The sequence below is a fragment of the Pseudarthrobacter sp. BIM B-2242 genome (assembly GCF_014764445.1).
GTDB lineage: Bacteria > Actinomycetota > Actinomycetes > Actinomycetales > Micrococcaceae > Arthrobacter > Arthrobacter luteus_A.
On record NZ_CP061722.1, the window covers coordinates 1 to 208,710 of the forward strand.

At 65.8% G+C, this 208,710-nt stretch carries 292 protein-coding genes and 1 pseudogene (1 of these 293 only partly in view); 239 read left to right on the top strand and 54 right to left on the bottom strand.

Going from position 1 to position 208,710, the window contains the following annotated elements; genetic code table 11:
* Window positions 1–22: 22 nt before the first annotated feature.
* The 9 genes from IDT60_RS20150 (at window position 23) to IDT60_RS20190 (ending at window position 11,437) form a co-directional block, all read left to right on the top strand.
* Complete coding sequence (locus tag IDT60_RS20150) at window positions 23–2,287, top strand: PHP domain-containing protein (RefSeq protein ID WP_191082293.1); 2,265 nt, start codon at window positions 23–25, stop codon at window positions 2,285–2,287.
* 84 nt (window positions 2,288–2,371) lie between these two features.
* Window positions 2,372–2,530, top strand: a complete 159-nt coding sequence (locus tag IDT60_RS20155) for a hypothetical protein (RefSeq protein ID WP_191082294.1) — start codon at window positions 2,372–2,374, stop codon at window positions 2,528–2,530.
* Window positions 2,531–2,611: 81 nt separating this feature from the next.
* Entirely contained in the window at window positions 2,612–6,790 is a 4,179-nt protein-coding gene (locus tag IDT60_RS20160) for a DNA polymerase III subunit alpha (protein ID WP_191082295.1), read from the top strand.
* 108 nt (window positions 6,791–6,898) lie between these two features.
* Complete coding sequence (locus tag IDT60_RS20165) at window positions 6,899–7,189, top strand: hypothetical protein (RefSeq protein WP_223884049.1); 291 nt, start codon at window positions 6,899–6,901, stop codon at window positions 7,187–7,189.
* A 218-nt stretch (window positions 7,190–7,407) separates the two neighbouring features.
* Entirely contained in the window at window positions 7,408–7,887 is a 480-nt protein-coding gene (locus tag IDT60_RS20170) for a single-stranded DNA-binding protein (RefSeq protein ID WP_191082296.1), read from the top strand.
* 112 nt (window positions 7,888–7,999) lie between these two features.
* On the top strand, window positions 8,000–8,488 hold the full coding sequence (locus IDT60_RS20175; RefSeq protein ID WP_191082297.1) for an HNH endonuclease: 489 nt from the start codon (window positions 8,000–8,002) through the stop codon (window positions 8,486–8,488).
* Window positions 8,485–8,808 carry a hypothetical protein gene (locus IDT60_RS20180; RefSeq protein WP_191082298.1) on the top strand — a complete coding sequence of 108 codons (324 nt, stop codon included), beginning with the start codon at window positions 8,485–8,487 and terminating at the stop codon, window positions 8,806–8,808. Before IDT60_RS20175 ends, IDT60_RS20180 begins: the two co-directional genes overlap by 4 nt.
* Before the next feature lie 40 nt (window positions 8,809–8,848).
* Window positions 8,849–10,720, top strand: a complete 1,872-nt coding sequence (locus tag IDT60_RS20185; protein WP_191082299.1) for a CHAP domain-containing protein — start codon at window positions 8,849–8,851, stop codon at window positions 10,718–10,720.
* A gap of 9 nt (window positions 10,721–10,729) precedes the next feature.
* On the top strand, window positions 10,730–11,437 hold the full coding sequence (locus IDT60_RS20190) for a hypothetical protein (protein ID WP_191082300.1): 708 nt from the start codon (window positions 10,730–10,732) through the stop codon (window positions 11,435–11,437).
* 75 nt (window positions 11,438–11,512) lie between these two features.
* On the opposite strand, the gene IDT60_RS20195 is transcribed toward IDT60_RS20190, so the two are convergent.
* The 6 genes from IDT60_RS20195 to IDT60_RS20220 form a co-directional block, all read right to left on the bottom strand.
* Window positions 11,513–12,214, bottom strand: a complete 702-nt coding sequence (locus IDT60_RS20195) for a hypothetical protein (protein ID WP_191082301.1) — start codon at window positions 12,212–12,214, stop codon at window positions 11,513–11,515.
* A 79-nt stretch (window positions 12,215–12,293) separates the two neighbouring features.
* A complete protein-coding gene (locus IDT60_RS20200; protein ID WP_191082302.1) occupies window positions 12,294–15,338 on the bottom strand; it encodes an A24 family peptidase in 3,045 nt (1,014 codons plus the stop codon).
* A complete protein-coding gene (locus tag IDT60_RS20205) occupies window positions 15,335–15,775 on the bottom strand; it encodes a hypothetical protein (protein ID WP_191082303.1) in 441 nt (146 codons plus the stop codon). Before IDT60_RS20205 ends, IDT60_RS20200 begins: the two co-directional genes overlap by 4 nt.
* 76 nt (window positions 15,776–15,851) lie before the next feature.
* Window positions 15,852–16,184, bottom strand: coding sequence for a hypothetical protein (locus tag IDT60_RS20210; RefSeq protein ID WP_191082304.1), 333 nt, complete (start codon window positions 16,182–16,184; stop codon window positions 15,852–15,854).
* A 102-nt stretch (window positions 16,185–16,286) separates the two neighbouring features.
* Window positions 16,287–16,712: a hypothetical protein gene (locus IDT60_RS20215; RefSeq protein ID WP_191082305.1), complete on the bottom strand. Its 426-nt coding sequence runs from the start codon at window positions 16,710–16,712 to the stop codon at window positions 16,287–16,289.
* 17 nt (window positions 16,713–16,729) lie between these two features.
* Entirely contained in the window at window positions 16,730–17,773 is a 1,044-nt protein-coding gene (locus IDT60_RS20220) for a hypothetical protein (protein WP_191082306.1), read from the bottom strand.
* A 353-nt stretch (window positions 17,774–18,126) separates the two neighbouring features.
* Here IDT60_RS20220 and IDT60_RS20225 point away from each other — a divergent pair, with 353 nt between their 5' ends.
* Window positions 18,127–18,894 (top strand): DUF2637 domain-containing protein, encoded by a 768-nt coding sequence (locus IDT60_RS20225; RefSeq protein WP_191082307.1) that lies wholly within the window; start codon window positions 18,127–18,129, stop codon window positions 18,892–18,894.
* 3 nt (window positions 18,895–18,897) lie between these two features.
* On the opposite strand, the gene IDT60_RS20230 is transcribed toward IDT60_RS20225, so the two are convergent.
* The 3 genes from IDT60_RS20230 to IDT60_RS20240 all read right to left on the bottom strand — a co-directional run bounded on the left by IDT60_RS20230 (window position 18,898) and on the right by IDT60_RS20240 (window position 22,079).
* Window positions 18,898–19,392 carry a hypothetical protein gene (locus tag IDT60_RS20230; RefSeq protein WP_191082308.1) on the bottom strand — a complete coding sequence of 165 codons (495 nt, stop codon included), beginning with the start codon at window positions 19,390–19,392 and terminating at the stop codon, window positions 18,898–18,900.
* Between the two features lie 61 nt (window positions 19,393–19,453).
* Window positions 19,454–21,748 carry a DEAD/DEAH box helicase gene (locus tag IDT60_RS20235; RefSeq protein ID WP_191082309.1) on the bottom strand — a complete coding sequence of 765 codons (2,295 nt, stop codon included), beginning with the start codon at window positions 21,746–21,748 and terminating at the stop codon, window positions 19,454–19,456.
* 46 nt (window positions 21,749–21,794) lie between these two features.
* The gene (locus IDT60_RS20240) at window positions 21,795–22,079 is read right to left on the bottom strand and encodes a hypothetical protein (RefSeq protein ID WP_191082310.1); all 285 of its coding nucleotides are present in this window, start codon (window positions 22,077–22,079) and stop codon (window positions 21,795–21,797) included.
* A 170-nt stretch (window positions 22,080–22,249) separates the two neighbouring features.
* Here IDT60_RS20240 and IDT60_RS20245 point away from each other — a divergent pair, with 170 nt between their 5' ends.
* Window positions 22,250–22,798, top strand: a complete 549-nt coding sequence (locus IDT60_RS20245; RefSeq protein ID WP_191082311.1) for a helix-turn-helix domain-containing protein — start codon at window positions 22,250–22,252, stop codon at window positions 22,796–22,798.
* Window positions 22,785–23,414, top strand: coding sequence for a DUF6036 family nucleotidyltransferase (locus IDT60_RS20250; protein ID WP_191082312.1), 630 nt, complete (start codon window positions 22,785–22,787; stop codon window positions 23,412–23,414). Before IDT60_RS20245 ends, IDT60_RS20250 begins: the two co-directional genes overlap by 14 nt.
* On the opposite strand, the gene IDT60_RS20255 is transcribed toward IDT60_RS20250, so the two are convergent.
* The 17 genes from IDT60_RS20255 to IDT60_RS20335 all read right to left on the bottom strand — a co-directional run bounded on the left by IDT60_RS20255 (window position 23,411) and on the right by IDT60_RS20335 (window position 45,536).
* Window positions 23,411–24,535, bottom strand: a complete 1,125-nt coding sequence (locus IDT60_RS20255; protein WP_191082313.1) for a site-specific DNA-methyltransferase — start codon at window positions 24,533–24,535, stop codon at window positions 23,411–23,413. The two genes, IDT60_RS20250 and IDT60_RS20255, sit on opposite strands and share 4 nt — an antisense overlap.
* 16 nt (window positions 24,536–24,551) lie before the next feature.
* Window positions 24,552–25,013, bottom strand: coding sequence for a hypothetical protein (locus IDT60_RS20260; RefSeq protein ID WP_191082314.1), 462 nt, complete (start codon window positions 25,011–25,013; stop codon window positions 24,552–24,554).
* The gene (locus tag IDT60_RS20265; protein WP_191082315.1) at window positions 25,010–25,801 is read right to left on the bottom strand and encodes a helicase associated domain-containing protein; all 792 of its coding nucleotides are present in this window, start codon (window positions 25,799–25,801) and stop codon (window positions 25,010–25,012) included. Before IDT60_RS20265 ends, IDT60_RS20260 begins: the two co-directional genes overlap by 4 nt.
* Window positions 25,802–26,025: 224 nt before the next feature.
* Complete coding sequence (locus IDT60_RS20270) at window positions 26,026–26,412, bottom strand: glutaredoxin family protein (RefSeq protein ID WP_191082316.1); 387 nt, start codon at window positions 26,410–26,412, stop codon at window positions 26,026–26,028.
* Between the two features lie 84 nt (window positions 26,413–26,496).
* Window positions 26,497–28,749 (bottom strand): ATP-dependent DNA helicase, encoded by a 2,253-nt coding sequence (locus IDT60_RS20275; RefSeq protein WP_191082317.1) that lies wholly within the window; start codon window positions 28,747–28,749, stop codon window positions 26,497–26,499.
* A 160-nt stretch (window positions 28,750–28,909) separates the two neighbouring features.
* Entirely contained in the window at window positions 28,910–29,356 is a 447-nt protein-coding gene (locus tag IDT60_RS20280) for a hypothetical protein (RefSeq protein ID WP_191082318.1), read from the bottom strand.
* Complete coding sequence (locus tag IDT60_RS20285; protein WP_223884050.1) at window positions 29,353–30,546, bottom strand: hypothetical protein; 1,194 nt, start codon at window positions 30,544–30,546, stop codon at window positions 29,353–29,355. Before IDT60_RS20285 ends, IDT60_RS20280 begins: the two co-directional genes overlap by 4 nt.
* A 118-nt stretch (window positions 30,547–30,664) precedes the next feature.
* Window positions 30,665–33,121: an ATP-binding protein gene (locus tag IDT60_RS20290; RefSeq protein WP_191082320.1), complete on the bottom strand. Its 2,457-nt coding sequence runs from the start codon at window positions 33,119–33,121 to the stop codon at window positions 30,665–30,667.
* Window positions 33,122–33,123: 2 nt separating this feature from the next.
* The gene (locus tag IDT60_RS20295; protein WP_191082321.1) at window positions 33,124–34,257 is read right to left on the bottom strand and encodes a hypothetical protein; all 1,134 of its coding nucleotides are present in this window, start codon (window positions 34,255–34,257) and stop codon (window positions 33,124–33,126) included.
* Window positions 34,258–34,278: 21 nt separating this feature from the next.
* The gene (locus tag IDT60_RS20300; protein ID WP_191082322.1) at window positions 34,279–34,902 is read right to left on the bottom strand and encodes a hypothetical protein; all 624 of its coding nucleotides are present in this window, start codon (window positions 34,900–34,902) and stop codon (window positions 34,279–34,281) included.
* 115 nt (window positions 34,903–35,017) lie between these two features.
* The gene (locus IDT60_RS20305; RefSeq protein WP_191082323.1) at window positions 35,018–35,539 is read right to left on the bottom strand and encodes a hypothetical protein; all 522 of its coding nucleotides are present in this window, start codon (window positions 35,537–35,539) and stop codon (window positions 35,018–35,020) included.
* A gap of 51 nt (window positions 35,540–35,590) precedes the next feature.
* Window positions 35,591–37,405: a PD-(D/E)XK nuclease family protein gene (locus IDT60_RS20310; RefSeq protein ID WP_191082324.1), complete on the bottom strand. Its 1,815-nt coding sequence runs from the start codon at window positions 37,403–37,405 to the stop codon at window positions 35,591–35,593.
* Between the two features lie 519 nt (window positions 37,406–37,924).
* Entirely contained in the window at window positions 37,925–41,101 is a 3,177-nt protein-coding gene (locus tag IDT60_RS20315; protein ID WP_191082325.1) for a hypothetical protein, read from the bottom strand.
* Window positions 41,102–41,148: 47 nt separating this feature from the next.
* A complete protein-coding gene (locus IDT60_RS20320; RefSeq protein WP_191082326.1) occupies window positions 41,149–41,985 on the bottom strand; it encodes an HTH domain-containing protein in 837 nt (278 codons plus the stop codon).
* The gene (locus tag IDT60_RS20325) at window positions 41,978–42,379 is read right to left on the bottom strand and encodes a hypothetical protein (protein WP_191082327.1); all 402 of its coding nucleotides are present in this window, start codon (window positions 42,377–42,379) and stop codon (window positions 41,978–41,980) included. The genes IDT60_RS20320 and IDT60_RS20325 overlap by 8 nt, the downstream gene beginning before the upstream one ends.
* Complete coding sequence (locus IDT60_RS20330) at window positions 42,379–43,452, bottom strand: hypothetical protein (RefSeq protein WP_191082328.1); 1,074 nt, start codon at window positions 43,450–43,452, stop codon at window positions 42,379–42,381. The genes IDT60_RS20325 and IDT60_RS20330 overlap by 1 nt, the downstream gene beginning before the upstream one ends.
* Complete coding sequence (locus IDT60_RS20335; RefSeq protein ID WP_191082329.1) at window positions 43,449–45,536, bottom strand: ParA family protein; 2,088 nt, start codon at window positions 45,534–45,536, stop codon at window positions 43,449–43,451. The genes IDT60_RS20330 and IDT60_RS20335 overlap by 4 nt, the downstream gene beginning before the upstream one ends.
* A gap of 115 nt (window positions 45,537–45,651) precedes the next feature.
* Between IDT60_RS20335 and IDT60_RS20340 the strand changes: the two genes are divergently transcribed.
* The 8 genes from IDT60_RS20340 to IDT60_RS20375 all read left to right on the top strand — a co-directional run bounded on the left by IDT60_RS20340 (window position 45,652) and on the right by IDT60_RS20375 (window position 49,455).
* Entirely contained in the window at window positions 45,652–46,320 is a 669-nt protein-coding gene (locus IDT60_RS20340; protein ID WP_191082330.1) for a hypothetical protein, read from the top strand.
* A gap of 13 nt (window positions 46,321–46,333) precedes the next feature.
* Window positions 46,334–46,609 carry a hypothetical protein gene (locus IDT60_RS20345; RefSeq protein ID WP_191082331.1) on the top strand — a complete coding sequence of 92 codons (276 nt, stop codon included), beginning with the start codon at window positions 46,334–46,336 and terminating at the stop codon, window positions 46,607–46,609.
* A gap of 66 nt (window positions 46,610–46,675) precedes the next feature.
* A complete protein-coding gene (locus tag IDT60_RS20350; RefSeq protein ID WP_191082332.1) occupies window positions 46,676–47,092 on the top strand; it encodes a hypothetical protein in 417 nt (138 codons plus the stop codon).
* Window positions 47,093–47,096: 4 nt separating this feature from the next.
* Window positions 47,097–47,342 (top strand): hypothetical protein, encoded by a 246-nt coding sequence (locus IDT60_RS20355; RefSeq protein WP_191082333.1) that lies wholly within the window; start codon window positions 47,097–47,099, stop codon window positions 47,340–47,342.
* Between the two features lie 97 nt (window positions 47,343–47,439).
* Complete coding sequence (locus IDT60_RS20360; protein ID WP_191082334.1) at window positions 47,440–48,105, top strand: peptidyl-tRNA hydrolase; 666 nt, start codon at window positions 47,440–47,442, stop codon at window positions 48,103–48,105.
* Window positions 48,106–48,189: 84 nt separating this feature from the next.
* Window positions 48,190–48,345 (top strand): hypothetical protein, encoded by a 156-nt coding sequence (locus tag IDT60_RS20365; protein ID WP_191082335.1) that lies wholly within the window; start codon window positions 48,190–48,192, stop codon window positions 48,343–48,345.
* Between the two features lie 50 nt (window positions 48,346–48,395).
* A complete protein-coding gene (locus IDT60_RS20370) occupies window positions 48,396–49,169 on the top strand; it encodes a hypothetical protein (protein ID WP_223884051.1) in 774 nt (257 codons plus the stop codon).
* Window positions 49,162–49,455: a hypothetical protein gene (locus IDT60_RS20375; RefSeq protein WP_191082596.1), complete on the top strand. Its 294-nt coding sequence runs from the start codon at window positions 49,162–49,164 to the stop codon at window positions 49,453–49,455. The genes IDT60_RS20370 and IDT60_RS20375 overlap by 8 nt, the downstream gene beginning before the upstream one ends.
* Here IDT60_RS20375 and IDT60_RS20380 read toward each other — a convergent pair.
* Window positions 49,452–49,718, bottom strand: coding sequence for a hypothetical protein (locus tag IDT60_RS20380; protein WP_191082336.1), 267 nt, complete (start codon window positions 49,716–49,718; stop codon window positions 49,452–49,454). The two genes, IDT60_RS20375 and IDT60_RS20380, sit on opposite strands and share 4 nt — an antisense overlap.
* Before the next feature lie 55 nt (window positions 49,719–49,773).
* Window positions 49,774–50,499 (bottom strand): MBL fold metallo-hydrolase, encoded by a 726-nt coding sequence (locus tag IDT60_RS20385; protein ID WP_191082337.1) that lies wholly within the window; start codon window positions 50,497–50,499, stop codon window positions 49,774–49,776.
* Window positions 50,500–50,835: 336 nt separating this feature from the next.
* Between IDT60_RS20385 and IDT60_RS20390 the strand changes: the two genes are divergently transcribed.
* From IDT60_RS20390 to IDT60_RS20485, 20 genes are all read left to right on the top strand, one after another.
* Window positions 50,836–51,900, top strand: coding sequence for a hypothetical protein (locus IDT60_RS20390; RefSeq protein ID WP_191082338.1), 1,065 nt, complete (start codon window positions 50,836–50,838; stop codon window positions 51,898–51,900).
* Between the two features lie 154 nt (window positions 51,901–52,054).
* The gene (locus tag IDT60_RS20395) at window positions 52,055–52,495 is read left to right on the top strand and encodes a hypothetical protein (protein WP_191082339.1); all 441 of its coding nucleotides are present in this window, start codon (window positions 52,055–52,057) and stop codon (window positions 52,493–52,495) included.
* Window positions 52,488–52,997 carry a hypothetical protein gene (locus IDT60_RS20400; RefSeq protein WP_223884052.1) on the top strand — a complete coding sequence of 170 codons (510 nt, stop codon included), beginning with the start codon at window positions 52,488–52,490 and terminating at the stop codon, window positions 52,995–52,997. The genes IDT60_RS20395 and IDT60_RS20400 overlap by 8 nt, the downstream gene beginning before the upstream one ends.
* A gap of 77 nt (window positions 52,998–53,074) precedes the next feature.
* Window positions 53,075–53,653, top strand: coding sequence for a hypothetical protein (locus IDT60_RS20405; RefSeq protein WP_191082341.1), 579 nt, complete (start codon window positions 53,075–53,077; stop codon window positions 53,651–53,653).
* Window positions 53,650–54,045, top strand: coding sequence for a hypothetical protein (locus tag IDT60_RS20410; protein WP_191082342.1), 396 nt, complete (start codon window positions 53,650–53,652; stop codon window positions 54,043–54,045). Before IDT60_RS20405 ends, IDT60_RS20410 begins: the two co-directional genes overlap by 4 nt.
* A gap of 144 nt (window positions 54,046–54,189) precedes the next feature.
* Window positions 54,190–54,546 (top strand): hypothetical protein, encoded by a 357-nt coding sequence (locus tag IDT60_RS20415; protein WP_191082343.1) that lies wholly within the window; start codon window positions 54,190–54,192, stop codon window positions 54,544–54,546.
* Window positions 54,543–55,133, top strand: coding sequence for a metallophosphoesterase (locus IDT60_RS20420; RefSeq protein WP_191082344.1), 591 nt, complete (start codon window positions 54,543–54,545; stop codon window positions 55,131–55,133). The genes IDT60_RS20415 and IDT60_RS20420 overlap by 4 nt, the downstream gene beginning before the upstream one ends.
* Entirely contained in the window at window positions 55,130–55,393 is a 264-nt protein-coding gene (locus tag IDT60_RS20425; RefSeq protein ID WP_191082345.1) for a hypothetical protein, read from the top strand. The genes IDT60_RS20420 and IDT60_RS20425 overlap by 4 nt, the downstream gene beginning before the upstream one ends.
* On the top strand, window positions 55,386–55,853 hold the full coding sequence (locus tag IDT60_RS20430; RefSeq protein ID WP_191082346.1) for a hypothetical protein: 468 nt from the start codon (window positions 55,386–55,388) through the stop codon (window positions 55,851–55,853). The genes IDT60_RS20425 and IDT60_RS20430 overlap by 8 nt, the downstream gene beginning before the upstream one ends.
* A complete protein-coding gene (locus tag IDT60_RS20435) occupies window positions 55,846–56,160 on the top strand; it encodes a hypothetical protein (protein WP_191082347.1) in 315 nt (104 codons plus the stop codon). The genes IDT60_RS20430 and IDT60_RS20435 overlap by 8 nt, the downstream gene beginning before the upstream one ends.
* A 30-nt stretch (window positions 56,161–56,190) precedes the next feature.
* Window positions 56,191–56,355, top strand: coding sequence for a hypothetical protein (locus tag IDT60_RS20440; protein ID WP_191082348.1), 165 nt, complete (start codon window positions 56,191–56,193; stop codon window positions 56,353–56,355).
* A complete protein-coding gene (locus IDT60_RS20445) occupies window positions 56,352–56,702 on the top strand; it encodes a hypothetical protein (RefSeq protein WP_223884053.1) in 351 nt (116 codons plus the stop codon). Before IDT60_RS20440 ends, IDT60_RS20445 begins: the two co-directional genes overlap by 4 nt.
* Window positions 56,703–56,766: 64 nt before the next feature.
* Entirely contained in the window at window positions 56,767–57,081 is a 315-nt protein-coding gene (locus tag IDT60_RS20450; protein ID WP_191082350.1) for a hypothetical protein, read from the top strand.
* Window positions 57,078–57,284, top strand: a complete 207-nt coding sequence (locus IDT60_RS20455; protein WP_191082351.1) for a hypothetical protein — start codon at window positions 57,078–57,080, stop codon at window positions 57,282–57,284. The genes IDT60_RS20450 and IDT60_RS20455 overlap by 4 nt, the downstream gene beginning before the upstream one ends.
* Window positions 57,285–57,293: 9 nt before the next feature.
* Window positions 57,294–57,599 (top strand): hypothetical protein, encoded by a 306-nt coding sequence (locus IDT60_RS20460; protein ID WP_191082352.1) that lies wholly within the window; start codon window positions 57,294–57,296, stop codon window positions 57,597–57,599.
* Between the two features lie 58 nt (window positions 57,600–57,657).
* Window positions 57,658–57,981, top strand: a complete 324-nt coding sequence (locus IDT60_RS20465; RefSeq protein WP_191082353.1) for a hypothetical protein — start codon at window positions 57,658–57,660, stop codon at window positions 57,979–57,981.
* Window positions 57,982–58,042: 61 nt separating this feature from the next.
* Window positions 58,043–58,489 (top strand): hypothetical protein, encoded by a 447-nt coding sequence (locus tag IDT60_RS20470; RefSeq protein ID WP_191082354.1) that lies wholly within the window; start codon window positions 58,043–58,045, stop codon window positions 58,487–58,489.
* Window positions 58,486–58,728 (top strand): hypothetical protein, encoded by a 243-nt coding sequence (locus IDT60_RS20475; protein ID WP_191082355.1) that lies wholly within the window; start codon window positions 58,486–58,488, stop codon window positions 58,726–58,728. Before IDT60_RS20470 ends, IDT60_RS20475 begins: the two co-directional genes overlap by 4 nt.
* Window positions 58,729–58,731: 3 nt before the next feature.
* Complete coding sequence (locus IDT60_RS20480) at window positions 58,732–59,049, top strand: hypothetical protein (RefSeq protein ID WP_191082356.1); 318 nt, start codon at window positions 58,732–58,734, stop codon at window positions 59,047–59,049.
* Between the two features lies 1 nt (window position 59,050).
* Entirely contained in the window at window positions 59,051–59,317 is a 267-nt protein-coding gene (locus IDT60_RS20485) for a hypothetical protein (protein ID WP_191082357.1), read from the top strand.
* Window positions 59,318–59,371: 54 nt separating this feature from the next.
* Here the strand turns inward: IDT60_RS20485 and IDT60_RS20490 are convergent, their stop codons facing one another.
* Entirely contained in the window at window positions 59,372–60,292 is a 921-nt protein-coding gene (locus IDT60_RS20490; RefSeq protein ID WP_191082358.1) for a type II toxin-antitoxin system Phd/YefM family antitoxin, read from the bottom strand.
* Window positions 60,293–60,398: 106 nt separating this feature from the next.
* Between IDT60_RS20490 and IDT60_RS20495 the strand changes: the two genes are divergently transcribed.
* From IDT60_RS20495 to IDT60_RS20695, 43 genes are all read left to right on the top strand, one after another.
* Window positions 60,399–61,169: a hypothetical protein gene (locus tag IDT60_RS20495; protein WP_191082359.1), complete on the top strand. Its 771-nt coding sequence runs from the start codon at window positions 60,399–60,401 to the stop codon at window positions 61,167–61,169.
* Between the two features lie 39 nt (window positions 61,170–61,208).
* Window positions 61,209–61,916 (top strand): hypothetical protein, encoded by a 708-nt coding sequence (locus IDT60_RS20500; protein ID WP_191082360.1) that lies wholly within the window; start codon window positions 61,209–61,211, stop codon window positions 61,914–61,916.
* Window positions 61,917–61,993: 77 nt separating this feature from the next.
* A complete protein-coding gene (locus IDT60_RS20505) occupies window positions 61,994–62,293 on the top strand; it encodes a hypothetical protein (RefSeq protein WP_191082361.1) in 300 nt (99 codons plus the stop codon).
* A gap of 1 nt (window position 62,294) precedes the next feature.
* Entirely contained in the window at window positions 62,295–62,573 is a 279-nt protein-coding gene (locus tag IDT60_RS20510; RefSeq protein ID WP_223884054.1) for a hypothetical protein, read from the top strand.
* Window positions 62,570–62,908: a hypothetical protein gene (locus IDT60_RS20515; RefSeq protein WP_191082363.1), complete on the top strand. Its 339-nt coding sequence runs from the start codon at window positions 62,570–62,572 to the stop codon at window positions 62,906–62,908. The genes IDT60_RS20510 and IDT60_RS20515 overlap by 4 nt, the downstream gene beginning before the upstream one ends.
* The gene (locus IDT60_RS20520) at window positions 62,905–63,123 is read left to right on the top strand and encodes a hypothetical protein (protein ID WP_223884055.1); all 219 of its coding nucleotides are present in this window, start codon (window positions 62,905–62,907) and stop codon (window positions 63,121–63,123) included. Before IDT60_RS20515 ends, IDT60_RS20520 begins: the two co-directional genes overlap by 4 nt.
* A 44-nt stretch (window positions 63,124–63,167) precedes the next feature.
* Window positions 63,168–63,683 carry a hypothetical protein gene (locus IDT60_RS20525; protein WP_191082365.1) on the top strand — a complete coding sequence of 172 codons (516 nt, stop codon included), beginning with the start codon at window positions 63,168–63,170 and terminating at the stop codon, window positions 63,681–63,683.
* 51 nt (window positions 63,684–63,734) lie between these two features.
* Complete coding sequence (locus IDT60_RS20530) at window positions 63,735–64,559, top strand: hypothetical protein (RefSeq protein WP_191082366.1); 825 nt, start codon at window positions 63,735–63,737, stop codon at window positions 64,557–64,559.
* A 104-nt stretch (window positions 64,560–64,663) separates the two neighbouring features.
* Window positions 64,664–66,808 carry an NAD-dependent DNA ligase LigA gene (ligA, locus tag IDT60_RS20535; RefSeq protein WP_191082367.1) on the top strand — a complete coding sequence of 715 codons (2,145 nt, stop codon included), beginning with the start codon at window positions 64,664–64,666 and terminating at the stop codon, window positions 66,806–66,808.
* Window positions 66,809–67,013: 205 nt separating this feature from the next.
* On the top strand, window positions 67,014–67,373 hold the full coding sequence (locus IDT60_RS20540) for a hypothetical protein (RefSeq protein ID WP_191082368.1): 360 nt from the start codon (window positions 67,014–67,016) through the stop codon (window positions 67,371–67,373).
* Window positions 67,374–67,414: 41 nt separating this feature from the next.
* The gene (locus tag IDT60_RS20545; protein ID WP_223884056.1) at window positions 67,415–67,936 is read left to right on the top strand and encodes a hypothetical protein; all 522 of its coding nucleotides are present in this window, start codon (window positions 67,415–67,417) and stop codon (window positions 67,934–67,936) included.
* 8 nt (window positions 67,937–67,944) lie between these two features.
* Entirely contained in the window at window positions 67,945–68,433 is a 489-nt protein-coding gene (locus tag IDT60_RS20550; protein ID WP_191082370.1) for a hypothetical protein, read from the top strand.
* Entirely contained in the window at window positions 68,430–68,795 is a 366-nt protein-coding gene (locus IDT60_RS20555) for a hypothetical protein (protein WP_191082371.1), read from the top strand. Before IDT60_RS20550 ends, IDT60_RS20555 begins: the two co-directional genes overlap by 4 nt.
* 26 nt (window positions 68,796–68,821) lie before the next feature.
* Window positions 68,822–69,361, top strand: a complete 540-nt coding sequence (locus IDT60_RS20560) for a hypothetical protein (protein WP_191082372.1) — start codon at window positions 68,822–68,824, stop codon at window positions 69,359–69,361.
* Window positions 69,355–70,110 (top strand): hypothetical protein, encoded by a 756-nt coding sequence (locus IDT60_RS20565; RefSeq protein ID WP_191082373.1) that lies wholly within the window; start codon window positions 69,355–69,357, stop codon window positions 70,108–70,110. Before IDT60_RS20560 ends, IDT60_RS20565 begins: the two co-directional genes overlap by 7 nt.
* Before the next feature lie 44 nt (window positions 70,111–70,154).
* Window positions 70,155–70,595 (top strand): hypothetical protein, encoded by a 441-nt coding sequence (locus tag IDT60_RS20570; RefSeq protein WP_191082374.1) that lies wholly within the window; start codon window positions 70,155–70,157, stop codon window positions 70,593–70,595.
* Window positions 70,596–70,603: 8 nt separating this feature from the next.
* A complete protein-coding gene (locus IDT60_RS20575; protein ID WP_223884057.1) occupies window positions 70,604–71,266 on the top strand; it encodes a hypothetical protein in 663 nt (220 codons plus the stop codon).
* Window positions 71,263–71,613 carry a hypothetical protein gene (locus IDT60_RS20580; protein WP_191082376.1) on the top strand — a complete coding sequence of 117 codons (351 nt, stop codon included), beginning with the start codon at window positions 71,263–71,265 and terminating at the stop codon, window positions 71,611–71,613. The genes IDT60_RS20575 and IDT60_RS20580 overlap by 4 nt, the downstream gene beginning before the upstream one ends.
* A 98-nt stretch (window positions 71,614–71,711) precedes the next feature.
* Window positions 71,712–73,526 carry a hypothetical protein gene (locus IDT60_RS20585; RefSeq protein WP_223884058.1) on the top strand — a complete coding sequence of 605 codons (1,815 nt, stop codon included), beginning with the start codon at window positions 71,712–71,714 and terminating at the stop codon, window positions 73,524–73,526.
* A gap of 117 nt (window positions 73,527–73,643) precedes the next feature.
* A complete protein-coding gene (locus IDT60_RS20590) occupies window positions 73,644–74,744 on the top strand; it encodes a helicase associated domain-containing protein (RefSeq protein ID WP_191082378.1) in 1,101 nt (366 codons plus the stop codon).
* A gap of 72 nt (window positions 74,745–74,816) precedes the next feature.
* Window positions 74,817–75,362 carry a hypothetical protein gene (locus tag IDT60_RS20595; RefSeq protein ID WP_191082379.1) on the top strand — a complete coding sequence of 182 codons (546 nt, stop codon included), beginning with the start codon at window positions 74,817–74,819 and terminating at the stop codon, window positions 75,360–75,362.
* Window positions 75,363–75,378: 16 nt separating this feature from the next.
* Entirely contained in the window at window positions 75,379–75,894 is a 516-nt protein-coding gene (locus IDT60_RS20600) for a Panacea domain-containing protein (RefSeq protein WP_191082380.1), read from the top strand.
* Entirely contained in the window at window positions 75,891–76,067 is a 177-nt protein-coding gene (locus tag IDT60_RS20605) for a hypothetical protein (protein ID WP_191082381.1), read from the top strand. The genes IDT60_RS20600 and IDT60_RS20605 overlap by 4 nt, the downstream gene beginning before the upstream one ends.
* Window positions 76,068–76,168: 101 nt before the next feature.
* Window positions 76,169–76,300: a hypothetical protein gene (locus IDT60_RS23445; RefSeq protein WP_255527111.1), complete on the top strand. Its 132-nt coding sequence runs from the start codon at window positions 76,169–76,171 to the stop codon at window positions 76,298–76,300.
* The gene (locus tag IDT60_RS20610) at window positions 76,293–76,664 is read left to right on the top strand and encodes a hypothetical protein (RefSeq protein WP_191082382.1); all 372 of its coding nucleotides are present in this window, start codon (window positions 76,293–76,295) and stop codon (window positions 76,662–76,664) included. Before IDT60_RS23445 ends, IDT60_RS20610 begins: the two co-directional genes overlap by 8 nt.
* Before the next feature lie 11 nt (window positions 76,665–76,675).
* The gene (locus IDT60_RS23450) at window positions 76,676–76,810 is read left to right on the top strand and encodes a hypothetical protein (RefSeq protein WP_255527112.1); all 135 of its coding nucleotides are present in this window, start codon (window positions 76,676–76,678) and stop codon (window positions 76,808–76,810) included.
* A 13-nt stretch (window positions 76,811–76,823) separates the two neighbouring features.
* On the top strand, window positions 76,824–77,045 hold the full coding sequence (locus IDT60_RS20615) for a hypothetical protein (protein ID WP_191082383.1): 222 nt from the start codon (window positions 76,824–76,826) through the stop codon (window positions 77,043–77,045).
* Between the two features lie 200 nt (window positions 77,046–77,245).
* Window positions 77,246–77,488 (top strand): hypothetical protein, encoded by a 243-nt coding sequence (locus IDT60_RS20620; RefSeq protein WP_223884059.1) that lies wholly within the window; start codon window positions 77,246–77,248, stop codon window positions 77,486–77,488.
* Window positions 77,481–77,738 (top strand): hypothetical protein, encoded by a 258-nt coding sequence (locus IDT60_RS20625; RefSeq protein WP_191082384.1) that lies wholly within the window; start codon window positions 77,481–77,483, stop codon window positions 77,736–77,738. Before IDT60_RS20620 ends, IDT60_RS20625 begins: the two co-directional genes overlap by 8 nt.
* Window positions 77,739–77,787: 49 nt before the next feature.
* Window positions 77,788–78,285, top strand: coding sequence for an HNH endonuclease (locus IDT60_RS20630; RefSeq protein ID WP_191082385.1), 498 nt, complete (start codon window positions 77,788–77,790; stop codon window positions 78,283–78,285).
* A 45-nt stretch (window positions 78,286–78,330) separates the two neighbouring features.
* Window positions 78,331–78,768 (top strand): hypothetical protein, encoded by a 438-nt coding sequence (locus IDT60_RS20635; RefSeq protein WP_223884060.1) that lies wholly within the window; start codon window positions 78,331–78,333, stop codon window positions 78,766–78,768.
* Window positions 78,765–79,160, top strand: a complete 396-nt coding sequence (locus IDT60_RS20640; protein ID WP_191082387.1) for a hypothetical protein — start codon at window positions 78,765–78,767, stop codon at window positions 79,158–79,160. Before IDT60_RS20635 ends, IDT60_RS20640 begins: the two co-directional genes overlap by 4 nt.
* Window positions 79,160–79,534, top strand: coding sequence for a hypothetical protein (locus IDT60_RS20645; RefSeq protein WP_191082388.1), 375 nt, complete (start codon window positions 79,160–79,162; stop codon window positions 79,532–79,534). The genes IDT60_RS20640 and IDT60_RS20645 overlap by 1 nt, the downstream gene beginning before the upstream one ends.
* Before the next feature lie 17 nt (window positions 79,535–79,551).
* Window positions 79,552–79,857 carry a hypothetical protein gene (locus IDT60_RS20650; protein ID WP_191082389.1) on the top strand — a complete coding sequence of 102 codons (306 nt, stop codon included), beginning with the start codon at window positions 79,552–79,554 and terminating at the stop codon, window positions 79,855–79,857.
* A 53-nt stretch (window positions 79,858–79,910) separates the two neighbouring features.
* A complete protein-coding gene (locus IDT60_RS20655) occupies window positions 79,911–80,345 on the top strand; it encodes a hypothetical protein (RefSeq protein WP_191082390.1) in 435 nt (144 codons plus the stop codon).
* A gap of 62 nt (window positions 80,346–80,407) precedes the next feature.
* The gene (locus IDT60_RS20660; RefSeq protein ID WP_223884080.1) at window positions 80,408–80,728 is read left to right on the top strand and encodes a hypothetical protein; all 321 of its coding nucleotides are present in this window, start codon (window positions 80,408–80,410) and stop codon (window positions 80,726–80,728) included.
* Window positions 80,721–80,915 (top strand): hypothetical protein, encoded by a 195-nt coding sequence (locus IDT60_RS20665; RefSeq protein ID WP_191082391.1) that lies wholly within the window; start codon window positions 80,721–80,723, stop codon window positions 80,913–80,915. The genes IDT60_RS20660 and IDT60_RS20665 overlap by 8 nt, the downstream gene beginning before the upstream one ends.
* A 7-nt stretch (window positions 80,916–80,922) precedes the next feature.
* Window positions 80,923–81,522: an oligoribonuclease gene (gene orn / locus IDT60_RS20670; protein WP_191082392.1), complete on the top strand. Its 600-nt coding sequence runs from the start codon at window positions 80,923–80,925 to the stop codon at window positions 81,520–81,522.
* 222 nt (window positions 81,523–81,744) lie between these two features.
* Complete coding sequence (locus IDT60_RS20675) at window positions 81,745–82,536, top strand: hypothetical protein (RefSeq protein ID WP_191082393.1); 792 nt, start codon at window positions 81,745–81,747, stop codon at window positions 82,534–82,536.
* An 11-nt stretch (window positions 82,537–82,547) separates the two neighbouring features.
* Entirely contained in the window at window positions 82,548–83,054 is a 507-nt protein-coding gene (locus IDT60_RS20680) for a hypothetical protein (protein WP_191082394.1), read from the top strand.
* Window positions 83,055–83,135: 81 nt separating this feature from the next.
* Entirely contained in the window at window positions 83,136–84,809 is a 1,674-nt protein-coding gene (locus IDT60_RS20685; RefSeq protein ID WP_191082395.1) for a CAP domain-containing protein, read from the top strand.
* A 96-nt stretch (window positions 84,810–84,905) separates the two neighbouring features.
* On the top strand, window positions 84,906–85,235 hold the full coding sequence (locus IDT60_RS20690; RefSeq protein ID WP_191082396.1) for a hypothetical protein: 330 nt from the start codon (window positions 84,906–84,908) through the stop codon (window positions 85,233–85,235).
* A gap of 159 nt (window positions 85,236–85,394) precedes the next feature.
* Entirely contained in the window at window positions 85,395–85,817 is a 423-nt protein-coding gene (locus tag IDT60_RS20695) for a hypothetical protein (RefSeq protein ID WP_191082397.1), read from the top strand.
* Between the two features lie 52 nt (window positions 85,818–85,869).
* Here the strand turns inward: IDT60_RS20695 and IDT60_RS20700 are convergent, their stop codons facing one another.
* Window positions 85,870–87,168, bottom strand: a complete 1,299-nt coding sequence (locus tag IDT60_RS20700) for a Y-family DNA polymerase (protein WP_191082398.1) — start codon at window positions 87,166–87,168, stop codon at window positions 85,870–85,872.
* A gap of 71 nt (window positions 87,169–87,239) precedes the next feature.
* Between IDT60_RS20700 and IDT60_RS20705 the strand changes: the two genes are divergently transcribed.
* Window positions 87,240–87,590 (top strand): hypothetical protein, encoded by a 351-nt coding sequence (locus IDT60_RS20705; RefSeq protein ID WP_191082399.1) that lies wholly within the window; start codon window positions 87,240–87,242, stop codon window positions 87,588–87,590.
* Between the two features lie 9 nt (window positions 87,591–87,599).
* Here IDT60_RS20705 and IDT60_RS20710 read toward each other — a convergent pair whose 3' ends face one another.
* Entirely contained in the window at window positions 87,600–88,031 is a 432-nt protein-coding gene (locus tag IDT60_RS20710) for a LexA family transcriptional regulator (protein ID WP_191082400.1), read from the bottom strand.
* A 148-nt stretch (window positions 88,032–88,179) separates the two neighbouring features.
* Between IDT60_RS20710 and IDT60_RS20715 the strand changes: the two genes are divergently transcribed.
* The 57 genes from IDT60_RS20715 (at window position 88,180) to IDT60_RS20995 (ending at window position 118,088) form a co-directional block, all read left to right on the top strand.
* A complete protein-coding gene (locus IDT60_RS20715) occupies window positions 88,180–88,839 on the top strand; it encodes a hypothetical protein (RefSeq protein ID WP_191082401.1) in 660 nt (219 codons plus the stop codon).
* A gap of 56 nt (window positions 88,840–88,895) precedes the next feature.
* A complete protein-coding gene (locus tag IDT60_RS20720) occupies window positions 88,896–89,105 on the top strand; it encodes a hypothetical protein (protein WP_223884061.1) in 210 nt (69 codons plus the stop codon).
* 39 nt (window positions 89,106–89,144) lie between these two features.
* Window positions 89,145–89,426, top strand: a complete 282-nt coding sequence (locus tag IDT60_RS20725) for a hypothetical protein (RefSeq protein ID WP_223884062.1) — start codon at window positions 89,145–89,147, stop codon at window positions 89,424–89,426.
* Entirely contained in the window at window positions 89,423–89,680 is a 258-nt protein-coding gene (locus IDT60_RS20730; RefSeq protein ID WP_191082402.1) for a hypothetical protein, read from the top strand. Before IDT60_RS20725 ends, IDT60_RS20730 begins: the two co-directional genes overlap by 4 nt.
* On the top strand, window positions 89,677–89,847 hold the full coding sequence (locus IDT60_RS20735; protein WP_191082403.1) for a hypothetical protein: 171 nt from the start codon (window positions 89,677–89,679) through the stop codon (window positions 89,845–89,847). Before IDT60_RS20730 ends, IDT60_RS20735 begins: the two co-directional genes overlap by 4 nt.
* Window positions 89,844–90,698, top strand: a complete 855-nt coding sequence (locus IDT60_RS20740; RefSeq protein ID WP_191082404.1) for an ATP-grasp domain-containing protein — start codon at window positions 89,844–89,846, stop codon at window positions 90,696–90,698. The genes IDT60_RS20735 and IDT60_RS20740 overlap by 4 nt, the downstream gene beginning before the upstream one ends.
* 292 nt (window positions 90,699–90,990) lie before the next feature.
* Window positions 90,991–91,605, top strand: coding sequence for a hypothetical protein (locus IDT60_RS20745; RefSeq protein WP_223884063.1), 615 nt, complete (start codon window positions 90,991–90,993; stop codon window positions 91,603–91,605).
* Window positions 91,606–91,675: 70 nt separating this feature from the next.
* Entirely contained in the window at window positions 91,676–92,002 is a 327-nt protein-coding gene (locus tag IDT60_RS20750; RefSeq protein WP_191082406.1) for a hypothetical protein, read from the top strand.
* Window positions 92,003–92,083: 81 nt separating this feature from the next.
* Window positions 92,084–93,121: a hypothetical protein gene (locus IDT60_RS20755; RefSeq protein WP_191082407.1), complete on the top strand. Its 1,038-nt coding sequence runs from the start codon at window positions 92,084–92,086 to the stop codon at window positions 93,119–93,121.
* A gap of 82 nt (window positions 93,122–93,203) precedes the next feature.
* Entirely contained in the window at window positions 93,204–93,476 is a 273-nt protein-coding gene (locus IDT60_RS20760) for a hypothetical protein (protein WP_223884064.1), read from the top strand.
* Window positions 93,473–93,811, top strand: coding sequence for a hypothetical protein (locus IDT60_RS20765; RefSeq protein WP_223884065.1), 339 nt, complete (start codon window positions 93,473–93,475; stop codon window positions 93,809–93,811). The genes IDT60_RS20760 and IDT60_RS20765 overlap by 4 nt, the downstream gene beginning before the upstream one ends.
* Window positions 93,808–94,053 (top strand): hypothetical protein, encoded by a 246-nt coding sequence (locus IDT60_RS20770; protein WP_191082409.1) that lies wholly within the window; start codon window positions 93,808–93,810, stop codon window positions 94,051–94,053. Before IDT60_RS20765 ends, IDT60_RS20770 begins: the two co-directional genes overlap by 4 nt.
* A 49-nt stretch (window positions 94,054–94,102) precedes the next feature.
* Complete coding sequence (locus IDT60_RS20775; RefSeq protein WP_191082410.1) at window positions 94,103–94,330, top strand: hypothetical protein; 228 nt, start codon at window positions 94,103–94,105, stop codon at window positions 94,328–94,330.
* Window positions 94,323–94,613 carry a hypothetical protein gene (locus IDT60_RS20780; protein ID WP_191082411.1) on the top strand — a complete coding sequence of 97 codons (291 nt, stop codon included), beginning with the start codon at window positions 94,323–94,325 and terminating at the stop codon, window positions 94,611–94,613. The genes IDT60_RS20775 and IDT60_RS20780 overlap by 8 nt, the downstream gene beginning before the upstream one ends.
* Window positions 94,610–95,461 (top strand): ATP-grasp domain-containing protein, encoded by an 852-nt coding sequence (locus tag IDT60_RS20785; protein ID WP_223884066.1) that lies wholly within the window; start codon window positions 94,610–94,612, stop codon window positions 95,459–95,461. The genes IDT60_RS20780 and IDT60_RS20785 overlap by 4 nt, the downstream gene beginning before the upstream one ends.
* Before the next feature lie 157 nt (window positions 95,462–95,618).
* Entirely contained in the window at window positions 95,619–96,059 is a 441-nt protein-coding gene (locus tag IDT60_RS20790; RefSeq protein ID WP_191082412.1) for a hypothetical protein, read from the top strand.
* Between the two features lie 481 nt (window positions 96,060–96,540).
* Complete coding sequence (locus tag IDT60_RS20795) at window positions 96,541–97,056, top strand: hypothetical protein (protein WP_191082413.1); 516 nt, start codon at window positions 96,541–96,543, stop codon at window positions 97,054–97,056.
* Between the two features lie 117 nt (window positions 97,057–97,173).
* Window positions 97,174–97,524: a hypothetical protein gene (locus IDT60_RS20800; protein ID WP_191082414.1), complete on the top strand. Its 351-nt coding sequence runs from the start codon at window positions 97,174–97,176 to the stop codon at window positions 97,522–97,524.
* Window positions 97,525–97,567: 43 nt separating this feature from the next.
* Window positions 97,568–98,056: a hypothetical protein gene (locus IDT60_RS20805; RefSeq protein ID WP_191082415.1), complete on the top strand. Its 489-nt coding sequence runs from the start codon at window positions 97,568–97,570 to the stop codon at window positions 98,054–98,056.
* 20 nt (window positions 98,057–98,076) lie between these two features.
* On the top strand, window positions 98,077–98,802 hold the full coding sequence (locus tag IDT60_RS20810; protein ID WP_191082416.1) for a hypothetical protein: 726 nt from the start codon (window positions 98,077–98,079) through the stop codon (window positions 98,800–98,802).
* Between the two features lie 29 nt (window positions 98,803–98,831).
* The gene (locus IDT60_RS20815) at window positions 98,832–99,563 is read left to right on the top strand and encodes a hypothetical protein (RefSeq protein ID WP_191082417.1); all 732 of its coding nucleotides are present in this window, start codon (window positions 98,832–98,834) and stop codon (window positions 99,561–99,563) included.
* Window positions 99,564–99,602: 39 nt separating this feature from the next.
* Complete coding sequence (locus IDT60_RS20820) at window positions 99,603–99,812, top strand: hypothetical protein (RefSeq protein ID WP_191082418.1); 210 nt, start codon at window positions 99,603–99,605, stop codon at window positions 99,810–99,812.
* Window positions 99,805–100,050 (top strand): hypothetical protein, encoded by a 246-nt coding sequence (locus IDT60_RS20825; RefSeq protein WP_191082419.1) that lies wholly within the window; start codon window positions 99,805–99,807, stop codon window positions 100,048–100,050. Before IDT60_RS20820 ends, IDT60_RS20825 begins: the two co-directional genes overlap by 8 nt.
* On the top strand, window positions 100,038–100,445 hold the full coding sequence (locus tag IDT60_RS20830; RefSeq protein WP_191082420.1) for a hypothetical protein: 408 nt from the start codon (window positions 100,038–100,040) through the stop codon (window positions 100,443–100,445). The genes IDT60_RS20825 and IDT60_RS20830 overlap by 13 nt, the downstream gene beginning before the upstream one ends.
* A gap of 46 nt (window positions 100,446–100,491) precedes the next feature.
* Complete coding sequence (locus tag IDT60_RS20835) at window positions 100,492–101,004, top strand: hypothetical protein (protein WP_191082421.1); 513 nt, start codon at window positions 100,492–100,494, stop codon at window positions 101,002–101,004.
* 22 nt (window positions 101,005–101,026) lie between these two features.
* On the top strand, window positions 101,027–101,221 hold the full coding sequence (locus tag IDT60_RS20840) for a hypothetical protein (protein ID WP_191082422.1): 195 nt from the start codon (window positions 101,027–101,029) through the stop codon (window positions 101,219–101,221).
* A 2-nt stretch (window positions 101,222–101,223) separates the two neighbouring features.
* The gene (locus tag IDT60_RS20845; RefSeq protein ID WP_191082423.1) at window positions 101,224–101,937 is read left to right on the top strand and encodes a hypothetical protein; all 714 of its coding nucleotides are present in this window, start codon (window positions 101,224–101,226) and stop codon (window positions 101,935–101,937) included.
* Window positions 101,938–101,966: 29 nt separating this feature from the next.
* Window positions 101,967–102,356 carry a hypothetical protein gene (locus IDT60_RS20850; protein WP_191082424.1) on the top strand — a complete coding sequence of 130 codons (390 nt, stop codon included), beginning with the start codon at window positions 101,967–101,969 and terminating at the stop codon, window positions 102,354–102,356.
* Window positions 102,353–102,616: a hypothetical protein gene (locus IDT60_RS20855; protein ID WP_191082425.1), complete on the top strand. Its 264-nt coding sequence runs from the start codon at window positions 102,353–102,355 to the stop codon at window positions 102,614–102,616. The genes IDT60_RS20850 and IDT60_RS20855 overlap by 4 nt, the downstream gene beginning before the upstream one ends.
* A gap of 13 nt (window positions 102,617–102,629) precedes the next feature.
* Window positions 102,630–103,040: a hypothetical protein gene (locus tag IDT60_RS20860; protein ID WP_191082426.1), complete on the top strand. Its 411-nt coding sequence runs from the start codon at window positions 102,630–102,632 to the stop codon at window positions 103,038–103,040.
* On the top strand, window positions 103,037–103,447 hold the full coding sequence (locus IDT60_RS20865; protein ID WP_191082427.1) for a hypothetical protein: 411 nt from the start codon (window positions 103,037–103,039) through the stop codon (window positions 103,445–103,447). The genes IDT60_RS20860 and IDT60_RS20865 overlap by 4 nt, the downstream gene beginning before the upstream one ends.
* A complete protein-coding gene (locus IDT60_RS20870; protein WP_191082428.1) occupies window positions 103,444–103,830 on the top strand; it encodes a hypothetical protein in 387 nt (128 codons plus the stop codon). The genes IDT60_RS20865 and IDT60_RS20870 overlap by 4 nt, the downstream gene beginning before the upstream one ends.
* Window positions 103,831–103,907: 77 nt before the next feature.
* On the top strand, window positions 103,908–104,135 hold the full coding sequence (locus IDT60_RS20875; RefSeq protein WP_191082429.1) for a DUF2188 domain-containing protein: 228 nt from the start codon (window positions 103,908–103,910) through the stop codon (window positions 104,133–104,135).
* A 119-nt stretch (window positions 104,136–104,254) separates the two neighbouring features.
* Entirely contained in the window at window positions 104,255–104,614 is a 360-nt protein-coding gene (locus tag IDT60_RS20880) for a hypothetical protein (RefSeq protein WP_191082430.1), read from the top strand.
* A 123-nt stretch (window positions 104,615–104,737) separates the two neighbouring features.
* Window positions 104,738–105,748 carry an ATP-dependent DNA ligase gene (locus tag IDT60_RS20885; RefSeq protein ID WP_191082431.1) on the top strand — a complete coding sequence of 337 codons (1,011 nt, stop codon included), beginning with the start codon at window positions 104,738–104,740 and terminating at the stop codon, window positions 105,746–105,748.
* A gap of 31 nt (window positions 105,749–105,779) precedes the next feature.
* Complete coding sequence (locus tag IDT60_RS20890) at window positions 105,780–106,259, top strand: hypothetical protein (protein WP_191082432.1); 480 nt, start codon at window positions 105,780–105,782, stop codon at window positions 106,257–106,259.
* Window positions 106,260–106,301: 42 nt separating this feature from the next.
* Window positions 106,302–106,640 carry a hypothetical protein gene (locus tag IDT60_RS20895; protein WP_191082433.1) on the top strand — a complete coding sequence of 113 codons (339 nt, stop codon included), beginning with the start codon at window positions 106,302–106,304 and terminating at the stop codon, window positions 106,638–106,640.
* A gap of 57 nt (window positions 106,641–106,697) precedes the next feature.
* Window positions 106,698–106,910, top strand: coding sequence for a hypothetical protein (locus tag IDT60_RS20900; protein WP_191082434.1), 213 nt, complete (start codon window positions 106,698–106,700; stop codon window positions 106,908–106,910).
* Between the two features lie 49 nt (window positions 106,911–106,959).
* On the top strand, window positions 106,960–107,829 hold the full coding sequence (locus IDT60_RS20905; RefSeq protein WP_191082435.1) for a hypothetical protein: 870 nt from the start codon (window positions 106,960–106,962) through the stop codon (window positions 107,827–107,829).
* 40 nt (window positions 107,830–107,869) lie between these two features.
* Complete coding sequence (locus tag IDT60_RS20910; RefSeq protein WP_191082436.1) at window positions 107,870–108,394, top strand: hypothetical protein; 525 nt, start codon at window positions 107,870–107,872, stop codon at window positions 108,392–108,394.
* Window positions 108,391–108,768 (top strand): hypothetical protein, encoded by a 378-nt coding sequence (locus IDT60_RS20915; protein WP_191082437.1) that lies wholly within the window; start codon window positions 108,391–108,393, stop codon window positions 108,766–108,768. The genes IDT60_RS20910 and IDT60_RS20915 overlap by 4 nt, the downstream gene beginning before the upstream one ends.
* Complete coding sequence (locus tag IDT60_RS20920; RefSeq protein WP_191082438.1) at window positions 108,765–109,091, top strand: hypothetical protein; 327 nt, start codon at window positions 108,765–108,767, stop codon at window positions 109,089–109,091. The genes IDT60_RS20915 and IDT60_RS20920 overlap by 4 nt, the downstream gene beginning before the upstream one ends.
* A gap of 7 nt (window positions 109,092–109,098) precedes the next feature.
* Window positions 109,099–109,701, top strand: coding sequence for a hypothetical protein (locus tag IDT60_RS20925; protein ID WP_223884067.1), 603 nt, complete (start codon window positions 109,099–109,101; stop codon window positions 109,699–109,701).
* Window positions 109,698–109,862, top strand: coding sequence for a hypothetical protein (locus IDT60_RS20930; RefSeq protein ID WP_191082440.1), 165 nt, complete (start codon window positions 109,698–109,700; stop codon window positions 109,860–109,862). Before IDT60_RS20925 ends, IDT60_RS20930 begins: the two co-directional genes overlap by 4 nt.
* 50 nt (window positions 109,863–109,912) lie before the next feature.
* Window positions 109,913–110,389 carry a hypothetical protein gene (locus tag IDT60_RS20935; protein WP_191082441.1) on the top strand — a complete coding sequence of 159 codons (477 nt, stop codon included), beginning with the start codon at window positions 109,913–109,915 and terminating at the stop codon, window positions 110,387–110,389.
* Between the two features lie 32 nt (window positions 110,390–110,421).
* Window positions 110,422–111,189, top strand: a complete 768-nt coding sequence (locus IDT60_RS20940; protein WP_191082442.1) for a hypothetical protein — start codon at window positions 110,422–110,424, stop codon at window positions 111,187–111,189.
* Entirely contained in the window at window positions 111,186–111,470 is a 285-nt protein-coding gene (locus tag IDT60_RS20945; protein WP_191082443.1) for a DUF4031 domain-containing protein, read from the top strand. Before IDT60_RS20940 ends, IDT60_RS20945 begins: the two co-directional genes overlap by 4 nt.
* A 26-nt stretch (window positions 111,471–111,496) precedes the next feature.
* Window positions 111,497–111,820, top strand: coding sequence for a hypothetical protein (locus IDT60_RS20950; RefSeq protein ID WP_191082444.1), 324 nt, complete (start codon window positions 111,497–111,499; stop codon window positions 111,818–111,820).
* A gap of 6 nt (window positions 111,821–111,826) precedes the next feature.
* On the top strand, window positions 111,827–112,690 hold the full coding sequence (locus IDT60_RS20955) for a hypothetical protein (RefSeq protein ID WP_191082445.1): 864 nt from the start codon (window positions 111,827–111,829) through the stop codon (window positions 112,688–112,690).
* Window positions 112,687–112,995, top strand: coding sequence for a hypothetical protein (locus IDT60_RS20960; RefSeq protein WP_191082446.1), 309 nt, complete (start codon window positions 112,687–112,689; stop codon window positions 112,993–112,995). Before IDT60_RS20955 ends, IDT60_RS20960 begins: the two co-directional genes overlap by 4 nt.
* Window positions 112,992–113,603, top strand: coding sequence for a hypothetical protein (locus IDT60_RS20965; protein ID WP_191082447.1), 612 nt, complete (start codon window positions 112,992–112,994; stop codon window positions 113,601–113,603). Before IDT60_RS20960 ends, IDT60_RS20965 begins: the two co-directional genes overlap by 4 nt.
* A complete protein-coding gene (locus IDT60_RS20970) occupies window positions 113,603–113,926 on the top strand; it encodes a hypothetical protein (RefSeq protein WP_191082448.1) in 324 nt (107 codons plus the stop codon). Before IDT60_RS20965 ends, IDT60_RS20970 begins: the two co-directional genes overlap by 1 nt.
* 32 nt (window positions 113,927–113,958) lie before the next feature.
* Window positions 113,959–114,219 (top strand): hypothetical protein, encoded by a 261-nt coding sequence (locus IDT60_RS20975; RefSeq protein ID WP_223884068.1) that lies wholly within the window; start codon window positions 113,959–113,961, stop codon window positions 114,217–114,219.
* Window positions 114,216–114,545 (top strand): hypothetical protein, encoded by a 330-nt coding sequence (locus tag IDT60_RS20980; protein WP_191082449.1) that lies wholly within the window; start codon window positions 114,216–114,218, stop codon window positions 114,543–114,545. Before IDT60_RS20975 ends, IDT60_RS20980 begins: the two co-directional genes overlap by 4 nt.
* Entirely contained in the window at window positions 114,542–114,994 is a 453-nt protein-coding gene (locus IDT60_RS20985) for a hypothetical protein (protein ID WP_191082450.1), read from the top strand. Before IDT60_RS20980 ends, IDT60_RS20985 begins: the two co-directional genes overlap by 4 nt.
* Window positions 114,991–115,686, top strand: a complete 696-nt coding sequence (locus IDT60_RS20990; protein WP_191082451.1) for a hypothetical protein — start codon at window positions 114,991–114,993, stop codon at window positions 115,684–115,686. Before IDT60_RS20985 ends, IDT60_RS20990 begins: the two co-directional genes overlap by 4 nt.
* 59 nt (window positions 115,687–115,745) lie before the next feature.
* Window positions 115,746–118,088 carry a glycoside hydrolase family 65 protein gene (locus IDT60_RS20995; protein WP_191082452.1) on the top strand — a complete coding sequence of 781 codons (2,343 nt, stop codon included), beginning with the start codon at window positions 115,746–115,748 and terminating at the stop codon, window positions 118,086–118,088.
* Window positions 118,089–118,101: 13 nt separating this feature from the next.
* Here IDT60_RS20995 and IDT60_RS21000 read toward each other — a convergent pair whose 3' ends face one another.
* Window positions 118,102–118,242: a hypothetical protein gene (locus IDT60_RS21000; RefSeq protein ID WP_191082453.1), complete on the bottom strand. Its 141-nt coding sequence runs from the start codon at window positions 118,240–118,242 to the stop codon at window positions 118,102–118,104.
* 140 nt (window positions 118,243–118,382) lie between these two features.
* Between IDT60_RS21000 and IDT60_RS21005 the strand changes: the two genes are divergently transcribed.
* The 8 genes from IDT60_RS21005 to IDT60_RS21040 are packed head-to-tail and all read left to right on the top strand — an operon-like array spanning window position 118,383 to window position 121,864.
* Complete coding sequence (locus tag IDT60_RS21005; RefSeq protein ID WP_191082454.1) at window positions 118,383–118,571, top strand: hypothetical protein; 189 nt, start codon at window positions 118,383–118,385, stop codon at window positions 118,569–118,571.
* A complete protein-coding gene (locus tag IDT60_RS21010; RefSeq protein WP_191082455.1) occupies window positions 118,568–118,948 on the top strand; it encodes a hypothetical protein in 381 nt (126 codons plus the stop codon). Before IDT60_RS21005 ends, IDT60_RS21010 begins: the two co-directional genes overlap by 4 nt.
* Window positions 118,941–119,699: a hypothetical protein gene (locus IDT60_RS21015; protein ID WP_191082456.1), complete on the top strand. Its 759-nt coding sequence runs from the start codon at window positions 118,941–118,943 to the stop codon at window positions 119,697–119,699. The genes IDT60_RS21010 and IDT60_RS21015 overlap by 8 nt, the downstream gene beginning before the upstream one ends.
* Before the next feature lie 9 nt (window positions 119,700–119,708).
* The gene (locus IDT60_RS21020) at window positions 119,709–119,894 is read left to right on the top strand and encodes a hypothetical protein (protein ID WP_191082457.1); all 186 of its coding nucleotides are present in this window, start codon (window positions 119,709–119,711) and stop codon (window positions 119,892–119,894) included.
* Window positions 119,891–120,394, top strand: a complete 504-nt coding sequence (locus tag IDT60_RS21025; RefSeq protein ID WP_191082458.1) for a hypothetical protein — start codon at window positions 119,891–119,893, stop codon at window positions 120,392–120,394. Before IDT60_RS21020 ends, IDT60_RS21025 begins: the two co-directional genes overlap by 4 nt.
* A complete protein-coding gene (locus IDT60_RS21030) occupies window positions 120,391–120,699 on the top strand; it encodes a hypothetical protein (protein WP_191082459.1) in 309 nt (102 codons plus the stop codon). The genes IDT60_RS21025 and IDT60_RS21030 overlap by 4 nt, the downstream gene beginning before the upstream one ends.
* Window positions 120,696–120,968: a hypothetical protein gene (locus tag IDT60_RS21035; RefSeq protein ID WP_191082460.1), complete on the top strand. Its 273-nt coding sequence runs from the start codon at window positions 120,696–120,698 to the stop codon at window positions 120,966–120,968. The genes IDT60_RS21030 and IDT60_RS21035 overlap by 4 nt, the downstream gene beginning before the upstream one ends.
* Window positions 120,968–121,864 (top strand): hypothetical protein, encoded by an 897-nt coding sequence (locus tag IDT60_RS21040; RefSeq protein ID WP_191082461.1) that lies wholly within the window; start codon window positions 120,968–120,970, stop codon window positions 121,862–121,864. Before IDT60_RS21035 ends, IDT60_RS21040 begins: the two co-directional genes overlap by 1 nt.
* Before the next feature lie 14 nt (window positions 121,865–121,878).
* Here the strand turns inward: IDT60_RS21040 and IDT60_RS21045 are convergent, their stop codons facing one another.
* Window positions 121,879–122,232, bottom strand: coding sequence for a hypothetical protein (locus IDT60_RS21045; RefSeq protein WP_191082462.1), 354 nt, complete (start codon window positions 122,230–122,232; stop codon window positions 121,879–121,881).
* Window positions 122,233–122,427: 195 nt separating this feature from the next.
* Here IDT60_RS21045 and IDT60_RS21050 point away from each other — a divergent pair, with 195 nt between their 5' ends.
* The 6 genes from IDT60_RS21050 (at window position 122,428) to IDT60_RS21075 (ending at window position 125,259) form a co-directional block, all read left to right on the top strand.
* Window positions 122,428–123,069 carry a hypothetical protein gene (locus IDT60_RS21050; RefSeq protein WP_223884069.1) on the top strand — a complete coding sequence of 214 codons (642 nt, stop codon included), beginning with the start codon at window positions 122,428–122,430 and terminating at the stop codon, window positions 123,067–123,069.
* Entirely contained in the window at window positions 123,066–123,656 is a 591-nt protein-coding gene (locus IDT60_RS21055; protein WP_191082463.1) for a hypothetical protein, read from the top strand. Before IDT60_RS21050 ends, IDT60_RS21055 begins: the two co-directional genes overlap by 4 nt.
* A 3-nt stretch (window positions 123,657–123,659) precedes the next feature.
* Window positions 123,660–123,905, top strand: a complete 246-nt coding sequence (locus tag IDT60_RS21060; RefSeq protein ID WP_191082464.1) for a hypothetical protein — start codon at window positions 123,660–123,662, stop codon at window positions 123,903–123,905.
* Window positions 123,902–124,294, top strand: coding sequence for a hypothetical protein (locus IDT60_RS21065; protein ID WP_191082465.1), 393 nt, complete (start codon window positions 123,902–123,904; stop codon window positions 124,292–124,294). The genes IDT60_RS21060 and IDT60_RS21065 overlap by 4 nt, the downstream gene beginning before the upstream one ends.
* Before the next feature lie 116 nt (window positions 124,295–124,410).
* Window positions 124,411–124,842, top strand: coding sequence for a cytidine/deoxycytidylate deaminase family protein (locus tag IDT60_RS21070; RefSeq protein WP_370590765.1), 432 nt, complete (start codon window positions 124,411–124,413; stop codon window positions 124,840–124,842).
* Between the two features lie 51 nt (window positions 124,843–124,893).
* Window positions 124,894–125,259, top strand: coding sequence for a hypothetical protein (locus tag IDT60_RS21075; RefSeq protein ID WP_191082466.1), 366 nt, complete (start codon window positions 124,894–124,896; stop codon window positions 125,257–125,259).
* Here IDT60_RS21075 and IDT60_RS21080 read toward each other — a convergent pair.
* Window positions 125,246–125,827 carry a signal peptidase I gene (locus IDT60_RS21080; protein WP_191082467.1) on the bottom strand — a complete coding sequence of 194 codons (582 nt, stop codon included), beginning with the start codon at window positions 125,825–125,827 and terminating at the stop codon, window positions 125,246–125,248. The two genes, IDT60_RS21075 and IDT60_RS21080, sit on opposite strands and share 14 nt — an antisense overlap.
* Window positions 125,828–125,917: 90 nt before the next feature.
* Here IDT60_RS21080 and IDT60_RS21085 point away from each other — a divergent pair, with 90 nt between their 5' ends.
* From IDT60_RS21085 to IDT60_RS21140, 12 genes are all read left to right on the top strand, one after another.
* On the top strand, window positions 125,918–126,250 hold the full coding sequence (locus tag IDT60_RS21085) for a hypothetical protein (protein ID WP_191082468.1): 333 nt from the start codon (window positions 125,918–125,920) through the stop codon (window positions 126,248–126,250).
* Window positions 126,250–126,519, top strand: coding sequence for a hypothetical protein (locus IDT60_RS21090; RefSeq protein ID WP_191082469.1), 270 nt, complete (start codon window positions 126,250–126,252; stop codon window positions 126,517–126,519). Before IDT60_RS21085 ends, IDT60_RS21090 begins: the two co-directional genes overlap by 1 nt.
* Window positions 126,520–126,616: 97 nt before the next feature.
* The gene (locus IDT60_RS21095) at window positions 126,617–127,000 is read left to right on the top strand and encodes a hypothetical protein (RefSeq protein WP_191082470.1); all 384 of its coding nucleotides are present in this window, start codon (window positions 126,617–126,619) and stop codon (window positions 126,998–127,000) included.
* A gap of 82 nt (window positions 127,001–127,082) precedes the next feature.
* Window positions 127,083–127,286, top strand: coding sequence for a hypothetical protein (locus IDT60_RS21100; RefSeq protein ID WP_191082471.1), 204 nt, complete (start codon window positions 127,083–127,085; stop codon window positions 127,284–127,286).
* Entirely contained in the window at window positions 127,287–127,727 is a 441-nt protein-coding gene (locus IDT60_RS21105) for a hypothetical protein (protein WP_191082472.1), read from the top strand.
* Window positions 127,724–128,191, top strand: coding sequence for a GNAT family N-acetyltransferase (locus IDT60_RS21110; protein ID WP_191082473.1), 468 nt, complete (start codon window positions 127,724–127,726; stop codon window positions 128,189–128,191). The genes IDT60_RS21105 and IDT60_RS21110 overlap by 4 nt, the downstream gene beginning before the upstream one ends.
* A gap of 35 nt (window positions 128,192–128,226) precedes the next feature.
* Window positions 128,227–128,685: a hypothetical protein gene (locus IDT60_RS21115; protein WP_191082474.1), complete on the top strand. Its 459-nt coding sequence runs from the start codon at window positions 128,227–128,229 to the stop codon at window positions 128,683–128,685.
* The gene (locus tag IDT60_RS21120) at window positions 128,685–129,071 is read left to right on the top strand and encodes a hypothetical protein (RefSeq protein ID WP_191082475.1); all 387 of its coding nucleotides are present in this window, start codon (window positions 128,685–128,687) and stop codon (window positions 129,069–129,071) included. Before IDT60_RS21115 ends, IDT60_RS21120 begins: the two co-directional genes overlap by 1 nt.
* A gap of 3 nt (window positions 129,072–129,074) precedes the next feature.
* A complete protein-coding gene (locus tag IDT60_RS21125; protein WP_191082476.1) occupies window positions 129,075–129,515 on the top strand; it encodes a Clp protease N-terminal domain-containing protein in 441 nt (146 codons plus the stop codon).
* Window positions 129,516–129,593: 78 nt separating this feature from the next.
* Complete coding sequence (locus IDT60_RS21130; protein ID WP_191082477.1) at window positions 129,594–130,007, top strand: hypothetical protein; 414 nt, start codon at window positions 129,594–129,596, stop codon at window positions 130,005–130,007.
* A gap of 88 nt (window positions 130,008–130,095) precedes the next feature.
* Window positions 130,096–130,584 carry a Clp protease N-terminal domain-containing protein gene (locus IDT60_RS21135; protein WP_191082478.1) on the top strand — a complete coding sequence of 163 codons (489 nt, stop codon included), beginning with the start codon at window positions 130,096–130,098 and terminating at the stop codon, window positions 130,582–130,584.
* A 16-nt stretch (window positions 130,585–130,600) separates the two neighbouring features.
* A complete protein-coding gene (locus IDT60_RS21140) occupies window positions 130,601–131,422 on the top strand; it encodes a Clp protease N-terminal domain-containing protein (RefSeq protein ID WP_191082479.1) in 822 nt (273 codons plus the stop codon).
* 9 nt (window positions 131,423–131,431) lie between these two features.
* Here IDT60_RS21140 and IDT60_RS21145 read toward each other — a convergent pair whose 3' ends face one another.
* Window positions 131,432–131,719, bottom strand: a complete 288-nt coding sequence (locus IDT60_RS21145) for a hypothetical protein (RefSeq protein ID WP_191082597.1) — start codon at window positions 131,717–131,719, stop codon at window positions 131,432–131,434.
* Between the two features lie 126 nt (window positions 131,720–131,845).
* Between IDT60_RS21145 and IDT60_RS21150 the strand changes: the two genes are divergently transcribed.
* The 14 genes from IDT60_RS21150 (at window position 131,846) to IDT60_RS21215 (ending at window position 148,192) form a co-directional block, all read left to right on the top strand.
* Entirely contained in the window at window positions 131,846–132,331 is a 486-nt protein-coding gene (locus IDT60_RS21150) for a hypothetical protein (RefSeq protein WP_223884071.1), read from the top strand.
* Window positions 132,324–133,229 carry a Clp protease N-terminal domain-containing protein gene (locus IDT60_RS21155; RefSeq protein ID WP_191082481.1) on the top strand — a complete coding sequence of 302 codons (906 nt, stop codon included), beginning with the start codon at window positions 132,324–132,326 and terminating at the stop codon, window positions 133,227–133,229. The genes IDT60_RS21150 and IDT60_RS21155 overlap by 8 nt, the downstream gene beginning before the upstream one ends.
* The gene (locus IDT60_RS21160; RefSeq protein WP_191082482.1) at window positions 133,222–133,572 is read left to right on the top strand and encodes a hypothetical protein; all 351 of its coding nucleotides are present in this window, start codon (window positions 133,222–133,224) and stop codon (window positions 133,570–133,572) included. The genes IDT60_RS21155 and IDT60_RS21160 overlap by 8 nt, the downstream gene beginning before the upstream one ends.
* 1,309 nt (window positions 133,573–134,881) lie before the next feature.
* Complete coding sequence (locus tag IDT60_RS21165; RefSeq protein ID WP_223884072.1) at window positions 134,882–137,347, top strand: type IV secretory system conjugative DNA transfer family protein; 2,466 nt, start codon at window positions 134,882–134,884, stop codon at window positions 137,345–137,347.
* Window positions 137,341–138,723 carry a hypothetical protein gene (locus IDT60_RS21170; protein WP_191082484.1) on the top strand — a complete coding sequence of 461 codons (1,383 nt, stop codon included), beginning with the start codon at window positions 137,341–137,343 and terminating at the stop codon, window positions 138,721–138,723. Before IDT60_RS21165 ends, IDT60_RS21170 begins: the two co-directional genes overlap by 7 nt.
* Before the next feature lie 81 nt (window positions 138,724–138,804).
* Window positions 138,805–138,948, top strand: a complete 144-nt coding sequence (locus IDT60_RS21175; RefSeq protein ID WP_191082485.1) for a hypothetical protein — start codon at window positions 138,805–138,807, stop codon at window positions 138,946–138,948.
* A 2-nt stretch (window positions 138,949–138,950) separates the two neighbouring features.
* A complete protein-coding gene (locus tag IDT60_RS21180) occupies window positions 138,951–139,628 on the top strand; it encodes a nuclease-related domain-containing protein (protein ID WP_191082486.1) in 678 nt (225 codons plus the stop codon).
* Window positions 139,629–139,640: 12 nt separating this feature from the next.
* Window positions 139,641–139,865 carry a hypothetical protein gene (locus tag IDT60_RS21185; RefSeq protein ID WP_191082487.1) on the top strand — a complete coding sequence of 75 codons (225 nt, stop codon included), beginning with the start codon at window positions 139,641–139,643 and terminating at the stop codon, window positions 139,863–139,865.
* A gap of 68 nt (window positions 139,866–139,933) precedes the next feature.
* The gene (locus IDT60_RS21190) at window positions 139,934–144,223 is read left to right on the top strand and encodes an FtsK/SpoIIIE domain-containing protein (RefSeq protein ID WP_191082488.1); all 4,290 of its coding nucleotides are present in this window, start codon (window positions 139,934–139,936) and stop codon (window positions 144,221–144,223) included.
* A 78-nt stretch (window positions 144,224–144,301) separates the two neighbouring features.
* Entirely contained in the window at window positions 144,302–144,967 is a 666-nt protein-coding gene (locus tag IDT60_RS21195; protein WP_191082489.1) for a hypothetical protein, read from the top strand.
* A 90-nt stretch (window positions 144,968–145,057) separates the two neighbouring features.
* On the top strand, window positions 145,058–145,747 hold the full coding sequence (locus IDT60_RS21200; protein WP_191082490.1) for a helix-turn-helix domain-containing protein: 690 nt from the start codon (window positions 145,058–145,060) through the stop codon (window positions 145,745–145,747).
* The gene (locus tag IDT60_RS21205) at window positions 145,740–146,573 is read left to right on the top strand and encodes a hypothetical protein (RefSeq protein WP_223884073.1); all 834 of its coding nucleotides are present in this window, start codon (window positions 145,740–145,742) and stop codon (window positions 146,571–146,573) included. The genes IDT60_RS21200 and IDT60_RS21205 overlap by 8 nt, the downstream gene beginning before the upstream one ends.
* Window positions 146,574–146,686: 113 nt before the next feature.
* A complete protein-coding gene (locus IDT60_RS21210; RefSeq protein WP_191082491.1) occupies window positions 146,687–147,244 on the top strand; it encodes a hypothetical protein in 558 nt (185 codons plus the stop codon).
* 90 nt (window positions 147,245–147,334) lie between these two features.
* Window positions 147,335–148,192, top strand: a complete 858-nt coding sequence (locus IDT60_RS21215; RefSeq protein ID WP_191082492.1) for a metal-dependent hydrolase — start codon at window positions 147,335–147,337, stop codon at window positions 148,190–148,192.
* A 22-nt stretch (window positions 148,193–148,214) separates the two neighbouring features.
* On the opposite strand, the gene IDT60_RS21220 is transcribed toward IDT60_RS21215, so the two are convergent.
* The 4 genes from IDT60_RS21220 to IDT60_RS21235 all read right to left on the bottom strand — a co-directional run bounded on the left by IDT60_RS21220 (window position 148,215) and on the right by IDT60_RS21235 (window position 151,962).
* The gene (locus IDT60_RS21220; RefSeq protein WP_191082493.1) at window positions 148,215–149,663 is read right to left on the bottom strand and encodes a hypothetical protein; all 1,449 of its coding nucleotides are present in this window, start codon (window positions 149,661–149,663) and stop codon (window positions 148,215–148,217) included.
* A 77-nt stretch (window positions 149,664–149,740) separates the two neighbouring features.
* Window positions 149,741–150,112: a hypothetical protein gene (locus tag IDT60_RS21225; RefSeq protein ID WP_191082494.1), complete on the bottom strand. Its 372-nt coding sequence runs from the start codon at window positions 150,110–150,112 to the stop codon at window positions 149,741–149,743.
* A 71-nt stretch (window positions 150,113–150,183) separates the two neighbouring features.
* On the bottom strand, window positions 150,184–150,909 hold the full coding sequence (locus tag IDT60_RS21230; protein WP_191082495.1) for a helicase associated domain-containing protein: 726 nt from the start codon (window positions 150,907–150,909) through the stop codon (window positions 150,184–150,186).
* Between the two features lie 39 nt (window positions 150,910–150,948).
* Window positions 150,949–151,962: a hypothetical protein gene (locus tag IDT60_RS21235; protein ID WP_191082496.1), complete on the bottom strand. Its 1,014-nt coding sequence runs from the start codon at window positions 151,960–151,962 to the stop codon at window positions 150,949–150,951.
* A gap of 168 nt (window positions 151,963–152,130) precedes the next feature.
* Here IDT60_RS21235 and IDT60_RS21240 point away from each other — a divergent pair, with 168 nt between their 5' ends.
* From IDT60_RS21240 to IDT60_RS21335, 21 genes are all read left to right on the top strand, one after another.
* The gene (locus IDT60_RS21240) at window positions 152,131–152,724 is read left to right on the top strand and encodes a hypothetical protein (RefSeq protein WP_191082497.1); all 594 of its coding nucleotides are present in this window, start codon (window positions 152,131–152,133) and stop codon (window positions 152,722–152,724) included.
* Window positions 152,725–152,817: 93 nt separating this feature from the next.
* On the top strand, window positions 152,818–153,450 hold the full coding sequence (locus IDT60_RS21245) for a hypothetical protein (RefSeq protein ID WP_191082498.1): 633 nt from the start codon (window positions 152,818–152,820) through the stop codon (window positions 153,448–153,450).
* 247 nt (window positions 153,451–153,697) lie between these two features.
* Window positions 153,698–154,579 carry a DUF6804 family protein gene (locus tag IDT60_RS21250; RefSeq protein ID WP_191082499.1) on the top strand — a complete coding sequence of 294 codons (882 nt, stop codon included), beginning with the start codon at window positions 153,698–153,700 and terminating at the stop codon, window positions 154,577–154,579.
* A gap of 515 nt (window positions 154,580–155,094) precedes the next feature.
* Window positions 155,095–155,577 carry a hypothetical protein gene (locus IDT60_RS21255; RefSeq protein ID WP_191082500.1) on the top strand — a complete coding sequence of 161 codons (483 nt, stop codon included), beginning with the start codon at window positions 155,095–155,097 and terminating at the stop codon, window positions 155,575–155,577.
* A gap of 32 nt (window positions 155,578–155,609) precedes the next feature.
* Window positions 155,610–156,488: a hypothetical protein gene (locus IDT60_RS21260; protein ID WP_191082501.1), complete on the top strand. Its 879-nt coding sequence runs from the start codon at window positions 155,610–155,612 to the stop codon at window positions 156,486–156,488.
* 77 nt (window positions 156,489–156,565) lie between these two features.
* Window positions 156,566–157,081 carry a hypothetical protein gene (locus IDT60_RS21265; protein ID WP_191082502.1) on the top strand — a complete coding sequence of 172 codons (516 nt, stop codon included), beginning with the start codon at window positions 156,566–156,568 and terminating at the stop codon, window positions 157,079–157,081.
* 51 nt (window positions 157,082–157,132) lie between these two features.
* Entirely contained in the window at window positions 157,133–157,594 is a 462-nt protein-coding gene (locus IDT60_RS21270) for a hypothetical protein (RefSeq protein WP_191082503.1), read from the top strand.
* A 117-nt stretch (window positions 157,595–157,711) separates the two neighbouring features.
* Window positions 157,712–158,677, top strand: a complete 966-nt coding sequence (locus IDT60_RS21275; protein WP_191082504.1) for a hypothetical protein — start codon at window positions 157,712–157,714, stop codon at window positions 158,675–158,677.
* 89 nt (window positions 158,678–158,766) lie between these two features.
* Window positions 158,767–159,531: a hypothetical protein gene (locus IDT60_RS21280; RefSeq protein WP_191082505.1), complete on the top strand. Its 765-nt coding sequence runs from the start codon at window positions 158,767–158,769 to the stop codon at window positions 159,529–159,531.
* Window positions 159,532–159,711: 180 nt separating this feature from the next.
* Entirely contained in the window at window positions 159,712–159,843 is a 132-nt protein-coding gene (locus tag IDT60_RS23455) for a hypothetical protein (protein WP_255527113.1), read from the top strand.
* Between the two features lie 566 nt (window positions 159,844–160,409).
* Window positions 160,410–160,982, top strand: a complete 573-nt coding sequence (locus tag IDT60_RS21285) for a hypothetical protein (RefSeq protein WP_191082506.1) — start codon at window positions 160,410–160,412, stop codon at window positions 160,980–160,982.
* 106 nt (window positions 160,983–161,088) lie between these two features.
* Complete coding sequence (locus IDT60_RS21290) at window positions 161,089–161,592, top strand: hypothetical protein (protein ID WP_223884074.1); 504 nt, start codon at window positions 161,089–161,091, stop codon at window positions 161,590–161,592.
* A gap of 81 nt (window positions 161,593–161,673) precedes the next feature.
* Window positions 161,674–162,159 carry a hypothetical protein gene (locus IDT60_RS21295; protein ID WP_191082507.1) on the top strand — a complete coding sequence of 162 codons (486 nt, stop codon included), beginning with the start codon at window positions 161,674–161,676 and terminating at the stop codon, window positions 162,157–162,159.
* Window positions 162,156–163,106 carry a hypothetical protein gene (locus IDT60_RS21300; RefSeq protein ID WP_191082508.1) on the top strand — a complete coding sequence of 317 codons (951 nt, stop codon included), beginning with the start codon at window positions 162,156–162,158 and terminating at the stop codon, window positions 163,104–163,106. The genes IDT60_RS21295 and IDT60_RS21300 overlap by 4 nt, the downstream gene beginning before the upstream one ends.
* Window positions 163,103–163,945: an oxygenase MpaB family protein gene (locus IDT60_RS21305; protein WP_223884075.1), complete on the top strand. Its 843-nt coding sequence runs from the start codon at window positions 163,103–163,105 to the stop codon at window positions 163,943–163,945. Before IDT60_RS21300 ends, IDT60_RS21305 begins: the two co-directional genes overlap by 4 nt.
* 32 nt (window positions 163,946–163,977) lie before the next feature.
* Window positions 163,978–164,817 (top strand): hypothetical protein, encoded by an 840-nt coding sequence (locus IDT60_RS21310; RefSeq protein WP_191082509.1) that lies wholly within the window; start codon window positions 163,978–163,980, stop codon window positions 164,815–164,817.
* 79 nt (window positions 164,818–164,896) lie between these two features.
* Window positions 164,897–165,640, top strand: coding sequence for a hypothetical protein (locus IDT60_RS21315; protein WP_191082510.1), 744 nt, complete (start codon window positions 164,897–164,899; stop codon window positions 165,638–165,640).
* Entirely contained in the window at window positions 165,637–166,617 is a 981-nt protein-coding gene (locus IDT60_RS21320) for a hypothetical protein (RefSeq protein WP_191082511.1), read from the top strand. Before IDT60_RS21315 ends, IDT60_RS21320 begins: the two co-directional genes overlap by 4 nt.
* A complete protein-coding gene (locus IDT60_RS21325; protein ID WP_191082512.1) occupies window positions 166,614–166,994 on the top strand; it encodes a hypothetical protein in 381 nt (126 codons plus the stop codon). The genes IDT60_RS21320 and IDT60_RS21325 overlap by 4 nt, the downstream gene beginning before the upstream one ends.
* A gap of 98 nt (window positions 166,995–167,092) precedes the next feature.
* Window positions 167,093–168,067, top strand: a complete 975-nt coding sequence (locus tag IDT60_RS21330; RefSeq protein WP_191082513.1) for a hypothetical protein — start codon at window positions 167,093–167,095, stop codon at window positions 168,065–168,067.
* A gap of 41 nt (window positions 168,068–168,108) precedes the next feature.
* On the top strand, window positions 168,109–169,017 hold the full coding sequence (locus tag IDT60_RS21335; RefSeq protein ID WP_191082514.1) for a hypothetical protein: 909 nt from the start codon (window positions 168,109–168,111) through the stop codon (window positions 169,015–169,017).
* Between the two features lie 64 nt (window positions 169,018–169,081).
* On the opposite strand, the gene IDT60_RS21340 is transcribed toward IDT60_RS21335, so the two are convergent.
* A complete protein-coding gene (locus tag IDT60_RS21340) occupies window positions 169,082–169,516 on the bottom strand; it encodes an SHOCT domain-containing protein (RefSeq protein WP_191082515.1) in 435 nt (144 codons plus the stop codon).
* An 80-nt stretch (window positions 169,517–169,596) separates the two neighbouring features.
* On the opposite strand from IDT60_RS21340, the gene IDT60_RS21345 reads away from it, so the two are divergent.
* The 4 genes from IDT60_RS21345 (at window position 169,597) to IDT60_RS21360 (ending at window position 172,263) form a co-directional block, all read left to right on the top strand.
* Window positions 169,597–170,058 (top strand): hypothetical protein, encoded by a 462-nt coding sequence (locus tag IDT60_RS21345; RefSeq protein ID WP_191082516.1) that lies wholly within the window; start codon window positions 169,597–169,599, stop codon window positions 170,056–170,058.
* Window positions 170,059–170,175: 117 nt separating this feature from the next.
* Complete coding sequence (locus tag IDT60_RS21350) at window positions 170,176–170,670, top strand: RDD family protein (RefSeq protein ID WP_191082517.1); 495 nt, start codon at window positions 170,176–170,178, stop codon at window positions 170,668–170,670.
* Window positions 170,671–170,877: 207 nt separating this feature from the next.
* Entirely contained in the window at window positions 170,878–171,594 is a 717-nt protein-coding gene (locus tag IDT60_RS21355) for a hypothetical protein (protein ID WP_191082518.1), read from the top strand.
* 126 nt (window positions 171,595–171,720) lie between these two features.
* Window positions 171,721–172,263: a hypothetical protein gene (locus IDT60_RS21360; RefSeq protein WP_191082519.1), complete on the top strand. Its 543-nt coding sequence runs from the start codon at window positions 171,721–171,723 to the stop codon at window positions 172,261–172,263.
* A gap of 68 nt (window positions 172,264–172,331) precedes the next feature.
* On the opposite strand, the gene IDT60_RS21365 is transcribed toward IDT60_RS21360, so the two are convergent.
* The gene (locus IDT60_RS21365; RefSeq protein ID WP_191082520.1) at window positions 172,332–173,120 is read right to left on the bottom strand and encodes a metallophosphoesterase; all 789 of its coding nucleotides are present in this window, start codon (window positions 173,118–173,120) and stop codon (window positions 172,332–172,334) included.
* A 67-nt stretch (window positions 173,121–173,187) separates the two neighbouring features.
* On the opposite strand from IDT60_RS21365, the gene IDT60_RS21370 reads away from it, so the two are divergent.
* From IDT60_RS21370 to IDT60_RS21400, 7 genes are all read left to right on the top strand, one after another.
* Entirely contained in the window at window positions 173,188–173,943 is a 756-nt protein-coding gene (locus IDT60_RS21370) for a hypothetical protein (protein WP_191082521.1), read from the top strand.
* Window positions 173,940–174,362 carry a hypothetical protein gene (locus IDT60_RS21375; protein ID WP_191082522.1) on the top strand — a complete coding sequence of 141 codons (423 nt, stop codon included), beginning with the start codon at window positions 173,940–173,942 and terminating at the stop codon, window positions 174,360–174,362. The genes IDT60_RS21370 and IDT60_RS21375 overlap by 4 nt, the downstream gene beginning before the upstream one ends.
* Window positions 174,359–175,126: a hypothetical protein gene (locus IDT60_RS21380; RefSeq protein ID WP_191082523.1), complete on the top strand. Its 768-nt coding sequence runs from the start codon at window positions 174,359–174,361 to the stop codon at window positions 175,124–175,126. Before IDT60_RS21375 ends, IDT60_RS21380 begins: the two co-directional genes overlap by 4 nt.
* Window positions 175,120–175,932, top strand: a complete 813-nt coding sequence (locus IDT60_RS21385) for a hypothetical protein (RefSeq protein WP_191082524.1) — start codon at window positions 175,120–175,122, stop codon at window positions 175,930–175,932. The genes IDT60_RS21380 and IDT60_RS21385 overlap by 7 nt, the downstream gene beginning before the upstream one ends.
* A gap of 70 nt (window positions 175,933–176,002) precedes the next feature.
* Window positions 176,003–176,881, top strand: coding sequence for a hypothetical protein (locus tag IDT60_RS21390; protein ID WP_191082525.1), 879 nt, complete (start codon window positions 176,003–176,005; stop codon window positions 176,879–176,881).
* Window positions 176,882–178,161: 1,280 nt separating this feature from the next.
* Complete coding sequence (locus IDT60_RS21395; RefSeq protein ID WP_223884076.1) at window positions 178,162–178,920, top strand: ParA family protein; 759 nt, start codon at window positions 178,162–178,164, stop codon at window positions 178,918–178,920.
* Entirely contained in the window at window positions 178,917–179,447 is a 531-nt protein-coding gene (locus IDT60_RS21400; RefSeq protein ID WP_191082527.1) for a hypothetical protein, read from the top strand. Before IDT60_RS21395 ends, IDT60_RS21400 begins: the two co-directional genes overlap by 4 nt.
* A gap of 72 nt (window positions 179,448–179,519) precedes the next feature.
* Here IDT60_RS21400 and IDT60_RS21405 read toward each other — a convergent pair whose 3' ends face one another.
* Together IDT60_RS21405 and IDT60_RS21410 are read right to left on the bottom strand one after the other, a co-directional pair.
* A complete protein-coding gene (locus tag IDT60_RS21405) occupies window positions 179,520–181,343 on the bottom strand; it encodes a helix-turn-helix domain-containing protein (RefSeq protein ID WP_191082528.1) in 1,824 nt (607 codons plus the stop codon).
* Window positions 181,344–181,574: 231 nt separating this feature from the next.
* On the bottom strand, window positions 181,575–181,805 hold the full coding sequence (locus IDT60_RS21410; RefSeq protein ID WP_223884077.1) for a hypothetical protein: 231 nt from the start codon (window positions 181,803–181,805) through the stop codon (window positions 181,575–181,577).
* A gap of 226 nt (window positions 181,806–182,031) precedes the next feature.
* Between IDT60_RS21410 and IDT60_RS21415 the strand changes: the two genes are divergently transcribed.
* The 10 genes from IDT60_RS21415 (at window position 182,032) to IDT60_RS21460 (ending at window position 188,067) form a co-directional block, all read left to right on the top strand.
* A complete protein-coding gene (locus IDT60_RS21415; protein ID WP_191082529.1) occupies window positions 182,032–182,970 on the top strand; it encodes a hypothetical protein in 939 nt (312 codons plus the stop codon).
* Window positions 182,971–183,066: 96 nt separating this feature from the next.
* Window positions 183,067–183,795 (top strand): Bax inhibitor-1/YccA family protein, encoded by a 729-nt coding sequence (locus IDT60_RS21420; protein ID WP_191082530.1) that lies wholly within the window; start codon window positions 183,067–183,069, stop codon window positions 183,793–183,795.
* 129 nt (window positions 183,796–183,924) lie between these two features.
* On the top strand, window positions 183,925–184,137 hold the full coding sequence (locus IDT60_RS21425; RefSeq protein ID WP_191082531.1) for a hypothetical protein: 213 nt from the start codon (window positions 183,925–183,927) through the stop codon (window positions 184,135–184,137).
* Window positions 184,138–184,139: 2 nt separating this feature from the next.
* Window positions 184,140–184,463 carry a hypothetical protein gene (locus tag IDT60_RS21430; protein ID WP_191082532.1) on the top strand — a complete coding sequence of 108 codons (324 nt, stop codon included), beginning with the start codon at window positions 184,140–184,142 and terminating at the stop codon, window positions 184,461–184,463.
* A gap of 17 nt (window positions 184,464–184,480) precedes the next feature.
* Window positions 184,481–184,816, top strand: coding sequence for a hypothetical protein (locus tag IDT60_RS21435; protein ID WP_191082533.1), 336 nt, complete (start codon window positions 184,481–184,483; stop codon window positions 184,814–184,816).
* On the top strand, window positions 184,813–185,274 hold the full coding sequence (locus IDT60_RS21440) for a hypothetical protein (protein ID WP_191082534.1): 462 nt from the start codon (window positions 184,813–184,815) through the stop codon (window positions 185,272–185,274). Before IDT60_RS21435 ends, IDT60_RS21440 begins: the two co-directional genes overlap by 4 nt.
* Window positions 185,275–185,320: 46 nt before the next feature.
* Window positions 185,321–185,479, top strand: a complete 159-nt coding sequence (locus tag IDT60_RS21445; RefSeq protein ID WP_191082535.1) for a hypothetical protein — start codon at window positions 185,321–185,323, stop codon at window positions 185,477–185,479.
* Window positions 185,480–185,487: 8 nt separating this feature from the next.
* Window positions 185,488–186,021 (top strand): dUTP diphosphatase, encoded by a 534-nt coding sequence (gene dut, locus IDT60_RS21450; RefSeq protein WP_191082536.1) that lies wholly within the window; start codon window positions 185,488–185,490, stop codon window positions 186,019–186,021.
* Entirely contained in the window at window positions 186,018–187,325 is a 1,308-nt protein-coding gene (locus tag IDT60_RS21455; protein WP_191082537.1) for a sigma-70 family RNA polymerase sigma factor, read from the top strand. The genes dut and IDT60_RS21455 overlap by 4 nt, the downstream gene beginning before the upstream one ends.
* 328 nt (window positions 187,326–187,653) lie before the next feature.
* Window positions 187,654–188,067, top strand: a complete 414-nt coding sequence (locus IDT60_RS21460) for a hypothetical protein (protein ID WP_191082538.1) — start codon at window positions 187,654–187,656, stop codon at window positions 188,065–188,067.
* A gap of 63 nt (window positions 188,068–188,130) precedes the next feature.
* Here the strand turns inward: IDT60_RS21460 and IDT60_RS21465 are convergent, their stop codons facing one another.
* Genes IDT60_RS21465 through IDT60_RS21475 form a run of 3 tightly spaced genes read right to left on the bottom strand, consistent with a single transcriptional unit; the run spans window position 188,131 to window position 189,676 of the window.
* Window positions 188,131–188,871, bottom strand: a complete 741-nt coding sequence (locus IDT60_RS21465; protein ID WP_191082539.1) for a hypothetical protein — start codon at window positions 188,869–188,871, stop codon at window positions 188,131–188,133.
* Window positions 188,868–189,251 (bottom strand): hypothetical protein, encoded by a 384-nt coding sequence (locus IDT60_RS21470; RefSeq protein ID WP_191082540.1) that lies wholly within the window; start codon window positions 189,249–189,251, stop codon window positions 188,868–188,870. Before IDT60_RS21470 ends, IDT60_RS21465 begins: the two co-directional genes overlap by 4 nt.
* Window positions 189,248–189,676, bottom strand: a complete 429-nt coding sequence (locus IDT60_RS21475) for a hypothetical protein (protein ID WP_191082541.1) — start codon at window positions 189,674–189,676, stop codon at window positions 189,248–189,250. Before IDT60_RS21475 ends, IDT60_RS21470 begins: the two co-directional genes overlap by 4 nt.
* Before the next feature lie 114 nt (window positions 189,677–189,790).
* On the opposite strand from IDT60_RS21475, the gene IDT60_RS21480 reads away from it, so the two are divergent.
* A complete protein-coding gene (locus IDT60_RS21480; protein WP_191082542.1) occupies window positions 189,791–191,482 on the top strand; it encodes a metal-dependent phosphohydrolase in 1,692 nt (563 codons plus the stop codon).
* Window positions 191,483–191,557: 75 nt separating this feature from the next.
* Here IDT60_RS21480 and IDT60_RS21485 read toward each other — a convergent pair whose 3' ends face one another.
* From IDT60_RS21485 to IDT60_RS21505, 5 genes are all read right to left on the bottom strand, one after another.
* On the bottom strand, window positions 191,558–191,761 hold the full coding sequence (locus IDT60_RS21485; RefSeq protein WP_191082543.1) for a cold-shock protein: 204 nt from the start codon (window positions 191,759–191,761) through the stop codon (window positions 191,558–191,560).
* Window positions 191,762–191,867: 106 nt separating this feature from the next.
* The gene (locus IDT60_RS21490) at window positions 191,868–192,089 is read right to left on the bottom strand and encodes a hypothetical protein (RefSeq protein WP_191082598.1); all 222 of its coding nucleotides are present in this window, start codon (window positions 192,087–192,089) and stop codon (window positions 191,868–191,870) included.
* The gene (locus IDT60_RS21495) at window positions 192,086–192,637 is read right to left on the bottom strand and encodes a hypothetical protein (protein ID WP_191082544.1); all 552 of its coding nucleotides are present in this window, start codon (window positions 192,635–192,637) and stop codon (window positions 192,086–192,088) included. The genes IDT60_RS21490 and IDT60_RS21495 overlap by 4 nt, the downstream gene beginning before the upstream one ends.
* Before the next feature lie 9 nt (window positions 192,638–192,646).
* On the bottom strand, window positions 192,647–192,853 hold the full coding sequence (locus tag IDT60_RS21500; protein ID WP_191082545.1) for a hypothetical protein: 207 nt from the start codon (window positions 192,851–192,853) through the stop codon (window positions 192,647–192,649).
* Between the two features lie 263 nt (window positions 192,854–193,116).
* Window positions 193,117–193,272, bottom strand: a complete 156-nt coding sequence (locus IDT60_RS21505) for a hypothetical protein (RefSeq protein WP_191082546.1) — start codon at window positions 193,270–193,272, stop codon at window positions 193,117–193,119.
* Window positions 193,273–193,321: 49 nt separating this feature from the next.
* Here IDT60_RS21505 and IDT60_RS23615 point away from each other — a divergent pair.
* The 11 genes and pseudogenes from IDT60_RS23615 to IDT60_RS21555 all read left to right on the top strand — a co-directional run.
* Window positions 193,322–193,468, top strand: a pseudogene (locus IDT60_RS23615) (DUF2510 domain-containing protein); the annotation flags it as partial.
* 75 nt (window positions 193,469–193,543) lie between these two features.
* Window positions 193,544–194,152, top strand: coding sequence for an excalibur calcium-binding domain-containing protein (locus IDT60_RS21510; protein WP_223884081.1), 609 nt, complete (start codon window positions 193,544–193,546; stop codon window positions 194,150–194,152).
* Between the two features lie 84 nt (window positions 194,153–194,236).
* Entirely contained in the window at window positions 194,237–196,333 is a 2,097-nt protein-coding gene (locus IDT60_RS21515; RefSeq protein WP_223884078.1) for a site-specific DNA-methyltransferase, read from the top strand.
* A 2-nt stretch (window positions 196,334–196,335) separates the two neighbouring features.
* Window positions 196,336–196,854: a hypothetical protein gene (locus IDT60_RS21520; RefSeq protein ID WP_191082549.1), complete on the top strand. Its 519-nt coding sequence runs from the start codon at window positions 196,336–196,338 to the stop codon at window positions 196,852–196,854.
* A complete protein-coding gene (locus tag IDT60_RS21525; RefSeq protein WP_191082550.1) occupies window positions 196,851–199,439 on the top strand; it encodes a DEAD/DEAH box helicase in 2,589 nt (862 codons plus the stop codon). Before IDT60_RS21520 ends, IDT60_RS21525 begins: the two co-directional genes overlap by 4 nt.
* Window positions 199,439–200,296, top strand: coding sequence for a hypothetical protein (locus tag IDT60_RS21530; protein WP_191082551.1), 858 nt, complete (start codon window positions 199,439–199,441; stop codon window positions 200,294–200,296). Before IDT60_RS21525 ends, IDT60_RS21530 begins: the two co-directional genes overlap by 1 nt.
* Before the next feature lie 106 nt (window positions 200,297–200,402).
* Window positions 200,403–201,188, top strand: coding sequence for a hypothetical protein (locus IDT60_RS21535; RefSeq protein ID WP_191082552.1), 786 nt, complete (start codon window positions 200,403–200,405; stop codon window positions 201,186–201,188).
* A 73-nt stretch (window positions 201,189–201,261) separates the two neighbouring features.
* Window positions 201,262–201,891, top strand: coding sequence for a hypothetical protein (locus IDT60_RS21540; RefSeq protein ID WP_191082553.1), 630 nt, complete (start codon window positions 201,262–201,264; stop codon window positions 201,889–201,891).
* A 117-nt stretch (window positions 201,892–202,008) separates the two neighbouring features.
* Window positions 202,009–202,629, top strand: coding sequence for a hypothetical protein (locus IDT60_RS21545; RefSeq protein WP_191082554.1), 621 nt, complete (start codon window positions 202,009–202,011; stop codon window positions 202,627–202,629).
* 3 nt (window positions 202,630–202,632) lie between these two features.
* Entirely contained in the window at window positions 202,633–203,157 is a 525-nt protein-coding gene (locus IDT60_RS21550; RefSeq protein ID WP_191082555.1) for a hypothetical protein, read from the top strand.
* 1 nt (window position 203,158) lies between these two features.
* A complete protein-coding gene (locus tag IDT60_RS21555) occupies window positions 203,159–203,668 on the top strand; it encodes a hypothetical protein (RefSeq protein WP_191082556.1) in 510 nt (169 codons plus the stop codon).
* 50 nt (window positions 203,669–203,718) lie between these two features.
* On the opposite strand, the gene IDT60_RS21560 is transcribed toward IDT60_RS21555, so the two are convergent.
* Window positions 203,719–204,201, bottom strand: a complete 483-nt coding sequence (locus tag IDT60_RS21560) for a hypothetical protein (RefSeq protein WP_191082557.1) — start codon at window positions 204,199–204,201, stop codon at window positions 203,719–203,721.
* Between the two features lie 47 nt (window positions 204,202–204,248).
* Entirely contained in the window at window positions 204,249–205,100 is an 852-nt protein-coding gene (locus tag IDT60_RS21565) for a hypothetical protein (protein WP_191082558.1), read from the bottom strand.
* 78 nt (window positions 205,101–205,178) lie between these two features.
* On the opposite strand from IDT60_RS21565, the gene IDT60_RS21570 reads away from it, so the two are divergent.
* The 3 genes from IDT60_RS21570 (at window position 205,179) to IDT60_RS21580 (ending at window position 207,460) form a co-directional block, all read left to right on the top strand.
* Complete coding sequence (locus tag IDT60_RS21570; protein ID WP_191082559.1) at window positions 205,179–205,523, top strand: hypothetical protein; 345 nt, start codon at window positions 205,179–205,181, stop codon at window positions 205,521–205,523.
* A 64-nt stretch (window positions 205,524–205,587) separates the two neighbouring features.
* A complete protein-coding gene (locus IDT60_RS21575) occupies window positions 205,588–206,601 on the top strand; it encodes a hypothetical protein (RefSeq protein WP_223884079.1) in 1,014 nt (337 codons plus the stop codon).
* Between the two features lie 115 nt (window positions 206,602–206,716).
* Window positions 206,717–207,460 (top strand): HNH endonuclease family protein, encoded by a 744-nt coding sequence (locus IDT60_RS21580; RefSeq protein ID WP_370590764.1) that lies wholly within the window; start codon window positions 206,717–206,719, stop codon window positions 207,458–207,460.
* A gap of 21 nt (window positions 207,461–207,481) precedes the next feature.
* On the opposite strand, the gene IDT60_RS21585 is transcribed toward IDT60_RS21580, so the two are convergent.
* Complete coding sequence (locus tag IDT60_RS21585; protein WP_191082561.1) at window positions 207,482–208,030, bottom strand: PH domain-containing protein; 549 nt, start codon at window positions 208,028–208,030, stop codon at window positions 207,482–207,484.
* A 115-nt stretch (window positions 208,031–208,145) separates the two neighbouring features.
* On the opposite strand from IDT60_RS21585, the gene IDT60_RS21590 reads away from it, so the two are divergent.
* Window positions 208,146–208,710: the 5' end (the start) of a TM0106 family RecB-like putative nuclease gene (locus tag IDT60_RS21590; protein ID WP_191082562.1), read on the top strand. Its footprint extends 980 nt past the window's final position; only the first 565 of its 1,545 coding nucleotides appear in the window; it begins with the start codon at window positions 208,146–208,148; its stop codon lies beyond the right edge, outside the window.

A 208,710-nucleotide genomic window follows, 5' to 3' on the forward strand; every position in this document is an offset into this window, starting at 1 on the left:
CCCCAAGAAGATGAGGATCACCATGCGTACTTTCGCGCACCTGTCAGGCCACAGCGAATACTCCAGCGACTCGAACGCCACCATCAAGGCACTCGTCGCCGCTGCTGCCGCCGACGGCCAGACCGCTCTGGCCCTGACCGACACCAATCTCACAGCCGCCCCGCTCTTCCGCGCCGAGGCACGCCGACACGGCATCAAACCGATCATCGGCCTGGACGTCAAGTGGGTCGACAACCGGCACTGGGAGGACCGCCAGAAGGTCTTCAACCTGACCCTGCTGGCAGAAAACCGCACTGGCTGGCACAGCCTCGTCGCCCTCTACAACTCCTCATCCGTCCCTGGCCGGTCCCAGCAATTCGTCGACTACGAACTGCTGTCCCGCCATGCCGACGGACTGATCGCCCTGACCGGCGGACGCCGCGGACCCATCGACACCTACCTGCATGAGAACGACGCCGATACCGCCCGGACCAACTTCACCAGGCTGGAAGCTGCCCTTGGCACCGGGCGCGTGTTCCTGGAAGCCTCATTCCCCGGGGCTGCCCAGCTGTTGACCGGCGTCTTCATGGGCAAGACCGCGCATGTCGTGGCCACGGGCCGCTACCGACAGGTTACTGAAACGGATACCGCGGCCCGCAAGACGCTCCTGGACATCCGCGCCGGCAAGAGCTGCCTGGGCTACGGCGAGGGAGGGTGGCTCCGGACCGAACCAGAAATGCGCGAGCAGGCGCCGGACTCCAGGGCCTGGCAGGACGCCGTCACCCTGGCCAGCACGGTCGCGGATGCGATCGACTATGACGCCATCCCGGAACCGGGCGGAAACCTTGCATCCTTCCCCGAGCCGGAAGGCTTCCAGAACGAAGGTGAGTACCTGCGCCACCTGGCGTTCCGGGGTGCCGCCTCCCGCTACGACGAGATCCCCTTTGAGGTCATCGAACGGCTGAACGCCGAACTGGAGGTCATCATCTCCAAGGGTGCCGCCGCCAGCACCCTGATCGCCCACGACCTCATCACCTGGTGCGCCGACAATGACATCCTGACCGGCGCCCGCGGCAACAGCTCCAGCAGCCTCGTCCTTTACTGCCTCGGGGTCACCGACATCAACCCCCTGACCTACGGGCTGCGGTACGAACGCTTCCTCCGCCGCGGCCGCAATGAGATCAGCAGCCCCGACATCGACGTGCAAGCCTCCCGCAGGCAGGACGTCCACGACTACCTCGCCACACGCTGGCCGGACCGTGTGGCGCGGGCCGCGACCCACTCACGGGTCAAGGCGGAGACATGGACCCGGCGTGGACTGGTCAGCGAGGAGAAAGCAGCCCTCGTGGAGGGACGGCTCCAGAGCAGGCACATCCACCCCTGCGCCCTCGTGATCGCACCCCGAGACCTCGCGGACACAGTTCCGGTCCTGCCGGACCGCCGGAGCGGCCACGAGCACGAGCTGCCGATCACCAACTGGGATGCCCAGACCCTCATCAACGAGGGCTACCTGGTGCTGAACCTCATCGGCTCCTCCACGCTCGACGTCATCGCCAAGACGGCGGCACAGGCACGGTTGGACCGGGCAGCACCCGTCCACCTCGGCCTGCTGCTGCCTGACGGCGACGGGGATCTCTACGCCAGCTCGACGCCGGCGGCCTGGGACCTCTTCGCGAAGGGCGACGCCGACGGAGTGTTCCAGCTCGGCGCGGACGATGCCGTGGCAGCCGCCAAGATAGCCCGGCCGCGGAACCTCACCGACATGGCAGCGCTGATCGCCCTGTACGGCAAAGAGGATCGGCTCAACCGCTACCTGTCCGCCCGCATCAACCGGCCCCGCCTCCGCTACTACCACCTGGAGCACCTGACGGCGGACGAGACCGAGCAGGCCTGGCTGTGCCAGACCCTGGCGCCAACCCACGGCGAGATTGTCTTCCAGGAGCAGGTCATGGACCTGTTCGCGTCCGTCAGCGGATTCAGCGGAGTCGACGCGGACGGTGCGTGGCGGTTCCTGGCAAAGAAGTCGCCGGACTGGAGGACCCTGCGGGAGAAGTTCATCGAAGGTGCGGTGCAGGAGCAGTACGACCGCGCCGGAACCCGGTACTCGATGGCGTTCAGCGAAGAGACCGCGGGACGGGTCTTCGATCTGATCATCGAATCAGTGCCCTGCCTCTTCAGCGCCTCCCACGCACACGCATACGCCCGCCACGCCTTTCAGACGGCCTGGCTCCGCACCCACTTCCTGGAAGCCTTCCAGCAGGTGCTGGACGAGGTGCAGCCGCACCGCCGGCGCCCAGCCACGGCTTAACTCCTGGCCAGCGCCACCTGCCTCGGGTGGCGCGGGCCGGGGTCCGCGGTGAGCTTCGCCGGGGCAGCCGCACACATGACGGGCATGGCACTCCTTACCCTCGTGGAACCCTCAGCGCCGGCATCGTCCGAACCTGACCCGGACGAGCCCTACGAGCTCGACAACCGGGCCTTCACCCCGGAGGCCATGGACGAGTACACCGAGTACCTGCTCACATCGGCCGTCGAAGCCACGGCCGCATAGAACACACCAGAGGCACCGGCCGGTCGGCACGGGCAGGGGTCACCGGACCCGATTCTTCAGGACCAGGAAAGCAGTAGACGCATGGCGTTCGCACACCTTCACTTCCACTCCGAGCACAGCTCGCTGGACGGACTCAACCGGATCAACTCTGTCCCGAAGACGGCAGCTGCCCTCGGCCAGACGGCGATCGCCCTCACCGACCACGGCTCCCTTTCCGGTGCCTGGCGGTTCACGAAGGCCTGCAAGGCTGCGGGCATCAAGCCGATCATCGGCTGCGAAATCTACATGTCGATCGGGTCCCGGTTCGAGAAGAACTTCACCTGGGTGGACCGCAACGACGATGCCGATGCCGACACCGAGAACTCCAAGTCCGGCCAGAAGAAGAAGATCTACGAGCACCTGACCCTGCTGGCCCGCAACGAGGCCGGCTGGAAGTCACTGCTGGCCCTACACAACAAGGCCGAAGAGACCTTCTGGCAAAAGCCCCGTATCGACTTCGACCTGCTCAAAGAGCACGGCGAGGGCCTGATCATCCTGACTGGCTGCCTCGGTGGCCCGGTCGCCGGTCCGCTCTCTAGGGCTGCTGCCAAGGAAGCCGAAGGTGACCTGGAAGCCGCTGCCGCGTTCGAGGCTGAGGCCCGTGTGGGCCTGAACCACATGATCGAGGCGGTCGGCAAAGAGAACGTCTTCCTCGAAATCATGTACCACGGCATCGAGGCCGAACGGGTCGTACTGAACAAGGTCCGGGCGCTGTCCAAAGAGACCGGCATCCCGATGGTCGCCACGAACGACTGCCACTACGAGCACGCTGACGACGCCCACGCCCACGAAGGGTTCCTGGCCGTCGGGTCCAACAAGACTCTGGACGACCCTGCCCGCTTCAAGTTCAACGGCTCCGGCTACTACATCAAGTCCGAAGCCGAAATGCTCGAGGTCGTGCCCCGCGCCTGGTGGGCCGAAGCCTGCGCCCAGTCCCAGGTCATCGCCGACATGTGCGACGAACAGGTCATCCCCACCCCGCACCAGCGGCTGCCCAAGTTCCCCGTGCCCGAAGGGTTCGCGAACTCCGACGCCTACCTGAAGCACCTGGTCAAGGAAGGCGCCATCCGGCGCTACGGCTACGACAAAGAGGGCAACCGCATCCCGCTCTCGGCGGAGGTCAAGGACCGGCTCAAGACCGAGCTGGACATTATCAGCCAGATGGGGTTCCCGGACTACTTCCTGATCGTCTGGGACCTCGTCAACTGGTGCCGCTCCGATGCTCCCATCGAGTTCGACAACCCGAACGCGCCGCGGAAGAAGCCCATCCTGGTCGGCCCGGGCCGCGGCTCCGCCGCCGGTTCCGCCGTCTCCTACTGCCTGGGCATCGTCGGCATCGATCCACTTGAAAACAACCTCCTGTTTGAGCGGTTCCTGGAGCCCGGCCGCGCCGGCATGCCCGACATCGACGTGGACTTCGAAATGCTCCGCCGTCCCGAGGTTTTCGCCTACGCCGGATACCGGTGGGGGCAGGGCAACGTGGCCCGCATCGGAACGTTCGGTGTGGCGCTGGCCAAGGCTGCCATTCAGGACGCCGCACGCATCCTCAAGCCATCCGGCCCGTCCCAGGAGATCAAGGACGCCGCCGGGGAGCTGTTCAAGGCTGGGAAGAAGGCCGACGGCGCCAAGCTGCTCCGTGACGCCAACAAAGCGGTGGAGGAGCGCGCCTCCAAGCTGCTGCGCCTGGGAAAGAAGCTCTCCGAGCTGGTCCCTGCCTCCGGTGAGAAGACCTACACGCTGACCGCACTGGAAGACACCCGGGACGCCGCCGGCGACGCATTCCGCGAGCTGGTTGCTGCCGAGGGCCAGGACGCCCAGGACATCCTGGAGCTGGCCAAGTCGTTCGAGGGCGTCGTCAAGGGCGAGTCCATCCACGCCTGCGGCTTCGTGATCTCCCCCGAGCCCCTGGATGACCTGGTGCCGCTGCGCCATGCTTCCCACGCCGCCGACGCCGATCCGTCCGCCCCGCGGGTGATCTGCTGGGACGGTCCCGAGGTCGAGGACTACGGATTCCTGAAGATGGACATCCTGGGCCTGATGAACCTGGACATCGTCTCCTCCACGCTGGAGAACATCGAGACCACCACCGGCGAGGTCCTCACGCTGGATGCGATCCCGCACGCCGACACCAAGGACAACCCCCGGGTGCAGGCCGCGTACGACCTGATCGCCGCCGGCCGGACCGCCGGGGTTTTCCAGATGGAATCCGACGGCATGAAGAAGATCGCCCAGGACGTCATTCCCGAGTCCCTGACCGACCTGTCCGCCATCGTGGCCCTGTTCCGTCCCGGCCCGCTGGCCGCCAAGGTCCCGGACCGGTACGCCGCGCGTAAAAACGGCCTCGAAGTGGTCGACTACGACCAGTTCACCGCCGACCCGGTCGAGCAGGAATGGATCGCCAAGGTCCTCGGCGACACCTACGGCGTCTTCGTGTTCCAGGAATCCCTCATGCGCCTCGGCACGGTCATCTCCGGGTTCGACGCCTCCCAGCGCTCCGTGCTCCGTAAGGCCGTCGGCAAGAAAGACGCCAAGAAGATGGCCGAGGTCGGTCAGATGCTGGCCGCCGGCGCGGAGCAGGAGTTCTACGACGAGGACGGGACGATGATCTCCCCGAAGTTCTCGCCTAAGACGGCCGCCCACATGTTCGAGCTGATGAAGGGCTCCGCGTCCTACCTGTTCAACGCCTCGCACTCGGCAGCGTACGCCCACCTGGCCTACGTCACCGCGTACCTGAAGGCGAACTGGCCGGTCGAATACTCCGCCTCGATCCTGTCCATCGTGGACACGAATAAGCCCGAAAAGCGGCTCACGGCCCTGCAGTCGCTGCGGGCCGACGGCATCACCGTCATGGCCCCGGACATCAACGCCTCCAAGGCCCGCACCGCCCCGGTGAACGGCAACGTCCAGATGGGACTGGCCGAGGTCAAGGACGTCGGCTCCGCCGGCCACCACATCGTCGCCGAGCGCGAGAAGCGAGGCCCGTTCAAGGACCTGCACGACCTGCTGACCCGCGTCGTGATCCCGGGCAAGAACGGCGGCGCCGACACCAAGCTGCCCTCCGGTGCCATCCAGGGCCTCATCGAGGCCGGTGCCCTGGACGCCTGGGGTCCCCGCCTGGGCCTGCTGATGACGATGCGTGCCGCGTTCAAGGCCGCCATCGACCCCATCGAGGCGTCCTGGAACGACGTGGAGATGTCCACCCGCCAGCGGTTCCGCCTGGGAGTGTCCCTGGGCATCCACCCGCTGGTGTCCATGAAGGCCGAGCTGAAGGCGTGGCGGACCCCGGTCTACGACGAATACACCGGCGACTCCATGGGCCGTGCGCTCACTCCGCTGCACAAGATCTCCGACGGGGACGGCGACACCGTCCTGACAGTCGGCGTGGTCTCGATGTGGGAGGAGAAGGGCTACTCGGGCGGGCGCCGCGCCAACTTCGCGCTGGAGTCCTCCACGGAGGCCATCAGCGGCGTCGTCTGGGACCGGACCCTGTCCGCCTTGCGCCGCAAGGGCACCATCCCCAAGGTCGGCGACGTCGTGGCCGTGTCCGGCCGCGTCAACGTCCGGGCCACCGTCGTCGGCGACGAGGAAACCGGCACCCAGGAAACCATCACCACCAAGGAGCTCAACATCAGTGAAGTATGGCCGATCGACGTCGGCGCCGCCCCCGAAATCAAGCTGCCCGAGAACGTCTTTGACTTCGCAGCCTCCTACAAGAAGCTCCGCGCCATCCCGACCCCGCCCAAGGGCGGCAAGCCCAAGGCCACGACGGAGCCGGCACCTGCCGAAGAGGCTGACGCTGCTGCCGAAACCGGGGCCACCGTCACCGTCCTGGATGAGCGCCGCAAGGCCTCCCGCGGTTTGGTTGCCCTGGCGCTCGGCCAGCACGACCAGAACCTCGGCAACGGCAAGGTCATCGCCGGCAGCCGCGACCTGAAAAGGGCCCACAAGCTTGTCGGGGTTCCGCTCAAGACGAGCGTCAAAAACGAGGGAACCATCCTGCGCGGTCTCACCACCGAAGGGGACCGGATCTTCGTCGTTATCAGCGGCGGCACCCTGACCGACTCGGAAATGGTCGAGCTGGCCCTGCGCAACGAGGAGGACCCGGCACGCTGGGCCCCGCACGAGGCACCCGGGGTGTCCTCCAAGGACAAGTACACCTGGTTCCGGATGACCGCTGAAGCCGCCGCTGAGAGCCCCGGGGAGCTGGCCGCGGCCGGCTAGTCCCGGGCCCGCAGGGGCGGCGGGGAGGCCGTTCCGGAATGCCGCACACATGAAGGACAGACCGGCAGCAACCTGCCCAACCAACCTTTTGCAGCAGACAGGAAATTCGTGAACCTCTCCCCCGTCCCCCAGCCCGCAGCGGACCCGATGCTGGCCGCCCTGAGCGTCCTGGAACGCATGAGCTCCCAGGACCACCCGTCCGTGGATGTCTTGCTGGACTCCATCGACGCCAGGGAGCTGGCCATGGGTCTCGTGGACATTTCCCGCTTCATGGGCTCAATGCTGGCCAAGGCCAGCAACGGCACCGAAGCTGACGTGTACGCCCACCTGCGCACCACCATCCTCGGCCTCGTCAGCGACGGCACGTTCAACTCCGGCCCGGCCAACCTCCCCAACTGACCAGCGTGCAAAAACTGACACCCGTCGGGACCTTGGACGCATAGAAGACAGCAGGAACAAAGGGTTTCCAGAAACCCGCTGGACCTGGCCGGAGCAATCCGGAGGCGGACTGCAAAAACTGACACCCGTCAGGACCCAGGACGCATAGAAATACCGGGAGCAAAAGTCCTTTTGATCCCAACCACTACAGCCCAGATGGGCCCTACGAAAGGCATTACATGCCCAGCAACATCCCCTTCATCGGTAACCTCGCCCACGACATCAAGGACGAGCTCCAGACGGAAACCAAGTCGGGCCTGCCCCGCCTGAACTTCCGCATCGGCGTGACCACCGGTGAGCGCGGCTCCGACAACGAGCAGACGAACTTCTACGGCTTCACCGCCTTCGGCTCCACGGCCGAGAACATGGTGAAGTCCTTCAAGAAGGGCGACCGCCTGATCGTCCTGGCCCGGACTGACACCTACCAGAAGGAAGTTGTCATCAACGACAAGGAAGTCAAGCTGACGATCCCGTCGTTCAAGGCTTCCAACGTCGGCCCCGACCTGACCTGGGCTTCGGCCGAGGTCGTCAAGAACCCCCGCGGCAACGGCGGTGGCAACGGCGGCTCCGAAACCGTGGCGAAGAAGGCTCCGGCCAAGACCGCCCCGGCCAAGAGCGCACCTGCTGCCTCCGCACCGGACGACGACGAGGACTTCTAAGCCCTCCCGCCACTGACAGGCCCCGTTCCACCTTCGGGTGGGGCGGGGCCTGTTTGCGTCTTCTCTACGCATGTTCAGGGGCAAGCCCACGACTTCAGGACAGACACGCACGATGAACAAACTCAGCCCGGAAACCCTGCTGACCACCCTCGGTGACGCCGCCACAGGCGCCCTTAGCCTGCTCACCAGCCTTGCCGAGTCCAATCCGACCCTGCTGCTCATCGCCGGAGCGTTCATCGGCCTGGTTGTCCTGATCCGTGTCGCGGCCCGGAACCGTCCCGTCCCAAAAGACCCAAGCCGGCTCTTCTCCGCCGCGCAGAAGGCCGAAGGATTCGCCCGGGCAGGCGGCCGCTGCGAGCTGGACGGCTGGTGGCTGACGAGGTGCCGGCGTCCGGCGAGCCATGGCGACCACCACTACCCGTGGTCCAAAGGCGGGTCGACGTCCATGGGCAACTTTGTAGCCGCGTGCGCCAAGTGCAACATGTCCAAGGGTGCCAAGGTGCCTGGTTTCTTCACCACGCTGCGCATGCAGGCAAGGCGCCGGCAGTACTTCCCACCCGGCTCCATCGTTGCCGCCGGTGAACGGTTCGTCCAGCGATGAGTCCGTCGCACAGCACCCCTCACGCTACGGCGCCACCGGAACCCGGCCAGCTCTGGGTTCTGGCCGGCGTGCCCGGCGGCCACGGCGTTTATCACGCTGACGGTGCCTGGAAGATCCTGGTACGAAGCGCCGCCGGCGAATACTCCCTGGCGCCCGCCTACGATGCCACGCCTCTCCAGCTGTCACCGGTCCAGCCCGCCGGTCCGCACTGGGCCGACGAGTTCGACGCCCTGGCCCTCGTCCAGGAGCTCAACATCACCTGGGATGAGGAGATCCGCTCCTACCAGCAGGACGCTCTCAGGCTCCTCAACAGCCCCTGACCGGTGACCGTCCGGCGGTAATCTGCGCATGTTCACCGGCATGAGCACGCCCACTCCAGAACCCGATGCCACAGCCCCGACCGGTGGTGAGCAGGCCGCCGCAGACGCCGGAGCGATCGCCAAGGGCGCGCTCAGGGGCGGTACTGCAGGTGCAGTCCGAGCTGCTCTCAAAACGAAAACGGTCCGCAAGGGCCTGGCCGCCGCCCTGGCGCTGCCCCTGATTGCCGCCGCCACCGTCGTCGGCATCGTCATGAACGCCACCGCGGCCACCAACAGCTACGCGGTCGGCTACGAGCACATCTCCAATACGGCCGTCACCAGCGAATTCGACCAGGCCCCGCTCCTGGACCTCATCAAAGAAGCCTCCGTGCGCACCGGGGCCAGCTGGCAGGTCATGGCAGCCATCGTCACCGCCGAGGAGGGCAAGGGCGGGACCGGCCCGTTCGGCATCGACCTGGAAAAGACCGACGGCGCCATCAGCAAGGAAGATGCCGAAGACCCCCGAAAGTCCGCGCTGTTCATCGGCAGGGCGCTGGCCGGGGCCGCCCAGGGCACCGTCAACAAGCTCCCCAACCCCAACCTCAACGCCGGCTCCGAGGAGTTCCTCGACTCCAACGGCAACACGGCCATGAAGATCTCCACCCAGCCCGATCTGCGCGCAGCCCAGGAAGCAGTCAAGGAGCAGTACCTGGTGGCCATCGCCACCTTGCCGATCAAGGGCAACCCCGAAATCGCCGAGAAGGTGTTCACCACCGCCCAGGGCTGGTCCATGGGCAAAAAGAGCACCCAGGGCCAGTGCACGGCAGACTCGGTCAGCCTTGGCGGCGACACCGACGTCGCCCTGAACGACTCCCAGAAGAAGTACGCCCAGTTCATCATCAACGCGGTGGCCGCGCGCGGAATGCCGGAGAAGGCCGCGGTCATCGCACTCGCTACGGCCTTCCAGGAATCAACGCTGCGCATGTACTGGAACCCGAAGGTACCGGGTTCTGAAGCACTGGCGCCGGACCCCAGCGCCAAGGGCGTCGACGGCTTCTCGGTCGGCCTGTTCCAGCAGCAGGTCCATGGCAGCGAGTTCGCATGGGGCACGGTCCAGGACGCCATGGACCCCACCAAGTCCACCTTCATGTTCCTGGACGCCCTGGCCCGGGTCCCCGGCTGGGACTCCATGGAAGTCACGATCGCCGCCCAGACAGTCCAGCGTTCCGCGTTCCCGGATGCGTATGCGAAGTGGGAGCCGTCAGCTACGAAACTGGTCGCGGACCTGAGGCCCACCGGCGGCGCCAGCTACGGCACCTCCACCGGGGCCCCGTCCGACGACGATTCATCCTCGGGCACCACGCCGGTGTCCTCCTCAAACGGATGCCTGGACGGCGTCGGGTCAGGCACGGCTGGCAAGGGTGATGACTACCCTTTCCGGGATCCTGTCGGCGAATGCGCCTGGTGCGTCGGCGGCCCCGGTGCCGTGGACCCCTGGTCGTTGTACAAGCGCGAATGCGTGTCCTTCGTCGCCTGGCGCATGAACGTGCAGATGGGCTGGAAGGAAGGCGAGGAGTACCCCTTCACGCCCGCCAAGCTCGGTATTGGCCTCCTCGGCAACGCCGCGCAGTGGAAGGACAACCTGGCCAAGGCCGGCTACGTCACCGACAAGACCCCGAAGCCCGGTGCCATCGCCTGGTTTGACGCCAACATCAACACCCCGAGCAACATCACCGGGGACGCCGGCCACGTTGCAATTGTGGCTGGAGTGAATGGAGATGGGACCATCAATGTCGAGGAATACAACTTCAACCCTTGGGCCTACGGCGCACGCACCATTCCGATCGCGGACGTCAGCGGCTTCATCCACGTGGCAGACCTCCCCGAGTCAGCCTCCGAAGACTCCTCCAGCCCGAGCCCTTCCGCGAAGTAAAGGACAGTCATGACCGACGCCAACCACAAGCAGAGCAGCCCCGTCGTCGCTTTCGTCCGAAAGAACGCCGTCGTGGTCGGCGTGTCAGCTGCCCTGCTCATCGGAGTGGGCACCTACGCGGCCAACGCCCTGCAGCCGGAACGCACCGCGGCACCGGCACCGGTGCCCACGATCAACTCAACCGCCACCCTGGACGGCGGAGCTGTCGCGAGCCCCACGGCCTCACCTGGATCAACGGACGCAGCAGCCACAGGAGCCCCGTCAGCGGCCCCGGGAGCTTCGGGCGGCGGGCAGTCCGGCTCAGGTACTGCCGGCGGCTCTGCGGGCCAGCCAGGGGGCGGATCCGGAGCAACTCCCTCGGCCCAGCCGACCACGACGGTGACGCTCGGCACCGCCAACCAGGCGCCAACCCTCCAGGACTGGAAGCCCACCGCCGAGAAGTTCTCCGCCGCCTGGGCCAACCCGTCCGTGGGCAAGGAGGCCTGGCTGGCCGCCATGAAGCCGTACGCGACCGAGGAGCTGCTCACCAGCCTGGCCCGGGCCGACATCCGCAATGTCCCCCAGGACACCCTCTACAACGTCCGCTCCGTGAAGAACAGCGAACGGACGTGGATCTTCAACCCGACCTTCACTTCGGGCAAGGACCGCTTCGGCGCCTCCATCACCGTCCAGAACGACGGGTCCTGGCTCGTGGACCATGTAGGCGCCCCGGAATAGGCAGTCCGGCAACCTGGGCGCGACAAAGCCCCCGTCCAACTGGGCGGGGGCTTATCTGTGCGCGACTTGACCTGGCTAGAGGACCGCGTCCCTGCGGGAATCGATGACGTCCTCGGAAAGGACGGTCATGTTCCTGTTCAGGGAGTTGATGCCCTCGAGGATCTGCTTCTCGGTGTTGTCCTCGAAGACCGACTCCATGGCGTAATGCATATCGAAAAGCTTGTACTTGTCCTGGATTTGCTCCACCGTCAGCGTTTCGTTGAACAGCTCGATCTCGTGGTCCCGGACCGCAATATGCTCGTCGTAGAAGCGCCGGGAATCCGGAGCGTGGTAGAGCATCTGGGCTGCGCGAACGAGCTGGCGTGAGTCGTAGAGGCCCAGCTTCATTGGCCGCTCGTTGGTCAGCGACTCCCGGGCTTGAGCCACGAATGCGTTCTGGTCCGCCGCGAACTTCGACTCCCACTCGTCGACCTTGAACCGTGGCTTCGGGTTCTCCTGCAGCCAGCTCTGCTTCCAGTCCGCCAGTCGCTGGTTCAGGTCCGTCTCAACTTCGGCCTTCCGCCTCTCGTGGTACGTGACCTCAACCTGCCGGATGATCTCGTCAGGGATCTGGACGTTGGACCAAAAGTTGATGCAGTGGTCAGCTGTACTGGACGGTGACGGCTTGAAAAACGATCCGTCCGTACGGTCGAACAGCTTCACCGGGGATTCGGCGTGCTTCGGGCTGGTGAACTGACCCCCTTGGGGAACCCCGCCATCGATCCTGTGGTCGTTCATCTCTCAAACTCCTAGTTCCTGCTCTGGTCTGTTTTTTATGGTTCCCGCTGACCATACAGTGTGCGGCAACCCGTTGTTATTAGCGGCTCGCCCTCTCGGGGCGGCCGGAAGCGGGGGCAAGTGGCCGAGCTGCGGACGGAGCGTCGGGAACCTGAGCGGCCGGCACATCCTGCTGCACCCTGCTGACGCTTGGCACAACCGGAAGCGGGGATGTAACCGTGGGCTTCTCGGGCCGGGCATCGCTGACGGGTGCGCCAGCAACGCTATCTGCCGCAGCCTTCGCAGCCTCCCCGGTGCCGTTAGTCAGGGTCTCTGCGCCGGTGTTCTGGTTGCCCTTGCGGTTCTGGTTGCTCTCGCCCTTGTCGCGCTTGGTCTTCTCCATCATCTGGCGGTAGTCCATGGTGATCTCGTCCAGCTTCTCGCGCTTGTTCACGCGGTTCTGGCGCATCGCGGAGGCAACCTTGTAGCCGCCGTAGAGGGCGGGGACGACACCAGCTGTGGCCGTACCGGCAACGAGGAGGCCCGCGCCCAGGGCAGCGGTTCCGACCGTCTTCTTGGCGGCACCCTTGGCGAAGCTGACCGGGCTGGCCGCAAACTGGTCTTTGGCGTTGCCCCAGCTGTCGGCCACCTGGGCCTTCAGCCCCTTGCGCTTGCCCAGGCCCATCTCTTCGTCCTGCTGCTTCTTCCACTCGGCTGCAGCCCACCGTTCTTCGTGAGCGGCATCCTTCAGCATCTCGCGCTCGGGGGCTGACATCTTGCCCTTGTGGAGGTCGGAGTTCCGGACCCTTGAGGTGGAAAGCAGGGTGTGGTCGAGTCGGCCGGCAGCAGCGCCTGCACCAGCACCTTCTGCGCCGGAGCCGGCGGGAATGCCCTCGGGAATGCCCTCGGCAGCGGTCTCCTGGCCTTCTCCGGCAGTTCCCTTCATGGCTTCTGCTGCGTGCTTCGGCCGGCGGCCTGCAGCCTCGATGGCGGCACCTGCGAGGACGCCCTTGGCGGCCGCGTCGGCACTCGGGACGGCGGCGTTGCGGCGTCCGGCGGCTGCGGCAGCAGCACCGACGCGTCCACCGCTGACCCGGCTCATTGCGGTGTTCAGGGCGGCCTTGCCGGAGCCCTTGACGGCACCGGAGGCGCGGTTGCGGAGGCGGGACTGGCTGCGGTCAAGCAGTCCGGAGACACCGGCGAAGGCGGCACCGCCTGCCGCTGCGCTCATGGCGTTGCCCCACGCGAGCCCGCCGGAGAGGGAGAACGGGGACGGGACCTTCATGACCTTGGTGAACATCATGTGCAGGATCGCAACGGCGACCAGCGGGGCCAGGCCGGACCAGAGCATGGCGATCAGGGACGTGTCGCCTCCGAGCATTCCTTCACCGACTGTCTGGAGCATCTTGGTGAAGACGGTGACGAAGGCGAACACCAGCTGGATGGCGAACACGAACAGGTTCACGCCCACCAGGGTCTTCAGGAACCCGCCCAGCTTGGACATGTCGGCTCCGGGAAGGAGCGCCTGCAGCATCAGGAAGAACGCGATGATGATCATGACCACCAGGGCGACCTTGGAGACGATGATCGCCAGGCCGATCAGGCCGAACACGATCAGCATGCCCAGGGCGGAGATGTTGTAGGCCAGGATGCTGGTCATGCCGCCGACGATGTCATTGCCGTGCAGGGTCCGGATGAAGGTCCGCAGCTCCTGGCCGGCAGCCGGGTCGTCGGTGTCGGTGCGCTTGTTGACTTCGTCCCCGTTTGAGGACCAGTCGAAGGCGTCCGCGCTGTCCTGCTTGGTCATGAAGACCTTCCGGCAGTCCTCGCCGCTGGGCTTGGTGCCGTCGGCGATCCCGGAGTTGAACGCATCGGTGGTCCAGCTGTTGCCGTCGTTCAGGTTGGTGGCGCCGTCCTTGATCCGGCAGGCAGCCCAGGCAACGATGGACTTGTCCTGGGTGACGTTGTCGGGTGTGGAAAAGGCGGTGGATTTGTAGAAGTCGCTGCCGGCAGCCGGGGCCGGGACGCCTGATCCGTTGAAGACACGGTTCATGATCATCTGCACCGAACCGGCCGAGGCGGCGGAGGTGCCGATCGGCACCTTTGCATTCTGCTCCAGCAGGTGGCACCAGGCGTGGTCGCTCATGGTGCCCTCGGCGGCACTGCCGAACTGGGCGGTGCGCCATGCCTTCAGGCCGGTGGTCTCCCAGATGGACGAGAGGATGAGCGGAACGCTGGACGCCATTGCACCGGCGCCGCCACCGTAGGTGTTGGTGTATTCCTTCTTCAGCGAGGCTGTGTAGTTGACGCACGCGAGGGGGTCGCCGGACGGTCCCGCGGCAGTGCCGGGGTCGACCGCCAGGGCCGTGGCCGGAGCTGAGGCCAGGGACGCGACGACATTGTTGACCTTGGTGACGACCCAGCCCGGTGAGCCGACGCCGGGGCGGTAGGGGCCGTTGTCGACCCTGCCGTCAGCGCCGACGGTGCCGCCGCCGGTGGAGCCTGTAGCGCCCATGGCCATGACGAAGAACAGGCCGACGATGACGGCCTTCATCATGATCGGCTTCCACATCATGTTGCCGCGGCGGTAGCCGGCGAAGAGAAGTCCGAAGACACCAATGACGACCAGGCCGGCGAGCAGGCCGTTCCTGGGGTCCTTGATGGTGTTGGCGATGGTGGCGCCGATCTGGTCGGCTGCGCCGCCTGCGGAGTCCAGGAGGCAGAAGTTGATGGCGAAGCTGGACAGTCCGGCACCGGTGGTCCACATGAAGTTGCCGGTGGCCATGCCGCCGTTCTGCAGGGCGTTGCGCTGGATCAGCTCAGCGTTGATGCCGATGGGGCCGGCGTCGATGCGGGAGTGCATGCGCGCGGTTGCATCGGCCCAGCGGGCCACCGGAAGCATGGCGGACTGGCTGGCCGATGACGATGAGGTTCCGCAGCTGCCCGAGGCGCCGGCCGGACGTGAGCTGTCGTCGCCGATCTCCCGTGCAGGCTTGTACGCGGGGACGGTTCCGGTTGCTGCAGCGCTCACTGTGGTGGCTGCAGCAGGTACGGATGCTGCCTGCGCGGGGGCCATAGCTCCGAAGAGGAGGGCGACTACGACGGCTGTCGCGGCTCCGGCCCGTGCGATCAGGGTCTTTTTCATCGGATGATTTCCTCAAAGTCTGCTGTTTCGGCTGCCACGCGTACCTGATCCCGGGGCACCGGGACGGTGATCTGGCGGATGGTGCCGTATTCCGCGGCGCCGACCTCAACAGGTTGGCCGCAGAGGAAGAACTGGTTGACGCTGGACTTTTTCCGGTCCAGCAGGCCCTGGTAGGTGCGGAGCCCGAGGCCTTCGCGGGAGCGCCGCTCGATCATGAAAAATGCTCCACCGGTCACGATCGGGAGCCACAGGAAGGCCCATACGTCGATGAGTGGGAAGAACACGGCCGACAGGATTCCGCCGGGAACAAGGGAGGCTGCGGACAGCCAGAACGTGCGCCACTTCATTTCGACTGTGCCGATGACGGTGGTGCGTTCGGATCCGGAGGTCCGTCCCGTCATGGGGGTCAATGAGTACAGCGAACCGTAGGCAGCCACGTTCTTCCTTTCAAACGGTGAGCCGGGGCCAGAAGTGGCCCCGGCTCATCACTTCACTACCGGGTGAGGTGTCTAGCTAGGCTCCGGGGAACATTGCTTTGAACAGCGAGATACCGATGTTGGCGACAGCGTCCATGACGGTCAGCAGCAGCGGCATCAGGACAGTCGGTGCGCACAGGAGTGCACCGACGAGCAGGGCGCCCCAGAGAGGCTGGTGGTTGCCTGCACCGCCCTGGCGGCGGCGGTCCCAGACCCACTTGGCGATGGCGATGACGACCAGGGCCACGCCGACGATGGAGAGCATCGTGGTGAGGCCGCCGAAGCCGCCGGAGATAGCTGCCCAGAAGGTGTTCCAGGAGCCTTTGAGGTTGACGTCGCCCATGGGGACGGCGGTAATGATCTGCGTCATTTCGAGCCTTTCTTACTCGTTCTGCCGGAGCAGTCCCACCCGGTGTGGAGACTTGTTTCGTGCTGACAATTCACATGCGTAGAACTTCGCGGGATGGCCGTTTCAGGCCGAGATGAGGCGCAGGAACCGCTGTACGCCGTGGTCGTGGCGGAGCCGGCGGCGGTTGTGTTCGGAGGTGTCCCAGCCGTAGGCGGCCACGGCCCGGACCATCGGGCTGGGGTCGTGGGACGCCCGGTCGGCCGTGCCGGCGTAACCGGTCTGGGCCGCTGCCAGACGCACCGATGTCTCCTGGGAGGGGTCAGCCAGCTGTTCCAGGACGTCGTCCGGGATGGCGGGGCTGCTGGTCAGCTCGGCGAGCACTTCGGGATCCTGGCTGCGTGCCATGTCGCGGAGCTGGTCCGGGGTGGCACCCTCCACGTCAGGGAATGAAGCCCTGCCGCCCACGGTGACGTTGCCTTCACCGTGGGTGGTCGCGGTGAATCGACCAGCACCTTTGAGCCCTTTGAGGACCCGGGGCTGCTTTTCCATCGTGTACCTCCTCTGACTTACGAGTGCTTGTTGTTGGCGAATGCGAGGGCGTTGGCCCACATGTCGTCGGCCTTGTCGGCGCCGAGGCGTTCGAGCATGGTGACGACCTTGTCCTGGTCGTCGACGCTGAGCTCACCGAACGGTGCGAACAGGGCCGCCGTAGCTTCGTTGTCGACGTTGTTCGACCAGTCGCGGCAGGCTGCCAGGACTCCGCCGTCGTGCTTGTCGATGACGCCGCGGTGCTTGGTGACCTGACGCTGCGACAGGCTTCCTGCGCGGGACAGGGGCACCTCGGCGCGCTCTGCGATGGCGTTCCAGGCCAGCCGGCGTGCCTCAGCCTTCTTGGCTGCGCCAGTGGTCTCCAGGGCGCCCATTGCCCGGTCCATGTAAGAGTCGGGAGCGATGTAGTGGCCGCTCGACTCCGGGCTGACCAGAGTCGCGCCAAGGGTGGATTCGACACCGCCGTCCTCACCGAAGGTGGCATCCAGGGACCGGTCAACGGTCCAGGGGGTGCGGAACTCCTTGGACGGCTTGTGACGGTCGTCGTGCCACTCGTCGAGAACTTCCTGGGCCAGCACGTCGTCCTCCTTCTGCGTCAGTGACCGGCCAACCTCCTCTGTCATGCGCTGCCGCTTCTTCTCGAGGATGCGGTAGGCGAGGCGGTCCTCTGCCTTGAACTTGTTGGCGGTGGCGCGGACAGTGACGTTGGCCGTGACGGAGTTGACCAGCTGGCGGAAGTTGGTGATCGGCTTGCCGGACTGGACGTGCTTGAGGACCTGCACGACGGCCTCCTGCGCGATGTCGTCCAGGCCCATGGTGTTGGACTTGTCCTTCTGGCGGTAGAAGTTCTGCCAGTACGCGGCGGAGCTGTAGGTCATGGCGACCAGGTCAGCCGGTGTCGTGAACTCAGCGAGACGGCCGCTGGCGGCTGCGCCGTCGCCGAGGACAACCGGGGACTCGCTGTGAAGTGTCTTCGCAAATTCCCCACCCGAGGGGACGCCTGCCTCGACCCTGCGCTGTGCGAAGGAGGGCCGGGCGGTGTGTGCTTTCGAGATGCTCATGCCCGTCTGTGTGCGGCTGATTTCAAAAACGCGCAGACCTGGGCAAACTTTTTTCTAACCAGTTTTGGAGGTGGCCCGATGGGCGCCGGAATCCACCTCGGGGAAGCCCGGGAATGGGGTCCGGCGGGCCCACTTCAGAGGGGGTTGGAACTACCCCTCTCCGGGTGGTCCAAAAGGGTGGTCCACAGATGGTCCTTTTGCTGGTCCACCGGGGTGGTCCATGGTGGTCCTTTTAGTGGTCCATTTCAAAACCGCTGCTGGTCCTTTTGCGTGGTCCTTCCGATGTCGTGGACCACCTCTACACTGGGCATCCAGGACGGCCCGACCGTGGTCAGAGAGCAGGAAGGACAGCTGTGAGCGCACGTATTGAGCCCGACGGCAGGACGATGATGCTTGTGTCGCTGGGACTGGTGGCGGTGCTGGCGGTGGCCAGCTTCACCCTCTCGTTCCTGGGGTTGATCCAGGCCGCGGCATGGGCTGGCATCCCCGAGCAGCTCCGCTGGCTGGTGCCCATCGTCGTGGACGCCACAATCCTCGTTTATGCCGTTGCGGCCAGTGTTCAAAGGGCTCGCGGGGAATCCACGACCCTTTCCTGGGTCGCTGTCGGCTTCTTCACGGCCGTCTCCGTCGCCGCAAACGCCGCCCACGTCCTGGCGCCAGGAGGCGTCATCGCCGAACTGAACGGGAGCGTCATCTTCGGTGCCTTCCTGGCCTCGATCATGCCGATCAGCCTCTTCTTCGCCACCGAGACGACGGTCAAGCTGGCAGTCGCTCCGGTGTACGGTTCGATCGCCCAGCGCCGGCGTCGCGCAGCGAAGAAAATGGTCCTCATCGGCGAAAAGGACCACCCGGTGGACCAGCTGTCCACTTCAAATGGACCAGTAAAAGGACCACTGGATGGACCGGGTATGGACCACCAAAAGGACCACCCCTGGACCACCTCAAAGGACCACTTGCGGACCACCCCGAAAAAGCGTGCCGAAGTGGACCCTCAGGCGATCCGGGAACTGGCCGAAAAGGACAAGCTGAGCCAGCGGGCGATAGCCTCGCGGCTGGGGGTTTCGAAGACGACGGTTGCCCGTGTTTTGGCTGAGGCGCAGGAGGCGGTCCCGGCCAGGTAGGGGTTAGTCGAAGTCGTCGTCGAGGTCGATGACGGGTTTCTTGGCGGCAGGCTTCGCTGCTGGCTCGGGCTGCGTCTCGCTGTCCGGGGCAGAGGCTGGCTCCGCTTCCGGGGACTCCGGCTCCTCGACGGGCTTCTTCGCATTGACGGCCGCGGCGATCTTTGCCGGCTTGCCGCTGCAGCCCGGGGTGACGAGGCAGCGGGTCGGTGCAGTGTCGCTGCTGAGGATGAAGGTTCCGCAGGCCGGGCAGATCACGTGAGTGGCAGCCGGTGCGATTCGCAGCAGGCCCAGCTCGGGCTGGTGGGCTGCGATCAGCTCCAGCTGGTCGTCGTCGAGGTCCAGGACCTTGAAGGCCTTCACCACGATGGGGTCGGCCTCTGACATGGCGGCGGTCAGTTCCGCCCAGGTGTTCTGCTTGCACCTTTTGAGCACGGTGATGCCGAGACTGACCGCAGCGGCCAGTCCCTGATATTCGTCTTTGACGGCAAGTGCTGCCATCAGCGCGGATCCGTGGTGATGCTCATGGCAGCTATGTGTGCGGCGAAGTCCATCCCGCTCATCAGGCAGCCAGCTCGTAGCCGCGGGCGTCCAGGATGTCCACCGCGATGTCCTCGATGATGTCGCCCAGGGACTTGAACTTCTTCTCCATCTCCAGGTCTTCCGGGGTGATGGCCTCGTAGGCGTTGGTCTGCTCGTTCAGGACTGAGGTCATCTTGGTGACGTTGTTGTCAGCGCCGGGCATCATGACGTCCAGATCCTTGCCCTTGTTCCGCAGGATCGCCCGCATGTGGGCGTCCAGGGTGTTGGTGGCGAGCAGGGTGGTCACCATGCAGACGTTCTGCTGGCCGATGCGGTTATTGCGGTCCTCGGCCTGGCTGATGTTTGCCGGCGTCCAGTCGGTCTCGATGAAGATAGTGTCAGCGCTGGCCGTCAGGGTGATCCCGAACCCTGCTGCGCCGATGGAGCAGAAGATGACACCGATCTCGCCGTTCTGCAGCTTGTCAGCCACGGCCTGGCGCTTGTGCTGGGGCACTCCCCCGTCGATGAAGCCGGCGTCGGCGATCCCGGCCTTCTCTACGGCCTCGATCAGGGCCTGCATGACCGGCTGGTGGTGCACCCACACGGTCAACGGCCGGGTGTAGACCTTCTTGCCGTTGCGGACCTCGGTGGTGGCTTCCATCCAGTCGGAGATGATCTCGATGGCGGCCGGGACCTTGGCGACGCCGGCGGCCGCGCGCAACGGCGTGATGAGGTCAACCCGGGTCCGGGCGAACGTCTTGATCGCTTCCTGGTCGATCCGGAGACCCAGGGCGTACTGCTCCTCGATCCACTCTGTGACTTTCTCGTACAGGGTGTCGTGGGCGGCCTTGAACCCGCGCGGGTCGATTTCGACGTAACGGGTGGTGCGCAGCTTGGGCGGCAGCTGCTTGAGGACGTCGGCCTTGTTGCGGCGGACCCAGCAGTGCTTGGTCAGGACCTCTTCCAGTTGGGGCAGCATCTTGCGGTTTGGCAGGAAGGCGCCGAAGTGGTTCTGCTTGGTGTACGTCTCCATGAACTTGGAGGCACCGCCGAACACCGGGTCCAGGAGGCCGGCGATGGCGAGCATGTTCACGCCTTCGGCGGGGTTCTGCAGGAACGGGGTGCCGGTCATCGGCAGGCGGAGGGCGTCGATCGCGCAGGCGAGGTTGCGGTTGGCCGTGGCGCGCTGGCCGGCCCAGGTCCGGGAGCGGTGGACCTCGTCGAAGAGGGCAGCCTGGGGTGCCCATTCGACCAGCTGGTCGACAAGCTCGGGGCGGGAACCCAGGAGGGAGTCGGCGACCACAACAACCCCGGCTTCAGGGAACGGCGGAACCTTCTTGCCGGCGCGGATGGGCACGATGTAGTCCGGGAAGTCAGGCTTCTTGGGCGGCCGGACCGGCTTCTTGGCGCGGGACTTGGTCTTCTTCGGCGGTGCCGGCGGAGCGGGATCCACCTTGGGCTGGATCCGCTGCAGGCCGGGTCCGAGGGCGGCGTACGCTTCGCGGCACCAGTTCTCCACCACCAGGGGCGGAACGACGATGACGGTGCGCCGGGAGCGCTTGATGGCGGCCGCGGCCAGGGCCTGGCGCGTTTTGCCAAGGCCAGGTGCGTCCGTGAGTGCCCTGTGTCCACCGGCGATCGCATAGGCGCCGGCAACCTGGAAGGGGTACAGCGCGAGGCCGAACCATTTGGGCAGGTACCCGGTGTGGGCGGCGATGATGTCGATGAGTTCCTGCGTTCGCGGCGAGACCTCGTCCTGGACGTCGCCGTCGACACCGGTGGAGCAGGCGAGTTCGCGGGCGGCGTCCCGCACGTTCTGCGGGATGTTCTCCAGCTGGCGGCTTTGGACGGCGGCCTCGTAGGTGAGCGGGTCGAGTTCCAGGCCCCTCTTGGCTTCCCCGTCGTCGGTGATGAGGTCGGAGAGCATGACGTTGAAGCGCTGGCGGGTCTTGTCCCAGATGGCGCCCGGGCCAAGGATGGTGCTCATCTTCTCGAAGCCGGCCAGCCGCGGCCGGACGAAGACCATATGCGGGTATCGCTTGGAGCGCTGCAGCATCGGACGCCAGAGGGATTCCAGGGAGTCCAGGTCTGCCAGATCGCCGGTGGCTTCGGAGAAGTCGACCGGGATCCTGTGCTTGGCGAAGAACTTGTCCGGGTGGATGCCGGTGCCGGTGATGTACCAGGTCTTCTCCGTGCGGTCGAAGCGGCGGCCGGGAAGCTTCTTGACCCAATCCTGGGCGGGCTTGCCGTTAGGAAGCGTGGCGCCCCATCCGAACTCGAAGCGCAGCTCGGGGTTGCGGAACGTGCCGGTCAGCACGGCTGTAAGAGGGGCCATGTGGTTTTCTATGCGGGCTGGGCCCCGACGGCCGGTTCTGCCTGGCTCACGCGTCCAGCTCTTCGGTGCTGACGGCCTCGGTGATGGAGCACCAGGTGATCATCTGGACTGCGTCGGCATGCGCGGCTTTTGCCATGGTCACTGCGAGGGAGTTGCGGACCTTGCGTGCGGCGTCCCTGCTGGGCAGGCCGGTGGCGAAGGGGGCGGTTTTCGCGTCAGTCCCTGCGGCCACTTCCCAGGTGCCGCCCGGGGTGGACTCGGAGACTTTGATGTTGTTCACGGACGATGCATTGAGCAGATTTCCAGCGGCTGATTCAATCCAAACGTCCACGAATTTCTCCTAGATAAAGGGGGATGATTTCCTGACTTCTATGTGTACGGAAAGACATATGGGAGTGCCCGTTTACGGATGATTTCATTAGTGATTTTTGGATAATTCCTGACGTGATAACGCCTGAAAAGTGTTGGCTGGCCTCGCCTGTGCGGGGGTACCATACAGGTATGGACGAAGAGCTGATTGGTCGACTGGTCAAAGAAGCCAAGGAGCTCGCTGCGGAAACCGAATCCGCCCGTGAAGCACTGTTGTCAGCTGCCCGGCGCCGGCAGGAGGCGATACTTGCGCTGAAGGCGGCAGGTCTCTCTGTGCGGGGAATTGCAGCGCGCCTCGGCACCAGTCCGTCCGTCATTCAGACTTCCCTTGCGACAGCCATTGCCCGGCACCCGGCGACAGCAAGGAGGGAAGAGCGCTTCCCTTACGAGCTCCACGTTCTCCTGGCTGCAAAGTTCCACGAGCAGCCCGAGCGGCTGCGCAGCATCGCCAAGTCGAACATCCAAAAGATGCGTGAAACACCGAGGGCAGCGATCGCTGAGGGCTGGCTGAACCGGTGGGAGGAAATCCTGGAACTGTCGGTGGATGAGATCGAGCAGGAGATGCTCAAGGACACCGATGAAGGACGCGACATGCGGCAGATCAGCCCCTTCGCCGGCGCCCTCGACAATACTGAGCGCATGGTCGCGATGAAGAAGGCTCAGCTCCTTGCGGCGAGATGAGCTTGAGCTTGCCATTCGTCAGGCGACACGGATTATCCAGCACGACCAGGTCGTCATTATCGGAAGTCAGTCGATTCTCGGCTCCTACACCGAGGACCAGCTGCCGACCGCTGTGACCATGTCCACCGAAGTGGACATCGCACCCATGCGGGATGAAGGAGCCCAAGAACTTACCGACCGGATCAGCTTCGTCGCCGGGGAGCTTTCCGACTTTCACAGAGAAAATGGCTTCTACATAGAGGGTGTCGAGAAGCAGACCGCCATTCTTCCCCCGGATTGGAAATACCGGCTCGTCATGGTCCGCGGCGAAGAAACAGACAACGCCACAGGCCTCTGCCTGGATCCACATGACCTTTGCGCAGCAAAACTCATGGCGTGGCGCCCCAAGGATTTTGAGTTTGTCCGTGCCCTCATCGACGGCCGGTTCATCGATCCCGTTGTCCTCGCAGAGAGGGTGGCCTCCATCGACATTCACGCCGTGGTAACCGATCAACCCCTGGAAGCTCTGGAGTACCGGCAGCGCGAGTCAGCGACCTGGCTCGCGAACTTTGCCAATCCGCGCGACTCCCGCCGACCCGCGGGCCCCACCGGCAGCGATCCCGACATAAGCCCCTAGGCAGCGGCCGCGTACTCAGGAGTGCTGACCGTGTACGCCTGCGCGCTGGCCGTGTAGCCGTCCAGGGGCAGCGGGTCTGTGCCGGCCAGGATGCCGTCCAGGCGTGGCTGGATGAAATTGCTAATGGTCTTGGGGCTGAGCTCGACACCGGTCCAGGCGCGGCCCATCTTCTGGGCGACGGCCAGGGTGGTCCCGGAGCCGGCGAAGCAGTCCAGGACGCGGTCACCAGGCTGGGTGGCTGCGGCAATGAGCCGTTCCAGCAGCGCCTCGGGCTTGGGGGTGTCGAAGTCGTCGCCCTTCTCGGTGCCGAAGATCAGCTCGGACTCGGCGCGGGCGTCCTCGTTAGTCGGCGATCCGTTGACGCGGAACGACTGCAGGTTGGTCAGAACCTTGCCTTTGGCTTCGGTGGAGAGGAAGGACGGGCGCAGCAGCGGCTTCGGGGCGATGAAAGCACCCGGGGTCTCCCCCATCTTGGTGACGGCGTCCTGGCCGTAGCGGAACGGGCCGGACATGCGGAAGGCGTTCTTGTTGGTGCCGTTCTCAACGATGAGGTCATCGAGCAGGGCCGATTCAATCGTCGGGGTGTTCATCTCCCCGGCCGGGACGGTGCGGTCGCTGAAGTTGAAGGTCATGGAGCCGGCCGGGAATTCGAGGACGGAGGGCTTGTTGCCCTTGTTGTGGACCGGGATCCGTTTGCCGACGGCGGTGGCGGAGTGGACCAGGGGTGCCATCTTGGACTTGTCCTTGGCGTAGATAAGGATGTGGTCGGTGACGTCGGCGAGCTGGGCGTGCAGGTACGAGGCCCGGTTCTTCTTCTCCCAAATCATCGTGCCGATGTAGTTCTGTTCGCCGAAGACGTCATCCATGACGCAGCGGACGCGGTGGATGTATTTGTCGTCCAGGTGGACGAAGACACTTCCATCCTCGGTGAGCGTGGCCCGCACCCCCGTGAGAGTCCGCTCCAGCATGGCCAGCCAGTCCTTCACGGGGGACGAGTCGCTGTACTGGGCGAACTTCCGGCCGGTGTTGTAGGGCGGGTCCAGGTAGGCCATTTTGACGGTGTTGTGCAGCTGGGAGTCAGCGAGGGCGATGTCGGCAGAGGCATTGAGCAGAAGGTTCATGCACTCTTCTATGCGGCTACACTCGCGACGGGCCTTTCCGCTCGGGAAAGACCGGTTTTTCGTTGCTGCGCCAGCCCGGGCAGTGCTCGTCAAGCCAGGTTGCCCGGTCAGGCCGCAGTGCTCCGAGGCGCTCCAGGGACTGCATGGTCCGCAGCCAGGTGGCGACCAGCCGCTCACGGGTTTCCGGGGCGGCCGGCTCCGGCTGGCGGCCGTGCAGCAGCAGGAAACTGGAGGCCTCGCGGGCATGGTTCAGCCAGGCTTCCTCGGCGGTGACCTGCCAGCCGGGGATCTCGTAGTCCAGGACTTCGAGGCGGAACGGGTCAAGGGTGCCGCGGGCGGCTCCGACGCGCTGGGTGTGCAGCCAGACACCCAGGGAGCGTTCGTAGGCGGAGGCGGCCGCCGGGGACGGCCAGGTACCCCTGTCGAGGTGAAATTCGGCGATGGCGGCAATGATGCGGCGTTCGTCCTGGCCGCTCACCCGGCACCGCCGCTGCGCCTGCGCAGGGGGCAGTTCCAGCCCGGCAGTTTGGCGTTCAGCCAGGCGAGACGCGGTGCAGCCAGCTTGCCTTTGCGGTGGACTGCACGCTGGGTGCCCAGCCACCGTGCCATCTGGCGCTCGTCCTCCTTGGACGGCACCGGCCAACGTTCGTGTTCCGCGATGAAGGCCACGATCCTGTCCGCCATGGCGGACCATGCGCCGTCGCGTCCGCTGTCGGCCGGCAGCCAGTCAGGGACGTTCTTGTTCAGCCAGTCCAGGCGCTTCTTGGGCAGCTTGCCGGACCGAGCCAGGAACCGCTGGTAATTCATCCACCGGTAGAGCACCGCGGTCTCGGATTCCCCTGCCTCGTAGGGCGGGGTGCCGCGGTTCAGGTCGACGTAGTCGGCCAGGTCTTCGGCGCGGGAGCGCCACTGGTGGTCGCTGTCTTCCTGCCAGCCGGGGACGTCCCGGTCCAAGGCTTCGCGGCGCTCCTGCTTCAGGGTGCCCTCGGCTTCAGCGCGGCGTTGTGCCAGGAGCCAGTTCCTGAGGTTTTCATCCAGCGGGTCGCCGGTGCGCATGCTCAACGCCAGGGCGGAGAGCTGGAGCTTCCAGCGGTCCTCGTGGGAGAGCCGCCAGCCGGGAATGTCCCGGTCCAGCTTCTCCATCTTGTCAACGTCCAGGCGGCGCTGCTGCGCGGCCCTCCGTTGTCCCCGGAGCCACTCGTGCAGAACGGTCTCATGGCCGTAGGATCCAGGCTCCGGCAGACGGTTGTGGGTGCGAACGAACATCACAACCCTGCGGGCTGCCCCCGTCCATGCGTCTGGCACTGCCGTTCCGGCCTTTCGGGTCGGACCCGCCCCCAGGGTCACTGCATAAGTCTGTACGTTCACATTACTTACTATGCAGCCGTGGCCGCGACGGGCGGCCGTTGTATTACCGCAGGTCAGCAGGGGTTCCCGGGACATGAGAAAGGCCCGGCCCCGGGGTGGGGTCGGGCCTTGGGTCGAGCTGCCTACGCGGCGAGGAGCTCGGTGGATGCCGCGGCGATTTCGGCTGCCTTCTTGGCGGCCGCTTCGGGGGTCATCGGCAGGCGGTCGGCCCACTCATCCATCTTGCCCGGGTTGAACCCACCCCAGGAGTCGGTGATGGTGCCGTCGGCGGCGCGGATGATGCACAGAGGCGCTGAGGCGACGCCGAGGCTGATGCCGAGTTCCCGTACGGCTTCCTGGTTCAGCTCGTTGTCCTCGTGCAGGCGGGCGTCAACGAAGACGATGCCGTTCTTCCTGGCCTTGCGGTGGGCGGCGCCGCACTGGACGCAGGCGGGCTTGGAGTAGATCTCGAGGGTGAAGTCGGAGCCTGCGGAAGTGTTGGCGGGGGCTTCGAGGACTGATGCGGTCATGGTGGTTGCCTTTCTGGCGTTGGTGGTGGTGTTCGGTTGGGTGGTGCGGGTAAATATCCTGTGTGCGGCGCTGCTGCGAATGTGTCAGGCAGCGACCAGTACGGAGCCGGCAGAGATCCGGTGCAGGAACTCCTCGGCCTCGGATTGCTTGGTGGTGACCTTGGTGAACCGGGTGACGGCCTTCTTGTAGATCGCCCTGGTCGGTTCCGGATAGGAGACCGGACCGGTCTTGAGCATCCGTGGATCCAGCAGGCCGACCAAACCGTAGTCGGAGACAGACCTGATGAGACGGCCGACGGCCTGTTCCATGAGCAGCGCGGCGTCGGAGGCGTACACCATCCGGTCCGCGGCCCACTTGTCGATCATCATGGCCTCCATCAGGGCCTCGGCGCGGGCGTCGTCCACGGGGTTGCCGGAGGCGCGCGGGACCCGGTCGATGGTGACCAGGGAGCAGGTGCGCCCCTTGGCGTCCACGCCCGTCATAAGCGACTTGGTGCCGACCAGGACGGAGGATTCGTCGTCGCGCCAGGCGTTGATGAGCTGGCGGGTGGCGATCCCGTCCCACTGGGAGTAGACCTTCCAGCGGCCCTTGGCGGCCCGGCGGAGTGCCTCCGCGTAGGCCTTGCCGGCAGTGGAGTTCGCAGACAGCACCAGGGCGGCCCCGGCGTTGGCTTCGACGAGCTCGACGTTCTTCCTCGCCGCCCAGGCCTGGTGGAGCTTGGTGTCGAACTTGCCGCGGCGTCCCGGTGCCCAGCCAGGGTAGAGCTCCTGGATCTCGGCGCCGGCGGGCTTGGGGATGTAGAGCATTGACGCTCCGTAGGCGTCATCGAACGGGGACGCGTAGGCGATGTTGTCCGCCGTCATCCCGGCCTGGTAGCCGAACCGGGCCGGCAGGGTGGCCGAGACGGCGATGACCGTCATCGGGTAGGTTTCGACCTCTTCAGGTTCGGCCGGCTCCCCTGCCTCGCGCATGGCGACGGTGACCGGGTCCTCCTCGTCGGGCATGACCGGGGCGGTCCACAGGTTCGACTGCAGGAGACCGCCGATGTTGACCGGGGAGGCGTTGGCAGCCCAGTACGGCATCTGGTTCTTGCTGTTGAGGCCGGGCTCCTTCTCCTCGATCCAGCGGGCGGTGCCGACCTTGTGCAGCTTCACGGAGGAGACGTTGGCGATGAAGCTGTCGAGCCTGCCGTTGAGCCGCTTGGCCTTGATGCGGATCTGGGTGTTGTTCGAGTCGGTGGCCTTTTCGAGACCGTTCTTGACCGACTTGGCCCAGGCGATCAGCATGTCGCCGGTCGCCTCGACCGGGTCCTGGTCCTCCTTGACCTTGTGGACTTCGCCCTTGCGGGTGCCGCGGGCGTAGCCTTCCAGTTCGGTGTTCAGCTCGATGCCCAGGGCCATGCCCTCTTTGATGAGCTTGTCCACCGCCGGGTCCAGATCGTCCAGCACCCGGCTGATGCCTTTGGCCAGGGACGTCACGGTCGCGGCCGAGACCTCGCAGGCGCCGGCGTTGCGGACGTTCGAGGGCAGGGTGTGGGCCTCGTCGATCATGATGATGTGGAATTCGCCGAGGGTCTTGTTCCCGACGATGACCGGGACACCCTTGGCGGCCTGGACGGCGAGCATCGAGTGGTTGGTCACCACGATGTCCGCTTCGGCGGCCTTGGCGCGGGCGGCACGGGGCTTGCACAGGTCATAGACCGGGCAGGAGTCGCCGATGCATTCGGACGGGCCGACGGAGATCATGTCCCACAGCTCCGGGGTGAGGTTCCCGGTGTAGGTCTGCTTGTCGCCGGCGGCGTCCTTGTCCAGGCCCAGCGCCCATTGCAGCAGCGGGATGCCGTTGATGACGTCGAAGGGGCGTCCGTCGACCAGGGGCCGGCGGGATTTGGGGAGCTTGTCCAGCCGGGCGGAGAGGGCTTTGAAGCTCAGTCGTTGTCCTTCGGTTCCGGTGACCGCTTCGGTGGTGTCGCGGACGGCCTGCAGGCAGACGTAGTTGGCGAAGCCTTTCAGCATGGCCACCTCCGGCCGGGTGCCGGTGACTTTCTCGCAGGCTTCGGCGGCATCCGGGGCGTCCTTGTCCATGATCTGACCCAGCAGGGACAGGGATTCGGTGCTGAGGATGGTGCGCTGGCCCAGTTCGGCGGCGGCGATCATGGCCGGCGCCAGCAGGGCCAGGGACTTGCCCACCCCGGTGGGGGCGACGGCGATTGTGTGCCCGGTGGTGTTGATGGCGTGCTCGATGGCCTCCGTCATGGCCTTCTGGCCGGGCCGCGGCTCGGCGTCCGGGATGCCGGTGGCGACGCGGACGGCTTCGGTCAGTGCGCGGATCATCATGGTGTCCTCTATGCGTTCAGGGTCCCCACGGCCGTCACCGGCGCGAGGGCCAGGGAGGTGCAGGGTGCGGGTGGTACAGACAGGTAGGCCCGCCACAGGTGATCCCGTGGCGGGCCCGGGCGGATCCGACATCCGCCCCATACGCAGGGTTGTGCAGGCCCTACGCGGTCTTGGGTTTCCGTTGACGGCCGGAAGTGCCGGTGGAGGGCTTCGGGGCCTCCTCAGGGGCCGCCTGGAGTTTGCCGAAGCGGAACAGCGGGCCTTCGCGCTCAACCACCCACTGGCGGTGCAGCGCCCAGGCTTCTCCGACGGCCAGGACGGCGACGGCGGAGTCGGTGAAGGTGGTGGTGAACAGCAGGCAGATGGCCGCCCACCGGTACCAGCGGCGGAAGCCGTTCTTCAGCAGGATCATGGTGAGCAGGCCGGGCAGTGCCAGCAGCAGCGGCAGCAGCCAAGAGATCGTCTCGCTGGTGTACGGGGCGATGAAGAGAAACTGCGCGTGAAGGTAGGCGACCGCTGAGACGGCGACCCAGAGGCCCGGGGTCTTCCAGTTGAAGGCGCGCAGGCGGCCCATGAACGTGCTCGGGGCGGGCGTTTCGGTGCTCATGCTGCGGCGGCCGATGCCGGGGCCTTCACCTCGACGTCGGTGAGGTTGCGGATCAGCTGGTCCAGCTGGGCGTACAGGGCCTGCTCGGTCGTCCCGAGGCGCTGGCCCTTGTGCTTCAGGGCGCGGGCGAAGACCTCCGGGGCCTTCATCACGGCGATGCTGCGGCCGGCGATCCGCTGTTCGCGGTACTCGGAGCCGGTGCTGTCGAACGAGGAATACGCCTCGAATTCCAGGGCGATGAACGATTCGCAGACCTCGTCAGCGACCCGTGACCAGTTCCGGGGCGGGCCCATGGACTTCACTGCGGCACGGAAGGAGCGCAGGGTGGTGCGGGACGGGCGGACCCGGTCGGCGAGGACGGCCTCGACCAGGGTCAGGGCGACCTTGGGGTCGGTGGTGGCGATGGCTTCGAGGTTGTTGTAGGCGAAGTCATCCCACAGCGGCAGGAAACCGGGGTCCACCGGGCTGGTGATCTGGTCGGCGTCGCCGCCAACGAGGCGGTACATCTCAGTGACGGACCGGTGGGCCAGGGACGGGTCTTCGGTGAGCAGCGCCGAAAGGCGGCGGCGTTCTTCGAGCCGGGGACGGTCCAGGGCAGGAATGTCGTAGGCGTGGGTAAGGGACGCAGCCTGTGCTTCCAGGCGGGAGTTGTCGCGCAGGTGGCGCTTGCGGGCGCTGAGCCAGTCGGCGGCGACGAGCATGCGCTGCCCGGCGTCGGCGGCCTCGATCATTTCGGCTGATTCTTCACGGGTCTGGGTGTGGAAGACCATGCTGGCGCGGGAGCGGAACCGGATCTCGTCGTTGACGACCGAAACGATCGGCTCAACGAGGTCGTACTTGTCGGTTCCGGTGCGCAGGTTGCGGGAGATGGAGTTCCTGGCGACGCGGAGCAGCTGGCGGGCCCAGCCGGTGACGGAGGCGCCGTCCAGTCCGCGCTGCAGGTCGTAGCCGCCCTTGGTCTGCTGCATCATCTTAACGACCATGAGCTCTTCCATCTCGGCGGTGACGTCCACGAGCTGCTGATGGCTGGTGTACGGCTTCTCACCGGCGACGGTGGCGGCGATGCCGGAGCGGTGGAGGGCGTCTGCGAGGGCCTTGCGGGTATCGATGTCGGAGAGCTGTCCGTCCGCGTAGCGCTGGAGGATCTCCCGGCAGTATGTGTCGGTGTCGGAGGTCTGGAGTGTTTGCACGCTCCTTATGTGTGCGGCCCCGGCAGGAAAAGTGCACAGCAAATTGCTGTGAACTATGTCACTCATCGTGTGGGTAGCTTCAGCCCGGCGTGTTGCCCCGACACGCCGGGCTGAAGGGTCAGACGGCCGCCAGCAGCAGTTCCTGCTTGCGCTCGTTCAGGTCGTCGGCGTTGGTCGAGGCCAGCTTCAGGAACGCCGGCGGCAGGACGATCTGGACCGGAACACACCGGCCGGCCAGGTCGGAGTAGTACCCGACCGTGCCGCGCAGGACCTTCTTGGAGACCGGGTCGCGCAGGGCCCGCATCGAGCTCCAGTTCGGCGCCACGGTGCCGCCTTCGCCGAGCATGGCCTTGCCGGTGATGCGGTTGAGCCGCTCATCCGTGGCCTGGAGCTTGAACAGCTCCAGCGCCGCCCGGGCCTCGTCCTTGTCCTCGATGGGCAGGATGAGTCCGCGGGAGATGTAGCCGGCCAGGCCAGCCTTCAGCGGGTCGGAGGCACGCTGGGTGTAGAGCTCAGGGAGCACCTGCTGGGACCGGGCCAGACGGCCGAGACGCTCAACCTCGGCCTTGCCGGCGCCCAGGAAGACCCAGGCCTCGTCAAGGTGGATGGCGCCGCCGCGGCCGGTGAGGGCCATGGCAGAACCGAACACCATCATGCGGACCAGGGCGAGGGACACCTTCTGCATCACCGAGGCCGAGGCCATGGCCCCGGGTTCGGGCAGATCCAGGTGGGTGTTGCCGACCTTGATCAGGGTGATGCCCTCGTTGATGGACAGCGCCTTGGTGTGCGGGTCCACGCCGACACAGGCACGGAACAGTGGCGAGGTGTTGGCCAGGTCGAAGATCGGATCGACCAGCGCGGGCGTGGCCTTGCCGTCCTCTTTGGCGATCAGGAGGGCCTGGCCGACACAGGTGGCACCCTTGGAGACCCCGTAGGACAGGGCCGTGTACAGGTGGACCTCGAACTCCCTCGCTTTGCCGCCCCACGGGTCGATGGAGGCGAGCATGGACACCGCCAGTTCCACACCCACGGTGGGGTTGTGGGAGAAGCGCAGCGGGTCGAAGATGCCGTCGGCTTCCTTCAGGTCATCCAGGGACGCGACCTGGCCGCCGTGGCCGAGGACCGTCGGTGAGTGGTCAGACCCGGTCTTGGGGTCGATGATCACCTGGGGCCCGCCGAGCTTGGCGAACTGGATCGCCTTCCAGAGCAGCACCATGGTCTTGCCCGAGCCGGTGGCGCCCAGGTTGACGAAGATCGGGGCCGCGTCGCCGGAGGAGGCTGCCGTCGGGGACTCGTAGGCGGGCTGGCTGTCGCGTTCGGTGAAACCGAGCAGGGCGCCGTCCTTGTCACCGACGGTGGACAGGGACTGGATCCCGGAGCATGCCACGGTCTGGATGGGCAGGTCGTGCAGGTTCGGGTTGGCCCGGACCCCTGAGCAGAGCATCATCTCGGCCAGGGCCTGGCGCTGCCGGAAGTTCATGATCCGCAGGTTGGCCGCGGACCGGGGACCGGCCTGGGTGATGTCTTCGATCTCGCCGTCGAACGCGACGAGCACCGAGGCGTCCACCAGGGTGGGCGAACCGCCGTTGGCGTAGACGTTCTCGACCGCCTCGAGGGTGGCCAGCATCTCCTCCTGCCGGGCATCCTCCATCTTGTTGTTCTTGTGGCGTTCGTTGATGTCGTCCATGTAGCGCTTGCGCTGGCGGCGCAGCTCGGCGCGGGTGACCTTGGCGGGCTCGATGCTCCCGCGGATGGAGATCGCGACGGCGCCGTCCTCGACAAGGCCGGTGGCCCAGTGCGCGGCGGTCGACTCGGAGGACTCAAACTCGAAGTTGAAGTCTTCCAGAGTCGCAAAGGTCAGGGACCGGTGCTTGGGGATCCTCGGCCACTTGGTGCAGTCTTCCCGGCCGGCGTCGTTGGCCATGCGCACGGCCTTGGTGTCGGCGAAGATGTGCAGGTGGTCCGAGTGCGGCAGGTCCACCGTGTCGGGGAACTCGCCCTGGTTCCACCAGGAGTTGGCCATCGACAGTTCCTGCGCCGTGGGGGTGGAGAGGCCGGAGCGGGCCAGTGCGGCGTCGACCTTGCGGTAGTCGTCGTCGAAGTCGCTCAGCGGTGTGCCGCCGCTGACCAGTGTTTCGACCACGGAGTCCAGGGCCTTCTGCCAGCCGCCGTTGGAGCCCACCTTGGCGACCAGGCGCACCGCGAGCAGGGCGATGCGCTTCTCGGTGACCTGGGTCGGGAAGGATTCCTTGAGGAACCCGGCGATCTTGTGGCCGGACGGGTTGTAGAGCTTGGCCACGTTGACCAGCAGCAGCTGGTGCTGGCGGTAGGAGGACCGGGACATGGAGCGGCGGTTGCCGGTGGTGGTGGCCATCGCTGCCAGCTCTTCGTAGGCGGCCATGAGGGGCATGTACACGTTCATGCGTTCCTCGACGGACTTGGCGTCCGCGACCGGTTCCAGCGGCAGTTTGCGGACGATCCACATGTCGCCCCCGATGCCGAGCAGCCGGCCGTCGGAGAGCTTGGTGCGCACCATCGTGGAGACGGATGGTGCGGTGGTGTTGGCGGGGGGCATGACTACTCTCCTGCGCTCGGGGCCTGCGGGGCGGTGCCCAGGGTCGGGATGGAAGACGGGGAAGCTGCCGGGGCCGGCGCCGCGGGGGCGGCTGCCTGGGACTCAGCGGTGACGGCCTTATCCACCCCTTCGGAGGTGATCTTGCGGCCATCGACGGCGTTCATGTACTCGGTCAGGGATTCCCCGGTGCCAACGCCGCCCCAGGCGACAACCACGGGGGCTGCCGTGTCGGCCTTCTTGATCAGCACGTCGTAACTGACCTTGGACGGGGTCTCGGTGCGTCCGAGGACCTGGCCCTGCCACTGCACGGCGAAGGTGACCCGCGCGACGACGTCAGTGGGCTTGGTGGAGGTGTCGGCCTGCGGGTCGAGCCGGGCGCCGGCGTCGGTGACCTGAACGGAAGTCGCGGTGACCTTGCTCAGCGGCACGTAGGAGCGGTTGTCGGCCGTGTCCCCGACAGCCAGGCGCAGCTTGTCCGGGTTGCCGGAGCTGAAGGCCTCCACCCAGGCGTTGACGGACTGGATGACCGGGTCCGAGGGGCTGACCTTGGCCAGGTTCGGCCAGGACGTAAGGTTCGGCCACTGGGCTTTGTCGTCCGGGGCCCTGGGGATCAGTGCCGGCTGGCCGATGACCTGGGCGCCGCGGACCTTGGAGAATCCGACCTGCACGGTCGTGTCGAAGACCTGTCCGGTGGCGGCAGCGACCGTCATGTGATGCAGCTGCAGGCCCTGCTTCTCGGTGGTCTGGTTGTTGTCCGGGTTCACGGTGACCTCGGGTTCGACCTGGATGTCCACGCCGTCCCAGGAGAGCAGCTGGCCGCCGGGCAGCGGTGAGGGGGTCTGGGCCAGCCAGGTCTGCACCGCCAGCATTGCCGCCGGCTTCGTTTCGGAAGTCAGCGGGCTCTGCTGGGCGACTGCAGCCGGCTTGGCGTCCAGGACCTTGGGCACGACGGCGATGTTGCACAGTGCCGACAGCGGGAAGGCGACAAAGACGATGCCAAGAATGCTGTTCCGGTAGAGCTTCTGCCGCTTGGCGGCGCGGTCTTTCAGCTCGATGTCGGCGCGGGGCAGCTCCTCGGGGTTCTCAAGCCAGCCCAGCGCCGAAGCGCTCTCGTTCTTGCGGTTCTTCCTTGCCATGATTGCCTTCCGGGGTGGAGCTTAGGAGCGCTTGATGAGCTCGCCGGCGTCAGCGAGATCGCGCTTGGATTCATCGGAGAGGGACGCGATGGCCTTCACGAGGGCCAGGCCTGCCTTGGCGACGGCCTGCGGCGGAGTCGGGGTGCCGACGGCGTCCAGGGTGTGAAGCAGGGCCCAGACGTCCTTCTGGCGGCCGCGCTCCAGGGCGGTGGCGGTGACGCCGGCCTCCCACGGGGCGTCCTTGATGGCCACGGAGATTTCGTCCAGGTCGGCCACGGCGGTGCCGGAGGCGCGGGGCGCGGACATGATCGCGGTGGCCAGGTCGACCGGGTCGGCCGAGCAGCCCAGCAGGGTCGCTGCCAGGACGCGGGTGCTTTCGGGGGCGGCGTTGACCTCGATGGCCTTCGCGGCGGTCTTGCGGATCACGGCGCGGTTCGCCTTGGCCTGGTTGCGGGCCTTGGACTCACCGGTGGCGGCGTTCTCCTCTGCGCTGCCGGCGTCTTCTTCGGCGTCGTTTCCTGCCTGGTCGTCCAGGTCCAGCGCGTAGCTGTCGTTCTCGCGCTCAACCTCGTGGTCGGGCTCGTGGTGCGTGGCTTCGTCCTGGTGGGAAGGGTAGGTGATGGGCTCGTATGTCGGGGCTGACACGGGTGGTGCTCCTTCTCTTAGGGTCGCCGCTGAACATGCGTAGATTTCCGGTGACGGGCCGAAACGCGGAAGAGCCCCTGCCACGCGGGGTGACAGGGGCTCTGGCGGGGCGGGTTTAGCGCTTCATGTCCTTGGCGGCGCGTGCCCGGCCGTTTTCGAGGTCCTCGTCTGTGATCGAGGTGTCCTCGCCCAGGTCGTCCACGTGCTGGAGGATGCGGAACTTCTTGTCCGGCGTCTTGCCGACCTGCATTTCCACGTACAGCAGGACGCGGTGGCCGATCATGTTCTCGCGCAGGTCCTTGGCGAAGGCGGTGACGGAATCGTTGCCTTCGACGATCTCGGTGCGGACCGTTTCGAGGCCGTGCTCGTCACGGTCGGTGCCGGTCTTGATGACCACGAAGCCGCGCTTGGAGGTCTTTTCCTTGCCGACGTAGACGATGGTGCCGACGAACTTCTTCGCCTCGTCCAGGATCTGGATCGTCCGTGCGACGTTGGAGCCGTCGGACAGCAGCGTGGTGAGACGCTTGGCGTTGGCGATCAGCCGGGTGTCCCATTCGGAGGACGAGTCACCCACGGGGCCGGTCATGCTGACGGCGCCGAGGATGATGTTGTTGCGGGTAGCGGTGTCGATGCTCAAAGGGGTCCTGCTTTCTTGGAGAGGGTGGTGCCGGGTGGGGGTGGGGGCTTGCTAGGCCGCTGATTCGTCGTCGTCAGGGAAGAGCCATGCCTCTTCGGCTCCGGCGCTGTCAGCGTTCTTCTCGGCCTTGATCGGGGTCACGGTGGCGACCTCCTCGGCGGGAGCCTCTTCCTTCGCAGGAGCTTCGGCCGGGGCGGGGGCTTCTTCCTTGGCAGGTTCGGCCTTGGCACCGCGCGGGGCACGCTTGGCAGGAGCCTTCACGGCTTCAGCGGGGGCGACACCGGCCAGTGCGGCCCATGGGCGCTCCGGGGCTTCCTCGCCGTAACCTTTCAGCGCCACCGAGGTCAGTGCCTTGGTGCGTCGCAGGGCGGCTTCGGCCCAGGCATCCCAGGCTGCTTCATCCTCGCCAAAGGGCAGGGGCAGGGACTGGAGCACCGAGCGGAACACACCGCGCAGGCGGGTGTTGGCACCGTCCTGTGTGGAGCGGGAGCCGGTCCAGTGGTACTGGGCCTCAGCGACGATGGACAGGAACGTGAAGTTCAGGGCGTTCACCAGCGAGCCCTTGGGTTCAATGCCTGCCTTGGTCAGTTCGTCCAGGGCCAGTGATGCGGTGCCGAACGCGGCGGTGGAGGCGTAGGAGTTCGGGTTCAGTTCGCCGTTGACAGTTTCAACCCACGGCTTCGGTTCTTCGGTAAAAGTCATTTCATCCTCTGAGGACTCGGTTTTCGGGGTCATCCCCCTGGCATACATGTGTGCGGCGCGGTTGCCTTCCCTCTCCGCGGCGGCGAGGTCTTCGTCGGAGATTTTGGACAGGTCAGGGGCGAACAGGACCAGGTTGTCGTCCTCGTCGATCTGGCTGTCCGGCAGCGGCACGGAGGGTGCTGCAGCGGCGCCGGGACGCAGGGACGGGATGCCCAGGTCGGTGGCCGAAAGCAGGCCCTCGATCTTGGCTTCCTTGCCTTCGGCCTTGGCGACCGGGCAGGCGTTCACCAGCGGGCACCAGCCGCACAGGGCAGAGACCTTGGTAGGGAACGAGGCGTTCTTCATGTACTTGTTGTGCCGGTCCCAGGAGAGCTTGAAGGTTTTGAGGGTCTTCGCCATCGCCTTCTCGGACAGGTCCACCTCACGCTTCTCACCGAACTTCGTGTAGAGCACGTAGGCGCCGACGGCCTTCTCCCCGGTCTTCGCTTCCAGGGCCGCTGCGTAGACGCGCAGCTGGTCACCATGATCGTCGCCGAAGCGGAGGTTGTAGGTGGAGGGGACCTTGCCGGACTTGTAGTCCTCGGCGATCAGGCCCTCCTGGCCCTTGAACCGGCCGTAGTCGGCGACGCCCTCCCGGACGCGGTCGATGAACCCGTTGCTCGGGACGGTGTTGATGGTCAGCCCGTCGATCTGCAGCTCCCGGCCCCAGACGTTGATGGAGCTGGGATCCTCGATGGTCCACAGGCCCTCGTAGGCGGTGCGGACTTCCTGCTTCCAGCGGTAGCGGTTGATCAGCGTCTCGGCGCGGACGTTGTCCGGCGCATCCGGGTTGTCGGCCCAGAGGGTGTCGGCGTTGCGCTCCACGATGGCCGCGGCGGTTTCCAGGGTGCGCATCGAGGGGTCGTACTGGTCGATGTCGAACAGGTCTTCCAGGACGGCGTGGGCGGACGTTCCCAGCGGTGCCGGGTCGAACGGGTTCTCCTCCTCGGAGCGCAGCAGCCGCTCCCCCACCCAGCGGGCGGCGCAGGACTGCATCGACTTGGAGGTGGAGGCTGAGAGGGCCTTACGCCTCAGCTTCTTTTCGACAAGGTTCTCACCGGTGACGACGAGGGTTTTCCCGTCCCAGGCAAGCTTGTCGTGGAGCAGTGGCGTGTGGTTGGTCATATGGTTTCTATGCGTCCCAGGCCCCGACGGGTGTCACTTTTTGCGCGTTTTGGCCCGATCAGCAATGGCCATCGTGACCGACCAGTGACCGACCCAATGACCACCGCTGCTTCCCAGTGCTGACGCGAAATTTGGGCGATGGGCGACCAGACCGACCAGTGGGAGGTATGCCTATAGGAGAGAAGGCATGTAATGGGGAAGAACGAGGATCCCTATATGTAGTAGTAGTTAACTGATCGGTTTGATCGGTCATATATATATAAGGGCCCTGCTTCCCAGTGCTGGCGCGGAATTTTATGGGCGACCAGGTGGTCGCCATCTGGTCGCCATGGTCGGTCAGAATCACCGAAAAACAGCCCAAAAGGGCCCTGCTGCTGTTCCCGGCACCTTCCCGGCGGGCACCGGCGTCCCGCTGTCCCCGCTCCGGCTGCTGCCTGCCCGCCTCCAGGGCACGCAAAAGTCCCGCCGCACCGTGGGGCGCGACGGGGCTTTCAGTCCGGCACAGGGCCGTCCAGGGCCTTAGTCCACGATGTCGTCTTCGTGGTCATTGACCCCGCCGCCGAGGATGGTGTCCACCGGGATCGGAACACCCGTCGGGCGCATCCTGCCGGCCCCGGTCCCGACCGAGAACCGGACCGTGTTGACCAGGGCTCCGCGGCTGTTCACCTGGCGGGTGATCGAGGACGGGTTGAGGTTCTCATCCCAGATCGAGGCCCAGGCAGAGCCGGTGCCCTGGCCGTGCTGGATCAGGGTCGGGTAGGCCGTCTGTGCCTTGGAGAATGCGGTCTCGACGTCGAACAGGATGATCTTCTCCCCGTTCTTCGTCACGACCGTCCCGATGGAAGGCCCGTTGGCTTTGAGCTTGCCGTCCGAGCCGGAGCCGACGGACCAGCCCAGGCGGTGGTTGGCCATGGCCCCGGAGTCGTCGGTGCCCTCGATGGGCGCCACAGAGGGGTCATCGGCGTTGACCACGTGCGCACCGCCGGAGGCCAGCAGCGCCGACAGGGCACGGACCAGGGAGGTGCCGGGCGAGGACTTGGCGTTCTCCGCGTGGGCGGAGGAGACCAGGGAGATGATGTCCCGGCCCAGGCCGTCCTTGAGGGAGAACAGGTCCAGGAACTCATCCTCCATCTCCAGCTCGTCGGCGAACAGGCGCAGGATCTCGAAGGTGAGCAGTACGTCAGCGGCCAGGGACGACGTGCGTTCCAGTGAGCCGGTGGAGGTGCCCATTTCCTTCATGATCGCCTCGGTGGAGGACTGGATTCCGGTGCGCAGCTCCTCCATGCGGGTGAAGAAAGTCGCCCAGCCGCCGGGGGTGCTGATCGCCGTCTGGCGGATGAAGCGGATCAGGTGCCCGGTGAACCGTGCCGGCACGCCGCGCTCCTTGGCCAGGTCGTTGATGGCATCCGTGGGGACACGGGACGCCGCCAGCTTGCCGTGGCCGATGTACGCCGGGATCAGGCGCTCCTTCGCCGACGGGGTGGTCAGCTCGTTCTCGGCCGTGATGATCAGCTGGGCGATCGGCTTGTTGACCTTCCGGGCGCTCATGTCCGCGTTCATGCGGCCCTTGGTGGCGTTGTTGAAGATGGACCGGGTCAGGTCGGCCAGCTTGCCGTCCTCGGCTTCGGCCTGACGCTTGATCGGCGACGGGGCCAGGTCATCGACCACCCAGATCGGGGTCCGGGAGACACAGGTTTCGATGTACGCGACCGTGTCCTTGGCCGAGCCGGGCAGCTGGTCCTGCCAGGTGGACAGGTTCTTGGCCCAGAAGTACATCATCGCCTTGGCGCTCCAGGACTTGCCCTTGCCCTTGGGACCCCACAGGTAGATGGTGGAGCGGGGCCGCAGCGGGATGGTCGGGCGCAGGGCGCCGGCCAGCACCAGGGCCGCGGTGGAGCGGTCCTTCCAGGCACCTGCAGTGATGTAGGTGCCCACGACGTCGCGGAAGTCCTGACGGATCGATTCACGGACCGTCTCATCGTCCAGGTCGTCGCCGACCTTGCTGACGCCGACGCCGAACATGTCCGCGACAGGGATCTCACCCGTGCCGACCCCGGAAACGGTGGCGCCCTCGGTGGCTTCACCGATCACCTGGCTGCCGACGATGAACACCGGGTCGGAACCTTCGACCGGCACCCAGCCCATCTGCTGCCAGCGGGTCCGCTGGACCGTCTCGGCGGTGCGGTGCGTCTTCAGGGCAGCCAGCCAGGACTCACCCTTGGCCGCGCGCGGCGGCCAGGCCGGGTGGCACAGGATGTTGTCGGGGATGATGGCCTTCTGCCGGACCCAGTCGGCCGGGGTGAAGTGCAGGATGGTCTTGGGCCCGACGATGATGCCCTTGTCATCCTTGCCGCCCAGGGTCCAGGCGACCTCGATTTCGACGATGGCATCGTCAATGTCATGGGCCTGCACGTTGGGGTCGAAGATGCCGGTGCGCAGCTCGTCGTCGGTGGGCTGGCGGCGGGTTTCCATCGTCTTGATGCGTCCGCCGAGGTCGACAATCTTGGTCCACTTGTAGGAGCCGATGGTGCCGCCGGGGCCGTCGTTTACCGCGGTGCATTCCTCGACGGTGAACCCGTCCTTGGAGACCCGGACGGCGCCGTTGTATTCGTTGTCCGAGCGCGGCGGGGCGTCGGGCAGGCTGGCTTTCAGGCCCAGCAGGAGCATGTCCCAGGTGCCGTGCTTGGCCAGGTAGTCGTCGATGCCGGCCTTGGCGAGGGTCCCGTCGTCGTCGCTGGGGACAACCGGGGAGAGGAACATGACCGGTTCCATCTTGGACTTGGTTTCCAGCGATTCGGAGAGCTTGAAGGCAGCGGCGTGCACGTGCGGGTTGATGCCCGTGTCGGCGTCGAAGGCGATCCACGCCTCCCGGCCCTTGAGCTGGATTTCGCGCCAGTCGATCGGGTTCTGGTGGGTGTTCCAGATACCGGCGATGGACAGGATCAGGATGCGCTTTTCCTCGGGGATCGCGTTCAGCATCTCGCGCAGCCTGTCGGAGGGGTCCCCGTCGCGCGGGTCGTAGGCCAGCTGGTCGTAGGGCACACCGTTGGCGTGCAGGTAGGCCGAGAGCGCGGCGTCGCCCTTGAGCAGCCCTTCGGCGAACATGACCACGGGGGTGCTGTCGATCCAGTTGACCGGGGTGCCCGGGTGCAGGTCCAGGGGCGTTCCGGCGGAGGCGATGAACTCGTACTTGATCGGCTTTTCGTGCTCGTTCAGCTCCGGCACGCCGGGGCGGACCTGGTAGGTGAACGGCTTGGCCAGGGTCTTGTCACGGTTGGCGATCTGGATGTCGGCGACGGAGTACCAGGGCATCTGCATGCCGTCCTTGCCGTGTGCGGCCAGGGTGCGCTTGAGCCGTGCCGGCTGGCCTTTCTGGCTGCGGGCGGGGCCGACGTTCATGATCTTCGCCTCGGTGGCGTAGTTCGTCTCGTCCAGACGCTTGTAGCCGCGGGCGGCGGCGACCAGCGGGGCGACACCGGAGTCTGCCAGTTTCGCGGCGCCGGAGCCGGTGATGAAGGCGGCGTAGTCGCGGGCTGCCCAGGACGGCAGCGATGGCGGGTAGTCCGGGGCGCTCATGAACTCCATAGCGTCGCCGGCAGGCGGTGCGGGAGGAGCGGGCGGGGTGGCCGCAGATGAGGACAGGGTGCCGGAATCGTGTCCGGCACCCTGCTGTGCTGTGGTGGTGTCGTTGTCCATGGCCTTTTCTATGCACCATGGGCCACGACGGCGGTCACCGCCTGAGATCAGACGTCGTCGGCGGTAATCCCGAACGCTTCGGAGGCGACCACGACGGCGTATTCCTTGATCTTGCGGATGTAGGACCGTGCCGTGGAGCGCGAGACGCCAAGCACGTCGGCGATCTCCTCGGGGGTCCGGATCAGCGGCGGGCCGTCGGTGCGGTACAGGCCCGAGAGCCACAGTTCCGCAGCCTCGCCGAGCCGGTCGTTGTACTCGGAGGTCCGCTCCACCAGGAGCTTGATGAACTTGGGCCCCTCCACCGGGTGCAGGACGAAGTCCGCGTCGATGGTGCCTGCCCGGTCGTGGTCGTCCACGTCCGCGCTGGCCCGCCACACGTGCAGGTCATCGACGGTGGCGATGACGCCCTGCTTGACCGGGTTGGCGCGGTTGGCGCGCATCTTGGCGTTGTGCGCCTCGACGATCTCCTCGTCCCCGGGTTCCCGGCCGAGTTCGTAGCGCATCTCGTCGCGGGTCTGGTTCAGCAGCCGCACCCGGCGCCAGGTGGAGGACATTTCCGAGGCCGGGGACATCTCCCGGTCCAGGAAGTTGCGCACCATCTGCTTGGAGCGCATTTTCAGCATCGCTTCCCAGATGTTCACCTGGTCCAGCTCGTCCTCGTCAGCGAGCTGTTCGGAGAGCATGACCCACGCCTCGCGGGCGACGATGGAGGCGAAATCCTCACCGTGCTGGGAGGCGGCGACACCGAAGTTCCGGCACAGGGAGAAGCCGATCTGGTTGAACAGGCCCTGGCGTGCGGCGAAGAAGTCCTCGATCATGTTTTCGCGCTGGCGGCCGGTGGCTGCAGCGATGGCACGAACCGCGTCATGAGTGTTCTCAGACATCGCTACTCCTCACATAGGGAAAGCCGGGCCACAGGGGTCCGGTTTTGGGTTGGAAGGCGTCCAGCCAGGCCGCAAAACGGCGGCCCCCGGCCCGCGGATCCAACAGCCAGCCCACGGTGAGGTGCCTGGGATCAATCTTACCGCCAATTACTCCGGCGATGTGAGCAATTACGGCGTCCGCACGCTTCCTCCCCCAGCCCTGCTGCGAGAGCAGGATCTGGCGCAGGGACAGCTTCAGAAGGGGCCGCGCTTCAGGCCGCGCAGCCTCCTTCATCAGGTCCGACGGGGTGAGGGTCCCCTCGTTGATGTGCATCAGCCATTCAGCCCGGATTCGGGACGCTGCCCGGCGTGCGGTGTTGAGGGCGGAAACGTCGAAAACCGGCGGAGCTCCCATCAGGCCATGGCTCCTTCCAGGGGCTCCACGGCTGCCATCATGTGGGTTTCGGGCAGCAGGCGGGTGCAGGAGGCCATGGCGTCGGGGCGCACCGACAGGGCAGCCTCGGCGCGGGTGACGGAGAGCCGGTCCTTCGGGTAGATCTTCCGATACTCCTCGACGATCACTGCGACCTCGGCGCGCGGGTGCTTCAGGGCCACGGCACGGACCTTGGGTCCGATGTGCGGGTCACCGATCTTCCGGCGGATCTCCGTCTCGGCGTCCCGGCGCAGGTGCTTGATCATGTACTTGAACGGGTCGACCTTCACGAAGCAGTCCGGCGCCAGGCACAGTTCGATCAGACGGAACACGGAGCCGGGCTTGTCCTTGCCGGTCTCCTCGTCCAGTTCGCCGAACATCATCAGGTTCTGCACCTGCTCCAGGCCCTGGGCGTCGAGCATGGGCACGACGTTCCCGGAGGTCTGGCCGATCTCGTGGCTGACGGCGCTGTGGGCGACGTGCAGCTGCTGGACCAGCTTGGGCTCGATGGATCGGATGAGCTCCCACCGGGCCGTGGCGCCGGCCTCAACGAGGCGGCGCAGCTCGTGGATGACCCGGGTGCGGGTGGACTCGCCGACGAAGACCGGCTCGGCCAGTGACGGCATGTCGGTGACGCGGGCGACCGCCGGTGACCCCGGGCGGCTGACCAGCTTCGACTGGCCGGCCATCTGGTGGCCCATGCCCAGGGTCCGGTACGTGACGGGCACCGAGGCGCCGGAGACAACCCGGACCATCGGGGCTGCCCAGTCGTTGCGGACCGGCATCAGCAGCTGGCCCGCGGCCTTCCCGGCCCGCGTTTCGGCGGTGGCGAAGGCCCGGCTCTTACGGCCGACGTCGATGAGCGGACGCTGCCAGGACCAGGCAGGCAGGATCGCCAGCCCGGCCCGTTCGGGCAGGGCACGCACGTCGCGCAGCAGGTCCTCCGCGGCGCGGCCGTGCAGGACTGCTTCCAGCCGGGAGCACAGCACGTCCAGGCCGGGGTGGCGGGAGTCGGTGGTTTCCACCTCCTCCACCGGGATGGCAACTACGCTCACGCGGCAGCCTTCTTTCCTGCCAGCCGGCCCCAGAAGCCGACCTTCGGGGACTTGGGAGCCTTGGCGCCCCGGGCAGGAGCAGCAGCCTCAAGCTGGGCGGGACCCTCGGCGATGCGGCGGAATTCCTCGTTGCCGGTGATCCGCAGCAGTGCCGAGGACAGCGCGGTGCGCATCTGGTCGTTGGTGACCTCGGTGCGTCCGGCGTTCATGTTGTCGCGGATGGTGTCGTCGTTGGTGACGGAGCCCAGGAAGGTGGCGCGGCCGCTGAAGTGGGCGTGCAGCTTGGCGGCGTCCTTGACCTGGACCTCGGGAACCTTGTTGACGAAGATCATCTGCCGGTCCGGGGCGACCCCGAGGGAGGCGAACTTGCGCAGCCGGGCGTTGAGGTTGTTCACGCCCACCGGGGTCATGTCGGCCACGCCGATGCCCCACGCGTCCTGGACCCAGGCCGGGACGAGAAGCTCGGAGAGCACCCGGGTGCGGTCGATCGCTTCAATGATCTGGGTGTCGAGGATGACGACGTCGGCGTTGCGGCGGCAGTACTCGATGACGGCGCGGTAGGTGGTGTTGGTGACGATCTCGCCGTCGTCGATGTCTTCCGGCGGTGCGGCCACGAAACCGAACTTGATCTCACCCAGGCCCTGGCGGGGCGCCGCGGCGTTGATCGTTGCCGGGGACAGCACGGAGGACTCGACGTTGCCGATCGCAGCGTTGTAGATGGTGGGCACGTCGGTGCGGTTCAGGCGCAGGTAGGTGCGCAGGTCGCCCTGGCCGGAGTTGCCGTCGATGAGGATGGTGCGCAGGCCTGCATCGGCGCACAGCTGGGCCAGCTGCAGCGCGGTCGTGGTCTTGCCCACCCCGCCCTTGCCGGACCAGGAGATGATCAGCGATGCCAGGCCCGCGGCGGACCGTCCGGTGCCGTGCAGCTTGGCCGCCTCGAACGAGTCGAACACGGAGGCTGCGTCGTGGCCGCCAGTGTAGGCAACAGGTGCCGGGGCATCCCAGCCGGACTGGACGGGCGCAGCAACAGGTTCCGGTGCGCTCCAGGACATTTCGGCGGGCGCTGCGGGAGCAGGAGCCGCTACCGGAGCGGGGGCAGGTGCAGGTGCTGCGGCAGGGGTGTTCCAGCCGAGGTCATCTGCCATCTGCTGCGCCGGTTCCGGAGCTGCCGGTGCCGGCCAGGTCTGGGTGGCCGGTGCGGCCTGGACCGGAGTCTCTGCAGCAACGGAGTCCCAGCCGAAGTCCTGGGCGGGCTGGACCGGCGCGGACACCGGTGCAGGAGCGGCAGGAGCAACAGCAACGGGTGCGGTCTGCACGGGCTGGACCGGAGTCTCGGCGGCCACGGTATCCCAGCTCAGCTCATCAGATGGCTGGGTCGGTGCCGGCTGGTACTGCTGCGTCGGCGCTGCGGGTGCTGCGGCAACCGGGGGAACCCAGTCCTCTTCCGGCGGGACCGGGGTGAAGGAGAAGCCGGCCGTGGGAGCCGCTCCCTGCACGGGGAACGGGTCGTCGGCAAACGGATCCAGTGCGCTCGGATCCTGCAGGTTGGACGGGGCAGCCTCGGTGGCCAGACCGAAGAGGTCTGCGGCGGGGGCTGCAGGAGTCTGCTGGACCGGCGCCGGGGCGGGGTCGCCGAAGTCCAGGTCCGGCAGCAGCTGGAACGCCGGGTCGGCCTGGGGTGCGGGAGCAGCCGCGGCCGAGGGGAAGGAGACGTCACCGCCTGCGACGGCGGGCAGGCCGACGGCCGCCAGGACGCCGTTCAGCGTCGTGGGCAGGGTGATTTCCGCCACGGTCTCGGACATGATGGACGGCTCGCCGCCGGACCTGACAACGGCGACCCGGATGGGGGCCACCGACTGGATGCGTTCGACCCAGGCGCGCAGCCCGGCAATCGGCTGGTCGGTGACGATGATCGGGAAGGCGCCGAAGGTCGCGAAGCCCTCTTTGACGGCGGCGATGCCGCCCCGGAAGTCCGGTCCGGTGACGACATGAAGGCCCAGGCTGTTCAACGCCCCGGCCAGCTCTGGAAGCTCAATGAGGCCGATGCGGGGAATCTGGCCTGCGTAGGAAGATGAAGTGTTCACGCCCTCTTCTATGCGGCGCACCTCCCGACGGGCCGTCAATGTGGACGCAAGTGCCCGGGAAGCATTAGATTTGTGCCTAACGCATGCCTTCAACACAGAATCAGGGACCGCCGGAATGAGTCAGCAAGACACCGTTTGGGTTTCCCGCTTTGTTGTTGCACTCTGCGAGCCCCTGCTCGACACCGAAACGCGCCAGGACATCGATGACCACATGGTCTCCCTGATCGCCAGCCGGCCGCAGTGGTGCGCCGCCTGGCTTTCCGGTTTCCTCTCCGACATCGTCCGCTCCCTGGATCCCGAGGACCCGTGGAGGAACCTGACGATCTCCAAGGGCAAGGCCCTGCTGCCGGACGGGACCCCGTTCGGGTCCTGGGTCGATGCCACGGACCTGATCCACGCCTCCACGATGGACCAGCGCTCCGACCTCGGCCTCGCAGCCCTGGTCACCCCGCTCTCCGACGAGTCCTCAATCCTGATGGCCACCGCGTCCCAGGGCTGGCACGCCACGCTCCACTGGCTTGAGTCCAATCTGGTGCTCGCCACCGGCCTGGACCCGGAACAGGCCCGCGCCTACTTCAATACCGCCGTCCGGACGCTGCGCTGGGCAATACACCGCCGGCGCCTCTTCACCGGCATGGAGGACCAGTTCGTTCCGGTCGCCGGTGATGCCTGGATCAACCGTGCCGAACTGATCGTCGCCGGCAAGCCGTGGGACGAAGCCCGCGCGGCCCGCTACCTGAACGCCAACACGGTCGAGGCCGGCAACTACAAGCAGTTCACCTAAGCCCGGCACCTCCATGAGCCCCAGCTTCCCGATCCTCGAGTCCGTGCGTGCGCTGTTCCCGAAGAGCGCCAACCGGACCATCATGGTCGCCAACGCCTGGAATCCTGCGGATTCGAAACTGGAGCGCCCCGAACCCAACGGCTGGGAGGACGGATGGACCCACGTGGGGAAGCCGGCCACCCGTGACGTGGTCCAGGACCTGAAGGACAAGGGCTTCACCGTGGTCAACCTCGAAGCGAGCGGTGTCGCCAACAGGCACAAGGACGTCCCCATCTCAGCCTTGCTGTAGGTCCTGCACGCCGGCACCGTTTCGTATCCGGTGAGCGGACACTGAGGGCCCGCACACATGGGGTTCATGGACCTCAAACCCACCGCGGTGCTTGTGACTGTTGACGCAGCACTGCTGGCTCCGGCTCCTCCGGAACCGGACACCCCGATGCTCAAGCTCATCCGGCTCGAACGCACCCTGGGGCACAAGGTTTTCATCCTCACATCCCTGCCCGAGCGCTTCCGTGCCGTCCTGTACGCCTGGCTGCGGCGCCTCGGCCTCGAATCCGACGGCATCCTGATGCGCGCCGACGGCGAGCATTGCCCCGACGCCCAGCTGAAGACCGCAATGGCCGCCGCTGTGATGAAGCGCCACCATGTCGTCCACGCCTACAACGACCGGGCTGACAGCCACATCGCCTACACCCGCCTTGGACTGAATGCCACGCGCTGCGCGCTGCCCGCACACAGTCCGGTACAAGCACACGCCCAAACAGAAAGCTAAGACCATGTCAGCACCTGCAATCCTCGCCAACGCCCACACCTCCGACCGCTGGAACCTCACCCCCGCCAACGGGCACTCCATCCTGGAGACCGGCACCGACACGCTGTACCTGGGAGAGGACCCCGAGCTGGCGGCCCTCGTCGCCGCGGCACCGAAGATGGCCCGCGCGCTGAACGCGGCCCTGAACCTGGATCTGGGCACCGAGGCCGAGCGGCTCCTGCGGGCCGAGATCGCCTCCTGCCTGCGCTGACCGGGGAGGGGTGTCCGTGGCGCCGCACACATAGGGCGCACCCATCACGCTGAGCCGTGCCGCCTGCCGGACGCTCCCCTACGGAAGAATCGAATCCATGCACGACGAAGGTTACGTCCAGCCCATCATGCTGCTTGTCGACAAGTCGTCGCCGGCAGCCCACATCGACGGCGTCCACGCCGCGGCCCTGGCCAGCGTCCTCGCCTACGCCGAAGAAACCCTGTCCCTGGTGGACCCCGATCCGTCCTGGGCCTCGTGGCTGGACGGTCCGTTCACCAAGTCGGTCCGCCGCGCTGACGCGAAGACCTACGAGAAGATCAGTACGAAGTTCACCGCCGCCGAGCACGCCGCCGTCACTGTCGGCAAGGCCCAGGCGATGGCGTTCCGTCCCACCACGTACGGGGCCATGTCCCGGCACCTGGCCAAGCTTCAGGTCTCCGGCACCGACCTGCCCAAGCGCGCCACCGACCACCCCATCATTGCGCCCGAGGGCTCCCCCGTCCTGGTGCTGAACGCCGGACTGGGCATGTCCACCGGCAAGCAGAGCGCCCAGGCAGGGCATGCACTGTTCGCCTGGTTCCTGTCCCTGGACACCCCGGCCCGCCGGGCCTGGTACGAGGCAGGCTGCCCGTTCCGGATCGAGCTGGTCCAGCAGGAAGCGTTCGACGACTACGCCAGGGGCGTCCCCGAGGACCTGCTGATCGTCGACGCCGGCCGGACCGAGATCGACCCCGGAACCGCCACCGCCTTCGTCAAGGCCTGACCCGCAAGCTCACAGCAAGGGCGCCGCTAATCTCATTGGTATTGAGAGCGGCGCCTTTGTCGTTCCCGGACAGAAAGGCCTCCCATGGCACAGAAAGAAGCAGACCCGGTCAAGAAGGCGGAGGCACTCAGGCGGACGCAACGCCATAACGGCGCGTTCGCCTCCGGATTCGCATCGGTATCACCAGCCAGGCAAGTGCCGGCCGACGGTCCGGACGAGGACACCGCCGCCCAGGAGTAGCCAGGTTCTCCGCGTGCACGTCTGGGCGGCCCGCCGGACACATAGCGGGCATGAACACGCTGTTCGCGGAGACCCCGCTCAAGGAAATGGATCCCTCGGCCCTGTCCCAGGCGATCATGCACAAGGCTGCGGCCGCCGGCATGGACCTGGACCGGGTCGCTGAGGCCATTGACGCCGCCACCTACCTGCACCTGGGCCAGACCCGGGCCAACCGTGGGCCGTTCGCGAGGACCCCGTATATTGAACACCCTCTTCGTGGAGGGCTCAGAGTCCTGCGCTGGGGCGTCACGGCTGAGCACATTCTGCTGGCGATCCTGCTCCACGACGTCGTCGAGGACTGCCTGGAGCGGCTGCTGGCGCGGTTCGTACCCGGTGACCACTCCGGACTGGACATCCAGTCCAAGCGCGGTCTGGCGTACGCGTGGATCGCGTCGCGCTTCGGAGCGGGGACGGCCCGCATCGTCGATGCCCTGACCAACCCTCCCGGCGGAGCAGAGCAGAAGACCCGCGCCGAGAAGAACACCGAATACCTGCTGCACGTGAGGCTGGCCGTGACCGATGACGCAGAGGTATTCATCGGTAAACTCATCGACTTCGACGACAACGCCGGGGGCCTGCACCACAACGCGGTGCCCGGCAACGAGAAGATGGTGGGCCGCCTGGCGGTCAAGTACGGCCCGGTCGCTGATGTCTTTGCGATGGAGTTCGTCCGCAATGCCGATGCCATCAGAGCGCTGGTGTCGGAGGACGGCTTCGCCACCATCACCACGAAGATGACGTCCATCAAGGGGCGCCTGGTCGGGCTGGCGGCTCAATATGCCTGAACTGGTGTTGGCCGCCGCGGACCCCTGCTCGCCGGCAAGCCGCAGGGGTGCCGCAGCGGGCACGGTGAGCAGGCAGGATCATCCGGGGCACGCCACAGGCGTGGGGACCTCGTTTGGGGAAATCTTGAACCGGGACGTGCCGGAGGAGCTGCCGCTCGGGGAATGCGTCATATGTGACAGGGACGGGAACCCGGTCATCGTGACGTTGACGTCACACGACGCGCTGGTGGTGGCCCGGCTGCAGGACGTGGAGGATCATCCTGACCTGCTGCCGGAGGACTGCTAGGCCGACCGAAGCCCGGGCAGCGATACTGCTGACCCCGGGATCAGGGGCATGAGTCCGGTATTGGGACCCGGCTCGGCGATTGCGCTGGCGCGCAGGCACTGCGGGCAGGTGGCGTCCATGTCCAGGAGCCAGCCGGCCTTCCGGGCCAGACGGGTGGCCACGCTGAGCGGGTGGTGGTAGACGACCGTTGAGCGGTCGGGGCAGACGAGGCCGTGAGTCCCGTCACAGGAGACAGTGGTTACAGTGATGGCAAGAATCGACATTGAGAGAAGCTTTCGGAACCGGCCCGTGGGGATCGGGCAGACAGAACGGGAAAGGTCAGCGGCGCACTGCGGCGACGGCGTCGGAGATGGGCATTGAGGCTGCGGGGCCGTGGCCGGGGAGGATCACCGAGGCATCGATGCCGTCGAGTGCGTCCAGCGCGGGGACTGTGCCTGCAGGGTCTGAGTGGAACATCGGGTCGAGCATCTGCGCACCAGTAAAGGGGCTGAGCGCATGGCCGGTCACTAGGGCGTCGCCTGTGGCGATCGCTCCAGCCTCCGGGAATACCAGGACGGCACTTCCTGCCGTATGTCCGGGTACGCTGACCGCTCTGGGGCGGCCGGGAAGATTGTGAAGCATTTCCGCGGTCCAAGGCTCGGCCGACGGAACCGGCTCGGCGCGGAGCGCGCCGGCGGAGATGGCGTGGATCATCCACTTCAGCACCCGCGGGTTCCAGGACCGGGAGATTACGGTGGCCAGGGTGACCTGGTGCTTCTCGTGGCCCTGGACGTGGGCCAGTTCCTCGGGGCTGCACAGCACGGGGGTACCGTACAGGCGGGAGAACTGGGCAGCAGACCCGGTGTGGTCCACGTGGCCGTGGGTGATGAGGATGGCTTTTGCGTCCTCGGGGCGGAGGTCCAGGCTGCGGATGGAGTCGAGGACCAGCGGGGCGTCGGCCGGGTAGCCGGAGTCGATCAGAATGAAGCCGGAGTCGTCGCGGACGATGATCCAGTTGGACGCCGGCCCCTCGACGAAGAAGACGCCGGGTGCGGGTTCCGACACGGTATGTCGGTCGGTTTGCCCGGCAGTGCGGGCGGCTTTACGGTGCAGCAAAGCTGTACTCCTGAAGTGTTCAAAGGATGCTTGTACAGCCAGCCGGGCGTCCGCCAGAAGGGCTTAGGGCTACAGCATATACACGCGGATTGGACATGTTCAAATTGGACTTTGGACATCCCGCCGCATCTCAAATGCGAGTTTACGACTATGTTGTGACGGGCATGACAAGGCCTGTCAGTTAATGGACAATAGGCGAGGTTCCGCTCCGGGACCCGCCTTGTTGCGTGCCGATTGTCCGGGACAGCAGGCGTAAATGGGGATATAAGAATGGGGTAACGCCGTATGGTTTCCACCAGTGATGAAAGCGGCCAATGGTTACTGGTGGATTACCTCACCAGGGACCAGCCCGGGCTGCTGAGCATCGGCGGTGCGAACTATCACGGCGCCAGCCTCCGCAAGAACCTGACACCCCTGGGCCGCGAGCTCTTGGTCGACCGGATCCGCGTCGTCGCAGAAACCGGCACCACCATTGATGACGTCGTGACCTACCGGGACCAGGACTACAGGGTGGTGGTCTGCCCCGCACTGGCCCCCACCTCAGGAATCCCGGTGGCCGTACAGGCGGTCTACTTCCCCGCTAACGCGGTGATACCGGAAAGGCCCCTGGCCGGCACCGTGGAGTGGATCATCTCGGACACCGGCAGGATCGACACTGCCTGGAACGATGACTTGTTCGGGATCTACGAAGTTGACCGGCACGGCGCAAGCCCCACCGGGGACATGAACCAGTGGGTGTCCCAGCTGATCGCCCCCGAGGACCGGGCACGGATGAAAGTCACCATTGACGCAGCCATCAGGTCCGGCAACGCGCAGCGGTACCTGGTCCCCTACCGGGTCGTCACGCGGTACGGCTCCGAGGACCCTGGCGTGCGGAACCTGGAAGTCTGCGGGCGTGTCTTCCCCCTCCCGGAGCAGGGCGTCAAGGTTCTCCGCGCCATCACCCGCGAGGTCGCCGAGGTGACCCAGAGCCCGGTCACGCCCGGCTTCGGTGACTTCCAGTCCAGCAGCCTGCTTCGTGCCGTCTTCGACCTGTCCGAGGACCAGGTCCTGGCGGCAGTGGACACCAGCTGCTGGCAGGTGTTCATGACCTCCAAGTCATGGGACGAGCACGACCTGCAGATGCCCCGGTTCGGCTACATGCCCCACGTCATCTACCCCGGAGAGTTCCGCATCTTCCGTGAGGTCGTGGAGGCCGCGGACCCCTCCTATTCAGATGTCATCAGCATGCTCCGCCGTGACGGCAGCTACGTGCCGTACAGGGTCTTTGCCAGTGGCGGGACCAACGCCGGCGAGGGTGAACCGGACCCCTACGTGATGATCAAGATGCTGCAGGCCTCCACCAACTGACACGACACATCCCGGATGGCGGATGCCGGCAATACACCGCACCGGATGCAAGCCGGGAAGGCATCCTTGACGCTCCGCACACATAGGCCCCGCCGGACTACCGGCAGGGCCGCTTCGATCGTCGCGGCCTTCCTCCTGATCGAAAGCAGTGCCCGTGAGACTCTCTGACTTTGACGTCCCCGAATACGACACCCTGCTGTGGCTCATGGGCGGATTCTTCGCGTTGGCGGCCCTGGCAATGGTTGCCATGGTTTTCATCCCCACGAGCCAGGGAAAGACCAGCATTGGCAAGCGTACGCTGATCACCGGATTCACCGTCTGCGCTCTTTTTGTTGCGGCCGGGCTTGTGACAAGCGGGACGCTGCGCGAGGCATTGAGCAGCCAGGACGAGAAGTTCACCGCCGCCCTGCAGAGCAAGTACGGCGCAACATCGTCCAAGACGTACCGGGAGGTCAGGTACACGTCGGGGAGCGAAGCAACCCTGACCCGGGACGGCAAGTCCACTCCGGTCCGCTTCGTCCTCAATGGCGAGACCATCACGCCGTTCGCCATTACGGAAACCGAATACCCGGCGCTGGAAGCCAGCCATGACTGAGCAGCCACGCCTCCACCCGATCAAGGGACCCGGCCCCTACAGGATTGACGTCCGGCTGGAGCCGGTGCCCCATGTGCCTTCGTCCCGACACAGGCCCGAAGCCTTCGATGCCGCCAAGCTTCTCGGCGCGGATTTCAAAGGCGAGCACGACCGCGGACTGTCCCGCTTCGAAGCAAGGGTCTACGCCCCGCCCGGCGTTGAGGACGCGGACCGGGACCGGTGCATGATCGCCAACTTCTCGTTCCAGCACATGGTCCTGGGCTACGCCTCCGGCGGCGCCATGCACTTCACCGGAGTCCTTGTCGGCGCTCTCGCCTACACTTCGACCTTGTACAAGTCCCTGGACTCAGGGGTTCCGCTGACGGAACTCGAGGAGGCCAGGGGCAACTGGCCCGGCGACGTGCGGTACCAACCGCCGGCCTGGGCCCACCTGCAGCCCTTCCTGGGGTGGCGGGCCGCCGTCACGGTCGCTCCCTTGGGCGGCAGGGAGGAAAGCCAATGACCCTGGCAACAACCAGCAGCACACGGCCGGCCCGGCCTTCGGGCAGTCCCGGCCGGAGCGCCGCACACATGAGCGCCATGACTGACGCCACCGCAGCTCCTGCCGTGCCCGAACTGGACCTGGACGCCCTCGAAGCGACTGCACGCGCAGCCGCCGCCATAGCGCCGGGAGCCTGGTTCTGGCGGGGCAACACCGACCACGAAGAACCCGCCCTGAGCTGCATCGTGCCCCGCCTGGGCCGTGTCGAGGTTCTCGGCCACTGCACGGTGGACAGGGAACGGGACTCGTTCGAAGCCAGGCAGCACATCAACGACCTGGAGAACTGCTTCGGCACGCTAACCGAGGACGCCAAGGAACAGTACCTGAAGGACTGGCTCTGGGCCGACGAGGCTTACGAAGTACCCAACACGGACTCCCGGCTCTCCTTCTTCAACGGAAACTTCAAGGTGCCGGCCCGGGATCTGGTCACCTACGAGGTAGCACGCCTGCGTGGCCTGCCCGACGATACGAAACGGGAGCACGACGGGATCCACCGCGGCAACATCGTCGATGTCCGCAGCCCCATCGCCCAGCACCTCGCCGCCGCAAGCGCCGACACCGTGCTGGCCCTGATCGGCCGCATCCGGGACCTCGAAGCCAAGGTCGCTGCCCTGTGAGCGGCCTCGACCAGCTGCACTACGCGACCCACACCACCGCGTTCGCCCTCACCTGGCTGATCGTCCAGGTGATTGTCATGGCATGCGTCACCACCGAACTCATCCGCCACTACCTGGCCCGCGGCACCCGCGGCCGCTACATCATGACCACCATCGTCCGCACCCTGACCGTGCCGGCCATCCTGGTGAAAATGGTCGACATCGTCCTGGACGTCGCCGACAAGAGCTGGCTCAACCTGGTGATCGACATCGTCATCACCGCGTTCCTCATCATGAAGTGGTACTGGACCAAGGATGACGACAACTGGTGGAAGGGCCGGGGCAAGAAGCTGGGCCTCTGGGCCCGCCGGACGTTCACCCGCAGTTCCCGGACAGCAGCCCAGGCCGCCTGACAGTAAGCACAGAGACAGCAGAAGCGCGGTGCCGCGAAGGTGCCGCGCTTCTGCGTTGGCACAACTTGGCGCTGGAGCCACCCGAACGACGCGCCCAGGCAGGCGTGGGCACGGGAACGCCTGCCTCCGTACACATGGGGTTGCATGAGCGACCTGCAGACCATTCTCGACCGCCACGCCGCGGCCACACCGGGACCACACAGCGTTGACGTCATCGACGACCACCTCGGCCGGCCCGACAGCAGGGAATGGCTGATCACCGACCTCGCCCGCGACCAGTACGGCAACAACGCCGTCCACTTCGGCCAGGACGAGGCCACCGCCCGGTTCGTGGCTGCCGCATTCACCGACGTCCCTGTGCTGGCGGCCCGCCTGCAGAAGGCCGAGAAGATCCTCGCCACCATGGAGGACCTCCTGGACCACGGTGCCGTCCTCTCCAGCGACTTCGGCGAGGTCGCTGCAGACCTGCGCAAAGCACTGGAGCTGGAGGGTGCAGAGTGACCACCGTCCTGACCACGAGTGACCCCCACATCGGGCACGCCCTTGTGGCCGCGGACCGCGGGTTCACCTCCATCGCCGACCATGATGAGTTTTTCGCCCAGCAATGGGCTGAGAACGTCACCAAGAAGGACTCGGTCTGGATTCTCGGCGACCTTGCATCGTCCAACCCGAAACCGGCATTGGAGCTGCTCAGGAAGCTGCCTGGCACCAAGCACCTGGTCGCCGGTAACCACGATCCGGTCCACCCGCTGTACTCAGACGCCCACCGGCACTTCCGCAAATACCTCGACGTGTTCGCCTCGGTGCAGATGGCTGCGAGCCGGCGCATCGGGGACCGCAACGTCCTGCTCTCCCACTTCCCCTATTCCGGGGACGGAGTCGACAGGGAAGACCGCTACGACCAGTGGCGCCTGCGGGACAAGGGTCTGTGGCTGCTCCACGGGCACGTCCACAGGGCCTGGAAAGTGACCGGCCGCCAGGTCAACGTCGGCTTCGACGCATGGCAGCGCCCAGTCTCCTTCGACGAGCTGGGCGCATTTATCAACGCATGTGAAACGGAAAACGAACTGATCGGAGCCACACTTTGACGTCCCGGACATCGGGAGCCGGTGACGGGTTCCGGAAGAAGCTCACGTCTCCGCGGCTGCAGATTCCCACCTGGCTGACCGTTGCGCTCCTCCTGACCGCAATCGCTACTTCTGTCTGGGCCTGGCTCACTGGTGATGACGCTGCGGGATGGATCAGCAGCGCAGCGACGCTGCTGTTCGTGGCCGCCTTGCTGGCCCTCGAAAGGCTGACGAGGCGGCTGTTCCGCGACCACTACAACTTGAAAGGCAGCAATGACTGAGACTACGACCCTGCCCTGCGCGGTCTGCCGCAAACCGCTGGAGCGCAGCGACGGGGACCCCAACGTCCCCTACGGCGCCAACATCTTCATCACCCACGGACACTACGGCTCTACAGCCTTCGACGCCGTGTTCGGTGGAGAGCACCTCGAGCTGCTGATCTGCACTGAATGCATGACGACCATGCGGGAGAACGCCGCCATCCACCGTGTCCTCAAGGCCACCGAAGCCACTCCGGAGCAGACCTTCATCTGGGGCTCCCCGGAGGACCCGAACGAGGACAACCCCTGGAACAAGCAGCGGCTGCGGAACGACTTCGCCATGGAGGACTTCTTCGCGCAGACCCCGGGGATGACCGAGGACTGGGCCAAGCTGATCTACGACGCCTGCCAGGTGGTGTCCCGCGACGGGAAGGTCTTCGATCCCGCCTCCATCCCGGCTCCGGCGGTGGCCAATGCTTGAGAGCCACCCCCGGGTCGTCGCCGGTGCCCAGGCACGGGTCGACTTCTACGAGCCGCTCCGCGACGGCCGTCCGTCTGAATGGACCGAGATCGACTACGCCGAAGCCGACGTCACACTGAAGGCTGCCGACGCCTGGGACGCCGCCAACGGTGTCCTCCGGGTCACCGTCGATGACGCGCTCCGTGACCGCCTGATGGATGCCCTGCACGTGGGCGCCACAGGCGACCTCTGCGAGGATGCCGACGCGGTGCTGGCAGCCGTCCTGGCTGCGCTGGTCCCCGGCGTGAATTCTGTGGCACCGGAGTAGGTTCCGGGCTTGTCCGTACACATGGCAGCCATGAAACCGATGCCCCATGTCCACACCTATGTCCTGAACGGCAAGGGTGAACGGATCAGCCGCTGTCTCCACTCCGAAGACCACCATCGAGCGGTGAAGTACGCGCTGCGCCGCCGGCTGCTCACTGCAGCACGTGCCATCTTCGCGAAAAGCGCATGGCGGTGAGCGAGGCCCCGGTCCGCCGCCGCGGCTACCACCGCCCCCGGACGCTGCCCGCACCCGAGCAGTTCACCCTGGCCGGGCACCGGTTCGAAACCGACGGCAAGGATCTGTGGGTGACACCGCCGGACACTGAGCGCATCGACCGGTTCAAGGTCACCCGGTACCTCAGCTCCCGCTCCATGAAGCAGGGCTACCCCGTCGAGCTGGTGCGCCCCGAACCGATGACCGCCGAGTTCGCCCGCTCCGCCGCAGCCTTCTGGCTGGAGTGGTCCACCACCGCAGACGCCGCGGCACATCCACCGGTGTTCCTGGACCACTACGTCCGCCAGCTGGAATCGGGCAGCGCCTGAGCTGCTGCCGCACACATGGCAGGTCAGAACGCCGGAACCACCGGCACCGACCCGAGGAGTTCTCATGCTCAAGAACGACGTCATTGGCCACCTGACTGTCCGCATCCCGATCCGCCTCGTGGAGGATCGCGAGTCCTGGGAGATTCCGGAGGTCTACACCTACCTGGAGGCCGACCCTGCAGAGCTGGTCTCCCACGACATTCCAGTTGCCTTCCACGAGCGTATGCGGGAGACGCTTGAAGAGTCCGGCGGCTTCCAGGTAGGCACCTGGGGCGAGGTCGAATTGGCGCAGACCACGCTCCTGCACGAGCATCCGATGCCCGCTGAACCAGCCCTTCCGTCACTGGAGCTGAACTTCTTCGGGAAGGCCTCCCAGTGAAACGCAACCTCCGCGCCCGGGCCGTGGGCGCCCGCAAGAAGGAGCTCCGCCGCCGGCACCGGGACCGCATGAAGCGGGTGTGCTGCGAGCGGTGCCTGAGCCACGCATCTGGCCATCTCGGCCGCATGGCCCGGGCTGCAGAGTCACCCTTCCGGCCTACCGCCAGGGCAGCCGCCCTCCGCGACCAACACCTCAACTCCTGACAGGGGACCATGAAGATCCTGAACATCAACCGCCGCGCGACCAACGAGATCGACGTTGCGCTGCCCTTCGACAGCGACGCCCAGGTACTGGCCGCCTGGGACTACCTCATGGCCAACCGGAGGGCCGACAGCTTCCGCTACGACCCGGAAGTCGAGGGCGAAGACCCGGACCGCGCCTGGATGGGCCAGTACCTGCAGAACCACCGGTCCGGCATTCCCCAGCCCGTCCCTGACGCAGACCAGGTCCGGCGCGCCATCCCAAAAATCTGGGGCGCCGAGATGAACTACGACGTCAGGGAGCTTCTCGGAATCTGAGCGCTCCCGGGCCGGCAGTCCCCTACCCAAAAGCCGAAAGCCCGCCCTAGAATCGGCCATGGGATTCGTGCTGGGCGTACTCGCAATTGGCCTGCTCTGGCTGATCTGCGTCATCGGCGTAGTGGTCGGAGCCGTCTGGCTGGTTGCTCCGAAGCGCCCGAAAGCACCCACACCCCCACGGCCTAAGCCTGCACTCAAGCCAGCCCCGGCCGTCATTGCTCCCCCGCGACCGGAGCCTGCGCCAAAGACGGTCCCGGCCAGCAGCACTCCCGCACCGCAGGCCGCCCCTATGTATGTCCCCCGCTGGGGACCGCACCGCCGCGCCTGGGAGGTCCGCTCGAAGGCGCAGTGGCAGGCTGAGTTCGACCAAGACGGGGAGTAGCAGCGCCGATCCGCGACCACCGGCGGGGAGGGATCGGGAGCCCTCCCTACACATAGGGCTTATGACGATCCTGAGCACCTTCAAGCCCAGCCCGCGGTTCACTCTTCCCACCCCTGAGCAGGAAGACGCCATCGAGTCGGCGGGGCTGCTCCTGATCGCTGCCGACCACCTCCGCGATGAGGCCCGCGAAGCCCTGATGACCACCCCGGCGTCCCGGGAAAGCTACAGCCGCTACCAGGCGGTGACCGCCGCGCTGAAGTCCGTGGAGCGGGCAGCTGCCCGCGCCTACGCCGCCGGCAGCCTGCCGGTGGAAGCCCTGGGGTTCACCCCGGCCGACAGCATGGGACGCCACGCCGAGCACCTCGATGCCGCCCTGGAATTCGTCACGGCCGGATACCGGGCAGCCCTTCCAACCGTCGGCCTCGGCGGCCTCGTGGACGCCTCCGCCCTGGACGCTGCACGCAAGGCAATCCAGTTCGAACTGTCAGCAGCTGGAACGTCCTCATGAGCGAGGCCGCAGCTGAAGAAGCCCAGGTCTGCACGAGGCTGCTGCCCTACACCACCCACCAAATCGCCAACATGCAGCGCTGCGGCAAGCCCGCAACCGATAAGGACAAGGACGGCAACCCGATCTGCCCCGTGCACAGGGGCGCCGACGTGCGTGGTGACCAGAACCGCAGCCGTGCCAAGGACCGCTATTACCGACGGATGGGGATCAACCCCGCCAAGATGAACTTCGAGGACTGAACAATGGGCAAAGCAAAAGGATTGAGCGTCTCCCGGAGGAAATTCCGGAAGCTGATCGCCGACAACTACGGCAAGCCCGGGGAACTTAGCGGCCAGCCCTGGTACGGCGAGGGCATCTTCGTCCAGCACCTGACCCCGGACATCTACACCCTGATCGGCTTCTGCGGCCGTGGCGTGCGCAGCATCAACAGCCACCCGATCCGGACCCTCATCGGCATGACGTGTCCCGAATGCACCGGGGTGCTCAAGAAGATCAACCGCCGCATCGAGGCCGAGAACAGGACTCTGCAGGAAGCATCCGACACCACGGAAGGACACTGACATGGAATCCCCGAACGCACCCAGCACAGCCCGGGCCCTGCAGGGAGCCACGGGGAACTTCAAGGTGGCCATCGCCTTCCTGTACTTCACGGTGACGGCCACCTACCTTGCCATGACAGCCCTTGGCGGCACCCACGTCGATACCGTCTTCTGGGTGTGGCCGCTGGTCATTCCGCTGGCCATGGGAATCACCGGGTGGAACACAGGCAGGCCATTGACCGCCGAGGAGGCCCGCCAGCGCGCGGACATCTCCCGCTGGGATGTATAGAGCGCCGCTGAACATATGAGGCCCTGCAGCGAAGCCGTGGTGTCGAGGGGCTGGTTACAGGAGTCGGGCTGCGTCCGCTTCGATCTGGTCGGACAAGTCGTCATCACCCGGGTATAGGGCGGAGGGCGCCGTGGCATGGTGAAGGAATTCCTTCCGGCGTTGCGAGTCCTTTCGTACGTCAACCATGAAATCGCGCTCTATTACGTCAGCGACGTTAATGACAAGCTCGGCGGCTGAAGCGGTGCCGAGTGTCTTCGCCGTCCAAACGAGGAGCCGGCCGAAGTGATCGCTCGGGCGCTGGATCTGACCGATAGCAGCCAGCATTTCGGAAGCAGCACCACGGCAGGCGAGCTCCATCGCGCTCGTCCAAACTGCTCGTGGGACACCGGCGCTGACCGTCTTGGGTGCGGTATCTTCGCCAAAGTCGATCCGGTCGAAGAGGCTGTCTCCATAGTGGGCCGGGACATTCGCTCGCGCCTCAGCGCGCAACATTTCGATCTGCTCTCTGTCTAGCGAGACGCTGAGGGGTCCGCCCATTTGCTTGAGCAGGGCTTCGAAGGTGACTTCCTGCTTCAGGGCCAGGAATTCCTTGGAATGGACTCGGTACTCAGCAAGGAGCTCGGCCAGGAATCTCCAGAGACGGTCCTTCTGGTCCGAGATCCACAGCCACGATGCGACGCGACCGAAATCGTCACCGAGGTGCAAGTCCACCTCGGTACCCGTGCCACGTCCGCGATCTCGGTCATACCTAATCCCCTCGACGGTGAACTGGACGGTGGATCGAACCGAACCGCCCAGCATGTGCTGGAGCACCATCTCCGGAGCAATTCGACCGTAGGTGGAGGGAGAAACTAGAACAGCCTCGGGCTTGCCGTAGCTCCCGATGACGACCGAGATGCCTCCAGCAACTCGCTTGAGGATCTTGGCCAAGCTGCTTCGAAGTTCGCTTACAGGTACCACTTCATTCACGGTCATGGCTCTATTATCGTTAGGAAAAAGCTTTTTGGTACATAGTCTTGTACGAACTTTCGTACTAAATTCCCTCGTGAGAGAAGTCGGCCCTGCCGTACACATAGGCGCCATGTCACTTCGCCTAAACAAAGCCATCGGCTACGCCCTCCCTGACCTAGTGCCCAACGATCCGCGCATCAACCAGGAATCACCCCTGCTGAACTGGCCCCGGCTGGAGGAAGAGAACGAGAACTTCGTCACCCCAAGCTTCGAGGGTTACATCGCCTGGCTGAAGGAAGCCGCGGCCGCCGGCGCTTCCGCCATACGCTCGAGGTCCCAGCCGGCCAGCGGATTCGGAACCAACATCGAAGCCACCCTGCTTCAGATCATGATCGACAAGGCGCGGGGCACGGCGAGGCTCACGGACGCCGTCATCTACCAGCGGGAGTCCGGTCCGGACATCCTTCTGCTTATTCCGCCGGTCTACATCCACAGCTGGCTGCGGAGGGACGACTCCATCGACTACGCCGAGGCACGTCTCCAGCCCGGAGGAGGCCTCGACAATAAGCTCGTCCGCACGGACGTCGGATTCGGTGCGTACTCCACCAGGTTTATGGACGACGACGGCACAGACCTCTCCTCCACGGCCGCGGAGTTCGTGCAGTTCGCCGAGGCAGGCATGCCTTCCGATGAACTCGACCGGATCGCTCGGGACATCCGCCCCCTGGACTGGAAGTTCAACGATGACCGGCAACTGTACGCCGGTGCGGCCGAAGCCTCCGCCCGGATTGTGCCCACGGTCCCGTCAGACCTACGCCGGCTCTCCGCGTACGGGCAGCTGTTCACCTCGGATGATGTCTGGAAGCAGCTCCGCCCGGTGCTCTACACCTACTGGAGCTGAACGGGCAGGCCGGGGCCGGGGTCCGTACACATAGGGTCCATGTCGCTTCGCATCCGCAAAGTCCTGGGCTACGCACTGACCGACGTCGTCCCTTCCGACCCCCGCATCAACTGGGATTCACCACTGCTCGACCTCGTGGGGGTCAGACCGACCTTCAACGACTTCGTGCGCCACCTGGAAGCAGCCGGTCCGTTCGAGGACCCCGAGCTGGAGGACGTCGACATGGTGCGGGCCGGGATCGGCGACCAGCTCCCCTACCGCCTCGGCTCCTGCATCGTGCACTCCTTCGACTACGGACTGCCCACTGTCATGGTCCTCGTCCCGCCGTCCTACGCGTCCACCTGGATCCAGGTCGACAACATCTTCGATTACGTGGAGGCCCACCTCGGCGGCGAACCCGACACCAGCCCGGCCCTGCATGACGTCCCCGGCATCGACCCGTTCGACGGCCGCTGGATGGACAAGGAGACCGGGCTGGAGCTGAACCACAACTACGTCCGCGGCTACCGCCGGGCTCTTAAGCTGAACAGCGACACCGCGCAGCACGACATCGCCGCCCGGCGCATCACCATCGCCGGCCGGCCCCGCCCGGAGACACCCCTGTTCGCCGACGCGGCAATCGCCGCAGAACGGCTGGTCCGCCTGGTCCCCGCCGAAATCCGGGAGCTCGACCTGCTGGGCTACCTGTTCACCAACCCGGGCACCTGGACGTCCCTCCGTCCGGTCCTTTACACGCACTGGAGTTGAGCGGGGAGGCCCTCCCTGCAGTCCGCACACATGGGTGGCGCGCAACCGCGCCATAACCTGCGTCTAAGGAGTCACCCGTGTTCGCCCTCAAATTCAGCTTCTACCTCCGCTACCACCGCGACGTTCCCCGCAGCATCCACGTTCCTCTGGACAAGCTCGTCGGCATCGACTTTGCCGGGATCGACGACCATGCTCCCGGAATGGTCATGGCCGTCATCGAAAAGGACGACGCACTGCTCGACGAACTCTTCGGCGACTACGCGCCCGAATACCGGCAACTGGTTCAGGACCGGGAGTCGAACTGGAAGGAGCTGATGCGCTTCGACGAGGAGCTGGTTCTGGTGTCCGTTGGGGCGGAAGCCAATGATGAAGGCTGAGATGGGCACTCCGGGTTGGGTCCAGCGGAAGCTTTCCGGGGAGTACGTCCTTCAGGCACTGCGGGTCGCCAAGCAGTTGCGAGACACCGCTGACCGCATTGAACGGTCCGCCGGGGCGATCCCGACGGAGACATCCACGGGGTTGCCGGACCACAACCGCGCCGCCGTCGATGTCCTGGCTGCCATCGACACCTTTCACGGCAACCTCTCAACCTCCGCCCTCTTCACCGCTGCCGCGGCCGCCGACCGGCACGCCCGAGACCCGAAGGACCTCACATGACCGACGTTGACCTGCTGGCCCACGCCAGTGAATTCTCGTTCCACCCCGAGGGCGCCTCTTTTGGGGACCGGGAGGTCTTCTACTTCGAAGTCACGGTGGCCAGGCGCTCCAACGATCTATGGGCAGTGCTCTGGTTGGGCAGGTGCTGGAACCACGTCACCCAGGACTGGGAATACGAGCCTCGGGAGCGGAGCAAGAAGTTCCTGGCAGAGTGCCGGCTCCCCCTTGACGAAGCCGTGAAGGTGGCCCGCAGCAAGCCGGACACCCTCAGCGTCAACGGCAAGACCTGGGTCGACTTCAAGGCCATCCACGCCCTCCAGGCGGCCAGGGATTGACCGGGGTAGCCAGCCAGCCCTCCGAACATCCCGGACCTGATGAAATTGAGCGGGCGAAGGTCATGCGCGAGATCTACGTGTACCGGGACATGGTCGAAGGGTTTATGACTTTCCGCCGGCTCACGCCGGAGAACCTTGGAACGGCCATTGCCGCGCTGCAGAAGACCCGGTCCATGATGCTGCAGCACGGGATCACCGACCTGCCCCGCCGGTGACAACGGCGGGCAGGAACCCCTCCGGCTCCGCACACATGCCACCCATGACGAGCAATGAGGTCCCCGGCGCTGCCGGTGGCGACGGCGAGACCTACGACGAGTATTCGGCCCGGATGAAGGCCACGTTCCCTGCCCAGAAGGTGCATGAAGCAACGCGGGGCCTTCCTGCCAGCGGAACCCACACCCGCGTTCCGCACGGACTACCCCTGGCACCCGAGGAAGTTGCCGGGCGACCTGTCGAGTACGTGGTCTTTGACCAGCTCACGGCCCTGGTGAAGCAGGCAGCGGGCGAGCCGGAACTGCTCTTCGTCGCCACCGATGCTCTCGGAGACGAGATGGAACGCCTGGGCATGGCAGGCAAGGAACTGACGGCCGTCCGTAACTCAGCCCGCGCCGTCAAGCAGACAATCGGCCACTCCGCGGACACCGTCTGGAAGACGCTGAGCTGGTGGGAGCAGATCCGAAACCGGAAGCACAAGGCACACTGGAAGCACGCCCACACTTCCGCCCTCCTGCTCGAGTCCTTCCGGCTCGTCGATGCCATCCTGGAGGGCCGGTGAGTGCCGCCACGGCTGGGCAGCCCTGTCGGTGGCTCCGCACACATTAGGGCCATGGAACCCTCACCCGACTTCGTCATCACCAGCACCATCAGCTACCGCCCGTACCGCATCCCGCCGCGCTGCCGGAAGCCCCGCCCGGTCGAGGAAACCTTCACCCATGAATTCCGCATCCCGTGCGTGAGCTCCGAGGACGCACCGATCGTGGCCTGGGTACCTGATGACCACGGCTACCTCGGTGCACCTGCCGGTGAGGACGCGCCGCTCCGCGCCCACAACGGACAGCTGTACGCCGCACAGGCCCGCGATGGCAGATCAACGAAAGCCGGCAGCGGCGCCTTTCCCGCGACCCGCCACTACGAGTCCCGCGATTCATGGGATAGCCAGGCGATCCGGGAGGCCGGCAAGCAGTTCGAGAACATCCTGATCATCGACGGGGAGGTCTGGAAGACCGCCAAGGAGCCCGCCTATGCGATCGTCACCCTGGGCATGGGCGAGAACCACGGCGGAACCTACCTGGAGATCGACTACGCCGGCCGGTATGCCCGCCAGTTCCCGCTCACCGACTACGAGGCCGCCGTCGAGGCAGCCGTGGCGTTCGCCCAGAAGCGCAAAGACACCGGCAGTATCCCGATCATCCGAAAGACACCGAAGGCAACCATCCTGGACCCTTCCGTCTTCACCACCCCGTCCGCGGCCGAACGCCAGGCAACCGCCGAGACAGAGATCAGAACCCTCGTTGGGAAGGCACGTAACGTCCTTTCCGGGCAGCTGACCAGGATGTCCCTGCGCGAGGTGAAAGACCTCATGGACGAGGTCAGCGAGCTGATGTCCCAGGCCGGCGTCGACGAGGTCCACGCACCGCCAACACAGGCCTGACAGCACAGCCGCAGTACCCGGTCCATGCCCCTGGATCGGGTACTTTTGGCTCTGCAGCCGCACACATCAGGGTGTAGGAACTCCATCACGATCAAAGGCAAATCATGAGCCCTGTCACCCAAAACCGTCAGCCCGAGGGCATTCCAGTGGGCGGCCAGTTCGCCGCCACCGCCCACGCTGAAGCAGCCGTAAAGCTGAGCTACCAGGACAACCTCCAGTCCTTCGCCGATGAGGTCGCCGGGCGGCCCGCGTACGACGAGGCCGTCAAGCGTGCCCAGTCCGCCGCTGCGACCTACGCCAACGTGGACGAGGACGGCGAAATCGAGATGGAGGACGCTGAATTCGACCGGCTCATCGCCCAAATCAGCGACTACGAGGCGCGCTTCGGCATCACCCCGGAGCACGACCTGCACACCGTCGGCCAGGGCGGCGCCGGCGGCGGTGACATCGAGCACGACACCCGGATGCTCTCGCTGGAGAAGCCCGGCGAGGACGCGGTCATCGAGTTCGCCAGGAAGCACCCGAGCGCCATCGTCGAACCGAAGATCGACGGCCTGGCCATCAGCGTCAAGTATGAGGACGGCAAGATGGTCCGGGCCGCCAAGCGCGGCGACGGCTACACCGGCGAGGACGTCACCGACCGGGTCCGCGGCGTCGAGGGCCTGCCTGAAGCCGCCGGCGAAGGCGACTACGAAGTCCGCGGCGAGCTGTACCTGAGCGACGAGAACAAGGCCAAGGCCAACGAAATCCGCGCCGCCGCCGGGAAGCCGCCGTTCAAGAACGCCCGCAACGGCGTCGCGGGCATGCTCAACAAGCAGGACGGCACCTACGCCGGCCTGTTCTCCTTCGCCGCGTACTCGACGACGATGGGCCAGGACAAGGACCACCTGGAGAACATGGAGGACCTCCAGGGCCTCGGTTTCACCACCGCCCGGTCCCTGCTCCCCCAGTCCGTTCTGGACGCCGAGGACCCGATGTCCGCCATCGCCGCCCTGGGCGCCGAGCGGAAGGGCCTGAACTTCCTCATGGACGGGGCCGTCCTGAAGATCAACGGCGCCGCCGAGCGGGCCGCCCTCGGTGAAGGCTCCAGCGCCCCCAAGTGGGCGGTGGCCTACAAATACGCGCCCGTCGAGGAACCCACCGTCGTCCGCGACATCGAGCTGAACATCGGCAAGACCGGACGCCTGTCCCTGCGTGCGGTGTTCGACAAGGTGGACGTGGACGGCTCCGAGCTGGAGTACTGCTCCCTGCACAACGTCGGCTGGCTGGAGCGCGCCGACATCCGCATCGGTGACGAGGTGATGGCCTACCGCGCGAACGACGTCATCCCCCAGGTTCACCTGCCGCGCATCGACCTCCGATCTGGTGACTCGAAGGCGTGGACCCCGCCGTCGGTGTGCCCGCAGTGCAACGAGCCGTTCGATAAGAGCACCGAACTCTGGCGCTGCCACACCCCGGAATGCTCCGTCAGCGGCCGCATCTCCTACGCCGTGTCCCGCGACGCAGGGTTCGACATCGACGGCTTCGGCGGCTCCATCGGCGACGCGCTCATCGAGAAGGACCTGGTCAAGGACGTGTCCGACCTGTTCTACCTCAGCGAGGAGCAGCTCGCCGGGCTGGAGATGGGCGAAACCAGCACTGGCGGCACCCGCACCCTGGGTAGGAAGAACGCCGTGAAGATCATGGCGGAAATCGAGAAGGCCAAGTCTCAGCCACTGAACCGGGTCATCACGTCCCTGTCCATGCGCTTCACCGGCCGGACCTTCGGACGTCGCCTGGCCTCCGAGTTCGGCACAATGGAAGCCCTCCAGGCCGCCACCGTCTCCCAGCTGGCCAACGTCGAAGGCATCGGCCAGAAGAAGGCTGAGGTCATCTACGAGCAGCTCAAGAAGAACGAGCCCGTCATCGCACGCATGAGGGCCGCCGGCGTCAACATGGGCACAGCGAAGGCAGTCCCGGCTGCCGGCGCCAAGCCCCCGAAGCTGGCGAAGCCGGACGGCAGGCCGATGAACGTCGTCGTCACCGGTTCAGTGAAGGGCGCCCCAACCTTGGCCTCGCTCTCGCGGAGCGGCGTCCAGGAACTGATTGAGGCCAAGGGCGGCAAGGCCTCCGGCTCCGTCTCCAAGTCCACGGACCTGCTTGTCTGCGCAGAGCCCGGAAGCAGCAAGTTCCTCAAGGCACAGGAACTGGGCATCAAGATCGTCACGCCCGAGGAGTTCGCGAAGATGGTCGAGGACGGCGAGGTCTAGCCGCTACTCATCGAAAGGGCCTTTCCGCTGGCGCGGGAGGGCCCTTTCTGTCGCCCGGGTCTGCCACAATCGCACCATGACGCAGTCAGCGGCAGAGACCACCTTCAAGCCGGACCATTGCGCCAACTGCTTTGCACTTGGCTGACCTGACCGGACCTCTTCACGCTGAGCATGGAGACTGTCGTCTCCGCACACATGGGGAGACATGACTACCCAAGACGCCCGTCCGCTCAGTTTCAACGCCTGGTTCCGTGAGAACCCGGGGCACCTGGGGCGTGCCCTTCCATCGTTCTTCGTAGCCTTCTCAGCCGTTCTTGTAGGCAGCTTCCTCCTCCCTGAGATCAGCATGAGCGACGCCTTCATCACCGCTTCGCTGGTGGGATGCGCCGCAGGCGCAGGCCGAACCATCATGGGCTATCTACAATCCGTCATCGCAGCACTCCGCCCTGGGGCTGAGCCAGAGGGTGGGATCAGCTGGATTAACATCATGGCCGGCCTTGCCATCACCGCAATGTTGATGACAGCGCTTATACCTGTGCTGGCCCGCCTCATGGCGAGCCGCTGAGCCTGTAGCCCCTTTCCGCACCGTCCGCACACATGGGGGCCATGGACATCTACGCCGAGCCCGCCGCCGAAAACACCGACCTGCTCCCTTATGGAGACGCCACCTACCAGATCGTGGACCAAGCCCAGGGCGGCGTCATCGCCTACTGCCATTCCGGCAGCGCCGAACGGATCGTGGCCGCGCTCAAGGCGTACGACAACAGCATCACCGCTGTCACCAATCTCGGGATGCTCATTCAGGCACTGTCCGCCTGCGATCCGGACGCCGAGCTGCTCCTGGACTACGGCGGCGAACTGGCCCACCTCGGCAAGCCCACCTACTACCGCAGCTACCACAACGAGCTGGCGCTCACCCCGGACGGCACCGGGCCCAGGACTGTTGCCGAGACACTGGACATCCTGCGGGACGTTCGGATCCACGGCTTCACCCGCCCCGGCCGGGAAACCTCCGCCCCGGACCACACCAATGTCTGGGTTGCCAAGTACAGGGAACCGAGCGGCCTGCGCGTGACCAGTATCCGCAGCGAAGCTAAGCGGGTCATTATCCTGACCGGAGAAGGGTAGGCGCCCGCATGTACCAAGCAACTACCCTCGCCGGGACAGGCGGCCACTACGTCCGCCTCACCGCCCTGCGCACCCCGCGTGGCGGCTGGGGATGCCGGCCCTTTCCGGTCGTGACCTTCTACGGCGCCACCCTCGACTTCGGTGCAGGGACTCTGACCGTCAGTAACGGTGCCACCGAGGTCACCCTTGACCTTGCTCAAGCCGAAAAAGTTCAGGAGCCCGGCAGGGAGTCGGACGCGGTCCGGCTCAGCGCCCCCGTGCGCCATCCCGCCAGGCTCTATGCCTTCAGCGAGAACCAGCGCGTCGACGTCCTGATCCTGCCCCTGGAAACCTACGAGGTCCGGAACAATGGCGTCGCCACGCAGGCAGTCATGCACACTCCCCGCAAATACCACGGCCCCGGTCTCTACCCGGAGACGACCAAGTGGGGCAAGTGGATCAACACCTACCGCCGCGAGGCTGAGGAGCGTGCAGTATCCCGGGATGGTGGCAGATGATGGGATCGGCCGGACTTGTTGAAGTCGCCGCTGGCGTCCTGGTCCGCTTTGACGTCCAGGGCGTCCAGGTGGTCCCGGCAGACGCTGCGGACTGGGCCGTACTCAAGCCATCTGACGGTGACCGGCCAATGCCCGAAATGCTCGCCGCCCTGGACGCAGCCTGCACAGCACTCCAAGTTGAGGGCGGGTTCCAGATGAGCTTCGGGTGGAGCCACGAGCCGCCGCCGCGGGCCCGCCGCCTTCCGGTCCTCCTCTGGCCCAACGTGGTTTTCAAAGCGAGCAGCTTCACACCGCTTGACGGACTGGTCACCGACTTTTGCACCAGACCGGCGACGCTGAACCGCCACTACTGGGAGGGATAGTCGTGCACTCCGCACACATTGAGGACATGCCCAGCGAACCAGCCTTCAATATCAGCCATCACCGATGGGTCGCCAGCCAGATCCAGTCCGGCCGGGCAACCTCCGCCCTGGTCGAGGGCTCCCATGAGCAGCTGCTCGCCGAAGTAGAGCGCCTGACCCATCTGGTGTCACCTGCAAAGCGCAATCTGCCGGGCAGCACCGAACCGGTTGAGGTGTCGACCCTGCTGGGGCTCATCGATGCTCTCGCCAAGCAGCGGCGCGACGCGGACATTCAGGTGGAGTACATGGGCATGAAGTCCTCCCCCGGCTACATGGGCTCCTACCGCGGCATGTACGACCAGCTCGCCATCGCCCCTGACGGCACGGACCCACAGACAGTCGCCGACGTCGTGAAGTCACTGCGGACCATCAAGCGGAAAGGCATCAACGGCGAAGGCGGCCCCTACGAAGTCCAAACCCATACAGGCGTGTGGGTGGACCGAGGCCAGGCCGAACACCAGCACCTCTCCGGCGTCCGCGTCGACGGAGGAATCGTCATCATCATGACGGAGCCGCGCGAATGGTAGAGCGGGCAGCAGAGCTGCTGCGCCAGGCCCGTTCCTTCCACGACCGGCAGTTGGCCACCCACCGCCGCGTATTCCGGCTCGGAACGTCACGCATCTTCCTGACCACCGGACAGGTCGTGACCACCTCGGGCAGCCTGCTGTGGGCCAACTCGACAGTGGCAGCCGGCATGCCCGGTTGGGTGTTCTGGGGCGTGGTCATCGGCGGGTACCTGGGCGGACGGTTCGCGTTCCCGATCCCGGACAGCAGCATTGCCAGCAAGCGAGGCCCGGTGGCTGTCGTTCCGCTGGGACCGGCCCAGCTGGACACCATGACCCCGGACGAGATCCGGGCCTACGAGAACAACATGCTCCTCCAGCACCCGAACAGCGAACCACGCTCGCTCGGGGCAATCCAGGCCCTGCACCGCCACCAGCAGGCCGTCCGGGCCGCCGCGGAGGCCACCGGCGCCTACACCAAGGCCCTCGCGCGCCTGTCCACAGCGGATGCGGTCGCCTGTGCGGCCATTGCTGCCCGACACGAGGAGATCCGGGGCCGCTGGCTGGCCTACGAGGTGGACCCGAAGCTGCAGATCGAGTACCCGGCGATGTCGGACATCTCGTTCCCGCCCACCGCCGCCATGATCAAAGCCATGCGTGCTGCCGACCAGGCCAAGACCTCGGCCAACCCGGCAGAGTACCGTTCCGCCGTTGAGGCTTTCGGCGATGCCCTGGCGGCGGCAGAGGCCGCTGCCGGCGTCACGCCCCCATAGCTGTCCCGGGCAGCTTCAACCCGGTGTCCGCACACATGCCGGACATGGAAACCCTCACGATCCCCGTGGCCTCGGTCGAGGCCGTCACCGACCTGGTGATGAACCGGCAGCTCATCGAGGTCCAGCGCGACCACGCGAAGGGCATCGTGGCGATGGTCCTGGGCTGCGCCGCCGAGGTTGCCGGCCCCCGGGAACCCGTCTACGAGCCCAACACCCGCCGCCTGAACGTCACCATCAAAGACGTGTCCACCCTCCAGTTCGGCCACGGCTTCAGCGATCACGTCGGCTACACCACGGGATGGGACGGCAAGTTCGTCCGCGACGGAAGTGCCTACGGGCCGCCCCGAAACGACGAGGCACCCACAGGCCTGACCTCCACCCTGCAGCAGCTGGTTGGGCATAATGTAGCCCTCTGGGTCACCGACGACGAGTTCTTCGCCATGCCCACCATCGTCCAGGTCAACGACATGGGGGTCTCAGAGTGAAGCTGTCCGTGACGAAAACCGTCAACGCCCGCTCCCTGGAGCGGCGCTGGAACCTGTCCGGTGCCGAGCCTGTGACCACCCACCCGCTTCTGCCGACGGTGCCCTTCACGCCTGTCGATCTGCGCATCTGGTGGCAGCTCAGTGACGGCCGATGGCCTGAAACCTGCAGCGCCCACGCCTGGCCCGCCAAGGACCAGGACCGGGACCGCAACTTTGCCTCCTGGGACAGCACCGGCGGCAACTATCCTGCGGCCATGCCGGAGTGGGTCAGGGACCTGGCCAAGGTCGTCCGTGCAGACCTGGTCGCCAACAAAACCTCGCCGGACACCGGGGCGGAGGACTTCTGGGGCTACAGTCTGCACCGCTACTGGGATGTCGAGGACGCCGGCACCGTCAGCGACTGGCGCGGGCCCGGCTTCATCCCCGCCGATCTGGACATCTCCTGGAGCTTCTACCCCGGCAGGCCGGAGAGGGACCACCGGTACGGCGTCTACGCGCACTCGGCCGGCCGTGGAGACCGCGGCAGGATCCGCGACACCGGCCAGTGGGGCGGAACCCGCACACGGCACGACCCTGACCTTCCCGGCTGGATCCGGGACCTCGTTGATGCCCTGTACGAGGAGCTGGCCGCCACCGCCAAGGCATCGACAACGGAACGCGACGCAGCATGACCGCTTCCCAGCCTGAGAAGAGCCCGCCGGACCCGAGGGAGTACAGCATCAACTCCAAGGTCCGGAACCTCCTGTGGACGGTGCCCCTGGCTTTCATGCTCAGCCTTCCGTCCTGGTTCGTGGCAGCGTTTGCCTGGTGTGGGATCAGCGGCTGCAGCGGTGGCGGGTTTGGGGTGGCCACAGGAGCTCAATGGCTCGCCATCACCCTGAGCGTGCTGAACGGAGTGATCTTCGCGGTCGCTGTATTCGCCGTGCCCTGGCTGTACCCCACGCGCAGGCGCGCCCTCGTGGCCCTCATTGCTGGGGCGCTGTTCGGGCTACTGGGCGCCGCCATCACCCACGGCTGACCGCACGCCTCCGTTTGATCTCCGTTACCGATGGGTAGGCTGATTGCTTCGGCCGCACACATGGAGGGTTCACGACGTCTATACCGATGGAGCCTGAGTTGAGCCTCACCATGACCGAGATCTCCAGCCTGTACCGCACGATCACCTCCACCCGCGATGTGATCGAGCTGGCCGCCGAACTGAACCATCCCGAGCGGGAGCGGCCTGCCGTGGTGGTCTCCACGACCAAGAGCGGCCCGATGATCAGCCCCGAGGCCCTGGCACAACGGCTGGGCACCGACGTTGACGTCTACCTTCTTGGCTCCGCCAGCATCGCTTATGACTTCCAGGACGCCATGCCCCTGGACACCTCCGTGTACGGCGGCGCGGCGCGCTGCTACCCACCCGGGAACGCCTGGGCCAAGAGCACCCACAAATCGATGGTCCGCCTGGCCTACACCCCGGAGGAGGGCCGTGCCGCGATCGCGCTGCTGGCCGGCGACGTCGCCGACATGGAGCCCTTCACGCCCCGCTCAGCAACCACTTCCTTCAGTCCCCGTCGACAGGCACCGGCTGAGACTGTCACCGGCACCGTCTCGGTCATCCTGGAACCGGACGGCGTGCTCATCAAGCTGCAGGACGGCATCGCCCGCATCGACACCTCCACTCTTGCCCCGGGCATCAGCCCTGACCGGCTCTTCAGCCCGGAGCAGCAGGTCACCGGGACCGTCCGCGACGGCATGCTGACCATCACGCAGGGCCTGCACACCCCGGCGGACGCCGTGGACCGCGCTGTCGTCGGGAGCATTCACCCCGCGCTGGTCCTGTCCCACAAGAACGTCCTCCTGTTCCCCGGGCTGAAAGTCCGCCATGCCACCGCCGAGCCGGCAGGGTCGGTTATCGCCCTCCAGGTCGAGCTGCAGGGCCGCGCAGACGGCAAGGCGTGGAAGTTCACCACGGTCGAGGACCCGGAGCCGGCGTCCATCACCGAGGCGCTGCCCTTCCTCGCCGGCGGTGAGCCGTGGATCCGGCACGAAGCCACAGCGGACCTGCCCCTGCCCGTGGCCGCCCCGCCTGTTCCTACCGAGCCACCCGTCGTGCCAGCTGAGCCGGATGAACCGGCAGTGGTGGAGCCCGCCGGCGTTGACCCCTTTGCGGCCCTGGATTCGGTCCGGGCACGGCTCGAGCATCTGACCGCCGAGAACGCCCGGTTGTCCCGCGAGATCACTGATCTTCAGCTGGACAAGGTCGCGCAGACCGAGACGTCCCCGGTCCCCATGCCGTCCTTCGGCGGCGCCGAAAACGAACGCCTCCGCGCCCAGGTCGCCCTCCTGACGCGCCAAAAGATCGACATGATCGAGGATGTCAGCCGCGCCAACGAGGACGCCAACAGCCTGGCCGCCGAGAACGCAGCGCTGTCCCAGCAGGTTGAACGCCTCCGGGAGGATGTCCGGAAGGAGCGCGACCGGGCCGCGCGTGCCCGACAGATGGCCAAGGACATCGATGACGTCGCCGAGACCGGCCCGCTGTTCGCCGACCCGGAGCAGCAGTTCCGGCACGAGATCTACATGGAGTGGGCCACCCGCATCCCGGCAGGCTCCAAGACCACCACTCCCCTTGCCGACTATGGCTTCGCGGACGGGTTCCTGGCCTCGGTGGAGGATCTTCAGGGCGTCGACCGGTCCAAGATCATCGCAGTCGCCGTCGAGGTGCTCACCGGCCTGGCCGACTCCATGCCGGGCAGGGACATGCACCGGCTCCGCGGCGGTGTCGCCGGCACCTCAACATACGTGGAGGACCCGCAGCTGGGCACCGCATGGAGGGTCGCGCTGCAGGTCAAGACGGCCTCCGCCCGGCGCATGCACTTCTGGCGCGGGACGGACGGCAGGATCGTTTTCGCCACGGTCGGGCTGCATGACGACATGGGGATCTAACCGGCAGCCACCGCGGCTTCGCGGACCCAAGGCGGTCAGGATGATTGAATCGTCTTCGACGCCACGGTGGTGCGTCACCGAGCTTGGCCCTGAAGAGCCGGCCCCGAAAGGAACATAATGCCCCCGCTGCCCCGCTCCGCGAACTGGGATGAGCGTTGCGCCCATCTGGCACGATGGGTCGAGGTCAACGGTCGCGTTCCCAGCCAGATGAGCGATGACGCGACCGAGCGCAGCTGCTACAGCTGGCTGACCACCAACAGAAAGCGCCTGAAGGCCGGAAAGCTCACCGACGAGCAGGCACGCCTTTTCAAGGCACTGCCTGTTCCTCAGCTCACCCGGAACACCATCGAGGACCGGTTGAACGAGCTGGAGGCCTTTTATGCCAAGCACAAGCGGCTTCCTCTGACCACTGCCGTAGAGCCGGCGGAGAAATCCCTGTCAACCTACCTCGTCGGGAACCTCCGCAGAAAAATCAGCAAAGGCACCCTTGATGAGGGGATGCTTGCGCGGGCCCGTGCCATTCCGGGCGTAGACGAGATCAGCATCATCCCCGACCAGGACGAAACCCTGGAAGAACTGTTCGCCTATGCCGCCCAACACGGTCACATGCCCCCGTTCCGGAAGCCGGACGGCACGCAGGAAGCGCGCCTCAGCAGCTGGGTACGAAACAACACCCGCGGCAACCCCCAGGACAAGTCACCGGCACTGAGGGCGCGCCACGAAGCTATCTTGGTCCTGATAGCCCGCTACCCGGGAGCCTCCGAAGCCGAACGTGAGCAGCGGCCCCAGCGGCGGGAACTCCAGCTCCGTGAACTGGAGTCGTTCGTGAAAGAGCACGGCCACCTTCCTGTCAGCACCAAGGGTGTGGATGAGACCTCGAAACGCCTGACAGCCTCGGTGGAATTGTTCCGCCGTGAAATGGACGAGGGAAGACTGGAGCCCGGGCATGAAGTCAGGGTCAAGGCAGTGCTGGACTATCCAAGCCACCGGGACTACGAGTGGCAGGCCAACTTCGAGGCGCTCGTCCAATACGCAGCCGCGCACGACGGAAGACTGCCGGGAACCTGGGCCGCCGGCAAGCTCTTTTCCTGGCTCACGTTCCAGCGCCGCCATTACCGCAATGGCATGTTGAGCCACGAGCGCCTGGAGAAGCTCCTGACCCTCGACGGCTTCATTCCCGGCATGACGGCAGCAGCTGCGAAAGAGGTGCACTCCTAAACCCGGCGCCGACGGCATGAATCTTGCCCGGCGCCGGGAAGGGCAGACGGGTAGTCCGTACACATGGCGGCCATGAGAACTTTGGACCGCAAGTACCTGGCAACCCACCCAGCCGGCGAGGAGCCCGCCGTCTTCGAGGTAAGCATCGACCTTCCGGCATCTGTGGACGTCCCGAACAACCCGGATGGAACGCGCCCCCAAGTGACTCTGAAGGCAACCTCGGACACCTACGCCAATCTCCTGGGAATCCTCGGGTACGTCCACGGCGTCGAGGTTGGCCAGAACATCGTGATGCTCGTGGTCGAAAACGCCGACGAACGCAAGATGGCCAAATACGAAACCGTCCTGGCCGCAGCACCCTACCTCCGTGAAGCAGCAGCTGAGATGGTCACGCCGTTCCGCACCTTCACCCAGACGCTGGAGCTCCAGACTTCGGAGGATGAGAACTCGATGGTCACCGCCTCCCTGGAAATCACCGCACCCTCCATCACCCACGCCGGACTGGCCCTGAAGTCCATGACCCGGCCGCATGTCCTGAACGAGCTGGCCATCTCTTTCTCCCCGGAGACCCAGGATGATGATGACCTCGCCGACAACCACGTCCTCGTCGTCTCGTGACCGCCACGGACAACGCATGAGCACCCTTACCGTCCACGACATCGTCGCCTTCCTGCTGGTCCGGCAGGGCGGCCACCTGAGCATGTCCGCCCTCCACAAGATGGCCTACTTCGCCCAGGGCTGGCACCTGGCCTGGGCCGGGACTCCCCTGTTCAATGAGGAGATCCATATCCGCATGGGCGGACCGTTCGTTCCGGCCCTGTTCCCGCACCAGAAAGACGGCTTCCTGGAGACCTCGTGGCCCGCCGGCAACCCTGCCGCCGTGGCCGGCGAGCAGGCGAAAGCCCTGGAAGCCATCTTCCGCCACTACGGCCACCTGACCGGGATCACCCTCGCCGAGTTCGCAAACCGCCAGGCACCCTGCCAGCTGGCCACGGCCCGGGCCACCGAAGAGGACCCCACCCCGGCCATCGACCTTGGTGAGCTCAAGGCCTTCTTCCGGGCTCTGAACGATGCTCCCGAGGACACCACCGCCTACGCCAACAGGTTCATGGCCCGGTACACCGACGAGGCCCTACGGGTGCAACAGTGAGCGCCCAGCACACCCTGGTCGAAATCCGCTACGCCACTGCGTCCCTGCCGGACGACGACTACTCCGGCTACCACTGGAAGTGCAGCTGCGGGGCCGCCGCCAGCTCGTGGATCCAGAACTGGCCCCAGTCCGAAGCTGAAGCCCAGGAAGAGTGGCAGCTGCACTTCGAATAGGCCGGTGACGGCTCTCGAATGCGCCACACACACATGGCTACAACAAGTGGCTCGCCAAAAACACCTAAGCCACTTCGCTACCAGACCTAGGAGCATTGAATTTGGGCCACCTGACTGACTACTACGCCGCCAAGGACGCCGAACGCGAGGACGGCTCCACCGACTGGTCCCAGGTGCCGATCCGCAACGGGGGAACGCTCAATACCGGACACCCGGAGGATCAGGATGACTGAGCCGGAAGAGCTGATCGACGACGACGGCTATCCCACTGACGAGGCCCTCGACTACCTGCGGAACTTCCATGGTTCAGCGGCAGAGATGGTCACCTACGTCCGCTCCCTCATGCATAACGGCGCGTCCACACTGGAGAACTTCCTCGACGACTACGGGCGCGACGAGCAGCGCCTGACCCTCGTCACGTACGGATGGTCCGGCTGCGAATCCGTCATCGGCGCCCTGCACGGAACCATGTTCAACATCATGTTTTGGGAGTCGTCCCACCGAGGCGGCAAACATACCTTCACCTTCAGCCCCCAACAGCTGTCCCTGGTCATGTCCTGGGGCAACCCCGCACCGGCCGCCGAGCCGAAATCCTGAAAGGCACCACCATGCCCACAACCCGTGCCAAGAGCGACCCCGCCACCCTGCGCAAAGTCCTCGCCTACCCGATCACCGTTTTCACCATCGGCATGCTGAGCGTCGCCGCCTTCAGCTTCGTCTTCATCTTCAAACTCGGCCACTAAGAAAGGCACCACCATGGCGCACCGGAAACTCACCATCGACACCTTTGACGGCTCCTCCCAAGTCACCGTCGAGGGCCTCCTGCAGCTGACCGTCCTGTCCGACGGCAGCGTCCAGATCGACCTCGCCGGCAAGCACATCAAGGTCAGCCGGAACGGCCTGCAGTACCTCGTCCGTCCGGAAGCCGCCACCGTCATCGAACGGCCCGCCGCAACGCTCGTCGAAGCGCGGCCGTGACCGCTGCCTTGCCTTCACGCGCCCCTCGCGAGCAGGCCGGGAACGCATGAGATGGATGCGGGACATGGCATCCCTCTACAGCCGGTACCGGCAGGCACTCCGGCGTGAGCGTGAGGCGATGCGGGACCTGAAGCGGTGGATGCGGGAGAACCCCTGATCCGTCGGGGAGGAGCCCGCTGGACTCCGTACACATGAGGCCCATGATCCTTCTGACCCTCATCGCGGCCACCGCCATTGTTGCCTCGCAGCTCACCAGCCACATCACCGGCCGGCACCAGGCGGAGGACGCACTCGGCTACGGTGCCCTCGCGCCGGCCTGGCGCGAAGGCTACCTGGCGGGAGTGAACGACGAACGGATCTCGGCTGCCTGGGACGTCCCAGGCTATGGGCCCAACCGCGGCAATCCCTACCCCGGCACGGAAGAGCTGGTGCAGCATGTCTGACCCGACCGCTCCCCGCCATTACGTGCTGGCCCAGGACATCAAGGCCGGGCAGACCATCGTCCACGGCCGCGGCGGCAAACACTGGACCGCCCTGGAAGACGCCGACACCACCAACATGCGCCGGCACGCACGAACCGGGGACCTGCTCGTCACCATCCCGGTGTCGTTCCGCGGCACCCCGCAAGGCATGCCCCTTGGCATCCCGCTGGACAAAATCGTCCGACTCATCACCAAAGGAGACCCCTCATGAAGGTCCGTCTCCTCGCCTTTGCCTCCAATGAAGGGGCAGTCTCCACACGATGACGGCCACACCCCGAGGGCCGGCCGGCCCTCACCCGGCTCACGAAGCCCACCGCCGGATGGTCGCCGCCTCACGGGCAAGACTTGAAGCTGCCAACAGAAAGGCCGCCAAGAACCGCGCCCGCGGCATCAACAAGGCGCTGCAGAGGGCAGCCGCCCGGTTCCTGCCGCCAGGCACGGAGCTTTCAACCCCCAGAGTGCTGGACCTCGAGCGATGGCCGTACGCCGGCGACCAGAAAGTCCTCTATGACGTCCCCCAGCCGCTCAGGAACTCCATCCTGGAAGAAGACGCCCTCTGTGTGTGGTGCCGCCAGGAGCTATCCACCACCATCGACCACGTACACCCACTGAACCGGGGCGGAACCAACCATCCGCTCAACCTGGTGGGCGCCTGCGGTGCCTGCAACTACATCAAGGGTGACTTCCTTCCCAAGGAACTCGGGTGGGTGCTGCGCCTTCCACGGCGGGCTTTTGCCCTTGCTGCGCTGCCGGCCTGAAAGCGGCCGGGGAGCTCGTCCCGGCGGTCCGTACACATGAGACCCATGACCGATCCGACCCTCACCGCCACCCTGATCGAGCACCTGACTCCTGCTGATGAACCGCCGGTCGGCACCGTTGCGTCCTTCCACTACCGCTTCGCCTCGGGCGGCGGCTCCTCCACCGGGTTCATGCTGCGGGACGCGGGTGGCTGGCGCGACAGCCCCAACCGCCCGGCACGGTCCTGGGCCGAGATGGTGGACCTGGATGCCCGCAACGCCGCAGCCCAACAGCGCAGTCCGGGCACCACCACACGCTTCATCTCCCTGGAGGTCGTCCTCCACGTCACTCCGCCCGTTGACCACCCCGCGGACCGGGCCCGACTGGTGAAGCTCCAGCACGCTGTCTACACCGCAGCGGAGAACCTGGGGATCGAGACCGAGGGTGTCGAGCACACCGACCTGGTGAATGCCGTCGCTGCCCTGGCAGGAGCACGCTCATGACGTACGGGGTCGGCACTGTCATCGCCATCGACGAAAAGGACACTGAGTACGAGGCCACCTGTAACCTCGGCTGCCCGCACAACGTCACACCCGTCGCCCGTCGGTCCGTCACCATCGTGGAGGAGAAAAAGGTCCGGGACCTCTTCACGGAGGGCTGGGCCAACACCGGGCCACAGCCGCCGAGGCTCCCCGGCTACCGCGCCATCGAGGATGACGGCACCGAATGGCTTCGCGACTGGGACGGCTGGGTCAACGAGGTTCCCGGCTTTTGGAAGACCGCCGACGGCCGCCGTGCCGAGTCTGCGTCCTCGCTTGATCCTGCCGTCAAGTACGCAGGCCGTAAGTCCCAGGTCTACCAGTTCATCGACCTGACCTCCGCCACGGAGGCGTAGTGGACACCATGGGCAAAGACGTGATGGTCCGCATCCTGACCGGGCACTGGGGCCGCCCCTACGTGGAGGAAGGGTACGCCCTCTTCGTTGATTGCATGGGTGCCGGTTGTGGCTTCCGGTCCAGCCCCGCGGAGGCGGGCAATGAGGACAAGATGTGGACTGAGCACGCCGGCCACGTCGCCGAGCAGCTCCAAGCAGCCGGACTCGCCGACACAGCCAGTGCAGCAACAACCGAGCGGCTTCGCCTGGCCGACAAGCTGGACGAGGAGGTCACCCGCCGGGAAGCACAACCCTGGCTGCGGTGGAGCCCTGCCATCAACCTCGGCTGGACCCAGGCCGCCAACCACCTCCGCCACCCCACCGCCACAAACTGACCCCTAGGAGCACCGCCATGGAAAAACAACAGGAACAGCCTGTCTTCAAGCCCTTCGACGTCGTCCTCTATGACCACGAGCCGGAAACCGGCCTGTATTTCCTTCCCGGCACCCTGGCCACCAAGCCCAGCGGCAACTGGAGCCACATCTGTATCGGCAAGCCCGTACTTCGAACGCTCACGGACGAAGAACTGGCCGCGATGTACTGGCATGCCCGCCACGAACGTCTGGCCGGCAAGGGCTGTCACCGCGACGCTGAAGGCAACTTCGTCAGCGAGGCGTTGGTGCTGGAGCGCTTCGCCACCCTTCCGGCCGTGAAATGAAACGACGGTCTAGCATTAGGGCTGGCCAGGCGGGCAAGAGTGGGAGCGGGCGAGTGGATTTTCGCAGGTATGCCAAAGCAGCTGTTTTGATGGGCGCCGTTGTGCTCACGCTGACGGCTGCGTCCTGCGATGAGCGACGCTTCACGCGCGAAGATGCCCTTGCCGTTCCCCACTCCGTGGTCCAGGTCGGCGAGTATCGCGACAAGGACTGGGAGTACGTCGACAGTGACGGCGTGGCGCAGAAGCTCAACAGGTGCGAGGACCTCAGCCCTTGGACCGTCGAATACAGGTGCACATCTCTTGACGGCAGCGTGGAGCTGACCTTCGATAGCTCGAAATACGACAGGATGGGGGATGCCACTCTCCACATCGATGGCAAGGACGTGCTTCTCGACTGCATCAACGGCGGCTTCTGGACCGACGGGAAGATGTTCTGCATGCCGGCCTCGGCCGTGCCGAAGCCGAGCGGGCCGGCGTCGGAATCCTGACACCCACCCCGCCTCGCAGAGGGAGTCGTTAGTAGCACCCCTGGTTGGCGCATGTGGTGAGCATGCACCAAGCCTCCGCACACATGATGGCCATGGGAACCCCGACCAGCCTCCACACCGCACTCCAGGCAGCCATCAACACGCCCGGTGCCATCACCAAGGCACAGCTGGTGACGCTGCTCAAGCGGTTCCCTGAGCCGGAGATTCCGACCGAGCAGGACCTGGTGATCGTGAACGGCATCCTCTCGGTGGACCTGCGCGAATGCACCTGCGCCGCCTCCGACTTCAGCGCGCCGCTGGGCTGCTCCCACGAGAAGCACTGCGGCCTCGAACCGGTCATGGACATCAGCCTGGCCCTGGAGAAAAGTGGCTACCGTGCCTGAGCGCAAAGAACTCTCCGCGGCCTGGGTGACCGGCGCTGAAATATCCGCTGACATCTTCGGAGACGTTGACGCCTCCGACTGCCCCTACGACGACCCCGACCTTGCCGCCGCCTGGCGCGACGGCACCGAAGTTTCCCGCGACTGGGACGGCCGAGCCGACCTGTCCGCCAACCCCCACGAAGAATGAGGAATCCATGACCATCACCCGCAATCCCAACAACATCCTCTGGGTCGACTATGAGGCCACCGGCCTGATGAGCGATCCGTTCACAGTCCCGCTCGAAGGCGCCGCCATCATCACCGACGGCGACCTGAACGAACTGGCCGTCCTTGAGGGCATCGTCCTCCACGCCACCGAGGAGGAGCTCTCCTACATGAGCGACTTCGTCCTGGACATGCACACCAAGACCGGCCTGCTCGACAAGGTTCGGGCATCAACGGTCACCCGGTTCCAGTTCGATGAAGCCCTGGCTGGCTTCGCCGCCCCGTACTTCCCGACCAAGGGCGAGGAACTCGCTGACGGGACCAAGTACCGCGGCATGGTCATCGGCGGAAACTCGGTGAAGTTCGACTTTGACGTGACCGAGAAGTTCTTCCCGCAGACCCGCAAGAACATGGACTACCGGGTCATCGACATCTCCGGCCTGGGCGAGCTCGTCCGCCGCTGGAGCTATGACTACTGGAAGGCCATGCCGCCCAAGCTCAGCGACCACACCGCGCTGACCGACATCCGCGCCGGCGTCAACGAACTGCGCTACTACCGGGCAGGGATGCACCTGCTCGCACCTCAGTAAGACCAGTCGCCGGCTTCGGCCGGCGGCCCCGACGGCTGGTAGCTCAACCAGGTGAGGGCGAAGCAGGGCAAAGGGCCGGATTCTAGATCCTCCAGGCACCGCCGACATGCCAGCTCCAGAGCACCGGGAATGGTCCCGGAGACGAGGTTCAAATCCTCCCAGTCGACAATCAGGAGGGCCGTTCCGGGGAGCCGGGGCGGCCTTTCCGTACACATGGGGTCCATGGAATCCCAGCAACTCACCCTCGGCGGCTTTCTGGAAGCGCTCGACGCTGTCCCCCGTGATGCCCAGCTCTATGTGTCATTCGGCAGTGCCAAACGCCTCGGCGGCTTTGTCCGTCGCCATCGGCCTTACGTCGACGGTGTCGCCCTTGAGCCAAGGATGCGGGAGACCGAGAACACAGCCACGGCTGGCGCCTTCGCCGCCCACCTCCGCCGTGCCGCATTCGGGCTCAGCTACAGCACGGAAGACCGTCCCGTCGACGAATTTCTCTCCGGCTGGCACACCCCTGTCTGGGTTTCCACACGCCATGAGCTGAGCTTCAATGCCGTCACCGGGGTGGAGATGGTGAAGGGTTGTGCCGTCATCCGCACCACCGACCTGGCTCCCGTCCAGGGTCCGTCCCTGCAGCGCATCACCGATGAGGAAGCCATCAACCGGATGCGGGTTGAACACCTGCGGCGCACAGGCCAAGACATCCAGCTCGCCCCGGCCGCCGAGCGGCACCTTCTCCGCTTCGTCATGGTGGGCCGCAGCGATCTCCTGCACCGGATGGAGGAGGCCCGTGCGGACCTTGCAGCGTTCGAGAGCAGCCTCCAGGCCAAGAAGGACCGGGTCGCCCGGCTCGAAGAGGAAGCAGCACGCAACGACTACCTGCTCGGGATCCGGAACGACCTTCCCGGTGATGAACCCGGCTGCAACGGCCTCTGCCACCGCGCCTCCGACGTAGGCGTCGCTGTCCCAGGCGACCCCGTCGCCTACCCCCATGACTCCTGCCCCGAACACGGCGCCTGAAAGGCAACGACATGCACAAGGACAGTGCCTTCGCCCCGCTGACCATCACCGGGGACGGCTTCTACGACGCCTACATCACCCTGGAACCCGGACCCCACATGCGTTTCCCCAGGTACGACCACCACGACCTCGTACGGTCCGCGGTAACCCTGAAAGGCGCCGAGCTGGAAGGTGGGGTGCGCAACGACAGGACCATCTTCGAACTCAATTCCTACGCCCCGCCCGGGGTCGTCGAAGACGACGGGGACCGCTGCCTACTGGCGAGCCTCGAATTCCTCTCCGTAAACCTGTCGTCCTCCAAGGGTGGCCGGCTGTACTTCACGGGCCTTCTGACCGGAGCCGAGACGTACCCGCAGGACGTCCACGACAAGATCGCCGCCGGCGCCCCGCTGAGCGAGATCGAGGAGCTGCGCGGCGACTACGACGACGTCCGGTACCTGCCGCCGGGGTACGAACCGCTTCGGGACTACTTCGGCTGGGAAGCCAAGGTCCAGCTCATCCCCCGCAGCGCCTCCTGACCCCTGTCCTGGGCCGCCGGAGAGGGCTCTCAGATCGTCCGCACACATAGGTCCCTGTTATTGCACTCGATCTAGGGATTCATGAAACATCGTTCTACCCGCGTGGCCGCGGTAAGCCTCGGCCTCGCCCTCTCCTTGTCCGGCAGCCTTGTTGCCGCCACCGCTGCCACCGCCGCACCGGCACCCACGATCGTGGCGTCCACCGTCTACGACGAATGGTTCACGAAACAGACCTTCGACCTGATCAACGCCAAGCGCGCCGCAGCAGGTTCACGTCCTTTCGTATGGAATCAGAGAATCGCCGATGTTTCCCAGGACTGGGCCAACAAACTCGGCACCGCGACCAAAGACCCCAACTGGGACTTCGGGACCATCCACCGGCCTGACGCGGGAGGATCACTGATTCCCTCCGGCTCCACCTGGTACCGCGAAAACATCGGGTTCAACGGAACACCCCAGCAGATCGTTGACTGGTGGATGAACTCGCCGGGCCACAAAGCAGCCATGCTTGACCCACGAGGGACCGACGCAGGCCTCGGATACGTCGTGCAGACCTCGGGCCCGTACGCCGGGCTGAAGCTTGTTGTCTCCAACATGGCCGCCTACCCGACGACCCAGCTGCCCTCGACCACCACCCCCTCCGGCTCCACCCAGACTCCTCTCGCCCTCAAGGCGGCACAGATCAACGGCGCACTTGGCCTGCCGACCAGCCCCGAGGTTTACGGGCTCAAGGACGGCGGCGCCTACCGCATGTACCAGCTCGGTGCCCTCATCTACTCCCCGGCATCCGGTGCCCGCATCTCCTTCGGTGCCATCAGGACCACCTGGGCTTCCCAGGGGTTCGAAGCAGGTCCGCTCGGCTACCCCACGACCGACGAGGTCGGAGGGATCAAAGACGGCGGCGTCTACCAGAACTACCAGGGCGGAGCGATCGTCTGGTCCCCCACCACGGGTGCCCAGATTTCCAGCGGGCCAATCCGCACGAAGTGGCTCGCTGCCAACGTTGAAGCCGGCCCCCTCGGCTACCCCGTCTCGGGTGAGGTCAAGGGCCTGAAGGACGGCGGCTCCTTCCAGAACTACCAGGGCGGCACCATCATGTACTCGCCCGCCACCGGCGCCCGGATCTCCATCGGTGCGATCCGCACCACCTGGGCATCGACAGGGTACGAAAACGGCTCCCTGGGCTACCCCACCTCCGATGAGTACAAGGTCGAAGGCGGCGTCGCCCAGAACTATCAGGGCGGCGTCATCACGCACAACTACTCGTCCGGCAACCGGATCGTTTCCAGTGAGATGGCCGGACCGTACAAGGAGCACGGCGCCTACCTCGGAACCGCGGTTGCCGACAGGGTTGCCATCAGGGACGGCGGTTTCTACCAGAACTTCATCCGCGGATCGATCCTCTGGTCGCCCGCCACAGGAGCCCAGATCTCCATCGGTGGCATCCGCAGCATCTGGGCCAGCGTCGGCTACGAGAACGGCGTCCTCGGCTACCCGACGTCCGGTGAACTCGCGGCCAACGGCGGCGTCTACCAGAACTACCAGCACGGCGTGATCACCTGGCACGGCACCGGCGGCGGCCACTTCGTCTTCGGCGGCATCGGCAGCATGTACAAGAGCGCCGGCGGGGCAACGGGGCGGCTGGGCCTGGCAACCAGCGGCGAGTACCTGACCGGCGGCGGCAACGTCTCCCAGAACTTCCAGGGCGGAACCATCAACTGGGGTCCGAGCGGAAACTGGATCAGCTACAAGTAGGCACCTGCCTGAAAGCACCCCTTCCTGCCAGTGCGGGGAGGGGTGCTTCTGTCTTTCCGGAGACCGGACGCGGGTACGCCGTACACATGGGGCGGTATGAGCATCCACATCCGTGACATCGCCAATGACAACATCACTTCCCTGGCCCCGCAGCTGAGCGGCCTCTACATCCAGACCGGGTCCGTGGACCACAACGGGCGTCTGGTCAGTGGGCACCTGCAGGACGCCAAAGTCATGGAGGACGGCCAGCGGATCGCCATCAAACTCACCCGCTACATGAACGGCAAGCACGTGCTGGACAGTGTCGTGGTGCCCGCAGGCAACGACCCCCTCGGCAACCCCTGGTGCACGGCAGTCCATGTCCGGGCAGACAGCGCACTGCTCGCCCAGCTGGACGCCACTGGCACCACTCCAGTCGCGGCCTAGTTCACCCGCTCCGCCAACCCGCCTGCGATCGCCCCTAACTGGGTCGTCACTGAAGGGGCTCTGGTCTGTGAGTCACGGTAGAGACCCACGCAGAACAGTGCATAAGCTAAGGCACGCCGTACGATTTGTGGCGATACATCTCAACATCATGGGGGATCCTTGAAACAAGCACTGGCAATCGTTGCGTCCGTTGGTCTGCTCGCGACCACCGCAGGGTGTTCCTCGGCGCCGAAGACCATCACCGCCCAGGGAGCCATCACCTCATCCACACCCGCGAGCCTGGGCTACCGCGTTGGTGGCCCGTGTAAGGGCATGGGGAACGACTCGATGCAAAAGGGCAAGGAATACAAGATCACTGCCGAGGGCAAGACCCTCGCAATCGGAGAGCTGGACGAGGGAGTCGGCATCCGGGGCGCCGAAGGTGGCGTTGATTGCCAGTTCAAATTCAGCCAAGAAGTTCCGGCAGGCATGAAGTTCTACACCTTGGACCTCGGTGAGTTCCAGGGTCATAAGGAGTTCAGCGAAGCCGAGATTTCCAAGGGGATCACCGTCGACCGGATTGATCTCGACGGACGCCAGTAGTCAAAGGTTCCTAGCCACTACGCTGAGGTCCAACTTCGCGGACTGGACCCGGTCAGGCCGCCTTCACGACCAGCAGCTCGCCCCATTCGGTGGTGTACCGCGGTGACAGCGCCTGGCGCTTCATCCCCCAGTCCGGGGCCTCGACCATGCCGGCGATGCCCAGCCCAATGGATGAGGTTCCGTAGCGGTCCATGACGGCTCCGAGCAGGGCTCCGATGCGCTTCTCCTCGTGAGCGGTGGCGAATGCGGGCAGCTGCGGGGCGGCGCCGGCCGGTGACAGGTCAGTGAGCATAACCCCGGCCCGGGCGTACGGAACGCCGTCGACCAAGCGGCCTTCCAGCGCCCCTGTGGCGGCCCTGGTGAGGATGACCGGGTCTGCGGTGGGTGCCGAGAGTTTCACGGTCGCAGAGGGGAAGGAAGTGGCCGTCGGGTTGAAGTGGGAGGTGCCGGCGAAGCAGGTCATGAGCTTCGCCTGCTGGCTGTCCTTGGCCAGGCGGATCGCCGCCTGCTGCGCGTAGATGGCCATCACCTCATGCATCCTGGCCGTGGTGGTCACCGGCTTCGAGAAGGACCGGGAGAAGATCAGCTGCTGTTTGGTGGCTATCTCAGTCTCGAGCGGGATGCACGGTACCTCGTTGAGCTCCAGGATGGTCCGCTGCATCAGTACCGAGAACCGCTTCCGCATGGCCACCGGATCCGCGGCCTTCAGGTCGGCGATCGTGAAGATTCCTATGCCGTTGAGCCGTTTGCCGAGCCGGCCGGCGATGCCCCAGATCCCGGTGACCGGCACCCTGGACATAATGTGGTCGCGGTGTGCTGCCGGCAGGGTGTCGTAGCTGCAGACTCCGCCGAGGGCGGGGTTCTGTTTGGCGACCCGGTTCACGAATTTGGCAAGGGTCTTGGTCGGTGCGATGCCCACACAGACCGGCAGCCCCACGTGCCTTGCCACCGCGGATTTGATCTCCCGACCGATGGTCTCCAGCTCCTCCGGGGTACCCCGAAGCAGCCCGAAGGCCTCATCCACTGAGTACACTTCGACCTGGTGGGTGTACCTGCTAATCAGCGCCATTACACGACTGGAAAGATCCCCATAGAGCTCGTAGTTCGAGCTGCGGTGGACCAACCCGGTGCGCTTGGCGTCGGCCGCCAGCTTGAACCAGGGGTCCCCGTTTTCGATGCCCAGGGCCTTGGCTTCGTTGGACCTGGCAACCACGCAACCGTCGTTGTTGCTGAGGACTACGACCGGCCGATTTTCCAGCTTCGGGTCGAAGGCACGCTCGCACGAGACATAGAAGCTGTTGACGTCGATCAGAGCCGTCCGCTCCACCCTCCCGTTGTCCAGGTTCTTCATGGAGCGTACCCACAGTGGACGGACAGTAAACTTTCAGGGTTCAACTACTTTTCACCACCTTGGGGGATTCCTTGAAGAAGCTCGTCGCTATTGTCCTGGCCGCATCCGGCCTGCTCGCCATGACCGGTTGCGGCGCCCCGCAGCTGTCCACGTCGGAGACATGCGTGGAGCTTCGAGCGATCACCAAGGGCATGCCCGATGACCCGTCGGACGAGGAGACCAAGGCCGCCCTGGAGGACATGGAGAAGCTGGCTGGCCGCGCCTCGGACACCCTGAAGGGCGTCATCAAGGACGTGGCCTTCGCGAACCTGGAGCGGATGAAGCCGGTCGAGGAGCAGGACGAAGCCGCGATCGACGAGGCGCAGGAGCGCATTGACGCCAAGTCGGAGACCATGGAAGCAGCCTGCGAGGGCGACCTGTAGGCCTGACCGCTAGACATGGTGCAGGCAGCGGGTGACGACGCCCCAGATGGTCAGCTCGGCCAGCTCCGGGACGACGATGTCGGGGTAGTCGGGGTTCTCGGCTGCGAGCCTGACCTGGTGGTGTCCGAGCCGGAGCCGCTTGATGGTCAGCTCGCCGTCGATGATGGCGACGACGACGTTGCCGTCAGCCGGGGTGAGTGACCGGTCTACGACGAGCTCGTCGCCGTCGGAGATGCCGGCGCCGGTCATGGAGTGTCCTGAGACCCGGACCAGGAAGGTGCTGGTCACGTCCTTGATGAGGTGGGCGTTGAGGTCGACCCGGGTCGTCGCGTAGTCCTGGGCCGGGCTCGGGAAGCCGGCCGGAACCGCGATCGGACTGTAGAGGGGGCCGGCCAGGGCTGATTCCAGGACGTCCAGGACGGAGACAACGACGGTACTCATCAGCCACTCCTTTCGAAACTATGTTCTCCACAGGTTTGTCCACATGTGAACATCTCTTCGAATTAAAACTATACGCGGAAGCATGCGTAGAAGCTCCCGCGGGAGCCTTCCGATGACGGAGGTCACCCGTTCCGCACACATTCCCGCCATGACTCAACAACTCACGGTCGGGCAGCTCATCGCCGCCCTTGAAGCCATTCCGGGGAACCCCCTGGTGATCATCGCCGGCTTCGGCGCAGCAGACGCACCGGGCGACCTCTACCGGCACCGGTCCCACATCAACGACGTCGGCATCGAAGTGGTCTACAACCGGATGAACTGGAAGACCGTGGAGCGGTTCACTGCGATCCTGCGCATGCATGCCTCGCAGCCGGTCACCATGTGCAACCCGAACCCGGCCACCCTGGATTCACTGGCGTGGATCCTTCCGCGCGAATCCCCCAGGCCTACGTTCTGGGCGGTGACCGGTGTCCGCTCCTTCTCCGGCCATGCCGTCATCGAAGCCGAGGACGTCGCACCGGTCCAGGGACCTTCCCTCCAGCGAATCAGCGACGAAGAGGTACTGCGCCGCAGCCTCCAACTCGCTCACCCCGGAGAGTCAGCCGATCTGGACCCGCAGACGAAGGCGAACCAGCGGCTGATCCGAAACCTGCCCACAGGCAGGGACAGGACGAGGCTCGAGCTGGAGTCCGCACGGGCCGAGATCCGGAGGTTGCAGGGTGAAATCCCGCTGCTCGAAGCGCAGGCGGCCAGCCTCGACTATCTGCTCGGCATCACGAACACCGCCCCGGAGCCGCTTCCCCGGTAGGGCAGTGCGCGCCCCGGCCGGTGACAGCGGCAGGGTTTCCCGTACACATGGTGGCCATGCTTATCGCCGATCTTCTCTACATGTACGGGCTCTGGCTATTCGCCACCGCCCTGTTCGTCTGGCTGGCCACCATCCTGTACCGGCTCTCCCGGAACACCTTCGGCCCGGTCCCGGAAGCCCCTGCCAGGCCGACGGCAGCAGCCGTTGTGAACCTGCCGCCGCAGCCCACCCGCAAGCCGCGCGTTCCCCTGACCCGCGCTGCGTAGCCGGTGAGTGCGGCCGGGATCTCCGTACACATAGGGCCCATGACAACGACCCTGACCCGTCCCCGCCGCCCTCAAGCCTTGCCCCTGACCGTTGAGACCACCCAGGTCTGGGGTGCGCTCCTGTCCTCCTACTCCGAGGACACCGGCTCCATCTCCGTCTGGTCCACCGAGGACGGCGCGCTCCGCTATGCCGAGCGAGTCCTTGACGCCCAGCCCGGGATCGAATTCGAGCTGATGACCTGCACAGGCAATGGCCCCTGGCGCTCTGTCGCCGACGGACTGGGTATCCGCGAAACGATCGCCCGCCGCTGGTCAGCATGAAACGGAACGCCGTCGGCATCGCCCTGCTTTTCGTGACCGTGCTGACCGGATGTGCCGGACCAGTCGGGGCCTCCCAGGAGCCGGCCACTCCCCCAGCAGAAGAAGCCAGCATCCCTCTGAGGGACGACGTCACTGCGTACATCACCAAGGAACGGGTCGAGGGCACCGAACTGCTCTGCCGCACCCAGGGCAACTACGGCTCCACCTCCTGCAACTGGGAGCTATGGAACAAGACCCGGGAGGTCCAGAAGTGAGCGGAACCGACCGGGACCGCCGCGGCCGGCCGCACTCGAACAAGCTCTGCCCCGAGTCCGCCAACGGCGGCTGCATCTACTGCCGCACCGGGGACCAGAAGCCATCACTCCGGCGCCGCGCCCGCCGCGCCGGGAAGCGACTCACCCGCTCAGAGGACCGCAGTTGACCTACGACAAACTGCTGGTCGCCACCAGCCCCGCCTGGGTGGCCGAAGACCTGCGGGCCGCCGGCACCATCGAGGTCGGACACACCATCGGCCTGGACGCCCCGGCACTGGATGGAAGCACCGCGCTCTGGTGCTCCTGGACCTGGGCAATGCGCCTGGCCAGGACCGGAATCCAGCACCCCTTCCTCTCCCCCGGACCCGACTGGCTGACCCGGGTCCCGGAAGAGTTCCTGCGCCGGAAGGTGTGGGCCGGCCGCGTGGGCGACATGCCGTACCAGGGCATCGAGCCGACGTTCTACAAGCTGGCTGAGCACAAGCACTCGGGCATCCCGGCAGGGCTTCACATCGGCCGCGGACACTTTCAGCGCCTGGTCGGCAGAACGTTCGACTTCGCCCCCGACTACCAGGACCTGCACTATGTCGGCTCCGAACGGATGGCCTACGCCCGGGAGTACCGCTGCTTCATCACCCACGGGAAGGTCACCGCCTCGTCCTTCTACCTGTCCACCGTCCCGGGCATCCACGGCACCGACGTCACCATCACCTGGGACGCCTTCGAGCCGGACCGCTGCCCTGAATCTTCGGCAGCAGCCGCGTTCGCCGAAGAGGTTGTGGAGGTTATGGGTGCGGACCAGCCGCCCGGCTATGTGCTGGACGTCGGCGAGGACACCCAGGGTAACTGGTCAGTGATCGAGGCCAACGCCGCGTGGAGCAGCAACATCTACCACGCAGCCCCGGCCACCGGTGTCGTCGAATCCATCCTGGCCAGCCAGGAACCAGGCCACCCGGAATGGGACTGGGCGCCGGACACCCTGTTCCTGAACCGTGCCCGGCCTCTGCCTTCGCGGTGAACCGCGCGCCGGCTGTCGGGAAGCTACGGAAAGTGCTCCGCACACATTAACTTTGGAACTGCACGACATACCTGCACGTCAGGAGCGTGCAACCAGCTAGGTTGGGGGCTTCCGCTGGGGCAGCCCCTTCTGTCGAACTCACATTGGGGGACCCTTGAACATTCCGCGCAACAGAGCGCTTGCACTTTCCGGTCTGCTGGCCGTCCTGGCCCTGACGGTCTCGGGCTGCCAGGTGGCGCCGAATCCGAATCCAGTCGGTGCACAGGCGCCAGCACCTACGTCCGCGGCTAAAGTGCCCGCCTCAAGCCTGGATCCGGCGACCGTCGAACTCGGGGAACTCTGGGTCAACAAGCTTGGCAATGACCCGGCACTCGCCACTTCAGCCGCAGAGGTCGGGAACAAGGTTCTCAACATTGTGTTCGACCAGTTCCCGCAGTACACCGTGGGAGGCTTCACCCCGACGCAGGCCGACTTCGACCAGGTTATTGCTGCCGCCAAACCCATTATGACGCCCGACGCCATCCAAACCCTGGAATCGGACTGGGCGAGCAAGAAGAGCATCCCTACCCTGACGAGCGGCCGCACGGACAGGGACGGGAACTTCAGCCAGACCTACGTCACGGAGGCCGGGGAGAGCTGCACCGATTCAGACCAGCCATATGAGGTGAAGCCGGTCCACAATGTTCTCCTCACACTTACCGATGAGAACCAGATCGAAGTCCCATCCTTCATGTCCAACGTCAGCGTCAGGTCCCACTGCAAAGAGGGTGGCATGCTCCAGGGACAGATGCAGTTGTGGTTCACCCTTGTACAGGAAAACGGCACCTGGCTCGTGAGCCGGGCGCCTCAGGTCAAGCCGGCCGCGCCTTTCGAGATGGTGACCGAGGCTAACCGGCTGGAGTGGTAAACAGGGATCTCCGCACACATTAGGTTGGACAGGGACACCTGTCATTCACTCGACCAGGATGGGGAACACTATGAGCAGCGACACCACTGAAGCCGGAGAAGTCATCGGCAACGACATCGTCAGCCTGACCTGCGTCTGCGGCAACGCCGCCGACGGTGAGGGCATGATCGCCGCCAACGCGGACGGCTTCCCGGTCTACATCGAGGAAGGCGAGGTCCCCGAGGGCCTGGCTGAATGGCCCGAGGACGACGACATCCACACCCTCTGCCCCTCCTGCGGCCGCCTCTACCGCAACGCCGACATTGAGCGCGACGGAGAAGCACCGGTCATCGACACCCTGGACGTCGAGAAAGGCCCAATCGCCGAGGCCATCAAGATCCACTGGTCCCTCGGGTAGGCGTCCAGGAGAAGGCCACCTCAGCTGATCGAAGCCAGGAGCCCTTCCAAAAACAGAGCGACAGGGCCATGATCGTTGAGCATGGACGAAAAGGTATTCCTGGCTGCCGCTACGACCAATGTGTCGCTCACTGCAGAGCAGTTGGAGGCACTGGACGAGCATGGGTGGAAGGCAGTGCACAACCCAGAAGAAGACTCCCCTGGGAGCCTGCTTTTACGACAAGTCCAAAGCGAAGACGACGCTGTCGTCCAGTTTGCTGATTTGATTCAAGACGTACGGCTGTCACACCTACTCGGCATCGCAACGACACCCTATCTTGAAAATCCCCTGCAAGCTTCGGATCAAAGACCATCTCCCATACAAGCTACGGCCTATCTGGACGACCCCTTAAATGCTGACGCCACAATTGGAAAGTCAAGCAACTCGGCAAAGTCCGGTGATCCAGCGACAAAGTCACCGAAAACACCCGAAGATCCCCCTAAAGAGGCTGCTCAAAAAGCGGAGCCTTTCCCTGCCATCCCGGAATATCTCTGGAAGACGCTCAAGCCCGATAACCAGGATGAGCTCGCTAAGAAACTTGTCGAGTACGCCATCAACCGGGCGGACATTGCGGCATACGGCAGTGGCTTTGACGATGCAGCCCTTTTCGCCCACCTGGAACTCAGCGAACGGTCAGGCTTGGCTAAAAAGGTTATTGAGCAGAAGCATGGCATGGCGGCTGAACAGGTTAAGCGCGAGGATCTGGTGAACGAATTCCAGACCGAGCGGGTCAACCTCATGAAGTCGGCGGTCCTTACCGCGGGTGAAGTGAACCTGCACCTTGCGAAGTGGCGGGAGCTTTCCGGCAATGTCTGGCCGCTGCTGCGAGTGTCCTCAATCATCGCCGGTGTGTTTGTGCTGGTCTCGTTCGCATTAGTTTTCGTCGGCCGCATCAGCGGCTGGGAGCTGGCCGTACTGGCCTTCGTTTTTGCGCTGATGGCCGTTTCGCCAGCGACCCTCCTGCTCATCGGCCGGCCCTTGAAGGGCTTGGACGAGTGGAGCCCGAGCAAGCAGGAGAAGAAGGCCGATGAAGCTGCGAAGGATGAGCCTGCGAAGGACAAGGCGAAACCTGAAAAGTAGGCTCCCTGTGCCCTCCTGTATCTTTTGCTGAGACGGCCCGGTCCCGAGGAGCCGGACGCACAGCTCCGCACACATGGACGGCATGGCAAACCTTCACGCTGACCTGACCGAACTCCTCGCCCGGCACCGACACTCCGAGGTCCCGGAAGTCCAGGACCTCCTGCGGGATCTGGACCTCATCCTCGATGCCGCCCCGGCCCCGGTGTACCAGTACCGCAATCACCCCCGTTGGGACGACACCTGGATGGACCTGGACGAACCTCAGGTCGGTGCCGTGCTGAAGCATGGCCACGTCGTCGAACGCCGCCACGCGATCCTCGAAGACTGGGAAGCCGTGACGGAGGTGCCGGCATGATCTGGGATGAGGCATCGCGTGCGGCTACGAAGGCGGACGGCATCCTTCCGATGTTCCCGGTTGATACCGACGCGCCGCGGCCTGCCATACCGCACTCGGAACGGATCTTCGCCGCGTCCAAGGACCTCCACGACGCCTACGCCCGCGGGGAAGAGTGGACGAAAGTCATGCCCCTTCACGAGGCCTACGTCATCTTCTTCCTGGAGACGGTCAGCGACGCCATCAGTGCACTCTGCGACCGGTGGAACGACGCCGGGCGTCCCGGCAAATTTCCGGACTCCCTGGCAGTCCAGGAAGAGCTGAAGCGGATCATCTGTCTGGAGGACCGGCAGTGAGCAAGACACCGGGTACCGACCCGCTGGGCGCCCTGCACGCCGCGATGACCTTCTCATCGATGGACTGGGGTGCCTCCCAGGACACCGCGTGGATCTACGGCATCGCCGTCGGCTGGGACGGGCCCGCCATGGCCGAGCTGGCCAAGAAGCACAACTGGTCGGATCAGAAGGTCAAGAACCTGAGAAAGCTGCGCCGCTACTACCGTGCAGCCGAACTGGCTGAAGAGCGCCGTCGCGCCTAAAGCCGCCAGGCCGGGGAGGCCGGCCGGACAGTCCGTACACATGAGGGTCATGAAATTCCTTGTTGCCCTCGAAAACGTCCTCGCCGGCGCCGCCGGCCTCATGATCCAGCGCACTGCGATCCTCGCAGCCACCCTCCTCACGATGGCCATCGTCTTCTCCGCCAACAGCCTGGCCACTGCCGCTGCGGTCGTCACCTGGCTTGCCCTGTTCCCCATGACCGTCGCGGTCGCCAGCCTCGCCGCAGGAATGCGCCAGGAACTGCGGCCCAGTGCCTGACACGGCCCTGACCGTGATCGACCCGGCACCGAAGGAGCCGGAGCCCGTCCACGACGGCGTGTGGACCACCGAGGAGGAGCTGGATGCGCTGCCGCTGCTGGCCGTCATCCTCAACACCGACGGCAACCCCCACGCCTACCAGAAGCGCTGGTGCGTCATCGGCGGACAAAAGCTCGCCCGCTGGTTCTGCACCAGCGACACCGACTGGCCCGAGTCCTCCGAGCGGCTGCTGCGCGAGAACCGGACCTTCATCACTCTGTGGCTCCCGAAAGGGGCATCATGACCTCCGCCCGCCTCCTTGTCCTTGGTGACTCGCACCCGCCCGAGGCCGCCGCCAGACACCTGGCCTCCTCCGGCATGCTTCCCGTCGAGGCCGGCACCAGCAACCGCGTCCCCGAGACCATGGAGGGCACCGCCCTTTGGGTGGACACCTCGGGCGCCACCCGTCTCCTCAACGCCGGACTCGAGCTGCCGCTCCTCTCCCCCGGGTCTGCCTGGCTGTCCACCGTTCCCGGCTACCTGTTGGGGCGCCGTGTCCTCTGCACGACCCTTGGCCAGCTCCAGGAGAAGTGGAGGGGCCCTGGCCTGTTCCGGCTCGCCGAGCAACAGTACGCCGGCCTGGGCTTCCCCACCTTCCACGCTGACCCGGCCACCTTTGTCGCCGCTGCCGGCAAGTACCACTACCGGGCACTGGATCTCGTTGCTGAGCTGAACGTCGTCGTCTCGGCGCCGGTGGACTACGTCGACGAGTACCGTGTCTTCGTCGCCGACGGGGAGATCTCGGCCTCCACCCGCGTGGACACCCGGCTGCGGCCTGGAAAGCGCACCGATGCCTATGAGGGTGACGAGGAGGACCGCACGGCCGCCGCCCTGCACTTCGCCCAGATAGTTTTGGACGCCACCGTCTGGCACCAGCCGCCGGGCTTCCGGATCGACGTTGGGCTCACCGCGGACGGTTCATGGCAGCTGATCAGCGCCGGCCCGTCCTGGGCCGCCCAGTTCCATCTGGCGAACCCTTCCGGGGTTTTGGCCTCCGTGCTGTCTGGCCAGGCACCCGACTACGACCACTGGAAATGGGTTCCGGACGAGCTGTTCCAGCAGCGCATTTTCAGGGCCTGGCCGGCTGCCTGATGGCGGTCTTCAAGCACCCCCCCCCTTTCAGGGTCCTGACCGACCTCCAAACCTGCCCTCCGGGGCACCTCGAATCCGGTCCCTGAAAGGGGTCATTTCGGATCCCGGGAACGGCCCCTTCCAGTACCTCACATCACGTCCTCGAAAGGACCCCGAAATGGTGAATTCCATGACCCTTGCAGGCATGCTTCCAGGCTCCCCGATCGGGTCCCTGGAGGACCTCAAATCCCTCCCGGAGCACTCGGTTGTGCTGCGCCGTTCAGGCGCCCAGCCGTACTTCCGGACCGCCTGGACCCTGAGCATCCTGGACGGCGAAACACGGTACTGGACCTCCTCATCCTGGCGTGCCCAGCACTCCGATGAGGATATGTTCAACGACGCGATGGAGACGATGACCGTCCTCTACCGGCCCCGCGAAGAGTTCGCCGTCGGCCTCCTGGACGGCAATGGAATGCTCGTTTCGGCACCCCCGCTGACACCCGCGGGGACCCTGGCGGACGCCAAAAAGGCAGCTTCGCTCCTCGCGGCGAAGGACCCGATGGCTGTGATTATCCAGCAGATCGACCCGGGACCCTGGGTCGTTTTCGAAGGAAACTGACCCCGGGACCACCCCAGGCACAGTCCACAACGCCTCCGGCGCACTATTCGGTGCCGGGGGCGTTTTTGCGTCTGCACGCCCAAAACGGCGTTTTTCACTGTTTTTCGGCCCTGAAGGCGGGTTCATGACCGACCTGACCGACCAGTGACCGACCCAATGACCACCCCTGCTTCCCAGTGCTGGCGCGGAATTTGGGCGATGGGCGACCAAACCGACCAGTGGGAGGTATGCCTATAGGAGAGAAGGTGAGTAACGGGGAAGTACGAGGATCCCTATGTGTAGTAGTAGTTAAGTGATCGGTTTGATCGGTCATATATATATAAAGGGGCCTCCTTCCCAGTGCTGGCGCGGATTTTTATGGGCGACCAGGTGGTCGCCATCTGGTCGCCATGGTCGCCATCGGGTCGGTCACGCTTTTTCGGCCTATTTCGGCCGCTTCCGCCGGTGAGCCGGCTTCAAGGCTCCGCACACATGGTCCTGCATGGACCACGACGCAATCATCGCCACCACCGGAATCAGCCGTGCCGACATCGACACGACCGTCCAGCTAACCCGAGCGCTCGAACAAACCGGGGATCAGGTGACGGCTTATAGTTTCCCGGTCGAGGACCTCGCCATCACCATCGAAGACCTGTCCCTTCGCTTGGCCAGAATCAGCTCCCTCATTGCTCCGCACCTCAAAGACGGTGGTGCCAACGGGAGGCTCGCCACCTCCATCGCGTCCATCATCAACCCCTCGCCGGCGTCCGCCATTGACGTCGTCAACAGGGGCATCAATCCGGACCTGCAGGGGACTCTTTCCACCGGTGAAGAACGGATCTACGGACACCCCGATTTGCGCCTCGTCAGCTACCTCGCAATCGACTTCGAAACCCTCTCCAAAACCTTCCTCCGGTACCTGGTCCACATGCCCTCCGAAACTGTCGTCAGCCTCGGCGAAAAAGACAGCATCATCACTGCGGCGACCGCCTTCGAAGCGACCCTTTCGGTAGGCTAGGCACGACCCACCCGAACACCCCTTTCAGGGGCGATGCATTGCCGTGCGCGTTTTCCTGCCGCGCCGCACACATGCGGTCATGACACGTTGCAGCAGCAGGCCCGAGAGGATCCACCCGTGACCGCCGAAGTTTTCACTTTCCCCACCACCGGCCAGCTTCGCGCCATCGTCGAGCACGACGTCCCGGCACCGGTCCGGATCCTGCCCACCCGCTCGGCCGACGCCCCGCTGCACGAGATCCTCCGCAAGGCTGTTGTTGCCCACCGCGCCGGCGAAGCCCGCGAACGCGGATCGTTCGCGCACCGCCACCACCTCGCCATCGCCCACACCTACCTGGACGCCGCAGCCATCCTTGCCGGCAACCCCGACGCCGCCCAGGAAATGGCACAGTGCCTGGACGCCTCCGTCTACGACATCCGTGCCCTGTCCCGCATCGCCCGCGACTCCGGCGGACCCCACACTGCCTGACCCTGCGGTGAGTCCCGCCCGTCCCTCCGCACACATGAGCGGCATGACCTCCGTGAACACCATCCTCGAGTCCGTCGGCATCGATCACCCCACCCTCGCTGCCCAGGTGAAGAGCCTCCGAAGCCCTTCAGATGCCAGCCTGGTTCCTGCCGGCCACTACCCGGTGGAAGTGCTCGCCTGCGCAGTCGAGCAGCTGGCCAGCCGCCTTGCAGGAATTGCAGGGTACGCCGAGGGTGAGTTCGAGGACTACTACGTCGGTGGCACCTGCATGGAGGTCTTCGATAAGGCCACCGGCAGGGCCGACAAGGATCCGCTCGAGGCCGTTCTGACCCACCTCGGCCTGGACGCAGAGCAGTCGCTCCTCACCAGCTCCCCGGTCTTCGGCCACCCTGAGCTCCGCTGCGTCAACCACACCGTTCTGGACCACGGCCAGGGAACATTCACACTGACCAGCTATCTGGTCGAGGTCCATACCGGTGACGTCACCCCCGTTCCCGGCGGCCCGATGGTCTCGGCTGCAGTCCCCGCCTAACCCCGACAGTCCCGATCTCCATGCCTTCCAGCCCTTCCGCCCTTGCACCGACCGATCTTGCTGTCTGCGACTGCACCATGGCCGCCGCACCCCACCAGCACGGCGAACGGGGCATGTACAACTACCACCGGTGCAGGTGCACGCCCTGCGGGGACGCAAACCGTGAGTACAACCGGCGGTCCAACCAGCACCGGAAGCGCCGGGAAATGGTGGACGCCGACCTGGTCCGGGCCCGCATTGCCAAGCTTCGGGAATCAGGGCTGACCGTGGCCGAGATCGCAGACCTCTGTGCCGTGAATGCCAAGGTGATCGAATTCGCCATCAAAGGCCGCAACGGCAAGCTTCCCAAGACGGTTCAGGCCAGCACCTTCCGCGCGCTGAACGCGATCAGCTTCAAAGACATCGCCTCGCTTCAGAAGCCCGGCGGCCGAAAAGTCGACGGCACGGTCCCGCGCCTCCAGGTCCAGTCCCTGCACAGCTTCGGCTGGTGCGGCAGCGAGATCGCATCACGCATCGGTTTCACCGCTTCAACGATCAGCTCGCTGCTCGCCGGCAACGGCATCACCGAGGAAGTCCGCGCCGGCATCGACCGCCTCTACACGCAGTTTCACGGAACCACGCCGCCTCTCGACACCCCGGCCCAGCGTGCCAGGGCCACCGTCGCCAGGAACAGGGCACTGGCCAACGGCTGGACCGCCGACACCGCCACCGACTACGAGTACGCCCGGTACTCCCGCGCCCACTGACCGACACTCGAACTGCCGAAACCGCACAGATGACCTCCACACCTTCACGCCCCTCCGCCACCGACGAGACCGACCTCGCTGTCTGCAACTGCCGCAAGGCAAGCCACAACCACGGGACCCGGGACATGTACGGCTACCACCGGTGCCGTTGCCTCCCCTGCCGCGCAGCGAACCGTGACTACTTCCGCAGTACGGCCCACCTGACCCGGACCCTGGAATGGGCCGACGCAGAGCCGGTACGGCAGCGCCTCCTCCAGCTGCGCGAAGCCGGCCTGACCTTCCAGGCCATCTCCGACCTGAGCGGGCTCCAGATCACGGCGCTCAAGACCGTCCTCAAGGGACCTAACGGCAGGACCGTCAAAAGGGTCCTCGCCAGCACCGCCGACGCCATCAACGCTGTCAGCTACAAGGACATCGCAGCGTACAGCCCCACCGACAAGACCCGGATCGAGGGCTCGGTGGCGCGCCTGCAGACCATGGCCCTCCAGGCCGCCGGCTGGTGCTCCGAGGACCTTGCCGAGCGCAGTGGGGTGGGCAAGCAGACCTTCAACCGGCTGTTGCGAGGCCTGGGCACCACCGAGGAGATGCGCCGGCAGATCGACGCCCTCTACCAGGAGCTCCGGTGGACCGACCCTCCCCAGGACACCCCGCTCCAGCGGACGCGAGTCCGCCGGGCTCTGCGCCGCGCGGCAGAAAACGGCTGGACCACCACCATGGTGGAGGACGCCGAGTACGGCGAGTACGACGAGGAGGCAGCCTGAGCGGTGAGCGGGACGCCCGGCGCCTTACACATGAGGCCCATGACCACGACTCCCGAAACCACCACTGACGCACCTCCCGCCACCTGCGACCGGGTCCGCGACCTGATGGCTGATGACCCCGAGTACGCCGGCAAGGTCATCCTGACCTGCGACAAGCCCCTCGGCCACGACCGGCGCGGCCCCCACCGGATGCGCAACGCCGAAGGCAAGACCACCTGCACCTGGTGGGGCGCGGCCGACAATGACTGAAGCAGGCCGCGGCAAGGTGTTTGGGTTGCCTGCCCCGACATCGGAGGAGGTCGTGCAGGCCAGGCTCGCCCGGACATTCCTCGAAGCCAATCTCTGCACCGCGGTCCGTGACCTGTTCGCCGGCGACCCGGTGCGCGAAGGGACTGTCATCCAGACCTGCGTGTTGACCTATCACAACGACAGCCGCGCCCATCGGATGACCAACCCGGACGGGAGCAACACCACATGGCGGAGCTGACAGACCTGGACCGGGAATGCCTGGAGTTCCAGGAAGGATTCCTCAGCGGCCTGATTGCTGCCACGCGCAGCCAGCCCGAGCATCTGACCCGGTACTCCTTCCGCTACGCCAGTGTCCTGGCCCTGCTCGGCCGCGTCAGCGAGCACAGCTACTGCGCCACCATCGCCAACGTCGCCTCGACCTTCATTGGACGCTCCGCGGTCCAGGCCTGGTACGGGCTGCCCATCGGTGAACGGCTGCGCCTTGGCCCCGGCGGCCGTACCCGCTGGCAGCAAGCCCACACCGACGGCCTGTTCCAGGACGCCGACAAGGAGCTGAGCCGCATCGACCAGCTCGCGGCCAACTATCGGAACGACCTCTCAACCCACTTCGACGCGGCCGGCCGGCGCCGGTAATCAGCCGTCACCCTCCCAAGCCCCAACACCAGACAAGGACCTGACCATGGCCACACGCCGCACAGCCCCCTCGACACCCGACATGCTCGGGCAGGACGTCAGCCCCGGCGACGCCGTGGCCATTGCCGTGAGCACCGCCTACGGCTCCCGCGCCGCCGAACAGCGCCTCTTGCGCGTTGAGAAGATTTACCTGGACGACACTTCCGGCGAGCCCTACGGCTCATCGCTCGTCTGCTTCCGCGACCCGACCACCGGGCACCTGTACCAGACCGCCCCGGACGTCTACCCCGCGTCCCGCAAGGTCACGGACTGGAAGACGGGATTGCCGGTCGACGGCAGCGCCTGGGTTCCCACGGTCGTGGCCAACCCGCACGCGCTCGGGTACGGATACACCGGAGCCTACGAGGTCGTCTACCGCCCGGAGGCCCGCGTTGTCGGCTCCACCATCGACCGGCAGGGCACGCACACCACCGTTGGGCGTACCAGGAACACCTACATGACCAGTGCAATGGTCAAAATCGACGAGGCGGCCCTGGCAAGCGCCGGTGAGCAGGCCTGACGGCGCCGCACACATGACGCCCATGGAACAGACCACTGACCCGCGCGTCACCGCAATCCAGAACCACAACAAGACCCTGAAATTCGTCGGAGCCGGCACAATCGCCGACATCCTCGACGCCGCCCAGGCCACCGGAGCGCTGTCGATCAAGCACGACGCCCCGTCCACCGGCTCGATCCCGACCTTCCACCCTGTCCTCGTTGGCGCCGCGGCTTAGCCATGTCTGAGACCACGTCCACCCCTGACCCGCGGGTCCAGGCAGCAACCCAGGCCCTGCACTCCTTGAACTCCGGCGACAGCCTCGCCGGCCAGGCCGCAGCCCTGGTTGCCGCCATCGACGCCGCCGACGACCGCGTCCGGCTGACCCTGCCGCAGTTCCACGACATCAAGGCGGAGACGGTCAGCAACCTGAGCATCGACCTGCACTCCCGCTTCGGAGGGGACCCCGCCGCCGCTGAGGTCCTGGCCTTCATCGAAGAGCAGCGCGCCCTGTACGGCGACCGGTACATCGAACCCGCCGACCACGAGGAGGCCATGGCCTCCCTGATCCGGGAGCGGCTCGCCCTGTCCCTGCGGTCCACCGCCGACAGGTTCGACGCCGCCTCGCTGCAAGACATCACCGAAGGCTTCGACTTCGAACACGGCATGGCCCCGCGCACCCTGCGCAAGGTCATCCAGGGCTGCGCCGACTGGCTCCGCACCAGCGCCCAAGACCTGGAAGCCAACCCCCGGCGCCCGTACCGCCGGGTGGACACCCGCGCCGTCATTGACGAGGACCGCCACACCGCTGTCCTGGGTGTCATCGGACGCCTGGTCCGCCGCTCCCGCGCTCTCGCCGAGCGAGACGGCCGGACCACCTCCCCGTTCATCCTGACCGACATGCTCGTCGAAGAACTCGACCGCGTCGGCGCCAGCGTTAAGGCAGGCTCCTGATGGGCTGGCCCTTCGGAGACAGCCGCGGCATGAGAACCGTCGCGCACTCGACCAGCAGCCTGGTCGTCGCCGCACACCAGATGCTCCGGCTCGAAATCCTGGCCGACACGTACGCCGGGCAGCCGGAGGAATCAGCCCTGATCCTGCGCCGCCTGGAAACTGCGTGCCTGCAGGCCGGCCATCCCGAGCAGGCCCGTGCGGTCCACCAGCGGACCATCGCCTACGCCGCCCAATGCGGGAACACTGCTGCGGCGCGGTGGGAGGCCAGCCCCCGCTGGTTCCGGCGCCTGGCCGGCCGGTTCCGTCCCAGCATTGAGCTGCTGTGGGAGAACGGGCAGTACCGCCGGATGGCCGCCATCATCAACCAGCACCTGGCCGACGTCGAACGCCGGACTCACCGGCTGAAGGCGGCCGCATGAGAACCATCACCACCGTCGAAGAGCTCGACGCCCTGCCACGAATGAGCGTCGTGGCCTGCATCCACTCCGTCTCGAACGAGCCGCCCATCGTGCTGGTGTGGCAGCGCGGGTCCCTGAACGGGTACGCGACCGAATGGTGCACCCCGGACACCCCCGGGCAGATCGATTCCCACCGCGTCTTCCAGTTCCTGCTGATCAACCAGATGCCGTTTGAGCTCACCGTCCTGTGGGAGCCCGCTCCCATCCCCGTCGCCCAGTGAGAAGGGAAGCCTGATGACCTCAACGGGAAGCCCGTACTACGACAACCTGCGCGCGTCCGGGGAGAACCTCGCTGACCGGGTCAAGCAGGCCTCCCGCCGTGCCCGGCTCTACGATCTTGAAGACGACGGCGCCTCCGACCTCGCCCAGCGCAAGCGCTCCGCCAAGGACTCCATCGCTACCCGGCGGTATCTGATCAAGCGTATCGAGGACCGCCAGGCCGGCAGGGCCAACCTCCCGCCCCGGCCCCAGGAAGAGGCCGACAACTTCATCGCCGCGCACCTCGAAGCGATCAAAAGGCTGGAGGAAGCGAAGCCGGAGATTGGACCGGCCGTGAACGTCCTCGCCCCGATGACCCGCCGGGTCGCCCGGGAAGACCGGCGCCGCAGCCGCAGGACCAAGAAAAGAGCCGAGAGGGAGCCATGACCGACGCCCTGGTGCTGGAGCGCCACGTCCTGCCGGACACCTACCGCCAGGTCCTGGCCCGCTACTGTTCCCTGATGGGCAGAGAGGACGGTGTCATCGTCCTTTTCGGTGCGTTTGAGGTGATTCTGTCCGCCTACCCGGACATGGACGCCGACGCACTGGTGGGGCGCATTGATTCCCTCATCGCTGCCCAGGGGCCGGAGGTCCGCCGGGTCATTGAAGGCCATTTGCCGGGCACACCGGATTACGTTCTCTCCCGTGACTGGCTATACCAGGGGCCGGAGGTCCTGCTGGTCGCCGATCTGGCCCGCACCTGGCCCAGCCGGCTCCGTGCCGTGGCGGCTACCGCGGATTTCGGCATGAATCTTGAAGCAATGGCAGAGGAACTGAAAGGCAAGCAACAATGACCACCGAACCACGCACTTGGACCGGACCGGCCACCGTCGTCATCCCTGCTGAGCTGATGGCCGACTTTGAGGAATGGCTGGACCAGCAGCGGCTGCTCCTGATGGGTCCGGCCAGAATGAGCGAAGACCCGGAGGACCTGGTCTGGACTGTCGGACCCCGCCGCCAGGACCTCCTGGCGCACAAGGCCGCATCCCTCGCCGCCATGGTCGAGTCGACCGCCAGCCTTCCCGACCGCGGAGCCAGGCTGCGCGCCATGGGCATCTCCGAGGAGAAGGAACGGGAGATCCGCCGGCGGGCCGCCGAACAGAGCCGCCTCGCCAAAGCCCAGGAGGAACAGGGCCGCCTGGCACGCCAGCGGGACGAGGACTACCAGGGCGACTGACCGCCCTGTTCCCTGGCCAGGCCTGCCCGGGTGTGTATCGTGGCGAACGTAAGCGATACCGACCGAAAGGGCAGACCGTGGCACAAGGCGACATCGAGACTTACTGGGAAGACGGTTCGTGGAAGAACCGGCGTGAAGGCACCGACAGGGCTTTCGGCGCCGGGTACGGCACCAAGGACGAGGCGATCGCCGCCGGCCGGGAAGCCGCCCAGTCCGACAAGGTCGAGCACGTCATCAAGAACCAGGACGGGCAGATCGCCGAGAAGAACAGCTACGGCAACGACCCGCGGAACGTCCCGGGCTAAAGGGGTCCGCCCGGCTGGGGCCCGGCCGCTCCCGACACCAGTGGTGCAGGAGTTACCGCCAGCCGGGCCGGCGGGGCCATAGGATTCGAGAATCATCACTCACCTGAAAGATCAGATTCTTGAATACTCGCCTTGCCGCAGCCTCCGCTGCCCTCCTCATCGCCCTCACCGGTTGCTCCTCATCCGGGTCGGCATCGGCTCCGCCCAGCTCCGAATCCGCTGAAGACCGAAACAAGGCCATTGCCGGTTGCGGCGTCGTGGGCAAAATGCTCAACGGTGACATCCCGGTCAACGCCAGCACCTACGCCGAGGTGGAAAAGACGCTTAGGACCCTGGCCAGCAGCGGCCCGGGAGAGGTGAAGACCACAGCCCAGTTCATCCTCGATGACATTGACGGCAAACAGGAGTCCACGGACGCCGAAAATGAAGCGCAGATCGAGAAGTTCAAAAACTACTGCATGAACTACACCGTCGACTGACGCGGGCCCCGAACCCGATCTCCGGCCGCCCGAGGCTCCGCACCCGCCGGCGGTCGGGGTACGGCACCACTCTGAACTGAATCCGGTACCGGCGGCCTGGCACCGACCTGGAGGTTTCCTCGCGTGCCTGACCTTCCACAGGAACTGCGACCGCCCCTGCCCCTGGCCGCAGCGAAAGCCGTCAACCGCATTCCCGCCCCCACCGCCCTTCCGGGCGGCTGCCTCTATGAGCCCAAGTGGGATGGCTTCCGGGCGTCACTGACTGTCACCGAGACCGGTGCGGTGCTGTTCTCCAGGCAGGGTAAGGACCTCTCCCGCTACTTTCCCGACCTGATCGCCGCCGCCGAGGAGCACATCCCGGCAGGCTGCATCGTGGATGGTGAAACGGTGATCTGGTCGAACGGACGCCTGGACTTCACCTCCCTGCAGCAGCGCATGACCACCTCCAAAACCGCGCTGCCGGCGTTCGTCCGGGAACGCCCTGCCTCCTTCGCCGCCTTCGACGTCCTCGCGGTCGCCGGCCAGGACACCCGGGCGCTGGCGCTGCGGGACCGCCGCGCCCTGCTCGAAGAACTCTCCCGGTCCTGGGAACCGCCGCTGAACCTCTCCCCCGCCACGGACAACCCCGAAGAGGCCGCGACCTGGTTCGAGGAGATGCCCTCGATCGGGGTGGAGGGCCTCATGGTGAAAGGTTCAGGCCAGTTGTATGAGGGCGGCGTCCGGCAGTGGCTGAAGGTGAAGCATCGCCTGGATCTGCACGTGGTCTGCGCCGCGGTGATCGGCCGTCGGGACCGCCCCACCGCCATTGTCGCCGGGCTGCCCATCGAGGGCCGGCTCTGGATTGTCGGGCGCTCCAGCCAGCTGACCGCGACTGCGTCCAGGGCCCTGGCAGCGCACCTGCACATCCCGCGTGAAAACCACCCGTGGCCGGAGGAGATCACCCCCGGCACCCTGGACCGGTTCACCAAGGACAAGTCCCCGGTCCGGCTGACCCTGGTCGAACCAATCGTCGTGGAAGTCTCCGCCGACGTCGCCTGGTCCGGCAGGTCATTCCGGCACGCGCTGCGGTACCTGCGCGCCAGGCCCGAGCTGAACCCTGGCGAGGTGGAGGTCCCGGGGCACCTCCGCGGGTAGCCGAAGCCGGTGCTCCGTACACATGACGGGCATGAAGACTTTCCGCGGCCACGTCCAGGCCCCCGAATATATGTTCAGCACGGAAGACGGCAAGACGGTGTTCCGGCCGATCAACGACCACTACGCCACGGTCCGCCCGGGCGACGCCGCCCCACGGTCTACCCCATTCGGCACTGGTCTCGCAGGGCTGCGCTCCCCTGACCCGGTGAGTGTCGAGTTCGACCGGAACGACGGCGAGTTCTTCCAGGTCCGGGAGGAGATCGACAAATCCGAGGGACGCATGGGCACCAAACCCGCCGGAAACTTCCTGGACTACGCGGCTGCGTACACCGCCGCCGCAGGCAAGAACGCCCAAGGCGGCCGCGGAGCCATCGTCATCATGAGCCCCTCCGGCCATGACGACATCACTGCCGTTGACGCCAATGGAGAAACCGTCCTCATCGAACCCCGCACGCGGTGGTCAGGGATTGACCTCTCCAGCCGCCTCCGCTTCCCGGACCGGGACGCATAGCCAGATCATCACAGCTCAATCCCGACCTAGAGAGGAGTCGTCATGCCCGACAGCGCTACCGAGGCCATAGCACTGATCAAAGACCTGGAACGAGAGGCACACGCGACTGGTCTGGAGACCACAGCCGGGAACACTGGTGACCATTCGGATGTCCCCGGCTGGATGCTGGCCGCCCTTTGCCCGGCGCTCCTCATCGACGCCGGCGACGGCATGAAGCTCGCGATCCTCCACCACAGGGGCCATATCAACGCTGTTGAGATCCAAGGCAACACCTACCCAGGAAGCTATCCTCCTCCTGTCGAGGCAACTGCCGATGGCCTCGCATCCATCGCATCGACTGCCCGGAAGTGGATCGTCGACCACGCCGGCAAGGCCTCCTGAGCCTCGTCGCTGTCGCCACCGATGAGCGCCTCGCCCCGCTCCGCACACATTCCGTCCATGAGCGACTCCACCAGCCCCCAGCCCGCGGTCATCCACGATTTCCAGATTGACCTGCTCATCGAGGCCACGCAGAAGACGTTCGACGGCTGGCTGGAGCGGGTCGTCAAAAACGGGCCCGAGGACGTGAGCGCAGTCGGTGAACTGGCAGCCAGTTCCGCGCGGTACAGCCAGCTGATGACGCTCAAGCGCAGCTACCTGCACCAGTACTAATCACTGACTCCGGGAAGCGGCGCCCGGCTGTCCGCACACATGGACTGTCATGACCACCATCTTCAGCAAGTCCGATCCGCGCGCCTTCATGCTGCTCGCCGTGCATCTTGGCCGGGTCCGGTCCTCCCTTACGGAAGGGCGCACCGCCTGGCAGCCCACCGAGGGCGTCATCTCCGGCACCCATCTCGACTGGCTCCTGGAGGAAGGTTTCATCACCGGACCCGCAGGTGACGGCACTTGGACCACCTCGGCCCTCACCGCTACCGGCCAGAGCATGCTGATCGTCGTGCACGGAATCATCCCGGACACCCCGCCCGCAGCAGCACCCGACCCTGCCCCGGGACCTGGAGCCGCCGCCGAGCTGGCTGAGGCCCGCTCGAACGCCCTCTACGACGTCCGCCAGGGCTACATCACCCGCTCCGGCGCCTCATGGAATTCCACATCCCACAGCCTGCCCGCCTCCGAGCTGGACTGGCTGCTGGCCCACGGCTACATCGCGCTCGGCGCCGCATCTGCCTCCGGCCACCGCACGGCGGCACTCACCGCCCTCGGTGAGCGCACCCTGTGGGAGGTGGCCATGGTCCCGCCTCTCGCTGTCGTCCAGGTGTCCATCGGCCTGCACGGTGAGGTCGAGCGGGTCCTGTCGGCGGCCGGCGCCGGCAAGGTCCGCAACATGCCGGTCATCGGCACCAGCATCCCCGAAGTCCACATCAAGAGCTACCGGCCCGATGACGAGGCGGACTCCCTGAACGCCGCCGGCAAGGCTCTCCTGGAGCATGGCGGCTTCGACGTGCGCGTCGGCTACGACGAACACCGGGAGATGGTCCTGTCGGTCACCGGAAACCCCTCCGCAGCACCCCGGCAGAACGTCTCCACCACCCACATCACGGACGTCCTCAACGGCCCCGGTCCGCAGTAGCCGGGTGAGCGATCCAGATGCCTCCGTACACATGGCTGGCATGACTTCTGCTGCCGTGGCCTTCAAGGCCAAACAACCCGCCCTGATCGCCGACTACCTCGCTGCCCGTGAGGTCGCCGTCGCCGACTTCCACACCAAGGCTGACGCCTTCAAGGAGAGCATCGGCGGCCACGAGCTGTTCGGCACCGCCTTCTTCGACGGCGGCTGGGCTGTCCGCGGCTTCAACTCCCCGAACTCATTCATGGAACTCCCGGCCGGCTGGCGCCGCGAAGGCGGGTTGAAAGCAGTCCCGGCCAGGCGCACCCCGGAAGGCAAGGAGCACGCCAAGACCCTGGCCACGCTGCGGTTGGCCGGGAACACCTATCCGGGCTGCCCGAACATGCTCTTCGCCGAGGGCTACAGCGTCTACCCGCGGGTGGAACAGGTCGGCGACGATTACTTCCTGACCCTGTCCATGGTCCTGCGCGATGAACCGAACAATTCGCTGGACCCGGAGGCCTGGGAGCAGGTCAAGCTCTCCGAGTACCACGCAGCCCTCGAAGCGGCTGAAGAAGCTGCAGCGTGATCAAGGCACTGGAGGAGATCCGCGGCCGCCATGCGGTCATCTCCGAGTACCCGTGGAAGAAGCACGACTTCGGCTATCCCGGCCAGGAGGAGCCCAGCTCCATCGTCATCCACCAGGGCCGGTTCAACTGGCGGGCCATCTCCGAGGGTGAGTTCATCGCCTCCTTCCCGGGTGCGGACCGGGACGAGGACAACAATGCCGACTTCCTCGCCAACGCCCCGGTCGACGTCGAGAAGCTCCTCGCTGCCTTGGATGCGGTGATCCAGCTTGCGGAGAACACTGACGACACCGCCGTGACGGCAGCTGACGGGCCCCACGTCCCGGCGCACCTCGTCCTGTCCGCCATTGCCTCTGCCCTCGGAGGCGAATCATGACCGCGCTGGCTGAGCTGATCCTGGTCGAACTCCAGCGCCACGAAGCCGAACCGTCTTTCAACCTCCGCTGCACGTGCGGCCACATCGGGACGACGGTCAGCCGGCGCGGTGACTTCGAACGGCACGTCGCCCAGGAGATGGCAGCAGTCCTCGACGCGGCCGGCGTGGCGACGGCCGCAGAAGTGCTGGAGAAGGCAGCCGAAGCGGCGGAGGACCCGACCCCTAAGGACATGGACGACTTCCATATCGACCAAGCCGACGTCGGACCCTGGCTGCGTGCCCGGGCCGCGGCGGAACGATCAAAGGTATCCGGTGGCCACTGAACGGGACATGCTGGATTTGCTTCTGGACCGCTACACAGCGATCCGCCGGGGAACCATCTCTGACCGCTGGGTCCGCGCCGAGCACGTCAAGAGTTCCCTCGGCTATGCCGATGGGGACCGCATCGCTGACTTCATCGCAGGGGACAAGTACGGCGGCGGCGCCGAAGGCCTGAAGCTGGCCCTCCACGGCCACGAGGTCAAGGTGTCCCGGGCTGACTTCCTCAGTGAACTGCGCGACCCGTCCAAGGCCGATGCCATCAAGCGGTACATGCACCACTGGTGGCTGGTCGTCCCCGACGCCGCCATTGTGAAACCCGGCGAGCTGCCCGAGGGCTGGGGTCTGCTGGCCCCGGGGTCGGACGGAAAGCTGCGTGCCCGGAAGTCTGCACCCCGGCTCTCACCCGAGCAGCCTCCGCTTTCGTTCATCATGTCCCTGATGGCCGCCTCGTCCCGGACCGCGCACCGCGAACCGCTCCGCAGGGACGCCCCGGTGACGTTCGGCCGGCGCTACGCCAGGCACTGCGGGTTCTGCAATACCCCATCCCCCTGCGCCATCCACCAGCCAAGAGCCTTAGCGGCCAGCGGCCAGACCCTGAAAGAGGCCTCATGACCACCAACCGGAGCGGCGTTCCCGCCATGCTGCACACAGGCGCGCCGGGCTCCGGCCGTAACTGGGGCATCCTTCAGGCCCTTATCCGCACGCAGCGCCTCCTGACGGACGTCCGCCGCGGCGGCTTTCCTCTGTTCCGCAGGGACTCCTGCAACCGCTGAGCAGCCGTGCGTCGGTGAGCTTTCCCGCCACCGCCCCACACATAGGTGCCATGAGCACCCTGAGCCACACCCACGTCCGCCGCGAGCCCACCCAGTTCCGCGTCACCGTCATCGAGAATGACGACGACCTGCACTATCTGGGCCGGACCTACGACATCCACCCGTACAAGGATGGCTGCATCGTCCGCTACATAGACCGTGACGGGATGGAGCAGGAACGGGTGCCGCTCCTGGGGATGTATCTGACTGAGGAACTGGACCAGGACGGCCAGGTGACCCGCACCCACCAGCTGCTGACCTTCCAGGAGTACAACGAGCAGTTCGTGGAGCGCGGCGATCCGAACCTCATCTACGGAGTCAGGGCCGCCGGCGGCAGCCATGTCGAGGTCACCCGCGGCACCCTGGAGAGCGCCCGCATCGGCGTCCAGCTCTTCAATCACCGCCACCCGCTCGGCAAGTTCGAGGTAGTCTCCCTCCCGCGTGACACGGACACCGATGACAGCACCTGGACGGTGGTAGGCCACTGATGACCACCCCTGACCAACCTACGGAGACCACCGTGAGCACACCCATCGCGCCCGTTACCGCCATTGTCTTCACCGACCCCTCAAATCCTGACAAGGCTGTGGAATGCTTCAATGCCCGGTTGTCGGGGCCTGAGCTGGAGAAGCTGACGACACCGTACCCAGACATCCAGCCGCCGATGTTCCCGATGCTGACCGCCATGATGGGCCTCTTCCCCTTGCTTGTCTGTGGCATGCACGCGTTCGGCTGGGCCGTCAATCTGACGTCGGAAGTGTTCCCCGACCTGATCATGCCTTTCGTGTTCCCGGGGATCGGCGTGACGCTGGCCAGCCTGCTCTGGATCTCCTACGTCATGTCCCCGAAGCGGCCCCGCCCGAAGGCCTGGCGGGACTCCCTCAGTGCTGCGTGGTTGAAGCACAGTGGCGGTGTCTACCTGTTCGGCGACATCCCGAAAGACGTCAACGAGGAGGTCTGGAACGATGCGATCACGCTGGACAGCATCGGCCGCGGACTGAACCGCCTCGACCCCCGCGGCGACGAGCTGGACGGCGCCCGCGCTGCCCTGGTCAGCTACATCGCGGCCTCCCGCATCCCGCTGCTGGACAAGCGCGCCGCCGAGGCTCCCCACATCAAGGACCCGGCCGTCCGAAAGGCTGCCAAGGACTACAAGCGTGCCGTTGAGAAGCAGGCAGACGCCCGGCGGTTCCTGGACGGCAAGATCGCCGGGGCCAGGGAACTGCTGGCCGCCCGCCGGCAGGAACGCACCGACGCCGAACTGATCCGCCTGGCGAACGAACGATGACCGTCTACGTCGACAGCATGCGGATGCGCGCCACGGTCGGCAGGATCACGGCCAACTGGTCCCACCTGAGCGCCGACACCACCGACGAGCTCCTCGAGTTCGCGGCCAGGCTCGGGCTCAGGGCCTCCTGGATCCAGAACCCCGGCCACGTCTGGAAGGAACACTTCGACGTCACCGACTCCAAGCGAGAGCTGGCCATCAGGCTCGGGGCCAAGCCCATCACCATGCAGGAGGCGGTCACGCTGTGGACCGCGAAGCGGGAAGCGGCCCGGGCAGCGTAACGCCGCCCTCCGTACACATGGGGCCCATGACCACTTTTGAAGCCCGCGTCGGGTACACCGCAGAATTCCATGGCGAGAAGTCCATCGTCACGTTCGCCAACCTGAGCAGCGTCTATCTTCCCCTGCCGGTGTGCACCATCGAGCTCAAAAAGGGCGAGGTGTTCATGGTCGTGGGACAGGACAAAACCGAGTACTTCGGTGACCTGTTGCAGGCACTCCGGTTCGCCGACAACCACGGCGTGGGACGGAAGCCCGGCGCCATCACCATCCTTTCCCCTTGCCGGTCCGAGAAGGGCATCCCCGTCTGGGCCGTCGAGCAGATCCACGAACGTGCCGTCGCGAAATCCTAGGAACCCATGACTGACAAAGCCGCCTCCAGGCCCCGGTTCGCCCGTATCTGGCCGTTCGTCCATGAGGTGCCGAACGGTCTGCAGACCATCCTGCCCGTGGGCCGGGTGAGCGTCTTCAACCGCGGCCTCACCACCGAGGAGCTCAAGCCGCTCACGGAGAGTTTCCAGACCCCGTGCGGCAAGGCCTTCAAGGTGGTCGGGCAGGTCTTCCTGTGGGTCTTCTGTGCACAGGGCCTTATGTGGGCCGGACTGCTGGGCCTGGATCTTCTGTTCAACCTGGAGCCGCCTCGCCCGGAAGTCCAGGCATGGATCACTGAGCACCTGACCAACACACTCAATGCCGCCCGCGCCATCGACTTCATGGTTCTCGCAGCCATGGCCCCTGTCCTCGCCGTCCTGTACACGATCCACTTCGTCGCGTGGAGGAAGTGGCGGGCATCCGTCGCCGCTGCCTGGGAGCAGGCAGGGAACCGGCTTGTCCACACCAGGAACCTGCCGGGCAGCCGCCGCGTGCAGGTCGACCACCTCGGCGGGAAGCTGGACCCTGCGGTACGCCGTCTCGACCCGGAAAACGAAGAGCACTGCCGCCTGGTGACAGAGGCGGTGGCTGCCATCGGCCGCTACATCGACCTTCCCATACCCAGCGAGGAGGCGCGCAGTGTTGCCAAATCCAAGTCCCAGGACCCGGCAGTCCAGAAGGTCCGCGCCGAGTACGAGGCAGCTGTGGCTGCCGAGAGGGCAGCACTCCAGGAAGCCGAGGCTGCGGTTCTCGCCGTCGAAACCCTCGCCGGTGAGGTGAAGGCCGCGAAGGCCGAGCAGAAGATCATCGGCATCGCCAAGACCATTCTTGAAGGATCCCGATCACGATGACAGTGGAATTTTCCGCCCGTGACCTCCTGGCAGGGCACCTCGCTGCCCTGCTCCCCGGCCACACCCAGGAGGACCTGCAGGCTGCGGCCGACGGGCTTCTGAGCCTCGGCTACTGGCAGATCAGTCCCATTGACGGCTTGCCCGCGGTCACGGACCTGGCGATCGAGGCCGGCACCAACCAGCTCCGGTCTCAGCTGGGCGACTTCACCTCATCGGAGATCCTGATGCGCAAGCGGACCAAGTTCGTCCTGCGCGCCGCCCTGCCCTACCTCAAACCCCAGACCGCACCGGAGGACCAGTCATGACCAGCACCGAAGAGCGACCCACCCCGTCGGTGGCGGACCTGATCGAGATCCACTCCGCCTACGGGCAGGACATTGAGTTCGACGACGCCGACCGGACCACCTACACGCAGTCCACCTGCCAGTGCGGGATGCCGCTGGGGGCTCACCTGTCCCTGGAAACCCACCGCGCCCGCGAGGTGGAAGCCTTCATCAACGCCCGCCTGGCCGAGTCCTTCCTGACCGTCCGCAACCAGCTCCAGCAGCTCGCCGCCGACATGGCCACCGACAATGTCCCGGCACACCTTCGGGCCACCCTGGACCAGATCATCGTGGAAAACAGCCTCCGCGTCGGCTTGAAGAACCCCGAGGTGGAGAACCGGTCCGCCGCCCTGCGGAAGGCCGTCAAGGACCTGGGTCTGCCCCACGGGGTCGACTTCTTCAACCATGACGGCAGTGCCACCTTCATCTGGCAGCAGTTCCACCACCGCGTCACCGTCTACATCAACCACGGCGGGCCCTTCGAGGTCGAGGACGTCCCGCACGGACCCTGCATCCCGTTCACCAGCGAGGACCCCGAGGTGGTTGCCGCTGAGGTCATGCGCCTGCTGGCGGCCGGGAAAGAAGACTAATGGGCAAGGCACCGCAACTGGCGCGCCGGTACGAGATCGTCAAACACCCGGTAACCGCTGACGGTCTCACCGCAGGTGACGTCTATGTCGGGTTCCCGTACTTCCTGGATCCGGGCAGTAAATCCAACCCGGAGGGCAAGGTGACCCTGCTGTATCGGGAGTCCGACGGCGCCGGCGCGGACGCCTTCGAGTATTGGAACCTGCTCCGTGAACTCCCCGGCCGGGTACGGATCGAATTCGACACGTCCACCCAGGCCTGGGTTGCGGCCGGCCCCAAGTCCAGGCCGACTGCACGGGCGAAGAGGTTCCAGCCCTCGCGGTGACGGTTTAGCCCCGTGCCCCACACATAGGGCGCATGGAACCCGATCCGACCCAGCCCAGCCCGTACAACGAGACCGTCCGCGCGTACGCACGGGACCTCCTGGGCTACCTGAACAAGCCCGGCGGCACCGTCCCCGGCGGTTTCACCACCAAGCTGTTCGAGCTGTGGGCGAAGGCCGACTTCGTCAACAAGGCCATCATCGCCCAGGGGTGGCCGTTCCTGGGCGTAGTCCTCGTCGCCAACGACCAGGGCGGCGAAGCTGCCGTCCGCGACATCGCTGGTATCCCCGCATGAGCACCCCCGCCAACCCACGGGTGGAGGCCGCCCTGACGGCACACCGGGAGCGCCTGGCCGAGGCGGACACCCCTTTCGCCGACGACCCCGGGACCGCGGAGGAGCGCGCGATGGCCGAGGCGATCAAGGCCGCCGACGCCGTCGCCTTCTCGCGGGAGAACATCGACCTCGCGGCCGAGGCCCTGTGGGATTCCGCGGCACCCGTCAAGGCCGGTGTCCGGCCGCGCTGGGCACTGATCAAGGACGACCCGGAATGGCACCACGGTGTCACCACAACCAGGAACGATGCGAAGACCGTCGCCAAGACCCTGTGGGCCGTCAAATGACCATCCGCCCCGAGGGCCCGCACGACACCGCCATCGCGGCCCTGCTGAACACCTTTATTGACTCCGATCCCCGCCTGGACATCTGGCACCGGTACCCGGACATCAGCGAGACCGAGGACGACTACACGGATGGCTGGGCATGCGAGCAGGTCAGCGCGGAGTTCGCAGCCTTCGCCCGGAAGCACGGCTGGGATGCCGTCGTGGTCCACGCCGACGACCCCAAGCACCCTCTCGCCTTCGACCACGCCTGGGTCCGGTTGACCCGCGACGGGTCCGCGCTCGATGTCGACTGGACCGCACGGCAGTTCCACAACCTGCACGACTCCGACGGCAACGACCCCGCCGTCCTGACCCTGCCCTGGCCCCTGGCCTGGGACCCGGCCATCGTCGGCAGGCACTCCCACCCCGTCGCCGGCCCCTACGACACGATCACCTTGGAGGACCGATGATCAGCCTCGGCGCCATCTCGCGCAACATCATGTACCGCCAGGACGCCGCCAGGTCCCTGGCCGAGCACCCCGGCTACGGCTGGAACAAGGCCCAGACCCGTATCCGCTGCAGCGGTGTCGCCTGCGCCGAGGTCCTGGACGTCCCGGCCGGACCGGACAGCGGCGAGGACGTCATCGTCTACGCCCGCCATCAGGCAGACCAGCTGCCCGACGTCGAACCAACCCAAGTGCCGGACCCCGAGCCCGAGCCCACGCCGGAACCGGCGGATGACCCCGAGCAGGACCTGAAGCCCGAAGGCGGACAGGCCACCCCCGAACCAGCAGGAGAAGAACCCATGGAACAAGCCCTCTCCGAGGCAGCCCTCGCCGTCGCCGACCCGACGACCGCACCGAAGATCCGCCGGGACACCAAGGCCCTGACCGCCACCATCGAAGAGATCAAGAAGGGCGACCGGGTGAGCGCCACCTTCAGCCACCCCCGCTATGGAATCTTCACCGTCGAAGGCACCGTCATCAAAGGCGGCGCAGGCCAGGACAGGAACCAGCTCATGGTCGCCGGCTGGCACCTCAACCTCAACGCCCGGGCAGCCAAACACCTGCACGAGCTGACCATTCTGGCCCCCGCTGGCAAGCACGAATTCGCCATCCCCAAGCCCTCCGAGCTGACCGAACACGTCGGCATCGGCAACTAGCCCCATCTCCTGAACAACCAGCCTCGAACCCCTCAACAACCCGCCCCGAAGGACACATCATGGCCCTGATCACCGACGATCGCACCCGGTTCCCCGAAGCACCGTGGAAGCTGCTCGAAACACGCCACGAACCCGGTGACGCCGGCGCACTGGAGACCCTCTTCGCGGTCGGCAACGGCCACCTCGGGGTCAGGGGCGCGCACTGGGCCGAGGCCGACGCCGAACTGCCGGGCACCTTCATCAACGGGTTCCACGAGACCTGGGGCATCAAGCACGCCGAGAACGCCTACGGCTTCGCCCGCACCGGCCAGCGGATCCTCTACGTCCCGGACACCACAAACTTCACCATCAACATCGACGGGGAAGCGCTCAGCCTGGCCGGTTCCACGGTGCTGCAATACACCCGGGCCCTGGACTTCAGCACCGGCCTCTACCACTGCCGCATCACCTGGCTCTGCCGGTCCGGCGCCACGGTCACCACCATTGAACGCCGCGCCGTCGGCTTCGAATCCCGCGGCTGCCTGGCCATTACCCTGGAGATCAGCGCCGACCGCGAGGTGTACGCCGACATCACCTCCTCGATCATCAACCGCCAGGACAAGGCCGTCGAGGACCATTCCGACCACGACCCGCGCCGCTCTGGACGCCACGCCGGCCGGGTGCTGCTGCCGGTGCAGCTCGACGGCGACCAGGGCTCTTTCCGGATGGCGTGGCAGGCCGCGGAATCCGGCCAGCAGGTGGGCCTGGCTGTCGACCACTGGTTCCCCACCGCAATTACCCCATTCGAGACCGTCGTGGACCAGGACGAGAGCAGTGTCCGCTACGTCCTCGCCCTCACCCCGGGGACCACCTTCCGGATGGAGAAGACCGTCAGCTACGCCGTCGGCGGCCGCGACGCCGTCGACCTGGCCGAAACGGCTGCAGCAGGCATGAAGAACGTCGATGCGATCTTCGGTGAGGCCGCCACCCACTTCCGGAACTACTGGGCCACCGCGGACATCACCGTCGCCCGCCGCCCCGCGCTCCAGCAGGCCATCCGCTGGAACCTCTTCCAGCTCGCCCAGGCGACCGCCCGCGCAGGAGTCGCCGGCATCCCGGCCAAGGGCGTCAGCGGCTCCGGCTATGAAGGCCACTACTTCTGGGACCAGGAGGTCTACCTCCTCCCCTACCTGACCTACACCAACCCGGACGCGGCCCGGCAGGTTCTCGAATCACGCCATGCCATGCTCCCCGTGGCACGGGCCCGCGCCGCAGAACTGAACGTCGACGGGGCCCTCTTCCCGTGGCGCACCATCAACGGGCTCGAAGCCAGCGCCTACTACGCCGCCGGCACCGCCCAGTTCCACATCGCCTCCGCCATTGCCTTCGCCACCAACCGGTACATGTGGGCCAGCGGGGACGCCTCCTTCCAGCCCTCCGCCGGCGCGGAGCTGCTCATCGAAACCGCCCGGATGTGGGCGTCCCTGGGATTCTTCGGCAAGGACGGACAGTTCCACATCCACGGCGTCACCGGCCCGGACGAATACACCGCCGTCGTGAACGACAACCTCTACACAAACGTCATGGCACGCTTTAACCTGCTGGCCGCCGCGGCACTGGACGATCCCCGGATCTCCGAGGAGGAACGCGAGGTCTGGACCCAGGCCGCCGTCCGGATGCACGTGCCCTATGACGAGGACCTCAAGGTCCACGCGCAGGACAACGACTTCATGACCCTGGAGCCCTGGGACTGGACCACGCCGCGGGCCAAGTACCCGCTGCTGCTGAACTTCCATCCCCTGGTCATCTACCGGCACCAGGTCCTGAAGCAGGCTGACACCGTCCTGGCCATGTTCCTGCAGTGGCAGGACTTCACCGCCGAGGACAAGCGCCGGGCCTTCGACTTCTACGACCCCATCACCACCGGCGACTCCACCCTGTCCGCCTGCGTCCAGGGCATCATGGCGGCAGAGGTCGGCTACGGCCAGGCCGCGCTGGAGCACTTCACCCACGCCCTGTACATCGACCTCGACAACACGCACGGCAACACGGTCGACGGGGTGCACATCGCCTCGACCGGCGGCGTGTGGAGCTCACTGGTCAGCGGGTTCGCCGGCTACCGCGACCAGGGCGCACTCCCCCACTTCGACCCGCGGCTGCCGGCCGACTGGGAGGGCCTGTCCTTCCGGCTGAACATCCAGGACCGCCTGCTCGCCGTGCAGCTGGAGCAGGGAGCCATCTCCTTCACCGTCGAGTCCGGGGCACCGCTGGCGGTGTCGGTCCGCGGCCAGCAGCATCTGGTCAGCTCGCAGACGCTGCGGGTCGGACTGGAGCCCATCGCGGACCTCGGCACGCCCAACCCGTTCAGCACGGGCCTGCCCGCACACCTGGCGGTGCCGGCCACCGTCGCCATGGCCGCCTAACAGCGGCGGACGGTTAGTGCCCGGTTCCGGCCAGCGCCTGGGTGACGGTCGTCAGCGCCGACGTGATGAGGTCGGCCGGGGAGATCCCGGGGACACTCAGGCCTCCGACGAGCAGAGCGGCCACGAACGCGGTGAGGAGTGCTTTCTGGGTCATGGCCGCCATGTGTGCGGCACGGCCTTCCGCTGTCATCCGGCGGGCAGCCGGGGAGGACCCGCTGCCCTTCCGCACACATGGACCTCGAACCCGGATGTACCGACCTTCTGCCGCCCGGCAGAGCAACCGAAAGAGAGCACGTGAAACCCAAGACCGTCACCAGGATCGGCCTGGTCCTGCTTGCCCTGACCGTGGCGGCCTTCATCGGCTCCATATGGTCTCCCGAGGAGATCAAGGACCAGATTCTCTCGACCAGCGCCATCACACTGCTGGCCGGCCTGCTGATGCTGTTCGTCGGCTCCTACACGCATAACGGAAGGCAATCATGACCGAGTCAACCCACGAACCAAGCGAGCTGGACGAACAGAAGATGCTGGCTGTCCGGCAGATTGCCGGCTCCATCGGCAGCCACCAGCCGGTCAAGCGTGAGGGCCTGCCCGGCCACACCTGCCGCGACCGGGTCTGCGCCGAAAAGGGCACCCTCTTTCTGACCCGAGGCGACTTCTACCGGCACCAGTCTGTCGTGGCGGTCAACGACCTGATCGCCTACCTGCGGTTCGACCGTGAACTGGACCTCGCCGACGAGGGCGTCACCAAGGATGCGATGGACACCGATTTCACCCACTCGCTGCTCACCGACATTCTGGACGCCACGCCGGCTGGCCGGTCCTACGCCGAACGCGCCGCAAGGATCAGCATTGTCTGAGTTCATCGAGGTCCGGTCCGGCATTCCTTTCGAGCTCGACGGCGACAGCATCAGCGGCGAACTGGCCGCCAACGGAACCCTTCGGTTCTCAAGCAGCGGCGCAGCCTGGTTCCCCATGTTCGGCGGCTTCGTCCACGACGTCTGGGAGGTAGTCCGTCCGTACCCGACCAGTCCATTCAGCGAAACCGTGGACCGGAACCTCATCGCCGTCCTGGTCAAGCGGTCCAAGCGCTACCTGACCGCCGTGGCTGCCAGTGCGTTCATCAAGGCTTACGACCTGCACGAGGAAGAGGGCCCGGTCCACCTCCAGGCCCTGTTCCGCTCCCTCGGCGGCACCGTCATCCATCCCGGCGGGATTTCCTCCCGCGATGACGAGCGCTTCCCCGGCCGCACAGCCCGGATCCACGGTCCAGGCGACATCAGCCTGTTCCTGCGGGAGGGCGAAGACAGAGTGCACCGCCGGGAACTGATGGCCCTGACCATCGCCGCCCAGCAGCTGCAATCGGAGATCTACGAGGACGGGTACTACCGCGGTCCCCGTGACCTGTGCCTGGGCGACGCCCGACAGACCCACCCTGAGGAGCACTTCTTCGCCGCCATGCTCCTGGTCCCCGAGGACTATGCAGCCCGCGCCTCCACCCTGACCACCGCACGGACGGTCGGCCGGGACCTGCTGGTCGACACTGCCACCGTCCAGGACGCCTTCCAGCTCTGGGCCCTGATCACCAACCCCGAACAGCCGAAGTTCTAAGGAGCGCCCATGAGCTGGCACAGCGACGGCGACGACGACGTGGACAACGACTCCGTGGGCTGGTTCAACGCCCGGGACTACGACGAGCCCCAGGCGCCTACCGGATACCCGGCGGGAACGCCCGAGAAGGACGACAGGAACGACCCTTTCGCGTGGATGCGCTCGAACGACTACCAGAGAAGGACGCCGCAATGACCACCAAGACCTTCGTCCGTGACCCCCGCGTCGTGGCCGCCGCCAAGGCCATCGCCGGTGTCGACTCGGGCCGCAGCCGGATCAAGACACCCACCGAAAAGCCAAGCGCCTGTGACTTCCATGAAGCTGTCGTGGCGGTGAAGGCGATCGATGCGGCAGGCTCCTCTGCGGTCGCCGCGGTCATGGCCCTGCACCGGCCCGTCCGCCGCTACCAGGCAGCCAGCCGTCTCGACAAGATCACCTACCCGACGGCGGAGCGTGCCCACCAGGTCAACCAGGGCCACTCCATGCGCGGGTTCGAGTCCCTGGTCATCGCCCGGCCGGAGGACGCCCCGTTCATCGAGGTCTGCGCCGAATGCTCCCGTGTGGAGAACACCTCCAACGAGGGGATCAACGGCTACGGCGATGATCATGATGATCATCAGGATGGCACCGAGCTGTCCATGACAGCGTCCGCCTGGCCGTGCATGACCTATCAGGCGATCGCCGGCACCCGATGAGAGGCCGGCCGACGGCGGAAGACCTCCGCCACCTCAACGAGTTCCGCGAAGCCCTCCTGCTGCCGACCCCGCAGGAGACAAGGCTGGCGATCATCAAGTCGATGCCGCCGAGCAAAGACCCCGCCGACTGCATCTGCGCGGCGCTCAAGGGCTGCGACGAGACCGAAAACCCGTGCCCGCACTGCCGGAGCCTCGACCCTTACGACGAATGCCCACAGCTAGGCTCTGGCTGCGGGCTCCTGGCCGACGACTGTGACTGCTGCACCCCGGAGCAGCGGCGGGCCGCTGCCAGGGGCCGGGCATGAGCACGAAGCGACTGACCCGCAACGAGCTGCTCATGCGGATCAGCAGCGAGATGTCCGCACTGGCTGTCATCATTCCCACCAACCCGATGGATGTCGCCGCCCTGGCCCGGAACGCGCGCAGGACGGAGGAACGCCTCGGTCAGCTCGCCCAGGTAGTGTCCTCGATGGTCCCGAGCTACAACTACGGCGGCATCGACGAGGCCAACGAGCAGTACCGCGACTACATGGCAAAGTTCCACCCGGCAGGTACCGAACAGAAAGGCGGCTGATGGACATTCCCTGGCGGATCTCCAGCGTCCCCGAGGTGCGCTCGGTGCTGCTGCACGAGAAGGTCGATCTCCCCGCCTCCGTGGCGGCCGGACTGAGCGGCGGCAGGCTCGCGGACCTGCCCGAAGATGTCCGCACCCAGATCTCCTACGACCGGAAAGTCGGGCGCAACCTCGCCGCAGGGGACATGTTCTGGGTCTCCGCCGACATGGTCGCCCTGGCCCTGGATGCCGCAAGCGACGTCCCCGGTTTCACCCCCGAAACCGACCTGCCGGCACCGCACGGCGTCATGGTGCTGGAGAAGCCGCTGCCGGCGCTGAAGACCTGGATCGTGACCACCGACGGCCGGCAGGAGGAGATGGACCTTGCCGTCGATGTGCTCTCGTGGACCATCCTCGAAGGCATGGTCTTCATTGAGTCCTACTGCCGGGGCTCCCAGGTCCCGAACCGGCTGTACGAGGCGGCCTTCGAACCGGTCCGCTACTTCCGCGGCGAAGCCTCCAGGTTCTTCGCCGTCGAGGACGAGGGCGTTGATACGAACAGCCACCGGATGATGCAGTTCCTGGCGGCGGCATCCCTACTGATGGCCAACCCCTCCGTGGCGGCCCGGAGCACGACCGTGCCCAAGACCCCGGCGGCCCGGAAGGCTGCCAAGAAGGGCCAGTCACCCAGCGTCACCGTCGTGGACCTGCGCGCCCCGCACCACGTCGAAACCGGAGAGCGGTCCGAATCGGGCCGGGTCTACACGCACCGGTGGATCGTCCGCGGCCACTGGCGGAACCAGGCGTACGGCAGGAGCCACGCCCAGCGGCGCATCACCTGGGTCCCGTCCTACACCAAGGGGCCGGCCGGCATGCCGCTGAAGGAGACCGAACGGGTGTGGGCCTGGCGCCGCTAGGCAGACAACCGGCGCTATCCCTGGGGCGAGCAGCTCCAGAGGCAGCCACCCAGGGCACCCACCTGCTTGGACACCAGGGAGATCTTGTACGAGCCGGATTCCTTGGTCAGCTCGAGGCAACCGTCGCCCGGCATGTCGCGATCGATGCCGTCGAACTCGCCTGACGTTTTCGGTGAGGTGGCAGGAACGTAGGACAGGTCGATGGTCACTTTGCCGTTCTCGACAGGCAGCTTCTCCGGGTCGAACTTGAGGGTGGCATTCGGCCACATTCCGTACGTCATCCGCATCGTGTTGACGAGCTTCTCCGCCTGGTCCTCAGGCAGGGACTCCGAGACCATCGCGAACGTCTTCGGGTAGAACTCCCTCATCGGAGTCCCGGCATGAGTCCCCCAAGTTGTCGTCGAAAAGAGCGCAGGATCCACGGGTATCCCACGGGGCCGCGCCGGACCAAGAATACTTGACAGCCCGCGGATGTACATGCCCCCGACCGGGATGTGTTTTGAGGACCACGGCATCCCGGCTTTGCGGTGAGCAGCCACTGCACCTCCGCACACATGAGGGCCATGGTTACCAGGAAACGCAACGCCGAAGAGCACGCCCTGACGATGTTCAAGATCGACACGAGCGATCACGTGATGGAGATTGCCCTCGACCAGGGTCTCTACCGCCACCTGCGTTTCCGCGCCCCCGGCACCGGGATGTACTGGTACGACATCATCACCGCCCCCGGCCAGCTGACGATCCGCGGCGACATGGGCACCTACGTGTTCTCCCGCAGCGAGGACATGCTCGCCTTCTTCGAGAACAGCGGCGGCCGCATCAACCCCCAGTATTGGGCCGAGAAGCTCCAGGCCCAGGACGTGAACAGCCCGGCCCGCGAATACTCCAAAGACATCTTCGTCCAGCACGTGCTGGAGGAGTTCTGGAACAGCCGGGAGAACCTGGACAACCCCGCCGACGTCTGGCGCGAGATCCGCGAAGAGCTCCTCGACGAATACGGACCGGCCGGCGACATGTCCCTGGCAATCACCGCGGCGATGGAATTCAGCCACGGCGGGTTCACGTTCTACGACGTCACCGACTGGCGGCTGACTGCCTACAGCCACCACTTCCTGTACTGCCTGCACGCGATCGTCGACGGCATCCGCCGGTACCGCGAGCACACCGCATCCCTTTCCCTTCAACTGGCAGGAGCAGCAGCATGAGCCTGCGTACCGAGCTTGTTGCCATGCTCGAAGAGTTCGAGCACTTCGCCTACGACGGCGCTCCCCTCTACACCGCGGTCGAGAAGGTCCGGGAAATCCTGGACAAGACCGCCCCGAAGGTCCTGACCACCGTTGAGGAACTGGACTCCGAGGAGGCCTCCAAGGCGCTGTGCCTGGTCACGGAGGACGGCTCCGCAGCCTACGGGTTCTATAGCCGCACCAGGGACGGCCAGAACGAGTGGACCGCGATGGGCGCCGACCACTTCTTCACGTCCGCCGAGCTGCTCGCCGACTTCGCCAACATGGGGGATGAAGCGCGCTTCATGCTGGTCGCCCGGGAGCCGGAAAACCTGGTTCCGGCCGGTCCGAAGGTGCTGACTACCCTGGAAGAGCTGAACTCCGAGGAAGCCTTCACGGCACTGTGCATCATGCCCGACGGCGGACCGCTGCGCACAGCCTCGTCACGCCATGATGGAGTGAACTTCTGGCAGGAGCCCGGCTACGAGGGCGAATACAGTTCGGCACAGCTTCTCGTCCACTTCATGAAGATCGGTGCCGATCCGGCCTTCACTCTCATCAAGGGTTAGACCATGAGCGAATTTCACAGAGGCCAGAGGATCCGCGTCACCGCCGGGTACGCCACCGTCGACGGCGAGCTGCAGCCGGAGCTGCAGAAGTGGGTGGGTCTGGAAGGTACGGTGCTCCATCCGCGCGACTGGGATGGCGGCTACGATGACGTGACCCTGGACAGCCCGCCCGAGGACGTGGCCCCGTTCCCCTTCAGGTTCCTCAAGGGCGAACTGGAAGCGGTCGAACCGGGCGAGGTGGCCTCATGACCGACTTCGTTACCTACCGCGAAACCGTCGAGTTCACCGTCCAGCTGTCCCCGGACGGGTTTGAGGACGACACGGACGGGCCCTACTTCGGCGAAGACCGCCGGGACGTCAAGGTCATCTCCCGCGAGGAGATCGGCCGCCGGCACGAGCCGGACTACGTTCTGGACTGCGATATGAAAGCCGGGCTCTACCGCCTGCTCAAGGACGGTGAACGGGTCTTTGCTCACCGCAGCCACGACGCTGTCCTGGAGCATGCCGCTTCCCTCGGTGAGAAAACCTCCCACATGGCACGCTTCGGTGACCTCGACGACCCCGAGAAGTCCTGGGATGTGATGGCCGAGATCAAGGCCGCATCCGGAGGCAAAGCACAGGCGGACAGCGGCTCCTGATCCGAACAGTGTCTCTGGACCGAAGGCACCTGGCTCAACAGCCGGGTGCCTTCTTCGTGTTGAGGGACACGTCAGCGTCCGCACACATAGCGTCCATGACCGAACAGCTCGCCACCATGGCAGACAGCAACCCCGGCTCGGATCCCCGACCGCCACGGAGCGACTGGGCAATGGGCATCGCGACGGCAGTTGCTGCCCGCGCCGACTGCTCGCGGGCACAGGTCGGTGCCGTCATCATGACCGCTGACATGCGCATTGTCGCCACCGGCTACAACGGGGCTCCTTCAGGAATGCCCGGTTGCCTCACCAGCGGCGCCTGCCCGCGGGCCAGGGTCGGCAAGGATTACGGCAGCTCCTACGACACCGGCCCGGGCGCGTGCATCAGCATCCACGCCGAGGCCAACGCCATCATCCGTGCCAGCTGGGCGGACATGGACGGTTCGACGCTCACCACGACGAAGAAACCGTGCGACGGCTGCTGGAAACTGATCCTGGGGACACCGCTGGCCAGGGTCGAATGGCCCGGCGGCGGCCACATGCTGAAGTAGCAGCGCCCACGCGTGAAGACCCCAATCCCTGAGTCCGTACACATGGGTACCATGAAATTCTTCGGACACGTAAAACCCGGCCACTCCGCCGTCCACCCTGCAAGCGCACCCGGCACCGGCGCTGACGCCGTCTCGTTCGAGCTCGACCGCAAGGAGTACTTTACGGTCTTCGAGGAGGGCGACAAGAGTGAGGGCCGCCGCCGTGCCGGCAACTTCACCGACTACGCCATGGCGTACCAGGCAGCCGGCGGCCTCGGTATCGACGGTGGGATCGGCGAGATCGCCATCATGTCCCCGGACACCGTCGAGACCATCACGGTGATGCAGGCAGACCGGTCGCTGAAGGCTGTTGACCGGGTCACCACGTGGAAGACGATCCCCCTGGCGAGCCGGCTCCAGTTCCTCAGCCTGTCGTAACCCGCCGGGCCAGGGCTTTGCGGACCATGTCGATGAGCGAACTGGTGCACAGCCAGATCCAGTAGGCGAAGAGGCTGCCCACGACAAGGGGCAGGATTCCCAGCCCGCCCAGACGGTAGATCAGCACCTTCAGGTATCCGGCATATGGGATGAAGTACTCCATCTTCCCGACCACCTGGTCAGCACGCACGGGAGCGTCCGGCAGCGGCACCGCGTCGCCCTGGACGATGATCCCCCGGGGTGAGTCGATCGAGACGACCCGGTGCGTGATCGGCACGCCGCCCGTGGTGTCCGGCTCCGGCCGGTAGGCGATGACATCGCCGGGCTTCAGCGTGCCCGGGTCCACCACGGCGTAGACCACGATGTACCCAGGCGGCAGGGCCGGTTCCATGGAACCGGTGAGCACAGTCATCGTCAGCCGCCCCGTCAGCGCCGGGTACACGGTCGTCGCGGCAAAGACCGCCAGCACCGCGGCCAGAATCACGGTTACAGCCACCGAGCCGATCCGGCCCAGCACCCCGGCCGATGCCTTCGATGCCGTTCGGGGTGCTGCCGCTGGGATGGTCACTCCTTCCTGTGTGCGGCCAGCGGGGAGGCGGCACGGCTGCGCCGCACACATGCGGTCGAAGAACGTCCACCACCAGCACGAAAGCAGCCCATGACCGTTCAGCTCGTTGACTCCAGCTTCGGACGCGAACACCTCGCCTCCCGCATGACCAAGATCGTCCACACCGACATCGCCCGCGACCACCAGCCGTCCCGCGCCTCCGTGCTGCAGATCCGCCTGGTCAACTCCCCGCACCTGAAAGACGCCCGGGCCACGGTCGCCATCCTCTCCGACAAGTACGAGTGGACCACCCTGGTCGACCTCACCCCGGACGAGTGGCTGCGCCGCGCCAACCCGACCACCAACCCCGAGGACGTCGAGAAGGCCATGGAGGAGATCGCCAAGGAAATGCTGGGCCGGGCCCTGAAAGTCCTGGGCGCCTGATGGCTACCTACACGGCGATGCCTCCGGTCCTTGAGCAGCAGGTCTCGGCGATCGTCCGGGAAATCTCCTCACCCCAGCCGTCCGCCTCGAACACAGTCTTCGTCATCCGCGAGGCACTGGCCCAGGCGTACGCCGCCGGGCACCGGGACGGGCACACCCTGGCCCATTCGCTGGAGTGGGTCACCAAGGATCTCGACACGGTCTACAAGGACCGGGCCGCAGCGTCTAAAGCCGCCACCCGGGACGCTGCAACCGAACCGTCAAGCTGACCTGCGGGTATCACCCGCAACGGAGGCGGAACGCCCGGCCGGTGCCCTAAGATAAGGGGCGCCGGTCTCCCGGCCCCACCCTCCGGAAGGAACCACCATGCCCGGCCATGCCCTCGCCCCTGCCACCACCCCTGAGGACATCCGCCGCGCCACCGAGCTGGCCGAGGACCGCTACACCGCCGCCCGCCGCCGCTACACCCACCTGTACCTGGAGGCCCGTTCCCAGGCACGGCCCGGCGCCGGCGAGATCACCGATCTCAAGGCCGCCAGCGACCACGCCGTTGAGATGGCGGCAGCGCTGCGCAAGGTCCAGGAGGGTGACAGTGATGCCATCCTGGCCTCCCTGGCAGCGGCCCCGGTCAGCGACGAAGAACGTGCCCTGACCACCGACCGGTTCACGATCGCCCAGATGCACGCCGCAGCGTACCCGGCACCGGCCGGACCCTGGACCCCCGACCTGACGCAGCGCGCCCGGGACTGACCCCGCCTGACCTTGGCCGAGGGAGGGATCCCGCAGCCATCCCGTGGTGAGCTTTCGGGCCCGCCCCGTACACATGACCCGCATGCGCACCATCACCCAGCGGTCTGAGGTCCTCGAACTGTCGCCCGACACGATCATCGTCGACGACACGGACACCCCCATGCAGGTCATCGACCCGAACCTGCTCGGCGTCCTCACCGGGCCCGACGCCGGCACCTTCCGGACCGTCTCCGACGAAACCGGCCTGGTGCTGCCCGCCACCGTCCGCTGGGAACCGGTGAGCTGAGTGGACAACCCCGCGCACTTCGTCCTCCTCTGGCGTGCCGAAGACACCGAATGGGACCTCACCTCCACCGGGCTCCTCGGCTCGATGGCCGCTGCCCGTGATGCGGCAGCCAAGCACCTGGCCAACACCGACGTGCCCGACATGGAGTTCACTGTCGCCGTCGTCACCGTCCTTGACCAGGACCCGGCCACCGGAACACCGCTGGGCCACCTGAACCCGCCGAACGCCCTCGGCTATGCACTGGCGTCCCTCACCGCCCCGGGGCACCGGAGCATCGACCACACCATCCACGACCTCGATACCGCCCGCTCCCTGGCCGAGTCCCAGCGCGCCAGAAGCAAGCGGAGGGGTGACGGCTCGGTCTTCGACGTCGTCGCAATCACCATCTCCGACCACACCAACCCCGACGGGGCCATCACGAAAGAAGCCGCAACCCGATGAGCGAGATCCTCTACCAGTTCCACCCGAACCCCGCAGCCCTGGCTGACAGCGGCGAAATCGAGCACCTCGCCGGGAAGTACCTGACCCGCCGGCGGCTTGAGAACGCCCAGTTCGTCCTGACCGCCACCCTCGATGGTTTCATCGGCGGCGTCATCATCGGCGAACTCCCATGGGGCCGGATCGGCATGAACTGGGACAAGTACGTCCCGCACTCCATCGAAATCGGCGCGCTGCTCGTGGACCCGTCCTGGCGCGGCACCCCGGTCGCGTTCCGCCTGATGAACCTGGCCCTGTCCGCCGCTGCCCGCACCGGCCGCGTCCCGGTCGCCGTCACCGAGGTCGGCTCACCCGTACACCGCTACCTGGAACGCACCGGCGCCCAGCAGCGCAGCGGCTTCGTGTTTGAGGGCACCGACTACATGCCGTGGGTCCTGATGCCGGAACCGGCCGCCGTCCCCGCCTGATCCCCGTCCGCCGTCCCTCCTGCAGAAGGCTGCCCATGAGCATCGAAGCACGCACCGGCACCACCGTCCGCGGCCACATGAACATCTTCCCCAAGGATGTCGTCAAAGGCCCCGCCGGGGAGACCTTCGCTCCGCACCCGCGCTCCGAGGTCTACCCGTCAGCTCCGATCTGCCGGAAGGACGGCGACCGGCGGGCACCCATGCGCGCCGTCGAATTCGACCTCGCCGTCGATGAGTTCTTCACCGTCTTCCGTACCGGCCGCGACAGCCGGACCAGCGCCTACAGCGTCGGCTCGTTCACCAGTTACGCGGACGCTTACACGGTGATGGCCGAGACACCGCGCGGCCACCGGGCCGAGATCAAGGTCATGGTGCCCACCCGCACCGAAGTCCTGGCCCAAGACCCTGACGGCGAGACCGTGGTCATCGGCGAATCCCTGACCTGGCAGCCGCAGCCCCTCGCTGACCGTCTGCGCCTGTCGGAGCGTGACTGATGGGCGCCGCCGGAGGAGAGCTCTGCACCCCGGGGCTCGACTATGTCCTGGCTCTGTGCCAGCAGGCGTGCAGCCGCTACTCCGCCCGCAGCCACGGTAGGCAGCAGTCCGCCGGCTGGCAGCTGAGCATCGACATCCGGAAGCAGATGTCCGCCCCGGCCCCGACCGGGTACCTGGAGTCCGCCCGCCGGGTGGAGGACGCCTTCAAGCTCGCCCATCTGGCCGACGACTTCTGCACCCTGACCGCCGACCTGCTCGGGGACACCTCGCCCCAGCTGCACCTGGCCAATGAGGCAGCGACCCTGCTGGCCCGGCATGCAGAGAACTGCGAGGCCGACGACGAGAAGCTCCGCGACGCCATCCACACCGCGCTCCGTAAAGGCTGACCCATGACCCACCTGCCTGCGTTCGACAGTGACGCCGCCGCAGCACTCACCCTCGCCCAGGCTGAAGCGGCCCGGCGCGGCCATGCCACCGTCGGCACCGAACACCTGCTGCTCGCCCTCACCGACGGCAGCACCTCGGATGCCTGCCGGATCCTGGACACCCTGGGCACCAGCTGCGCCGCCGTCAACGCCGGCATCGCAGACGTCCTTCCGGCAGGCACACCCGAAGAGGGCGGGAACCCGCACCTGACTCCGCGGGCCAGGGTGGCCCTGGACATTGCCATGCGCAGCGCTGCCCGGCTCGGGGCCGGCAGCACCAGCCCCCGCCACCTGCTCTATGGCCTTGCCGCCGAACGGGAAGGCATCGCTGCAAAGGTCCTGCTGGCCCACGGCGCCACCATGTCCGGCGTCGACCGGCTGCTCGTGCCCCAGCCAGCTTCGTAGTCCCGCCCACCGGGCAGACGCGGCCGCCGCTCCGCACACATGAAGGGCATCAGCAGGCCTTCACCCAAGGAGCTTCCCGTGCCTTCCCGCTACGCCACCATCAGCGCCGAACAGACCGCCCGGCGCATCGACACCATGCGCGACACCGTCACCCTCGCAGCGGTCCTGGACATCTACCACCGGCTCAGCATCGACGCCTTCAACGACACCCACGAGGACCTGGCCTCCGAAGCCGAAGCAGCCACCGGGACCCTGCGTGAACTCATCGCCGCCGGAGCGCCCCGCGGACTGAACGACTCGGCACGGGACATCCACGCCATCGACCGGATGATCGACACCGCCGTGGCCCTGCGCGACGACACCGCCAACGCCTACGGCCGCTACTTCCACCACACCAGGCAGGCCACCGAAGCACTGGAAATCCTCATCGCCTACGGCACCCTCATCGAAGCCGCCGACGCCGACCTGCGGACCGGCCTCACCGCCGCCTGACGCCGGAACCCCGGCGGGCAGGGGCGCCCCGGCTGCCGCACACATGGGTGGCAACGAAACCTCCACCCGACCCTGAAAGACGCCCGCCATGTTCGAACGCTTCACCGCCTCCGCCCGACGCACCGTCGTCCTCGCCCAGGAGGAGGCCCGCTCCCTGCACCACACCTACATCGGCACCGAGCACCTGCTGCTCGCCCTCACCCTCGACCGCGGACCCGCCGGCAAGGCACTGACCGGCCTCGGCATCACCCACGACGCCGCCCGGACGCACGTCATCGAAGCCGTCGGCGAAGGGACCATCCCCGTCAGCGGGCACATCCCGTTCCTGCCCGCCGCACGCTCCGCCCTCATGAAGGCCCTGCGCATCGCCCTGGATTCCGGCGTGAACTTCATCGACTCCAACCACATCCTGCTGTCCCTGCTCGCCGAGGACACCTCCCAGGTTCCCGTCACCGAACACACGATCCTGTCCTGCGGCACGACACCGGCCGCGGTCACCGAGCGCGTCATCGACCTGATGACCGCCCCGGACGCACCCGTCGAACAGCCCGAGACCGGCTTCACGCTGTCCGCCTGACCCGAGAGGACCGACCATGTTTGAACGCTTCACCCAGAACGCCCGCAACATCATCGTCATCGCCCAGCGCGAAGCCCGCGAACTCTCCCACGGCTACGTCGGCAGCGAGCACCTGCTGCTGGCCCTGACCCTGGACGGCGGCACCGCCGGCGACACCCTGCGCGGGCAGGACATCACCTACGACGCCGTCCGCGACAAGGTCCTCGAGATCATCGGCCGCGGGAACACCGCCCCCACCGGACACTCACCGTTCACGCCGCGCTCCCGCGAAATCCTGCGCCAGGCCGATGAGATCTCCCGTCACGCCGGCCACGGGTACGTTGCTCCCGAACACCTGGCCCTGGCGATCCTGAAGAACGAGGACTCCGTTGCCAGCCAGTCGCTGAAAAAACTCGGCATCACCCTGCCGGCCCTGGCCCGGACCATTAGCGCCGGCTTCGCCAGCTCCTACACCGCCGGACTCCTCTTCCACGGATTCACCGCCGCCGACCAGGGCGGCCGCTGCGACGTGAACCCGCTGCGCATCAGCGCAGAAGCCGCCGCCGAAGACGCGACCGACGGCCAGGTGGTCCACGAAATCCGCATCGCCCTCCACCAGGCCGAATACTTTGCCTGCCTCGACGCCGAACCCGAAGACACCGGCCGGTACCTCGACTACCACCAGGCCCGGTCGGCTGCCGCCCGGAGCGGCGCCCGGATCTTCATCGGCGTCCCGAAGATCACGCCCGTCACCGCACGGACCGCCGCCGGCACCGACGTGGTCATCACCGAGACCATCGAATGGGAACTCGTGCCGCTGCGTGAGCGCCTCGAAGTCCTGTCCCCGGCTGACGGGTAGCCGAACGGCTCAGTCTTCGTCGGCGGCCTCGCGAAGTTCGTCCTCGCCGTACCCGAACGTGTAGTCGGCATCCTCGCCATTTGAGCGCCAGATGTCCGCTGCCTGGTAAACGTCGAGCGGTTCGCCAACCTCATCGAGTTCATCCTCGTCCGGATCGAACTGGCTGATGAAGATCTCGTTGGCCTTGTGGTCTTCACCGATGGTGCAGCGGCAATCCTTGTAGAAGGGTCGCTCTTCGTCTCCGCTTGTTGCGACAGCAACTTCGGTCAAGACCTTGTGCTTGGCTCCCGTGGCCATTTGCGCTCCCCATCGTTCGTGGTGCCGGACCGTTGCCCGGCTTCGTCATGCTATGTCGAACAGCACCACCGACCAAGACCTGCACGGACGGTGAGCGGCCGGCGCACCTCCGCACACATGAGTCCTATGACGCACGCACCCGACCCGACCGCCGACGGCCTGTCCACCAACGACTACTGCGCGTCCCTGCCCCGCCGCCGCTACACGCACCAGGCCCAGGGACTGATCCTGAAGCTTCCCCGCACCGGGCTTGTTGTCGTTCCGTTCCGGAGCCACAAAGGCGGCTGGTCCTGCGTCGTTGTCGAAGGTTACGGCGCCTACCCTGTGGGTGGCTACGACGTGTCCATCTCCAACACCGAAATCGAGACCGCCACCGAGCTGCACCTTGGCGAACCGGTGCCCGTGGAGATTGTCACCGCCGAAGAAGCCGACGCCCTGGAGGACGGACGCTACATCCTGACCCGCACCCACGGCAGCCTGCACAAGGCAACCGTCGACGGCCAGATCCGCTGGGTCCGCAATGCCTTCGGGAAGGTCTCCGTGAGCACCGAGGAGATCGCCGACCAATTCCCCCTCGTCGTCACGCCCGCAAAGGAGTCAGCGCATGCTTGAGAACTTCACCGACGACGCCCGCGAGGTTCTCCGGCTCGCCAGCCTCTTTGCCCGCCACTGCCGCCACGACCACATCGGCACCGGGCACCTGCTGTTCGGCGTGACCTCCTCCGCCGGGCAGGGCCAGGCAGCGAAGGCACTCGACGTCCTCACGGCTCTCGGCACTGCCCCGCAGCTGGTCCGCGACTTCGTCCTGGGCCGCCTGACCGACGGAAACGAACCCAGCCCGCGGCACCTCCCCTTCACTCAGAACACCAAGCAGGTGCTTGAGTACGCGCTGCGTTCCGCGATAATGCTCGGCTCCAACCACATTGGGGCAGAGCATCTGCTCGCCGGCCTGGCCCGCAACAGCTCCAGCACCGCCGGACAGTTACTCGCGGACCTGGGCATCACAGACTTGAAGGTCGAGGCCGCAATCCGCGACTCCACCCCGGCTCCGTCCCCGACCGCCGCGCGGACGTTCGGCGTGTACGTGCCGGTGGGCAAGTCCATCTTCAAGAACGGCGGCAAGGTCTACCCCGACCTGGCCACCGCAGAGGCCGCGCACCCCGGTCAGGAGATCGCACCGTTCCCGCTCCAGCTGACCGACGGTGAGTTCTTCGACGTCGGCGCCGCCCTGCCGGAGAACCGATTCAAGTCCTGGGGCTCCTTCGCCAGCTACCCGGACGCGTTCACCGCCGCCGAGCAGTTCCGGAAAAACTCCTCCGGCTACGAGATTGTCATCCGCATCGCCACGCCAGTCACCACCGAACACCGCGGCAAGGACGCCGACGGCCGCGACGTCATCCTCGGCAGGACCGTCAGCTACGACCGGGTCCGCGTGACCTCCCGTGTCCTGTCCTCGCGGCAGCGCGGCGAATCCAGCACACCCACCCCTGAAGGAGCCAGCCTTGTCTGAGCAGACCGGCACTGACACCGAAACCCGCGAGCCCGCGCCGTCACCCATCCTCACCCGCAGCTTGAACGCGCTGGGCGTCGGCATCGTGGTCGGCGTCCTCGCCGTCGCCGGATTCCTGGGGATCCGTCATTTCCTGTACGAGCCTTTGGAACAACGAGCCGCATTCGTCGAGGTAGCCAGCTCCACCGACGAGGAGCTGCGCGGGAAGTCCTATGACGAGCTCATCGACCTGAAGCAGTACGTGTTCAAGCTCGCTGCTCACGCACCGGGGATGACGACGCCTGGCCTTGAGCAGAGCCGCCGTCTCGATCGGGCCATCGCAAGCAAGACGCTGGATCGCTGATGGACGTCCTCGACGTCCTCGCCATCTGCGCGGGGAACGCCATCGGCACCCTCTTCATCCACGGCGTCGCCGCACTCTGGCGTCGGCATCGCCGCGCCGCGCGGTAGCGCCCCGCCCGCGTCCCCCTCGCGCCGCCGTCAGGCGGTGCGGTGTGGCCGGCGATAGCCGCAGTGCCGGTCAGCTGGTCTGTCGAGCGGGGCCGGGTGTGGGCATATTAAGAGGACTCGGGGCTGCGCCCCTCGCCCCTTCGCGTAACGTGATGCTTCCCGTGACGAGGGGCTTTCCGTTTCCCTTCGAAGCGTTCCTCTTCATGTTTCCCTGGCGGCTGCGCCGCCTTGCTCCCGCTGGCGCGGGCGCTGCGCGCTGCGCGCGCGGACGCCTGCGTGGCCGGCCGGGGTGCTTTTCCCCGGCCGTGTTCCTCTGCTCTTGTTCGCTGCGCTCACTGTCACCGGTCCGCTGCGCGGTACGGTGACGTTTCGTTGGCTGGGACGCTGCGCGTCCCTCTTCCTGCTGACTCTTCGTTTCCCGTGCCGCTGGCACGTTCCGCTGACTCTTCGCTGGTGCTTCGTGCTGGCGTGCGGCTGCGCCGCAGGGTGGGTGCCTGGCCGCCGGCGGTTCCTCGTCTCATTGGCGTCTGTACTGGACAGGGCTTCGCCCTGGGGGAGCTGGCTGCACGGTTCTGCGGGCCGCTGACTCTTCGTTGGTCTGGAGCGGCTGCGCCGCAGATGGCTTCATGGTTCCGGTCAGCGGTGCGCTGACTTTTCGTTCCCTCGCTGCGCTGGCTGGATGCACTCCCCCGGCGCGGAGCGCCTTCAACCCCGTTGCTGTTGGACCAACCCGTCAAAGCCAGCCACGCAGGCGTCCGCCCCCGGCAGGGAAAGCACCCCAGACGTTGGTGACATGCACGCAGCAGACCGCCGAAGGCGTTAAAGGCCCGCCGCCAGGCGCCACCACACCGACGCCAACCCACATGGCGTCAACCCACGGAATGGCCGCCGGCAGGCATTGAAGGCCCGCCGCAGGCGACACCGAAGCTGCGCCAACCCTGTTGGCAGAAAATTCCCCAGACCCTGACCGATTTGGAATCCAGCCGCACACGGTAAGGATGGACAGGCAAGATGGATGAAGCCTGCAAAATGACGAGCCTCAAACCTTCAGGTGTAGAGGTGAGAAGAGGCGGCGGGGCCAGAAACCCGGCTTCCGGGGTTTAGGGGCGTTTTCCCAGCGGTTTTCCCGATCCCCAGCGCCCCAAATCGCCCATATGGGGTTCGTAGGGCTGCGGTGCAGAAATCTGCGCATGTTCAGTGGCATGGAACAGCTGATTTACCGCCTTGCCCGCGTCGGCGGCATCGAAACAAACCCCACAACCTACACTCAGCGTGCGGGAACTTTCGCGTCCGCTGTCGCCAACACCGGCACCGCCACGCTGCTCACCCGGCGTGACTCCACCGGCCTGAACGGCTACCTGATCCTTCCGGCCGCTGCCGCCGGACACAAGGCCGAGATCCATCTGGCACACACTGTTGGCGCACGCGCCGAGCCCGCGGAGCTTCCCGGGGAACTGGGCGACACCGAGGAGATCGGCACGCTCGAATTCCGTCCCTCCGTGGCGCTGCGCGAGACGCAGGCCGGCATTGACCCGACCGAACTTCCCCGCCTGCTCGGCAACGCGATGGCTGACGGGACCTGGGTCGCGGTGACGATGCGCAAGCCCGCCGATGTGGAACGCCGCCGCTACACCACCTGGCTTTCCCACCGGCTCGGCACCGCGATGCCGACGCACCACTCGATGTCCCCGAATGCCATGGTCGTCACCATCACCGCCGGTGCCGCCACCCGCGACGAGGTCCGCGCACTCCTGTCCCAGGTGACCGCCGGGATGCCAGGCTTCGACCTGGACACCACCGTCCGCTTCGCCCGCCGCCGCCCCGCCGTGATGGCCGCAGGTGCCGCAGGAGCCCTCGCCTCCATCGCCGCGAACATTGGCATGCCGTACCTGCCGGCCGAGGTTGCCGCGTACCTTCCCGGCGGGCTGACCGGGTTCCTGTTCGCCGCAGCCGCCGTGTTCGGCCTGGCATTCCTGGCCGGGCTCTCCGGCCGCCTGCCCTCCCCCGACTCCAAGCTGCGCGACCGGATCGACACCGGCGTCTTCCCCGCCCCGGCCCAGCGGCTGACCGCCCCGGCGAAACCGCGCAAGGAGCAGATCGTCCGCGGCCACACCAAGGATTCCCAGGGCAACAAGATCCCGTACGAGAAACTCCTTCGCGCCCAGGACGGGCAGTACCCGCTGCACGAGCGCTCCTTTCTCGTCGGCCCTTCCGTCGTCGTCGGCATGGTCTCCCCGCACGCCGGCGCCGTCTCCGGTGTCGCCACCACCAAAGCCCGCTCCACCCCGCCGGCAATGCTGCAGCCGATCGGCCCGCTCCTTGGCTCCACCGATGACGGCATGGCCTACCTGTCCGCCGCCTCGCTCCGCTTCGGATGCGCCATCGTGGGCAAGCCCGGCTCCGGCAAGTCCCTGCTGGTGAGGTCCCTGTTCGGCTGGAACTGCCTGGAACGTGTCCGCCCCTCCGGCCGGCCCGGCTACCCCGGGAAGAACAACGCCCTCATCGCATTCGAGAGCAAAGGCGACGGCGCCGCCAAGTACGTCGAGTGGGCGCACGCCCTCGGCGACCAGGTCCTCGTCATCGACGCCGTCGACCCGAACACCCCCGCCATCGACGTCTTCGCCGTCCCCGGTGACAACGCCGCCAAGGCCAACTTCTTCACCAACGCCATGAAGTACACGTTCGGTGAATCGGCCATCGGTGACCGATCCTTCCCAACCATCGTCGCCGTCCTCACTGCCGCCCAGGCCATCGACGCGGCGCTGCTGGATTCCATCGACGACCGGGACGAGCTGACCCTGCCGCACGGAAAGTCCCCGATCTACTACGCCTTCCAGCTGCTCGCCGGCCACTCGGATAAGACCGCCGTCACCCTCGCCCACGGGCTGCGGAACCTGGCGGTGAAGCTGCGCGAACGCGGTACCCCGAACAGCGACTACGAGCAGGGCTACTCGGCGATCGCTTCGCTCTTCGAGGACAAGACCGAGTCCGCCCGCCGCCCGTTCCTGGAAGCGCCGCGGAACAAGTTCGAACAGCTCCTGGTTCTGGAGGACTGGTGGACCCCGGCCCGCCGCAAGGTCACCTGGTCCCAGGTCCTGGAAGGCCACCGCTCCATCGTCATCAACACCGGATCCACCACCACCGGGGTCATTCTGGACGAGGCGCAAAGCCAGCAGCTGTCCTCGCTGCTGATGTTCTCGCTGCAGAACGCGCTCAAGCGCCACTGCTCCGGCTGGCTGGAACAGGGCCGGTCCGTGTCCATCTTCGCCGACGAGCTCTCCCTGCTGGCCGGCACCTCCCCGGAAATCGTTGCGTGGATCCGCGACCAGGGCCGGTCCTACGGCATCCGCGCCATCCTGGCCACCCAGCGGCCGGAGCAGCTCGCCCCACAGCTGCGCAACAACTTCCTCACCTACGCCACCCTGATCTCCTTCGCGCACACCGACTACGGCACCGCCGGAGAGATCTCCACCAACGTCGGACCCAACGAGTTCAGCACCGAAGACATCCAGCACATCGAGCCGTACCACGTGGTGGTCCGCTCCGAGGCGGACGGCTACCGGCAGTCGGCGTTCATCGTCAAGCTCCCCAACTTCGAAGCCGACATCCCCAGCTACCCCGCAGCCCAGGGCTACGCGCCCGCCACCACAGGAGGACCGGCATGGTAGCCGCCATCCACACCGCCACATCCACCGCGCACGCCTCCTCCGTGCCGTCCGCCTGCACCGCCGCCGAGGTCGCCTGCCACAACCGGCAGGACCCGTACTGGGGCCAGCTGTGGGCACCGGGGTCCCAGGCGTTCTGGTTCACCCAGGCGATGGCGCGGCGGCGCAGCGAGACGGTCGGCGCCGTGAACAAGAAGCTGCTCCCGGACGAGGAGACGGCGCTGCGGCAGTTGACCTCCCCGCGCGGCCGGGCCGAACGCCTGGCAGCCTGGGCGGTGCTGGATTCCTGGCGGACCGCGACCGCCGAACAGGTCGCCGCGTTCACCGGCTCCACCCTCTTCCTGGACCCGGCCTACTCCAACCTGTCTGCCTCCTTCGCCCTCGGCCTGCTGGACCTCGGCACCTACTCCCACCCGCTGTCCCGCTTCGGCCTGGCCCGCAACAGCGTGTACCGGCCGGCGAACTCCGACGTCTTCGACAAGCTGATCGCCCCGACCCTGACCTGGCCGGAGTGGGCGTCGGTGACCGGCGGCCTGCCCTGGTCCTCCGGCGGCCAGTACGACCGGCACAACGTCCTCGCCGCCGAGCTGGCACTGCGGGCCGCGGAGTTCCTGCAGCTGGGTGCGGTCATGGGCGAGAAGTTCGCTACCGTTGACCTGCTTGCTGGAACCGGGCTTCGCAAGACCGTGAAGAACCCGGACAACCGCCGCGCCGACGGCGTCCTCATCCGCCCCGACGGAATGCGCATCGCCTACGAACTGACCGCCTCAGCGTCTACCGGCTTCGAGAACAAGATCCGCCGGTGGGCCCAGCTGATAAACGACCGGCCGCTGGAGACCTCCGGCCTGACTGTGCTGTTCATCGCCGCCCCGCACCCGGACCGGTCACGCCACACCTCCGCGGACCCGCGGCACGAGATCTACAAGCGCATGGCCAAGGTGCTGCGCGAGTTCCCGTCCACCGGCCCGGACTCCCCCGCCGCCCGGATCGGCATCGCCCACTGGGAGGAATACTTCCCGGCCGAGCACGTCCTGTCCGAAGAGTTCCTGAACCTGACCGCCGACTTCGCTCTCGGCACCGGCACCGGCCCGGACCGCTGGGTCCAGCGCGACATGCTCAGCGACTACGACTTCACCCCGTGGGAAACGTTCGACCCGATGGCCGTCATCGACAACGCACCGCTGCTCGCCGCGAGCCCGCACTGGATGCGCGGCGGCGACCACACCCACCTGATCGGATCCCCGATGGGACGCGCCGGCACCGGCGTCCCGCACCCGGCCCCGGTCCGGCCGGAGACCACCAAGGGCCGCCCGCTCGGCGGCGCCGTCGGCAACGGCGGCCGCGCCAAACTTCCGCCCCGCCTGCGCGTCGAATACTGACCGCTCCGACCCCTTCAAACACCCTGCGGGAACAGACCCGGGCAGCCCCTGTGCCGCCCGGGTCTACGCATGTTCAGAGGCATGAGCGAACAGAGTAAGTCCACTGGCAAGAACGACAACAAGCGCGTCATTGAGGACTGGTTGAACGGTGACGGCGGCAAGGTCATGGCGCTGTGCCTGATCGCCCTGGGCGTCTGGTTCGTCGTTTCCCTGTTCTGGAACTGACCATGAACGGCAGCTACGGACGGGCCGCCACCGGCCTGACAAACGACGCCTCCTTCGCCGCGAACGCCGGCGCCGCCAAAGCCGGAGCGGACGGCGAAGTGAAGACCGCCGCGATCCTGGACGGCTTCTCCCTCAAGGCCGCGATCCTGCACGACCTGCGCGTTCCCATCCCCGGGTTCAAAGCCAACATCGACCACGTCGTTGTCTCCGGCAAACGCGTCCTGATCATCGACACCAAGGTCTGGAAGCCCGGCTTCTACTGGTCCCTGTTCGGCGCCAACCGCCGCGGCACCGAACGCATCGCCCACACCGAGAAGGACCTGGGCTACATCCAGCAGTCCCTCATCACGCACCTGCGCGGAACCGGCGCCATCGTCAGCACTCCGCACCTGGCGATCTGGTCTTCCCGGAAAACCTCCGACCCGTCGATCTGGCTGCTCCGCGTCCCCAACGCGAAGCTCCTGCGCGGCGAGGCCCTGCTCGGTTTCGTCAAAGGATTCATCGGCAAGCAGGCAGCGGACCCGATCATCACCCGCAAGCTCATGGAGCTGTGCGTGAAGAAGTCCAAGCCCGCAGCGGCCGCCTCCTTCGGTCCCCGCGAACTGGCCGATGACGCCGACCCGTTCGCCACACCCGCCCCTCGCTTCACCCGCCCCGCCGGCGGACCCAACCCCTTCTGAAAGGCACCAACCATGGACAAGCACCTCCGCAACTACCTCATCTCCCTTGCCGTCTTTGTTGCAGCATCCGCTGTATTCATCGTTGCCGGACCCGAGAACCACGGCGTCCGGGTCGGCGCATACGTCGTCCTGACCGCCTCCATCCCGGTCATCCTGGTCGCCACCTGGAAGACGGTCCCGGGACGGCTGGCCCGCCGCGAAGCTAAGGCCGCCGCAGCAGCAGCCGCAGCCGACTAAAAGCGGCCCGCCGTCCGGTCCCTGGACGCATAGAAGATACGACAGCATCTCAACAGTGAAAGGCCATCATGGCGCCAGCACGCAGAAACCAGGGACCGGGCAAACCGGTGACGGGCATGGTCATGCTCGGCGCCGTCGCGGCCGCCGGCTACGCGATCTACAACGGCTTCCCCGGCATCGCCGCGATCTGGGCCGGCCTGGTCGTCTCCGCCTGGATGTACCCGCCGGCGGTCATGACCGGCAAGAAGGACTCGCGCGGCTACCCCACCGCCGCGCACCCGGGCGAGCAGACCGCGATGAACAAGTTCCGGTTCTGGTCGGACCTGAAGTACAAGCTCATCATCCCCTCCATGGATTGGCTCCCGGGCCTGAAGCCCCAGCTGTCCTGGTTCGCTGCCGTCTGGGCCGGGGCCGCCGCCTACCTGATCCCGGTCACCGACATCGAGTACACCGCAGGGTACGGCCAGTGGATTGACGCGACCGCCGCGTTCATCTGTGTCACCCAGTTCGCCGCGTCCCGCCGCCGCACCGAGGTCGCCGACGATGAGAACCCCGGGGCGACCTTCGATGCGCTGATCAACCTCGCCAAGAAGAACCTGGGCAAGGTCATCGGCCTGACCATCGGCGGGTTCGCCGTCGCCGCGGTCGTCGGCACCGTCGTCACCGTCATGCTCCCTATCGCCACCACGGCCGCCGGCCTGCCGCCCATCCCGGAGCCGGCCATCTGGGCGCTCATGCTCACCGGCGGACCGCTGCTGCTTCTGGCCAAGCCGTGGATCACCGAGGCGCTGGAGCACTGGCGCGTCGTCGTCGCTGCCCGCGAGGAATGGCGCAGCCGCTGGGAGATGCTCAAGCAGGACCCGGCCCCGCGCCTGGTGGACCGCCAGGAAGTCGGTCCCGCCACCATCGACACCTTCGACGCCCCCGGCTCCATGGGTGCGATGGGCTACTGGTCGATGGGGCCGAAGATCGGACCCACCCTGGGCACCGGTGCGAAGTTCGCCGTGCTCGACACCCCGAACCTGGACTCCAACAACCAGCCGGTCCCCGGCACCAAGCACCCGCTCCGGTTCGACTTCATCCGCTGGCCCTCAGACCAGATGCCCGACGTCTCCGACCCGGAAACGCCCAAAGAGGTCGTCTTCCAGCTCGCCCGCTGCGCCCTGGCATGGATGTCCGAGTCCACCGGCTGCGCCCGGCCCATCCTGGACGACGTCCACCTGCTGACCGTCCCGGCCGCGCCCGCCGCGGAACCGGCCGAGGGTGAAGAGGCACCGGCCCCGGCTGCAGCCGGCGGAGCTGTCTGGGCCATGACCTGGCACGCCCCCGAAGGCCCGCCCGCATCCTACCTGCGCAACGACGGCCGCAACGCTCTGTCGTCCGCATTCAACTCCCATGTCCTGGTTGACCACCGCGCCATGAACGACGCCGGCGCCGCCTACATCGGTGCGCTGACCAACCCGGACACCAACTGGGACCCGCAGGCCGGAGTGAACACCGCCGAGATGGAACGGCTCATGACCGAGGACACCTGGAACGGCCGCTGGGCCGAGGCCGCCCCGGCACACTCCACCAACCCGCCGGTTGCCCAAATCCCGACCGCGAACACCGCCCGGCTCAAGGGCGGCGCCGTGATCGAGTCCCTGTCCTTCGTCACCCGCCAGGGCATGACCCCGCACGACTTCTTCAAGTTCGAGCCCAAGCTGCCGACCGTCCTGAACGCCGCACCGTTCGTCGCCATGACCGGGTACGCCGGCCAGGGCGGCCGCCCCGGTGACCGGCACCCGCAGGCGTTCACCGTCTACTGGTCCAAGGACCCGGTCCCGGCCAAGCCCGACGTTCTGGCACCGGTCCCCGCCGACCGGCGCGCCGGAATCTACTCCGCGTCCGAGGCACCCAAGTGGGTCCTGGCCGGGCTCGTGAACCAGGCGTTCCTGGCCTGCAAGATGCCCGACCGTCCCGAGGTCGTCTCGGTCAGCTGCCTGACCAAGCCCGACTCCCGCCAGCACATCTGGAAGATCGACCTGCGCCTGTACGGTGGCGTCACCCTCGCCGACGTCCGCACCGCCGCCAACCGGATCCGCCAGCACTGGGGTTCGGAATGGCTGCGCGTGGCCGAGGCCGCCGACGGCTGCACCATCGTCGTCGGTGCCCGCCCCTCCCGGGTGAAGCTCGCCGAGCCGCGGCACGAGCGCTACCTGGAGGCGCTGAACTGGAACCAGGTCTTCCTGGACTCCGGCCTGTCCGGCATCGGCGGGCTCATGCCGGCCCTGACCAAGGTCGACCACATGCCCCGCAATGACAAGGTCTCCATCCTGGACTTCGACCTGCCCAGCGGCCTGGACTTCAGCTCCTTCACCGGCGTCCGCACCAAGCTCGAATCCAACTCCGGCAACTCCTTCGTCGAACCGCGCCGGATCAAGAACGTCTCCAACAAGATCCAGCTGCTCGCCTGCGAAGTGAACCCGATGCCCGAGCGGGCCGGCTACGACTGGGACTACATCCTCGAAACCAGCTTCATCCCGTTCGCCACCGGTGTAGACGGAGAGCCCGTAGCCTACAACTTCAAGGTCGACCCGCACCTGCTGATCGCCGGCGCCTCCGGTGGCGGTAAGTCGGTGCTGCTGCAGTCCCTGGCCTTCGGAGCCCTCATCCGCGGGTACGAACTCTACGTCGCCGACCCCACCAAGGGCGGCGCGGACTTCAAGTTCGCCGAGCCGTACGCCAAGGCCTTCACCGCGACCCCGTTCGAGGCCGCCGCGATGATGAGGGGCATCTACGCCGAGGTGCTGCGCCGCAAGAACCTCAACACCGAACACGGCGTCGGCAACTACCGGGACCTGCCCGAAGACATCCGTCCCAAGCACATCGTCATCCTGCTGGACGAGTTCACCTCGCTCATGGGTCAGGATCCGGTGCCGCCGGCCAGCGACGACCCTGACCTGGACATCGAGCGGGACATGATCATCGCAACCAACCGGGCCAAGACCGACGTGGGTGTCTTCACCGGCAAGATCGCCCGTGAGGCCCGCTCCGCCGGTGTCACCCTGTTCCTGGCCACCCAGAAGCTGTCGGCCAAGATGCTCGACACCATCCCCGGCGCCGGCGACCTGAAGGTCAACCTCTCCCGCCTGCTGATGGGTAAGGCCACCTACGGTGACAAGCAGTCCGCCCTCCGCGCACCGCAGGACGCACCGGACCTTGGGGACGCCATCCCGCCCGGCCGCGGCCTGTTCGAAACGACCGCCGGTGCCGCCATGGCCATCCAGGCCTGGTACGACCCGCGCGAGCAGGCTGTGCTGAGGGAGAAGCTGGCCGAGCAGATCATCCCGCTGCGGGCTGACGAAATGCTGGACCTGGCACCGTTCATGCCGAAGATCCCCACGGGCCCGGGCGCCGAGGAGCCGGCGGCCGCCCCTGCCTCCGCCGCTGGGAAGGTTGTGGACCTGGGTGAACTGTCCCTGGACCTGGACGACCTCGAGCTCGTCCTGGACGAGGAAGACGACGCGATGACATCCCGGTTCACCGAGGAGATCCAGGACACCGCCCTCTTCTACGACGTCGACGGGACCCTCTGCCCGTTCCAGCACCACGACGGCCTGACCAAGATCACCGTCCCCGGCCACGGCATCCAGGCCTACAACAAGGCCCTCGTGGAGCGGCTCTCCGCCCTGCCGCTGGACCAGGCCTGGCTGACCAGCTGGTTCGAGGACGCACCCGACTACCTCGGGGACCTGTTCCCGCGGGCCATCGACGTGCTCACCTCCGACACCGAGGAGACCGGGCTGTGGAAGATCGACGCGGCCCTGGCCTGGCTGGCCGAGCGGCCGTACATCAAGCGCATCGTCTGGCTCGATGATGAACTGCTGAAGGACGACCCGCTGCTGGGCATCAGCTACCGGGACATTGCCATGGAAGCCTTCGAGGCCGCCGGCATCGAGGCGCACCTGGTCCTGGCCGACTCGGACACCGGCATCACCGAAGCGGACGTCGACGCTGTCGAGGACTTCCTCGCCGCAGGACTCCCCGCTCCCGGACCGGCCACGGAACTGGTTGCCGAACCGGCCTCTGAGCCGGTAGCCGCGCCGGAGGATGACTGGAGCGACTGGAGCCTGCCGGCCGAGCAGGCACCGGCGGTGGACTTCGATGACTGGTCCACCGTGGCGGCAGCCGTCCCCGCAGTTCCGGTGCAAGCCGAACCGGCACCGGTTGAAGCAGGCTGGGACGTAGAGGCGCCGGAACCGGTGCGCATCCCGGCCACCGTCGGCACCGCCGTGGCGGACCCGTTCGACACCCCGGCGCCCAAGCCCCGCCGGCGCAGGTTCACCCTCCCCGAGGATGAGGACCCGTTCGGCTGAGCAGCCTGCGCATACTCCACCCAGTCCCCCTGTCCGGCATCGGGCAGGGGGACTGTCGTTTCCGCACACATGTGGTCCATGACTGAATTGCGATACATCGAGACCGAGGCCCAGTGGGATGCACTGCCGGTCGGCACACTGGCCCGCGTCGGCTACATCGAACACGACGACAACGGCAACGAGATCGACGACGGCAAGAAGATGACGATCCTTCGCGTTGAGGGTGACTTCCGTGCCAACGTCGGGGACTACATGCTCGCCGGCGGCAAGTACTGGGCCGAGGTCTGGGGCTGGGAACAGGGCACGCACGCCGTAGACACCGCAGCGATCCGTGACGAGGACGCCCCCGAGCCAGAGAAGGTGTCCCAGTCCGAAGAGGCCGAATCCGTCGTCGACGCTGCCATCGCCGCCCACCAGGAGACGCTGAAGGAGTTCAACAACACCCCGTACTCGGAGTACGTGAAGATCCCGCAGGAACTCCACCCTCCGGAGTCGCCTGCCCGGACCATCGTCGAAGCTCTCACCGCGGCCGGCTGGGCGCCGCCGCCCGCGTACCCGGAGGGCGTGCAGGTGTGGACGATCTCCGGCATCCCCGACGCCGGCCGCTCCGACGGCACCCAGGCCTACCTGTCCCTGCCCGGCCGCAAGGACGAGCATCGCTTCGACTTCCAGGACCGCGGCGACATCTGGCTCGACAAGCCCACCGTCACGGTCAACTTCGAGGTTCCGCGTAAGCGCGACTGACCCGATCGACAACCCTGTGTTTGCACTATTGCTTTTTCAAAGAAGTATTAGCGTATTGACACATATACTTCGATGAGAAAGCATTAGAGCATGGATGGAAGTGACGGACTCTCCACAGCAGAGGTGGCTAAGCGCCTTGGCATCACCCAGGTATCGGTGCGTCAGCTGCTCGACTCCGGACAGCTTTCCGTCGCCGGACGGGTAGGCCGGTCCATCCTGGTTGACCGTGCCTCCGTCGAACGCCTGGCCGCCGCCGGCACCCGGCGGGGACGCGCATGGACTGCCAGGACGGCTTGGGCTGCATTGGCACTGCTCTCCGGGCAGAACCCCACCTGGATCTCACCGTCGGAGAAGTCGCGCCTCAGAAGCAGGCTGCGGCATCTGGATGCCACGGCTGTGTGCTCCCTCGCCCGGCACAAGGACCACACCATCCGCTACCGCGCGACGACGGAGGCACTTGCTCTCCTGAATTCCCACCTGATCGCCAGCGGCGCCACCGCCATGCGTGACGAATCCACCGCGGAGACGTTCGGTATGACCGGCGGCAGCGGAATCGCTGAAGGCTACGTCATGACCGGGGACGCCCAGGCCCTCGCCGACGCGTTCGGGCTGGTCGAGGACCCGGAGGGCAACGCCATCATCCACGAGGTCGAACTGGCAGAACCCTTCGCCGAAGGACGCGCACCGGTCGCCGCCGTGGCCGTGGACCTGATGGGTTCACTGGCTACCCGGGAGCGGAGCGCCGGCCAGCGCGTGATCGAGGGGCTGCTGCATGTCTGAGCCGGAACCGACTGAGGCTGATTCCTCCGAGGTGGCCGCTGACGACGGCCGCGAAACCTGGGACGTCCCCGTACCACCCGGCGGATGGGGCACGCCCTGGCCGCAGTGCGTCGAGCTGGCCAGGGCACTGCCCTCCACCCAGTGGACGCTCGTGGGCGGGCTGATGGTCCAGCTCCACTCAGCGGCCGCCGGGCTGGCCGTCTCCCGGCCAACAGCCGACGTGGACATCGTGCTACATATCGAGACGGGTGCGGCGACGACGTCGTCGGTGTCTGCTGTCCTCACCGGCCTTGGCTACACGCTGCAGAAGTCCATCGACCATGACGCACCGGCCCACCGTTTCGTTCGCGGCAAGCAGCAGATCGACGTCATGATCGCCGACCACATGCCGGAAGCAAAGGTCCCGACCATCGGCGGCCGCAAGCCCTTCCAAGTCGCCGGCGGCACCCAGGCGCTCAAGCGGACCGTCAACTGCCGGATGGTCGTCGGCGACGGCGAGCCCGTCCTCATCAGCATCCCCAACGCCCTCGGTGCCCTCGTCCTGAAAGGCGCGGCCTACAAGGAGGACTCCAGGGACAAGGGCCGTCACCTCGATGACGCCGTGGTCCTCTGCGCCACCATCAGGGAGCCGCTGACCACCGCGAAGGACATGGGCGGCAGCGACAGGTCCCGCATCATCACGCTGCGCAAAGAACTGGAAGACCCGGGCCACCGCTCCTGGCAACTGCTGGAGGCAGCGGATCGGACACCCGCGATGGATGCGCTCCGGATCCTGGCCACCAACCCGCAGCTGCTCCTGCCGGTGAACAGGCTCAAGAAGGGCTGACAACCAGCAACACGACGACCGCCGTCATCACCACGACGACGAGCGAAGAGCGGACCAGGGCAGTCCGCACACATGGCCTGCAACCACTCACCCTTGAGAAAGCAGACTCCGTTTTGTCGAACCCCATGATGATGACGCTGTTCACGTTCCTGGCCATAGCCGCCCTGACGCTCGGCTTTCTGTCGCTAATGATCCGGCAGGCGCGGGGTGACGAGGCGGAACTGCGGGCCGTTCCCGTGAAGGTGTCCATCACTGTCGTCTCGGTGGCTGCCTTCTCGGCCTTGCTGGCGGGCTTCCTGATTACCAATATCAGCGCCAACAACAAAGCTTTCGAGGACCGAGGCCTTACGGCGGTCGCACAGATCTACTCCTATTACGCACTGGAACCGGTCAAGGGCAGCCCCGCCGATGACATCCTCGCCGGCGACAACACCTTCCTCGCCACCCCGCAGGGCCTGAACGACCTCGCGTCCGGCCGGAAGGTCACCGTGGACACCGGGAGCGGAAAGGAAGCGAGCCTCCAGCTCTTTAGCGAGAACGACTGGGTGGTTCCGGTGCTGATGTACGACGGCAAGGAAGACACCAAGATCACTGACAGGTTCCATGACCGCGTCGAGAACGAAACCGACTACCCGCAGTTGATCCCGCTGCCCGGACTGCCCGCCCGGTAAAACCGGGGCCTCCGGTGAGCCGACCGGGGCCGGCCGCACACATCAGAAGAAGACACCCGATCTTCCGATGTGAAAGGACGCCCCGCCACCATGATGGGAGCCCACCACGCAGCCTGCGGCGCCGCCGCCTGGGTTGCCCTGACCTCACAGGTCCACGTTGACCTGACCATGTTCGCCGAGAAGGCGCCGTTCCTGCCGCAGAGCCTGGACATCGGCATGGGCCTGTGGGACATCAGCCCCATCGGCGTCGTCACCGGAGCCCTGGTCACCGCCGGCGCCGCGATGCTCCCTGACGCTGACCACCACAACGCCACCATCGCCCACTCCCTGCCCCCGCTGTCCAACGTAATGTGCTCCGGCATCGGCAAGCTGGCCGGCGGCCACCGGCACGGTACCCACTCCATCATTGGGATCGTCGCGTTTGTGTTCATCGCCTGGCTGGCCGGGCTCTGGACCCACAACCTGGAAGGATTCGGCATCATCTACCCGGGCGCCGGCATCCTGTCCGTCCTGCTGGTCGCCTTCGCCGCGAAGGCCCTCAAGATCATCCCGGACTCAATGCGGAAGTCCCCGTGGGCAGTCGGCCTCGCCATGGGCGTCTTCATCACCTTCTTCGCACCGCAGGAGCAGAACTGGTTCCCCATCGCCATGGGCGTTGGCGTGATCATCCACATCCTCGGGGACATGATGACCACCGAAGGCTGCAACCTGGCCTGGCCGTTCGCCATCAAGCCGCCCAAGGCAATCCGCAACCTGCCGATCCTGAAGCAGTGCTGGCACTCCAACGGCTACATGACCATCCCCGTACTCGGCCACGCCGGGTCCGTTAGGGAGTGGCTGCTGCTGGTCCCCATCGGCGCGTACGCAATGTTCGGCGTCGGCGGGACCCTGGTCGCCATGGGCCAGTCAGGGCTCACGGAACTGGTCGCCATGGCCTCGGGAGGCTAAGCAGGGTCCGATATTCGGCCTGTCAGGACGGCACTGACCCGGTGTACAGCCGGGCGATGCCGTTCAGTCCGGCTATTGTCTCGTCAATCGTGCTGCGAACCATCTCGTCCTGCACACTCTCCGGGACGGGACCAACCTGACGAGGGTCTACATAGTCCGCCACTTCCTCAGTCCTGGCCTCAATCATGCTTCCTGCCAGGTGCACCATCTCGTGAAGGTGGTCGATCGCGTGGCGGACTCTCTCGTGTGCCTCGGTTGGAATCCCGGCCAGCAGCTCCGGATACAGCGGGTCAACGTCGTGGGCTGGGCCCGTGGAGGTTCCTACAGCCAGCCAATGCTCCGCTTCGTCTTCCTCGTTGTCCTGCTGCCAGTACACCTGCAGGTCGATCATCGTCTGATCGGCAGGGAGCGGGGTTGTTGCCCGGATATTCAGATTCCCGAACGGGCTCTCCTCCAGCATCACGCCGGCCAGGAAGCCCAATTTGCAGTGGGCGCCAAACTGGTCCGCCAACACGTGCCATGGTCTTGCATGGAAGTCGCTACTACTGCCGCCGTACTCGGGTCCGTTCATCGCCAGGAAGGCAATGGAATTCAGCAGGTCGAAGGCTGTCTCGGGCCTCCCGGGGCTGAGGTTCCGGTAGATGGCTTCTGCCACGTCGTGGATCTCGCTAAGCTGCCCGGCCATGTCGACAATGAACTCCGCCTCTTCGCGGTCCTCAACCGGGATCATCAGTTCACCGTCGAGTGCCTGGACCTGCCCTGCCATGTCGATCCACCTTTTGCCGGCGGAAGCCCATATCGTCATCCGTAGTGGACGGTCCTCCGGCTGGTCCTCCGTCTCGAGGTAAGCCTGCACGGCGAACGGGTCCTCGCCTGGGGCGTCGTACGGGCCGAATTCCACGGATTCGAGGTCGCTGGCCGCACACATCTGCTCCAGGCCGTCCACCAGGTCCATTGTCGTTTCGACGCCATCGCCGGTGACAACCCCATTCAGGGCCGCGAAGGCAGCTTCCCGGTTTGCCCTGTCGCGATGGACGGGTATGGCGGCGGTCAACATCGTGAGCAACTGTTTGACACCGCGCAGTAGAAGGTCCTTGCTGTACCCCAGCGCCGGCAGGTTCAGGCCAAGGTCCCGCTCTCCAGGAGTGACCGGCAGGATCAGTTCGTCCCGGTAGGGGGCAACTCCGTCCTCCCCGATGGTCTTGAACTTCAACCCCTGCTCAATGCGCAGCCAGAAACCCGGTTCGCTGCCGTCTTCGCCCACACCGTCGCGATACCCCTTCCAAAGCGTCAGCCACACCGGCTCATGATCCCGATGACTGAAAGGCATGGCCGTAACGGAGACGACACCACGGTGGCGTCCGAATAGCGGGGCAAATGCGACCCTGGTAAACCACATGGTCAGGTCTGAATGCATTGCTGCTTCCCGGATCACCGTGAATGCCTGCTGCTCCTGCGTGTCGTCCCGCATGCGAGCCTCCTCATGGCCGCTGTACTGGTGCCCTCAAGGCTAGTACTGATCTCCGCCTCCGCACCCCTGATTTGCCGCTAGGACCGAGCTTTGGTGCCGTGGGCGTTCATGAGCGCCCGCGCCACATCCAGGATGGCCTTCTGGGCGTCATCGGGCAGGGCACCTGCTCCGGCGATGTTCAGCTCATCGGACCCGGCACTGTCCACCGCGAACCCCAGGGACCTGGCGCTGGCCAGGATGATCTCCGACTCGGTGACGGCCAGGCCCTTGGCCATCGCCCTGATCGTGTCCGGGTCGGGGAAGTTCTTCATCGGCCGGTTGCCGTTGGCCATCTGCTGCAGCCGTCGCGCGGCCGGCATTCCGCCGCAGTCCGCGGCGAGCCGTTCAAAAGTGCGGCCCATCTTCCGGTCGAGGATCAGCTGGGCCAGGTTCGGCCTGACATCGGTCACGGAAGGCTCTCTTTCGGGAAGGGGTGCCGGTGGGCACCCCTCACTTTATCGCCGTAGAGTGCCCCGCCTGGCTAGGCCGCTGCCTGCCGGTGTGCTGTCCTGCCGCTCCGAAACCTGCCGTCGATCGCCCACCCGGGAAGGTGTTCGTCAAGGAACGCCCTCCGTTCCGGTGTCAGGTTCCTGCCCCTCCGGTAGTCCCCGAGCCAGCGCGAAAGCCTTCGCTCGGAACGCTCTTTGCTGGAGTAGGCCGGCAACCGGCCGTTTCGGGCGCGAAAAGTGGCTATTTCCTGGACGGTCCGCTCCCAGGTTTCCTGAACGGTTTCGTTCCAGCCCGGGACCTCCCGGTCAAAAAGCTCTTTCCTCGACGGCTCCATGCTGCCTGCGCGGAAGGCGATTCTCTGGCCCTTCAACCACGTCGCCAGAAGGAAGACGTCCTCATTTCGGCTGCGGCAGGATGGCCAGGATCCATGGGCTGCCCTGTACTCCTTCACTGCTTTGACCCCTTCCGCGAAGGGAAGACCATTCCTGCGCCGCGGCATGTCCCACCCGGGGATCCTCTCGTGGAGGATGCGGAGGAGCGGCTGGGCGGCCTGCGTCGTGCGCTGGTAAGCAAGCCAGTAATAGAGGTTGGACTCGTGCCTGCCTCCAGTCAGCGCGCGAGGGTACCGGCCGCCGCGAGCGGCCATGAATCCTTCCAGCTCCTCAAGGCGGTTCAGCCACGCCTTGGCCCTGGCTGCCGGGATGCCGGCAGCTGAAAGGTCTTCGACGGTGGGCAGGGGTGCGGTGCTGCTGTTCATCCTCCCTATGTGTGCGGAAGCGCCAGGTCCGCTACCCGGTCACTCGTCGTCGGCGAACCCGGTAAACATCATCGCGATGCCCTGGAAGCCAGCGAGGCTGTCCTGCCAGACAGGGTGGGCCAGTTCGACGGCACGCGCGGCCCTCTGGTCAGGGTCCGGAATCAGGGATCGGAGGAAGTCTTCCTTCTCCTGGAGTCTTGCCGTCATGACGTCGGAGACCTCGTGACACATACCGTGCAGATGGCCTTCAAGCGCGTGCTCAATGAAGGCGTGGCTGGAGTCCGGGTAGGCCGAACAGAGACTCGCGTAGTCCACGTACGCGGCATGTGCAGAAGTGATCTGATCGCCGACGCCGTACCAGTGCCCTGGCAGGTCCTCCCCTGGTCCCTGGTGGTGGAAGACATGGACCGTGACTCTCTCATCCATCAACGGCGGCCAGATGTGGGCGGTGATGTCGACGCCGCCGTGCGGGCTCGCCTTGAGCCGCACTTCCTTGAGGGGACCGCTGCGGCACAGGTCGATGAATCTGTCCACGTCGGCGAACCAGGGCTTGTCCCTGTCGTGTTCATACTCGCGGGGACGCAGCGCCTCCGGTTCAGCTGACTGGTAGACGTCCATGCAGGCCGCGTTGAGCAGGATGAAGCTTTCCTCCCGCTGCTCACCGGCCAAATTCTGATGTCCGGGTTCGGCTAATTCGAAGAGCCGCAGGAGGTTGCCTGCGGCTCCGGCATGCTTCGTACCGTAGGAGCCCAGACCCAAGTGCCTGTCGGCCTTGTCCAGCCCGTGGAGCCCCGAGGCGTCCCTGGGCGGATTGTCCTTGCTGATGAGTACCCATAGTGCCGGCTCCTCGGTGGCTAAGTCTCCGGCACCCCTGAAGATGGTCATGTATTCCCCGCCGTCGGATATGGGGAGGAGTCCGGTCACGCTGAGGACCTCCGCCCCACTGGCGTCTGTCAGGTCCTGAAACGAGACGTAGTCGAAGTACAGCGGACGGCACATCTCCGCGACCTTCGCGTAAACCGGGTTCTCAGGGGGCAGTGCTGTCGGGGCCATGGGGTTCCTTTTCGGCGGCCGGATCTTGAGGCCAAGGGTAGGTGTCCTTCAACCGCTATCGCATAGCTGTCGGTTTGTCTGTACCACTAGTGCCACATTGGCTGTTTTCTTTTGTCGCCGCGCAGCGGGATCGCCGCACACATGGGAAGTATCGAAAGGAGCACCACCATGAGCGCACCCGCACTTCCCGCCCGTATCCAGTCCGGCCAGCCTGCCGGAGGCCAGTTCGCCGCCACCGCCCACGCCCCAGCTGATGTTGTCCTGCCCGTCACCCCGGCGCCGGAGTTCGACGCCGACTTCGAGGCCGCCCATGGCAGGGAGATGACCGCGGTGCTGCAGGCTCTTCCGAAGATCCAGATCCGAGACGCCATCACCGCGTCCCGCACCTCTGACCTGCTCCGTGACTCCTACCCCGAATACTGGGCCGACGGCGAGGCACCGCAGAACCGGAGGGACGCCCTGGACAGCCTCCACCGCGCCTTCCCGCACCTGGATCCGGCGGAGCGGTTCCGGTACGTGGACCTCATCCGGTTTGCCGTCCACAACGAAATGAAGGGCTACCAGGACCCCAGCCACATCCTGAACCCCGACCACCCCTACGAAGTCCTCATCACCACCGACAACTACGCGGACGAGGACGAACTGCTCGAGGTAGGCAACGACGAGAACCGCCAGGCATGGGCTCATCTGGCCGACACCGCAGCGTTCCACGCGATCACGGCCGACAACGTCGCCTCCACCGGGGAGCGGGTGCCCGCCTAGGCACGGGACGGCACCGGTCCTTCGACTGTCATAGCCCGGAGTTAATGTCCGGTCATGAAGACGAGAACCGGTGCCTCCGCACACATCAGCTCCATGAGAAACCTGACACTGCCGCGCCCGCACACGGACGCCCCGATCGTCCTGTGGGACCTGGACGGCAACGCCTTCGACTGGAGCGCCTCCCTCGACGAAATACTCCTCACGCTCGACCCGGGCTACCAGCTCGTCCCCGAGGACAAGCGCACCCACTACGACTACATGTTCGACAACCCGCACAACAGGGAGATCCTGGACGCGGCCATGAACGCCGAGGGCCTGTACCGCAACCTGAAGCCGACGCCCTACGCGGTCGAGGCGATGAAGGAAATGCAGGACGAGGGACTGGACACCTGGTTCTGCTCCAAGCCGTATGCAACGCACCAGACCTGTGCGTCGGAGAAACTCGCCTCCGTCGCGGAACACTTCGGGTCCGAAATGGCGCAGAAGACGATCCTCACCCACGACAAGACCCTGGTCTTCGGGCACATTCTGTTCGACGACAAACCGACCGTGACCGGTGCAGCGGTGCCGGCGTGGAAGCACGTCTACTACGCCCAGCCGTACAACGCCCCCGGCACCGGCGCCCTGGACATCCCGAGGGTCACCGACTGGCGGAACTGGCGCGATGTCGTGTACCCACTGCTGGAGGAAATGGGCTTCGACATCCGGAAGGCCGCCTTCAGTTAGGATCGTCCAGGCAGCCGGCGTCAACGCCACCGCCGCGGTGACCATTTGACCCAGCGGAACGAAGGGCGCCCCAGGGCCTACCCCCAAGTGGCCTGAAGGGGCCACCTGCGCCGGTCGAGCCGGGGCCGGATCATCCGGTCCCGGCTTTTGCATGTCCGTAACTTCCCCTGATGGCCAAGCCCCTCGGTTAGCATTGGGCCACTGACGGGCACCGGATCGCGAAGCCCGATGCCTGTACGGGGGACGAATGGAAACAGAAGAGGTCATGGATGCGGCGAGGGAAGCTGCTCTTCGCAACATCACCGGACCTGTCCAGGTCCACCGGGTCAGAATCAGCATTCACGGGAAGTCCTGGGATGTCCTCATCCTGTCCGTCAACCAGTTTGTCGGCTGGATCAGGGTCCACGGCGACAAGGCAGTCTGGCGCTACGGGAGCCTGATCTCCGGCGCTGCGGAAACCGATCGCCTGGCAGCCGGACGCGTGCAGTCTGGCTTCACCATGCTCGGTGACCTGATTGGCGACTGGTATGCGCGGGTCGGTCCGCTGAACGGGGCGGTGCAGTTCCCGAGCATCGACACGGTAGGGGAGTTCGTCGGATGCATTGAAAACCAGACGGCCCCAGCCCCCACTCCTCGTCCTGCCGCCACGGCACCGGCGGCTCTTGTGAGCGCCCCAAGCCAGCCCGCGCCGGCCGCCGTGGAGTTCAACTCCCAGTTCCACACCACCGAACGCCACCCGCCGGCGTCAGGGTTCACCGAATCCGACCTCAACGGCGTCCCGCTGGTCACTGTCCATCCGGCAACCGTCCCTGCTGTCGTCGCCGGCTTCCTGCTGCTGGTGGCGATCCTGGGCGCACCGTACTCCTTCTATGAAGTGGTGCGGTGGGGAGTCACCGCCATGGCCATCTGGTCCGCGATTGTGGCCGGCGGGCAGAAGCGGACCGCATGGGCGGTGGCCTTCAGCGCAACGGCTGTCCTGTTCAACCCGCTCATACCTGTGTACCTGACCAGGGAGACCTGGCTGCCCCTGGACGCCGCAGCCATGGTGCTGTTCATCAGCGCCGGGGTAAAGCTTCAGGCATCCCGCCCGGCTACAGCGAAAGACGGACCACAGCGCATTACGGGCTGACCGGTGAGGGACGCTCGGCGCGCCGCACACATGCAATGCAAGAGCAGGCGTCAACGTCATCGCACCGGTTTATTCCATAGCGGCCGGTATCCGAAACGAAGGTTACGCCGGGAGGGATTACCCTTTCACCTTCCTGCCATGGTGCTTCCTGCGTCCCATGCTCCGGAGAGCGGGCCGGTCATCCGGTCCGCTCTCTGTCTTCTCCGCTCTGTCTTCTCCATGTGGCTCCGAAGAGCATTCCTGATTCCGCCGCACACATGAGCTGTAAGAGCAGGCGTCAACGTCATCGCACCCGGTCATTGGATAGAGGAGCCGGCGGCGAAGCGAAGGTTGCGCCGGGGGGATTACCTTTTCTTCCTCCTGCCATGGTGTTTCCTGCGCGCGCTCCGAGGGGCGGTCTGGTTTATCCAGCCCGCCCCTTGTCTTGCCCGCTGTTTTCGGGGAGTCCGGCGGGTGGCTCCGCACACATGAGGGGTACGGGGAGCACCCCGGACACCGCCGACCAGGAGGACCTCATGGGCTACAGTCACTATTCCGCAGACGCCACCGCCACCCCCGCCGTTATCGCCGACACTTGCTCGATCATCGAGACCTCCGGCATCGCCATCTGCGGCCCGCTCGGCACGGGCGCTCCCAAGCTCGACCTTGAGGACGGCATCTGGCTGAACGGCTCCGAGGCCCTGGACGAGGATTACGAAACCTTCCACCTGCCCGGCACTGATGGTGTGGACGGTTCTGGCCTGGACGGGTTCTGCAAGACCGGCCGCCGTCCCTATGACACTGTCGTGACCGCCATCTACATCTCCGCCGCCGTCCGCAACGGACAGCGCTTCGGCACCGATGGGACCTGGGAGGACTGGGCCGCCGGGATCACCCTCTTCGAGCGGGCGGTGCGGCCGCTGACCGAGGACGAAAAGATCATGCTGGAGATGATCGTCTCCGGCCTGCGCCACGTCCCGGAGGACAGCCCCGCGACCGCAGGGAAGGCAGCCCGATGACGCCGGAGCAGGACCGCCGCACACAGAAGGGCATGAGCAACCAGAACCGCGTCCGCCCCGGTGTCCCCTCCGGCGGGGAATTCGCCGCCCACACCTTCCCCGAGCCCACCGGCGTCACCCTCGCCGACCCTGCAGCCCGCCCGGTCATCCTGGCGCCCGGCGAGGACGAGAACTTCAACGAACTCGCCGACGGTGACATCATTGAAACCATCGACGTCCACCGCTCCCATGTCGATGACGGCTCCGGCTACACGGTGACCGCCGGCAAGACACTGAACATCCGCGGTCTGTTCGATGGCCAGGACCTGGCTGCCGAAGGCGGAGTAGATGCGTACCTGGAGCGTCACGGCGCCCAGATCGAGGACTACCTGCGCACCCGGTACGACGCCGACCTGGACAACCAGGACTGGGATGAGGTCCGGGTCGAGTGCAGCACCTCGCTTCCCGACGTCCCGCTGACCGAGGGCGCTGTCGTCGATGCCGCCTGGGTCGGAACCAAGGTCACCGCCCTACACAACGAGAGCGATCCCGGCACTTGCGGGTCCGAGTTCCTGGGCCGGTTGCTGCGCGAGCAGATCGCCGGGTCCGCGTCGGTGCAGAACCGGCTCTCGGCCCGGGCCGAAGCGATGCGGATGCTCCCGCAGGACATCGAAGCCCACGTCAGGGACCGCCACCTGAAGCGCGAACTCTCCGACGCCGGAGCCCTGGCGATCGCGGGCCGGCTCAAGGATCCGTCCCGTCCGGCGCTGTCCCGGTTCGCCGTCCGCGGCTACGCAGACCGGGATGAGCTGACCACCGAGCTGCACCTGGCCTGGCTCCAGAACAGCACGAGCCGCCCCAAGTCCTCTACGACCTCGATCGCCCTGGACATGATGCGCAGCTGGATCCGCAACGGCGGCGACAACAACTAGCACCACCGGCAAAGGGCCCCGCAGATGCGGGGCCCTTTGTGCTGCCTGGGATGGCACGGCGCCGCACACAACCAGGTATGAGCACCTTCCTCGCCCACCAGCATCCGCGTGCCGCGTCCGGCCGCTTCACCGAGGTCACCCACGCCGAACCGGGGCTGGCCTTGAACGCCACGGGCAGCCGGCACTCTGCCCGCCGGACAGCCGCTGCTGAACGGGTGCTGGGCGACTACGCCGACCTGGAAATCCTCGACCACTCCCGCGCCCGCCGCGAGACCGTCCGGCTGGCAGAGATGGGCGACCCTGGGCTGGCTCTCGGCAACTGCTGGGCCGCCACCAACGAACTCATCGAAGAGGCCGGGGCGTCAGCGTTCGAGGCTGAATGGGTTGATGAGATCACCCTGAAACGGCGCCGGCTCGGCGGGCACCACGTCGCCCTCCTGGTCGGGGACCGGGACGGGACCTACGTGGTCGACTACACCGCCCGGCAGTTCAGCCCAGACCTGCCCTTCCCGTTCGTCGCCGGCGTCAAGGACTGGATGGCCGCTGTCGAGAGCGCATCAGGTACCCGCTGGGAACTGGATGAGGACGACTGACCCCGGCGTGGTGGCCGCGCGTTTTTCGATCCAGCCGTACACGATAAAGGCATGACACTACCTAAGAGGCCATTGCCGCCCGTCAACCGCCAGCCGCAGGGCATCCCCGCGGGCGGTGAGTTCGCACCGAACGCCCACTCTGAGTCCGACGTCACTCTGTCGCACAACCTCCCCGCTAGCGATGAAGAGCAGCGCAAAGCAAACCAGGCCGTGGTCACCAGGGCAGCGAAGGTCCATGCTGATCGCCTGTCGACGGCCAGGACCATCAGCCTCTCCGTGAGCCACCGGGGAAGCGTCCGTGTCGATGGGGTCGATGACTCCAAGGGGAACAGCATTGATGATGAGCATGGCAGCCTTGTCAGCTCGCTTAACATCGAGATCAACGGCTACAGCCCGGGCGGCAACGGCATCCCGGCGGGCCACATCCTCGGCAACCAGAAGACCGTCACGGTCGACGCCCAGGAACTCGTCAAAGGCAACATCAAGATCGTAAGCCTCCCGTCCCTGAGCTGAGCCGCTTCACTCGAATCCTCTCCCGTATCAATTCCCTTGGTACGGGAGAGGGTTCTCGCCGGTTCCGCACCCCGCTTTGCATGCGCAGCTTCCCGGACCGGCCGCACACAGGAGGGCATGACGTTCACACCAGCCCACAAGCCCGCCGGCACCCCTGACGGCGGCCAGTTCACCGCACCCGCCCACTCCGACGCCGTTCCCGCGCTCCAGGCTCCACCCAACCTCTTGAACCCGTACCGCGACGCCGACGGCACCAGGTGGGAATCCGGCGGAGACGAATACCAGGACACCTTCCTGAGCAGCGTCGGCGGCATCGAAGCCCGGGTCACCACCGACATCCGCGAAGAAGGCGCCCGTGCCGAGGTCATCGACTACCGCGGCAACCGGCCGCTGACGATCAGCCAGCAGCAGCATTTCGCCTCCCTGGACGAGGCCAAAGAGCACGCCAAGGCAGCCCGCACCCGGGCACACAACTACGGCGTTAACCACCTCTCTGAAGGCTCCCGCACCCCCTGGGGCAAGGCGCAGGGCACCTCCCCGATGGCGGCCGGCATTGACGCCGTCTGGACGGCCGGGCACGGCGGCATCAAGCTCTCCCCGGAACGGGATGCAGAGGTCGACCCCGCGTGGCGTGAGCCTGCCGGGATGTACGAACGTGATTGCGCCTGGGCCAAGGCGACCATCACCCACCACCAGGACCTGAACCCGGTGGACGTGAAGAACGCCCACACCATCGCCCGGCGCTACTACCCCGACGAATATACGGAAATTGTGGGCAAGGACCCGGCCAGGTACGGGCTCACCGCGTTCGAACCCATCACCGCTGCCGAGTCGATGGTCATCAGGGACCGCGAGTTCCACTCCGCCCGCGCCGCGACCCACGACAAGGTCACCGCAGTCGTCCGGGACCCCGAGGGCCACCCCGGCATGATCGCCATTACCCTGGCCGACATCCCTGCCGACGGGCGAATCAACGACAACGAGCCGGCCGGCAACAACCGCACCGTCCTGGTGAGGCAGGAAGAATGGCCGCCTGCGGGCCTGGAGAAGCTCACGCTGCCCAAGAGCTCATCCCTGGTCTGACCGGCGCCTGAGCGCCGTTCTCCGGACCCTGGAAAGGGGTCGTCTGCATCCAGCGGGCGGCCCCTTCGGCATGCCGCACACAGAAGGGCATGAGCACATCACACAAACCAGCACGCGTCCTCAAGGGCGTCCCCAGCGGCGGCGAATTCACAGCCGTCGGCCACTCCGACAACGTCCCGTCCCTCACCCCGCAGGCCCCGGCAGCTCCGTCCGCCACGGCGCCGAAGACCAGTTCGAAGGGCCGCACCACCTGCGTGACCCTGCCGGACGGCAGCGTCGCCACACGGTCCTCCAAGACCAAGGAATACAGTCACGCGGTCCTGCAGAGCCCGGAGATCCCTGAGCTGGTGATCGCCGACCGGGAGGCGCAGATCCGCAAGGCGGAGGCCGACATCGCGGCCCGCGAAGAAGCACTGAAAGACCCGAAGTTCAAGAAGCGCCAGCGGTTCCCCTCAGACCGCCGGGATCCCGACGTCGACTACCAGGGCCGGCCCGCCTACCACGGCTTCGAATACTTCCTCGTCGACGCCGACGGGAACAAGCTGGAGGAGACGCGGGGCAACTCTAAGGGCGACACCCAGGGCTGCTACGACCCGGAGACCCTGGAGTACGACGTCAAGAAGGTCGGCCGGGCTGTCCCCGAGCTGAAGCTGCAGACGAAGAAGAAGATCGAGCGCCTCAAGGAGACCATCAAGGACTGCAAGGAGGACATCGGGAAGGTGAACGACGGCACTTACGACCTGGGCCGCTACGGCGTCATCTCCTGGGCGAGCCGGCCGGACCTGGCGCAGAAGGCCGCAAACACGTACACGAGCCGGACCCGCCGGACGACCGTCTCACCGATCGACCAGTAAAAACACTCCTACCCCGGTATCGGCCGGTTCAAACACGTGGCCCCTGTTGAATTCGACAGGGGCCACCTTCGTATCCAGGACCATCCATCGCGGTCTGCGGGAACATCATTCGCAGAGGTTTTTGGCAGGAGGATTTTGACCTAGGATCGGCAGGTTCTCCTACCGAAAGCACCCCCTGACATGGATCCCACCCGCTATGCCATCGGCCTCCTGGTCATGGCCATCTCCCTCCTGGCGATGACTCTCGTATCCCTTTTCGCGCTCTCGTCCACCCGGCGCAAGAGCAATGCAGGACCGGAATCGGAGGAGTAGCGAGCGTGCCCTACATCGACATCAACCCTCACCGCGGCCGCCCGAAGTGGGTCGGATACGTGATTTTGGCTGTTCTGGCATCCATGACGGCAGTCATTGTGGTCCTCGCGCTGACCCGCGGCTAGGACGAATTCCGGCTTTTTCGTCGGTTGCCCGACGAAACACCGGTCCAGGGGAAGACGGCGATCGACGCCCAAAACGCCGTTTGAGGGCTTTTCGCTGGTTTTTGCCGATTCTGACCGACCATGGCGACCAGATGGCGACCACCTGGTCGCCCATAAAAATCCGCGCCAGCACTGGGAAGCAGGGCCCTTATATATATATGACCGATCAAACCGATCAGTTAACTACTACTACATATAGGGACCCTCGTTCTTCCCCGTTACATCCTTTCTCTCCTATAGGCATACCTCCCCCTGGTCGGTCTGGTCGCCCATCGCCCAAAAACCGCGCCAGCACTGGGAAGCAGGGGTGGTCATTGGGTCGGTCACTGGTCGGTCACGATGGCCATAGGGTTTTCGGGCCCTCGGTGCGCATTCAGGGCCCGGGCCGCACACAGGACAGGCATGAGCAGCCACGCATTCAACTCCGCCCTCCATCCCCGGTCCACCGACGGAACCTTCACCGCCACCACCCACTCGGACGAGGTGCCGTCCCTGACCGCCGGGTCCCGTGCCCTGACCCGCGAGGAGCTCGTCATCACCGGTCAGGCTGCACCCTCCAGCCCCGTCCTGTCCGAGGTCACGCGGATGGCCCACCACAGCCGCCGGCACATGGCCGAAGCCATCAAGGCCCACGACACGGTGATGCTCACGGCCGCCGCGGCCCATGTCCGGGAGGCAGTCCCCGGTGCCAGGGAGGTCCGGCTGCGCGCCACCCGCATCGGTGACCAGCAGATGGTGCCTACCTTCGTGCGGACAGCGGATGACGACTTCATCGGGGCGAACTACTACAAAGGCCCGAACGCGGATTGGGCCCGCCGCACGGTCGAGGGTGCTGACCCCGGATCACTGACCGACGCCCTGGCCGGGATCACCGCGAACAGTGAGATTTGGGACACAGACCCCCGCTGCGATTACGACCTATCCACCGAGGAGCACATCATCTATCTGGACGGCCGGCGGCGCCAGGAGCACTAACAGGAGGGTCCTTCGGGGCCCTCCTCCCGTTTCCGGACCTCAGAGACACCAGGCTTCACAAAATGTCCAATTTCCGTCTGGCGAAATAACCTGCGACGATTTGCACATGTCCAACTATTCCTACGGGGATCCGCATACGGGTGCCCCCGGCGAGCTGGGCGCGCCGCTGGACTCCGAAGCCCCTGAAGCCCCTGGCGCGTCACTGGCCAGGCGACTGAACCTGCTGCTGGACGCAGCAGAGGCCGAAGGCCGCCGCGTCGCGTATAACGACATCCGTGACGCGATGAAGGAAGCAGGCACGCCTCTCTCCCGCGGCCGCTGGCACTACATGCGCAACGGCACCGGGCCGGAAGTCAAGAAGCCTGAGCTGCTGCGCAACCTCGCCCGGTTCTTCGGTGTCAACGAGGACTACCTGCTCGAAGAGAGCGAAGAGCTGCCCGCACGGGTCGAGGCCCAGATGGAGCTTCTGGCGACCATGAAGGCCAACAAGGTGCGCAACTTCGCCGCCCGCCAGCTGGACGGCCTCACGCCCGAAACGCTGCTGCAGATCCGGGACATCATCGACGAGCATCTCGCCAACGGTTCCGAATCATCACTTAATCGCGCCTGACCTGCGCTGATACCCTGCTAGGCTTCACGCGGAGCTTGGGGGCTCCGCGTCCTGCACACTCACGAGAACTGCTCTAAACCCATGATCAACGAAGCGGCACGCGCCAAGGCGCGCGAAGCTGAAGAAGCTTTGAATCTCCCAGACCCCGTCACCCTGGGGTCCATCCAGGAGCACCTTGAAAAGCTCCGCGGGCGCAAAATCACCATCCAGCCGATGAAGAGCGCACCGACCGACAAGGTCTGCGGCCTGTGGTTCGGCCTCGACGACATGGACCTGATCCTCCACGCTCCGGCTGTGACGGTCGTCCATCGGCAGCAGATCATCCTGCACGAGTTCGCCCACATGATCCTGCGCCACCGGCAGGAAGTCGTCTCCCCCGAACTGACCAAGGTCTTCTTTCCCGACCTCGCCCCGGACCGGGTCGTCACCGCCCTGAAGCGCTCCGACTTCCTGGACGAATTCGAAGTCACCGCTGAACTTCTCGCTGACCGGCTTGCAGCCCGGATCCGGCTGGCAGCCAACCGCCGGAACGCGCAGCCGAGGAACTTCGGAGCCATCTTCGGATGAGCCTTTTCCTGGTCATGACCCTTGCCTTGTTCGGCCTGGCCGCGGCAAGGGTAAAGCCTCTCCGCGCCAACGGCAGGGACGACGTGTTCGCCGCAGCCATGTTCGCCGGCGTCTCGACTCTGCTGGTGGACACACGGGTCTACTTTGTCGTGGACCAGGTCCTGGGCGGAGTGAACGTCACCAAACTGCTCATCAACTCCCTTATGGTGGTCGGCCTCTGGTACCTGCACTGTGCCGCACTCAGTGCCATGTCCCCCGCCGACACCCGGCCGGCCTGGCTTCGGACCATGCCGCTGTGGCTGAACCTGGCTCTGCAGCCCGTCTTCTTCGTCCTGGCCGGGCTGACGCCGACGAACCCTGTCTGGACCGGAACGCACCCCAACCGCATCGCCTCGGCGCTGTTCTCGATGCTGACGCTCATCTTCATCGCCTGGGCCTGCGGCAAGATCGCCTGGGTGTGCCTCCGCTACGTTCCCCGGATGCGCCAGTCGTTCCGCGTCGGGTTCTCCATGGTCGGCCTGGGGTGTGCGCTGACCCTTCCGATCATGGCGGAAATGATCCTGGGTGAGATCCACCAGGCCTTCCCGTCGGCGCCGAGCGCTCTCGGACTGCCAACCCATCTGCTGGAAATGATCGCGATTGTCCTGGTCGGCGTCGGCCTGACCATTCCACCGGTCGCCGGCCGGATCAGCACCCGGCGCACCTCACGGCGCCTGGAAGAAGCCCTCATCAGGGTGGCCGCCATCCGTGACAAGACCTTGCAGGTCGAAGGCGGCAACCGCAGCCTGCTGTCCACTGACCACGACAACCCGCACGAAAACCTACACCGGATGATCGTCGAGATCTGGGACGCCGAACTCGCAGCCGGACGGAACGGATCACGGCTGAGCACCGAAGACCGCGACTACATGCTCCTGGTTGAGTCGGAGCTGGGCAGGGTCCTTTGAGATTCACCGGCACCCACCCCACCCGGATGGTGCAGCACGAGGACGGGGACCTGTTCGACCTCTACCGGCGGATCGTCCTGTTCGACTTCCACCAGGAAATCCGCGCCGGCTTCTTCCTCTCGTACTACCGGAACTTCGCCATCCCCTCCATCGCGAGGACCCTGGTCGGCCGCGGTGAGATGCAGGCACGGCCCATGAAGCGGTCCTACGACACCGGGATTGTGATCCACGAGATCATCGCCAATGGCTTCGACAGTGACCGCGGTCAGCAGATGGTCGAGCTCCTGCGCCGCGTACACCGGGGTGTGCCGGGCACGTCCGAGGACTTCCTGTACGTGCTCATGACCCTGCTGGTCCTGCCGTTGCGCTGGGTGGACCGTCACGGCTGGCGAAAGCTGACGCCCCGGGAGGAGCAAGCTGCCGTGGCCTTCTATGCCGAGCTGGGTGCCCGCATGGGACTGGCGCCGGCACCGGCCACTTTCGCTGACGCGGAGAAGTTCCTGGACGACTACGAGGCGCGGCACATGGGTCCCAGCCCGGAAGGCGCGCAGCTGCTCGAAGCCACCGTAGCGGCCCTGAAGAACCGGCTCCCGCGGCCCCTGCACCGGTTCACCGGCACCGTCCTGGCCCTCATGATGGACAAGCCGGAGGTGGCCCTGGCACTGGGACTGAAGCCTTCCCCGGCTTGGCTGCGGATACCGTTCGATACCATCCTGCGGGTCCGTGCCCTCCGTACGCGGATGCAGCCGCTGCCGGCCAGCCCCTCCTTCGTCTCCGGCGGCCCGGTGTCCCACTACCCGGACGGCTACACCCTCGACATGATCGGGCCCCACTCCTAGTCCTCTGGCCGCTTTGCCGCACACACAAGGGCATGACGTTCACACCAGCCCGCCAGCCTGAAGGCATCCCCACCGGAGGCCAGTTCGCGGCCGCCGCCCACTCCGACGCCGTTGCCTCCCTGCAGCCGACGCACACCATCTACACAGCCCCGTTGACCGGGACGATCGAGCTGAAGACCGCCAGCTTCGATACACTTCCGGAATGGCCCGCAGATCTTCCTGAACCGGAGGTGTCCTTCGACTTCAGCGGCGGCAAGTGCGAAACGTACGTCACCGTCGACAACCAGGTCATGACCTTCTGGGAGTCCGACAGCGACGGCATCATCAACAACACGTACAACGGCGAGAACCCATGGGAAGAGTTCGACGAGGAAGACCAGGAGAAGGCCCTCGAATGGGGAAAGCAGGTCCACAGGCGGATCGACTCCTCCACGTACGGCATCATGATCGAAGCCTGCACGAAAACGGACATGCGGGACATCATCCTCGCCCAGGGACTGGGCAAGGACCCCGCCCCGGAGCCGGCGGCTCCGGACCTGACCAGCACGCCCGTCCGGGATGCCTACCTGTTGGAGGCTGAGGCACGCCTCGCGCAAGCCGTCCAGGAGATCCAGGGCGTTTACATGATCGGCGCAGCCCAGGAGCTGCGCAAGGACTTCCCCGCCATCGACTCGTTTGAGCTCACCGCAGGCGGCAAGGGCCTGGAAATAGCGGCGGCCTGGGACGCCGACGGCAACGAGATCGACCGCAGCACCGTCCAGGCGGCGGACCGGGAAGTGTTCCGCTACCGGAATGAGGACGACTTCAACACCTTCCTGGACGGACGGACCATCACGGTCGAGGAGGCGATCAGCTTCCGGCCCGGCGCCTGAGCCTCCACATGAGAGCCCTGCCCCGTCCCCGGGTCGGGGCTCTTGTGCGTCCTGGCCCTGATGCCGCACACAGAAAGGCATGACGTTCAACCCATCCCGCCAGCCCGAAGGCATTCCCACCGGAGGCCAGTTCGCGGCCACCGCCCACTCCGACAATGTCCCCGCCCTGGCGGGAATTCCGGCAGCGCCCGTTGATCCATCAGTGAGCCCCACGACGCCGTGGCGGCCCTACGTCATTACCGAGGACGAGGACGGCGCCCTGCATTACGACGACGTCACTGCCGACTGGGAAATGCAGCACAAGGAACCGCGGACCCGCTCCGAGATCCGTCAGGCCCTCTCCTGCCCGCGCCTTGCCGGCCGGCAGGGCCGTGTCGTCGACCTCGGCTTCGTGACCTCGCGCAGGAACTCCACCATGGATGACGACTACGACGTCGTGGGCCCCGAGTCCGGCGCACCCCTGGTCATCCGCGTCAACGACGGCTTCCACCGCCTGCACGTCCGCTCCGGCAACGTCCAGATCGAAGTCAAAAACGGCTTCGGCGGCGGCACCACCATCCACGGCGGCGACGTCGGCGTGGTGGTCGACGGACAGAACAAGTACTTCGTCGAGACCCACGGCCAGGCCCGGGCCCGGATCGCGATGTCCACCGAATCCAGGGTCCGCGTCTGGGCCCAAAGCACCTCGGCCGCCTACGTCACCGGCGGCGGGGACCGCTGCAGCCTCACCGCCTACGACGGCGCCACGATCAACCAGGACGGGCCCGAAGAGAACCGGCTGCACGTCCGCCGTCCCGAACTCGAGAAGGAAGGCTGGGCATGAGCACCAAGCAGTCACGTCAACCCGAAGGCATCCCCACCGGCGGCCAGTTCGCCACCACACCCCACAGCGAGCCGGCCGTCGCCCTGGTTGCCTCATCCGGGCACCAGGCGTCCCTGGCCGAAATGGGTGCCGCGGCCCGGGCCGGCATCCCGTACTCCTCGGCACAGCACATCGCCGGGCTTCTGAGGAAGAGCCCCGAAGCGGTCTACGACGAGAACGTCGCCACGCTGGCCGCAGCGAACGGCTGCACCTACGAGGACATCCACGGCATCCACCGTGTCTTCAACGAGGGTGAACGGCCGCTGGTCGTCACCGGAACCGGGGATGACCTCCCGGACCAGCTCACCGCGGCCGGCCTGACCGGGGAGCTCTCTCCGTACACCGGAGACAACCCTGACATCGAGGACGGCGCCTGGGCCTACAAGTCACCCACCGGGCGGGAGCTCGTGCTCAGCCGCACCGCCGACGGCGGCTTCATGGTCTGGCACGAAGACCGTTACGACGAGGACTCCTTCCATCTGGAGACCGCACCGGAGGACGTCACCCCGGAATCCAGCGTCGAGTCCGTCAAGAGCGCCCTCTGGAGCCTTGCCGTCACCGACGCGAACTCCGGCTCGCCCACCCCCCTGTCCAGCGGGGACTTCTACGAGCTGCGCGACGTGCATCTGGAACAGAACAGCAAGGGCGAAACCTATGCCGAGATCATCGCCAGCAACGACGACGGTATATGGACCACGGTGACCCACAACTTCAGCACCGGCGCCACCACGGTGGACCGCGATGGAGACCGGCTGACCGGGGTAGCCGCAGACTGGGAGATGGCCGCCGTCTTCGAAGGACTGCACAGCGAACCGGATAACGGCGACTTCGACGCCCACGCCAAGACCGTGTTCGGCAACCTTCTCACCCAGGCCGCCTCTGACGAGGACGCAACCCTCTGGGCTGTCCAGCTCGCACAGAAGAAGGCCGGCCAATGAGTCAGCTCCGCCAACCGGAGGGGATCCCGGCCGGCGGGCAGTTCGCCGCTGCCGCCCACAGCGAGCCGGGGCTGTCTCTGGCGGTCCTGCCAGACTCCTGCATCGGCTACGGCGACGTCATCTCGGAGACCGTGGACGAGGACGGCGCGGAGCGGGTCGTGACCGCAATGACCTCCACCCCGGAGTTCGATGAGCAGCTGCGCAGCCACCTTGGCATTACGGAGCTGGCACCGGTGCAGGTGAGCTACGAGGTGGTCTATTACGACGGCGATGAAGGCCAGGTGTACGTGGCCTCCTGCGCCGGCAAACAGGCGACTTCACACAGCCGGAGCACCCTCCTGAAACAGATCACCTCACCGAAAGAGACTGCCCGATGACCATGTCACGCCAGCCCGAAGGAATCCCCATCGGCGGCCAGTTCGCCGCGCCCCTTCATTCTGAGTCTCCGACGAGTTTGACGGGCACAATGGGTGGCGTGTCAAAACTTCCCATCTTCACGCCGGATAGGCTGCAGCGCCTTGCTCCCTTCAAAGAGGTCGAACGGACTGCATCACGGATCGAGTCCCTAAAAGAGCGGCCCTTGAGAAATTTCGCTGCCATCAGAAGGGCAAATGAAGACCTGGAAGTGAAGGAAGGAAGGCTTGCTATCGTCCAGGGCCTTCTCACGGCAAATGAAGAATGGCACAGAAAGAACCCCACGGTGCCGTCGTGGGCCCACGCTGCAGATGAGGGGGCAAATGCTCTTTACTCGGATCTCCGCGAATTGGACATCGTCGCGGAGAAGACAACCGTGTCTCCGGGATACGAGCGGGCGAAACAGGCTCTGCACTACTCGCAGCTTGATGATGCAGAGCGCGCAATACTCATCAATTACTTTCACTCCCACAAGCCTCATGATGGAGACGACCACTTGTCCCCCGGGGATGCCTATTGGCCCACGCAGAGGCTCCTCGATCGGGTGGCATCAAAGCTTCCGCCGATGAGCAGCCCGGTAACAGTGTGGCGAGGGGAGATTCTCACTACCAACCGGTTCGCCACCAGCGGGACCAAGCAGAACAATGTCGACCGAATAAACCGTCTGATGAACCTAAACCCGGGTGACTCCCTCACTTGGGACAGCTGCGTGGCCACGTCACTGCAAATGCGCCTCGCAGCGAAATACGACTTCTGCTTCCCCAGACACCCCGAAGATTTCCAGCGCAGCGTCACTTGGGACGGAAGCAACGATGTTGAGCACTCAGTCCTGTTTGAGATGGAGACGGACCGCGGAGTGTTCATCGACAGAGGTCTTGCTTCGGCAGCGCCAGTGAACGAAGACGAGATTCTATTGCCCCAGCACATGGAATTCACTGTTCTTGGGCACTGGCAGATGGACGCGGAGCGCGCCGATCGGGAAGCCAATAAGGCTATTCACGTCATCAAATTGAAGCTGAAATCACAAGGCACCTAGGCATCTGTCTCCTAGGGCAGGGAGGCCGCACACAGAAGGGCATGACGTTCACACCAGCCCGCCAGCCCGAAGGAATCCCCATCGGCGGCCAGTTCGCCGCCAGCGCCCACTCCGAACCCGACGTTGCCCTCGGATCCCCCGGGCACGCCCGCCTGGTGCTGCCCAAGGACCCGTTCCTGGGCCGGCACGCCGGCTGCCCCGAACCGCGCCCGGCGGAGTGGGTGTTCGGCCGTGACGAGTGCGTTGACGCGGCCGTCGGCACCGTCATGGACGGTCCGCTCTCCCGCGGCGTGGTGAACGCCCAGCGGCGGATCGCCTTCCATGCCTGGGATGAGTGGGCCACCGCCCGCGCCCACGAAACCAAGGATCCTGCCTACCAGGAGTTCCTGTACGGGCTGCGCACCGGGGTCGCGGCGCTGTACGAGCGGCGCATGGACCACTACGACCCGTCCCTGGACCGGTTCAAGCCCGGCGGAACCCCGGCATACACGGCCGACCACGCCCTGCAGATCTCCGGCACCAAGCGGGCGTCCGCCGAGGACCGGGAACACTGGCGCAAGCTGCTGAAGCACACGCCGTCCGATGCCTGGCACCGGGGCCACCTCGCAGCCGGTCTGGTGCTCAGTGGAGCCGACGGCTACTGGGGTCTGCGGGACGATCCCGACGCCGCAGTCCACGGGCCCGAGGACATTGAACCTGACGACGATGCGCTTGACGACGTGGACGACTCCAACCAGATCTTCGACTTCGAGGTCATGGGTGAGGAGGGGCTGGCCAGCTACAGCGTCGACAACCTCGGCGGCGGCAGCTACAGCATGTACGCCGAGGACGGGACCAGCATCGAGTTCGAGCACCACGGCGACCCGGAGGACCACTACGGCATCCAGGACAAGGCCACGGCAGCCCTCAAGGCCCGCGGCATCATCGACGACGACGCCTGGACGTCCTGACCCACCGAAAAAGAGAAGGACCCCGGCACGATCGCCGGGGTCCTTCTTTGGCTATTGCCTTCGGTCAGAGCCTGCTGAGCAGTTCGGCCCGCTTCGACTCGTACTCCTCATCGCTGACCAGGCCCTGCTCCTTGAGCCGGGACAGGTCCTCAATCTGGGATGCGACAGATGGCGCCGGTGCGACGGCCGCCGGCCGGTTGTTGCCGATGGACCGGACAATGATGCCCGCCAGAATCATGATGATGCCCAGGACAATCAGGATCCATGTCGGGACAGCCGCCGCAGCGATACTGTCCTTGCAGTCGGAAGCTGCCCCGCCGAACGAGCCCTGCAGGGTGTCGTACAACTCGGCCACCCTGCTCTTCGGGCTGAAGACGCTGCCGCACATGCCGCCGGTCTTCACGGAGCCGACGATGATACCGATGATGGACATGGCCAGGCCGATGACCACCAGCCAGATCCAGCCCCTGCGCTTCGGCTGTGTGATGTTCCCGGACAAGATTTCCCCCCAATGTTTTCTTAATGATGTCGAGGGAATCATATCCGCACGGAATCCCCGCCGGCCGCACACAGGGAGGCATGACTGACACCATTGTGCGCCAGCCGCACGGAATCCCCGCCGGCGGCCAATTCGCACCCACCGCCCACGCCGAATCCGACATCTCCATCGGTTCTTCTCCGGCCACCGCCGCCCTCGGCAAGTACCAGGTCTCCGCACCGGCGCTCCACGCCGCCCGCGAAGTGTGGGCCGCCGTGAAGAACGAACGGGAGGACTACGCAATCCACGAAGCAGCATGTGACTGGGCCCGGGACCGCGGCTACGAAGCGGAAACCTGGGACACCTACGAGCACGCAGACCAGGCACATGGAACCGGGGTCGTCCTGGTTCACAGCTGGGGCGCGGCGGTAACCCTCTCCGGCCAGGGCATCCGGAACTTCTCCGTTGACCTCGACGGGGACGGTGACTCCCTTGACAAGGGTGATGATGACGGCTCCATCGCCCCTGTCACCTTCATCTACATTCCGGCCGCCGGCGACTGACCTGCTGCCGCTTTTCGCCGGCAGCCGCACACATAAGGGTGTGTTCACCTGCGCTGCCGCCGCCCGCCGTTCACCGGGCCGGCGGCAGCGCGTTCCCGTACGACCTGAAAGCGCCTGATGTCCCTCGCTGTTCCGACCACCGCCACCGCACCGAGCACCGACGAAAAGCAGCTCCCGACCTTTGAAGACACGGGGGTTCCGTACCGCGAGCAGCCCATGGTCTCGCATTTCCTGGGCCGGGCCCTGGATGTCCTGGTTGTCGGCGGCGCCACGGCCGCCGTCATGCTCAGCCTCTATGCCGTCGGCAGCACCGCCATGCCTGCCTTCGATGCCTGGCAGGGCTCTGTCCTCCTGCTCGCGGTCATGTTGTCCGCCACCTTCCTGTACGGCTGCCTCGCAGGCACTGCAGGAACCCTCGGTGATCTCGTTACGGGGATGCGCACTGTCCGGCGTACAGACGGCAGCCGGCCCGGCTTTTGGGTCGGCGGTCTCCGCGCCCTGGGATGGCTGCTCAACATCGTCTTTGTCGTCATGCTCAGCGACACCGGCGGTGTCGAATCCAGGTTCGTTGCCGTACGCCGCGATTCCTTGTCCGCACGGGCGGCATCGTGACGGCGGCCAAGCCGGCGCGCACAAAATCCGTACTCGAGCTGCTGGGAGACGGACGCACCAGAGGGCTGGAGCGCTACCACGCAGCCCGCTACGGCAGACCGTCACTCCTGGAGCGAATCCTCACGAGGTGGGCGCGCAAGTGACCCCGACCGAGGCTGCCGAAACCCCGAAGTACCAATCAACCCAAAACCGATCAAGGGAGAAATCATGACCACCGAACCGAACCGCGTCGACGCCGGCGTCCCCACAGGAGGCCAGTTCGCCGCCAAGATCAAGAGCGACGATGTGCCCTCCCTGGTCCGCCCCGAAGGCGAAGCAGCACTGCTGGGTTTCCTGGCCAACCGTGACCTGGTCCGTGAACGCCGGGAGCGCCTCTACGAACAGAAGGCGGCCCTTGACCGCCAGGCATCCCAGATGGCCGTCCGCGGCCTCGCCGTAACCCTCTTGAAGAGGTACCCCGACGCCGCCGTCCTGCGCATCGCCGAGAACGAGAACGAAAACGGCTGCTACCAGGCCGTCAAGCTCGAAGCCGCCGACGGGACCGTCCTGAAGGATCAGGCAGATGAAGACTGGCTGTACGAGTCCGCAGTGAACGGCACCGAGGTCCAGGAGTTCGTGGACGACCTGAGCCTGGATGACAGCTCATGGATGTCGGGCATCGCCACCAGCACCACCCGCAAGCACGACTTCAAGTCCGCAGCGATCGACCTCCGGGCCGCCGCAGCTCCGATCCCCTACGACCCGGACCAGGACGACATCACCAAGCGGCCTCTGAGCGAGGAGGAGCAGGAACTCCTGGTCAAGGCCGCACGTGCCGGCGTCAGCGAGCTGGAGGATCGGGTGGGCGAACGGTCGGGCGATTACACCCGCCAAGAGCTGCAAGAACTGTCGGACGAGGTTGACGCGCTCAACAAGCTCCTCTGACCGGTATCACCAGGAAGGGCCCGCACAGCGAACTGCGCGGGCCCTTCTGCGTCCCCTGCTAGGGCGGGATCCCAATGTCCCATGTGTGCCGTGCCGCGGTCCAGAGCCGGCCGCACACAGATTGGCATGAGCAAAGAACCCAGCCGCGTTGACGCCGGCGTCCCTGCCGGCGGCCAGTTCGCCAAGACCGCCCATTCCGACACTGTCCCCACCCTGGACGTTGCAGCCGAGAAGACCGCCACGGAACAGTTCGCCGCCTACCTCGAGTCCGAGGCTGTGATCAGCCGGCACCGGGAACAGGCCGAAGCCCTGGACAAGGTGCACCAGATCAAATCGCTGCGCTGCCTCTCGGCGGCCATCCTCGCCAAGCACCCGGACGCCGCGACCCTGGAGATCACCGAGAACGAGGACGGCGAAAACCAGTACGACCTCATCTCCGTCACGGCCGCCGACGGCACCGTCCTGGAAGGTGAAGACATCGACGAGGACTGGGGCGAGGAACTGGCGTTCGATGACGGACCCGACCTGCAGGGGCTGCTCTATGCCCTCGACCTCAAGGACGACGCGTGGGCGGCAGGGGTCGCAGAATTCGATGGGAAGGACCGCCGGTACACGCGGCGGGCCACGATTGACCTGAAGGCCGCAGTCAACGCCCCACTGCCCCAGTAAGCCTGACTGGCGACGACAAAGACCCCGCACCGGAGAACGGTGCGGGGGTCTTTCTGCTCTCCCGGGAATCAGCCCAGCGGGTACTCCCGGACGGCCAGGGTTCCCAGGTCCAGGGCGACGACGTTGCCGTCGAACAGGTCGCGGTTGAGGACGTGGACCCGGGTGTCCATATTCGGCATCAGGGCAGTACGGCGCTGGTGCCAGTGGCCGGAGAACACCAGCCGCGGCTCGGTGTTCCGGACCGCATCCCGGACCAGCAGGCGGTTGGCGTAGGCTTCCCGCTCGATGAATTCCGGCAGCTGGCCGACCTGCGGGACAACATCAACGCCCGCCGGGACCTCATGGGTCACGAGCACATCGAGCCGCCCGCGGCCGAGGCGGCGCACGTCGGCCTCCGTGGTCACCTCCCCTTCCCACCAGCCCTTGCCGAGCTTCCGGGTACGGCGGTCAATCGAGTAGGCCCCGCCCAGTGCCCCGAACCGAACCCCGGACAAGGACCACCGGTGACCGCGCGGTGCGTACAGCAGCCGGTCGCTGATGACACCGAAGCCGTCTGCGTTCCGGGGCAGGGCCCGCAGCCTGGGGTGCACGTCATGGTTGCCGTCGACGAAGATCAGCGTCAGCTGGTACTCGTCCAGGCGCCGCTTCAGGATCTTCGTGAACTTGTCGTTGTCGTTCGGAGCCGGCCACAGCACCGCCAGGTCACCGACATGGACCAGCAGTTTGTGGCCGCTGCGGAAGGCGGCGCGCAGCACCTTTTCCATCCACGCTGTCCGGCCATGCCAGTCCCCGACCATCAGGACCTCATCCTGTTCCGGGGCCGCCGGTAGACCCTGCCCTGTTGTTGTTTCGCTCATCCCCACCATGTGTACGGCACAGCCAGAGCCAGTCGCCATTTGGGAGGCCCGCCGCACACAGAAGGGCATGACGACTTCAACCCAGCCGCGTGTCCAGCCCGGCGTCCCTTCCGGAGGCGAGTTCACCGCCTTCGGCCACTCCGACACGGTCCCTTCCCTCACTGCACCGTCGGCGCAGCCCGGCCTGGCAGTCACGGCAGGCATGTCCTGGATGAACGAGGAGCAGGCGGCCTCCTGCAGGGCGAGCCTGCAGCGGCTGACCGATGCCGGCATCGAAGGCACCATCACCGAGATCAATACCTACAGCGGTGATGACTTCGATTACGTCAGCCCCGAGGGCCACACGTTCCACCTGATCGTCCAGGACCGCAACACCTCCATCTGGCGGACGGACGAGGACCATCTCGACATCGCCCACCGCGGGTCGGCCATGGCCGGCGACTACGGCAAGTCAACGCCCCAGAAGATCGCGGAAACCATCGCCTACGCCCGAGCCCAGTCCCGCCTCACCGACGCATGGCTCAGCAGCACCACACTGCGCAGCACCAAGGACATCCAGTTCTACCTCCCCCGTGCAGACGAAAACCCCTCCGGCGAGTACGTCGAAATGATGGTCGACACCGAACACGGCACCTTCGACGTCCGGGCCGCCCGCGGCACCGGCGAGCTGACCGTCGCCCCGTCCGGAACCGACCAGGTCCTCAGCCCCCGGATGACCCAGGCGTTCCTGGAAGACATCACGGAAGAATCCGGCGCAGACCCCTCCGAGGTCAGCGCCGCCATGACCAAGACCATCGCCACCGCAACAGGAGAAGACTGGTGACCACAACAACAGCACAGCCCCGCATCGCTTCCGGCGTCCCCGCCGGCGGCGAGTTCACCGCCTTCGGCCACTCCGACAACGTGCCGGCCCTCCACGTCCCGCTCAACGTTCACGAACAGGTGCACCTGGACTTGATGAGCGACTCGCTCGACCCGCGCGGGGAAACCCGCGCCTGCCGGGACGCGGTCGTCAGGTCCCTGGTCGGCGGTGACTTCGGGGAAGACACCGAACAGGTCAGCGCCCTGCTGGAGGACGAGCGACTCGTCCGTCTGGCTGTGGACCGATACGTCGTCAACGAAACCACGGCGCCGGGAACACACCGCCCCGACCAGTCCGGCCAGATGCTCGGACGCTACCTCATCGAGCTCACCAAAGAAGACGAAGAGACCGCCGCTGCATGGAAGGAAACCAGCGAATGAGCCAGGGACACCAGCCCGGAGGCCAGCCCAACGGCGGCCAGTTCATGACCACCACCCACGCCGAGCCGACACTGGCCCTGGGCGCGCCCGCACCGTTCCTGCACATCGGCGAAATGGCCAACCTGGACTCTGTCGAACAGCAGCTGGTCAGCTCCCGCATGGACCAGCTCCGGCAGGCTGGAGTCACCGGCCGCGCCACGGACTTTGAAACGACGGACGGCTTCGGCACTCTCTTCTACCTGAAGAACCGGGACGGGGAATTCTCGGTACACCTCAGCGACCACATGTTCGGTGTGATGCGCGGCGTCCGCAACCAGACGGACCGCAACCACGAATCAGCAGCAGACGTGGACATCCACACCAAAGACGGCAGCCCCGTCCCCGCTGAAGAGATCTCGGCGGCTTACAGCAAGGCAATGGCGAAGGCGCGGACGGTCACCCGCTGGGCCCAGCGGTCCGGCCTGCGCAGCCGCGGCAACGTCAGTTTCGGACTCCCCGAGCTCCGGAAGGACGAATGGGACCGCCCCGTCGGCTCCCTGGACATCACTATGGACGTCGGTCAGGAACCAGTCACCTATACGGTCCTGATGCCACGCTGCAAGGACAAGGTCGAGGCATACACCCAGGACGGAAAGCCCCTCACCCCGCGCATGACCGAGGCACTGCTGCAGGAAGCAACCGAGGAAGGCGGCGGACCCGCCGGCACCGACATGATCGGCAACGCCATTGCCGTGACCCTGCTGGAAGAAGGCGAAACATGGTGACCCAGGCGCGCGTGAAGCCGGGCGTCCCGGCCGGCGGTGAGTTCACCGCCGTCGGACACAGCGACGCCGTCCCGGCCCTCACTCCCCCGCTGGCTAACCCAGCCACGGTGTTTGCCGGCGCCGTCGGCACGGCCAAGGACCCGACCACCATCCCGTGGCCGGAACGGCCGGACAACTCCCGGGTCGAAGTCTTCGTCAGCGACGATGACCTCAACGATGTCCTGCGGCACTGCGGCTACGAAGGGGATGAAGCGGACGCCTACAGCCAGGTGTACGCCTCGATCGATCTCATCGGAGACAAGGACTGCGATTTCTACGGCATCACCCGGGACGGCAAGGAGGAGATCATCGCCCTGGGCATCACTGATTACGAGCAGGCGGTGGAGCCGTTCGACCACGAGAACCTGCGGTACCGCGACGGCTTCACCAACCCGATGCCGGAATTCCTGGCAGCACGGGCGGTGACCCAGGCAAAGCAGCTCGCGGCCGCCAAGGAGCTGCTGGACGAGGCCGGGGTGACAGTGGAGCTGGAAGACCTGCGCCGCGGCTACTACCGGCTCAGGCGTGACGGGACCACGGACCTCCAGTTCAGGACCGAGTCCTACCCGCACAGGGTCATCGAGACCACAAACTGGCGCCAGGCGGGCGACGAGCACCTTGAAGCGTTCCTGGGTGGCGAGGCAGGCGTGGAAGGCCAGCAGCTCCTTTCCCGGTGCGCCACCATCGTTGCCCAGGACATGCACCGGGAGGCGTACAAGATGCTGGCGGAACACAGGAAGGAGTCCAGGGAGTTGTCGGGCCGCTGATGCCGACAAGGCCGGGAAGCCTTGCTCCCCGGCCTTCGCCATGTCCGCGGCGGCCGCACACAGAAAGGGTATGACCACGACAGCAAAACCCCGCGTCCAGCCCGGTGTCCCCGCCGGCGGAGAATTCACCGCCTACGCCCACCAGGACCCGTCCATCACGCTTGCCGGCTTCAAAGCCGCCGAGAAAGCCTTCTCCTTCCGCCCCGGTACCCGAGTCTTCACCGGCCACGAATTCGGAACCGTCTCCGAAGCCGGCAGGGACAAGAACCGCAACGTCACCCTGAACCTGGACTCCGGCGGCCAGCTGTTCCTCAAGGACGACCGACTGGTCCCCTGGGATGCACACCTGGACCGCGTCATGCCGGCCACCAGCTACGACCCGGATCCCGAGACCACCGAGATCGACAAGGACCACGCCGACCGTGCCCTCCGTATGAGCCTGGTCCGGATGCGCAACGCCCTGGACTCCGTCAGCCGGACGGGCAGCACCTACTACCACGGCATCGCACTGGGCGAAGCGGAAGTCGCGGCCTCACTGATGAGCGCCGACGCCGACCCGGAGATGATCAGGACTGCCCGCGATGAGCAACTGATGCTGGGACTCCCGGTGGGGCCGGACCATGAGGAGCTGTCCCCCACTGCGATCAAGAAGCGCTCCGCCGCTCCCCTGACGTCGCTCCGTGCCCGGAGGCTGTCCCGCTACTTCGCCTCCCGTGCCATCGAGCTGCAGGACCACCTGGGCTCCATCCCGCAGAACGACTGGGAAGACAGCGACTGGGCCAAACAGGGTGCGGTGCACTCCTACTCGAAGGCAGCGGTCAACTTCGCCAACGGAGTCCGCCCCGGTGACAACCAGTACCACGAAGAGCGCTTCACCCGGCTGCTCCTTGAAGGCGAGAACAACGAGGACACCGTCATCGGCGAAACCTTCGACGACACCCAGTGGTGAGAGGCGTAAGGCCATGCCCGCCGGCAGGACAGACTGCTGGCGGGCATGCGGTCCGGGATGAACGCGTGCATTCATGCATGAATGAAAGCAGGGAGGATTGATCGAGTAGGCGAGTTGCAAGCATGCATGCATGGCTGAAAGCCCGCAAGAAAGCAGGCTTGCAGGGCAGCACGCAAGCTGGAAAGCCTGCAAGACTGCAGGCCTGCAGACGTCATCCCCGCGGCAGGTCCCTTGCTTTCATGCATGAAAGAATGCATCCAAGGCTGCAAGCTCTTCACCGGGGCGACGGAGGACCCGGGCGGCAAACACCGCGCCCATCCTGGCTGTGGCCAATGAAGCCTCCGAAGAGCCAGCCCTATGCGTATTCCTGGCTGCTTTTCTGAGGACGTCAAATGAAGCGCCCTCTCACGCTTGACCCCAGCCCCCACCCCCTCCACGCTGGCGTGCCATTCCTTCATGCATGAATGCAAGCAATTGGGACCCCGGCCACCGAGGTTCAATTCCAAATTGGAGTCTTCGTGCTTTCATGCATGAAGGAATGGGTTGTCCGCTCGTCGGGGCGGGAGCAAGCAAGCGTGCTGTCCAGCAGGCAGGCATTCTTTCATGCATGCACGAATGTACGGGGGCCGAATCTGCATCAAACCCGCCCACCCGGGTTAATTACGTTCCTGCCGTCATTCGTTCTTTCATGCATGAATGCAACCAGGCGGCGCGACCGAGGTTGCCCCGACAAGCCATCTGGCAACCATTCATTCATGCATGAATGCCCGAATGAAGAAAGCTCCGGCGCCTTAGCTTTCCCAGCTGGCAAGCCCGCAGGAATGCACTCCAGCTTTCTTGGTGGCATGCAACCACGCATGCCCGCAAGCGTTCTTTCCCGCCAGCATTCATGCATGCATGCAGGCTCGGTTATGGTTGCCCCGGCCGCAGCCCGTGTCGCGCCGTTGCGGCAGCGCCTCCTGCGCGCCCACGGAGCGTTTCCCGGCCAGCGGCCCAGGTTCCGGCAGGCATTCATGCATGAATGAAAGCAAGGCCGCTTGCAGGAAGCCGGGGGAGGGCGAAAACACACCGCAGAGGTGGACATAGGTGCGGTTGGGGAGGGGAGTGGCAGGGGCAAGGTGCGACGCTACGGCAGCTCAGACATGCCTGCGTGCATCCTTTCTTTCATGCATGAATGAAAGCTATCTGTCATGCCAGTTTGATCACAGCGGGGGAGTGGTCGGCGTGGCTCCTTGTAACGCACATGTGTGCCCGGGAAGCTTGAATCTATGCAAACAATCATGGTTTACAGCGAGTCGGGTGGCGCCACCAAAACGACGTCAGCTGTCTCACTTGCCGCTGTAACTGCCGCCTCTGGACGCAAGGTCGTCCTCGTTGATCTCGATCCGCGTGCCGCCGCCACCAAGTGGATCGGGGTGGAACCCAAGGAAGCCGGCCTGCACGTTGGGGCTATCCTGGGTGACGCGGACCCGGAAGGCTGGGCAGAAGACCTCGCCATTGAGTCCAGCTGGTTCCCCAACCTGCGCGTCGTTCCATCCGCGCGCAGCGTCTCTAACCGTGAAGCAGACCGTGCCGATCACGCCGAGCTGCGCCTCAAGACTTCCCTGATTGGCATCGACGCCGACGTCGTCATCATCGACTGCCCCAACCGCCAGGGCGGCCCGCTAACCCTCTCTGCGCTCAATGCAGCAGACACCATCGTGTACGCAGCCGGCGCCACCGTCGACGGCGTGGATGGGGTAGCGGGTGCCCGCCGAAGCGTCGAACAGTTCCGCACTTCCCGCAAAAGGATCGGTGCTCCCGACAGTCTCCACGAGGCCGGCATCATCGTCGGTGCCGTTGCCTCCACCGTCATGTCCAGGATCGCGGTCGCCAGCATCGAGGAGCTGCGCGAAACCGGGATGCTCCTGACCCCGCTGGTCCCGCACCGGACCATCGTCCAGGAGATGCGCATGACCCAGGAATGGTACGGGGAGTACCGCAAGGGCCTGCCCGTAGTGGAGGCCTACACCGCACTGATGAAAGAGATCGTCCGATGACCGAGGCAAGCATTATCAAAGACCGACCGGCACAGCTGCGCCGGCGCCCTCGTCCCGCACCGGACGAAACTGTCGACCCCGTTGACTACAGCCCAGCCAGCACTGTTCCGGTCCCGGCCGCTGCGCCGGCACAGGTCAACGCCGCACCGGCCACCGATGGGGGAGGGGAGCAGCAGGAAGCCGAGGAGCCCCAGGCTGAACCGGCGGCCGCACCCGCGGAAGCGCCCCAGGAGGCGGCGACCCAGGAGGAGGCAGCTGACGTCGAGCCTGAACCTGCGGTTGAGGAGGCTCCTGCCGCTGTGGCGCCTGCGGTAGCGGCACCCGCCGCGGCACCGGCGAAGCCGCGAACCTCCAAAGCCAAGGCAGCACCGAACAAGAAGTCGAGCCGCCGCGAGGTGACGTTCCCACTGAGCACCCGCGTCTCCCAGGAGATCCTCGACCTGCTCTACGAAGCCCAGGAAGAGCATGGCGTCACGCTTCGGGACGCCATCGAACAGGGCGTCAGGACGCGCTGGGGATCCCAGTAACAACCACCGAAGGACATGCTTTCACGCATTCATTCATGCATGAAAGCATGTCCTTTGCTGTACCTCCGGACGTCATCCGGCCGATCTGAAGGCCAGGTCGGATAGGGACCAGTCGTCAGGTGGGCCCTCGAACATCTCCCACGGGTAGTCGTCGTCGGGGGAGAGGAGCTCGGCGACGGTGCTGACGTTCTTGGCCAGCCACTCCCGCCAGATGATGCGGTCGTTGCGGTAGCGCTGGACCTGCGCAGCGACTGCTTCCAGGACTCCGAACTGTTCAGCGAGCTGCTGCAGTGACGTCGCTGCAACGGTGGACCAGGCGCGGGCGGCGCCGCGGGTGATGAGGTTCCACGCGGCCAGGACTTCCAGGGCTTCATTGACAGCCGAGCGGGACAACCTGGTCAGGCGCACTATTTCTGAGGTCGGCATGGCGGGGGAGTGCTCCAGCGCTTCATAGACGAACGCGGCCGGCAGTCCCAGTTCACGGAAGACCGGGCGCAGGGCGTGGATCTTCCCTTTCTGCCAGGCTGCGTCTTCGGCTGCTGTCTTCAGCTCTTCCGGAATGGTCAGCATGTAGAGATCGCCCTTGGTTCCGCGGCCCTCCTCGACCAAGGTCACCAACGGATCCTTCTCCGACCGCAGTTCCCTCAAGTGGATGGCCACCGTGGTGTGGTCCAGACCGACGGCAACAGCGATCGAACGAACCCCGAATTCAACGAACCGCGAAGCAGTCATGTGGGCTGCCTCTCCCAGTGCCCGGAGAACCATCCTGCGTGCCATTCCTGTTCTGGATTGCTGATAGTTCACCTCCCTGATCCGAAGCGCATTCCGCCAGGTGCGGATGTGCCGATGCTCTGCATCGGGATTCGAAATTGGATTGATGCCCTCTAGTGCCCCCGCCTGTGTAATTGGCTGGCTTGTGGGGGATCTGCGGACATTGCTATTTCCATCTGCGGTGGCCGTGTTTTTGCTGAGGTATTTGATGGCGCTCTGCCAGTCGCGGCGCAGGGAAGGAAGCCGGTGCCTGGCGGCGTAGCGGGCGTAGAAGGAGGCCAGTCCCGGCCAGGTTCCCTGGAGCATGCGGCGTTCAACGTCGACCAGCTGCAGGCCGGCGGCCGCGGCGGCCACGACAACTGCCTGGCGGGCATCGGAGTCGGTCGCGTAGCGGCTGGTGTCATACAGCCCGGTCTGGGCAAGCACCTGCATGGGGCGGGACATGCGCCCGGTGGGCTGGTCGATGACGGGTGCGTCAGCGGTCGACGCTGTGAAGGTGTCCTCCTGGCGGAGTGCCCGTACAGCCTTGATCTCGGCGGCCAGGTCCTTGGTCATGGCCGCCCAGATGGTCGGGCTGTTGGGCCGGCGGGCGACGTCATAGGCCATGGACAGGCTCATTGCCAGCTCCTGGTGGCCGCCGCGCTTGTGCGGTGAGCCGGGCGTTCGCATGCAGCCGTGGAGCAGGTTCTGGTGCGGGGTCTTGTCCAGGGTCCGGTATCGGGTGCCCAGCGCCTCGACAAGATCACGCGCTTCAGAGAAGGTGACCCGCTGCGCCAGCGGGATGTAGACGTGGCGGCCGCCGTTGGGGGAAAAGTCCTCAATCCACCGGGCACCGACCGAGTGCAGCCAGGTCTGGACGGCCCGGACGTCGGCCTGGACCCAGTCCTGCCCGGCTACCGAGGAGTCAAAGTCGAGGAAGATCGCCGCGCAGGTGCCGTCCTTGCCGAAGATTCGAACCGCGGCAGGAACCGACGGAAGCGCCTCGGTGAGGTTCCGTTCATGTTTCTGCGGGTAGGTCTTTCCGGCGTCTTTGGAAAGGCGTACACGCGGCTGACCTGCGAGAACAGGTGCGAGGGCAGCCCAGGCCTCGGCAGGCGAGCATGATGAGGAGAGGTTGCGCGACACGCCAGAGACAGATATAGCTGGCGACGCACATGGGAGTCCATGTACGATGGGAACAATCCTTTCGGGGAACGGAAGGTGTGAAAAAGGGCCGATCCGCCAAGATCGGTTCATTGCAATACAAAGGGAGCCCTCCCAAGGACTTCCAAACGATTTACGGACTGTTCGCCGGCAAGCATCCCAGTTCGTGAATCAGAAGCTTCGAAGGCCCGCCTCGTGCGGGCCTTCAACTTTTTAAGAAGCTAAGCGGCCAAGCGGCAACTCCTCCTGCTGATGGATTGCGTGAAGTCTGGTATTGGCCAGGCGCTCTTCGACCACGTCGGACAGCCAGTCGCTGACGTACTGGTACCCCTCCGCTTTTGCAATTTCCTCCATTGCATCGGCTTTCGGAGTAGCGATGCGGAATCCGACAAATTTGCGGTCGCCTTTGGAGCGCCTGCCTGTACGAGTAGTTGGAGCCATCATCCCTGTCCTTTGAACTACAGCAACCGCCGGTTGCCTTTACTTCAATAGAGTGGTCGGGCCAATTACCTGGCGGCCCTGAAGGAGTGAAATGCTGGGCTTTCCAGCTCCTCTGAAACTGAAACTACCACCGGCGACTTCCGTGCCCCGGTATTGAAACAGAAACACCTCCGGCGTGTTGAAACGGAAACACCTTTGCATTTCCAGCCGCGCCGCACACAAAACAGGTATGAGCACATCAACACAAGCCCGCGTCGACCGAGGCGTTCCGGCCGGCGGAGAATTCACCGCCTACGGCCATTCCGACAATGTCCCTGCGCTCAGCGCCCCGACCACCAACGATGACTTCGTCAGCTACCGACTCGGCGAGTTCGGTTTCAGCGGCCACATGGCAGCCGGCGAAATCGCCCGGGTCACCGCTGAGCTGAACGCTTCGCGGGACTTCCGGGATGAAAACATTACCGCGGTCGCCGACCGGGTACATCTTGAGACCGTTGGCTACACCCTGACCGACGCAGTCGCCGCCGAGGAAGGCCTGGGACACCTTGCCCTGTTCGGGCACGAAGACGAGGCTGCGGCCCTGCGGCGCGTCATCGCAGCCGCCGGCCCGGCCAAGGCTCCGGAGGCTGACATCTTCGACGTCCCCGGCAGCGAAACCCGGCTCCACGTCCTCCGCCCGGAGGAGGCCGACGGCGTGACCGTGCCCGTCCCGGCGAACGATCCGCGGCTGATCGCTGGCCAGGTCTTCGACAAGGTCACCTGCCCGGACGGACGCGTGTTCCACCGCCGCCGCGAGGGTGTGTACCCGAACGAGCCCTACGCCATGCGCATCCAGGCCAACCGGCCGCTGCGCGAGGAGGAGAAGCTGCAGATGGCCGGCCTTCTCGGCTACGCCTATGCAGCCCAGGTCCGAGGCGAAGGGTTCAGCATGCCCGCGTCCGACTCCCCGTACTCCTTCATCGTCGAGGTCGACACGACCAAGTCCAGGAGCGATGATCTGGGGGCCGCCATGGGCCGCTTTGAGAACGACATCCCCCGGATGATCCTGGAGGGCTCCCCGGCACGCAAGACACCCATCAAGGGCCCGATCGGCAGCCGTGCGGTGGAGGGCTTCAACGAACCGGACCTGGCCATCGAGGTCTACTACGACAGCGTCAACGAGGACTGACCGGCCCGTGTGCGGGCACTGATCCGTCGGTGTCCGCACACATGACCGCCGCCCCGCTGCCGGGCCGGCAGCACTACACCAACCCGAGGATGATCCTTGAGTAACCCCGTATTCAACCGGAAGGCTGAGTTCCTTTCGGTGCCGGACTCCGGCGCCACCATGACGTATGACGACGTCATCGTCAAAACCCTGCTCACGATGGGCGTCCTGTCTGCAGCCGCCATGGTCGGCTGGGCGTTCCCTGCACTGTCAGCCGTCGGCGCCATCGTCGCCTTCATCATCGGCATGATTGCCATCTTCAAGCGCAGGCCGTCCGCGCCGCTGACCCTGGCCTACGGCACGTTTGAAGGCTTCGCCGTCGGTGGTCTGTCCGCGGTCTTCGAGAACCTCTACCCGGGCATCGTGCTCCAGGCCGTCATCGCCACCTTTGCCGTCCTTGCCGCCTGCCTGGCCGCCTTCAAGTTCGGCGGCTTCCGGGCCACCCCGGCCATGGTCAAGATGGTCCTCGTCGCCATGATCGGCTACCTCGTCTACAGCGTGGTCAACCTGATCCTGGTGGCGACCGGGGTCATCAACTCCCCGTCCGGGCTCAACTCGATGAACATTCCCGGCACCTCCATCCCCGTCGGGGTCGTCGTCGGGGTGCTCGCTGTCCTGCTGGCGGCGTTCTGCTTCATCATCGATTTCACCCAGATCGAGGATGACGTGAAGGACGGCGCCCCGGCCGCGCAGGCCTGGTGGAACGCGTTCGGCCTGATGCTCACCATCGTCTGGCTCTACCTGGAGTTCCTGCGCCTGCTGCCTTACCTGCGCGGCGACGACTAAAGAAACGCAGCGGAAGGGGCCCGGCCGGCGAACGGTCCGGGCCCCTTCCCGGGTGCGGAGAGTTTTCGCCCCACGCCCGCACACATGAGGTACATCAGGACCCCATCCCCTGCACCCAAGGAGCTCACCATGACGATCACCCTTGAAGCACCCGCCGCGGCACCCGCCGTGGACATCTCAGACATTGTTGTCCTGGCCATCTCGGTCCGCCTGCACGACCAGAAGTGCATCCAGAAGGACCGCTGCCCCAACCGGGACTGGCACGCCATTGACTCCTTCGGCCGGGCCGCCAGGAATTTCCTGACCGTAGCCGCCGAAGCCCGCCGCGCCGGGGAAATCTAGCCATGGCCGTCGCGGTCACGGGTTGCGAAACCGACACCACCCGTTCGCGCCACCGCAAGTGGACCAACCACCGCTGGGCCTGCACCGGCTGCGGCCACGAACTCCGGATCTATCAGGGCCTGGGCTGGCACCACTACGTCCAGCTGAAGCACTGGGTACCGGTCAACGTCGAGTACGTCGAAGTACCCGGCACCTCGATGCCGCCCCGTCAGACCCTGTTCGAGCTCGAAGCCGAACTCACCGCACCATCCCGCCCCCACCTCTACCTTGTCCCGCCCCTGACGGCGGACGACCACCCCACCGATGCCGGCCCGCTGGCCGCATAATCCAGAAAGTGAATGTTGTGAGCACCACCCAGCCCACCGGCCTGATCTGCATCGAATGCAACCGCTCGATGCGCCGCCGCGGCGTCAAGGCCGCCGATGCACCGAACACGGTCGCTTCCGGCCACTCCGGCAAATGCAACTCCTGCATCAGCGCTGCCCGGTACAGGGACAACGCCAGCGATGAGACGGTGCAGGAGAAGGACAAGCTGCCCAAGGCTGAGGACCCGGCGCGCATGAGCGAAACAGTTTCAGCCCTGGAAACCTGGATGGCCTGGCGGCGCGGCACGGCGCGGGAGAAGAACAACCCGATCAAGTACCGTCCCGAGGTCGTCCAGGAGCAGGTGGCGGCATGACGTCGGTCCCGGCTGGCTGCATCCCGGCGCCCCTGGAGTGGGCCGCGGCCCAGCTGGAAACCCTTGACCCGGTGATCGCCTACATGGAGGCCACTGCCGAGGATTCCTGGAACCTGGACACCGTCCGGTCCAAGGACGGTAGCAAAAACTGCTTCTTCGGACACCTGTTCAACATGGCACCGGACGATGACCACGCCAACGCCCTCTGGGGCATGTTCGAAGACCTCTGGTCCACGACCTACCGGATCTACCCGATCAACGACGGCACGAACCCGAGCTACCCGCAGGAGACCCCCAAGCAGCGCATCCTCGCCTACCTCCGTGCCCTGCAGGCCGGAGACGAACTGACTACCGAGCAGTCGATGGAGGCGTGCTACCAGCTCCACCTGGACGCGGAAGCGGCCAAGCAAGCAGCGGGCGGGCAGACGGTACCGGCCGTCGCCACCCAGAACGCATAGAAGACCACAAGGCCCGGTTCAACGGGCCCGGACGGAAAGGACCGGCATGGTCAAGAACGGACGCTCCCACGCCACGGGAGGCCTCAGCTACGACGGCTGTGCCTGTCACAACTCGCCGAACGCCCGCCGCAAATCCAAGCACTCAGCGAAGCAGCGGGAGAAGCGCGGTGTCCGCCGCGAGATCCGCTCCGCCCTCTCACACTGAAAGACACGATGACGACCTTCCCCCACGACACGCTCGCTTCTGCCGCCGACACAGGCCGGAGCGACGAGACCTTCACCTCCAGCCTGGTCGTTGAGGTGACCCTCAACGAAGCGGCCCGCGCCGCCGGGATTGAGGCTCCCTACTACGCCCAGCCAGGGGACGCCGGAGCAGACCTGCGCAGCACCGAGCACGTCATCCTGCACCCGGGCCAGCGTAAGCTCGTCCGCACCGGAGTCTCCATCGCCCTGCCGTTCGGCTTCGCAGCGTTCATCCACCCGCGCTCGGGCCTGGCCGCCAAGAAGGGCCTCACGGTCGTAAACTCGCCCGGCACCATCGACGCCGGATACCGAGGCGAGCTGATGGTTTGCCTGCTGAACACCGACACCACCGAGTCCATCGAACTGGGCATCGGGGACCGGATCGCGCAGCTGGTCATCCAGCGCGTCGAAACGGCAGCCTTCCAGGTCGTCGATGAGCTTTCCTCCTCGACCCGCGGCCTCGGCGGCTTCGGCTCCACCGGCGGGTTCACGGTCGGATCATGACGATGGCAGAGGATGTGCCGGGGGATGCGGCAGAGGCTCCCCAAGAACTCCACGGTGCGCTGCTGCAGGACCCCCTCAAGGCATACCTGCACAGCATCGCCCGGTACCCTCTGCTGACACCGGGCCAGGAAACCGAACTGGCCACCGCCATCGAGGCAGGCCTGTACGCAGAACACCTGCTGGCCGGCGGCGCCCAGGACGCTGACCTGGAGACGATCGCAGCCGAAGGCAAAGCAGCGCGGGACACCTTCATGACCTCCAACCTGCGCCTGGTCGTCTCCATCGCCAAGCGCTACGTCGGCCGCGGCCTGGACCTGCTGGACCTCATCCAGGAAGGCACCATCGGGCTGCACCGGGCGGTCGGCAAGTTCGACCACACCCAGGGCTTCAAGTTCTCCACCTACGCGACCTGGTGGATCCGCCAGGCAGTCAGCCGGTCCCTGGCCGACATCGGCAGCACCATCCGGCTGCCCGTGTACGTCCACGAGATGTGCGCCAAGGTGTACCTCAGCGAACAGCGTCTCCTTGAACAGCTCGGCCGGGCAGCCACCACGGAAGAGGTCGCCGCCGACACCGGCTTCACCGTCGCCAAAATCTGCGAGCTGCGGGACTGGAAAGCGACCCCATGGTCCCTGGCCCTCGAATTCCCGGACGGCAACGGCGGGGTGGAAACCCTGGCCGAGGCCCTCACTGACATCGACGAGGTCAGCCCCTTCGAGATCGCCACCGCCGGTATGTCCACCACCGCCCTGCACGACGTCCTGGACATGCTGCCTGAACGCCAGGCGACCATCGTGGCCATGCGCTTCGGCCTCACCGACGGGACCGAGCACACTCTGCAGGAAATCGGCGAACTGTTCGGGGTCACACGGGAACGTATCCGGCAGCTGGAGTCCAAGGCGCTGGACACCCTGCGCAGCGCCCCGTTCGCCAACCGGCTCCGCGACCACCTGCCCGAGGGAGCCCTCCCGACGGCCAATGACGAGGACCTGCCCCTGGCGCCGGTCGTGTCCCTGCCGGTCCGCAAGGAGCAACGCCAGGCGGTCAGCAAGCGTCAGGCCCAGCGGGAGCGGGCCCTGGCCGCCCTGCGCTCCTTCATCGCCAGGACCGGCCACTGCCGGGTCCCGGTGAATCACGTTGAGGGCGGGCACAACCTCGGATCCTGGATGAACAACCAGCGCGCTGCCCTGGCCAAAGGCACTATCACGGTGGAAAAGGTCGCCGAGCTGGATGCCATCGACCGGGCCTGGCGGCGGGGCAAACTGGCCGCCTGGGAGCAGGAAGAGATGCGGGCCGCGGCCTGACCCGGGCCGGGACTTGCCAGAATGTCCGGTTCCGCTGCTAATGTGTGGCACACAGCACCGCTGCAGCCGAGCTCCCAGGCTGTTCAGCAAGCCCTACCGCCAGATTCCGGCCCGATACGACCGCGGGTATGGCCGGCCTGGAAATAGAGAAGCCCTGGAACCTCCAATGTTCCAGGGTTTCTTCATGTCCGGCGAAAGCTCCGGTCTGTCCTTCCTGTGTGCGGCCCGCCGGCATTGCGCGCAGCAGCGATGAGGGAAGCGGAAACCACCGCACACATGGGGTTCACCGGCGACCGGCCGGGAACACCGACCCCGGAGGGACACCATCATGGCCACGCTGAACTTGGACGACCTGATCACCATCAACGACAAAGAGGGTTACACCTACTCGGACGAGGGCCACCCCGCCGCCAGCATCCCGCAGCCCATCTACAGTCAGGACCACTTCACGGGCCCTGAGCTGGCCATCTTCTACAAGACGCACCGCGGCACGGACCTCTACAACACCTACACCGTGTGCGGCTGGGAAGCCGGGAACTACCACCGTGCGGAGAACGGCGGCCCCCTGGTCGAGGGCCCGCAGGCGTTCATGAACGAGAACGGTTTCGCCGTGACGGCCCACAAGCAGGAGAAGCGCGAACGCATCGTCGTCGCTCCCGGCGACACCGTGATCATCCGCGGCACCGAGTACGAGGTCAGCGTCGACCGCCAGGTTTACGCCACGCTCACCGCCAAGGCCTGACCCCAGAAACGCAGAGAAGCCCCGGAACGGCAGCCGTCCCGGGGCTTCTTCATGCCAGCCTGGCTAGGTGCCGGAGATCGTCCCGACGGAGTCCGCTGTCCTGGCCAGGTGAACCCAGCCGGCGGTGGCTGCCTTGTAGTCGAACGGGTTGACCGCGATGCCCTTGGCTTCGAGGATGTTGATGAACGTGGCGTCCGCGACGTCGTCCCACAGGACGCTGACGACCGGTAGGCTCACTCCGGCGTTGTCCGGGCCGAGGGTGCGCCGGCGGACGTGCGCCTGGACAGGGTCACAGGCGAGGGACAGGGCGAAGGCAACCAGGAAGGCCTGCCAGAACCCGACGTTCACCGCGAGCAGCACGGGCACCGCCACGATGGGCAGCAGGGACAGCCCCAGCCGGAGCAGCATCGCGTTGAGGGTTGTCCTGGCGACGCCGCGGGTGCGTTCGCTTTCGGCAACGGCCTTCCGGGCGGCCCGTACGGCGGCTTGCCGCCAGGCTTTCGGTGACTCGAGCTGCTCGGTGACCGCCGCGACCGCTTCGGCATACTCGGCCGTGCGGGAGGTCCGCAGGTCCCGCAGAGCCTTCTCCCTGGCGGTGTTGTTGCGGGCAGTGAAGCGCAGGGCGCCGGCGACGGACAGCTGGTGGGCTGTGAACGAGGCGGCGCGCTCGGCCAGGTCCCCGGTGGACACCGGAGCCGGTTCTACTGTGGGCTCCTCCTCATCGTCGACCAGTCCGTTCCCGATCCGGATTCCGTACCGCGGGGACCCGTCGGCCAACATGTACTCATCGTTGTTCCGAATCATGCGGCTTCCTGCAGCTCGGCGGCGGGAACGGGCACGTCAGCTGTGGCGTCGGTGCCGGTGATCTCCTCGGTGCCGGTGACCTCCACGACCAGGTCACGGACCCAGGCAGGAGCGATGCTGATGTTCAGGTCAGGGTTGCGGTGGTCGTTGCGGTACTCACGGGAGAGCCGCCTCTTTCGGCCGTTGCCGGTCAGGACGACGTGCACACCCGTGTACGGGGCGTCCTCGTTCTCGGCGCTGATCCGAATGATGGCGCAGTCGGCCGTAAACTTGCGGCCCTTGGCCAGGTCCCGGTCCTCGTGGGTGGGTGCCAGGACCAGGGTCCATTCCCGGAACCTGCCGCTGCAGCTCACTGCGGTGTAGTTGGCCGGTGCGCTCATTCGCCTGCCTCCTGGTCGTCCTCGTCGGTGTCGAAGAGATCGTCTTCATCGTCTTCATCGTCTTCGTCGGCCTCATCAGGGATGTAAGGGCCGGCCGTCAGGGAGAAGGTGGCCCACAGCGGATTGCTGGACAGGCCTTCGAGAGGGACGCCGACGTCGGTGCCGCTGATGCGGGACAGGTCGCGGGCTGTGCGCAGGCGCTCAGCAAGGGTGTCCTGGTGCTCGGCAACCAGGGCCATGAACTCGTCCGACGCGGTGGGCGACGGCTCATTGTCGGCGTTGGATAGGACGAAGTCGATGCGCTCACCGAACTTCTCGAAGCCGACGCTCATGGACAGGTCCAGGGCCATCTCGAAGGCGCTCGGGGCCAGCTTGGACAGGATGGACGTGACGCCCTCGGGGGCAATGTCAGGGGCAGTGCTCATGGGGCTCTTTCGTTGATGGGTAGTGCCAGTACTCCGCATGTGTACGGACACGCCGGGCACCCTCCCCGGCAGGGCTCCCCGGCGGAGCAGGCCATCGCCCGCACACAGGAAGGCATGACCACAACGCTTCCGCCCCGCCAGCCGCGCGGCGTCCCCTCCGGCGGCGAGTACGCCCCTTACGCCCATGCCGAAGGCGGTGTCGCCCTGAACCCGGCCGGCGACAGGATTCCCGGGTTGATCGACCTGACCCCGGAAGCGCAGGAGATCCTGGACTCGATCCGGGCCGCCGGCGGCCGCCCGCTGATCGTCGGCGGCGCCGTCCGTGACTCACTGCTTGCCCGGGCCCAGGGCGCGCCTGTTGCGTCCAAGGACGTCGACATCGAGGTGTACGGGCTCTCGGCGGACCAGCTGCGGGCCGCCCTGCCGGGCAACGTCCAGGAGTTCGGGCAGAACTTCGGGGTGCTGAACACCAGCATCAAAGGCCAGGACTTCGACGTCACCCTGCCTCGCCGGGACAACAAGACCGGGGAAGGACACCGCGGCTTCCTCGTGGAGACCGACCCGGAGATGCCGTTCGAGGAGGCATTCGCCCGCCGGGACTTCACTATCAACGCGATGGGCTGGGATGACGCCACGGGCGAGCTTGTGGACCCGTTCGGCGGCCGTGCCGACCTGGAGGCCGGGGTCCTGCGGCACACCTCCGCGGAGAGTTTCGGAGAGGACCCGATTAGGGTGTTCCGCGGGGTCCAATTCTCGGGACGTTTTGGCTTCGACCTGGATCCGGAGACGGCTCAGCTGTGCCGGGAGATTGCCCCATCCTTCCACTCGCTGCACAAGGACGGTATCTGGAAGGAGTTCCGAAAGCTCACCACCAAGGGCACCCACATCTCCAAGGCGCTGCAGACCCTGCACGCGGCCGGCTGGGAGGACCACTTCCCGGATCTGGCCGCCACCCGCGGCGTTCCCCAGGACCCGATCTGGCACCCGGAAGGCTCGGTCGAGGTCCATCTCGGCCTGGCCGGTGACGAGGCAGCGGCAATCGCCCGGCGGGACGGCCTGGGTGAGGACGAAACCTCCATCCTGGTCCTGGCCGCCATCACCCACGATTTCGGCAAGGCCCACTCCACCATCGTCAAGACCAACGGCTCCATCGTCTCCGGCGGCCACCACGAAACCGGGGTCGAACCGGCGCGCCAATTCCTGGCACAGATCGGCGCACCGAACGACCAAGTCAGGAAGGTACTGCCGTTGATCCGGGAGCACATGTGCCACACCCCAGGCGGGGATGAGAAGGTCAGCGACACCGCTGTCCGGCGGCTGCTGCGCCGGCTGGACCACGCAGGCGGCGGTCCGAGCCTGAAGGAATGGTCACGCCTGGTTGAGGCAGACAAAGCCGGCCGCGGCGACGGTGCCCGGCACAGTTTCAACCACCTGCCTATCTGGCTGGAGAAAGCCGACCGGCTCGGCAGCGAGTCGGGGGTCGGCAAACCGATCCTGAAGGGTCCGCACCTTGCCGAATCCGGGATCGAGCGCGGGCCGCTGTGGGGCCACATCATCGCCCAGTCGGTCGAGGCCCAGGACGACGGCGTCTTCACCGACGAAGCCGGCGCCAGGGACTGGCTGGCCGGCAACCGGAAAGCGGTGCTTACTGAGGCACAGCGCCGGTGGCAGAAGGCCCAGGCGAAAGCGGAGAAGCTCCAGCGGGCCCGTCTGGCGGCGATGAAAATCCAGCAGACCGAGCAGAAGGCACAGGCCAGGGCGGAGAAGGAACGGGCGCGGGCCGCGCGGCAGGGTGACGCCGGCTGATGTCAGAAAACAGGCGGACATGACAGGAGGCTGGCCGGACCACAACGGCCGGCCAGCCTCCTTGGGCACTACTGCTTAGAGCGGCTGGATGTTCTCCGCCTGGGGACCCTTGGGGCCCTGGGTGACGTCGAACTGGACCTTCTGGTCCTCATCCAGTGAGCGGTAGCCGCTCGATGCGATTGCCGAATAGTGTGCGAACACGTCAGCGCTTCCGTCGTCGGGGGCGATGAAACCGAAGCCCTTTTCGGCGTTGAACCACTTGACTGTACCTGTTGCCATTACTGCATCCTTCACGGGCTGCCGGTCAGTTCCGCTGTTCGGAATAGTCCCGGCCGCTCACGGCATGAGCCTATGTGCCAGCGCAGGGCATAGCAAGGAAGGGTGGCTATTGATTAGGAAGCACGACAGTGCGGGAGTGCGGCTTCTCGTCCGCCAACTGCTTGACCCAGTCCGGGGTAGTTTTGCCCAGGCGGCGGTCGGTGACGAGCCGGAGCTGCGCTGCGGCGATCTGCATGGCCCGCCTGTCATGGTCGACAGACTGCGGGCGCTCGACATCAGAGGACACTTGCTGAGTCTCGTGACGCCCGTGGTGGGTTGCTGTGCTCATCGCGCTCCTCCTTCAGGTGAATCTTGCCGGTCGCTCTCTTCATTGTCCCGTGGCTCGGGCTCACCGTCCACCCCTGCGTCGTCCACTGCCTGGCCGCCGACCCTGAAGAAAGTTTGGCCAGCACCTTTGGCCGTAACTAAGACCACGCCTTCATCCTGCAAGGGACCACCCAGTTCAGGCGCATTGGTAACTGCTTCCGTCTGTTGTTTCTCCGCCTCGCTTAGCGGGTTCTCCCAGGCAGCCTCCAGGACATCGAGTTCGCCCTTGCCGGCCAGCTCGCTCTCAGCCAGGACCGTGAGGACCTTCAGTCCGACGGTGCCGCGCCTGTCGTCGCCGGAGTACACGGCGTCAAGGGCCCACTGGGTCCGTTTCCACCATTCGGCTCGGTTGTCCGCCTCGCGCTTCTGCTTGATCTGCCTGAACCCGATGATCGCGGCCACGACCGCGCCGATGAGCACCGCCAAGGGGCTGAGCGCGGCGACGATCTGCCACCACTCCGGCGGCGGGGCCACCACGGTGACAGGGAACGGGCTTGGCGACGGATTCACGGCTCCACCTTAGCGCCGGGCCGCGGCGATCTCGGTGAGGACGTCGTCCAGGCTGTACCCGAGTTTCATGGCTTCCAGCCGGGTGATGGCCATCTTCTCGGAGATGGAGCGCCAGGTGACGTTAGCTGCCCGGTCGGCCAGGACAGAGCGCGAGAGCACGCGGGCGGTGGTGGCGCTGGTCGGGAAGGCGGGGGAGCGGTGGCCGAGAAGGTTCATGGGCTCCATGTGTACGGCAGGGTCCACTTCCGGCTCTACGAAAAGGGCATAAAGAAGCCGGAGCGGGTTGCATCCGCTCCGGCCTACTTTTCGTGGGCGAGTTCTCAGCTCCACAGCGTCCGCAGAACGGCCCATAGCAGCCAAGGAGTCAGGCCGGTCCGATCTTCGCTTCGTTGCCCCAGACCCCAAGTGGAAGGACCTGGCGATGACGTAAACGTCCGCTTCGAACCTCATGTGTACGGCCCCGTCAGAAACCCTCACCGCTAAGCAGCGGCCAGCTCCCGATCCCCGGGAAAGGAGATGGCTACCGGTTCAGCGGGGATGGCCACAGGCACTAGGTCCGGTACGTCTGTGGTTGTCACCTCGAGCACGATCGAGCCGCAAGGGTAGGAATTCAGGGACACATTGCGCTTCTTCACGCCCTCCTGTGTGCGGCTCTTTCCATGCGCGCCGTGCCGAAATCTACGCATGTTCAGAAACAGCAAGGCTTTCTCTTACGCATCGACACGAGGACACCATTTGAGTACTCCTGCAGGCTGGTATCCAGACCCAAGCGACAACGGTTCACTGCGCTGGTGGGATGGTTCTACGTGGACGACCCATACGCAAGTTCGACCACAACAGCCCCTGACGAGCGCTCCCGCGCAAGCGCAGGAGGTAGGTCGGGAGCAATCGGAGCCTCTAGCTGTCTTGAGCACTGCAGAAAGCACCGCTTCATCAGAGCAGTCTCACAAGAAGAAGCCCGGTCCTTCGACTTACATCGTCGGCGGAATATTGACTCTCCTCGCTATTGGCGGCATTGCAAGCGGCGGCATCTGGTCTGGCTTGATATTCCTAGCTACCGCAGGAATCCTAACGGGCCTCTATGTGGTCATCACTGGCCGGCGCTCTTGGGCAATGCTGCAGGGGCGCAAACTGGGCCTGATCGTCGTCGGCGGGTCATTGGTCCTCAACCTAGTCGCGGTGAGCATCTTTTCATCGTTGAATCCCGCAACGTCTGTCACCGCCGACCAGGCAGCGTCGGTGCCAGCTCCCGCTTCATCTCCCGCGCCGGAGTCTCCCGTGGCGGCGCCGACGCCTGAAGATCCTGCACCTGCGCCCGCGGCCGAACCCGCCCCAGTTGCTGAAATAGCGGCCCCACCTGCGCCTGTGGCAGACCCTGCGCCGGTTAATGTCACCTACGAGAACTGCGCTGAGGTTCGGGCCGCGGGTAAGGCACCTCTGCTGCGGGGACAACCGGGATACACGGCGAAGATGGATTCGGACGGTGACGGCGTGGCTTGTGAGAAGAAAAAGTAGGACGGGCCCTTCAGCACACAGAGTCTAGATCGCACCGTCATCTAGGTGCACCCGCCAACGGAAAACCTACGCATGTTCAGTCGCATGAGCTTGAACATTGCGGAGGCTGCAGGCGCCGGGCATCTACCGGCAGCGGTCACAGTTACCCCTCCACGGGCAGAGACTACGTCCAGCCTGGAGCGGTACCTGGCAGAGATTTCCGACCCGATACTCCGCGAGAACCTGTCTCGCGAGATTGGCAGCCTGAAGCGCGAGTTCGGACTGGTCTTCGAGCGCCACCACCCGGAGGGCATCCGCCTGCCGAAGCACACTGTGAAGCGCGGCTCCAAGGTTGTGGTCAGCACGGTAAACGGCAAACCCAACAAGGACTCGGAATTCTACCGCGTACACAGGCTGAACCGAGACGAATCGACAGCCCTGCTCGTGGACGCCGAGGGCAACGAAGCGATCCACCCGATCGCCAACCTGACCGTGGCTAAGGAATTCGGCGACGTCATGTACCCCGGGCTCCGGAAGCTCTCCGAGATCCGCCGCGGGGCTCCGGAAGCTCCCGTCCACACGATCATCAACGGCGAGAACTACCACGCCCTCGAAGCCCTCCAGTACACGCACACCGGCAAGGTTGACCTGATCTACATCGACCCGCCCTACAACACCGGCAACGCCGATTGGAAATACAACGACCGCTACGTCGACGCCAAGGATGGCTACCGGCATAGCAAATGGCTCTCCTTCATGGAGAAAAGACTCGCCATCGCCAAGACGTTGCTCAAGCCGACCGGTGTACTTATCATGGCAATCGGCGACGACGAGCACCACCGCTTGCGCCTTCTGGCTGACGACGTACTTGGTGAGGGAAACTTCATCTCAAACATTGTTTGGCAGGGTGGCCGCAAGAACGATTCCCGATTCATCTCCAATGGTGCTGACTACATGCTGGTCTACGCCCGCAACCGTGAGCTACTCGTCGAACGAGACGTCAGGTGGCGTGAGGCGAAGCAGGGGCTGGACCTTGTTCTCAATGAAGCGGAGCGTCTCTGGGAAGAGGCTGGGCACAACGCCGCTGAGGCGTCCGTAAAGTTCAAGAGGTGGCTACGGGCCCTGCCCCGCGAGGTTGCCATGCCAGGGGTCACTCGTTACGACCAGCTTGAAGAAGGAACGGGCCGCCCCTTCAATGCAGATAAGGACATGGGTTGGCCTGGTGGCGGCGGTCCGCGATTTGACGTGCTCCATCCCATAACCCAAAAGCCAGTCTCGGTTCCCACAGGTGGCTGGCGGTTTACGACACCGGCCCGCATGCAAGAGGAAATCGACGCCGGAAGGGTGCAGTTCGGACCCGACGAACGCAAGATCCCACGAGGCAAGAGCTACCTGGATGAAATCGACTCGCAAGTTGCGATGTCGGTATTCGATGCCGACCGCACCGCTGCCTCCAAGGCTCTCTTCAATATTCTGGGCGACAAGCGTTTTCCATTTCCGAAGGACCAGTTAGTCCTGTCGCGCTGGTTTCGCTTGATGGCGCCCACGGACGCCGTGATCCTGGACTTCTTCGGCGGGTCTGGGACAACCGCTGAAGCAGTAATTCGTTTGAACGCCGAAGACAGCGGGTCCCGCCAAGCCATCCTCGTCACCAACAACGAACTGTCCAAAGCCGACGACACGAAACTCCGTAAGGCCGGGCACCAGCCGGGTGACGACGAGTACGAGGCCCTGGGCGTTTTCCACCACGTGACCAAGCCGCGCCTCGAAACCGTGGTGACCGGTGTCCGTGAGGACGGTTCGAAGTACAGCGACGGCCTGGACGCGAACATCGCGTTCTTCGAGCTGACCTACCTGGACGAACCCGAGATCGTCACAGGCCGTGCATTCAACGACCTGGCCGGACTGTTCTGGCTCAAGGCAGGCGGCATCGGCGGGACCGTCGAGCTTACGGCTGGCGCCAAGGCGGACGGCTTTGCGATCTCCGCGTCGGGACGCACTGCAGTCCTGTTCACGCCTGGTAGGGCCCAGGCCCTCGCAGGGAAGTTAGCAGCCACCGAGCACGCCATCTCCCACCTCTTCATCGTCACGGACTCAGAAGCCCAGGGCGACGAAGCGGCAACACACTTCCCCGGCGGAATCACCGTCGAACGAATCTACGGCAACTACCTGGAGGCGTTCCAGGTCAACAGGAAGGACTGAACATGACCTCCGCCAGCGGCGTTGTCTTGAGAATGAACGGAGGGCCGGACGTCCATTTCGAGGACGTCGACGAAATCGGCTTTTCGTACACACCCTGGGAGTCCGAGTACGACGTCCAGCCGACGTTTTCCCCAATCTTCACTCTGCGTTCTGTAGCCAGCATGCCAGGTGAACCACATCGCCCGCGCATCGCCAGAGGTCCACTGGAGGTAGGCGATCAGAGTCAGCTGATCGACCTCTCCCAAATCTCCGAAGCCGTCAACAAGGTTGTAGCGGGGACTCCACTCCCTCCAGATGCTCCGAAGCGGAGGGTGCTGGTAACCATTCGCTCATCGGCCGGCTGGTTCCGCACGCAAATGCCCGAACTCTGGGCCGCTGAGTTCTTCTCCCAGATCGGTCAGAAAATTCATCATGCAATGACACACCACGGCCTCACGCTCCACGAAGGCCTGATCGAGGACATTGCCACCACGAGGCACCACCCCCTGATGTCACTCGTTACCGGACAGGACGCTAAGTGAAATTCACCCTCACCGACTACCAGCATGACGTCACTAACACCGTCGTCCAGCGGCTCAACGCCGCTGTGGCCATGTTCGACAATGACGGGGCTCGGTCCGCCGTCGGCCTGACAGCACCCACAGGAGCCGGCAAGACCGTCATCGCCACCGCAATCCTGGAGAAGCTCCTGTTCGGCGGCGGGATCCAGTCTCCGAACAAAAACCTGACGGTGCTGTGGCTGACTGATGACCCGTCTCTAAACGAGCAGTCCCGCGACAAGATCCTCAAGGCGTCCTCGCTGATCCAGCCCTCGCAGATCGAGATGATCGACTCCACCTACGACCGCGAGGTCCTGGAGTCGGGCAAGATCCACTTCATCAACATCGGCCGGCTCGCCCAGGGCGCGACCTCCCACATTGCCACGGGGGATTCCCGCCGCTGGTCGCTGTGGGAGACGATCGGCAACACGGTCGCGCGCCGCAACCGGGACTTCCTGTTCATCGTCGACGAGGCCCACCGCGGCTCGGATTTCAAGACCGGAGACAAGAAGACGATCATGCGGACTATCTTGGATGGCGGCCCGGTCGAATTCCCGGACGGCGCCGGCAACAAGAAGACCATCGTGAACGTCCCGGTCGGCGTCATGCTCGGCATCTCGGCCACGCCGAAGAAGTTCGAGGACGCCATGAACGGCGCAGCTGACCGCACTCTCTTCAAGGTCGCTGCGGACACCGCCAAGGTCCGCGACTCCGGCATGATCAAGGACCTGATCAACGTGAACCACCCGAGTGACAACCAGCCCACTGACGACACGCTCGTGCGGGCAGCCGTCCGCGACCTCATTTCCTACACCAAGCTGTGGGAGGAGGAAGGCGCAGTCTCCGGCGGCATCCACACCGTCAAGCCGCTGCTGGTCGTCCAGGTTCCCGACAAGGTCTCCGAGGCGACCCTGGGCAACCTGGTGTCCTCCATGACGGCAGAGTGGAGTGGGCTGAAGCAGGAGACAGGCAAGGCCCCGGTCATCGTCCACTCCTTCGGCGAGAAAAAGCACATCGACCTGCCCGATGGCCGCATGGTCCCGTACATGGCGCCGCAAAACATCGAGGAGAACCAGCACGTCCGGGTCGTTCTGTTCAAGGCTGCCCTGACCACCGGCTGGGACTGCCCCCGCGCCGAAGTTATGGTGTCGCTGCGCGCGGCCAAAGAGCACACCTCCATCGCGCAGCTCATCGGCCGCATGGTCCGCACCCCGGTGGCCGGCCGGATCGATACCGAGGGCCTGGATGAGCTCAACTCGGTCTCCCTCTACCTGCCGCACTACGACAAGGACGAGGTCGCCAAGGTGGTGTCAGCCTTCGTAGGTGACGCCGACGTCGAGGTCCCGGTTGCCGTGAACCCAGTGGAGCTCGCCCGCACTACAGGCATCCCCGACGAACTCTGGGAGATCGTCCTGCCGAAAGAGGTCAAGCCCAAGAGGACCTTTGCCTCCGAGACTGCGCGCCTGGCCACCCTCGGCACGCGCCTGGACGGCTTCAAGATTGGCAACCCGTACAACCCCGGGGTGACGCTGACGCAGGAAGTGGAGAACTGGGTGTCAGCCAATCTCATGGCGTCCTACCTGCGACTGCAGGCTGGCATCGACGAGGACGCCGCCGGCCTGCTAGAGGTCACCTACGACCGGGTTGGCTACGACCAGTACACCGGCCAGACCATGACCACCACCGCGCTGGCCGTGCGCACTTCAGCGACCAACATCCGGGAGCTTCACAAGAAGGCAGAAGCCCGAATGCCGGATGCCTCCGGAAGCTGGCTCTACAACGCCCTCTACGCGCTGCTCGGCGACCATGAGGAAGCCGTTGCGCGACTCTCCGCCATGTCAGTCCACGAGGAGGTCATCAAGGAACTGGAAGGGGCGGCGAGCCGGCTCATCGACTCGTGGCGTCGCGACTTCCAGCCTGCCCTGTCGCGCCTGGCCGTCGATTCGAGAGTGAGCCTGGACGAGGTCTGGCACCCTCACGGGGTGCCTATCGCAAAGGACTTCACCCTCCCCAAGGCCGTGAAGACCCGTACCCAGAAAGTCGTCACCGACGGTAAGGGCAAGGCCACGCTGGAAGACCTGGAGACGTTCAAGCGGCACCTGTTCGCAGACGCCCGGGGCGACTTCCCGATGGCCGCCACCGGCTGGGAAAGGGACGTCATTGCCAAGGAGCTGGCGCAGCCCGGCCTGCTCGGCTGGTACCGGAACCCGTCCGCCGGAGCCGGTGGGCTCTCCGTCTCCTACGTCGAAGGCGGAGTGGACAAGTCCATGTTCCCTGACTTCCTGTTCTTCTACCAGGTCGACGGCAGGGTCGTCGTGGACATCGTCGACCCGCACAACCACAGCCTGGGCGATACCCCGGGCAAGTGGGCCGCGCTATCTCGGTTCGCCCGCCAGAACCCCGGTAAATTCCGCCGGGTCGCCGCAGTCATCAAGAACAAGGCCGGCGTCCTGAAGTCCCTGGAGCTCACGGGCCGTGCAAACACCGTTCTGGAGGACAAGATCGCGGCTGCATCCGGTGGGGAAGACATCGCGGCGCTGTTCGAAGAGTACGGCGGGACTTACTGATGGAAACCACGGCCGACTCCTTGCCTCCGGCTCCTGGCCTGCTCGCGACGGGGTACGACGTACTGGAGAAAATCCAGATGCTTGTGCCGATGGTGGATTTGCTCGATTTCCTCGACGAGGTTGGGGGTGAGCTCGAAGAAGACGAAATCAAAGAGGACGCGATGGGTTACGCGTACGACAGAATTTCGGACTCAGCGCGAGCGTACATGGGCGCCTCAGTGGGCCATCTCGGGGCCCTGAAGGATCTGTTGGAGCCCCAACTGGAGTATCTGCGTAGGCAGGGAAAATCATGTTTCCCTGCACGGTCTGAAGAGGGTGAAATTCGACATGTAAGGTCACTTCTCATGCTGTGTCGAGCGGGGCTTGAAGGCGCAGCTCAAGCGCTCCTATTGCTCAAACCCGACAGCTCGGCTGACCGGATCAAGAATCACATGCAACTTGTCTTCGTGGACCTCAACGAAGAAATCTCTGCCCAGGGCGAGATTGAAAGGGAGACAGATCCCGCAGTTGTTAAGCGTGAATTCACCGCCAGGTACGGCCATGTTCCTCGTTTCGGGTACAAGGCGCTGGTCCGGGAAGCCGCAGTAATGATGGGTGAAGATCCAGATTCGTGGGAAAGGATGTGGCGCGGGGCCAGCGCCGCTACTCACGGTCGGGTATGGGTCAATTACTCTATGACGGACGTGGGCCCCGCGGGCCTTTTGAGTCTTGCCTCCGCCGCCACGAACACGCTCTGCGAGTCATTCAAGTTCTTTATGCAGAGAGGAGCAGTCCCGATTGCAACCCTGTGCATGGACGACATCCTGGGCGAGTTGATGGCAGCCGATCCCGACGTCTGGTTCGCAAGTATCCGGTAGCCGAACGTCTTGCTGACAGCACCACGGCAATATCCGCCTTCTAGGGCTCAGGTTGAGCCGCGCAAACATGGATACGGCCTTCACCTCGTCCGCACACATGGTCCCCATGGACATCATCTTCGTGAGCTTTGACGACACCCTCCCGGTTCCGGCCCTGGCTTCGCCGTTCGCGTTGCCACGCGAGTCGGTGATCGACCTTTTCGAGCGCGGACGTGCGTTGACGCAGCTTCAGTGGCACAAGGACCGGGTGTTGATCCGGCCGGAGGATGAAGACGACTGGAAGAACGCCGAGGAGGTTCGGCGCATCGTGGTCGAGGACGTAGAGCTCTACGACTTCACCGGGTCCATCTACGAGTTCAACATCGACACCGAGCGGATGGACGATCTGGGCTACCGCGCCTACTTCGTCCCTGGTGGAGGCATTGCCGTGCAGTGCCCTGCGACCACCGTAGGCACCGCAGCCGATCGAATCTTCTACGACCTGCACCTGAGCTTCGGTAAGTATGCTCCTGATCGTCTTAACTCCTGGGCCGAGTACGCCTCACAGGTGCCCAACCTTGAGCGAGTCTTCGCTCTTGCCGGCGTCGAGAGGCACGAGAAGGGTAAACAGGCGAAGGTAGCCTACCGGGTCGATAACTGGCTGGCCCACCGCGCTGTGCTCCAGGATGCTGAAGGCACGGTCCGCGCCGATAAACTGGCTCTCGGGGATGTCGTAGACGCTGCAGACGTCCGCTGGTGGTCCCACACGACCCAACGTGTCACCTACCAGGTCTCCGCCATTGAGCCAGCCGACAACGGCAACCTGACCATCACGTTCGTCTCCGGCAATGATCGGGACCGAGTTCTCACTGTCCCTGCCAACCGCCGATTCTCGAAGGTCGTTGATGCCTAAGGCCACCCGCATCAGATGTGGAGTTTCTGTTGGATAGCCTGAGACTACTGCTCATCATCAATTGGGGGAACCGATGAAGCGCCTTGCCGCCCTGCTCATTGCCGTGCCGTTGCTCCTGACCGGATGCGTTGTGCCCTACGGCGGGGCCACACCGACGGCGACCGCCAGTGCGCCGCCGGACGGCGCGAAGGTCTACTCGACGCTGGACGAGGCCGGGATAGAGCAGATCAAGGACGACAAGAGAGCCCGCCTGGATATGACGGCGGGAAACCTGAAGAAGTCGGGTGTTGGCCTGGATGACGGAGCTGCCGAGGCCCCGAGTGTCCACATCACCGATGGGGTCATGGACCTGGTCATCGAGGCTCCCTACACGGACATCACGGCGCAAACAGACCGGTTGCGCCTGAACGGCTTGAACAGGCGGGCGGACTTCACAGAGGTCACGTACTTCCTGACCGCCGGCTCCCTGGAGGAGCTGTCCGGGCTGATCCGGGACGGCGTGGGCCGCTACGGCATTCCCAGCGAGCCGGCAGAGCGCTGGATCGAGTCCATCTCGGCCAAGCCTGATCAGAGGAGCGACTTCGCCATAGCACCGGGTACCTTGACCGGTCTGCAGGTCACGTACGACCTCCGCTATGACGGTTCGAAGGAGACCCAGGTCATCATCGTGCACGTGAGTCCGCTGCCCAGCAAGACGAGCTGACTGAAGCAGCCCTTATAGGTGGGCAGATGCTTGGAAAGCCTTGATTGAAAGCTGTCCTTTGCCAGGGCCGTGCACATGTAATCTGACTTCAACCATCACTACGTCCTGGGGGATGCAATGACCGAGAACTACCCGCCGGTGCCGCCGGCTCCGCAACAGCCTGAAGGCCAGCCGTTCACGGCGCCCGGCAACTTCCAGGGCAGCCAGCAGCCGCCGCAGTACACCCAGGCACCGCCGCCGGCGTACGGTCAGCAGCCCTACCCGCAGCAACCCCATAGCCAGCAGCAGTACGGGCAGCCCCAGTACGCTCCCTACCCGCCGCAGCAGTACGCCCAGCAGTGGTCCCAACCAGTGGCACCGAAGCCCAAAGCTTCGGGCTTCCGGGTCGCCGCCGGCATCGTCGGTATCGTGCTGGGCTTTATCCTGCTGCTCGCGTCCGGTGTCGGTTTTGGGGCCAACGTAATCGCCGGCCTCCTCCTGCTGATCGCCGCCCTGGGCAACATCGCCGCCGGGATCGTGCTCCTGGCAATGCAGCGCGGAAAGACCCGCGGCGCCCCGATTACCGCCATCAGCTTCGCCGGCTTTGCCCTGCTCGCAGCAATCATGGCCATCCCGTTCGCCGGCGGAGCGATCCTCTTCTTCACCGTCCTCCTGGCGGTCCCGCTCCTCGTCCTCATGGGTATGGGTCTCTCGCGCGAGATGAAGGAAGAAGCCTCGCCCTCATACTCGGGCAGCTGACACGTGGACAATTACGGGGAATTTCTGCAGCGCCTCGATACGGCTGCAGCCAGCCTGAAGACCAGGCAGACGAAGCTCAATCACATCCTATGGGCAGTTCGCACCGCGGCGGACCAGAACGATTTCGGGTTCGACGAGTGGACGAAGCGCAACGCACGTCTGGAGGCACTCATCGCCGGCGGTGGCGCCAGCGCCGGCCTCACGGACCTCCACGGCGTCTCGGTCAATATGAAGACCGTCTTCCGGGGGCGGTCGGAGCGGATCAACGCCCGGCTGGCCGCCGTCCAGGCCAAGATCGACCAGGTCAGCGGCTCCCTGCACAACTTGGAGCTGAGCAAGCAGAAGCTCACGTCCTCCCGCGAGCTGGCCGGGGAGCGGGCGCGCCTCAGCGAGGCCATGCTCGGCCTCGCAGGCACTGCCGAAGGTATCGCCGTGGCCACTCCGGACGGCGGACTGCAGGACGATCTGAAAACAGCCAGGGAAGCCGTCGTGCTGGCCGAGGCGCTGCTCGAAGTGAAGGGTAGCTGACATGGCTCCGTCAACCAGTGCGAAGATCATCGCCACCATCACTCAGAAGCAGTGGACCGGGCGGCCCCTCAAGGACTGCGGCAAGCTCTTTCTCGGCGCCCTCATCATGGCTCTCATTGCCTTCCTGATCCTTTCGATCTTCATCCCACCCCTGTTCAACGCGATTATGCCCCTGGGCTTCTTCTCCGCACTGGCGCTCACGATCTACCTGGTCGCCTACGACGTGCGGCGGGAGAAACGGTTCCTCACGAGCCAGACGGAGGCCGTAAACGACTTCATCCTCGAAAGCACCGGCGACCCCACCAGCCGGATCACCGTAGACAGGTTCCGGCTCCTGCTCGAGTACAACGGCAACCTTCCGCTGAGCATCAATGGGGTTCCGTGCCTTGAACTAAAGGCCTCCGGTGACCGCAACGCGGACCGGCAGATTGTCGCTACCGTCACCGCCCCGGAATACGGCCTGGACAGCTTCGACCGGCTCCTCATGGAAGAGGCCAAGCGCTCAGCCTGACACGGAAGAGGCCCCGATCCGATTGAACGGACCGGGGCCTCTCTGTTGGCCTAGAAAGCTTTGGCAAGGGCCTCCGCGGTGAGGCGCTTGATGTGGCGCTGCTCGGTCTCGATGTCTTCCAGCAGGTCTTCCGGGTGGCCCATGAAGCCACCGTGCCGGTAGAGGTTCTGCATGAACGCCAGGCGGCGTTCGGCGGCCTCCAGGCCGGGTTCGAAGGGGCCGCCTTTCACGTGGCAGCGGGCCGTCAGCTCCTCGTACTCGCGCTGCTCCTGGGCAGTCCGGACAGGCTCAGCCGGGGCGGGCTCCACGACGGGGGCAGGTACGGCCTTCACTGGCCGCTTGCCGTTGACCCGGTCACGGATCTTGTACTCAACACCGTCGATCGCGTCCAGCATCTCTTCGGGATGGCCTGTGTAGTTGTCGGCTTTGTAGGCGGCCTTCAGGGACGCCAGGCGCAGCCGGGCGGGCCATAGGGCAGGGCTGGCGGCGCGCAGTGCGCGAAGGACACGGGAGGGGCTGGAGGAGGTGCTCATGCTCCATTATGTGTACGGACACACCCCCAGCCTCTCCCGCTCTGCTGCTAGAGCCTGAAGGTCGGCTCCGAATGCCCGTAGGAGGCGAAGCTGCCCCGGTTGGACGCCGCCGTTGTCTTCCCCCTGCCGGCGGCCGCGGTGGCCTTAGCCATCCGGTTCTGCAGCTTGCGCTGGGCGTCCCACAGCTCTGACTGCAGCTTCATCAGATCCGCCCGGGTAACGCGGTTGCCTTTCGAGTCCGTGTACTCCTGGCAGCTGGACGGTTCCTGGGCTGCGCCGATGGGACCGTACGCGGTGCTGCACTCATCGCCCCGGCCTGCCTCCTCCGCGTATTCGTTGTTGCCCATGATGATCCCGCCCGTGTTGCGGGTCCATTTGACCGTCTTGAGCCGGTCGAAGAAGGCAGTGCCGGCGGCCGAATTGTGGGCCCGCTCGGTGGCGCCGCGGTTCTCACTCGTGCTCCAGCGGACCGTGCTGGTGTCCTTGTCGAAGCTGACCGACCCTTCACCGGCCGGGAAGCTGGTGGTCCGGTTGGTCGGGAACGGCAGGTCCGACTTCAACACCCGGGCCGGTTTGCCTCCGGGAGGCAGGCCGAGCCGCCATTGGACGTCGTCGACGAACTCCTCCGTGAAGGGAGCCGGGGCTGGCCGGCTCCAGGACGAGTAGCTCTGTGGCGGGTAGAGCTGCTTGTGTTTGGCGTCCACGTACTTCTGGAGCGCTGCCGTGTAGGCGGCCGGGTCGGTCTGCTCCTTGCGGGTCAGTCCCTTCCAGAACGCCTGGGTCTCGTCGAAGACCTTGCTCTGGTGCTCGTGCGTGGCTTTCTGCACGGCCTGGCGGACGGCGGCGAATTCTGCGGACGGGAGGACGATCTCCCCGTGCTGTCGGTCCCAGTGGCCCATTGTCTTCCTTTCAAGCGGGTGTCACTGGGTTGTGTGCGGCGGTGACCGGTCCGGCCAAGTCCGCACACATGAGCTGGCATGAAGCGATTCCAGGTCCACGTCACTGCCCGCATCGAGGCCGGGAAGGATGGTGTCCAGCAGTCCGACGTCGACACCCTCGCCGCGTTCAACGAGTCATTGGCCTCCATGTTCGAATCCGATGCCTGCCGCGTGGTCTCGATCCGCGACAACGTCGCCTACGGCTCGGTCGTCGGCACGGTGGAGCGCAAGAACGCACCGGTCCTGGCTGAGGTGAAATTCCGTGACCCGGAGGCCGGCACCATCCTGGCTGCCGACTTCATCAAGCGTGCCAAGGACGCCGGACTGGACGCCACAGCCTCCGCCGTCTCCAAGTCAGTGCTCCGGGCCGAGGGCCACCGCTAACAGAATTCCCCTCTTGGTCGGGCCAGCAGGCACGGAACTGCCGGTCGCCGCACACATCAGAACCATGACCAAGAATTCAGAGAACCGAAACCGCGTCCAGCCAGGAGTCCCCTCCGGAGGACAGTTCGCTGCCGAAAGGCACGGCGAGCCGGACGGCGTCACGCTGACCGCACCGTCCCCGCTCGATTCCCTCGCCGTCGGCGTCGCCGGCTCCCTGGTGAGGTCCCGCTCCAACACTGAGATCGGCAGCTGGCAGCGCCACATGGATAAGGGCATCAACCGCGACCGCCCAACGCCGCCGATGCCCGACGTGCTGGTGGAGTTGGACCGCCGCGCCCAGGGCTTCGAGACTCTGCCCCGCGAGGAGCAGGAAGCCGTCCTCGACCAGCTGAACATGCAGGGCGTCAAGCATCTGCTCGAACCGGGCCAGCGGCTCGGCAACGACAAGGTCCGGGTCGCCGACGGCGTCGAGACAGAGGCTGCGAACGCTGGCCTCGCGCTGGCCGCACAGAAGATCGTCGCCGACGCAGACCTCCCCGGAAACGTCACCATGATCAGTGCCGACAACGACTTCACGGTGTTCACCGTCGAGGCTTCCGGCGTCAACCACACCCTGCGGGTCGGCCCGCTCTCCTTCAACCTCGCAACCGGCACCAACACCGGTGACCGCTACACCGACGAGTGGATGCAGCGAGCCACCCTGAACCCTGGCCGGAACATGGTGTTCCAGCCCCAGACGTCTGAGAACCTTCGCCGGAGTTTCGATACGCACCGGACGGAGGCTGCGCTGGCGGCCGCGGCCGCGGCCTCATCCTTCAAGGAGGCTGGCTCATCGCTCGGGGCACTGGAGCCGGGCGTCCGCACAGCGGTACTCCGGACCGAGGGCGAGGAGTTCGTCGTCAACGTCTCCGGGGACCGGCCGACGCTGGAAACCCGGGACGGCGAACTGCTGCACCCTTCCATGGTGGACGGCTTCCTGAACCACATGGCAGGCCGGACAGGCCACAAGGACGGCGAGACGTTCGCCTCCGAGCTGCGGGAAGTGTTCCGGGACGCAGAGCGCCGCCTTATCCGCTGACCGAACGTTCCGGGCACCGCCGGGTCCGTCCTTCGGGATGGACCCGGCAGTGTCTTCCCCGTGCCTGCCAGCAGTCCCGGGTAGCGTGAATAATCCCGCCGTACACATGAGGACCATGAAGATCACCAGCTTTGCCGCCAAGACCCTGCCCGCCGTTACTGCCCTGCTGCTGGCAGGCTCCCTGACCGGCTGCGACGTAGCCGCCCAGGCCGGTGCCAAGGCGATCGACGTCGTCCAGTCAGCCGCCGCCTCCGCGGCCCCTGTAGCCCCCGCACCCGCCGCGCCGGCGGACCCCGGAGCGGCCGACGACGCCACCATCATGCTGGACAGCCTCCCGGTGAAGGGCCGCGCCCCGAAGACCGGCTACAGCCGTGACGAATTCGGCCAGGCCTGGGCTGACGTTGACCGCAACGGCTGCGACACCCGCAATGACATCCTCGCCCGCGACCTGGAGGGTGAGACCTTCAAGCCCGGCACCAACAACTGCGTCGTCGCCACCGGCACGCTGGCCGACAAGTACACCGGCACCACCATCAAGTTCGTCCGCGGCCAGGACACCAGCTCCGCGGTCCAGATCGACCACATCATCGCCCTGAGCGATGCCTGGCAGAAAGGCGCCCAGCAGCTCAGCCCGGAGCAGCGCAAGCAGCTCGCCAACGACCCGCTGAACCTGATGGCCGCCGACGGCCCCACCAACGGCGCCAAGGGCGACAAGGACGCCGCCACGTGGCTGCCGCCGAACAAGGCGTTCCGCTGCGAGTACGTCTCCAAGCAGGTCTCCGTGAAGGCCAAGTACCAGCTCTGGGTCACCCAGGCCGAGCACGACGCCATCGCCGGCATCCTCGCTGGCTGCAAGTAGCCCCCTCGGGGCTGACCGGCCTTATCCGGTGACCGGCACCCGCTCCACCGCAACCCCGTCGGGTCCGTCCTCCTCGAGGATGGACCCGGCGTCGTCTTCCGGGACATGCAGGCCGTATATGTGCTCGACCATCGTATAGAGCCGGTCCTGCCGTGCCAACGCCAGCTGCGTCCTGGCATCCACCCGCGCCAGTTCGTGACGCAGGGCCGTGACGATGGACTTCCCGATGGCCGCATCGATCCCCGAAACCACAGCATGGTGGGCACCAACATGCAGCGTGATGGTTCCGCTGCCGAAGAATGACCTCCAGCCCACCAGCGTCAGCCGGGCGTAGGGGAACTCATCGCAGATCCGCCTGAAGACACCCTCGACGATAAACAGCACGCGGCGGTCCGTCAGCACAATGACGCCGATCTTGCCCAGGTACCGGGCGCCGGCGATCCGGCGGACCCGCTCCCCGTGGCCGAGGTGGCCTTCCAGCCTCCGCAGCTCCCGCCCGCAGCCCCAGGCGGAGGTTCCCGCCCGCCGGACCGCTGCAGCGATGTCGGTACGGAATGGTTGTCTGGGCATGTCGTGTCCTTCGGCGGGTGGGTGGATCCGCCAGCCAACATGCGCAGATTCCCGGTCAACGGGCCGGTCTGCCTACGCATGTGCAGGGGAACGCATCCGAGCACAAGGGGCCGCATTGTTCTTCCTTCCCACCGCCGACGGCTCCTCCGCCGATCTGGTCATCTCCGCCGGGGACATCGTCGCCGCCTCCGACTGCGAGTACGGGGCAATGCGCGCCCTGGACGCCCTCGCCGGCAGGATCGACCCGCCCACCGCGACCACCGACGAGATGACCACCCTGGTCACCGCCCTCGGCCACCAGCACGAACAGGAAGTCCTCGAATCCCTCCGGCACCGCGGTGTGTACGAGGTCCCGGTCACCGGCAGGACCACCCGAGGAACCCTGACCGCCCGGCACGACGAAACCATCTCGGCCCTGGCCGGCGGCCACGGCGTCATCTACCAGGGCTCCTTCTTCGACGGGACCTTCCACGGCCGCGCCGACTTCCTGCTGCGTGAGCCCGACGGAACCTGGAGCGTGAACGACACCAAGCTCTCCCGCACCCCGAAAGAGTCCGCCCTACTCCAGCTGGCCGCCTACGCCGACCAGCTCGCTGCCGCCGGCGTGCCTGTCCACCCCGTCGCCCGGCTCATCCTGGGCACCGGCGAGGTCAGCACCCACGAGCTGGCGGAGATCCTGC

Excerpts from the sequence above, each read along its gene's own strand:
- IDT60_RS20150 (WP_191082293.1), top strand. The coding sequence starts at position 23 with ATGCGTACTTTCGCGCACCTGTCAGGCCACAGCGAATACTCCAGCGAC.
- IDT60_RS20155 (WP_191082294.1), top strand. The coding sequence starts at position 2,372 with ATGGCACTCCTTACCCTCGTGGAACCCTCAGCGCCGGCATCGTCCGAA.
- IDT60_RS20160 (WP_191082295.1), top strand. The coding sequence starts at position 2,612 with ATGGCGTTCGCACACCTTCACTTCCACTCCGAGCACAGCTCGCTGGAC.
- IDT60_RS20170 (WP_191082296.1), top strand. The coding sequence starts at position 7,408 with ATGCCCAGCAACATCCCCTTCATCGGTAACCTCGCCCACGACATCAAG.
- IDT60_RS20175 (WP_191082297.1), top strand. The coding sequence starts at position 8,000 with ATGAACAAACTCAGCCCGGAAACCCTGCTGACCACCCTCGGTGACGCC.
- IDT60_RS20180 (WP_191082298.1), top strand. The coding sequence starts at position 8,485 with ATGAGTCCGTCGCACAGCACCCCTCACGCTACGGCGCCACCGGAACCC.
- IDT60_RS20185 (WP_191082299.1), top strand. The coding sequence starts at position 8,849 with ATGAGCACGCCCACTCCAGAACCCGATGCCACAGCCCCGACCGGTGGT.
- IDT60_RS20190 (WP_191082300.1), top strand. The coding sequence starts at position 10,730 with ATGACCGACGCCAACCACAAGCAGAGCAGCCCCGTCGTCGCTTTCGTC.
- IDT60_RS20195 (WP_191082301.1), bottom strand. The coding sequence starts at position 12,214 with ATGAACGACCACAGGATCGATGGCGGGGTTCCCCAAGGGGGTCAGTTC.
- IDT60_RS20200 (WP_191082302.1), bottom strand. The coding sequence starts at position 15,338 with ATGAAAAAGACCCTGATCGCACGGGCCGGAGCCGCGACAGCCGTCGTA.
- IDT60_RS20210 (WP_191082304.1), bottom strand. The coding sequence starts at position 16,184 with ATGACGCAGATCATTACCGCCGTCCCCATGGGCGACGTCAACCTCAAA.
- IDT60_RS20215 (WP_191082305.1), bottom strand. The coding sequence starts at position 16,712 with ATGGAAAAGCAGCCCCGGGTCCTCAAAGGGCTCAAAGGTGCTGGTCGA.
- IDT60_RS20220 (WP_191082306.1), bottom strand. The coding sequence starts at position 17,773 with ATGAGCATCTCGAAAGCACACACCGCCCGGCCCTCCTTCGCACAGCGC.
- IDT60_RS20230 (WP_191082308.1), bottom strand. The coding sequence starts at position 19,392 with ATGGCAGCACTTGCCGTCAAAGACGAATATCAGGGACTGGCCGCTGCG.
- IDT60_RS20235 (WP_191082309.1), bottom strand. The coding sequence starts at position 21,748 with ATGGCCCCTCTTACAGCCGTGCTGACCGGCACGTTCCGCAACCCCGAG.
- IDT60_RS20245 (WP_191082311.1), top strand. The coding sequence starts at position 22,250 with ATGGACGAAGAGCTGATTGGTCGACTGGTCAAAGAAGCCAAGGAGCTC.
- IDT60_RS20255 (WP_191082313.1), bottom strand. The coding sequence starts at position 24,535 with ATGAACCTTCTGCTCAATGCCTCTGCCGACATCGCCCTCGCTGACTCC.
- IDT60_RS20265 (WP_191082315.1), bottom strand. The coding sequence starts at position 25,801 with ATGTTCGTTCGCACCCACAACCGTCTGCCGGAGCCTGGATCCTACGGC.
- IDT60_RS20270 (WP_191082316.1), bottom strand. The coding sequence starts at position 26,412 with ATGACCGCATCAGTCCTCGAAGCCCCCGCCAACACTTCCGCAGGCTCC.
- IDT60_RS20275 (WP_191082317.1), bottom strand. The coding sequence starts at position 28,749 with ATGATGATCCGCGCACTGACCGAAGCCGTCCGCGTCGCCACCGGCATC.
- IDT60_RS20280 (WP_191082318.1), bottom strand. The coding sequence starts at position 29,356 with ATGAGCACCGAAACGCCCGCCCCGAGCACGTTCATGGGCCGCCTGCGC.
- IDT60_RS20290 (WP_191082320.1), bottom strand. The coding sequence starts at position 33,121 with ATGCCCCCCGCCAACACCACCGCACCATCCGTCTCCACGATGGTGCGC.
- IDT60_RS20295 (WP_191082321.1), bottom strand. The coding sequence starts at position 34,257 with ATGGCAAGGAAGAACCGCAAGAACGAGAGCGCTTCGGCGCTGGGCTGG.
- IDT60_RS20310 (WP_191082324.1), bottom strand. The coding sequence starts at position 37,405 with ATGACCAACCACACGCCACTGCTCCACGACAAGCTTGCCTGGGACGGG.
- IDT60_RS20315 (WP_191082325.1), bottom strand. The coding sequence starts at position 41,101 with ATGGACAACGACACCACCACAGCACAGCAGGGTGCCGGACACGATTCC.
- IDT60_RS20320 (WP_191082326.1), bottom strand. The coding sequence starts at position 41,985 with ATGTCTGAGAACACTCATGACGCGGTTCGTGCCATCGCTGCAGCCACC.
- IDT60_RS20325 (WP_191082327.1), bottom strand. The coding sequence starts at position 42,379 with ATGGGAGCTCCGCCGGTTTTCGACGTTTCCGCCCTCAACACCGCACGC.
- IDT60_RS20340 (WP_191082330.1), top strand. The coding sequence starts at position 45,652 with ATGAGTCAGCAAGACACCGTTTGGGTTTCCCGCTTTGTTGTTGCACTC.
- IDT60_RS20345 (WP_191082331.1), top strand. The coding sequence starts at position 46,334 with ATGAGCCCCAGCTTCCCGATCCTCGAGTCCGTGCGTGCGCTGTTCCCG.
- IDT60_RS20350 (WP_191082332.1), top strand. The coding sequence starts at position 46,676 with ATGGACCTCAAACCCACCGCGGTGCTTGTGACTGTTGACGCAGCACTG.
- IDT60_RS20355 (WP_191082333.1), top strand. The coding sequence starts at position 47,097 with ATGTCAGCACCTGCAATCCTCGCCAACGCCCACACCTCCGACCGCTGG.
- IDT60_RS20360 (WP_191082334.1), top strand. The coding sequence starts at position 47,440 with ATGCACGACGAAGGTTACGTCCAGCCCATCATGCTGCTTGTCGACAAG.
- IDT60_RS20365 (WP_191082335.1), top strand. The coding sequence starts at position 48,190 with ATGGCACAGAAAGAAGCAGACCCGGTCAAGAAGGCGGAGGCACTCAGG.
- IDT60_RS20370 (WP_223884051.1), top strand. The coding sequence starts at position 48,396 with ATGAACACGCTGTTCGCGGAGACCCCGCTCAAGGAAATGGATCCCTCG.
- IDT60_RS20375 (WP_191082596.1), top strand. The coding sequence starts at position 49,162 with ATGCCTGAACTGGTGTTGGCCGCCGCGGACCCCTGCTCGCCGGCAAGC.
- IDT60_RS20380 (WP_191082336.1), bottom strand. The coding sequence starts at position 49,718 with ATGTCGATTCTTGCCATCACTGTAACCACTGTCTCCTGTGACGGGACT.
- IDT60_RS20390 (WP_191082338.1), top strand. The coding sequence starts at position 50,836 with ATGGTTTCCACCAGTGATGAAAGCGGCCAATGGTTACTGGTGGATTAC.
- IDT60_RS20400 (WP_223884052.1), top strand. The coding sequence starts at position 52,488 with ATGACTGAGCAGCCACGCCTCCACCCGATCAAGGGACCCGGCCCCTAC.
- IDT60_RS20405 (WP_191082341.1), top strand. The coding sequence starts at position 53,075 with ATGACTGACGCCACCGCAGCTCCTGCCGTGCCCGAACTGGACCTGGAC.
- IDT60_RS20415 (WP_191082343.1), top strand. The coding sequence starts at position 54,190 with ATGAGCGACCTGCAGACCATTCTCGACCGCCACGCCGCGGCCACACCG.
- IDT60_RS20430 (WP_191082346.1), top strand. The coding sequence starts at position 55,386 with ATGACTGAGACTACGACCCTGCCCTGCGCGGTCTGCCGCAAACCGCTG.
- IDT60_RS20435 (WP_191082347.1), top strand. The coding sequence starts at position 55,846 with ATGCTTGAGAGCCACCCCCGGGTCGTCGCCGGTGCCCAGGCACGGGTC.
- IDT60_RS20440 (WP_191082348.1), top strand. The coding sequence starts at position 56,191 with ATGAAACCGATGCCCCATGTCCACACCTATGTCCTGAACGGCAAGGGT.
- IDT60_RS20450 (WP_191082350.1), top strand. The coding sequence starts at position 56,767 with ATGCTCAAGAACGACGTCATTGGCCACCTGACTGTCCGCATCCCGATC.
- IDT60_RS20460 (WP_191082352.1), top strand. The coding sequence starts at position 57,294 with ATGAAGATCCTGAACATCAACCGCCGCGCGACCAACGAGATCGACGTT.
- IDT60_RS20465 (WP_191082353.1), top strand. The coding sequence starts at position 57,658 with ATGGGATTCGTGCTGGGCGTACTCGCAATTGGCCTGCTCTGGCTGATC.
- IDT60_RS20470 (WP_191082354.1), top strand. The coding sequence starts at position 58,043 with ATGACGATCCTGAGCACCTTCAAGCCCAGCCCGCGGTTCACTCTTCCC.
- IDT60_RS20475 (WP_191082355.1), top strand. The coding sequence starts at position 58,486 with ATGAGCGAGGCCGCAGCTGAAGAAGCCCAGGTCTGCACGAGGCTGCTG.
- IDT60_RS20480 (WP_191082356.1), top strand. The coding sequence starts at position 58,732 with ATGGGCAAAGCAAAAGGATTGAGCGTCTCCCGGAGGAAATTCCGGAAG.
- IDT60_RS20485 (WP_191082357.1), top strand. The coding sequence starts at position 59,051 with ATGGAATCCCCGAACGCACCCAGCACAGCCCGGGCCCTGCAGGGAGCC.
- IDT60_RS20490 (WP_191082358.1), bottom strand. The coding sequence starts at position 60,292 with ATGACCGTGAATGAAGTGGTACCTGTAAGCGAACTTCGAAGCAGCTTG.
- IDT60_RS20495 (WP_191082359.1), top strand. The coding sequence starts at position 60,399 with ATGTCACTTCGCCTAAACAAAGCCATCGGCTACGCCCTCCCTGACCTA.
- IDT60_RS20500 (WP_191082360.1), top strand. The coding sequence starts at position 61,209 with ATGTCGCTTCGCATCCGCAAAGTCCTGGGCTACGCACTGACCGACGTC.
- IDT60_RS20510 (WP_223884054.1), top strand. The coding sequence starts at position 62,295 with ATGGGCACTCCGGGTTGGGTCCAGCGGAAGCTTTCCGGGGAGTACGTC.
- IDT60_RS20515 (WP_191082363.1), top strand. The coding sequence starts at position 62,570 with ATGACCGACGTTGACCTGCTGGCCCACGCCAGTGAATTCTCGTTCCAC.
- IDT60_RS20525 (WP_191082365.1), top strand. The coding sequence starts at position 63,168 with ATGACGAGCAATGAGGTCCCCGGCGCTGCCGGTGGCGACGGCGAGACC.
- IDT60_RS20530 (WP_191082366.1), top strand. The coding sequence starts at position 63,735 with ATGGAACCCTCACCCGACTTCGTCATCACCAGCACCATCAGCTACCGC.
- ligA (WP_191082367.1), top strand. The coding sequence starts at position 64,664 with ATGAGCCCTGTCACCCAAAACCGTCAGCCCGAGGGCATTCCAGTGGGC.
- IDT60_RS20540 (WP_191082368.1), top strand. The coding sequence starts at position 67,014 with ATGACTACCCAAGACGCCCGTCCGCTCAGTTTCAACGCCTGGTTCCGT.
- IDT60_RS20545 (WP_223884056.1), top strand. The coding sequence starts at position 67,415 with ATGGACATCTACGCCGAGCCCGCCGCCGAAAACACCGACCTGCTCCCT.
- IDT60_RS20550 (WP_191082370.1), top strand. The coding sequence starts at position 67,945 with ATGTACCAAGCAACTACCCTCGCCGGGACAGGCGGCCACTACGTCCGC.
- IDT60_RS20555 (WP_191082371.1), top strand. The coding sequence starts at position 68,430 with ATGATGGGATCGGCCGGACTTGTTGAAGTCGCCGCTGGCGTCCTGGTC.
- IDT60_RS20560 (WP_191082372.1), top strand. The coding sequence starts at position 68,822 with ATGCCCAGCGAACCAGCCTTCAATATCAGCCATCACCGATGGGTCGCC.
- IDT60_RS20565 (WP_191082373.1), top strand. The coding sequence starts at position 69,355 with ATGGTAGAGCGGGCAGCAGAGCTGCTGCGCCAGGCCCGTTCCTTCCAC.
- IDT60_RS20570 (WP_191082374.1), top strand. The coding sequence starts at position 70,155 with ATGGAAACCCTCACGATCCCCGTGGCCTCGGTCGAGGCCGTCACCGAC.
- IDT60_RS20580 (WP_191082376.1), top strand. The coding sequence starts at position 71,263 with ATGACCGCTTCCCAGCCTGAGAAGAGCCCGCCGGACCCGAGGGAGTAC.
- IDT60_RS20590 (WP_191082378.1), top strand. The coding sequence starts at position 73,644 with ATGCCCCCGCTGCCCCGCTCCGCGAACTGGGATGAGCGTTGCGCCCAT.
- IDT60_RS20595 (WP_191082379.1), top strand. The coding sequence starts at position 74,817 with ATGAGAACTTTGGACCGCAAGTACCTGGCAACCCACCCAGCCGGCGAG.
- IDT60_RS20600 (WP_191082380.1), top strand. The coding sequence starts at position 75,379 with ATGAGCACCCTTACCGTCCACGACATCGTCGCCTTCCTGCTGGTCCGG.
- IDT60_RS20610 (WP_191082382.1), top strand. The coding sequence starts at position 76,293 with ATGACTGAGCCGGAAGAGCTGATCGACGACGACGGCTATCCCACTGAC.
- IDT60_RS23450 (WP_255527112.1), top strand. The coding sequence starts at position 76,676 with ATGCCCACAACCCGTGCCAAGAGCGACCCCGCCACCCTGCGCAAAGTC.
- IDT60_RS20615 (WP_191082383.1), top strand. The coding sequence starts at position 76,824 with ATGGCGCACCGGAAACTCACCATCGACACCTTTGACGGCTCCTCCCAA.
- IDT60_RS20620 (WP_223884059.1), top strand. The coding sequence starts at position 77,246 with ATGATCCTTCTGACCCTCATCGCGGCCACCGCCATTGTTGCCTCGCAG.
- IDT60_RS20625 (WP_191082384.1), top strand. The coding sequence starts at position 77,481 with ATGTCTGACCCGACCGCTCCCCGCCATTACGTGCTGGCCCAGGACATC.
- IDT60_RS20630 (WP_191082385.1), top strand. The coding sequence starts at position 77,788 with ATGACGGCCACACCCCGAGGGCCGGCCGGCCCTCACCCGGCTCACGAA.
- IDT60_RS20635 (WP_223884060.1), top strand. The coding sequence starts at position 78,331 with ATGACCGATCCGACCCTCACCGCCACCCTGATCGAGCACCTGACTCCT.
- IDT60_RS20640 (WP_191082387.1), top strand. The coding sequence starts at position 78,765 with ATGACGTACGGGGTCGGCACTGTCATCGCCATCGACGAAAAGGACACT.
- IDT60_RS20650 (WP_191082389.1), top strand. The coding sequence starts at position 79,552 with ATGGAAAAACAACAGGAACAGCCTGTCTTCAAGCCCTTCGACGTCGTC.
- IDT60_RS20660 (WP_223884080.1), top strand. The coding sequence starts at position 80,408 with ATGCACCAAGCCTCCGCACACATGATGGCCATGGGAACCCCGACCAGC.
- orn (WP_191082392.1), top strand. The coding sequence starts at position 80,923 with ATGACCATCACCCGCAATCCCAACAACATCCTCTGGGTCGACTATGAG.
- IDT60_RS20675 (WP_191082393.1), top strand. The coding sequence starts at position 81,745 with ATGGAATCCCAGCAACTCACCCTCGGCGGCTTTCTGGAAGCGCTCGAC.
- IDT60_RS20680 (WP_191082394.1), top strand. The coding sequence starts at position 82,548 with ATGCACAAGGACAGTGCCTTCGCCCCGCTGACCATCACCGGGGACGGC.
- IDT60_RS20685 (WP_191082395.1), top strand. The coding sequence starts at position 83,136 with ATGAAACATCGTTCTACCCGCGTGGCCGCGGTAAGCCTCGGCCTCGCC.
- IDT60_RS20690 (WP_191082396.1), top strand. The coding sequence starts at position 84,906 with ATGAGCATCCACATCCGTGACATCGCCAATGACAACATCACTTCCCTG.
- IDT60_RS20700 (WP_191082398.1), bottom strand. The coding sequence starts at position 87,168 with ATGAAGAACCTGGACAACGGGAGGGTGGAGCGGACGGCTCTGATCGAC.
- IDT60_RS20710 (WP_191082400.1), bottom strand. The coding sequence starts at position 88,031 with ATGAGTACCGTCGTTGTCTCCGTCCTGGACGTCCTGGAATCAGCCCTG.
- IDT60_RS20715 (WP_191082401.1), top strand. The coding sequence starts at position 88,180 with ATGACTCAACAACTCACGGTCGGGCAGCTCATCGCCGCCCTTGAAGCC.
- IDT60_RS20720 (WP_223884061.1), top strand. The coding sequence starts at position 88,896 with ATGCTTATCGCCGATCTTCTCTACATGTACGGGCTCTGGCTATTCGCC.
- IDT60_RS20725 (WP_223884062.1), top strand. The coding sequence starts at position 89,145 with ATGACAACGACCCTGACCCGTCCCCGCCGCCCTCAAGCCTTGCCCCTG.
- IDT60_RS20730 (WP_191082402.1), top strand. The coding sequence starts at position 89,423 with ATGAAACGGAACGCCGTCGGCATCGCCCTGCTTTTCGTGACCGTGCTG.
- IDT60_RS20750 (WP_191082406.1), top strand. The coding sequence starts at position 91,676 with ATGAGCAGCGACACCACTGAAGCCGGAGAAGTCATCGGCAACGACATC.
- IDT60_RS20755 (WP_191082407.1), top strand. The coding sequence starts at position 92,084 with ATGGACGAAAAGGTATTCCTGGCTGCCGCTACGACCAATGTGTCGCTC.
- IDT60_RS20760 (WP_223884064.1), top strand. The coding sequence starts at position 93,204 with ATGGCAAACCTTCACGCTGACCTGACCGAACTCCTCGCCCGGCACCGA.
- IDT60_RS20765 (WP_223884065.1), top strand. The coding sequence starts at position 93,473 with ATGATCTGGGATGAGGCATCGCGTGCGGCTACGAAGGCGGACGGCATC.
- IDT60_RS20775 (WP_191082410.1), top strand. The coding sequence starts at position 94,103 with ATGAAATTCCTTGTTGCCCTCGAAAACGTCCTCGCCGGCGCCGCCGGC.
- IDT60_RS20785 (WP_223884066.1), top strand. The coding sequence starts at position 94,610 with ATGACCTCCGCCCGCCTCCTTGTCCTTGGTGACTCGCACCCGCCCGAG.
- IDT60_RS20790 (WP_191082412.1), top strand. The coding sequence starts at position 95,619 with ATGGTGAATTCCATGACCCTTGCAGGCATGCTTCCAGGCTCCCCGATC.
- IDT60_RS20795 (WP_191082413.1), top strand. The coding sequence starts at position 96,541 with ATGGACCACGACGCAATCATCGCCACCACCGGAATCAGCCGTGCCGAC.
- IDT60_RS20805 (WP_191082415.1), top strand. The coding sequence starts at position 97,568 with ATGACCTCCGTGAACACCATCCTCGAGTCCGTCGGCATCGATCACCCC.
- IDT60_RS20810 (WP_191082416.1), top strand. The coding sequence starts at position 98,077 with ATGCCTTCCAGCCCTTCCGCCCTTGCACCGACCGATCTTGCTGTCTGC.
- IDT60_RS20815 (WP_191082417.1), top strand. The coding sequence starts at position 98,832 with ATGACCTCCACACCTTCACGCCCCTCCGCCACCGACGAGACCGACCTC.
- IDT60_RS20820 (WP_191082418.1), top strand. The coding sequence starts at position 99,603 with ATGACCACGACTCCCGAAACCACCACTGACGCACCTCCCGCCACCTGC.
- IDT60_RS20825 (WP_191082419.1), top strand. The coding sequence starts at position 99,805 with ATGACTGAAGCAGGCCGCGGCAAGGTGTTTGGGTTGCCTGCCCCGACA.
- IDT60_RS20830 (WP_191082420.1), top strand. The coding sequence starts at position 100,038 with ATGGCGGAGCTGACAGACCTGGACCGGGAATGCCTGGAGTTCCAGGAA.
- IDT60_RS20835 (WP_191082421.1), top strand. The coding sequence starts at position 100,492 with ATGGCCACACGCCGCACAGCCCCCTCGACACCCGACATGCTCGGGCAG.
- IDT60_RS20840 (WP_191082422.1), top strand. The coding sequence starts at position 101,027 with ATGGAACAGACCACTGACCCGCGCGTCACCGCAATCCAGAACCACAAC.
- IDT60_RS20845 (WP_191082423.1), top strand. The coding sequence starts at position 101,224 with ATGTCTGAGACCACGTCCACCCCTGACCCGCGGGTCCAGGCAGCAACC.
- IDT60_RS20850 (WP_191082424.1), top strand. The coding sequence starts at position 101,967 with ATGAGAACCGTCGCGCACTCGACCAGCAGCCTGGTCGTCGCCGCACAC.
- IDT60_RS20855 (WP_191082425.1), top strand. The coding sequence starts at position 102,353 with ATGAGAACCATCACCACCGTCGAAGAGCTCGACGCCCTGCCACGAATG.
- IDT60_RS20860 (WP_191082426.1), top strand. The coding sequence starts at position 102,630 with ATGACCTCAACGGGAAGCCCGTACTACGACAACCTGCGCGCGTCCGGG.
- IDT60_RS20865 (WP_191082427.1), top strand. The coding sequence starts at position 103,037 with ATGACCGACGCCCTGGTGCTGGAGCGCCACGTCCTGCCGGACACCTAC.
- IDT60_RS20870 (WP_191082428.1), top strand. The coding sequence starts at position 103,444 with ATGACCACCGAACCACGCACTTGGACCGGACCGGCCACCGTCGTCATC.
- IDT60_RS20890 (WP_191082432.1), top strand. The coding sequence starts at position 105,780 with ATGAAGACTTTCCGCGGCCACGTCCAGGCCCCCGAATATATGTTCAGC.
- IDT60_RS20895 (WP_191082433.1), top strand. The coding sequence starts at position 106,302 with ATGCCCGACAGCGCTACCGAGGCCATAGCACTGATCAAAGACCTGGAA.
- IDT60_RS20900 (WP_191082434.1), top strand. The coding sequence starts at position 106,698 with ATGAGCGACTCCACCAGCCCCCAGCCCGCGGTCATCCACGATTTCCAG.
- IDT60_RS20905 (WP_191082435.1), top strand. The coding sequence starts at position 106,960 with ATGACCACCATCTTCAGCAAGTCCGATCCGCGCGCCTTCATGCTGCTC.
- IDT60_RS20910 (WP_191082436.1), top strand. The coding sequence starts at position 107,870 with ATGACTTCTGCTGCCGTGGCCTTCAAGGCCAAACAACCCGCCCTGATC.
- IDT60_RS20920 (WP_191082438.1), top strand. The coding sequence starts at position 108,765 with ATGACCGCGCTGGCTGAGCTGATCCTGGTCGAACTCCAGCGCCACGAA.
- IDT60_RS20925 (WP_223884067.1), top strand. The coding sequence starts at position 109,099 with ATGCTGGATTTGCTTCTGGACCGCTACACAGCGATCCGCCGGGGAACC.
- IDT60_RS20930 (WP_191082440.1), top strand. The coding sequence starts at position 109,698 with ATGACCACCAACCGGAGCGGCGTTCCCGCCATGCTGCACACAGGCGCG.
- IDT60_RS20935 (WP_191082441.1), top strand. The coding sequence starts at position 109,913 with ATGAGCACCCTGAGCCACACCCACGTCCGCCGCGAGCCCACCCAGTTC.
- IDT60_RS20945 (WP_191082443.1), top strand. The coding sequence starts at position 111,186 with ATGACCGTCTACGTCGACAGCATGCGGATGCGCGCCACGGTCGGCAGG.
- IDT60_RS20950 (WP_191082444.1), top strand. The coding sequence starts at position 111,497 with ATGACCACTTTTGAAGCCCGCGTCGGGTACACCGCAGAATTCCATGGC.
- IDT60_RS20955 (WP_191082445.1), top strand. The coding sequence starts at position 111,827 with ATGACTGACAAAGCCGCCTCCAGGCCCCGGTTCGCCCGTATCTGGCCG.
- IDT60_RS20960 (WP_191082446.1), top strand. The coding sequence starts at position 112,687 with ATGACAGTGGAATTTTCCGCCCGTGACCTCCTGGCAGGGCACCTCGCT.
- IDT60_RS20965 (WP_191082447.1), top strand. The coding sequence starts at position 112,992 with ATGACCAGCACCGAAGAGCGACCCACCCCGTCGGTGGCGGACCTGATC.
- IDT60_RS20970 (WP_191082448.1), top strand. The coding sequence starts at position 113,603 with ATGGGCAAGGCACCGCAACTGGCGCGCCGGTACGAGATCGTCAAACAC.
- IDT60_RS20975 (WP_223884068.1), top strand. The coding sequence starts at position 113,959 with ATGGAACCCGATCCGACCCAGCCCAGCCCGTACAACGAGACCGTCCGC.
- IDT60_RS20980 (WP_191082449.1), top strand. The coding sequence starts at position 114,216 with ATGAGCACCCCCGCCAACCCACGGGTGGAGGCCGCCCTGACGGCACAC.
- IDT60_RS20985 (WP_191082450.1), top strand. The coding sequence starts at position 114,542 with ATGACCATCCGCCCCGAGGGCCCGCACGACACCGCCATCGCGGCCCTG.
- IDT60_RS20990 (WP_191082451.1), top strand. The coding sequence starts at position 114,991 with ATGATCAGCCTCGGCGCCATCTCGCGCAACATCATGTACCGCCAGGAC.
- IDT60_RS20995 (WP_191082452.1), top strand. The coding sequence starts at position 115,746 with ATGGCCCTGATCACCGACGATCGCACCCGGTTCCCCGAAGCACCGTGG.
- IDT60_RS21000 (WP_191082453.1), bottom strand. The coding sequence starts at position 118,242 with ATGACCCAGAAAGCACTCCTCACCGCGTTCGTGGCCGCTCTGCTCGTC.
- IDT60_RS21010 (WP_191082455.1), top strand. The coding sequence starts at position 118,568 with ATGACCGAGTCAACCCACGAACCAAGCGAGCTGGACGAACAGAAGATG.
- IDT60_RS21020 (WP_191082457.1), top strand. The coding sequence starts at position 119,709 with ATGAGCTGGCACAGCGACGGCGACGACGACGTGGACAACGACTCCGTG.
- IDT60_RS21025 (WP_191082458.1), top strand. The coding sequence starts at position 119,891 with ATGACCACCAAGACCTTCGTCCGTGACCCCCGCGTCGTGGCCGCCGCC.
- IDT60_RS21030 (WP_191082459.1), top strand. The coding sequence starts at position 120,391 with ATGAGAGGCCGGCCGACGGCGGAAGACCTCCGCCACCTCAACGAGTTC.
- IDT60_RS21035 (WP_191082460.1), top strand. The coding sequence starts at position 120,696 with ATGAGCACGAAGCGACTGACCCGCAACGAGCTGCTCATGCGGATCAGC.
- IDT60_RS21040 (WP_191082461.1), top strand. The coding sequence starts at position 120,968 with ATGGACATTCCCTGGCGGATCTCCAGCGTCCCCGAGGTGCGCTCGGTG.
- IDT60_RS21045 (WP_191082462.1), bottom strand. The coding sequence starts at position 122,232 with ATGAGGGAGTTCTACCCGAAGACGTTCGCGATGGTCTCGGAGTCCCTG.
- IDT60_RS21050 (WP_223884069.1), top strand. The coding sequence starts at position 122,428 with ATGGTTACCAGGAAACGCAACGCCGAAGAGCACGCCCTGACGATGTTC.
- IDT60_RS21055 (WP_191082463.1), top strand. The coding sequence starts at position 123,066 with ATGAGCCTGCGTACCGAGCTTGTTGCCATGCTCGAAGAGTTCGAGCAC.
- IDT60_RS21060 (WP_191082464.1), top strand. The coding sequence starts at position 123,660 with ATGAGCGAATTTCACAGAGGCCAGAGGATCCGCGTCACCGCCGGGTAC.
- IDT60_RS21065 (WP_191082465.1), top strand. The coding sequence starts at position 123,902 with ATGACCGACTTCGTTACCTACCGCGAAACCGTCGAGTTCACCGTCCAG.
- IDT60_RS21070 (WP_370590765.1), top strand. The coding sequence starts at position 124,411 with ATGGCAGACAGCAACCCCGGCTCGGATCCCCGACCGCCACGGAGCGAC.
- IDT60_RS21075 (WP_191082466.1), top strand. The coding sequence starts at position 124,894 with ATGAAATTCTTCGGACACGTAAAACCCGGCCACTCCGCCGTCCACCCT.
- IDT60_RS21085 (WP_191082468.1), top strand. The coding sequence starts at position 125,918 with ATGACCGTTCAGCTCGTTGACTCCAGCTTCGGACGCGAACACCTCGCC.
- IDT60_RS21090 (WP_191082469.1), top strand. The coding sequence starts at position 126,250 with ATGGCTACCTACACGGCGATGCCTCCGGTCCTTGAGCAGCAGGTCTCG.
- IDT60_RS21095 (WP_191082470.1), top strand. The coding sequence starts at position 126,617 with ATGCCCGGCCATGCCCTCGCCCCTGCCACCACCCCTGAGGACATCCGC.
- IDT60_RS21100 (WP_191082471.1), top strand. The coding sequence starts at position 127,083 with ATGCGCACCATCACCCAGCGGTCTGAGGTCCTCGAACTGTCGCCCGAC.
- IDT60_RS21110 (WP_191082473.1), top strand. The coding sequence starts at position 127,724 with ATGAGCGAGATCCTCTACCAGTTCCACCCGAACCCCGCAGCCCTGGCT.
- IDT60_RS21115 (WP_191082474.1), top strand. The coding sequence starts at position 128,227 with ATGAGCATCGAAGCACGCACCGGCACCACCGTCCGCGGCCACATGAAC.
- IDT60_RS21120 (WP_191082475.1), top strand. The coding sequence starts at position 128,685 with ATGGGCGCCGCCGGAGGAGAGCTCTGCACCCCGGGGCTCGACTATGTC.
- IDT60_RS21125 (WP_191082476.1), top strand. The coding sequence starts at position 129,075 with ATGACCCACCTGCCTGCGTTCGACAGTGACGCCGCCGCAGCACTCACC.
- IDT60_RS21135 (WP_191082478.1), top strand. The coding sequence starts at position 130,096 with ATGTTCGAACGCTTCACCGCCTCCGCCCGACGCACCGTCGTCCTCGCC.
- IDT60_RS21140 (WP_191082479.1), top strand. The coding sequence starts at position 130,601 with ATGTTTGAACGCTTCACCCAGAACGCCCGCAACATCATCGTCATCGCC.
- IDT60_RS21145 (WP_191082597.1), bottom strand. The coding sequence starts at position 131,719 with ATGGCCACGGGAGCCAAGCACAAGGTCTTGACCGAAGTTGCTGTCGCA.
- IDT60_RS21150 (WP_223884071.1), top strand. The coding sequence starts at position 131,846 with ATGACGCACGCACCCGACCCGACCGCCGACGGCCTGTCCACCAACGAC.
- IDT60_RS21155 (WP_191082481.1), top strand. The coding sequence starts at position 132,324 with ATGCTTGAGAACTTCACCGACGACGCCCGCGAGGTTCTCCGGCTCGCC.
- IDT60_RS21165 (WP_223884072.1), top strand. The coding sequence starts at position 134,882 with ATGGAACAGCTGATTTACCGCCTTGCCCGCGTCGGCGGCATCGAAACA.
- IDT60_RS21170 (WP_191082484.1), top strand. The coding sequence starts at position 137,341 with ATGGTAGCCGCCATCCACACCGCCACATCCACCGCGCACGCCTCCTCC.
- IDT60_RS21175 (WP_191082485.1), top strand. The coding sequence starts at position 138,805 with ATGAGCGAACAGAGTAAGTCCACTGGCAAGAACGACAACAAGCGCGTC.
- IDT60_RS21180 (WP_191082486.1), top strand. The coding sequence starts at position 138,951 with ATGAACGGCAGCTACGGACGGGCCGCCACCGGCCTGACAAACGACGCC.
- IDT60_RS21185 (WP_191082487.1), top strand. The coding sequence starts at position 139,641 with ATGGACAAGCACCTCCGCAACTACCTCATCTCCCTTGCCGTCTTTGTT.
- IDT60_RS21190 (WP_191082488.1), top strand. The coding sequence starts at position 139,934 with ATGGCGCCAGCACGCAGAAACCAGGGACCGGGCAAACCGGTGACGGGC.
- IDT60_RS21195 (WP_191082489.1), top strand. The coding sequence starts at position 144,302 with ATGACTGAATTGCGATACATCGAGACCGAGGCCCAGTGGGATGCACTG.
- IDT60_RS21200 (WP_191082490.1), top strand. The coding sequence starts at position 145,058 with ATGGATGGAAGTGACGGACTCTCCACAGCAGAGGTGGCTAAGCGCCTT.
- IDT60_RS21205 (WP_223884073.1), top strand. The coding sequence starts at position 145,740 with ATGTCTGAGCCGGAACCGACTGAGGCTGATTCCTCCGAGGTGGCCGCT.
- IDT60_RS21215 (WP_191082492.1), top strand. The coding sequence starts at position 147,335 with ATGATGGGAGCCCACCACGCAGCCTGCGGCGCCGCCGCCTGGGTTGCC.
- IDT60_RS21220 (WP_191082493.1), bottom strand. The coding sequence starts at position 149,663 with ATGCGGGACGACACGCAGGAGCAGCAGGCATTCACGGTGATCCGGGAA.
- IDT60_RS21230 (WP_191082495.1), bottom strand. The coding sequence starts at position 150,909 with ATGAACAGCAGCACCGCACCCCTGCCCACCGTCGAAGACCTTTCAGCT.
- IDT60_RS21235 (WP_191082496.1), bottom strand. The coding sequence starts at position 151,962 with ATGGCCCCGACAGCACTGCCCCCTGAGAACCCGGTTTACGCGAAGGTC.
- IDT60_RS21240 (WP_191082497.1), top strand. The coding sequence starts at position 152,131 with ATGAGCGCACCCGCACTTCCCGCCCGTATCCAGTCCGGCCAGCCTGCC.
- IDT60_RS21245 (WP_191082498.1), top strand. The coding sequence starts at position 152,818 with ATGAGAAACCTGACACTGCCGCGCCCGCACACGGACGCCCCGATCGTC.
- IDT60_RS21250 (WP_191082499.1), top strand. The coding sequence starts at position 153,698 with ATGGAAACAGAAGAGGTCATGGATGCGGCGAGGGAAGCTGCTCTTCGC.
- IDT60_RS21255 (WP_191082500.1), top strand. The coding sequence starts at position 155,095 with ATGGGCTACAGTCACTATTCCGCAGACGCCACCGCCACCCCCGCCGTT.
- IDT60_RS21260 (WP_191082501.1), top strand. The coding sequence starts at position 155,610 with ATGAGCAACCAGAACCGCGTCCGCCCCGGTGTCCCCTCCGGCGGGGAA.
- IDT60_RS21265 (WP_191082502.1), top strand. The coding sequence starts at position 156,566 with ATGAGCACCTTCCTCGCCCACCAGCATCCGCGTGCCGCGTCCGGCCGC.
- IDT60_RS21270 (WP_191082503.1), top strand. The coding sequence starts at position 157,133 with ATGACACTACCTAAGAGGCCATTGCCGCCCGTCAACCGCCAGCCGCAG.
- IDT60_RS21275 (WP_191082504.1), top strand. The coding sequence starts at position 157,712 with ATGACGTTCACACCAGCCCACAAGCCCGCCGGCACCCCTGACGGCGGC.
- IDT60_RS21280 (WP_191082505.1), top strand. The coding sequence starts at position 158,767 with ATGAGCACATCACACAAACCAGCACGCGTCCTCAAGGGCGTCCCCAGC.
- IDT60_RS23455 (WP_255527113.1), top strand. The coding sequence starts at position 159,712 with ATGGATCCCACCCGCTATGCCATCGGCCTCCTGGTCATGGCCATCTCC.
- IDT60_RS21285 (WP_191082506.1), top strand. The coding sequence starts at position 160,410 with ATGAGCAGCCACGCATTCAACTCCGCCCTCCATCCCCGGTCCACCGAC.
- IDT60_RS21290 (WP_223884074.1), top strand. The coding sequence starts at position 161,089 with ATGTCCAACTATTCCTACGGGGATCCGCATACGGGTGCCCCCGGCGAG.
- IDT60_RS21295 (WP_191082507.1), top strand. The coding sequence starts at position 161,674 with ATGATCAACGAAGCGGCACGCGCCAAGGCGCGCGAAGCTGAAGAAGCT.
- IDT60_RS21300 (WP_191082508.1), top strand. The coding sequence starts at position 162,156 with ATGAGCCTTTTCCTGGTCATGACCCTTGCCTTGTTCGGCCTGGCCGCG.
- IDT60_RS21310 (WP_191082509.1), top strand. The coding sequence starts at position 163,978 with ATGACGTTCACACCAGCCCGCCAGCCTGAAGGCATCCCCACCGGAGGC.
- IDT60_RS21315 (WP_191082510.1), top strand. The coding sequence starts at position 164,897 with ATGACGTTCAACCCATCCCGCCAGCCCGAAGGCATTCCCACCGGAGGC.
- IDT60_RS21320 (WP_191082511.1), top strand. The coding sequence starts at position 165,637 with ATGAGCACCAAGCAGTCACGTCAACCCGAAGGCATCCCCACCGGCGGC.
- IDT60_RS21325 (WP_191082512.1), top strand. The coding sequence starts at position 166,614 with ATGAGTCAGCTCCGCCAACCGGAGGGGATCCCGGCCGGCGGGCAGTTC.
- IDT60_RS21335 (WP_191082514.1), top strand. The coding sequence starts at position 168,109 with ATGACGTTCACACCAGCCCGCCAGCCCGAAGGAATCCCCATCGGCGGC.
- IDT60_RS21345 (WP_191082516.1), top strand. The coding sequence starts at position 169,597 with ATGACTGACACCATTGTGCGCCAGCCGCACGGAATCCCCGCCGGCGGC.
- IDT60_RS21350 (WP_191082517.1), top strand. The coding sequence starts at position 170,176 with ATGTCCCTCGCTGTTCCGACCACCGCCACCGCACCGAGCACCGACGAA.
- IDT60_RS21355 (WP_191082518.1), top strand. The coding sequence starts at position 170,878 with ATGACCACCGAACCGAACCGCGTCGACGCCGGCGTCCCCACAGGAGGC.
- IDT60_RS21360 (WP_191082519.1), top strand. The coding sequence starts at position 171,721 with ATGAGCAAAGAACCCAGCCGCGTTGACGCCGGCGTCCCTGCCGGCGGC.
- IDT60_RS21365 (WP_191082520.1), bottom strand. The coding sequence starts at position 173,120 with ATGAGCGAAACAACAACAGGGCAGGGTCTACCGGCGGCCCCGGAACAG.
- IDT60_RS21370 (WP_191082521.1), top strand. The coding sequence starts at position 173,188 with ATGACGACTTCAACCCAGCCGCGTGTCCAGCCCGGCGTCCCTTCCGGA.
- IDT60_RS21380 (WP_191082523.1), top strand. The coding sequence starts at position 174,359 with ATGAGCCAGGGACACCAGCCCGGAGGCCAGCCCAACGGCGGCCAGTTC.
- IDT60_RS21385 (WP_191082524.1), top strand. The coding sequence starts at position 175,120 with ATGGTGACCCAGGCGCGCGTGAAGCCGGGCGTCCCGGCCGGCGGTGAG.
- IDT60_RS21390 (WP_191082525.1), top strand. The coding sequence starts at position 176,003 with ATGACCACGACAGCAAAACCCCGCGTCCAGCCCGGTGTCCCCGCCGGC.
- IDT60_RS21395 (WP_223884076.1), top strand. The coding sequence starts at position 178,162 with ATGGTTTACAGCGAGTCGGGTGGCGCCACCAAAACGACGTCAGCTGTC.
- IDT60_RS21400 (WP_191082527.1), top strand. The coding sequence starts at position 178,917 with ATGACCGAGGCAAGCATTATCAAAGACCGACCGGCACAGCTGCGCCGG.
- IDT60_RS21410 (WP_223884077.1), bottom strand. The coding sequence starts at position 181,805 with ATGATGGCTCCAACTACTCGTACAGGCAGGCGCTCCAAAGGCGACCGC.
- IDT60_RS21415 (WP_191082529.1), top strand. The coding sequence starts at position 182,032 with ATGAGCACATCAACACAAGCCCGCGTCGACCGAGGCGTTCCGGCCGGC.
- IDT60_RS21425 (WP_191082531.1), top strand. The coding sequence starts at position 183,925 with ATGACGATCACCCTTGAAGCACCCGCCGCGGCACCCGCCGTGGACATC.
- IDT60_RS21430 (WP_191082532.1), top strand. The coding sequence starts at position 184,140 with ATGGCCGTCGCGGTCACGGGTTGCGAAACCGACACCACCCGTTCGCGC.
- IDT60_RS21440 (WP_191082534.1), top strand. The coding sequence starts at position 184,813 with ATGACGTCGGTCCCGGCTGGCTGCATCCCGGCGCCCCTGGAGTGGGCC.
- IDT60_RS21445 (WP_191082535.1), top strand. The coding sequence starts at position 185,321 with ATGGTCAAGAACGGACGCTCCCACGCCACGGGAGGCCTCAGCTACGAC.
- dut (WP_191082536.1), top strand. The coding sequence starts at position 185,488 with ATGACGACCTTCCCCCACGACACGCTCGCTTCTGCCGCCGACACAGGC.
- IDT60_RS21455 (WP_191082537.1), top strand. The coding sequence starts at position 186,018 with ATGACGATGGCAGAGGATGTGCCGGGGGATGCGGCAGAGGCTCCCCAA.
- IDT60_RS21460 (WP_191082538.1), top strand. The coding sequence starts at position 187,654 with ATGGCCACGCTGAACTTGGACGACCTGATCACCATCAACGACAAAGAG.
- IDT60_RS21465 (WP_191082539.1), bottom strand. The coding sequence starts at position 188,871 with ATGATTCGGAACAACGATGAGTACATGTTGGCCGACGGGTCCCCGCGG.
- IDT60_RS21470 (WP_191082540.1), bottom strand. The coding sequence starts at position 189,251 with ATGAGCGCACCGGCCAACTACACCGCAGTGAGCTGCAGCGGCAGGTTC.
- IDT60_RS21475 (WP_191082541.1), bottom strand. The coding sequence starts at position 189,676 with ATGAGCACTGCCCCTGACATTGCCCCCGAGGGCGTCACGTCCATCCTG.
- IDT60_RS21480 (WP_191082542.1), top strand. The coding sequence starts at position 189,791 with ATGACCACAACGCTTCCGCCCCGCCAGCCGCGCGGCGTCCCCTCCGGC.
- IDT60_RS21485 (WP_191082543.1), bottom strand. The coding sequence starts at position 191,761 with ATGGCAACAGGTACAGTCAAGTGGTTCAACGCCGAAAAGGGCTTCGGT.
- IDT60_RS21490 (WP_191082598.1), bottom strand. The coding sequence starts at position 192,089 with ATGAGCACAGCAACCCACCACGGGCGTCACGAGACTCAGCAAGTGTCC.
- IDT60_RS21500 (WP_191082545.1), bottom strand. The coding sequence starts at position 192,853 with ATGAACCTTCTCGGCCACCGCTCCCCCGCCTTCCCGACCAGCGCCACC.
- IDT60_RS21515 (WP_223884078.1), top strand. The coding sequence starts at position 194,237 with ATGAGCTTGAACATTGCGGAGGCTGCAGGCGCCGGGCATCTACCGGCA.
- IDT60_RS21520 (WP_191082549.1), top strand. The coding sequence starts at position 196,336 with ATGACCTCCGCCAGCGGCGTTGTCTTGAGAATGAACGGAGGGCCGGAC.
- IDT60_RS21530 (WP_191082551.1), top strand. The coding sequence starts at position 199,439 with ATGGAAACCACGGCCGACTCCTTGCCTCCGGCTCCTGGCCTGCTCGCG.
- IDT60_RS21535 (WP_191082552.1), top strand. The coding sequence starts at position 200,403 with ATGGACATCATCTTCGTGAGCTTTGACGACACCCTCCCGGTTCCGGCC.
- IDT60_RS21540 (WP_191082553.1), top strand. The coding sequence starts at position 201,262 with ATGAAGCGCCTTGCCGCCCTGCTCATTGCCGTGCCGTTGCTCCTGACC.
- IDT60_RS21545 (WP_191082554.1), top strand. The coding sequence starts at position 202,009 with ATGACCGAGAACTACCCGCCGGTGCCGCCGGCTCCGCAACAGCCTGAA.
- IDT60_RS21555 (WP_191082556.1), top strand. The coding sequence starts at position 203,159 with ATGGCTCCGTCAACCAGTGCGAAGATCATCGCCACCATCACTCAGAAG.
- IDT60_RS21560 (WP_191082557.1), bottom strand. The coding sequence starts at position 204,201 with ATGAGCACCTCCTCCAGCCCCTCCCGTGTCCTTCGCGCACTGCGCGCC.
- IDT60_RS21565 (WP_191082558.1), bottom strand. The coding sequence starts at position 205,100 with ATGGGCCACTGGGACCGACAGCACGGGGAGATCGTCCTCCCGTCCGCA.
- IDT60_RS21570 (WP_191082559.1), top strand. The coding sequence starts at position 205,179 with ATGAAGCGATTCCAGGTCCACGTCACTGCCCGCATCGAGGCCGGGAAG.
- IDT60_RS21575 (WP_223884079.1), top strand. The coding sequence starts at position 205,588 with ATGACCAAGAATTCAGAGAACCGAAACCGCGTCCAGCCAGGAGTCCCC.
- IDT60_RS21580 (WP_370590764.1), top strand. The coding sequence starts at position 206,717 with ATGAAGATCACCAGCTTTGCCGCCAAGACCCTGCCCGCCGTTACTGCC.
- IDT60_RS21585 (WP_191082561.1), bottom strand. The coding sequence starts at position 208,030 with ATGCCCAGACAACCATTCCGTACCGACATCGCTGCAGCGGTCCGGCGG.